This is a genomic window from Roseovarius sp., from assembly GCF_040219995.1.
Taxonomy (GTDB): domain Bacteria; phylum Pseudomonadota; class Alphaproteobacteria; order Rhodobacterales; family Rhodobacteraceae; genus Roseovarius.
The window spans coordinates 54,108-275,396 of the sequence record NZ_JAVJUC010000041.1; the positions used below are offsets into that span (position 1 = coordinate 54,108).

Here is a 221,289-nt window from a genome sequence, read left to right on the forward strand (position 1 = left end):
CCCGGCATCGAGCGTGGCCGACATCGCCAGCAGGATCAGGTCCTCGCGCAGCGCGCCCGCCACTTCGAGGCAGAGCGCCAGACCCAGATCGGCATTGAGCGAGCGTTCGTGAAACTCATCGAAGATCACCGCGCCGATGCCGGGCAGGTCCGGGTCGGATTGGAGCATGCGGTTCAGAATGCCCTCGGTTACCACCTCGATCCGCGTGGCACGGCCCACCTTCGCCTCGCCCCGGATGCGGTAGCCCACGGTCTCGCCGACACCCTCACCCAAGGTCTGCGCCATCCGCTCGGCGGCGGCGCGGGCGGCAAGGCGGCGCGGCTCGAGCATCAGGATACGGCCCGTCGTCAGCCCCGCGCGCAGCATCTCCAGCGGCACCACGGTGGTCTTGCCCGCGCCCGGCGGGGCCTGCAACACCGCACGGCCCCGCCCGCGCAGCGCGTCGATCAGGGCGGGGATCGCGTCATGGATGGGCAGGGTTCGGGTCATGCCCCGCTTATCCGACAGCCGCGCGCGATTGGCCAGAGGGGCGTGCCCGGTCTGGACATTCGCGCCCCGGGCAAGGCATGAAGGCGCAACGCAAACAACCTCTCTGGCCGGGCGCATGGATATCACCGAACTGAGCGACAAGATCATCGCGGGCGACCGGCGCGCGCTGGCGCGGGCGATCACCCTGATCGAAAGCGGCCGCGCCGATCACCGCGCGCAGGCCGCCGACCTGATGGAGGCGCTGAAGGATACCGGGCGCGAGGCGATGCGCATCGGCCTGTCGGGCACGCCGGGGGTGGGCAAATCGACCTTCATCGAGAGTTTCGGGATGATGCTGACCGGGCAGGGCCTGCGCGTGGCGGTGCTGGCGGTCGATCCCTCCTCGGCGCGCTCGGGCGGCTCGATCCTCGGCGACAAGACCCGGATGGAACGTCTGAGCCGCGATCCCAATGCCTTTATCCGCCCCTCTCCCAGCCGCAGCCATCTGGGCGGCGTTGCCCGGCGTACCCGCGAGACCGTGGCGCTCTGCGAGGCGGCGGGTTTCGACGTGGTGCTGATCGTGACGGTGGGCGTGGGCCAGTCCGTGACGGTGGTGGCCGAGATGTCGGATCTCTTCATCCTGCTGCTCGCCCCGGGCGGTGGCGACGAATTGCAGGGCGTCAAGCGCGGCATCATGGAAATGGCCGATATCATCCTCGTCAACAAGGCGGACAGCGATCTGAAACCGGCGGCGACGCGGACCTGTTCGGATTACGCGGGCGCGCTGCGGCTGTTGCGCAAGCGCCCGCAAGACCCCGAGGGCTTTCCCAAGGCGATGACCGTCTCGGCCTTGCAGGAAGACGGGTTGCAAACGGCCTGGGAGGAGATGCAGGCACTGGTCGACTGGCGCCGCGCCGAGGGGCATTTCGCCGCCCGCCGTGCCGCGCAGGCACGCTACTGGTTCGGCGAGGAGGTGCGTCACGCGCTGCTCGCCCGGCTGGAGACCGCCGAGGCGCGCGCTGTGATGGAGGACTTTGCCGCCCGAGTGGCGCGGGGCGACCTGACCCCGACGGTGGCGGCGGCGCAGGTGCTGGACCGGGTGTAGGGGCAGGGAGCGACTGGCCTGTTGCTGCCGTCGACATCTGGGACCAATGCGCGGAATCGAGGTGCCGCAGGCACCGCCGCGCAGCGCCCGACCGCCCCACCGGGCGGGCGCTTTTGCAACGTTTCAAGCTATTGAAAACGCGGGAGTGTTTGGCTGACATAAAGTGCGGTCCACCGAGGTTGGTGCGCCCACCCGGCGGTCGGGCACTGCGCGGCTTATCTCTAAAACCGTCAAAGACCGCTTCAGGCCACTTTCATAGCCCCCCTGCCCCGATATTACCCTTTGTCGGCGGCCCGGATATAGACCCCCTCAGGCAGGTCGAGCGCCGCGCCCAGATCGCGCAGCTGGCTCATCGAGAGGGTGATCTTGTGCACCCGGTCGGTGCGCGGGTCGTATTGCTCGACCGTGACGCATTCCTCGAAGGCGTTGACGATCACATCCTCGCCCAGGGGGGCGGGCCCCTCGTCGACAAGGGTGATCACCGTGGCGTCAAAGTCGTGTTCGATGGAAAACATAGCCTCACCCTAGCCGCTTGGCGGGTCTTTGCAAGGGGGCAGGTGTGTGGCCAAAAAGGCTTTGCCGCTGCCCAAACCCTGCTAGAACACGAGGGTGATACGCCATGTGAATGACAGAGGTAAGTGATGCGTTGGATTTCCGTTCTGGGCCTTGTGATGCTGATCGGCTGTGTGGCCACGGTCGAGCCGGGCCAGACCTCACGGCCTGCCCCGCAACAGGCCGCGGCGCAGCCGCCCGCGACCCCGACACGCGCGAAGGTGCAGCAATTCATGACCGTCGTGCAGCGGGTCGAGCCGATTGCGGAGCGCGAATGCCGCGCCCGCGCGCCGCGCAGCAATTGCGATTTTCGCATCGTGGTGGATGACCGCCCCGGTCAGCCGGTCAACGCCTACCAGACGCTCGACCGGAGCGGTCGCCCGATCCTGGCCTTCACGCTGCCGATGATCGCCTCGGTGCGCAACGCCGATGAGCTGGCCTTTGTCATGGGGCATGAGGCGGCGCATCACATCGCAGGTCACATTCCGCGCCAGCAGCAGAATGCGGCGGCGGGGGCGATCATCCTCGGCGGGCTTGCGGCGCTGACCGGGGCCAGCCAGGGGATCGTCGATCAGGCGGTGGATATCGGCGCGGGCGTGGGCTCGCGCACCTTCTCCAAGGAATTCGAGCTGGAGGCCGATGCGATGGGCACGGTGATCACGCATCGCGCAGGCTACAACCCACTGCGCGGGGTGGAGTTCTTTTCGCAGATCCCCGATCCGGGCAACCGGTTCCTCGGCACCCATCCGCCCAACGCGCAGCGCGTGGCGACGGTGCGCCGGGTGGCGGCCGGGCTCTGATCCATGCGGCAATTGAAGGCGGTGCTGAGCGACCGGGGATCAAGTTACGCGGTCTCGGGCGGCGAGGCGCGCGACCGGACTGAGGTCGACGGTTTTCTCAAGGCGCTCAAGCGTGACAAGAAATTCGCCCGCGCCACGCATAACACCTGGGCGGTGCTGCTCTCGGACGGCACCCCGCTCAAGGGCGATGATGGCGAGGCCGGGGCAGGGCAGGTGATCCTGCGGATGCTGGAACGCGAGGGGCTGTACGATCACGTCATCGTGGTCACGCGCTGGTATGGCGGAAAAAAGCTCGGCGGCGACCGGTTCCGTCATGTGCAGGACTGCGTGCGCGCCTATCTCGACGCGGCGAGCGTTTGACGCAGATCAAGGCATGCAGGCGCTGTGTCAGGCAGGCTGTCTCCGAGAGAAAAAGGAGATATGGCATGCAAGGCACCAGCACACTCAAGCGGCACGCCGATCTGGTGGATCGGATGGCGAACACGCAAGGCGTTGATCTTGAAGAGAGAATGATGGCGGGCAAGGTTCTGCCCGATGATCTGAGCGATGCGGTTCTGGCCTGCACCGGCTGCGCCAATCCCGAGGCCTGCGAGCACTGGCTTGCGCGCAACGAGACGGCCGAGCAGACGCCTGACTACTGCCGCAACGCTGATCTGTTTGCACGGTTGAAGCTGGGCGGACACGCCTGACCCGTCGGGATTTGGCACGAAAGTCACGGATGCGACATCGCCCCGCCGGATCACATCCCGGCGGCGAGGGCCGTTGCAATGCCAAAGAAAAAGCACGCGCTGGCCACGGCGACGAAGAGGTGCCAGATTGCATTGGCAAAGCGCAGGCTTTCCCAAGCGTAGAACACCACACCGCCCGTATAAAGTAGCCCGCCCGCCAGAAGAAGCCCGAGGCTTTGGCCCGGCAGCACCGCGTAGAGCGGGATGAACAGTGCCACACCGATCCAGCCAAGCGCCACATAGGGCAGCCAGCCGGTGGTCATCTGACCGGGTTTCGCCCGGATCTTGGTCACCGCGCCGAAGAGCGCCAGCACCCAGACCAGCGCCAGGATGACATAGCCGAAGGCGGTCCCCAACAGCACGCTGAGCGGGGTGAAGGTGCCCGCGATCTTGACGTAGATCGCCGCATGATCAAGGCGGCGCAGGATCGGTCGCGCGGCGGTATGGGCATAGAGGTGATAGGCCGCCGAGGCCATCAGCATCAGCAGGAGCGTGCCCGAATAGACAATCGTCGAGGCCAGCGTCACCCCGTCCATCCGCAGCGCCCACATCGCGAACAGCAATGAGACCCCGGTGATCGCGGTGATGACCCCCGCGACATGAACCGCGCCATCGGCGACGCGCTCGGCCTTTGAATAATCGGGATAGGACATGTCGATCATGCCTCCATAATGAGCCCCAAACCTTAACACTTCAAGAATGCCCGGGAATTTCGTCAATCATAGGGTGACGTCGGGGCAATTGCGGCGCTCGCGTGCCAGATGCCGCGCATAGAGGCGCGGGGCGAGGATGCGCTCATAAACCAGATGAGCCGCCTGCCGCAGCCCCGGCAGCGCCACGACCCGGGCAATCCAGCGATAACGCGGCAGGGCCCACCAGAGCGCGATGAACGCATCGACGCCTGACAGAACCTGCCCCGCCTTGCGCACATGCAGGCGGCGTGCGGCCTCGTCCGCGCCGACCCCCCAATCCGCCAGATCGCGGCTGTTGAGGTCGTGGAACGTCACCGGCAGGTGGCGAGCGCGGGCATAGCCTGCGTAGTGATCTATCTCCGCCCGGCAGACCGGGCAACGCGCATTGTAGAGAACTTCGGTGAGCGGTGGCATGGACCCTCCCTTTCTCAGCGACGATCTAGGGCCCGGTGGTCATCTGGCCAGCGGCCGGGGGCACCACGGCATCGCAGGCGGGCGTTGCGTCACATTTCCGAGTTTTAACAAACTTTCGCTGGCAAATCGTCATGAGCCTTTGCTAAGGCTCTTGAGGCCGGGGGGCATCACATCGGGAGCGTGCGGAATGACGCGTGTTTTTGCCATTGCCCTTGGGCTTTGCATCGGGCTGGTCACTGCGGCGCACGCCGAAGGCCGCTACAAGATCGGCTACGGCCTGATCCTCACCAATGACCTGATCGGCGACACCAAGGATCGCTGGCGCACCGGGTCGGTCGCGTCGAGCCGGGTCTGGGCCGATGGCTGGGAGGGTCAGGCACCAACCGGCTTCGGCGATCTGCTGGAGTTCCGCTTCAACGCCGAGATCATATCGCCCGAAAGCATCGGCACGCCCGCGCCGAATGACCGGCCATTCGTCGGCGCGCTCAGTTTCGGGCTGCACACCCACTTCGAACGAGCGCAGCTGGAATATGCGCTGGGCGGTGATCTTGTCATCACTGGCTCGCAGACCGGGCTGGGGGATTTTCAGGATTTCCTGCATGGTGTGGTCGGCGCGACAGAGCGTGGGCCTGCCACCCGACAAAACCAGATCGGCAACAAGTTCCGCCCCTCGGGCGTGTTCGAGATGGGGCGCGAGTTCACCCTCGGCGCAGTGCGCATCCGTCCCTTCGCCGAGGCGCGCCTCGGCATCGAGGATCTGGTGCGCGCCGGGGCGGATATAACTATCGGCTCGCTCACCCGCGATGAGCTGATGATCCGAGAGCCGGTGACCGGTCATCGCTACCGCGTGGTGCGGCAGGACCGGCCCGGCACGGCCTTTATCCTGGGCGGTGACATCGCCTATGTCGATGACAGCGAGTTTCTGCCCGCCCGCAGCGGCGTGACCATCACCGAAGACCGCACCCGCCTGCGCGGCGGCGTGCATTGGGAGGGGGCCAAGGGCGGCTCTCTCTTCTACGGCGTGACATGGCTGAGCGAGGAATTCGATCAGCAACCCGAAAGCCAGGTCGTCGGTTCTGTGCAGTTCAGGTTGCGCTTCTGATAAAAATTCCCCTGGGGGGTTTTCAGGGTGATTCGCCTTTGCTACGCTGCCGATAATAAAAAAAGACAAGAGGCAGGCAGTCAGAGATATGGGAACGGGCTATAAAGGCACGTTCGTCATCTCCTGGTCGCAAACAGATCTGGATGGAGTGTCGGGCGCATCTGTGCGGTCGCTATCGGTAGGGCAGACGTGGCTCTGGCGCGGCGATGTGGTGCGCGTGGACGGACCAAACGAGCTTTTGCGCCTGGACGTGGCGGAGGGAGACGCCGTGAACCGCAAACGTGCGGCACGGATGGTGCGGCGCCTGGTGGGGGCCGCGATAAGCAACACACGCGATCTGGGCGCGGTCGACGTGCCCGAGCCGATCATGGACACCGGCTTTGTCGTCACCGACGGCTTGCGCAGCTACACCGTCACGATTATCGAGGTGGCGGGCGATGCGCCGCCGCTCCTGATGTTCCTTGACGAGATCCCACCGCGAGACACCGAAATGTGGGTCGTGCATCACTCGCTTGAGGGGATGCGCGGGGCCTCGACCGGCCCGGCGAGCGGCGGGGTGATCTGTTTCACCCCCGGCACAAGGATCGAGACACCCGAGGGCCCGCGCCTGGTGGAAGAACTGCGCGAGGGCGACCGGGTGCAGACCCGCGACAGTGGCGCGCAGGATATCCAGTGGATCGGCAGTCGCCGGATGACCGGGGCGCGGCTCTTTGCGATGCCCAAGCTGCGACCGATCCGTCTCGGCCCCGGTGCAATCGGGATCGACCGTCCCGATGCCGCGCTGCTGGTCAGCCCCGAGCATCGCCTGCTGGTGCGCGGCGATGTGGCGCGCGCGCTCTTCAACACGCCCGAGGTGTTGGTGATGGCGCGCGATCTGGTCAATAACGACACGGTATCGGTCGATCTGGCCTCACGCGAGGTGACCTATATCCACCTGCTCCTGCCCAGCCATCAGATCATCTGGGCCAATGGCGTGGAGACCGAAAGCTTTCACCCCGCCAGCACGGCGCTCTCGACGCTGAGCGATGACGACCGGACACGCCTGCTGGAGATCAACCCGAACCTCGAATACGAGCCGCATGTCTATGGCGGCTATGCCCGGCGGTGCTTGAACGGGTCCGAGGCCGCGATCCTTGCGCATGAGGCGGCGTGACGCGGCAGGCGGGGCGGGTGGTCAAACACCACCACCGCGCCCGCAGGGGAATTTACCGTTCCGCGCGCACCGGTGAGCGTTGTTCGCCCAGCCCCGAGATGCGCAGCACCATTTCGTCACCCTCCTTGAGAAAGCGCTGCGGTGTGTGACCCATACCCACGCCCGGCGGGGTGCCGGTGGCGATGACATCGCCCGGTTCCAGCACCATCAATTCGCTGAGATAGGACACGATCCGCGCCACCGAAAAGATCATCCGCCCGGTATTGCCGCTCTGCATCCGCTCGCCGTTCACGTCGACCGACAGATCGAGCGCCTGCACGTCGCCCGCGGTATCCGGCGTCACCAGCCACGGTCCCATCGGCGCGAAGGTGTCGCAACTCTTGCCCTTGGTCCATTGCCCCGAGCGTTCCAGTTGTAACTCGCGCTCCGACACATCGTTGACGATGGTATAGCCCGCCACATGGCGCAGCGCCTGTGCCTCGGTCACGTATTTCGCGCGGCGACCGATGACGATGCCCAACTCCACCTCCCAGTCGCCCTTTTGCGACCCGCGCGGCAGGATCACCGGATCGTGCGGCCCGTTGATCGCCGAGGTCGCCTTGAGGAAGACCACCGGGTCCTCGGGCGGCCCCACGCCAAGTTCGGCGGCATGATCGGTATAGTTCAGACCGATGCACACCAGCTTGCCGACCTGCCCGACCGGCGGCCCGATGCGCGGGCTGCCCGGCACCAGCGGCAGGCTTTGGGGATTGATCCGGGGCAGGTCGCGCAGGACATCCCCCGCCAGATCGGGCACCACGCCGCTGAGGTCGCGCAACTGTCCCTCAGCGTCCAGAACGGCAGGCCGTTCCTGACCGGCCTCGCCATATCTCACGAACCGCATAGTTTGCCCCCTGTTTCGAAATGACCTGATGCGCAGCATAGACCGCGCGCGGCGCTTCGCAAGGGGCTGGTCACGGGCCGCGCGGGGCCTATCATCGGCGCATGGTTCTGCATGTCACCCCAGAGGGGCTTTATTGTCCCGCCGGCGATTTTCACATCGACCCGTGGCGCCCTGTCGCGCGGGCGCTGATCACCCACGGCCATGCCGATCACGCCCGCGACGGGCACGGGGCCTATCTCGCAACTGATTTGGCCGCCCCGGTGATGCGCCATCGGCTGGGGGATATCGCGCTCGACACCATCCGCTACGGCGAGGCGCGGCAGATCGGTGATGCGCGCGTCTCGTTTCACCCCGCAGGCCACGTCCCCGGCTCGGCGCAGATCCGCGTCGAGGTGGCGGGCGAGGTCTGGGTCGTCTCGGGCGACTACAAGCTGGAGGCCGATCCGCTCTCGACCCCGTTCGAGCCAGTGCGCTGTCATCAGTTCGTGACCGAATGCACCTTCGGCCTCCCGGTCTTCGACTGGCCCGACCCCGAGGATGTGGCGGGTGAGATCAACGCCTGGTGGGCCGCGAACGCCGCCGAAGGGCGATTCTCGCTGCTCGGGGCCTATGCGCTCGGCAAGGCGCAGCGCGTGCTCGGCATGCTCGACCCCGGCATCGGCCCGATCCTGACCCATGGCGCGATCGAGGCCACCAACGCGGTGATGCGCGGTCAGGGGCTCTCCCTGCCCGAGACCCACCACGTCACCCCCGAGACCGATCTGCGCGGGATGCGCGGCGCTCTGGTCATCGCCCCTCCAGGTGCGCTTGCAGGGCCATGGGCACGGCGCTTTCGCCCGGCCTCAACCGGCTATGCCAGCGGCTGGATGCGGCTGCGCGGCGTGCGCCGCAGGCGCGCGGCGGATCGCGGCTTTGTCCTGTCGGATCACGCCGACTGGGCGGGCCTCAACCGCGCCATTGCCGAGACCGGGGCCGAGACCGTCCACGTCACCCACGGCTATACCGAAATCTTCGCCCGCTGGCTGACCGAGCAGGGCTATGATGCCCGCGTGCTGCGCACCGAGTTCACCGGCGAGACGCTGGATGACGGGGCCGAGACATGAAGGACTTTGCCGCGCTCTTCGCCACGCTCGACCAGACCACGCGCACCAACACCAAGGTCGCCGCGCTGGCCGAGTATTTCCGCACCGCCCCCGAATCCGACCGTCTCTGGACCATCGCGCTCTTCTCGGGCCGCCGCCCGAAACGCGCCATCACCACCACCCGGCTGCGCGAATGGGCCGCCGAGCGCGCGGGCATCCCGCTTTGGCTGTTCGAGGAAAGCTACCCCATCGTCGGCGATCTGGCCGAGACCATCGCGCTGGTGCTGCCACCGCCCTCCACCACCCACGACGCCAGCCTCGCGGACTGGATCGACCATCTGCGCGCCTTGAAAGACGCCGAAGACGCCACCCGCAAGGAACAGGTGCTGGGGGCATGGGAGGGGCTGACCCCGCTGGAACGGCTGGTCTTCAACAAGCTTCTGACTGGCGGCTTTCGCATCGGCATCAGCCGCAAGCTGATGACCCGCGCACTGGCGCAAGCCCTTGAACGCGACGAGGCCGAAATCGCCCACCGCCTGATGGGCGACTGGACCCCCGACAGCACCACATGGGCCGCCCTGATCGAGAGCCACGACCCCACCGACACCCTCTCGCGCCCCTATCCCTTCTGCCTTGCCTATGGGCTGGAGGACGGTCCCGAGAGCCTTGGGCCGCCCGCCGACTGGCTGGCGGAATGGAAATGGGACGGCATTCGCGGGCAGGTGATCGCACGCGGCGGGCAGATCTTCATCTGGTCACGAGGCGAGGAGTTGATGACCGACCGTTTCCCGGATCTCGCACCCCTGCGCGACCTCCTGCCCGACGGCACTGTGATCGACGGCGAATTGCTGGCCCATGACGGCGACGCCCCGCTGCCCTTCGCCGCGCTGCAAAAACGGATCACCCGCAAGACCGTGCCCAGGAAACTGCTGACCGAGGCCCCGGTGATCCTGATGGCCTATGACCTCTTGGAACAGGGCGGCCGCGACCTGCGCGACACCCCCTTCGCCGAAAGGCGTGACCGGCTCGACCAACTGATCGCAGACCTGCCCGACACCGCCCCCCTGCGCCCCTCACCGGCAATCCCCTTCACCACGTGGGACGATCTGGAAACCACCCGCACAACCGCCCGCACCCACCGCGCCGAGGGGCTGATGCTCAAGCGTCGCAGCGGCCCCTATCACGCGGGCCGCAAAAAGGGCGACTGGTGGAAATGGAAACTCGATCCGCTGACCCTCGACGCGGTGATGATCTACGCCCAAGCGGGCCACGGGCGCCGCGCCAACCTGTTCACCGATTTTACCTTCGCGGTCTGGGACGGCGATACGCTCGTGCCCTTCACCAAGGCCTATTCCGGCCTCACCGATGCCGAGTTCCGCCAGATCACCGCCTGGGTGCGCCGCAACACGACCGAGCGGTTCGGCCCCGTCCGCCAGGTGCACCCCGAACACGTGTTCGAGATCGCCTTCGAAGGCATCCAGGCCAGCCCGCGCCACAAATCCGGCGTGGCGCTGCGCTTTCCGCGCATGGCCCGCTGGCGGCAGGACAAACCGACCCATGAGGCCAACACCCTCGCCGACCTGCGCGCCATGCTGGCGCAATACGGCTAGCTCAGGAACACCCGCCGTCCAGCAGCACCCGATTGCCCCGAATGCCGGTCACGCTGACCGTGCAGTCCTCCACCGAATGGCTCTCGCCGACGCGCAGGCTCTGCGTGTCAAGCCCGTTGATCGCCAGCCGCGCCGCGTCGCCCAGAATGCCCGAGACGAAGACCCGCAACTGCCCGTCGCCCAAGCTCGCCATCTCGCCCGGGCCATAGGCCGCGCCATCCCCGGCAGGCATGTCGCAATCCGAACTGATCCGCACGCCGTCTGCGCCGACCTCGCTCAGCGCCAGCCGACAGGCCCCGGCATCATGGCGCACGGTGATCGCCTCGCCCGGCGACAGTTGCGCCGCCGCGCCATTCACCGACAACAGCGCCGTGCCAGCTTCGGCGTCCACACGCTGAACAAAGGCGCGCACCGCGCCATCGGCCAGCACGAAGGTCTCACCGACCCTGCGCGCCTCGGCCCTCATCGAGAGCCCCGGGGGTGTGGCGACAGGCGGCGCGCTCACCGCCCCGGTCGCTGCCTCGGGTTGCCGGGCGGCGGCAGGCTGCGCGCCCAATGCGCCGCGCACTGCTTCGGCCTGCGCCTCCGCAGTCTGGGAAATCTGGCTGCCAATATCCTCGGCCACCGCGTCGATCCGCGCCTCCAGTCCTGCAATCCGTTCACCAAGATCACCCGCCACCTGCGTGCCCAGACCGGCCACAGCCTCGGCATTGCCCGACACGCTCGCTTCCAGCGCGGCCAGCCGCTCACTCACCCCCGACAGCGCCGCATCGTCGCCCTGCACCGCCGCCGACAGATCCTCCATCGCGCGGCCCATACTGCTGCCGACCTTGCTCTCGATCGTCGACAGCGACAGCAATGAGCCCACCAAAAGCCCGGCAATCCCGCCACCGACACCGGTCACAACCGGGTTCTTCAAAATCTCTGACATGTTCAAATCCTCCCCTTAGAGGGTTAAGGATAAGGGGATTCGCAAAATCCGGAACAGTTTTTTCGACCGAACCGGGCTGCGTGCATATACTTCGCCCATCCTGCGCGCTACCTCTGCGCAGAACCGATACAAGGAGCGCCCCATGACCGACACCGTCCTCCGCGATGCCAATGCCCCCTCCGGCGACAAGAACCTCGGCGATCTGCCGGAATGGGATCTGAGCGATCTCTATGCCGGCGAGGACGCGCCTGAACTGCAACGCGATCTCGACTGGCTGCAAACCGCCTGCGCCGAGTTTGCTGCCGATTACGAGGGCAAGCTTGACTCGCTGGATGCTGCCGGACTGCTCGAATGTCTGCACCGCGACGAGGCGATCAGCCGCACGGCGGGGCGGATCATGTCCTTTGCCGGGCTGCGCTATTACCAGCTGACCACTGATGGCGGGCGCGCGAAATTCCTCTCCGACTGTCAGGAAAAGGTGACCAATTACACCACACCTTTGGTGTTCTTCTCGCTGGAACTGAACCGGCTCGACGAGGGCGCGCTCAAGGCGATGTATGCCGAGAACGCCGATCTCGCGCGCTACGCCCCCGTCATCCGCCGCATCCGGGCAATGAAACCGCATCAGCTGTCGGATGAGCTGGAAAAATTCCTGCACGATCTGGGCGTCGTGGGCGACGCCTGGGAGCGGCTCTTTGACGAGACCATTGCCGGGCTCACCTTCACCCTGGACGGCGAGGAGATGGGCATCGAAGGCACGCTCAACCTGCTGACCGAGCAGGACCGCGATCAGCGCGAAGCCGCCGCGCGCGAACTGGCGCGGGTCTTTGGCGAAAATATCCGCACATTTTCCCGCGTCCATAACACCGCCGCCAAGGAAAAAGAGGTGATCGACCGCTGGCGCAAGATGCCCACCCCGCAGACCGGGCGTCACCTCAGCAACGATGTCGAGGCGGAAGTGGTCGAGGCGCTGCGCGACGCGGTCGTCGCGGCCTATCCCAAGCTCTCGCACCGCTATTACGAGTTGAAGCGCAAATGGCTCGGCCTCGACCGGATGCAGGTCTGGGACCGCAACGCACCGCTGCCGATGGAGGAGACCCGCATCGTCGGCTGGGAAGATGCCCGCGAGACGGTGATGAACGCCTATGGCGCGTTCGACCCGCGCATGGCCGATCTGGCGCAGCCGTTCTTTGAGAAGGGCTGGATCGACGCGGGCGTGAAGCAGGGCAAGGCACCGGGGGCGTTTGCGCATCCCACGGTGACGGATGTGCATCCTTACGTGATGCTCAACTACCTGGGCAAACCGCGCGACGTGATGACGCTGGCGCATGAATTGGGCCACGGTGTGCATCAGGTGCTGGCGGCCGAACAGGGCGAGTTGTTGTCCTCAACGCCGCTGACGCTGGCGGAAACCGCTAGCGTCTTCGGCGAGATGCTGACCTTCCGCCGGATGCTCGACGGTGCCAAGGACCAAGCCGAGCGCAAGGTTCTGCTGGCGGGCAAGGTCGAGGACATGATCAACACCGTCGTCCGTCAGATCGCGTTCTACGATTTCGAATGCAAGCTGCACGCCGCGCGCCGCGAGGGCGAGTTGACGCCTGACGACATCAACGCGCTGTGGATGAGCGTGCAGGCCGAGAGCCTTGGGCCGGCATTCGACTTCATGGAGGGCTACGAGACCTTTTGGGCCTATATCCCGCATTTCGTGCATTCGCCGTTTTACGTCTATGCCTATGCCTTCGGTGACGGGCTGGTGAACGCGCTTTATGCCGTTTACGAAGAGAACCCGGAGGGCTTTCAGGAGAAGTATTTCGAAATGCTCAAGGCGGGCGGCTCAAAGCACCACAAGGACCTGCTCGCGCCCTTCGGTCTCGATGCGAGCGATCCGGCGTTCTGGGACAAGGGGCTCAGCATCATCTCCGACATGATCGACGAGTTGGAGGCGATGGAGGAGTGAGCGACCTGCCACAGCCCGACCGGGCGCGGCGGAATTTTCAAAAAATTCCGCCCCGATTTCTTTTGAAGAAATCGTTGCCTGCACGTCCCGTCGCCGCAGCGGCTTTCGACGTCCATACCGACGCAATACCGACGTGATACCGACGCGATACAGCCGGGTCTCACTTCAACTGACTGTCCTTCGATCCGCGCCGGTTGATGCCGCTGCGGGGCTGATTCTGCGCTTGCAGATCGGACGCGCAGTCGATGCAGAGTTTCACACCGGGAATGGCTGAGCGGCGCGCCTCGGGAATCGGTTCTTCGCAATCAGCACAATGGGTTAGGCTCTCGCCCTTGGGTTGCGCCCGAGTCTTGAGCCGCGCCAACTCGTCTGAAATCGAGGCTTCGATCTGTTCGCTCACCGCGCCATCGCGCGCCCATCCACCGGCCATCGGGGTCTCCTTCTCGACGCGGCTCAGTCTATGCCCCCAAGCCCACAGCCGTCAAACCTCGACTCAGGGTTCCACATGTTTCGCGGCTGGCAAGGCAAGCGACATGTCGCGCACAAAGGCGGCCCCGACCCCGCCCGCCTGCGAGATAATGCCGTTTAGCATGCGGATCGCGGCGGGCGAGGTGACGGGTACGAAGTGGTTATATCCCTCGCCATCGGCCAAATCCGAGAAATCCACAACCTGCACATCGCCGCGCTGCACCTGGCCTGCATCGTCGATCACGCCGAGGCGTGGCTTGCGCCCGGTGATAAAGCCCGAGAGCGTAAGCGCGCGATCCGCCTTGGTGATGAAGATCATGAACGGTTGCGGCAAGGTTCCGATGGTGTCGGCCTGCCGGTCGAACAGGTCAGGGTCGATATCGGGCGACATCAGCACCACGCCGCTGATCCTGTCAAGCAGATGACGGTCGCCGCGCAGGGCGATCTGGCGCAGCGCCTCCATCGTCAGCTGCGAGCCCATTGAGTGCGCGAGGATAAATACCTTCTCATTCGGGCGCGCGGTCAGGTCACGCAGCAGCCTTTCGAGATCGTCTCGGGCGTAGAGCACGCTGTCACGGTCATAGATATAGCCACGCGGATCCCCCGCAGAAGGCCACGCGAACAACAGCCCCGGCATCGGCACGTTGAAATCCGCCCTGATCTGCGCCAGTCGGTACATCGCCTCCGAGAGCGTGTTGTTGTAGCCATGCACGAAGAGCAGCGTCTCGCGCCCTGTCGTGCGCGCGCGCATGTCGCGGATGAGCGCGTGTGGCCCGTCGTGCACCTGCGTCCCGGTGACCACGAAATCGGTGGCTGCGTCGGGCACCCCCTCGGGCCATTCGATGCGGCCCGTCTCATGGGTCGGTGGGATCGAGATATCGGCGCGGAAATAGTTCATGGTCTCGGGCCGTTCCAGCCCGAAAATCGGCCCGGTCCGGTCGAGTTCACGGCCCGTCGCCACGAAAATCGGCTGAATGTCGGCTGCCGGGTGCGGCGCAGCCCGCTCTGCAGTGACACGCGGCGCGCAGGCGGCCAGCAATGTCAGGACGATAACTGCCAGCCCGAAACGGGCCGACCGATCAGCAGTGGTCGTTACAGTCCCGCGTTTTGCCATCATCACCCACCCTCACCTGAGCGCGAGAGATAGGCGATGTCGGCTTCCGCGCCAAGGGGTCAGGCCGAGGTCAGCATACCTTTTTCCTGTGCCAGATCGCGCATCCGCTTTTGCAGCTTCTCAAAGGCGCGGACCTCGATCTGACGAATGCGCTCACGGCTCACGTCATATTGCGCGCTGAGGTCTTCCAGCGTGATGGTCTCCTCATTCAGACGGCGCTGTGTGAGAATATCGCGCTCGCGCTCGTTGAGAACGTCCATCGCGAGGCCCAGCAATTCGCGCCGCGCCTTGAGTTCGTCCTGCTCTTCATAGGCCCCGGCCTGATCGGCATCCTCATCCTCGAGCCAGTCCTGCCATTGCATCGTGCCTTCGCCCTCGGTGCCGACGGTGGCGTTGAGCGATGCGTCGGACCCGGCCATGCGCCGGTTCATCGAGATCACCTCGTCCTCGGTCACGCCGAGGTCGGTGGCGATCTTCTTGACAGTCTCGGGGCGCAGATCGCCATCCTCAAGCGCGCCGATGCGGGCCTTGGCCTTGCGCAGGTTGAAAAACAGCTTCTTCTGCGCCGAAGTGGTGCCAAGTTTCACAAGGCTCCACGAGCGCAGGATATATTCCTGAATGCTCGCCCGGATCCACCACATCGCATAGGTCGCGAGGCGAAAGCCGCGCTCGGGGTCGAACCGCTTGACCGCCTGCATAAGGCCGACATTGGCCTCCGAGATCACCTCGGCCTGCGGCAGCCCATAGCCGCGATAGCCCATGGCGATCTTGGCCGCGAGACGCAGGTGGCTGGTGACCATGCGATGCGCGGCTTCGGTGTCCTGTTCCTCGACCCACCGCTTGGCGAGCATGTATTCCTCTTCCGGCTCGTGCAGCGGAAACTTGCGGATCTCCTGCATGTAGCGATTCAATCCGCCTTCCGGTGTCGGCGCTGGCAGATTCGCGAAATTGCCCATGCCGTTGTCCCTCCTGATGTTTAGGTCGTTAACATTGACCTAGGACCGCCACCGCATCCTTTCAAGATGCGATGGCTCATATATGTTAACGATCAACTATGTGGTTTCCGTCGCGGTTCCGCCAATATGTCAGAATTTCACGTGATCTTGCGTATCTGTCACGCCTCGCCTCTCAGCTCTGCGAGCAGTGACGCCATATCAGGCGGCAGCTGCGATTCGAACCGCAGGGCCACGCCGCTCACCGGGTGGACAAAGCCCAGGACGGCGGCATGCAGCGCCTGCCGGGAAAACCCGCTTGCGGCCTCGATGGCCCGGGGCGAGAGCGCCTTTTGCGACAGCTTGCGCCGTCCGCCATAGACCGGATCACCAATGAGCCCGTGCCCGACATGCGCCAGATGCACCCTTATCTGATGGGTGCGTCCGGTTTCCAAACGACATTCCAGCAGCGCCGCCGCCGGGGGATGGCCGAACCGCTCCAGCACCCGCGCGCGCGTGACCGCGTGGCGGCCTCCCTCAAACGTCACCGCCTGCCGCTGCCGATCGGTCTTGTGCCGCGCGAGGCTCGTGGTGACCCGCAGCACATTCCCCGCCTCGAAGGACGCGCCCCGCACGCCCCTCAGGCGTGGATCGCTGGCCTCGGGCACGCCATGGACCACCGCAAGATAGGCACGCTCGGCGCTATGCGCCTCGAACTGCGCGGCCAGCCCCTGATGCGCGGCGTCGGACTTGGCCACCACCAGCAAACCGCTGGTGTCCTTGTCGATCCGGTGCACGATCCCGGGCCGCCGCGCGCCGCCCACGCCAGAGAGCGTGTCGCCGCAATGATGCAGGAGCGCGTTGACCAGCGTGCCTTCCGGGCTGCCGGGGGCGGGATGCACGACCATGCCGGCGGGCTTGTCGATCACGATCAGGTCGTCATCCTCATGCACCACGACAAGCGCGATCTCCTCGGCCCCGATATGGCTCTCTCGCGCGTCTGGTACGTCGATCTCGATCAGGTCGCCCGCCGCCACCCGTGCCTTGGCCTCGGAGATCACCGCACCGTTGACCCGCACCGCGCCCTCTGCGAGCAACCGCGTCAGACGAGTGCGCGACAGCGCCGCCGCCTCTGGCACATCTCGCGAAAGCGCCTTATCAAGGCGGGACGGCGGATCGTCCCCGATCCGGAATGAAAGCGGGTCTTGCCCCATGGATGATAGCCCCCCGCCGGTCAGCCCGGCGACATTGAAATTTCTCGCGCGGCTGGTCACGGTGCTGACCGCCACGATGATTGTCGGCGTTGTAGTCATCGTCGCACTGCTTGTCATCCGCTTCTCGGGCGAGGAGCGCACACAGCCCCTCACCCTGCCCGACAGCATAACCCTGCCAGAAGGCGCGCGGACTGAGGCGGTCACCTTTGGCGGTGACTGGATCGCGGTGGTTACGGGGGATGGGCGCATCCTGATATATGATCGCACCACCGGCGAAATACGGCAGAGCATTGCGATAGAGTAGGATGACGTTCATGACCCGCACGCATTGGCTTGTCCTGCTCTCCGGTATCTGGGCCGCGCTCTATGCGACATCGGTTCTCGTGCCCTATTTCACGGCCCCGACCGATTTCGGCTTCACCCGCGGGATGAATCGATTGACGGCTTTCGTGCAATACCAGTTGGGGGCCGGGGTTGTGGGGGTCTTCATCTGGGCCATGGGACAGCGACTGCACCACCGCTGGCAGCGCTGGCTGGCGCGTGTGCCGGGGCTTCTGGCGATCGGACTAGTGGTTCTCGTGCTTGTTGCGATCACGGTCGCTAACCTGTTCGAAGGTCGCGCCGAACCAGCGACCTCACCCCAAGAACCGACTGTCACGCAGTAGCATGTGAAGCGCGATCCACATTGCGGGAGGATGGTACCGCCTCCCTGGCTTGAACAGGGGACCTCTGGATCCACAATCCAGCGCTCTAACCAACTGAGCTAAGGCGGCACTGGGGGGCGATTTAACTTTACCTCCGTCCGAATGCAAGCCTAATGAAAGGCGATTTCCCAGCTTTGTTCGACCAGATCGCGGCCAAAGGAGTGCACCGGGCGGGACGAGACAAGATGCCAGCCGTTGCGCGCATACAGCGCGCAGGCGGCGCGGTGGCTTTCATGGGTCCAGAGTTGCATGCCGCAATAGCCACGGTTGCGGGCATATGTCATGCAGGTCTCCAGCAGACGCTGGCCCAGCCCATGACCGCGCGCCTCGGGCTCCAGAAGAAAGAGCCGCAGCTTGGCGGTATGCTGATCGAGCCGCACGCAGAAAATCGAGCCGAGCCGTGCGCCCTCGGCCACGGCGATCCAACCCGCCTCGCAGGTGGGATCGTGACCTGTCACAAAGCCGTCGAGGATGCTCTCCACCAGCGGTGCGAATGTATTGTCGAACCCCTCGTCGCGGGCATAAAGCGTGCCGTGACGCTCCACCAGCCAGGCGGCGTCCTCCGGGTGGAACGGGCGGATCACGGGCGTCTCCATACCACACAGCAAAGCGCCATGAGGCTTGCCAAGCAAGAGGGAAACGCGTAGCAGACCGCCCAGATCAAGGAGGCCGGAATGGGCATCAACTCGGAAACCGACATCACCGCCAATCTCCAGATCGGGCCGACCGATCAGGGCATGGTGCGCCTCTATGTCGAGGCGCAGGGCCTTGAAATTCCCATGGATTTCACCCCCGAAGAGGCCGAGGAGATCGCCCAGGAAATCCAGGCCGCCGCCCGGGCCGCGGCGGGGCGTAAGTCATGACTGCGGGTCGCGCAACCAGTGCAGGCGACGCGCGGCATCGCGAGCGAATTTGCGGATAACGGCAGCGCGGCGCGCGGCGGGCAGTTTGTCCTCCTCGCCCATGCGGAGGATCTCGGCACCGTAGCCATCGGCGATGATGAGGCCGCTCCCGGACGGCAGCAAGTCGGTCGGAAACTCCGCGTCCACCGCCCAGAAATACCGATCGCACCACTCCAGATAGCCCTGCCATTTCGCATCCGTCTGAAAATCGGCGCGGCTCGACTTGCACTCGATCACCCAGATCTCGCCCTTGGGGCCAAGCGCCATGATATCCACCCGCTTGCCGCGCTCTGGTGAGAATTCCTCAACCGGAACAAAGTCATAGCTTAGCAGGTGGCGACAGACACCCCGCGCCAGAATCTGGCCGGGTTGCAGAGGGCGGGGGCTTAGCGGGTCCATGTCCACATCTTGAACAAAACACGAACGCACGCAACCCCTTGTCGCGGCCCCGACAAAGCATTACTTCAGATGCGTGACGGGTGCTGCCCTTCTCGTGAACGGTTGCATTCCGGTGGCCTTAAGCAATTCCGAGGGAGCTGGCTCTGTCCGGGCCTTGGTCCGGTTACCCGGCGCCCACCTGTACACACAGGTCCTCGGGAATGAGAGAACCAAACGGCTGCGTGCGGGCCCGTCACACCTTCTCCGCCTGTGTTTTGCGATATGTAACTCACGCCCCGAACGTGACGCATGAAAAAGGCCCCCGCAGGGGCCTTTGCCGGATGGCTGTTCGGGCGCGCGGTCTACCGCTTGTTCTGCCAGAAGGCGCGGGCATCCCCCTCATCGGCGCGCGCCGGGATGGTCGCGTATTCGCGGTGCATCACATGCTGCCGATGGCCGCCAGGCGGCCCGTCGTCATCGTCATCCTTGAGCCGCATCACGGCGATGGCGAATTGCACCCCGGCAAAAACGATGCCGTTGGCGAACCACAGGATTACCACGGCCAGAAGCCCTTTGTCGGAATGCGTCACCAGATGCCAGAGATTGCCGATATTGAACCACAGCAGCATCCCCACGAATGCCGCGGCGATACCAAAGCCGATTGCAACTTGGGTAATGTATAGGCGGATAAGCTTGGGCATTGCGAACCTCCGTTGCGTTGAGTGTGAGCGTAATGCCTTAAGAAAGAATTACAAGCGTCCGGTCAAAGTTGTGATGCCGTCCGCGACATCCCGCCGCCGTAGGTCAGCGGCAATACGGGCCGCCCCGGTGCTTGGCGGTGTCGAAATGGAAGTGATCACGGTGGAACCGGTCCGACTCGGGACCCAGCACAGTCCCGAATGGCCCGCAGGCCTGACGGTGCACCCGGCGCAGCACGCGCCCCTTTGACGCTCGTCCCCAATCGTCGAGCACCGAAATTTCAGATCCGTCGCGCAGTTGCAGGGCGGCGATGTCGATCGCCTTGCCCTTGCCATGCTCGGAAATCAGCGCACCGGCCTGGCTGTTCCGGGTGCGACAGGCGTAATGCGCGACCACCCGCAACCCGCTGAGTCCGCCGCCCATGCGCCCCACTTCGGGCTTTGCACTGCGGTCCACCCATTGCCCGAGTGTGCGCGCCGTCGGGCATGTCAGCGTCGCGGGTTGGCTGAGGCGGACACCATGCACCGATTCGAGCCGCACCGCGCGCTCTATGCCGCAGCCGGTGATCCGGCCGGGCACGTGGCCCGAGACCGTGCCCACCAGACCCGGATCGCCACACAGCCCGCCACCGCGTGCCACCGCGTCATCGCCGCGCCCGCAGCCGGTCGCCAACAGGCTGAGGCCCAGTGCGGCGAGGATCGCGGCGCGCCTCATGCTTTCTTCACCCGACCAAAATCCGGCGCGTCGGTGTCCTGCCCAGCCTCGATGATACCGCGCCGTATCGCGCGGGTGCGGGTGAAATAGGCGTGCAGATGATCGCCGTCGCCGGTTCGGATGGCGCGTTGCAGCGCGAAAAGCTCTTCAGTAAAGCGCCCCAGAACCTCCAAGGTCGCCTCCTTGTTGTTGAGGAACACGTCGCGCCACATGGTTGGGTCCGAGGCCGCGATGCGGGTGAAATCGCGAAATCCGGCGGCGGAATACTTGATCACCTCGCTATCGGTGATGCGGCGCAGATCGTCGGCCACGCCGACCATCGTGTAGGCGATGAGATGCGGCGCATGGCTTGTCACGGCGAGCACCAGATCGTGATGATCGGCATCCATCTCGTCGGTATGGCTGCCAAGCGCCTGCCAGAACGTCTCCAGCCGCTCGACGGCGGCACGATCGCTGCCCGCCTGCGGCACGATCAGGCACCAGCGGTTGTCAAAAAGCTCGGCAAAGCCCGAGCGCGGCCCGGAATGCTCGGTCCCGGCCAACGGATGAGCGGGCACGAAATGCACGCCCTCGGGCAGATGCGGCGCGACCGCCTCGATTACCGCCTTCTTTACCGAGCCCACATCGCTGACGGTGGCCCCAGGCTTCAGCACCGGGCCGATTTCGGCCGCGACGTCGCCCATGGCACCGACCGGCACGCAGAGCACCACCAGATCGGCCCCTGTCGCGGCCTCGGCGGCGCTGTCGCAGACCCTGTCGCACAGGCCGATCTCACGCGCTATGGCACGGGTCTCGGGGCTGCGGGCATATCCCGTCACCTCGCGCGCGACACCGGCGCGCTGGATCGCATGCCACATCGACGAGGCAATGAGCCCCAGCCCGATCAGGGCCACGCGGTCATAGATCACGCTCATCGGGCGCCGCCTTTGAACTGCCCCACGGCATGCGCCACGCGGCGGCAGGCGGATTCCTCGCCCACCGTGATCCGCAACCCTTGGGGAAACCCATAGCCGCCCACCCGGCGCACGATGATCCCATCGGCGCGCAACGCGGCATCACAGGCCGCCGCCTCGTCCTCTGACGCGAACCGTGCCAGCACGAAATTGGCATGGCTCTCGTCCACCGCCACGCCGCTCTCGCGCAGCGCCTCGGTCAGCCATGCGCGATTGCGCATCGTGTCAGTGACCACGCGTGTCAGCCACTCTCGATCCCGCACCGCCGCCTCGGCGGTAGCGAGTTGAGTGGGCGAAAGGTTGAAGGGCTGGCGAATACGGTTCAGCACCTCGATCATCGCGGTTTGCGCATAGCCCCAGCCGATCCGCAGCCCGCCCAGTCCATAGGCCTTGGAAAAGGTGCGCGTCATGATGACGTTGTCGCGCGCCTCGACCAGCGCCACACCGCCGTCATAGCCTGCGGCAAACTCGGTATAGGCACCGTCCAGCACCAGAATGGCCCCCTCGGGCAGACCATCGGCCAACCGAGCCAATTCCGTTTCGGGCAGCATGGTGCCCGTGGGATTGCCGGGATTGGCGATAAAGACGATGCGCGTCCGCGCAGTGCAAGCCGCCAAAATGGCGTCCACATCGACCACGCGTTCCCGCTCGGCCACACGGACCGGCGTCGCCCCCACCGCATGGGCGAGGATCGGATACATGGCAAAGCCATGCTCGGTATGGATCACCTCGTCGCCCGGCCCGGCATAGGCCTGCGCAACGAATTGCAACACCTCATCCGAGCCCACGCCACAGATCACCCGCTCGGGGTCGAGCCCATGCACCTCGGCAATCGCCGCGCGCAAGTCGGCATGGTCGGTGCCAGGATAGCGGTGCAGCGTCGCGACAGAGCGGGCAAAGGCCGTCTTGGCCTTGTCCGACGGGCCAAAAGGGCTCTCATTGGCCGAGAGTTTCAAAATCTCGGTTTTGCCCGCGATCACGGCCTCGCCACTCTTGTAGAGCGCAATATCCATGATGCCCGGCTGTGGCGTGATCTTGGTCATGTCATCCCTCGTGTCTCGCAGGTGGTTCTAGCTTTGACATCCCGCCTTGACCAGCATCAAAAGAAAAAGGCCGCGGCGGTTCCCCGTCGCGGCCTCTTCGCATCTGGTCAGAACGTTTAGTTCTGGGCGTAGAATTCGATCACGAGGTTCGGTTCCATCATCACCGGATAGGGCACGTCCGAAAGGCCGGGCTGGCGCACGAAAGTGGCCTTCATCTTGGAATGATCGGCGTCGATGTAATCGGGCACGTCGCGCTCGGCGAGTTGCACGGCCTCGAGCACGGCAGCAATCTGCTTGGACTTGTCGCGGACCTCGATCACGTCACCCTCTTTCACGCGGTAGGAGGGGATGTTGACGCGCTTGCCGTTCACCGTGACATGGCCGTGGTTCACGAACTGACGCGCGGCGAACATCGTGGGGACGAACTTGGCGCGGTAGACCACGGCGTCAAGGCGACGCTCGAGCAGGCCGATCAGAAGCTCGCCGGTGTCACCGCGGACACGCTCGGCCTCGGCGAAGATGCGGCGGAACTGCTTTTCGGTCAGATCGCCGTAATAGCCCTTGAGCTTCTGCTTGGCGCGCAACTGCAGGCCGAAATCGGAAATCTTGGCCTTGCGGCGCTGGCCATGCTGGCCGGGGCCGTATTCGCGGCGGTTCACCGGGGATTTCGGACGGCCCCAGATGTTTTCGCCCATGCGGCGGTCGATCTTGTACTTGGCAGACGTGCGTTTGGTCACGGCTGATCTCCTTCTTTATGTGTCGAAGGGCGTTGTCCTCTGGATTGCTCCCGACAGGCATCCCCTTGCGGGGGCCACCAACACCAATGAAGCCGCGCTTATACAGGGGTGCGTGCGGGTGTCAACAGGGGTGTTGGATCGTGTGAGGAGGGGTGGCATGGTTGGCTTGGAGCTGACATAGCACCCCGCCAGAAGGTGCCGCGGGACGGTCCGGCGATCGCGCGGCACCTTCGGTGCGTTTCGCGCGGGATGCGGCAACGGCAGCTTCAGGCCAAATTCACCATGGCCCTCAGCTAGCCCCCATCCCGTTCAATCTCAGAAACAGGCTTTCTTCATCGTCATTGCGAAAAAATGGCACCGAGACAGGCGGGGTGCGGTCATGTGCGCGGGCTGTGACTTCGGCCAGCACCACCTCGGTGATGAAGGGCAGGTCGAATCGGCGCGCGTCGGCAAGCGGCACCCATTGCAGGTGGCTCAACTCCTCGCAGGCGGCGGAGAAATCATCAGGGTCACCAGCCAGCGCTTCGGCGTGCACAAGGAAAAACCGCGCGTCAAACCGGCGCGGGCGGCCCGGTGGCGTGATCGCTCGGAACACGAATTGAAGCGGGTCGGCACGCGGCACCAGACCGCGCGCGGCAAAGCCCTGCCAGTCGGGCGGCACCTCGCCCGGCCAGTCCCCGGGCTGACCGAGCGCAAGCCCGGTTTCCTCCCACAACTCTCGCACCGCTGCGGCGGCGAGAGCATGAGACAAGTCGCGCGCACAATCCTCGCGCAGGCGCTCGGTGCAGAGGGTGGGCAAGGGCCGAACAAGCGGGATATCGGCATCGCCCGCATCCACGGCACCGCCGGGAAAGACGAACTTGTTGGGCATGAAGGCCGCCTGCGCGCCGCGCTGCCCCATAAGCACATGCGGGCGCTCTTCATCGCGCAAAACGATGACCGTCGCCGCATCGCGGATAGCGGTCTTGTCAATGTCGCTCATCGCCGCCCTTTCGCGCGCAGGGCCTAGCGGCTGTCGCTGAATCCGTGCATCAGCCGCGCCCATTGAAAGGCCACGATGGCCCCTTTCAGACGGGGCAGAAGGTAGAGCGAGAGCGTGATCGTGCCAATAGCGAAAATGGTGAACAGCACCAGTGGTTCCGGCCGGAACTGAACGAAGGCGATATGCAGCAGCGGTGCCATCAAGTGCCCTACGATCAGGATCGTCAGATAGGCGGGGCCGTCATCGGCGCGCGCATGGCTCAGATCTTCGCGGCACACGGGGCAGGTGTCGCGCAGCTTGAGGTAGCTCTTAAGGATCGGGCCGCTGCCGCAATTGGGGCATTTGCGGGAAAACCCTTTGCGCAGGGCGGGCCAAAGTTGGCGGTCGGTCTGTTCGGCGGTGGTGTCGCGCATGGGGCGGCCTTTCGTTGCGTTGGCGCAAACATGGAGAAGTTGTGGGCCGGATGAAAGGTGACAGCCTGTCCTTGCGGCGCCATGTCGCAAATCATCTGAAAAGCGATGCAAAAAAATCAAACACTCGCGACGGAAGCCCGGGCTGCGCGCGTATCAGCTTGCAGAAACGGCCGGGATGCAGGTGCGTTTCACGAGGTTGAACATGTCACAAGAGAACAGGAGAATTCACGATGAGAAATATGGTTCTGATCGCAGGTCTGGCCACCACGATGGCGCTTGGTGGGCTGAGCGCCGTCGAGGCAAGCAGCCACAAGGGCGGAAAGTCTCACGGCGGCATGCAGATGAAGCACAGCTTCGAGGATCTTGACGCCGATGGCGATGGAAAGATCACGCCGGAGGAAATGGCCGGTCACATGCAGGCGCGTTTTGATGGGGCCGACAGCGACGGCGACGGCGCTCTTTCGCGTGACGAGTTGGTTGCGCGGATGATGGAGCGCCGGGCCGAGCGGATGGCCAAATACGCCGATCACATGATCGAGCGGCATGATGAGAACGGCGATGGCAAGCTGAGCATGGACGAGATGCGCGCCGATCGTCAGGGCAAGATGTTCAAGCGTGTCGATGCCGATGGCGATGGTGCGATCAGCGCCGAGGAATTTGCCAAGATGCGTGAGATGCGGGGCAAGCATCACGGCATGAAGCAGGGCGGCAAGGCCTCAGAGTAAGCATCCGGGATGGCGGGCAGGGCCACGTGCCGTGCCCGCCGCACTGGTCAGGGACCGGGCTGAAGGATACGCTTGAGGGCCATGACGATGCCGTTCGACGCCAATGACGACGTGCCCGATGAGGCGCTGCTCGTGCTTTTCGCCAATGGCGACAGCGCGGCGGCGCGCGCGCTGACCCGGCGGCTGACGCCGCGTGTGATGGCGCATGCCTATCGCCTGTTGGGCAACCGGGCTGAGGCCGAGGATGTGGCGCAGGAGGCGATGCTACGACTGTGGAAACAGGCCCGCGACTGGCGGCAAGGCGAGGCGAAGGTGACCACCTGGCTCTACCGTGTGGTGGCCAATCTGTGCATCGACCGGCAACGCCGGACGCGGGGCGGGTCGGTCGCGCTCGATGCCATCCCCGAGCCTGCGGACGGGCGCGCGAGCGCCGATGAGACCTTGCAGGAGCGCGCCCGCGCCGAGGCGTTGCAGGCCGCCCTGAACGATCTGCCCGAACGGCAGCGTCAGGCGGTGGTGCTGCGCCATATCGAGGGGCTGGCGAACCCCGAGATCGCCGAGATCATGGAAATCACGATCGAGGCCGTGGAAAGTCTGACCTCGCGGGGCAAACGCGCGCTGAGCGCGGCCCTCGCCGGGCGGCAAGAGGAGTTGGGATATGTCGATGAGCGATAAGCAGCGTACAGGCGACGGGCTCGGTGGCTTTTTCGAGGCCGCGCGTGGGCATGCGCCCACACCCTCGCCGGACCTTCTGGCGCGGGTTCTCGCAGATGCCGAGGCAACGCAACAGCCCGCCCGCTTGCCTTCTACGTCGGAAGGGTTGGTGGTGCGTCTCTATCGTCTGCTTGGCGGCTGGCCTGCCATGGCGGGGCTGGCCACGGCGGCGCTGACCGGTATCTGGATCGGCACCGCCTTGCCCGAGGGGCTGATTGGCACCGCCGAGGCGGCCTACCTCGTGGATATTACGCCGGAAATGGCCTTTGATCTGGCCGGGGGGGAGTTCTGATGGCAGAACTGAAAGAGCGACAGGACAAGTCCGGCACCGGGCGATGGATGCGCGTGCTGCTGGTGGTTTCGCTGGCTGTGAACCTTGCGGTCGTCGGGGTCGTCGCCGGATGGGCACTGCGCCATGGCGGGCATCACGGGCACCATCCCTCACGACTTGATATGGCGGGCGGGCCGCTGACCCGGGCGCTGAGTGACGAGGACCGCCGCGAGATCGGGCGACGCATGCGCGAGGTCTGGCGCGAGACGCGGGCCGACCGGGCTGACCTCGGGGCAAGTTTCGACGCGCTGGTGGGTGATCTGCGCGCAGTGCCTTTCGATCCCGACCGCGTGGCCGAGCGCATGCGCGAGCAACGCGAAGGATTTGCCGCCCGGTTTGAGATGGGGCAAGAGGTGCTGATCGCGCATCTGGCCGCGATGAGCGATGCAGACCGCGCCGCCTATGCGGACCGTCTGGAGGCGCGGATCAAGGATTATCGTGCTCGGAGATCGGGAAAAGACCGCGATTGACCGGATGACCTCAACCCATGCGGCGGCGCACTAGCGACGGAATGCCACCGGCAGGTTGAAGCTGTGGCTATCGCCCGGCAGGGGGGCGGGCTTGGCGGGCAGGCGTGCGCCTTGCACCGCCTGGACTGCTGCCGTGTCGAGCGCCCGATCACCCGAAGATTGCCGCACGCGCACCGCCATCAGTCGTCCGGTGTCCGACACCGTGAGCGTCAGGTGCACCGTGCCGCTTGACCGGGTGCCGCGCGGATAGCGCTTCTGTCTTTCGATCCGGCTTCGGATGGTGCCGCCCCATTCGGCCATGAGGCTGCTTCGGGTGGTCGGATCGAGCGTCGTTGCAGGAGCGGCTCTGGCCGCGCCGCCGGCTTTTTTTCCGCCATCGCCGCGTGCCACTTCCTTGGAACGGGCGGGGCTGGATCGCGCGGGCTTGGGGGTGGGTCGCTCGGGGCGTGCCGTGGGCCGTTTGCGGGGTAGGGCAGGGGCGGTATCGGCCTGCGGCAACGCGTCGGTTTGCGTGGGGTTGCTGAGCCGTGCGGTCATCGCGGGGCGGGCGGGGGCCTGTTCCGACATGGCGTCGGGCTGGGCGTGATCCGCCTGCGGGTTGGGTGCCGTTGGCTGGGGCGCGCGGTCGGTCAGTTCTGGCGTAGGAAGGGGGGCGGCCTCGACATCTGGGAGGTCGGGTGTGGGCGCGGCCATTTGCGGTGCGGTCGGGGCCGGACCGCTACGTGGCGCGGTCTCGGGGCGCAGTCCGACCGGGGTTGCGTCCGGGCGCGGAGGGGATTTGGGTTGTGCTGCTTCTCGCGTCAGTTCAACCGGCTGCCGCCAGGCCTCGACCAGCGCGGCCATCTGCGGGCTTGATGCCTCCAGCGTCATGCTCTCGGCCCCCTGTGCGCCGCCTGCACCGCTGTTACCATCGGGGGCGGCGGTCCAGACCCCGGCATGCACGGCGACGGCAAGGGCGAGGAAGCCGGTGAATTCCAGACCGCGGATCATGGCGCCCCCGTCAGGAGTTCGATCTCAAGGATGCCGCGTGCCGCGAGTTCCGGCAGCAGCCGCGCAAGCGCCTGCGCCTCGAGCCGCGCGTCGGCGCGGATTTGCAAAGGGGTGTCAGGCACGGCGCGGGCGGCAATCGCGTCATAGACCGCCGCGCCCCGCGCGGCGTTGAAGGCGAGCCGCCCCTGCGCATCCATATAGAGCGTGTCGGCGGACCGGGCCGCGGTGTCGCTGGCACTTTCGGGCAGGGTCACGTCGAAGGGGGCGGGCGGGGTGATCTGCGCGCTCATCAGAAAGAAGATCAGCAGCAGAAAGACCACGTTGATCATCGGCACGATGGCCTCGGAGGGGCGGCGGCGTCTGGGGGTGGCGAACTCCATGGGCCTACTCCACCACGATCAGTCGCGTGAGCCCGGCGGCGCGCAGCGCATCCGTGACCGCGATCAGCGATTGCAGGTCGGCCCCGGGCGCGGGGCGCAGCACCACGGCATCGCCCGTGTCATCCATCAGCGGGGCGAGGGCTGTGGGCAGGGCGTCGAGCGTCACGGGGGTTCCATTGAGCGTGAGCCCCTCCGCCGCGATCCCGATCAGGCGGGGCGGGCCGTCATAGGTGGCGTTGCCGCTGCCTCCGGTGGACAAGGGCAGCGTCATGTCATGGCCGAAACGTGCGGCCAGCATGAAGAACACCAGCAACAGGAACACCACGTCGATCATCGGCGTGAGGCTTGGGCGGCGGGGCGCGCGGGGCTGGCCAAAGCTCATCATGGCTGGCCTCGCTCGCGCGGGGTGGTGAAGATGCGGGTGGCGGCGTCTTCCATATCGGCCTGCACGTGGTCGGCGACGCTTTCGAACCAGGTCAGCGCCATCGAGGCGGGGATCGCCACCGCCATGCCTGCGGCGGTGGTCAGCAGCGCCTCCCATATACCACCGGCGAGGATCGAGGGATCGGCGCTGTTGCCGCTGTCCTGCAACGCCTGAAAGGCGGCGATCATGCCCAAGACCGTGCCCAGGAGGCCCACGAGCGGCGCGATGGTGGCGATGAGTTCGAGCGCGCGCAGCCCGGAGCGTGCCTCGTTCAGCAGGGATTTGGCGATGCGGGTGGTGTCCTCGCGCGCCTCGCGCTCGCCCCAGTGGGGGGCCGTTGCCGCCTCCATCGCTGCGAGGGCCAGGCGCGCGCGCAAGCTGCGGCGCGGGCGCAGGAGGGCTGTGGCCTCGGCACCTTGGCCATGCTGCCAGAGGGCCACCGCGCGGTCGGTCACCGCCCCGGACCACGCGCCGGTCAGCAGCAGCCGCCAGATCTTCCACAGGATGAGTGCGAGCGTCAGCACCGAGAGCGCCGCGATCACCCAGAGCGCCGGGCCGCCGCGATCCAGAAATCCGATGAGCGCGGTGCTATCCATGCTCCACCTCCTTTGCCGGTCGGGTCCATGCCTGCGCACCTTGGCGCACCGCGTCAAGCACCGCGCGGCCCACGGCCTCGCCTGCCTCGGTATGCAGGCCTGCGTAGCGCGGCGGGCCTTCAGGTGCGGCGATGGCGATGCAATCGGTGCCGGTGCCGGTGGCGATGCCGGTGGCAAGGCGCAGCCCGGTCTCGGCAATGGCGACGGTGCGGGCCTGCGTGGCGATGCTCATCGCCTCCAGCCGCGCGGCGTCGGTCAGGCCGGTCTCCAGCACCACCGCGATGTTGATCGTGCCCCAGCCATGCGCCGAGGGGGGCAGGCGGCTGCCCACGCGCTCGGCGTTCGACAGGCCGACGGTGGCCACGGCGCGGGCGGTGACGGCACCCGCCGTGGCGCGCGCCTCGCAATAGCTGCCGATATCGCATGAGGTGAGGAAACAGACCGCATCGCAGGCCTGCCGAGCGGCGAGATCACGGTCGAGCCAATCCTCGACATCGAGATCTTCGGGAAGGTCGGCATTGCGCACCTCGCGCCACAGGATGCGCCGGGCGAGCACCTGACCGGGGCGGTTCACGGCCCAGCTGAGCACCGGCATGTCGCGGCCCAGATCGAGCGACAGCCACGGGCGATCCAGGTGCAGGCGGCTCATCGGGTCACCTCGAGCGGTTGAAAGACGGGGCCTTGCGCCGTGTGCGCGTAATGCGCCGAGACATGGAAGATGCGCGCGAGGTTGTCGGGTGTCAAAACGGCATCGGGGGGGCCATCGGCGGCAATGCCGCCCTCGCCCAGCAGAATGAGCCGGGTGCAATGGCGCGCGGCCAGCCCCAGATCGTGGATCGAGACGATGACGGCGCGGCCTGCCTCTGCCAGCCCGGCAAAGACCTCCATCGTGGAAATCTGGTTGGCCGGATCAAGCCCCGCGATCGGCTCATCGGCCATCAGGAGCGGGGTGTCCTGTGCCAGCGCCCGCGCGATCAGCACCATCGCCTGTTCGCCGCCCGACAGGCGCGTGGCGGTGCGGTGGCGCAGGGCGTCGAGCCCCATGGTGGCGAGGGCCGCGTCGACATGGGCGCGGTCGGCCGCGCTGATGCCCTGTAGCCCCGACAGGTGCGGGGTGCGGCCCAAAGCGACCAGCGTCTCGACGCTCACCGGCCAGGCGATATCGCGCGCCTGCGGCATCCAGGCAGCGGCGCGGCCACGGTCGCGGGGCGTGAGGGCGGCAAGGCTGCTATGGCCGCTATGCGGGACAAGCCCGAGGATCGCACGCAAGAGCGTCGTCTTGCCCGCGCCGTTGGGGCCAATGAGGCCGACGCATTCCCGTGGTCCGACGCTGAAGCTGACATCGCTCAGGACCGGACGCGCGCGCAGCCGCACCGAGAGGGTATCGATGCTGAGCAGGGTCATGCCATCTCCGCCCGTGTCTTGTAGATCAGGTGCAGGAAGAGCGGCGCGCCGACGAGGGCTGTGAGCACCCCCAGTTTCAGGTCGCGCTCGGGCAGGACCAGCCGCACGGCGAGATCGGCGGCGAGCACCATGGCGGCCCCGCCAAGCGCCGAGGCCCAGAGCAGCCGCGAGGGCCGCGCGCCCACCAGCGGGCGCAAGAGGTGCGGCACCACGAGGCCGACAAAGCCGATGGCCCCGGCCACGGCGGTCGCCGCGCCGACCACGCAGGCGGTGCCGATCACCAGCGTCAGGCGCAGGCGGGTGAGACGGATGCCCATGGCCTCTGCCGCGTCCTCGCCCAAGGTCAGCGCGTCGAGTCCGCGCCCGAGGGTCGCGAGCCCGACCCAGCCCACCACCATGAGCGGCAGTGCCAGCCAGACATGCGTCATCGAGCGGTCGGCGAGCGAGCCCATCATCCAGAACACGATCTCGGAGGCGGCATAGGGGTTGGGCGAGAGGTTGAGCACCAGCGAGGTGAGCGCGGCGGCAAGCGCCGAAATGGCGATACCCGCGAGAATGAGCGTGATCGATGCGCCGCGCGGCCCGGCCAGCATCAGCACCAGCAACACGCCGGTGCCCGCGCCCGCAAGCGCCGCGAGCGGCAGGCCGAGGGTAAAGGCGGCGGCAAGCCCGGTATGGATGGCGATCACCGCGCCGAGGGCGGCAGAGCCCGACACGCCAATGAGCCCCGGCTCTGCCAGCGGGTTGCGCAGGTAGCCTTGCATCGCGGCACCCGCAAGGCCGAGGCTTGCCCCGATCATCAGGCCCAACAGGGCACGCGGCAGGCGGATTTCGCGCATCACCAGCGGCAGGGGGCCGTCACCGCCGAGGATCAGCGCGGAGAGGTCCGACAGGGCGGAGGTATCCGACGGCCCGGTCGTAAGCGAGGCCGCGAAGAGCACCGCCACGAGGGCCGAGAGGGCGAGGGCAAGGCGGCTCATTGCCCGCCCTCCGGCATTGCGCGGCGCGCGTCGGTCAGGCGCTCGACGGCGTTCAGCACATGTGGCGTGCCGCAGATCCAGTCGGGCGAGGTGATCCGCAGCCCGGCGCGCCCCTTGCGCAGCGCATCGAGCGCGGGATGCCCCAGCACCGCCTCGGAGCGCGAGGCACCGGGCAGGGGGGCGGCGCTGATCAACAGGTCGGGCGCGGCCATGACAAGCTGTTCCAGCGGCAGCGTGCCGCCGCCGCGATGGCCAAGCTCTGTCGCAAGATTGCGAAAGCCTGCGGCGCGCAGGATGTCGTCGGCCAGCGTGCCGCCGCCAAGCGTGTAGCCGTTGGGATGGTAGAGCGCGGCGCGCGGGCGGGGGCCAGCCTCGGCCTCCAGCGCGGCAAGGCTTGCGTCGAAGCGGGCGATGAGGGCCGCGCCCTCGTCCTCGCGCCCCAGAACGCGGGCCATCTGTGCGATGCGCGCGCGGGTGTCTTCGAGCGACTTGGCGGTGTCGAACTGCTCGACCCGAAGACCCACCCGGCGCAGCATGCCGATGGTGGCGGGATCGGTATAGGCCCCGGCGACCACCAGATCGGGGGCCAGCAGGTAAACCTCTTCGGCGCGGCCCTGATTGACCGGATAGCCGCGCGCGGCGTCGGCCATGGCGGAACTGTGCGGATCGGCGGCCAGATCGGAAACCGAGATCAACTGCCCCGGTGCCGCCAGCATCATCGCCAGCTGATCGGTGCACAGGTTGATCGACACGACCCGGCGCGGGGCCGGGTCGGCCCCGGCTGCGGTCACGGCCCCCGCAAAGGCGAGGGCCATGCCAAGCGATATGAGCCTAGAAAGACGCACGCAGCCCCACATAGGCGGCGCGGCCCGAGGTATTGAACCCGCCTGCGGTCTCGTAGTCCTCGTCAAAGAGGTTCTCGACACGCAGGAAGGCATCGACGCTGTCGGTTACCTGATAGGTGCCGTTCACATGGACCAGCGTGTGCGCCCCAACGAGGTTGTTGGCGGGTGCAAAGGTTGAGGGCGTGATGCCCGACAGTCGCTGGATGGTCACCTGGCCATCAAGGCGCGGTGTGATCTGCGCCTCGAGCCCCAGAGCCACATCGTGACGCGGTACGCGCGCGGCATCGACGCCGTTCTGCTTGGCGTCGGTGAAGGTGTAGGCGGCGTTGAGCGTCAGGAATTGGTTGATCGTGACGCGACCCGACAGTTCGACGCCTTCACCTTCGAAATCCGCTGTCTCGAAACAGCCGAAACCGCTGCCGCAACGGGTCGAGGCCCCGTCAAAGAAGATCTGATTGTCGATCTCGGTGGAAAACAGGGTCACGCGGATGAAGTCCTCTCCGTCAAGGCGCTTTTCCAGCCCAAGATCGTAGCTGATCGAGGTTTCCGGCTGAAAGGCCGGATTGCCAAAGAACGGATCGAGTTGCGACAGCGTCGGTGCGCGGAAGCCGTCGGATGCCGAGGCGCGCAGGATCAGGTCGTCGTGGATGCGCCATGCGAGGGCGGCACGCGAGGACAACTCGGCCGAGAATTCAGAGTGGTCGTCATGCCGCACCGAGAGGGCGAGATCGAGCGCATCGGTGGGTGCCAGCAGAAGTTCGGCTTGCAGCCCTGCGATGTCGATCTTCTGGTTGAGGTCCTCCTCCTCGGTGTAATCGCCGCCGAAACTGAGCGCCCAGATCCCGCCCGTATCATAGCTGCCGCGATATTCGATGCGGTCGCGTTCGCCTTTGAACGGTGTGGGGGTGCCGTTGGAGAAGCTGACGCGGTCGGTCTCGAAGGTTGAGTAGGCCAGTTCATGACTGACCGGCCCGGTTTCGAGTTCGGTGAAGAAGCGCACGCCTGTGACCTCGCGCTCGTTGAATTCATCGAACGGCGCGGCCCCGTCGCCGCCGAACTCGTCAAACTCCGCGCGGCTGTCGATATAGAGAGCGCTGAGACCTGCGGCGAAGATATCCGTGACCTGGTGGCGCAGATAGAGATTGGCCTGGGTCGAGTCGAAGCCGTCATCCTCTGTCCCGGCGGCGGAGGCGGAAAAACCGTCACTCTCGGTGCGGCTGATGGAAAAGGCCAGATCGGTGCGGTCGGTGCGCGCGGTCAGGCCAAGCACGCCGCGACGGGTGTCAAAGCTGCCCGCCTCGACCTCGGCAAATCCGTGTACGCCGTCCTCGGTGGGGCGCAGGCTCTCGATATTGACGACGCCGGCGACGGCGTTCTGCCCGAAGCGCGCGGATTGCGAACCCTTGAGCACCTCGATGCGGCCAAGTCCGGCATTTGTCAGCCCGCCAAAATCGAAGCCGCCGCCGCTGCTTGCGGGATCAGTCACGTCGATGCCGTCGATCAGCACCGGCACATAGGCACCGCCGAGGCCACGAATGCGCAGCGTCGAGGTGGTGCCGAGCGGGCCATTGCTTGAGGACGAGATGCCCGGCTGAAAGGTCAGGAAATCCCCAAGCCGTGCAGTTGGGGCGTCGCGCACCTCATCGGCGGGTAGCACCTCGACGGTGGAGCCGCTGCGTTCGAGTGTGGTGTCGGTCTGGTTGGCGGTGACGGTGATGGTGTCGAGTTCAAACGCGTCCTGCGCGAGGGCGGGGGCGGTGCAGAGCGCGCAGAGCGCGCCATAGGCGGTGGTTCGCAGATATGTCATTTAGTGTCCTTCAATACCGGTCTCCGGCATCGGTGTTCCAAGGTGCGAAGTCATTGGAAAGGACATGGCCCCTCCGCAGACGGTGAAAGCGCCACCACTACGGAATAGACCGTTATCCACGGCGCGCCCCGCGCCCGGATAGGGTGATCACCTCGGCAGGTCTCCTGACTCGCGGGTCGCTGCTTTACCGGGCCTTCCCGTCACATGGGGTGACAGTGGCATATGCCGGTATCGCTCGCCGCTTACAGTTGCGGGGGCAGTTACGGAATTGATCCAAGGCGAGGATCGCACCGTATTCCCTTTTCACCGGAAATCTGCATTCCCGGACCGAAGTAAATCTTCGGATAATCGTGATGCGGGATTCGTGCAAGGATAAATATATTCGGACGCGATCGACACCCGATCCACATATTCAAACATGTTGCGCCGGAACCCGGTGTCGCTTCTGATACGTGGTCATGATCCTGCGACACGCATATATGTTGAGTGAGGTGCACGCTTCGAGCATCTATTGGGGACCTGCATGATGAAAATGCAGGACGCGGCATCACGAACGCGGAGACACGAATGCTGAGATACACACCGGGAGAGGATGTCGGCGTGCTGGAGCTTTGGCCCTTTGACGCGCCGGAGAGCGATTACGTGATCGTGGCCGGGCGCCCTGTTTGCCACGGGCGGCTGGATGCGGGCGGGCCGGGGCATGACACACGCTCCGGTATCTGGCGCTGTACGCAAGGCGCGTTCACATGCACCGAACAGGGCGACGAGATGATGGTGATCCTCGAGGGGCACTGTCGTATCACGGATCACGCAAGCGGCGAGGTGCTGCGCCTCGGCCCCGGTGACTGTGCTTTTGTGAAGGATGGGATGCGTGTGACGTGGGAGGTATCCCAGACGGTCACAAAGGCCTTCATGGGGTGGAAGCCTGGCGGATACTGATCCGATATCACGGATGACTCATCGAAAATACCGGCTTGAAATGAAACAGGCCCCGGAATGATCCGGGGCCTGTTTCTTGTCCGTGTCGTGTCCATCAGTGGGCGGGCTGCTTGTCCCAGTCCTCACGCTTGGGGAGTTGTTCGAACGTGTGCTCCGGCGGCGGCGAGGGCAGGGTCCATTCCAGCGTGTCGGCGTATTCGTTCCAGGGGTTGGCCTGGGTCGACTTCGCCCCGCGCATCAGTGTGTAAATCACGATGCCGAAGAAGAAGATGAACGACGCGAAGGAGATGAAGGCCCCGATCGACGACCACCAGTTCCAGACCGCGAAGGCCTCGGGGTAGTCGATATAGCGGCGCGGCATGCCCTGACGCCCCAGGAAGTGCTGCGGGAAGAAGGTCAGGTTCGCGCCGATGAACATCGCCCAGAAGTGCAGCTTGCCCGCCCATTCGGGGATCATGCGGCCGGTCATCTTGGGGAAGCAGAAATAGATCCCCGCGAAGATGGCGAAGACCGCGCCAAGGCTCATCACATAGTGGAAGTGGGCCACGACGTAGTAGGTGTCGTGATAGGCCCGGTCCACCGATGCCTGGCTGAGCACGATGCCGGTGACGCCGCCAACGGTGAACAGGAACAAGAAGCCGAACGCCCAGAGCATCGGTGTCTTGAACTCGATCGAGCCGCCCCACATGGTCGCGATCCAGCTGAACACCTTCACACCCGTCGGCACCGCGATCACCATCGTCGCCAGCATGAAGTAGCTCTGCTGGGTCAGCGACATGCCGACCGTGTACATGTGGTGCGCCCAGACGACAAAGCCCAGAACCCCGATCGCGATCAGTGCCCAGACCATCGGCAGGTAGCCGAAGATCGGCTTGCGCGAGAAGGTCGCGATCACGTGGGAGATGATGCCAAACCCGGGCAGGATGATGATGTACACTTCCGGGTGGCCGAAGAACCACAGAATGTGCTGGTAGAGGATCGGGTCGCCGCCACCCGCCGGGTCGAAGAAGGTCGTCCCGAAGTTGCGGTCGGTGAGCAGCATGGTGATCGCGCCTGCAAGCACCGGCAAGGCCAGCAGGATCAGCCATGCCGTGACGAATATCGACCATGCAAAGAGCGGCACCTTGAACAGTGTCATGCCCGGCGCGCGCATGTTGAGGAAGGTGGTAATCATGTTGATCGCGCCAAGGATCGAGGACGCACCCGACACGTGAACCGCGAAGATCGCAAGGTCCATCGACATGCCCGCCTCGTTGGTCGAAAGCGGCGGGTAGAGCACCCAGCCCACGCCCGAGCCAAGTTGTCCGTTGCCGCCCGGAGCGAGCAGCGAGGCGACGCCAAGTGCCGTGCCTGCGACGAACAGCCAGAACGACAGGTTGTTCATCCGCGGAAACGCCATGTCCGGCGCGCCGATCTGCAACGGCATGAAATAGTTGCCGAACCCGCCGAAGAGCGCAGGAATGACCACAAAGAACATCATCAGGACGCCGTGATAGGTGATCATCACGTTCCACAGGTGACCGTTGGGCGTGCATTCCGCCACGTCGGAGGCGATGAATCGCGCGCCTTCCATGCACATGTACTGAACGCCCGGTTCCATAAGTTCCATCCGCATGTAGACGGTGAACATGACCGAGATGAGACCGACGATCGCCGAGGTGATCAGGTAGAGGATACCGATATCCTTGTGGTTCGTGGACATGAACCACCGGGTAAAGAACCCGCGCTGATCTTCGTGTTCGTGGCCGTGAATGGCTGCGTCTGCCATTTGATGCCTCCTGCTGATGATTGTGACGGGCGCGTGGAATCCCTTCGGCTCACATGCCCGTGATCCCCCAAGGTTTTAGAATGTCCCGCACGGCGCGGCAATGCGCGAATTTGATGCAGATCAAAGAATTTTGTCGCACCCCCTCGCGGTTGGCGGCGGTCATTCGGTGGGCTTGACCATTTTGAGCGAGGGACACCGGCAACATTTGATCATTGAGCATCCGAAGGTATGCGTCGCAAGAAGCAACAAGAAATACTTCTTGTCCGACCTTTGATGATACCCTATTTCTGGTAACGGTTTTCGAGAGATCATGTTATGCGTTCAATCTTGTCTATAGCTACCATCGCTGCGCTTTTTCTGAGCGCGCAAGCCGCCTCTGCCGAGTTCGCCATTGATTTTGAGTGGGGAGATATTCCGGCCTGCAACTCAGGCCGACCCAACACGGTCGGAAGCCCCGCCTTCGTCCTGAGAGATTTGCCAGCGGGCACAACGTCTGTTGACTTCCGGCTCAAGGATCGTGACGCGCCGAATTACAATCATGGCGGGGCCAAGGTTAAGATTGGGCAGGATGCGCAGATGCCGTTCGGAGTGTTCAAATACAAAAGCCCATGTCCACCGGGTGGATCACACACTTATGTGTGGACAGCGACTGCACGCGCCGGGAACAAAGTGCTGGGGCGCGCGACCGCTTCCAGAAAATATCCCGAGTAAAGCCGCCAACCACTGTCAGGTTGAAGCCGAGGCGGACTCGAGCAATAGACCGTTCTTACCCTTTAGCTGCGAAGATACGTGAGAGCCGTGCCGCCTCCTCGCGCAGACCGTAGAGCGGGTTCACGACGAACATTCCAGAGCCTGTCATACGGTGTCCTTCGCGGACCGGTGGAAAGCGGACCTCGTGGCGCAGGGCGTCGGGGAAGGTCGCGCCGAGATGGGTGAGCATCGCAGTGTGGGTGCCACTGGTCAGGATCGGATACCAGAGCATCAAAATACCCACGTTCCACTTCCGGGCGATCTGGGCGAAGTGGCGGGGAATGCTGTCATATTCCGTCTTTATCTCATAGCTTGGATCGGCCAGCAGCAGCCCCCGCCGCGGGGTGGGCGGGCAGAGGGTGTGCGCCATGGCGAACCCGTCCTCCTGACGCAGTCGCGGGCGATAGGGGGTCAGATGCGAGGCGAGCAAGGCATGTTCGCCCGGGTGCAATTCGGCGAGGTGCAGGCAGTCATCCGCGCGCAGGCTAAGCGCCGCGATGAGTGGCGAACCGGGATAGGCGGTGGCCCCGTGTGCCGCGCGCGTGGCATCAAGGCGCAGGCGGTAGGGGTGGTCGGGGGCGAAGGCCGCCTCGAGCCGGTTGATGCCCTGCGCCGCCTCGCCGGTCTTGGTGGCCGCCGCGTCGCCCAGATCATAAAGGCCGCGCCCGGCATGGGTCTCGATATAGCTGAGTGGCTTGTCCTTGTGCATGAGGTAATCGAGCATCCACGCCAGAAGCGCGTGCTTGTGGACATCCGCCGCATTGCCCGCGTGGTAATGATGTTGATAGCTCAGCATGTGGCCCAATAGCAGTCGGTTCCGGGCGGGGGAAGATGGGATGAGCGGCCGCGTGTCGCAAACAGGACCAGGTGACCGCGCGGAGGCGGCCACCTGATTTGCTGTTGCATACCGTACTGGAAACAGATCACTCTTGAATATGGTACGTCACTGAATGTGCGGGTCGCGCTGCATGGGATGCGTGCAGCGTGCCCCCCACAAGGCTTATATGGCGTGTGCAATGTGGCGGAAATTGGGGTCTGTGCGGGTAAGGTCTTGGCATTTGGCCGGGTGCTGGATCTCAGGTTGCGCTGAGGCGCCGCTCTTTCACGCAGGGGTTGAAAGTGCCAAGCGCAGGCTTGCGGAACGTAAGAAAAAGAGGAGAGAGGCATGGAAATGAACCTTGGCATGCGGCCGCAGATGCGGGACTTGCTGGATCGTGTGGCGGCAATGGTGCGCGACGAGATAATGCCGTTGGAAGCCGAGTATCACGCCGAAGTCGGCAAGGGCGACCGTTGGACATACACGCCACGGCAAGCCGAGATCCTTGAAGGACTGAAAGCGCGCGCCAAGGCGGAGGGGCTGTGGAATTTTTGGCTGACCGACAGCGCGCGTGGCTTTGGCCTGACAACCGTCGAATATGCCTATTTCGCCGAAACGATGGGGCGCACGCCGATGGGGGCGGAGGTGTTCAACTGCAACGCCCCCGATACCGGCAACATGGAGGTTTTTGAGCGCTACGGCACGGAGGCGATGAAGGCCGAATGGCTCGCCCCGCTGCTGGAGGGGGAGATCCGCAGCGCCTATCTGATGACCGAGCCGGAGGTTGCCAGTTCGGATGCCACAAACATCGCCATGTCCTGCGCGCGCGACGGCGATCACTACGTGCTGAACGGCCAGAAATGGTGGGCCACCGGCGCGGGCGATCCGCGTTGCCGGGTCTATATCGTGATGGTGCGGACGGGCGGCGGCGACCTGCCCAAGCACCAGCGTCATTCGATGATCGTGGTGCCCGCGGACACGCCCGGCATCGAAAAGCTGCGCCCGATGGAGGTGTACGGCCACGATGACGCGCCGCACGGGCATATGCATTTCCGGTTCACGGATGTGCGTGTGCCCGCCGAGAACATGCTGTTGGGCGAGGGGCGCGGGTTCGAGATCGCGCAGGGACGGCTCGGGCCCGGGCGCATTCATCACTGCATGCGCGCCATCGGGCAGGCCGAGGCCGCGCTCGAGATGATGTCCAAGCGCAGCCTCGCGCGTGAGGCGTTCGGCAAGCCGCTGGCGCAATTGGGGGCGAATTACGACATCATCGCCGAATGCCGGATGGAGATCGAGCAGGCGCGGCTCTTGTGTCTCAAGGCGGCGTGGATGATGGATCAGGGCGACGCCCGCGCCGCCGCCCCCTGGATCAGCCAGATCAAGGTGGTGGCCCCGCGCGTGGCGCTCAAGGTGATCGACGAGGCGGTTCAGATGTTCGGCGCGCAGGGCATTTCGCAGGATGTACCGCTCGCCGCGATGTGGACTCATGTGCGCACGCTGCGGCTGGCCGATGGCCCCGACGCCGTGCATCGCCGACAGGTGGCCCGGGCCGAGTTGCGCAAGCACACGCAGGAAAAGGTCTGAGCGTTTGGCTCAGACCCCCCGTATGCGGCTGACCATTTCCGTGGTGTCTCGGCTCAGGTTCGGCGTGGCGAGGATGCGGTCGAGTTCCGCGGTGATCAGCGCCTGCCGGCCCGTATCGTAGCGCCGCCAAGTCTCGAACGCCGTGCACATCCGCGCCGTGGTCTGCGGGTTGAGCGGGTCGAGCGCGATCAGCCAATCCGCCAAGAGCGCATAGCCCTTGCCCGAGGCGTGGTGAAAGCCTGCCGGTGACATGGCGAGCGCGCCCAATGTGGCGCGGAAGCGGTTGGGGTTGCGGATGGTGAAATCCGGGTGCTCGGTCAGGCGCGCGGCGGTGTCGGCGGTGTCCTGCGGTGCGGCCTGAAGGATTTGCAGGCTGAACCATTTGTCGATCACCAGCCGGTCGTGCTGCCATTGCTGATAGAAGGCGTCTACCGCCGCCTTGCCCTTGCCCTTGCCCGCCTGGAGCAGGCAGGAGAGCCCGGCGAGTTGCTGGGTCATGTTGTCGGCGGTGTCATATTGCGCCTGCGCCTGTGCGCCGCCATCGCGCCGGGTGAGGATGGCAAGCGCCGCATTGGCGAGCGCTCGTGCGCCGGTCTGGTCGGGGTCTGGGCGGTAGGGCGCGCGGACCTGATGCTGGTCGTAGAGGCTGCGCGCGGTCTCTTCCATCGTGATCGCGCGGGCATCGCGCAGCGCCTCGAGCGCGTCCCAGATGGCCTGCGGGTCGGGGGTGTGGCCCGCGTCATGCAGCGATTGTGCGAGATCGTCCTCGCTTGGCAAGCCGAGGGCGAGGGCGCGAAAGGCCGGGTCGAGCGTCTCGTCGCGGGCCATGGTGTGGACGGCGTCGAGATAGGCGGCGTCGGGGGCCGCGCCGTTGCGGATCATCGCCAGAAGCCCGTCGCGGGCGAGGGCGCGCCCAGCCTCCCATTTGTTGAACGGGTCTGTGTCATGGGCGAGCAGGAAGGCGCGCTCGGCATTGGTGGTTTCACGCTCGACGATCACCGGGGCGGAGAAATCGCGCAGGATGGAGGGGACGGGTTTGGCGGCCAGCCCGTCGAAGCTGAAACTCTGCCGCGCCTCGGTCATCTTCAGCAGTTGCGTTTCTCTGACCTCATCGCCGTTGGGCCCCAGAAGCCCCACGGCAATCGGGATCACGCGGGGGTCTTTCACCTCCTGCCCCGGCGTGGGCGGGGTGTGTTGCTCGAAATGCAGGGTGTAGGTGCCGCCCTCGTAGTCCTCGCTGACCCGCAGGCGCGGTGTTCCGGCCTGCGTATACCAGCGTTTGAACTGCGCCAGATCGCGGCCGATCGCGTCCTCGAACACCTGAAGCCAGTCTTCGATTGTGCAGGCCTGCCCGTCATGGCGTTCAAAGTAGAGATCGAGCGCCTTGGCATAGGCCGCATCCCCCACCAGCCGCTTGAGCATACCGATCAACTCGGCCCCCTTCTCATACACCGTCGCGGTGTAGAAATTGTTGATCTCGACAAAGCTTTCGGGGCGCACCGGGTGGGCGAGCGGGCCGTTATCCTCGCGGAATTGGCGGGCGCGGAGCGCGATCACGTCGCCGATGCGCTTCACCGGGGCGGAGCGCATGTCGGCGGTGAACTCTGAGTCGCGATAGACCGTCAGGCCTTCCTTGAGGCAAAGCTGAAACCAGTCGCGGCAGGTGATCCGGTTGCCGGTCCAGTTGTGGAAATATTCATGCGCGATGATCGCCTCGATGCGCTCGAAATTGGCGTCGGTGCTGGTTTCGGGGCTGGCCAGAACGCAGGAGGAATTGAAGATGTTGAGCCCCTTGTTCTCCATCGCGCCCATGTTGAAATCATCGACCGCGACGATGTTGAACAGGTCAAGATCGTATTCCCGCTCGTAGACCTTCTCGTCCCATGTCATGGATTTCTTGAGCGCCTCCATGCCGAAGGCGCATTTGCCCTCGTCGCCGGGGCGCACCCAGATGTTGAGATCGACGTTTCGGCCCGAGCGCGTGGTGAAGCGGTCTGAATGGGCGATCAGATCGCCCGCCACGAGGGCGAAGAGATAGGCCGGTTTCGGCCAGGGATCGTGCCACTCGGCCCAGCCATCGCCCTCTGCCACCGGGTTGCCGTTGGATAGCATCACCGGCATGTCGCCCTCGACCCGGACGGTGAAGACGCTCATCACGTCGGGGCGGTCGGGGTAATAGGTGATCTTGCGAAAGCCCTCGGCCTCGCATTGGGTGCAATACATGCCGTTCGACATATACAGGCCCTCAAGCGCTGTATTGTTGGCCGGGTCGATCTCCACCTCGGCCTCGAAGGTGAACGGCGCGTCGGGCGCATTCGCGGTCAGGCCTTCGGGGGTGACCTCGGGCGTGATTGCCGCACCGTCGATTTTCGCACTTATGAGGCGGAGGTTTTCGCCATGCAGGAAGAATGTGCGGCTTGACGATGCGGGGTTGGGGCGAAACTCTATCTTGCTGAGAACGCGGGTTTTTTCCGGTGAGAGGCGGAAGGTCAGATGTACCTTTTCGACCAGAAAGGCTGGCGGAGTGTAATCGGCGAGATAGATAGTCTGGGGTGAGGCGTCTTTCATCGCGGGCGTCTCCGTCAGCTGGATCAAAAGGGTTTCGGCGGACGTTAGGGCGATGCGCGCGCGGCTTCAATGCAAGATGCGCGCGGATAGACGTATATGAAAGGAGACACCATGTCGGCACCCGACACGAATGTCGAAAAGCAGAAGAAACAGCACAAACCCGCGCTGATCGGGATTCGAGGAGCGATGCTCTTTGCTCTGGTGTTGCTCTTGGGGTTGATTGGCTGGGTCGCCTCGCAGGGGCAGACGCCGGTCGACCCGGATGTCAAGATTGACGGACGCACCGGTGAGGAAGTGGTCGTCGAATGATCGAGGTCGCCTGACATGACCGCGCCGGTGATCTGCTGGTTCAAGCGCGACCTGCGGGTGCAGGATCATGCCGCACTCGCCCACGCCGCGCGGCTGGGCCCGGTGATCCCGCTCTATATCGTTGAACCGGATTTATGGGCGCAAGGCGATGCCTCGGGGCGCCAATATGCGTTTCTCGGCGAGGCACTCGACAGCTTGCGCCACGAATTGAACGGCATCGGCCTTCCGCTGATTGTTCGCGCCGGCGAGGCGGTGCCGGTGCTGGAAAGCTTGCGCGCCGCGCATGGCGTGACCGATCTGGTCAGCCACGAGGAAACCGGCAACGGCTGGAGCTTTGCGCGCGACCGGCGCGTGACGGCTTGGGCGCGCGGGCAGGCGGTCATGTGGCATGAGATGCCGCAATGCGGGGTGATGCGGCGGCTAGACAATCGCGATCGCTGGCAGGGGGCGCGAGATGCGTTCATGCGTGCGCCTTTGGAGCCGACGATCTCAGGCGCTGTGGCGGTAGCCGGGATCACGAGCGACCTGATGCCCGAGGCGCGCGCGCTCGGCCTTGAGGATCATTGCTCAGGGCGGCAGCACGGCGGGCGGCGAGCCGCCATGCGTGCCCTCGACAGCTTTCTGACCACGCGCGGAGAGAGCTATACCCGCGCCATGTCGTCGCCGCTCACCGGCGCGCGGGCTTGTTCGCGGCTCAGCCCGCATCTGGCCTTCGGCACGCTCTCGATCCGCGAGACGGTGCAGGCGGGGCGCGCGGCCCCCACCAGGCGCGGTGCGAATTGGGCGCGCGCGATGCGGTCGTTTCAGGCGCGCCTCGCGTGGCGCGATCATTTCATGCAGAAGCTGGAGGATGAACCGGCGATCGAGCATCGCTGCCTGCACCCAGCCTACGAAGGGTTGCGCCCCAGTGAGCCTGACGCCGTGCGGCTCGCGGCATGGACGCGGGGCGAGACCGGGCTGCCCTTTGTCGATGCCTGCATGCGGTCGCTGATCGCGACCGGCTGGCTCAATTTCCGCATGCGCTCGATGCTGATGGCGGTGGCGTCCTATCACCTGTGGCTCGATTGGCGGGCGACGGGGGCCGTGCTGGCCCGGTATTTCACCGATTACGAGCCCGGCATTCACTGGTCTCAGGTGCAGATGCAATCGGGGACAACGGGGATGAACACGATCCGCATCTATAACCCGGTCAAGCAAGGGCAGGATCAGGACCCGACCGGCGCATTCACGCGGGCTTGGGTGCCGGAACTGGACGACGTGCCGGATGCGCATTTGCAGCGGCCATGGGCGTGGGACGGGGCAGGCGGGCTGTTGGGCAAGGGCTACCCCGCGCCGATTGTCGATCCGGTGGCGGCGGCGAAGGCGGCGAAAGAGGCGGTCTATGCCTGTCGCGCGGCGCATCGCGGCGATGCCGAGACGGCGCGGATCGTGCAAAAACACGCGAGCCGCAAGCGGCCGCGCCGCAAGCCGCGCAACGATGCGCAGCTGAGCCTCGACCTCTGATGCCGCGCGCCCGCCGCAAATCCGATCTGCCGGTCAAGACCTGCGCCACCTGTGGCCGCCCGATGCAGTGGCGGCGCAAATGGGCCAGCGTCTGGGACGAGGTGCGCCATTGCTCGGACCGCTGCCGAAGGCGGCGCAAAGCGGCTGGTGTGGACGGGAAAACCACGGCCGACCGGGATGCGTTTGACCGGTGACGCAGCCCCCGCCCACGGCACGGAGCATGGCGCGTAAAGGTCAAGAAACCGTGCAGGGATATTGGGCAAACCCGCATCAGCGCACGAGAATATGTGCGCTGATTGATGTTTTGTTATTCCATTGCGCGTTATATTCAAGGCAAATGGAACATAACGCGCCTGACCAAGAAGGACCAAAATGACTCGCCCGATCGTCGGCATCATCGCAAACCAGCATCAGATCGACAATCGCTACCCCACCCACGCAGGTGGCACGATGAATTCTTCTGCCGTCGCCGATGTTGCCGGTTGCATGCCGCTGATCATTCCCGCCGACCCGCGCTATGTCTCGGTGGCGGAGCTTATGGAGGTGTGCGACGGCTTTCTGCTGACCGGCGGGCGGCCCAATGTCCACCCCGAGGAATATGGCGAAGAGCCGACCGAGGCGCATGGCGCGTTCGACCGTGCGCGCGATGCGATCACCCTGCCGCTGGTGCGCGCCTGTCTGGAGCGGGGGCAGCCGTTTCTGGGCATCTGCCGCGGGTTTCAGGAGGTCAATGTCGCGATGGGCGGCACGCTGCATCCGGAAATCCGCGATCTGCCGGGGCGCGACAATCACCGCATGCCGCCCGAGGGCACGATGGACGAGCAATTCGCCCTGCGCCACAAGGTGCGGTTCACGCCGGGCGGCGTGTTTCACCGGCTGATGGGGGCCGAGGAGGTGATGACGAACACCCTGCACGGGCAGGGGATCGTGCGGCCCGGACATGGCGTGGTGATCGACGGCTGGGCGCATGATGACACGCCCGAGGCGCTCTATCTCGAGGGCGCGCGGGGCTTTACCCTCGCGGTGCAGTGGCACCCGGAATACAACGCCACCAACGATCCCGTCAGCCGCCCGCTGTTCACCGCCTTTGGCGATGCGGTGCGGGCCTGGGCGGCGGGGCAGGTGACCCCGGTGCTACGCAGCGCCTGATCGACACGCGGCCTAGCGCGACCACGCCGGGGCAACCTCGTCCTCGTTGCACAGCAATGCCGCCTCGTGCCGCTTGAGGCAGGGGCGCGCGATCTCGCGGTGGCGTCCCGGCGCGCTGCGCAACTCCGGGAAGATCGTGAATAATTCCTCGCGTGCTGCGGCATCCACGGCTGAAAGTGCGGAGTCTCCGGCGTAAAAGCTCTCGGTTGCGATGCCACCGGCATAGATCACCTCGTGGCGGTCGAACATGATGTGGATATAGGTCACCACATCCCGTTCCGAGACCGTCACGTCGCGCCCGTTGACCAGATGCTTGGCCGCGACGAGCACCTCGCTCTCGCCAAAGAGAAGTTCGGCGCGATAGCCGGTGAACAGCAAGCGGTGCTGGGGCGAGACCAATAGCGCCTCATGCCCGCCCATCACGCTTGACGCGATGGAGATGGGGGCAAAAGTCCCGGTCGCATGGACCGTTCGCTCGCCGATCCAGCGCACCGGCTGCAATCCATGGTCGCGGGTCACCACCATGTCGCCCAGCCGCAGCATCTCGATCGGGCGCTCGCCCCATTGGGTGAGGATGCGCGCGCCGGGGGTGAAACAGATGATGTTCTCGATCTCCGAAAAATTCACGACCGCGCCATTCAGGCTGAACGTGCCGGAAAGGCCGCCCGTCTCATCGTCGGTATTGGTGAATGTGATGTCGTCGCGCCCGATATCAGGTGTCAGGACCAGCGTGTCACCTGCCGTCTCGTCACCCTCGCCGCCGATGATCGTGATTGGACCAGTATTCGTCTCACCGAAATCCGTCACCATGAAGACATCGTCGCCGTCGCCGCCCTCGGCACTGTCGCCCTGGCTCACGTTGATCGTGTCGTTACCGTCTTGCCCGAACAGCTGATCATTGCCGGTGCCGCCGGAAATCAGGTCGTCGTCGGCCCTGCCAAAGATCGTGTCGTCCCCGGCATCGCCGGACAGGGTGTCGTTGCCCGCGCCCCCGAGCAATGTGTCGCCGCCGCCAAGCCCACTGATCGAGTCGTCGCCTGCGCCGCCGTCGATCAAGTTGGTGGTGGTGCCGCCATCAAACACCCCGTCAAAGCCGGTCAGCGTATCGTTGAAATCCGAGCCTGTGATCCCATCCACACCAGACAGCACGTCCCCGGTCGCATCCCCGCCCGAAGCGGTCATCGTCGACAGATCGACAGTCACCGCCGTGCCGGAGGTGGCGTAATCCACCACATCCAGCCCCGCGCCGCCATTGAGCGTATCTGCCCCGAGCCCACCGATCAGCGTGTCATCGCCGATACCGCCGTTCAGAATGTCATTGCCTGTGCCGCCATCAAGCAGGTCGTTGCCGTCTCCTGCGTTGACCGTGTCATTGCCGATACCGGCAAGGATCGTGTCATCGCCTGCCCCTGCCTCCACGCTGTCGTCATTGTTTTTGGCAAGGTTGTCATTGGCGTCGATGCGGTCGCCCTCGGGATCGCCGATATAGTCGATATCGATGAGTTCGCCTGCTGCGGTACCTTCGACGATCCCGTTCGGAGCGACATCGAGGACAAGATTGTCGAGGGCAATTCCTGTCAGGCTGCCGAAGGCACCTGCGTCGCTGGTGGTAGAGAGCGACAGGTTGTTGGTCGTCTCGGTCGCGGTAAAGTTGAAGGTTGCAGTCTGCCAGTAGGGGGCCGTTTGCCCGGTGCTGTCGATCGGGATTGTCAGTATTTGCGTGCCGATGGTGACGCTCAGGTTCGTGGCCCCCGCCTGATTGCTGGTGCCGTCCGAATCGTTGACGTAGAAATCGAAGGAAAACGTATAGTCCTGACCTGCCACGACGGTTGTATTGAGCGTGGTTGACAGCGCCTCGCGCGCCGTGCCACCATTTCCGAACAGGGTGATGTAACCGCTACCGCTCGCGGCGTTGAGATCGGTGGGCATCCAGCCCTGATTGGCCCATTCAAAACTGCCGTCGGTCTGAAGATCCGGCGAGCCCGAGGTGATGGTCCAGCCAGATGGGGTCTGTGACCCAGTCGTGGCCGTGTTGGTTTCAAAGACACCGTTCGTGATGTGGTTCGCCATCCTAAATCTCGCCCTTGTCCAAAAGCCGTTTATTGCCTGCGGGATTATCTGGGTTGGACTCGGCCTGACTTGACCAGCGCATACACCTTGTTGGCCCGTCTCCAATCTGTGTGGCGGTGCCGCGCAGCGGGGATGGTCCCGAGCGAAGGCTCGGGATTGCGTGTCTTTTGCTGGTCGGTTCTGATTTGAATGTCATAACCAATTGTTTTTCCTCGTACTAAGAACGCGACACTCTGGAGCCACCAAGAAGCTAGGCGAAATGTCTGGTGATCGGGTTAAGCGGTCTGTCGGGCGGGTCTGTGGTGGCAATTTGACATCTTAACGACAGCGCACGGGTGTATTTCAGTGCCATTCAGGTGCAGGGTTGCAAGAGACGTGCCTCATGGCGTTTCAGGCAGGGGCGCGCTGTCGGTCCATATGTATCGGGGTGACTGCGCAATTCCGGAAAGACGCTGAACAACTCTTCGCGCGCGGCATCGGAGATTGCGGCCAGCCCGATATCGCCGACATGAAAGCTCTCGGTCGCAGCGCCATCGGCATAGATGATCTCGTGGCGGTCGAACATGATATGGATATAGGTCACGTTTGCCTGCGACATGGGTCTCACGTCGCGCTCGTCCACCAGATGCTTGGCCGAGACCAGCACCTCGTCGCAGCCGAACAGCAGTTCGGCCTTGTAGCCGGTAAAGAGAAACCGGTGTTGCGGGGAGACCAGAAGCGGTGCGGTCGCCCCGTCAAGCACATGCGCGGCCACGCGGATCGGGGCAAACCGCTCGATCCCCGGCACAGTGCGACTGCCGGTCCAGCGCACCGGTTGCGGGCCGTTGTCGCGGGTGATGACCAGATCGCCCGCCCTCAGGCTCTCGACACGGCGCAGGCCGCGCGGCGTCAGGATGCGTGCGCCGGGGGTAAAGCAGATGATATTCTCGATTTCCGAGAAGGTGACCAGTGTGCCATCGGTCAGGGTGAAAGAGCCTGAAAGCCCGCCCGCCGCGTCATCCGTGTTGGTGAAGGTGATGTCGTCCGGTGTCACGTCGGCATTGAGTTGCAGCGTATCGCCGGTCGCCTCGTCCCCCTCGCCACCCACGATGTTGATCGTGCCCGCGCCCGCCTCGCCGAGGTCGCCAATTACGAAGAGGTCGTCGCCGTCACTACCGAACGCCACGTCGCCCTCGGCCAGAAAGAACGTATCGTTCCCGGTGCCGCCATAGACCGTATCCGCCCCGGTGCCGCCGGTCAGCGTGTCGTTGCCTTCATTGCCGAAGATCTGGTCATCGCCCGCGCCGCCGTCGATAATATCGCCGGTTTCGTCAGCGATCGGCACCTTGAAATCGGTATCAACACGGGTCGCGGCAAGCGAGCCGTTGTCGGCGCTGGTCGAGTTGAGTGAGATCGACACGATAGGTTGGGCCGAGAGCGCCGCGTTATCGGCGTTGGTCGCAAGTTCGGGGGCAAGGAAGGTGTCACCGGTGGTGGTCTGGAACACCACAGCGGTGATGTTCGCCGTGCTGCCATCGGCATAGGTGAGGGTGGCGTTGTAGACCTGTACGCTGTCGAGCGTGACACTTTGCCCGCCGATGGTCACGGTTTCGGGCGTGTTGCCATTGTCATTGTCGTCGACATTGCCCGATCCGTTGGGATCGGCGGTCGTCATGTCGAGAAGATTTTCATAAAGCGGTTCGTCGAGCGAGCCGTAAGTGCCGAAAAGATCGGCCATGTTCTCGGAGATGCCGTTGGTCTCGTCAGGATCGATATCAGCGAAATTCCCCAGGTCGATCACCTGGAAAGATGTGCTGAGCGTGCCTGTGCCGCCGGTGCCGGTGAACTGCGCTGGGTCGTTGCCGCCATAGAGCGTGTCGTTGCCGACACCACCGAGGATCGAATCCTGGCCACTGCCGCCGACCACCAGATCATCGCCATCGCCCGCATCCACGGTGTCATTGCCGGGGCCAGCCTGAACCTGATCGTTGCCCAGCCCCGAGGCAACGCTGTCATCACCTGCGCCTGCGTCGATCGTATCGTCATTGCCGTCCGCGCCGCCGCCCAGCCCGGTATCGACAGAGTCGCCATCCCCGTCAGTATAGGTGTCGTCGATCACATCCGCCCCGGTGGTTCCATCGATGGGGCCATTTGAGAGCGAGAAGGTCGGCGCGCTCTGCACCGTGGCGCTGCTGATCGTGTCCACCGGGCCGAAATCCGGCACGAAATAGACATTGCCATCGGTCGCGAGGAAAAAGACGCCTGGTTCGGACGTGTTGTTGAAGTTCTGCCCGTTCCAGGTGCCGGACCAGATCCAGTCCCCCGCACCAAGTTCGGTGTCGGTGGTGAATGTCACAAGCGGGTCGACAATGCCGTCGTTCGTGTCGAGCGACCCATCGCCCAATTGTACCAGATACCCGTCGGGCATACCCGTCACTCCTGCCTCGCGGGGGGCGTGCCCCCCGCCGCTGCCTCAGACGCGCCAAGGCTCTTTGATGGCCTTGCTTCGCTAGGACGGGATGCGCTTCATGCTCTTTTGCATCCCGTTGTTTCCAAAATGGATACACAGCGTCTGGGGCGGCAATTGGCGGGGTTTTTGGTGAATTTGCGACAGATTGAGGCGAAACCCTGGCTTTTCAAGCTCTGGGTTGTGTCGACCTGTCTCAGGTGACCGCGTGGCGTGTCCGGTGCTCTGGAACGTCCCAGAGCCGGTTCTGCATCACGTCTGTCACGATGCGAATGGCGATCTCGACCTCGGCCTCCGAAATGTAGAGGGGGGTAAAGCCGAAGCGCATAATATCCGGAGCGCGAAAATCGCCGATCACCCCGCGCGCGATCAAGGCCTGCATGGCGGCATAGCCGTCGTCAAAGCGGAACGACACCTGAGAGCCGCGCTGAGCCGGGTCGCGCGGGCTGGCCAGTTGCAGCATCGGGCAGGCGGCCTCGACCCCTTTGATGAACATCTCGCTCAGTTCGATGGAGCGGGCGCGCAGATCGTCCATGTCGACACCGTCCCAGACATCGAGCGCCGCCTCGAGTGCGGCCATGGCCAGCACCGGTGGCGTGCCGACGCGCATCCGTTCGATACCCGCGCCGGGGCGATAGGCGGGTTCGAACGCGAAAGGCGCTTCATGGCCAAGCCAGCCCGAGAGCGCGGGAAAGGCTGTCTCTGCGTGACGAGGGGCGACATAAATGAAGGCGGGCGCACCGGGGCCGCCGTTGAGATACTTGTAGGTGCAGCCCACGGCAAAATCCGCGCCCGCGCCCGCCACATCGACCGGCAGCGCCCCGGCGCTATGCGCCAGATCCCAGACCGTGACCGCCCCGGCGGCATGGGCGCGCGCGGTCAGGTCAGCCATGTCATGCAGCCGACCGTTGCGGTAATCGACCTCCGTGATCAACGTCACCGCGACCTCGTCGGTGATCGCGCCAGCCACCTCCTCGGGCGCGACGATGCGCAATTCATGACCCCGGTCGAGCGCGCGGATCAGCCCCTCGGCCATGTAGAGATCTGATGGGAAATTGCCGCTGTCGGTTAGGATCACGCGCCGGTCGGGGCGCAGGTCGAGCGCCGCCGCAAGCGCCTGATAGACCTTGATCGACAGCGTATCGCCCAGCACCACTTGGCCCGCCTCGGCCCCGATCAGCCGCCCGATCCTGTCCCCAAGACGCCGCGGCTGCGTCATCCAACCGGCGCGATTCCATCCGGTGATCAGCATTTCGCCCCATTCGTCGCGCAGGGTGCCGTGCATCCGATCCATTGCCGCGCGTGGCAGCGGCCCGAGCGAGTTTCCGTCGAGATAGATCACGCCCTCTGGCAGGTGGAACATCGCGCGCGTCGCAGTGAAATCTGTCATCATCGTCGTCCGTTTTCTGGTCACGTCTGCCCGCAGACCGATGGAAAACTGAGAAGGCCCGACAGTCAACACCATGCTGCGTCCGCCCGCTGCAGTCGAGAGTGGATCCTGCACCACGCCCCTGCGATGGGTTGATCAAATAAACCTGCCACGTATCTTGCGGGCCGCCTCAGGCATGCCCACTTGCCCCGTCACGGCGTGGTGTCGCCCATGGGAGTTAACGGATTGGACTATCTCTATCTTCTGGCCGGTCTTACCGGTCTCTTGATCGGTGGTGAAGCGCTCGTGCGGGGCAGCGTTGGGATTGCCCGGCGGCTCGCAATGCCGCCTTTGCTGATCGGTTTGACCGTGGTCGGCTTCGGCACCTCGACGCCGGAATTGCTGGTGTCGGTGGATGCCGCATGGCGCGGCGTGCCGGATATTGCGCTCGGAAATGTGCTGGGCTCGAACATCGCCAATATCCTGCTGATCGTCGGGGTCTCGGCGCTGGTCTGGCCGATCAGGGTCACCGGCAAAAGCCTGCGGCGCGACCTTGCCGTGATGCTGGCGGCGGCGCTTGCGCTGGTGCCGATCTTTGCACTGGGGCAGATGGGGCGGCCCGCCGGTCTGATCCTGTTCGCCGGTCTGGTGACCTATCTGGTCTGGGCGTATCGCCAACCGGGCGAGGCGGTGCCCGACTTGCCAGGCACCATGCCCTCGGGGCTGATGTCGGAGCTGACGGTTCTGGGCGGGCTGGTGGCACTGATGCTGGGCGCGCGGTTTCTGGTGGATGGCGCGGTTTCCATCGCGCGGGGCTACGGCATCTCGGAGGCCTTCATCGGGCTAACCATCGTCGCCGTCGGCACCTCTCTGCCGGAACTCGCCACATCGCTGATTGCGGCGCTGCGCCGGCAGTCGGAGATCGCCATCGGCAATATCGTGGGGTCCAACATCTTCAATATCCTCGGAATTCTCGGGGCAACGGCGGTCATCACACCGATCCCGGTGGCCGGGCGCTTTCTGGCGTTCGACCTGCCGGTGATGATCGCGGTGTCGCTGTTGCTGGCTGGCCTGCTGCTGATGCGACCGGTCATCGGGCGCGCGGTCGGTGCGATGATGCTGGCGGGCTATGGCGCCTATGTGTGGCTGGCGCAGGGCTGAGCCGCTCAGACCTGCCCGCCCGCGATCTCGATGGCCTGGCCGTTGACGCTTTCCGAGCCCGGCCCGCAAAGCCAGAGCACGGCGCGGGCCACCTCTTCGGGCGCGATCAGGCGGTTATGGCGGTTTGCGCTGATCATCATGGCGCGGGCGTCATCGGTTGAGACGCCCGCACGCTCCGAGATGGCGGCGACGTTGCGGCTGACGATTTCGGTATCGACATAGCCGGGACAGATCGCGTTGAAGGTCAGCGGCGTGCCCAGATAATCTTCGCTCAGCGCCCGGATCAGCCCGATCATGCCGTGCTTGCTGGCGCTGTAGGCCGAGGCGCCTTTCAGCCCTTTGAGCCCGGCAATCGAGGAGATCGCGATCACCCGGCCCCAGTCGGTCTGTCGCATCCCTGTCAGGCATTCGCGCACCGTGTAGAAGGCCCCGTCGAGATTGGTCGCCATCATCTGCCGCCAGAACGCCGCATCGGTCTTGTGCAGGGCGCGACCCTCAGCGATGCCGGCATTGGGGATGCAGATCTGCACCGGGCCGCGCGCCTTCACGGCGGCGGCGACACCTTCGACAACCTGCGCCTCAACGGTGACATCCATTACCAGCGGATGCAGGCCGCCGCCTGCCACCGCGTCGAGCACGCCCGCGCGCCGCCCGGTGATCGTGACCTCTGCCCCCTCTGCCGCGAGTGCGCGGGCAATCGCCAGACCGATGCCGCTGCCACCGCCGGTGATCAGCGCGTGTTTACCACCAAGTGCCATGTTGCCTCCCTAATCTCAGGCGCTACTGTAGCAACGCGCCCGAGGGTGACAACCGCAGAGAAAAGGATGCCATGCGAATGTTCAAATGGGTCGACATGCCGCCGGTCTGGCTATTGGCGTTTCTCGTCGTCGCGTGGGTGCAGGCCACGCAGTATCCTATGGGGCTTGGCTTCGGCGACACATGGGCCGATCTTCTCGGGGGGCTCTTGGTGGGGGGCGGTCTGCTGCTCATCGTGATGGCGGCGATGGAATTCCGGCGCTACAAGACGACCATCGTGCCGCATGAGACGCCCGAGCGTCTGATCCAGTCCGGAATCTTCAAGCGCTCGCGCAATCCGATCTATCTGGGCGATGCGCTGATCCTCGCGGGGCTGATCCTGAGATGGGACGCGGTTTTGTCCCTGCCCTTGATTCCCGTATTCGTCTGGGTGATCGAAAAACGCTTTATATTGCCCGAAGAAGACCGCCTGCGCCGCAAATTCCGCATGGATTTCGCGCAATATTGCGAAAAAACCCGACGATGGGTGTAGGAACCGCGACAATCTTGATCTCGTCAGTCATGAAATAGTGTGAAATAACGACCTTCGGGAAAACGAAACCGGCATGCAGCTTCGGCGCTGCCACAAGAACACGTGATCTGCCAAGGGGGGACACAGATTTGAAGATCGGAACGCCAAAGGAAGTGCTCGAGGGTGAGAACCGGGTGGCGATGACGCCCGACTCCGCCCTGCAATTGCAAAAACTCGGCTATGACTGCGCCATCGAGGCCGGGGCCGGGACTGCTGCAGGGTTTTCGGACGCCGCCTACAAGGAGGCCGGTGTCGAGGTGATCAAGAGCGCCGCGCAGCTTTACAAGGCCGCCGATGTGGTGGCCAAGGTGCGCCCGCCCACCGAGACCGAGGCCAAGCGCCTGCGCGAGGGGCAATTGCTGATCTCCTTCTTCTGGCCTGCGCAGAATGAAGAGCAGATGAAGACGATTGCCGACAAGGGCACGTCTGTCATCGCGATGGACATGGTGCCGCGCATCAGCCGCGCGCAGAAGATGGACGCGCTCAGCTCCATGGCCAATATCGCGGGCTATCGCGCCGTGATCGAGGCCGGGAACAACTTTGGCCGCTTCTTCACCGGACAGATCACTGCGGCGGGCAAGGTGCCCCCTGCGAAAGTGCTGATCGTGGGCGCGGGCGTGGCGGGTCTGGCCGCCATCGGCACCTCCACGAGCCTCGGCGCGATCACCTATGCGTTCGACGTGCGCCCCGAAGTGGCCGAGCAGGTCGAATCGATGGGCGCCGAATTTGTCTATCTCGATTTCGAGGAAGAGCAGCAGGACGGCTCGGCTTCGGGTGGCTATGCGTCGGTCTCCAGCCCCGAATTCCGCGAGGCGCAGCTTGCCAAGTTCCGCGAACTGGCCCCCGAGGTCGATATCGTGATCACCACCGCCCTCATCCCCAACCGTGAAGCGCCCGAGCTCTGGACCGAGGACATGGTCAAGGCGATGAAGCGCGGTTCGGTGATCGTCGATCTGGCCGCCGAAAAGGGCGGCAACTGCAAGCTGACGGTGATGGACGACAAGATCGTCACCGACAATGGCGTGACGATCATCGGCTATACCGATTTCCCGAGCCGGATGGCGACGCAGTCTTCGACGCTTTACGCCACCAACATCCGCCACATGATGACGGACCTCACGCCCGAGAAGGACGGTCAGGTCAATCACAACATGGAGGATGACGTGATCCGGGGCGCGACGGTGACCCATGCGGGCGAGGTGACCTTCCCGCCACCACCGCCCAAGGTTGCGGCCATCGCCGCGCAAAAGCCCAAGGAAAAGGCCAAGGAACTGACGCCGGAGGAGAAGCGCGCGCAGGAAATCGCAGCCTTCAAGGCGCAGACAAAGAACCAGGTCACGCTGCTCACGGTCGGGGCGGTGCTGCTGCTGGCCGTGGGTCTGGTGGCCCCTGCCAGCTTCATGCAGCATTTCATCGTCTTCGTGCTGTCTGTCTTTGTTGGCTTCCAGGTGATCTGGGGCGTCAGCCACAGCCTGCACACGCCGCTGATGGCGGTGACGAACGCGATCTCGTCGATCATCATCCTGGGCGCGCTGATGCAGATCGGATCGAGCTCGATCCTGATCACGATCCTTGCCGCCGCAGCGGTGTTCATGGCCTCGATCAACATCATCGGCGGCTTCCTCGTGACACGGCGCATGCTCGCCATGTTCCAGAAATCCTGATCGGAGGCGACAATGGATTACGGATTTACCATTGCGGCCTACGTGGTCGCGGCGATTCTCTTCATCCTCAGCCTCGGCGGTCTGAGCGGGCAGGAAAGCGCCAAGCGCGCCGTCTGGTACGGCATCACCGGCATGGCCATCGCGGTCATCGCCACTATGATCGGGCCGGGGCAGGGGCTGTGGCTCTTGTCGCTGATCCTGATCGCGGGCGGCGGCCTGATCGGCTATCAGCTGGCGACGCGGGTGCAGATGACGCAGATGCCCGAACTGGTGGCGATCATGCACAGCCTTGTCGGCCTCGCTGCGGTCTTCGTGGGCTTCAATGCCGATATCGAACTTGGCCGGGTGGCGGCGGCCTTTGCCGATGAAGGTTTTGCCTTCCCGCGTCCTGAGACGGCAGTGGCCGAGGCCACTGCCTTTGCCAAGACCTTCTCCGGCTTTGCCGCCATCGTGGCCAAGAAGACGGCGGTCGAGGTCAGCATCCTGCGGGTCGAGCTGGTGCTTGGCGTGTGGATCGGTGCGGTGACCTTCACCGGCTCGGTGATCGCCTATGGCAAGCTGGCGGGCAAGGTCGACTCGGCTGCCAAGAAGCTGCCGGGCGGGCATATGCTCAATGCTGCCGCTGCGGGCCTCTCGCTGCTCTTTGCCGCGATGTATCTGGGCGGGGCCGGCATCTGGACGCTGGTGGCGCTGACGCTGCTGGCGCTCTTCATCGGCTATCACCTGATCATGGGGATCGGCGGCGCGGACATGCCGGTGGTCGTCTCGATGCTCAACAGCTACTCTGGCTGGGCGGCAGCGGCGATCGGCTTCAGCCTCGGCAATGACCTCCTGATCGTGGTCGGCGCGCTCGTGGGCTCCTCGGGTGCCATCCTGAGCTACTTCATGTGCAAGGCGATGAACCGTCAGTTCGTCAGCGTGATCCTCGGCGGGTTTGGCGGATCGCAGGGCCCGGCGGCGGAGATCGAGGGCGAGCAGGTCGCCATCGACGCCGACGGCGTGGCCAATGCGCTCAACGAGGCTGATTCAGTCATCATCGTGCCGGGCTACGGCATGGCGGTGGCCCAGGCGCAGGGTGCGGTGAGCGAGATCACCAACAAGCTGCGCGCCAAGGGCAAGAACGTGCGCTTTGCCATCCACCCGGTCGCGGGCCGTCTGCCGGGGCATATGAACGTGCTCTTGGCCGAGGCCAAGGTGCCTTACGACATCGTCATGGAGATGGACGAGATCAACGAGGATTTCCCGGATACGGATGTGGTGATCGTCATCGGCTCCAACGATATCGTCAACCCGGCGGCGCAGGACGATCCCAACTCGCCCATCGCCGGCATGCCGGTGCTGGAAGTGTGGAAGGCCAAGCAGGTGTTTGTCTCCAAACGTGGTCAGGGCACCGGCTATTCGGGTATCGAGAACCCGCTGTTCTTCAAGGAAAACACACGGATGTTCTATGGCGATGCCAAGGACAGTATCTCGAGCCTCTTGAGCAAGGTCGAGTGAGCCTGAGCGCAGGTGCGAGAGGGGCGTGGTCGCAAGGCTGCGCCCCTTTTGCGTGGGTTTCGTCTTTGGCGGCGGGCGGATTTGGAGTATTTTCACCAAGAAGACGCCCAAGCGATGTGCAGTATACGATTGTGTCCCGCTAAATCACTGGGGATGAAGGAAAAAATGCTTTTACCCGCGATCCGGGCGGGTTAAGCAGCGGCTAGGATCAGGAGACCGGCGTATGCCCCCAATCGAAGATCATCCGCTGCGCTATGACTTGGCGAACGAGCTGCACGCGCGCCCCTTTCCGTCGCTCAAGGCGCCGTGTACGGCAGTTTTTCTCGCGATCAAGCAGCCGAGTGACGCCGCCAAGCGCGACCGTGCGGCGGATCTGGCGCATCTCACGGCGCTGCTCGACCGCTACGGGGCCAAGCACCCGCAGCCCGGCGCCACGCATTATTTCGGCCAGATCGGGCGGCACAGCCTGAAATGGGAAAGCCATACCGAGATGGTGACCTACACCGTCTTTACCGACGGGGTCAGTTCGCGCCCCTTCGATCCGGTGGATTTCGAGGTGTTCCCGGAGGACTGGCTCGGCAAGGCCCCGGGGGTGCGCATCACCTCTGCGATGATCCGGGTGGTGCCATGGGAGAGCAAGGACGCCACACGCGCCGATATCGACAAATGGTTTGTGGATGAAAGCGTCGCCATGGCGCGCGTGCTTGATGATGCCGCCGTTATGGCGGGGGACTTCCGTGTCGACCCGGCGGGGCATCTGCGGTTTTCCCTGCATGTCGCGCCCGCCACCGGGGAGCGGCGGATCGGGCGCGTGGTGCAGCGTATCTGCGAGATCGAGACCTACAAGGCGATGTCGATGCTGGGCTTTGCGCGGGTCCGCGAGATGGGCCGCCAGATGGGCGAGACCGACAGTCAGTTGAGCCGCCTGATCGACGACATGACCGGCGGTACGCAGCCCGCCGAGGAGACCTTGCAGAGCCTCTTGCGCGTCTCGGCAGAGCTGGAATCGCTGGTCGCGCAATCCTCGTTCCGCTTTGGTGCGACGGCGGCCTATGAGCAGATCGTCAACCAGCGGATCACCGTGCTGCGCGAAGAGCGGTTCGAGGGTCGCCAGACCTTTGCCGAGTTCATGATGCGGCGCTATGACCCGGCGATGCGCACCGTGCGCGCCACCAAGGACCGGCTCTCGGCGATGGCGGACCGGGCGATGCGGGCGGGCGAGTTGTTGCAGACGCGCGTCGATGTGGAGCGTAGCGCGCAGAACCAGGCGCTATTGGAGAGCATGGACAAGCGCGCCGATCTGCAATTGCGCCTGCAGCGCACGGTCGAGGGGCTGTCGGTGGTGGCGATCAGCTATTACGCGGTCTCGCTTGCGGGTTATCTGCTCTATCCCGTTGCCGAGGCGACGGAAGTGAGCAAGGGCATGGTGACCGCCGCCGTGACCCTGCCGGTGGTGGGTATCGTCTGGTGGATGGTGCAGCGCATCCGCAACAAGCTGCATTGATCGAACTTGCGGGGCGGGCCTGCGCGGGGCATCATTGCGGCATCAAATGGAGCCGATGCCGATGCCCTTCCCAGATTTCATCATGAGCCTGCCCGCGCTTGACCTGCCCTTCCCCGAAGAGGTCGTACAGTCGCGCGCGATCTGCTCGGATGAGGGGCTATGCGTGTTTTTCACCTTCCTGCAGGATATGGAGCTGCCTGCTCACTCGCATGGCGCGCAGTGGGGCAGCGTGGTGGAGGGCGAGATTGAATTCACCATCGGCGGCGAGACGCGGATATACCGCCCCGGTGACAGCTATTCCATTCCCGCAGGGGTCGAGCATGGTGCGCTCATCAAGGCGGGCACCCGGGTGATCGATGTGTTTGCCGAGCCGGACCGCTATCCGATCCGGGGCAGGTGACGATCCGCCGCGCGCCTGTCTGAGCGGGCCGCCGCGTCACCGCCCTTTCCCCTCTGGCCATTGCGCCGCGCCTACGATATCCGGGCCGGGTTGAAACACCCCGGAGGACACGCTTATGTCCGAGACCGTCCCGTTCGAGAAACCCGGCCCCGTCGAGGCCGATCTGCGCCATGCCATCGCGCCCACCGAAGAGATCATCGCAGAGGCGCGCAAGGGCCGGATGTTCATCCTCGTCGATCACGAGGACCGTGAAAACGAGGGCGATCTGGTCATCGCCGCCGAATTCGCCACGCCCGAAGCGGTGAATTTCATGGCCGTGCATGGGCGCGGGCTGATTTGCCTGCCGATGACCGCAGAGCGGATCGACCGGCTGGGCCTGCCGATGATGGCGGTGAACAATTCCTCACGGCATGAGACGGCATTTACCGTGTCGATCGAGGCGCGCGAGGGGGTGAGCACCGGCATTTCTGCCGGGGACCGCGCGCTGACCATCGCCACCGCGATCAACGAGCAGAACACCATGGCGGCGATTGCCACGCCCGGCCATGTCTTTCCCCTGCGCGCGCGGCGCGGCGGGGTGCTGGTGCGCGCAGGGCATACCGAGGCGGCGGTCGATATCGCGCGGCTGGCGGGGTTGAACCCATCGGGCGTGATCTGCGAGATCATGAAAGAGGATGGCTCGATGGCGCGGCTGCCCGATCTGATCGAGTTCGCCAAGGCGCATGATCTGAAGATCGGCACGATTTCCGACCTGATCGCCTATCGCCACAAGCATGACAACCTGATCACAGAGACCGGGCGCGAGACCGTGCAGTCGAGCCATGGCGGCGAATGGCAGATGCGCATTTTCGCCGACCAGATCACCGGCACGGAGCATGTGGTGCTGAGCAAGGGCGATGTGTCCGATGGCCGCCCTGTTCTGGCCCGCGCCCATGCGCTCAACGCGCTCGAGGATGTGTTGGGCATCGGGCTTGCGGCGCGCGAGGGTGCGCCGACCGGAAAACTGCCCCGCGCGATGGAGATCATCGCGCGCGAGGGGCGCGGTGCGGTCTTCCTCTTTCGTCAGCCGCGTCCCAAGCTGGCGGGCGAGATGGAGGATGACGACACGCCGCGCACCGTCAAGCAGACCGGCCTTGGCGCGCAGATCATGGCGACCATGGGCATTCACGAGCTTATCCTTTTGACCGACAGTCCGAACACGCGCTATCTGGGCCTTGATGCCTACGGGATTTCGATCACCGGCACCCGTCCCCTGACCGAGGAGTGAAGCATGGCCGAGCATGAATACACCCTGCCGCGCGCCGAGTTCGACAAGCCTGTGAAAGTGTTGATCGTGGTGGCCCCGTTCTATCGCGACATCGCTGACAACCTGATCAAGGGGGCTTGTGCCGAGATCGAGGCCGCAGGCGGCAGCTACGAGATCGCCGAGGTGCCCGGCGCGCTGGAACTGCCCACCGCCATCGGCATCGCCGAGCGGATGTCCAACTTTGACGGCTACGTGGCGCTTGGCTGCGTGATCCGGGGCGAGACCACGCATTACGAAACGGTCTGCAACGACAGCTCGCGCGGCCTCACGCTGTTGGGCCTTCAGGGGCTGTGCATCGGTAACGGCATCCTGACGGTCGAAAACCGCGCACAGGCCGAGGTGCGCGCCGATCCCGAGGCCATGAACAAGGGCGCGGGGGCTGCCGCTGCGGCCTTGCATCTGGTGGCATTGGCCCGTAAATGGGGCGGCCCGCGCAAAGGCGTGGGGTTCAAGCCCGCGACCGAGGAAATCCGCCTCGCGGGCGATGCGAAGGACACGCCCAAAGTATGAGCACCGACCACGCCCTTTCCGGCAATCGTAAACGTCAGATGAGATCCGCCGCGCGCATGTATGCCGTGCAGGCGCTGTTTCAGATGGAGCATTCGCAGCAAAGCTCGACTGCCGTGCGGCAGGAGTTTCTCGACCACCGCTTCGGGGCCGAGTTCGACGAGGGTGTCGACATGGTCGAGGGCGATGCCGATCTGTTTTGCAAGCTGATTGACGACGCGGTGAACTGGCAGGCGAAGATCGACCAGATGACCGACCGCGCGCTGGTCGCCAAATGGCCGATTGCCCGGATTGATCCCACGCTGCGCGCGCTCTTTCGCGCGGCCGGGGCCGAGATGATCCAGTCCGACACGCCGCCCCGCGTGGTGATCATGGAATTCGTGGACGTGGCCAAGGCGTTCTATCCCGAGGGCAAGGAATCGAAATTCGTCAACGCCGTGCTCGACCACATGGCGCGCGAGGCCAAGCCCGAGGCGTTCTAAGCGCTCAGCGCAGCCGCAGCACCGGGGCCGGGCCAATCGGGATCGGGCCAAGCAGGATACGCCCGCCCCGAAAGGTCAGCGGGACATCCAGCGTCTCGCGGTTGCCGTTCATCCGGGCCAGCAATTCCAGACCGTTCTCCACCGTCTGCGCCATGCTTTCGGGCAGGGCACCAGCCGATTGCGCAAGCGCGATCATGTCGCGCCAGTTGCGCGCCTTGAGGGTGATTTCCCCTTCGGGGATACCCTCGGCTGTAACGTCGACCTCACCCGCTGCCTGAAGATGCAATTGCCCCCATTTGCCATCGACCAGCGCGACCTTGATATGGGTGGGCTGTGGGCGCGCGACCTCGATCGCGGTGCGGTCCCATACCTTGTCGAAGGTGACCGTCAGATCGGCGTTGAGATTGGATATCTGCGCGGGCAGGCTGCCATCCGGGTCGAGCAGGTCGCGCCAGGGTGGGGCGAGCGTCAGCCCTTCGGCGGCGAGACCAAGGCGGTAGTCGCGCTCTGCCTGACGTTCGGCAGCAAGGGTCAGCGCGGTCAGCGCGGTCGTCTCCTCGGGGCGGGCCTCGGGGGTGATTTGCAGAAATTCGGCTGTCAGCGTTGTGCTTTCCGGCGCAAGCCGCGTGTCGGGTGCGATGCGCAGGCTGGCGCGCATATCGCGTGCCTCGACGCGGAATTTTTCCTGCGGGGTGGCGATCAACTGCGTTTCGGGCCAGACCGCGATCACGTGATTGGGCTGATAGCTGAGCGCGCTCAACTGGAAATAGGGGGCCTCCCAGGCCAGCCCTGTCGCGGGATCGGCCAGCATCAGGTTGGTAAAGCCGGTGTCAAACCGGTTGGGAAAGCCCTGCACGTCGAGATCGGAGGTTTCCGCAACCCATCCTTCGGCGCGGCGGCTCTCGAACCAATCGGCAAAGCCCTGTTCCAGCCCGCGCTGGCCGACGAACCAGTAGCCCGACCAGCCCAGTGTCGCGATCACGATGACGGCCAGCAGAAATCGCATGCGCACGCCCCTTTCATGCCTGTTCGGAAACGTGTTTATAGGGGGCCATGCGCGAGGAACAGGGATAATCAATATGTGGGTGTTCGGTTATGGATCGCTGGTGTGGAATCCGGGCTTCGAGGTTGCGGAACGCGTGATCGCGCGGCTGCCCGAGTATCACCGCAGCTTTTGCATGCGCTCTGTCCATCACCGTGGAACGGATGACAACCCCGGCCTCGTTCTGGCGCTTGATGCCGCGCCCGGCGCGCTCTGTCACGGGGTCGCCTTGCGGGCCAAGCCGGAGGAGGCCGAGAGCGTGCTCGCATACTTGCGCGAGCGTGAATTGGTGTCTTCCGCCTATCTGGAAAAGCGTCTGGAGATCGCGCTTGACGACGGGCGGCAGGTCGAGGCGCTGACCTATGTGGTCGATGCCGAACATGTGCAGTATTGTGGCGGCCTCGACCTTGAAGAGCAGGCGCAGGTCATCGCCCGCGCCGTCGGCGGGCGCGGGCCGAATACCGAGTATCTCTTCAACACCACCGCGCATCTCAAACAGCTCGGCATTCACGACAAGGAACTGGATTGGCTGGTCCGCCGGGTGCGGCACCTGTGTGGATAAGTCCTTGGCTTGACGGGCCAAGACGCGTAGGGTTGAGCCCATAAATCAACGTGTCGGGAGCGTCCAGATGGACCAGCCGGACCGCGAGGTCGAGCCGCAATTCTCATACCCCTATCGCCAGATCGTGCTGATGGTGATCGTTCTGGTGCTTACCGGGCTCGGCTCGTTCGTGGCGCTGCCGCGCGTGCTTCCAGTGTTCGAGGCCAACCCCTGGCTGAACGGTTTTATCTTCCTTGTCTTCGTCATCGGGGTGATCGCGACCTTCTGGCAGGTGTTTCAACTCATCGGTTCGGCCCGCTGGATTGAGGGGTTCGCCGCGCAGGTGCCGGGCCACGAACTGACGCGCGCGCCTTCGATGCTGGCCCCGCTAGCCACCATGCTGCGCTCGCGTGGCAAGCGCATGCAGATCGCCTCGACCTCGGCGCGCTCGATCCTCGACTCGGTCGCGCAGCGCATCGACGAGGCGCGCGAGATCACCCGCTATATCGTCAGCCTGCTGATATTCTTGGGTCTTCTGGGCACCTTCTACGGCCTTGCCACGACGGTGCCAGCGGTGGTCGACACGATCCGCAGCCTTGCCCCACAGGCGGGCGAAGAGGGGATCGACGTCTTCAACCGCCTGATGTCCGGACTCGAGGCGCAACTCGGCGGCATGGGTGTGGCCTTTGCCTCGTCGCTGCTCGGCCTGGCCGGATCGCTGGTGGTGGGCCTGCTGGAACTGTTTGCCAGCCACGGGCAGAACCGGTTTTACCGCGAGTTGGAAGAATGGATGTCCACCATCACCCGCGTCGGCTTTGCCAGCGGTGACGGCGAAGGCGGTGGCGAACAGGACGCCGTCGCGCATGTGCTCGACCATATGTCCGAGCAGATGGACGCGCTGCAGAACATGCTCAGCCAATCCGACATGAGCCGCGCGATGGTCGATCAGAAACTGGGCGTTCTGGCGGATTCCATCGAGCGCCTCACCCACCGGATGAGCGACCAGAACCCGGTGCAGGTGGCTCTGATGCGGATGGCCGAGGGGCAGGAGCGGCTGATCGAGACGCTGGAGAACCGAGAAGTGGCCCCGAATGAGGGGCTCGATGCCGAGAGCCGCATGCGCCTGCGCTCCATCGACGTGCAGATGTTGCGCATTCTCGAAGAAATCAGCGCCGGACGGCAAGAGACCATGACAGAGTTGCGCACCGATCTTGCCGCGCTCACAAAGTTGCTGGGCCAGGCGCGCGAGGCGGGCCCGCGTCGGATGCGTCCGAGATCGCTCCGCCCTGACATGGATAGCGACGGGGAGGGCTGAGGATGGCGCTCTCGCGGCGCACAGGGGCCCGGTTTCAAGGCGCGATATGGCCCGGTTTCGTCGATGCGATGACCGGGTTGTTGCTCGTGCTGATGTTCGTGCTGACCATCTTCATGATGGTGCAATTCGTTCTCCGCGAGGAAATCAGCGGACAGGAGACCCAGCTCGATGCGCTCTCTGCCGAAGTATCGGCCCTGTCACGCGCCCTCGGGCTTGAGCAGGACCGCAATGCGACGTTGCAGGACCGCGTTGGCGCGCTCACCGCGACCCTGGGCGACGCCCGGGAGCGGCAGGAACAGCAGGCCGCCCTGATCCAGGGTCTGCGCGCCCAGAATGCCGAGCAGGCCGAGGCCTTGCAGACCGCGCAGGGCCGCATCGCCAGTTTCGAGGAGCAGGTGGCGGGCCTGTTGTCGGATCGTGAGACGGCACGGGACCGCATCGCCGATCTGGAGGGCCGCCGCGATGAATTGCTGAGCGAAGCCGAACAGCTCAACCTCACCCTTGCAAGCCTACGCGATGAAGTGGACGCACAGACCGAGGCCGCCCGCCTTGCCGCCGCCCGGCGTGAGGCGCTCGATGCGCTGGTCGCGGACCTGCGCGCGCGCAATGCCGAGGCCGGAGAGGCGCAGGCGGCCCTGAGCGCCGAGGTTGACGATTTGCAAGCACAGTTGAGCGAGGAGGAACAGGCGCGGCTGGCCGAGGCCGCCGCTGCCGAGGCGCTGCGCGAGCGGCTGGAGACATCGCAGGCAGAATTGACCTCCATGACCCTCGCGCTTGAGGAACAGCGCCAGCGGGCCGAGGAAACCCTCACCCTGCTGGCCGCCGCCGAGACCGCCCGCGAGGATCTCAACAGCCAGTTGGCGCAAGCACTCTTGCAGGCCGAACAGGGTGCTGAGGCGCGCGAGGCCGAGATCACCCGGCTGGAGGCGGCGCTCGATGCTGCCCAAAGCGGCGAGGCGGAGGCAACCGGCACACTGGAGGACACCCGTGCGGAGCTTGCCGAGGCACAGGCGCAGATACGCAGGCTGGAGGGGCAACTGGCGCAGGCGGTGGCCGAGAGGCAGACCGTGGAGAGCGAGGCGCAGGCGACCGAAGAGGAAGTGCGGGCGCAGCTTGTGCAGGCACTTGCGGCACAGCGCGCCGCCGAGGCGCAGGCCCAAGAGCAGATGAGTGCCGCCGAGGAGCGCGCCGCCTTGCTGTCGGAGGCGCGCGACCGTCTGGCCGACACGCGCGACGCGCTGACCGCGGAGCAGGCGGCGGTAAGCGCGGCGCAGCGGCGACAGGTGCTGCTCAATCAGCAGGTGGCGGCGCTGCGCGATCAGCTGTCGCAGTTGCAGGGGTTGCTGGATGAGGCCCGCGAAAGCGAAGCCGAGGCCGAGGTGCAGTTGCAGTCGCTTGGCAATGAACTCAATACCGCGCTGGCTCGCGTGGCGGCCGAGGAACGGCGTCGCCGACAGGCCGAAGAGGAACGCGCGCGCCTTCTGGAGGCCGAGCGCGAGCGGTTGGAGACCGAGAAGGAGGATCTGGAGAAATACCGGTCGGAATTCTTTGGCCGGCTGCGGGATGTGCTGGGCGACGAGGAGGGCGTGCAGATTGTGGGCGACCGGTTCGTGTTTTCCTCCGAGGTGCTCTTTGCCCCCGGTGAAGCCGAGCTTTCACGCGCCGGGCAATTGGAGATTGCCAAGGTCGCCGACATCCTGCGTGGCGTGATCGACGAGATCCCCGAGGGCATCGAGTGGGTGTTGCAGGTGGACGGCCATACCGACGATGTGCCGATCGTGGAGGGCGCGCGCTTTGCCGACAACTGGGCGCTTAGTCAGGCGCGGGCGCTGTCGGTGGTGCGCTATCTGACGAATTTCCTCGGCTTCCCGCCAGAGCGGCTCTCGGCCAATGGTTACGGCGAGTATCAGCCGGTCAATCCCGCCGACACGCCCGAGGCGCGCGCGCAAAACCGGCGGATCGAGTTGAAGCTGACCACGCGATAAGCGCGCGTCAGGGCGTCACGGTGATATCGGCGTGGCGCGCGGCCAAGAGCGTGGCGCCGCGCATCAGCCGCACATAGCCGCGGTAAGCCCCGCCGGGCCATCCGGTCGCCGGGGCCTTGCGCCCGAAGGCGCGAAAGAGCTGCGCCTTGGGATCGTCGAGGGTGAGCACGTGGCGGAAAATCTCGCCTTCGGGGCCTTGGGCCGTCAGGGTCAGGCGGTCCCCGGGCTGGGCGTGAAAGACGTGGCCATAGAGCACCAGCGGCTGATCGGATGTGGTTTCGCGCACGCGCGCCGCGCCGGATTGCACCGCGTCGAAGGCGGGTACAGCGGTGGAGAAGCCGGCAGTAAAGAGGCCCGCGCGGGTATAATCCGGCCTGTCCTGCCACAAACCGCCATCGGTTTGCTGGCCGCATTGCGTGACGTCGTCGGGATGGAACGGATCGACGATTGCGCCATTCTTCCGCACACCGAGATGGACATGCGGGGCATTGGTCATCCCGCTCAACCCGACCTGGCCCAAGACATCGCCGGTCGTCACCCGGTCGCCCTGGCGCACGCGGATCGACCCGCGCTTGAGGTGGCAATAGAGCGTTTGCCAGCCTTCGCCGTGATCGACACGCACCGCATTGCCGCATTCGCGGCCGCGGATTGCCTCGCGTGTCGCGGTGGTGACGGGGGTATCTGCCATGCCGTCGCGGGTGGCAGCGACGGTGCCGGGTGCGGCGGCCAGAACATCGACGCCGGTCAGCATAGCCTCGAAAGACGGGAGCATGAAATCGGTGCCGCGGTGATCCTCGCGGCTCTTGAGGCCACACATGTAATCGCGCTGACCGGGGCCGGGATCGGTATCGACGTAATCCTCGATATAGCAGGTCTCGCCCAAGGTGCAGTCGATGGGCACGGCGAGGCGAGGCGCGTCGGCGGCGGCCGTTTGGGCCGCCGCCAGTGTCAGTATCGCGGCTAGGGCAAAAGCCCGCCGCATCATTCCGCCGTGAGTAACGGCGGCTTTTTCTTGCCGGTCAGGCGACGCGCGGCGGGGCCTTCGATCTCCAGATCGATCTTGCCGTCCTTGACGCTCACCTTGACGACGCCGCCCTTGGACAGGCGTCCAAAGAGCAGCTCTTCTGCCAGCGGCTTCTTGATATGCTCCTGAATGACGCGACCCAAGGGGCGCGCGCCCATCTTGTCGTCGTAGCCCTTGTCGGCGAGCCATTCGGCGGCCGGTTCGGTCAGCTCGATGGTCACGTCGCGATCCATCAGTTGTGCCTCAAGCTGAAGCACGAACTTCTCGACCACCTTGAGGATCACCGATTTCGGCAGCGGGCCGAAGGAGATGACCGCATCCAGACGGTTGCGGAACTCGGGTGTGAAGGTCCGCTCGATGGCGGCTGTATCCTCGCCCTCGCGCCGGTCGCGGCCAAAGCCGATGGCGGATTTCGCCAGTTCGGTTGCACCGGCGTTCGAGGTCATGATCAGCACCACGTTGCGGAAATCCACGCTGCGCCCGTTGTGATCGGTCAGCGTGCCGTGATCCATCACCTGCAACAGGATGTTGAACACGTCCGGATGCGCCTTTTCGATCTCGTCGAGCAGCAGCACGCAATGCGGATGCTGATCGACGCCATCGGTTAAGAGCCCGCCCTGATCGAAACCGACATAGCCCGGAGGCGCGCCGATCAGGCGCGAGACCGCGTGTTTCTCCATGTATTCCGACATGTCGAACCGGAGCAGTTCCACGCCAAGGGAATCGGCCAACTGCTTGGCCACCTCGGTCTTGCCCACGCCCGTGGGCCCGGCAAAGAGATAGTTGCCGATCGGTTTTTCCGGCTCGCGCAGACCAGCACGCGCCAGCTTGATCGCGGAACTGAGCGCGACGATGGCGTCGTCCTGACCAAACACCGTGCGCTTGAGCGCGCCTTCGAGATCCTTGAGCACCTCGGCGTCGTTCTTGGACACGTTCTTGGGCGGGATGCGTGCGATCTTGGCCACGACATCCTCGATCTCCTTGACCCCGATCGACTTGCACCGCTTGGAGGCCGCGACCAGATGCTGCGCGGCACCGGCCTCGTCGATCACGTCGATCGCCTTGTCGGGCAGCTTGCGGTCGTTGATATAGCGCGCCGAGAGGTCAACGGCGGTGCGGATCGCGTCATTGGTGTATTTGACGCTGTGGTGGTCCTCGAAATAGGGCTTGAGACCCTTGAGGATCTTGACCGCATCCTCGACCGTCGGCTCCGCCACGTCGATTTTCTGGAACCGGCGCGACAGGGCGCGATCCTTTTCGAAATGCTGACGATATTCCTTGTAGGTGGTCGAACCCATGCAGCGCAGCTTGCCGCCCTGTAGCGCGGGTTTGAGCAGGTTGGAGGCATCCATCGCCCCGCCCGAGGTCGCCCCCGCGCCGATCACCGTGTGAATCTCGTCGATGAAGAGCACCGCGTCGGCATGCTTTTCAAGTTCGGTGACCACGGCCTTGAGCCGCTCCTCGAAATCACCGCGATAGCGCGTGCCTGCGAGAAGTGCGCCCATGTCGAGCGAATAGATGGTTGTCCCCGAGAGAACCTTGGGCGTCGAGCCATTGACGATCTTGTGCGCGAGGCCCTCGGCGATGGCGGTCTTGCCGACGCCGGGGTCGCCGACGAGGATCGGGTTGTTCTTGCGGCGGCGACACAGCACCTGAATGCAACGCTCGACCTCTGAATCGCGCCCGATCAGCGGATCAACATCGCCGGTGCGCGCCTTTTCGTTGAGATCGACGCAATATTTCGCAAGCGCCGAATCGCCCGCCTCGACGGCGTCGGTTTCGGCCTGTTTGGCAGTGCCGTCATCGTCGAGGTCGGTCGCGCCGGTTACGGGCCGCGATTCACCGTAAGCCGGGTCCTTGGCCACGCCATGGGCGATGAAGTTCACCGCGTCATAGCGGGTCATGTCTTGTTCTTGCAGGAAATAGGCCGCGTTCGATTCACGTTCGGCAAAGATTGCAACGAGCACGTTGGCCCCCGTCACCTCTGTCCGGCCCGAGGATTGCACATGGATCGCGGCACGCTGGATCACCCGCTGGAACGCTGCGGTCGGCACCGCCTCGGACCCGTCGATATCTGTCACCAGATTGGCGAGGTCATCGTCGATATATTCCACAAGCGTGGTGCGCAATTCCTCGGTATCTACGCTGCACGCCTTCATCACGCGGGCGGCGTCAGGCTCGTCCACGAGGGCGAGCAACAAGTGTTCAAGGGTAGCGAACTCGTGCCGCCGTGCATTGGCTAGCGCCAATGCCGCATGGATTGCCTGTTCGAGTGTGTTCGAGAATGAAGGCACGGTTGTGCTCCTTCTGATCTTGGCCGGGGCGGGACGCCCACGAACCTTGGCCTCATAGTCTTAAAGTTTGGTCGATACCGGCCATGCTTCAAGGATTTTTTCGTAAAACCGGGTCACTTTTCGTGATACGGGTCGCGATTTCGATCACATCCGCCTCAGAACCGATCCTTTCTTGCACGGATTTCTGCAAAGACCGTGCCCGGCGCTGCTCCGGTCATGCCGAGGCGGCTCTGAATATCCGGATCAGAGGCACGCAGGAACGGGTTGGTTGCGAGTTCCTCCGCGAGGGTAGAGGGAACGGTGGGTTTGCCGGTTGCACGCTTTGCATCGATCTCTTTGCTCCTTGATTTAAGCCTTGGATTGTCGGGATCAACGGTCAGGGCGAATTTTGCATTGTTCAGTGTGTATTCATGACCCGAATATACCACGGTTTCGGGCGGTAAGGTGGCAAGTTTTTCAAGGCTCTCATGCATTTGTTCCATCGTGCCCTCGAACACCCGGCCACAGCCGAGGGCCATCAGGCTGTCCGCAGTAAATATAGCGTCGCTCTTTGGAAAGTGAAATGCGACATGGCCGACAGTATGCCCCGAGACGTCGATCACGCGACCTTCTTCCTGGCCGATATGCACGGTGTCGCCTTCACCTATCGCGATGTCGAGAGGTGGCAGGCGATGCGCATCTGCCGCAGCCCCGATGACGCGCGCGGGTGCAAAGGCGAGGAGATCTGGAAGACCCTGCACGTGATCCGCATGATGGTGGGTCAACAGCACGTCCGAGAGCGTCCAGTCTTGGGCCTTCAACTCGGCGATAATGGGGGCCGCCTCGGGCACATCCACCGCCGCCGTCGCCCCTGTTGCCGGGTCATGGGCAAGATAGGCATAATTGTCCGACAGGCAGGGAATGGTAACGATTTGCAAAGTCATGGTATTTTCCCGGTTGCCAGTTGGTGATACCGTCAGAGTGACCGATAACGGAATGCTCTGCAATGCATCTGGACGTGCAGGACTTGCGAAATTTCTACTACCGCAGCCCCTTGGGCCGCGCGGTGCAGAAGACGTTGCGCGCTCAGCTTGCCACCTTCTGGCCCGAGGCGCAGGGCCAGACAGTCGCGGGGTTCGGATTTGCCGTGCCATTCCTGCGCCCTTATCTGGCCGATGCGCGGCGCGTGGTGGGGCTGATGCCCGGCCCGCAGGGGGTGATCGGCTGGCCGCAGGGCATGCCCAATATCTCGGTCCTGTGCGAAGAGACCCTTTGGCCGCTGGAGACCGGTCACGTGGATAAACTGCTTGTTGTGCACGGGCTCGAGACATCCGAACAGCCCGGCGCATTGCTGGAGGAATGCTGGCGCGTGCTGGGGCCGGGAGGATCAGCGCTTTTCGTGGTGCCTAACCGGGCTGGGCTGTGGTCGCGATCAGACCGCACGCCATTCGGCTTCGGGCGGCCCTATAGCCAGACACAGCTGGAAAACCAGTTGAAGCTGCACAATTTCCTGCCCGAACGGCATGCCACTGCCCTCTATCAACCACCTTCGGACAAGCCCTTCTGGCGCAAGACTGCGGGGATGTGGGAGAAGATGGGGATACGGCTGTCGATGGTCGCGGCGGGCGGTGTTCTGATGGTCGAGGCGACCAAGCGCGTCCAGGCTCCGAGCGGGCCGGGATTGCGCGACAAGGTGCGAAAACCGCTTGGTGTGTTGACCCCGCAGCCCGAGGCCAAGCCGGTCTGACGCCGCTCAGCCCTTGCGCCGAATACCGATCTTGCGTCCTACGCCGTCGGGACGGGGAAGCGTCGCATGGGCCTGTGCCATCGCCTCGACCCGGCTGCGGACATCCTCGGGCATGGGCGTCACGCGCGGGCCGCCGAGATCGACGTGCAATGTCAGCCCTTCGCCGGTGGCGGCCAGCCATCCATCCTCGTGGTAGAGTTCCTGAAACGAATGAAATCGTTTCTCGTCGTGATCCAGAAGGTAGAACGTGCTGCGCACCCGGTCGCCCAGCTTGACCTCGCGCAGATAGCGGATGTGAAACTCGGCGCTGAAGGTGGTGAGGTTGCGGGTGGCCACGTAATCGGGGCCGAATCCCATCTCGGCAAAGGCCTCGTCGGCGCAACGGTCGAACAGCACTGTGTAATAGCCCATGTTCATGTGCCCATTGAAATCGATCCATGCCTCCTCGATCGCGTGATAGCTGGAGAGAAATGGCGCGTCGTCGGACATTGGAAAGACCTTTTAAAGACCGGAATATCGCGGGCGTTTTAGGAGGTTTCATGGCATGATGGCAATGGTTGCGTGGCACGGATGACATGCACCCCGCGTTTTCGTGATTTGGACTTGCGGGTTGCGTGCCTAAATCAAGGCGAGACGTATCTGAGGAGGGTATCATGCCAAACTTGACACGACGGGGCCTTTTTATTGCAGCGGGGGCTGTGGGCATGGTGGCGATTGCCGCGTTTGCGTCTCAGCGGTTTTTTGGCGGGTTCGAGGAACTCGCCACGGCACCGGTCTATGCGCCGCAGGGCGTCGCGATCCGGGGCACCGATCCGGTGGCCTATTTCACAGAAGGCCGGGCTGTGCCGGGCGCACAGGCCCACAGCCTCGATTGGAATGGCGCGACATGGCATTTTGCCAGCGCCGACAATCGCGCGGCCTTTGCCGACGACCCTGATCGCTACGCCCCGCAATATGGCGGCTTTTGTGCCTGGGCAGTGGCGGAAAAGGGTAAGCTCTATTCCACCCAGCCCGACAACTGGAAAATCGTCGATGGCAAGCTCTATCTGAACTACAACGACGACATTCAGTCCCGCTGGCAAGACGATATTCCTGGGTTTATCGCGCAGGGTGACGAACGCTGGCCAAAGATTCTGCGCGAAGGGGTCTGACTTAGCCCCACGGCCCGTTGCCATTGCCGGCACCGGCCATCTCGCGCAGCGCGCGGATACGGTTCTCGGCGGCGGGATGGGTCGAAAAGAGCTTGTCCCGCGCATGGGCGTGCAGCGGATTGATGATAAACATATGCGCGGTGGCCGGGTTGCGCTCGGCGCTCTCGTTGTCGATTCGTGACGCGAGGCCGGAGATCTTTTCCAGCGCCGAGGCGAGCCAGAGCGGGTTGCCGCAGATCTCGGCCCCCACGCGGTCGGCTTCGTATTCGCGGCCGCGGCTGATCGCCATCTGCACCAGTGCGGCGCCGAGGGGGGCCAGAATCATCAGCGCCAGCGTGCCGATCAACCCAAGGGGGTTGTTCCGGTTGCCACCAAAGAACAGCGCGAAATTCGCCAGCATCGAGATCGCACCCGCGAAGGTCGCGGTGATCGTCATGATCGTGGTGTCATGATTGCGGATATGCGCCAGCTCATGCGCCATTACGGCGACTATCTCTTCGCGGCTCAGGTTCTGCAACAGGCCGGTGGTGGCGGCGACGGTGGCATTCTCGGGGTTGCGCCCGGTGGCGAAGGCGTTGGGCTGCGGGTTCTCGATGATATAGACAGCGGGGCGCGGCATCGCGGTACGATCCGCCATCTCGTGAACCATCTGCGTCAGCGCGCTGCCTGCTTGCCCCGAGGCGAGGCGTGCGCCGTGCATTTTCAACACCATCCGGTCGGAATTCCACCAGGTATAGGCGTTCATTGCCACGGCGATGACGAGTGCGATCAGGGCCCCGCCCATGCCGCCCAGCAGCGCCCCTAGGCCCAGAAACAGCGCGGTCATAGCAGCCATCAATATGGCGGTGCGCAGATATCCCATGTCTCACCCTCTCGTTCGGTTCGTCAGATATGGCACTTGGTACGCTCCTTGCAAGAGATCGGTCCCAGACGCATGCGCGAGGAAACCGGTCATGGCCACGGCTTCGGAATTGACGATCAATACATCCGCCACGGCGCTGGACATGGCGCAGGCGATGTTTGGAAATGGGATCACAGTGCTCGGTGCCAGCTACACGGGGGCGACCAGCGCGTCAGGGATCTACAGCAACGGGGACAGTATCACGCCGACGCTCACACCCGCAGATAGCGGTGTGATCCTATCCACCGGCAGGGCAACGAGCGTGACCAGTGATTTCGGGCTCGACAATCTTTTGGGCCTGACCAACGTCTCGCACGACACGTCGACGAATTTCTATCGCGCGGGGGATGCTGACCTTGACGCCATTTCGGGGCAGTCCACTTTCGACGCCGCCGTGCTTGAGGCGGAGTTCGTGCCAGACGGCAGCGTTCTGACCATGCAGGTCGTGTTCTCGTCCGAGGAATATCTCGAATATGTAGGCGACGGCTTCAACGATGCGGTCGGCATATGGGTCAATGGGGCGCAGGCCGAACTGAAAGTCGGGACCGGTGACATCACCGTCAACAACATCAATTCTACGACCAACGAGAACCTCTATATCAATAACCCCGTCGAAACCAATGCATACAATACCGAGATGGACGGGTTTACGGTAACGCTTTCGCTGAAGGCACTGGTCATTCCCGATCAGGCAAACACCATCAAGATCGCGATCGCGGATGCCGGTGACGGAATTCTGGACAGCAATCTACTGATCGCGGGCAACTCGGTGCAGACGGCCATTGTGGCCGGTGATGATACTGTTGAAGGGGTGGCTGGGGATACGATTTTCGCGGACTTGCTTGCCAATGATCAAAGCACCATTGGCGGCACACTCACCATCGTGGAAATCAACGGCCAACCTGTCGGCATCGGTGACACTGTCGGCCTTTCGACGGGCGAGAGCATCCTACTGACCGACACCGGCATGATTCTGGCCACCGCGACACAGAATGTCGGCAGCAACAGTCTGTCCTACACGGTACAGGACGCGGCGGGAAACACGGACGTCGCCTTTGTCACGCTGATCACGACCGCCCCCTGCTTTACTGCCGGGACGTTGATTGACACGCCCAACGGTAAGGTGGCGATTGACGCTCTGAAACCCGGTGACGAAGTGCTGACCTGTGACAACGGCGCGCAGCGCGTGCGCTGGGTCGGGCAAACGGAACGCCGCGCGGCGGGCGACGACGCGCCGGTCGTCTTTGACCGGAATGCTTGCGGCCGGCATGACGCGCTGGAATTGTCGCCAAATCATCGTGTACTGGTGTCGTCCCCGCTGGCGGAGTTATATTTCGCGAGCCATCAGGTTCTGGTCAAAGCCAAGGATCTGGTCAACGGGCGGACCATCCGGCGGCGGACCGACGGCGCGCCGGTGCATTACGTACACCTGCTGTTTGACCGCCACGAGATCATTCGTGGCAATGGCTTGCCAAGCGAGAGCTATCACCCTGGCGAGCAGACCCTTCAGAGCTTTGACACCGAGACGGAGGCCGAGTTGCAGCGCCTGTTTCCCGAGTTGTTCGAGACCGGCCCAGAGACCTATGGCCAGACCGCGCGTTATACCTTGCGCAGTTTTGAGGCGCGAGCGCTGCTGGGGGCAATCCCTTTGGAGAGCATCGCCGTGCATCCGTGAAAGGGGCTGTGCGCCGGTGCGCCACCGGGTAAAGTGACCGCATGATCATCTCGCCTGGCCGAAACTACATCTTTGTCCACATCCCCAAGACCGGTGGCACGTCCATGGCCCAGGCGCTGGAAAGCCGTGCCATGGCGGATGACATTCTGATCGGTGATACGCCCAAGGCCCGGCGCAGGCGAGCGCGGCTCAAGGGGCTTGTCGCGCAGGGACGCCTTTGGAAACATGCGACACTCAGCGATATCGACGGGCTTCTCTCGCCCCCTGAAATTGCTGATGCGTTCACCTTCACGCTGGTGCGCAACCCGTGGGATCGCATGGTCAGCTATTACCATTGGCTGCGCGGGCAAAGCTTTGATCACCCGGCGGTGCGACTTGCCGCTTCATGTGATTTCGGCGGATTTCTCGAGGCCCCCGAGACGCAGATCGCCTGGGCCGCACAACCCGCCCGGCATTACATGACCACGGCGGACGGGGTGGAACGCTGCACGCTCTATCTGCGGTTGGAGCATGTTGCCGAGGAGGCCGGGCCACTCTGGTCGCATCTGGGTTTTCGACTTGATCTGCCGCGTACGAACATGTCGGCGCGTGGGGCGTATCGCAGCTATTATTCTGACGATCAGGCCGCCATCGTGGCGCGAATCGCAGCCGAAGATATCACGCGATTTGGCTATCGGTTTTGATCACGCCTGTGTGTGATTGCATCCGCAATCCGGCCCAATACGGAGCGTTGTATCCGGCTGTTCACATGTCGAAAACGCTGCCCAATTCTCGCCACAAAGCAAGCAACAACCGAACACGTTAACCATTATTAAGGGTTGTGTTCGTGGTGTTGGGGCATCCGTCAGGCGGGCACGTTTGGCCAATGAGTGGACAAGTGAATGCTGGGTTGGAGTGATCTTGAACCAAACCGCGAGGCGGGGGCAACGGATGTGACCGGCGCACCGCAGGCCGCTCAGAGCGGGCTGTTGTCCGGGACGCGGGTCGCAACGGCGTTTGGCTGGCGTCCGGTTCAGGCGCTTGCGGCCGGGGATCGCGTGCTGACCTTCGACCACGGCCTGCAACCGCTCGCGGATGTGACCCGGCGCTTGGTCTGGACCGGGAGCACAGTCTGCCCGCAACGCTTTTGGCCGTTGGAGGTCGCGAGGGGCGTTCTGGGCAATCGTGGGCATTTCCGGATCATGCCGGGGCAGGCGGTCATGATCGAAAGCGACCTGGCCGAAGCCATGTATGGCGATCCCTTCGCGCTCTTGCCGGCACTTGCGCTCACGCAGATGACAGCGGTGGACCGCCGCCCGCCGCCCGATGGGGCCGAAGTCGTTTTGCTGCATTTCGAAGAAACGCAGGTGGTCTTTGCCGATCACGGTATGATGTTTCTTTGTCCGGCAACACGGAATCTGCTGGATTACGCGCTTGGCGCGGCACCCGACGACGTTTACGAAATTTTGTCTCCGGCCGACGCGCAGCGCCTGATTGCCGCGATTGACGGGGCTGGGGCCATACCGTCGCCCGTGGAGGGGCTGGATGGGGCGTGACCCGCTGTCAGCCGTTATTTGATCAAATATTGTTTCGCCTCTGGTCAACCCGGCGGTCGCGCATCAATGTCAGCCTCATTGACCTGTCAAGTCGGAGGACTCATGCCGAACCGACCTATTCGCATCGCCATAAACGGGTTTGGCCGGATCGGCCGGACATTGCTGCGCATTCTCATGCGTGAGGGCAGCGATTTCGAACTCGTCTGTATCAACGACATTGAGCCGCTCGCCACCTGCGCCTACCTGTTTCAATACGACAGCGTTTTCGGGCCATGGCCGGGACAGGTCAGCACGCGCGACGGTGTCTTGGTCGTCGATGGCCAGGAAATTCCCTTTCACGCCGAACGCGACTTGCGTGTGCTGGATCTGTCGGATGTCGACCTGGTGCTGGAATGCACCGGCATGGGTGGCAAACGGGCGATGGCCGAGCGCGGGATTGAGGCAGGCGCGCGCGCTGTGCTGGTATCGGGCCCGTCGGCGGAGGCGGACGTCACACTGGTGATGGGGGCGAATGACGACGATCTGGCTGATCAGCGGATTATCTCCAACGCGTCCTGCACCACCAACGCGCTCGCCCCGCTGGCGCGGTTGCTGGACGAGGCTTATGGCATCGTCAGCGGCCAGATGACCACGGTGCATTGCTATACCGGCAGCCAGCCGACGGTGGACAAACCCCGCGACCGGCCCGAGCGCAGTCGCGCCGCCGCGCTCTCGATGGTGCCAACCACCACAAGTGCGCAACACCAGACCGGCCTTGTTCTGCCCGGCCTGAAAGACCGGATCGAGGCCCGGGCGATCCGTGTGCCGACGGCTAGCGTCTCTTGCATCGACCTGACGCTCCAGACACGCGATGCTGTGAGCGTGGAGGCCGTCAACGCGATGCTGCACAGCGCCGCGCAGACCCATCACTGGCTGGGATGGACCGACGCGCCACTGGTCTCGTCTGACCTGCGCGGACGACCCGAAAGCGTGATCGTGAGCGGCCCGCAGACCTCAGTCTCGACTGGCGGACTGCTCAGGGTCTTTGGCTGGTATGACAATGAATGGGGGTTTTCGTGCCGGATGCTCGATATGGTCCGGCGGATCGGGCGGCGGGACTGAGCCCGCCGCGCGCCGTCATTTGCGCAGTCTCACATTGGAAAACCCGAGACCCTGAAGCCGCGCAACCCCACGATCCAACTGAGTCTGCGTCTGGAAGGGCCCGGCGAGGACCAGCGTAAGTTCGCGGCCGTCCCGGGTCAGTGTCCCGCGCCGCGCGGGCAGGCCCGATCGGGCGATCTTTTGCGCTGCCGCTTTGCCTTGCGTCGCATCGGCAAAGATCCCGGCCTGTGCGTATCTGTGGCTGGCGGATGGTACGGCTTCGGGGGCAGAGCGCGTCGATACCGTGGCGTTGTCGGTCGACTGCGCGGCGGCGGTGCGGGTCACCGCCGCGCCGCGCCGCGCGGTTTGCGGATCGGACAGCACGCGGCCCTGCGTGGCGACCCGGACGCCTGCGGCACGCTGTTCCTCGAAGCTGGTGAACGGCGGCTGCAGGCCTGGATATTTGTGGATCACGTCCCCGCCCGTGCGCCTGTCGATCAGGCGACGCGGCACGGTGTTGGTCCACATCACCTCCATCCGGGCCTTGCCCTCAAAGGTTTGATGCGCGCGCTGCGGGTTGAGACGGTCATCCTCCCAAACCGGCTTCATGCCTTGTGGCACATAGACACCGGCGCGGCTGCGCTGCTGCGATTCGTATACACTGCGCGGCGCGACCCGGGTGCCCGGCGGAACGATGTCCGGCGTCGCGACGCTGCCGACCGCAGGCAAGGCGGCAACCCGCCCGGGGGCACGGGAGACATAGGTGACGTGCGCCGTTCGCTGCGGTCCGCAGCGGACCGGAGAGCCGCTATGCTGCACCATGTAGGCCGCCGAAACCCCGGTCGCGTTGGCGCAGGCGGTACGGCTTGGATCGGGCGGCGTGATGACCCGGGCGCGTTTTGCCTGGGGCGGTGCCGCGGGGGCAGGGGCCGCAACCGGCCGCGGTGTTGATGCCGGGGTGGGTGCGGCTGCCGCCGGGGCAGGCGCGCGGCGCACCGTGCGCACCGGAGTTGCGGTCGTGCGCGGGCGTTGGGCCTGCGGCACGGCGCGGGGCGCGGGCGTGGCGGTGGCCGCCTGCTGGCGCGGGGCCTGCGTGGTCGACTGCTCACGCGGTTTCGGCGCGGCTTCAGGCGCGGCGCGGGCCGTCAGGGTCGGTTGGAACCCGCAGAGTGGCTCCCGGTCGCGCGTCATGCGCGGCACCCAGCTTACATTGCCCGCAACCCCCGCACGCACAAAGACGCAGCCATTGCTGTCGACATATTGCCGACCGTCATAGGAACTGGGCGGAAATTCCGCAGGTATCGGCGTGTCGCGCAACGATTGTGCGCCCGCATGCCCCCCCCACAGAGCGCTGACGGCGAAGGTCAACAAGACAAACTTTTTCAAAGACATGTAACCCCCGGTTCAATCCTTCGGATCGTGCCTTATTTTTGCCGCCTAGTAAACAGTTATTGGCTTATTTTGTGCCGAACATCCTGTCACCCGCATCCCCTAGTCCCGGCACGATATATCCTTTGTCGTTCAGCCGTTCGTCGAGTGCGGCTGTTGTGATCGGCACGTCGGGATGCGCTTGGTTCATCCGCGCGACACCTTCCGGGGACGCGAGCAGGCACAGAAAGCGGATATCTCGTGCGCCCTTCGCCTTGAGCATCGCCACCGCCGCCGCAGAGGAATTGCCAGTTGCCAGCATCGGGTCGACTACGATGGTCCGGCGCTTTTCCATGCCAGCCGGCAGCTTGGCGTAATACTCGACAGGTTTGAGCGTCGCCTCGTCACGGTATAGTCCGATAAAACCGACGCGGGCCGATGGGATGAGATCGAGCATCCCGTCCAAAAGCCCGTTGCCCGCCCTCAATATCGACACGAGCGCCAGTTTCGGTCCGGCCAGCACCGGGGCGTCCATCCCGACCAGCGGGGTCGTTATGCGCGCGGTCGTGAGTTCTAGGTCGCGCGTCACCTCGTAGGCCAGAAGCTGGCTGATCTCGCGCAACAATTGCCGAAATGGCGCGGTTGGCGTGTCTGCCTTACGCATCAGGGTCAGCTTGTGCTGCACCAGCGGGTGGGTGACGATGGTCAGGTGATCGGACATGCGGCGGGCTCCGGTCTGCGGGGGCGTGCTCTCCTGTGTTCCAGAAAAGAACGCGCAGGGCAACGCCGGGATTGCGGCGAGGCGCGGCAAGGTGCAAGCTGCCCTTGCATGATTGACGCCGCGTGATATGGATGAAGCCGATATAGTTTAGCATTAAACTAAATTCGCGGCAGGGAGGGTGGCCATGACCGACAACCAGAACGATGCCCCGCGTCAGGCGGCGCTCGACTACCATGAATTCCCCAAGCCCGGAAAGCTGGAGATCCGCGCCACCAAGCCAATGGCCAATGGCCGCGATCTCGCGCGTGCCTATTCTCCGGGCGTCGCCGAGGCTTGTCTCGAGATCAAGACAGACCCCAAAACCGCCAGCCGCTACACCGCGCGGGGCAATCTTGTGGGGGTCGTCACCAATGGCAGTGCGGTTCTGGGTCTTGGAAACATAGGCGCACTCGCCTCCAAGCCGGTGATGGAGGGCAAGGCCGTGCTCTTCAAGAAATTCGCCAATATCGACTGTTTCGACATCGAGCTGGATGAAACCGACCCCGAAAAACTGGCTGAAATCGTCTGCGCTCTCGGCCCCACATTCGGCGCGATCAACCTAGAAGACATAAAGGCCCCGGATTGTTTCATCGTTGAACGAATTTGCCGAGAGCGGATGGACATCCCCGTTTTTCATGATGACCAGCACGGCACGGCCATTGTCGTGGGGGCGGCGGCAACCAACGCGCTGCATGTTGCGGGCAAGCGGTTCGAGGATATCAAGATCGCGTCGGCAGGCGGCGGCGCGGCGGGGATCGCCTGCCTCAACATGCTTCTCAAGCTTGGGGTGAAGCGCGAGAATATCTGGCTCTGCGATATTCACGGGCTCGTCTATGAGGGCCGAGCCGAGGACATGAACCCCGAAAAGGCGGCATTCGCGCAGAACAGTGATCTGCGCACGTTGGAGGACGTGATCGCCGACGCGGATCTGTTCCTCGGGCTGTCCGGCCCCAATGTCGTGACCCCCGAGATGGTGCGCAGCATGGCCAAGCAGCCGATTGTCTTTGCGCTTGCCAATCCGAACCCCGAGATCATGCCCGATGCCGCGCGCGCGGCGGTGCCGGATGCCATCATCGCTACGGGGCGGTCGGATTTTCCCAATCAGGTCAACAACGTGCTGTGTTTCCCGTTCATCTTTCGCGGGGCGCTCGACGTGGGCGCGACCGAGATCAACGACTCGATGCAGGTGGCCTGCGTGCAGGGGATCGCCGAACTGGCCCGCGCCTCGACAAGCGCCGAAGCGGCGGCGGCCTATCGTGGCGAGCAGATGACCTTTGGCGCGGATTACCTGATCCCCAAGCCGTTCGATCCGCGCCTGTCGGGCATTGTGTCCTCGGCGGTGGCCCGCGCTGCGATGGAGACGGGTGTGGCCGCGCGTCCGATTGCCGATCTGGAGCAATACAAGGCCGATCTGGATGCCAGCGTGTTCAAGTCGGCCCTGCTGATGCGCCCGGTCTTCGAGGCTGCCCGCACCGCCGCCCGGCGCATCGTCTTTGCCGAGGGCGAGGATGAGCGCGTGTTGCGCGCTGCGCAGGCGATTATCGAGGAGACCACCGAGCAGCCGATCCTGATCGGTCGCCCCGAGGTGATCGCCCGGCGCTGCGAGCGGGCAGGGCTCTCGATCCGTCCCGAGCGCGACTTCAACATCGTGAACCCGGAAAACGACCCGCGCTACCGCGACTACTGGGAAACCTATCACCGCGTCATGGCACGGCGCGGTGTCACCCCCGATCTGGCCCGCGCGATCATGCGCACCAACACAACCGCAATCGGCGCGGTCATGGTGCAGCGCGATGAGGCCGATTGCCTGATCTGCGGGACGTTCGGGGAATTCCGCTGGCACATGAATTACGTCAATCAGGTGCTGGGCAACGAGATGTATCACCCGCATGGTGCGCTAAGCATGGTCATTCTCGAGGATGGGCCGCTCTTTATCGCCGATACACATGTTCGAGTGCGCCCTGAGCCGGCCGATCTGGCGGAGACGGCGATCGGCGCTGCGCGCCATGTCCGACGCTTTGGGATTGCGCCCAAGGTCGCGTTCTGCTCGCAATCGCAATTCGGCAATCAGCAGGATGAAGGCGGTAAGCGTCTGCGCGCGGCCTTGGCCCTGCTTGACGAAGCGCCGCGCGATTTCAGCTATGAGGGCGAGATGAACATCGACGCGGCCCTTGACCCCGAGTTGCGCGAGCGGCTTTTGCCCGGCAACCGGATGGAGGGGGCGGCGAATGTACTGATCTTCGCCAATTCTGATGCCGCGTCCGGGGTGCGCAACATCCTCAAGATGAAGGCCGGCGGGCTTGAGGTTGGGCCGATCCTGATGGGGATGGGCAACCGCGCGCATATCGTGACGCCGTCAATCACCGCGCGGGGGCTGCTGAACATGGCGGCGATCGCGGGAACTCCGGTGGCGCACTACGGATAGAATCGCGGATTTGCAGTAAAATATTTGCACATTTGCAAATCCGTCTCAGCGTTTGAGCTGTGCGCATAAAATCTTGAGGTTTGCAAAAATTTGCAGACCCTAAACCCAGATTTCTGCAAAATTTCTGCGGCCTTGTGTCCCGAGGTCATCCATGACGCTTGCCCGACGGCAGGGTGATCCGTAACACATGTGCAACGGATCGGAGGAGGATACGATGGGATACAATGAGGTTTATGACCGCTCTATAGCGGACCCCGAAGGCTTCTGGATGGGCGAGGCCGACAAGATTGACTGGGTTCAGAAACCCTCCAAGGCGCTCTTCGACGACAATGCCCCGATTTATGAATGGTTCAGCGACGGGCTGGTGAATACCTGCTGGAACGCGGTCGACCGGCATGTCGAGGCCGGGCACGGTGCGCAGGCGGCGATCATCCACGACAGCCCGGTCACCGGCACCAAGCATCGGATCAGCTATGCGCAGCTGCGCAGCCGCGTGGCGCGCTTGGCAGGCGCGCTGCGCGCCAAGGGCGTGGAAAAGGGCGACCGGGTCATCATCTACATGCCGATGGTGCCCGAGGCGCTTGAGGCGATGCTGGCCTGCGCGCGGATCGGCGCGGTGCATTCCGTGGTGTTCGGCGGGTTCGCCGCGCACGAGTTGGCGGTGCGCATCGACGATTGCGCGCCTAAGGCGATCATAGCGGCCTCCTGCGGGATCGAGCCGGGGCGCGTGGTGCATTACAAACCGCTGCTGGACGGTGCCATCGAGCAGGCCGCGCACAAGCCTGAATTCTGCGTCATCTTCCAGCGCGAGGAAGAGGTGGCCAAGCTTATCGACGGCCGCGACTATGACTGGCACGCCTTCCAATACGGGGTCGAGCCTGCAGACTGTGTGCCGGTCGAGGGCAACCACCCGGCCTATATCCTCTACACCTCCGGCACCACCGGCGCGCCCAAGGGCGTGGTGCGCCCCACCGGCGGGCACCTGGTGGCGCTCAACTGGACGATGAAGAACATCTACAATGTCGATCCGGGCGAGGTGTTCTGGGCGGCCTCTGACGTGGGTTGGGTCGTCGGCCACAGCTATATCTGCTACGCGCCGCTGATCCATGGCAACACCACCATCGTCTTCGAGGGCAAGCCTGTTGGCACGCCGGATGCAGGTACCTTCTGGCGGGTGATTTCCGAGCATAAGGTGAAGAGTTTCTTCACCGCCCCCACGGCCCTGCGCGCGATCAAGCGCGATGACCCTGAGGCGAAGGAACTGGCAAACTACGACATTTCCTGCCTGCGCGCGCTCTATCTGGCCGGGGAACGCGCCGATCCCGATACGATCAACTGGGCCGCCGAAAAGATGGGCGTGCCAGTCTATGACCACTGGTGGCAGACCGAAACCGGCTGGACCATCGCCGGTAACCCGGTCGGGATAGAGGCGCTGCCCGTCAAGGTCGGCTCACCCACCGTGGCGATGCCGGGCTATGACGTGCAGATCCTCGATGAGGGCGGGCACGAGGTGCCGCCCGGAACGCTCGGCGCCATCGCGGTCAGGCTGCCGCTGCCTCCCGGCACGCTGCCGACCCTGTGGAACGCCGAAGACCGCTACCGCAAATCCTATCTCAACACCTTCCCCGGATATTACGAGACCGGCGATGCGGGGATGAAGGATGAAGACGGATATCTGTGGATCATGGCGCGCACCGATGACGTGATCAACGTCGCCGGTCACCGCCTCAGCACCGGCGCGATGGAAGAGGTTCTGGCAAGCCACCCGGATGTGGCCGAATGCGCCGTGATCGGGGTCAGCGATACGCTCAAGGGGCAGGCCCCGGTTGGCTTTGTCTGCCTGACCAAGGGCGTGAACCGCCCCTATGCCGAGGTCACCGCCGAATGCGTCAAGCTGATCCGCGATCAGATCGGGCCCGTGGCTGCGTTCAAGATGGCCGTGGTGGTGGATCGTCTGCCCAAGACGCGCTCGGGCAAGATTCTGCGCGCGATCATGGTCAAGATCGCCGACAGCCAGGATTACAAGATGCCTGCGACGATCGACGATCCGGCCATTCTGGACGAGATCCGCGAGGCATTGCAGGGCATCGGCCTCGCGAAATAAGCGGACGCGCGCCGGGAATGCCCGGCGCGCGTCGTGTCATCAGGCCGCTGCGCGGTCCATGTCGCGCAAGGCGGAGAGCATGTGTTCGGCCACTGCCGCAGAGGAATCTGGGTTCTGCCCGGTGACGATCCGGTCGTCGCGCACAGCAAAGCCGCAGAAATCCTCGACCCCGCATTCGAACTCAGCGCCTTGCGCGCGCAGGGCGTCTTCGAGCAGGTAGGGCACGACATCGGAGAGGCCCGCCGCACGTTCTTCGGAATTGGTGAAGCCGTTGACGCGCCGCCCCTTGATCAGCGGTGTGCCGTCGCTCAGCGTGGCGTCGATCAGACCGGCCGGGCCGTGGCAGACGGCCCCGACAACGCCCCCCTGTTCATAGACAGCCGCGATCGCCTTGGCGACGGCAGGAGTCTGGCGCAGGTCCCACATGGTGCCATGCCCGCCGGGCAGGAACACCGCGTCATAACGCGACGCGTCCACCTTGGTGACGGCGGCGGTGTCGTCCAGATCGTTCATGGCCTGCGTGTCCTGCATGAAGCGCGTCACGGCCTCGGGTCGGGCGCTCGGGTCGTCGTCCGAGGACGGGTCTGCCGGGGGGCGACCGCCAAGCGGGCTGGCCAGATCGACCTCATAGCCAGCATCGCGGAACGCCCAGTAGGGCACCGCCATCTCTTCCCAGAAGAACCCGGTCGGCGCACCGTCCTCTCCCATGCGGTCGCAGGATGTGAGGATCATCAGTATACGTGTCATATGAACACTCCTTTTCAGTTCGGTTGGTAGTGCAGCACCCGGGGCCTAGCCATGGGCGTGATCGGTGTTGCGCGGGTCCATCATGCCCGCCTTGATGCCATGACGGATCAGGACGAGGTTGACCGGATAGGCGGCGAGCAGCCCGCAACTCAGCGACACGATCATCGAGGACCAGAACAACACTTGGGTTGGGCCCGCGCTGCCTGCAAGCGTCAGGTCCACGCCAATCGCCACGATCTCCATGACGGCGATGCTCGGGGTCTCCGAATAGATCGCATCGCGGGCGGCCTGACCAAAGCCTGTGCCCTCTTGCATCAGCGGGCCGACGGTGAGCGCGAAACCCGCAGAGTAGGCAAAGGCAAAGGTGATGAGCGCGGTCGCCGTGGTTGGCGTGGCCAGGATTCCGACCGCGAGCGTAAGGCCCACGATCTCGCCCAGCCCGCAGCCGGAATAGCAATGCGCCACCGAGCGCGCGGCGCGGCGCCATTGGCCGTCGGCGGCGATCTCCTTGCGGCCCGACCACCAGTAGACGGCGAGGCCCAGAGGCCCCGAATAGACCACCGTGAGCGCCCAGACCCATTTCATCAGGGGCATGAGATGCGCGTTGCGCGTTCTCAGATCCCGGATCACGAGGGCGAGGCTGGGCAGCATCAGCGCGGCCCATGCCACCAGAAACCATGGGCTTTGCAGGATCGTGTCGAGTGCTGTGTAGCTCTGTGCCATCCCCCGCCACGTAAGAAGGTACGCAGGTCTTTAAACCCCGGGGCAGACGTGGAGCGAATATGCGCTGATCAGGCTGTTACTGGATCAACCCGCCAGCCGAGCTGGTTCGGTTATTGTGAAATACCCCGCACGGAATGTCCGCGCGGGGCCGAGAACCCGGCAAGCCGGGCATGGCGCTGCACGTTTCAGGAGTTCTGTTCGGTCAAAACCGTTACCGTGACGGGGCTGGGGCGCAGACTGGTCAACGCGTTCGGATCACCCTGCACGCGCGCCTCGCGATCCTGATACACAACGATCCCCGTGATGATCAGCCCTCCGAGAAGGACCAACCGGAGGCTATTCGCAAACTGCATGACCGTGCTCCTGTTTGATGTGACGTGACAGACCTGCGCGCGGCAGATGACATCACGCTGGACCCGGAGCACCAAGACAGGCAATAACGCGGCGGTGATATCCGATAACACGGCCTGTTTTTCGCCGGCAGACGGTTTATTTGAAGCTCATGAGATGTATCATGCGCCTTCACCCGTTTGTCCGTGCCGCCTGTCTGGTCCTTGTCATGTCCACGCCGTCCCTTGCCGATGATCCCGACGGCTATGCACCGCCGCCGCTTGACGGGTATCGCTTCTTCACCGATCAGGTGATGGGCGGCGTGTCCGAGGGCGAGGCCCGCATCGAACGATCGGGCGAGACGCGCTATCTGCGCCTGACCGGCACGGTCAGCACCGCAAATCGCGGTGGCTTCATCCAGGCGCGCGTCGATCTCGACACCGCATTTCCCGAGGATGCACAGGGTGTTGTGCTGCGGGTCCGGGGGACGGGCGGGCGCTATTTCGTCCATCTGCGGACGCGGGGCACCGTGCTGCCCTAGCAATATTATCAGGCCGGGTTCGAGGTGACATCCGACTGGCAGGAACTCCGCGTTCCCTTTACCGCCTTCGTGCCGTCGGGGGCGCTCTTGCGGGATACGCCGGACCCCGCGAGCGTCACCAGCCTTGCGGCAGTGGCCTATGGCCGCGATCATCAGGCAGATCTGTCGTTCCGATGGGTCGGGGTCTATTGAGCGATGTGCTCCGGCGGGGCTCTGCAGACGTCAGGTGAATTGCTCGCGCAGCAGCCTTTCCTCCAGACCATGGCCTGGATCGAACATAATTCGGTGTGCGACACGGGTCTCTGATCGGATTTCCACCCAAAGCACATTTTCGACCCATCGGCTGTCGGCATCCGCCATGACCGGACGCTTTTCGGGGTCGATCACATCGAAACGAACCTGCGCTGTTTTCGGCAACAGCGCCCCGCGCCAGCGACGCGGGCGAAACGCCGCCACCGCCGTCAGGGCAAGCACGTCCGAACCGATTGGCAGGATCGGACCGTGCGCGCTGTTGTTATAGGCCGTAGATCCGGCGGGTGTGGCGACGAGCGCACCATCGCAGACCAGCTCTTCCAGCCGCAGACGACCGTCGATGCTGATCCGCAGCTTGGCCGCTTGCGGGCCTGCGCGCAACAAGGACACCTCGTTGATCGCCAGCGCCTCGTGTATCGTGCCGTCAGGGGATTCCGCCTTCATGCTCAGAGGGTTGATGACCTCTTCTTCTGCAGCCGAGAGCCGCTCGATCAGGTCAGTTTCGCTGTATTCATTCATCAAAAAGCCAACGGTGCCGCGGTTCATGCCGTAAACCGGTGCGTCGAGACCTTGGGTGCGGTGCAGCGTGTGCAGCATGAACCCGTCACCGCCAAGCGCCACGATGACATCCGCGTCCTCCTCAGAGACATGCCCAAAGCGCGCAACAAGCGCCGCGCGGGCTGTCTGCGCTACGGGCATGTCGCTGGCAACAAAAGCGATCTTGCGGCTCATGCCAAAGTCCTGTTTCCCAAAGGCGATGCACTGGCGCGGATCGAACCACAATTCCCGCGCCAAGACCAGCCGTGCCGGTCCTGCAATTGAATTCGTCGCTTTACATTCTTTCAAAACGGACGAGTTTCCTTTAGGAAATCGAAAATTCACCCTCTGCCGGAGTTGTTCAAATGCCCCATGACGGAAATCAGCCTGTAGCGGATCAAGGCTTTTTCACTGAATCTCTCGCCTCGCGCGATCCCGATCTCTTTGGCGCGATCCGTCAGGAACTGGGTCGTCAGCGCGACGAGATCGAGCTGATTGCCAGCGAGAACATCGTCTCTGCCGCCGTGATGGAGGCGCAGGGCAGCGTGATGACCAACAAATACGCCGAAGGATACCCCGGGCGGCGCTATTACGGTGGCTGTCAATATGTCGATATCGCAGAGAATCTCGCCATCGAGCGCGCCTGCGAACTGTTCGGCTGCGGCTTTGCCAACGTGCAGCCCAATTCGGGCAGCCAAGCCAATCAGGGCGTGTTCACCGCGCTGTTGCAGCCGGGCGATACCATTCTAGGCATGAGCCTCGATGCCGGTGGGCACCTGACGCACGGTGCCGCCCCCACCCAGTCGGGCAAGTGGTTCAACGCCATTCAGTACGGCGTGCGCCGCGAGGACAACCTGATCGACTATGACCAGGTGCAGGCACTTGCCACCGAGCATCAGCCCAAGCTGATCATCGCCGGTGGTTCGGCGATCCCGCGCCGGATCGACTTTGCCAAGATGCGGGAAATCGCTGATTCCGTTGGGGCGTATCTGCATGTGGACATGGCGCATTTTGCCGGTCTGGTGGCGGCGGGCGAGCATCCCAGCCCGTTCCCGCACGCGCATGTGGCGACCACGACGACGCACAAGACGTTGCGCGGACCGCGTGGCGGCATGATCCTGACGAATGACGAGGCGCTGGCCAAGAAATTCAACTCGGCGATCTTTCCGGGTATTCAGGGCGGGCCGCTGATGCATGTGATCGCGGCCAAGGCCGTGGCCTTTGGCGAGGCGCTGCGACCGGAATTCAAGAGCTACATTCAACAGGTCGTCAAGAACGCGCAGGCACTGTCGGATCAGTTGATCAAGGGTGGGCTGGATACCATCACCCATGGCACCGACACCCATGTCGTGCTGGTCGATCTGCGTCCCAAGGGCGTCACCGGCAATATCGTCGACAAGGCGCTGGGCCGGGCGCATATCACCTGCAACAAGAACGGGGTGCCGTTCGACCCGGAAAAACCGACTGTCACCAGCGGCATCCGCCTCGGGTCTCCGGCGGGCACGACACGCGGCTTCGGCGAGGCGGAGTTCCGCCAGATCGCAGATTGGATCATCGAGGTGGTCGATGGCCTTGCCGCGAATGGCGAAGAGGGAAATGCGGCGGTCGAGTCCAAGGTGAAGGCCGAGGTCGCGGAACTTTGCGCGCGCTTCCCGCTCTACCCCAGCCTCTGAGGCGTAACGCCTTATGATCAGACCCGCGCGACCAGCCCGTCGCGCGGGTTTTTCTTTTCGGATCAGGTGTTTTGTCTATTGCTTACCCTGCGCCTTGCCAGCGGATGAGGGCATAGATCAACCCGCCCAGAACCAGCAGGTTGAGCACGATCCCCCCCAAGAGGCGCAGGATCGCAGTCTTGCGCGCCTCGGCCGGGTCAAGCGTGTCGAGATGGCGATGCATGTCGGTGAAGGCGTTGTTTACGCCCGACATGTCCAGCACCCGGGCGAGCTTGGGGTGGGCCATCCAATCCTGCGCGCCAAGAATGATCTGACCGGCGCGCCGCTGGCGGCGGGGCAGACGCCGCCCGGCGCGGCGCAATTGCCGCTCAAGCGTCGCGCCGCGCAGGCGCATCCTGTCCGACAGCGCGGTTTGCAGCCGTGTTACCTTTGTCTGAAACTCTTCTGTATCAATCACTTGGACGCCCCTTTGACAGTAGTGTAGCGGTCCGGTGCTGGCCGCTCAAGGGGGCTGGTCATTGAGCGGGTGGGGCGATATTCAAGGGCGATGTTGAACCGGATCGAACATGGCGCGCCGACCGACGGGCCGGGATTGGTGATCGTTCACGGGCTTTATGGCTCGGGGCGGAACTGGGGCGTGATCGCGAAACGCCTGTCGGACAAACGGCATGTGGTCGCGGTCGATCAACGCAATCACGGGGCAAGCCCCTGGTTTGACACGCAGTCTTACGAGGACATGGCCGCCGATCTGGCCGAGGTGATCCAGGATACCGGCGCGCCCTGCGACGTGCTGGGGCATTCGATGGGGGGAAAGGCGGCGATGGTGCTGGCGCTGAGCCGGCCCGATCTGGTAAACAGCCTGATCGTGGCAGATATTGCGCCTGTTGCCTATGAGCACACCCAGATGCAGTATATCGAGGCGATGAAAGCGGTGGACCTGTCACGGGTCGAGCGGCGCTCTGACGCCGCCGAGCAATTGCGCGAGACGGTGGACAACCCCGCGCTTGTGCCATTCTTCTTGCAGGCAATCGACGTGACCGAGAAACGCTGGCTGCTGAACCTCGACACGCTGGCGCGCGAGATGCCGAAAATCCTGAGCTTTCCCGAGATATCAGGTGCTTACGACGGGCGCACCCTGTTCCTGAGCGGCGCGGAGTCGGATTATGTCGGGCACGCGCATCGCGACCGGATCAAGGCGCTGTTCCCGGCGGCGCAGTTCGCCAAAATCCCCGGCGCGGGGCATTGGCTGCATGCTGAGAAGCCGCGGGAATTCGAGGCGGCGGTGCGTGTGTGGCTGGACGGCTGAATGCGCTGATCAGCCGTCCTCGTAGAGCATTTTCGTCACCACGTAAGTCACCGGAAAGGCCGCGACGAAGCCGAGTGCTGCGGCGATCAGGATCGGGATCAGCGTGTCCTGTCCGATCACGAGAGCCGCGATGACGGCGGACCCCGCGAGTGTGGAGCCGATGAAAAGATGCAGGATAAAGCCAAGGCGCAGCATGGGGGTCTCCGGGTCTGAGGATCGTTGCGGCGATTTTTAGGCGCAGTTTTGGGTGCGCGCTTTGATCTGGGTCACGATTGTCCGGATTTACAGGCGTGGGTCGAGCGGGGTATCCTTTTCGGATAGCGACATGCGGGAGAGGCCCCATCACCGATAAACGCAGCCATGTGGACAAGGTCCTCGAACAGTCGCAATCCGCCTCAGCCCCGGCGCGGTCGCGGGTGGTGGCGTCGTGGCGGCGCTCGATGGTGCAGCACGGGCTGGACCCCGCAGAGCGGCGCGCGCCCGAGCGGGTAGAGGCGGCCGAGTTGCGGCAGCGGCAGGCCGGGCTGGAGCAGTTCCTGCAAGTGGCCGCGCCGAAGCTGGATCAACTCTTCGGGTTGCTGGGGCATTCTGGCTGTGCGGTGCTGCTGACCGATGCCGAGGGGGTGGTGCTGGATCAGCGCTGTGCCGAGGGAGATGCGTCGATCTTCGAGGATTGGGGGCTGTGGCAGGGGGCCGACTGGTCCGAGGCCGCCGAGGGCACCAACGGGATCGGCACCTGCATTGCCGAGGATCGCCGCGTCATCATCCATCGCGACGAGCATTTCCTGGCGCGCAACACCGCGATGAGCTGCATGGACGCGCCGATCTACGGGGCGGACGGGCGGATCATGGCGGCGCTTGACGTGTCCTCGGCGCGGTCGGATCAGACCGAGGCGTTCAACCGGCTGATCGGCGCAATGGTGGCGCAGACCGCGCGGCAGATCGAGGCCGACAATTTCCGCGCCGCCTATCCGCGCGCCCGCATCCTCTATGCCGACCATGACGACAGCGAGGCGGCGATGCTGCTGGCCGTCGATGGCGACGATATCGTCGTTGGGGCCACGCGCGCGGCGCGCAAGGCATTCGGTCTGGGGCAGGCGGCGGCGATCCGCCCGGTGCCCGCAGGCGACATTTTCGGTCGTGAGGACGGGCCGCGCGGCTTTGAGAAGGCCGAGCGCGCGGCAGTGATTCGGGCGCTGGCGCGGGCCGGGGGTAATGTCTCGGAGGCCGCGCGCGCGCTCGGGATCGGACGCGCGACGCTCTATCGGCGGATGAAACGGCTGGGTGTCAACGAAAGCACTGGCGACCTGTCTCAGGATTGAGACAGGTTCGCCCGCCCGCCCCCAGCGCATGGGGTGACGCGGGGTGCAGGGGTGCGCAGGGTGGCCTCATTCCCCGGCGGAGGACCGGGGACAACCGGAGGAAACCAATGAACGAGATGACACAGGTGGCGGGCCAGCAGGGCGCGCCCTTCAAATCCCATTACGACAATTTCATCGGCGGCGCATTCGTGCCCCCCGTGAACGGGCGCTATTTCGAGAACGTCACCCCGATCACCGGTGCGGTGGTGTGCAAGGTGGCCCGCTCGGACGCGGCGGATGTGGAGCTGGCGCTTGATGCCGCCCACGCCGCGAAAGAGGCCTGGGGACGGACATCCGCCGCTGAGCGGTCGAACATCCTGCTGAAGGTCGCCGATGTGATGGAGGCCAATCTGGAGCTTATCGCGCTGGCCGAGACATGGGACAACGGCAAGCCCATCCGCGAGACGATGGCCGCCGATATTCCGCTGGCGGTCGATCATTTCCGCTATTTCGCGGGCGTGCTGCGCGGTCAGGAAGGCAGCATGTCCGAGATCGACCATGATACGGTCGCCTACCATTTCCACGAGCCGCTTGGCGTCGTGGGGCAGATCATCCCGTGGAACTTCTCGATCCTGATGGCGGCGTGGAAGCTCGCGCCGGCGCTGGCGGCGGGCAATTGCATCGTGCTAAAACCGGCGGAACAGACGCCTGCCGCGATCATGGTGCTGGCCGAACTGATCGACGACCTGCTGCCGCCCGGCGTGCTGAACATCGTCAACGGTCTGGGGGCCGAGGTGGGGGCGCCGCTGGCGAGATCGCCGCGTATCGCCAAGATTGCCTTTACCGGCTCGACCGAGACGGGGCGCAAGATCATGCAGGCCGCGACCGAGAACCTCATTCCCGTCACGCTGGAACTGGGGGGCAAGTCGCCCAACATCTTCTTTTCCGACGTGATGGCGCAGGACGACGCATTCCTTGACAAGGCGGTCGAGGGCTTCGTGCTTTTCGCCTTCAACCAAGGCGAAGTCTGCACCTGCCCGAGCCGCGCACTCATCCAAGAGGATATCTACGAGGAGTTCATCACCCGCTGCATCGCCCGCGTGATGGCGATCAAACAGGGCGATCCGCGCGACCCCGAGACGATGGTGGGTGCGCAGGCAAGCGCCGAACAGCAGGACAAGATCATGTCCTATCTGACCATCGGTGTCGAAGAGGGGGCCGAGGTGCTGGTCGGCGGGGAGGCTGCGCGTTTTGATGGCGACCTCTCGGGGGGCTATTACGTGCAGCCCACGATCCTGAAGGGGCACAACAAGATGCGGGTGTTTCAGGAAGAAATCTTTGGCCCCGTGGTCAGTGTCACCACCTTCAAGGATGAGGCCGAGGCATTGGCCATCGCCAATGATACGATGTACGGGCTTGGTGCCGGGGTCTGGACCCGCGACGGCAGCCGCGCCTACCGCTTTGGCCGCGCAATCGAGGCGGGGCGTGTCTGGGTCAACAACTATCACGCCTATCCGGCGCATGCGGCCTTTGGCGGCTACAAGCAATCGGGCGTCGGGCGTGAGAACCACAAGATGATGCTCGACCACTATCAGCAGACCAAGAACATGCTGGTCAGCTACAATCCCAACAAGCTTGGCTTTTTCTGAGTTGTCCGGGTAACGAGTGCAGGCCGCCGGAGGCATCCGGCGGCCTTTTTTCGTCTGCGTCGAAGGGGGTGTGCACGCTCGTTCTGCGGGCTATAAACACCACAGGACGAACAGGAGAAACGCAAGATGAAATGGGCGATGATGGGCCTTGTGGCCTGCATGGGGCTGGCGGGTTGCGAGACGGTGCAGGGGGCCGGGCGCGACCTGCAAAAGGCGGGTCGCGCGGTGGAACAGGCCGCAGATTAAGCCGGTCTCAGACCTCGGGTTTCGACGGATCTGGGATCAGGCCGCCCTCACGGGTGTGATCGAAATTCGGGTCCTTGCGCTTGACCCGGCGCGAGATCAGATAGGCCAGCGGCCAGGCGGCGAGCGCGCCCACGGCGGCGGCCCCGCCGATGGCGGGCCAGTTGTAGTAGCCAAGTGCCATGACTGCGATGAGAAGCCCGCCGACGGTGACGGGCCCGGTGGCGAGGGTGAGATACAGGCTCAGACGGTCCATGATGGTCCTCCTTTCGCTGTCCCCTAAAGGTGGGGACCGGGGAGGGGCCGTGTCAAGGGGGGCGCTAGATGCGCTTCTTGACGAACTCCGTCAGGATCACGATGCGCTGGCCCTCGACGCGGCCTTCGATATGGGCCGGATTATCGGGCACCAGCGAGATGCCGCGCACCGCCGTGCCGCGCTTGGCGGTGAAACTGGCACCCTTCACGGGAAGGTCCTTGATCAGCACCACGGTGTCGCCCTGCATCAGCGGCACGCCGTTGCTGTCGCGATGGCCGGTGTCGCGGGCGATGTTCTCGACCCAGGTGCGGGTCTCGTCATCGAGCCAGAGTTGCGCGGAGAGATCGCGCGCCCAGTCGTGCTCCGAAAGGCGGGTCAGCATGCGCGCGGCGAGGACCTGCGTGGCTGGGTCTTCGGACCACATCGCGGCGGCCAGACAGCGCCAGTGATCGGGGTCGAGCGGGCTTTGTCCGGTGATCTGGTCGGTACAGGTGCCGCAGAGCGCGGCACTCGCCCCGTCCGGGCCGCCGGTCACGGGGGTGTCGGTCAGCGGAGCATCGGCAGAGCAAAGCGCACAGGTCATGGGAAAGGGGTCCGGGATATGGGGCGTTTGGCCTGGCTATAGGCGCAATGCGGTGGCGGGGGAAGGGGTGTCGCATGGGTGGCGTCGGGTTGATATCTTGCATTGTTGCAATGGGTGGGATGGAATCCCACCCTACGCCTCCGTCTTCGAGATGTCGTTCAGTCCTTCTTAACATGTGCTCCGATATGATCCTGGCATGTCGATGTATCGCAGACCCAAGGTGCCTGGCGCATGTGTCTTCTTTTCCGTGGCCCTCGCGCAGCGTGGCGGAAGCCTTCTGGTGGAGGAGGTCGTGCGATTGCGCACGGCGGTACGGATGACACAGGCTGAGCGGCCCTTTGCCATCGACGCCTGGGTGGTCCTGCCGGACCATCTGCACGCGGTCTGGACATTGCCGCCGGGGGATGCGGATTTCTCGACCCGCTGGGGTGCCATCAAGTCACGCTTTACCCGGAGTTTGCGCGACGAGTGTAGGGTGGGGTTCAACCCCACCATGGCCCAACGGTCAGGGCACGGGGTGGGATGGAATTCTACCCTAAGGCGATCGCCAAGCAAGCTGCGCAAGGGCGATGCCGGTATCTGGCAGCGCCGGTTCTGGGAACATCATCTGCGCGACGAGGCGGATTTCTGGAGGCATGTGCGCTATTGCTGGCTCAATCCGGTGAAGCACGGGCTGGTCGCGGCACCACAGGATTGGCTCTATTCCTCGGTGCATCGCGATGCGCGCGATCGCGGCGGGATGGATGTGCTGATGCCGTCAGACAGGCGCGCGGGCGTTTGACCTTGCGCATCCCAACCCTCAATCATCCATCTTCAACGCCGAGATGAACGCTTCCTGAGGGATTTCCACCCGCCCGAACTGGCGCATCTTCTTCTTGCCGGCCTTTTGCTTCTCCAGCAGCTTCTTTTTCCGGGTCGCATCGCCGCCATAGCATTTCGCCGTCACGTCCTTGCGCAGCGCCGAGAGGGTTTCGCGGGCGATGACCTTGCCGCCGATGGCCGCCTGAATGGGGATCTTGAACATGTGGCGGGGGATCAGGTCCTTGAGTTTCTCGCACATCGCCCGGCCGCGCTGTTCGGCGCGGTCGCGGTGGACCATCATCGACAGCGCGTCGACCGACTCGTCATTGACGAGGATGGACATCTTCACGAGATTGTCCTCGCGGTAGCCTTCCAGCTGGTAGTCGAAGGAGGCATAGCCCTTGGTCACCGATTTCAGCCGGTCGTAGAAGTCGAACACCACCTCGTTGAGCGGCAGGTCGTAGACCACCATCGCGCGGGCCCCGGCATAGGTCATATCAAGCTGGATGCCGCGCCGGTCCTGGCAGAGCTTGAGCACGTCGCCGAGATACTCGTCGGGCACGAGGATTGTCGCCTTGATGCGCGGCTCCTCGATGTGATCGACATGGCTGGGGTCGGGCATGTCGGCGGGGTTGTGCAGCTCGCGCTGCTCGCCATCCTTCATGAAGAGGTGATAGACCACCGAGGGTGCGGTGGTGATCAGTTCGATATCGTATTCCCGCTCGACCCTGTCGCGGATCACCTCGAGATGCAGGAGCCCCAGAAAGCCGCAGCGAAAGCCGAAGCCGAGCGCGGCGGAGCTTTCCATCTCGTAGCTGAAGGAGGCGTCGTTCAATGCCAGTTTCTCGATCGCGTCGCGCAGGTCTTCGAATTGCGCGGAATCGACCGGGAAGAGGCCGCAGAACACCACCGGCACCGAGGGCTTGAAGCCGGGCAGGGCCTTGTCGCAGGGGCGCTTGATATGGGTGATCGTGTCGCCCACCCTTGTGTCGCGGACCTGCTTGATCGAGGCGGTGATGAATCCGATCTCGCCCGGGCCAAGCTCGTCGACCACGGTCATCGCGGGGCGGAACACGCCGATCCGCTCGACATTGTAGGTGGCGCCGGTCTGCATCATGCGGATGCGGTCGCCCTTTTTCATCACCCCGTCCATGATCCGCACCAGCACCACGACCCCGAGATAGAGGTCGTATTTGCTGTCCACCAGCATCGCCTTGAGGGGGGCATCGCGGTCGCCTGCGGGCGGCGGCAGGTGGGCGATGATCGCCTCCAGCACCTCGCGGATGCCCTGGCCGGTCTTGGCCGAGACCGGGATCGCGCCCGAGGCATCGATGCCGATCACCTCTTCGATCTGCTCCGCCACCCGGTCGAGATCCGAGGCGGGCAGGTCGATCTTGTTGAGCACCGGTACAAGCTCGTGACCCGCGTCGATGGCCTGGTAGACATTGGCCAGCGTCTGCGCCTCGACACCCTGCGTGCTGTCCACCACCAGGAGCGAGCCCTCGACCGCGCGCATCGAGCGGCTGACCTCGTAGGAGAAATCCACATGGCCCGGCGTGTCGATCAGGTTGAGCACGTATTGCTGGCCATCGTCGGAGGTATAGTCGATGCGGACGGTGTTGGCCTTGATGGTGATGCCGCGCTCGCGCTCGATATCCATGGAGTCAAGCAACTGCTCTTTCATGTCCCGTTCGGCGACCGTGTCCGTCATCTGGATCAGCCGGTCGGCAAGGGTGGATTTACCGTGGTCGATATGCGCCACGATGGAGAAATTGCGGATGTGCGAGAGCGGTGTCATGGCTCTCGCATATGTATGGGAATGGGGGGGTGGTCAAGGTGGATTGCGGGAATGCGGCCTTTGGGCTGCGTGGATTCTGCGGGCTTTGGCGGGGTGGGATGTGATAGGATCGGATCAGGCAGACAAGGAGGCGATCATGGCAGAGGTCAAGGCGGTTTCGGTGCGTGTCGAGGGCCGGGTGCAAGGGGTGAGCTTTCGCGCCTGGACACAGGTTGAGGCGCAGGGGCGCGGGCTGTCGGGCTGGGTGCGCAACGCGGCGGACGGCTCTGTTCTCGCGCATCTGGAAGGGCCGGACGCGGAAGTTGATGCGATGCTGGCGGCGCTGCACAAGGGGCCGCCGGCGGCGGTGGTGCGGTCGGTGACAGTGGATGACGCGGCACCCGAGGGCGCGACGCATTTCGATATCCGGCGCTAGCGGCGAGGATGCGGGCGGTAGGTCAGGGCTGGCCTTTAGCGGACCACTTGATCGAGGCACCCGCGCGATACGCGGTCGCAGGCCGCCGCGCATTGACGTGCCGGAAACGCGCGTCAGATCGTCTGATCGTAGTCGCCCACCACGGGTTCGGTGCGGATTACTGCGTCGATATCGGCGAAGATCGCGCGCATCTCGGCCTCGCTGTCGCTGCTTTCGCAGACCACCACGAGGTTTGGGGTGTTCGAGGACGCCCGCACCAGCCCCCAGGAGCCGTTGTCGAGAATGACGCGCGCGCCGTTGACCGTCACCACTTCCTTGATTGGGCGGCCCGCGAGTGTCTCGCCCGCCTCGTGCTTGGCGACCAGTCGTTCCACGATCCGGTCTAGCACCGCGTATTTTTCGGTATCTGCGCAATGGGGCGACATGGTGGGCGTCGCGTAGGTCACCGGCAGGGCGCGGCGCAGGTCGGACATGGACATGTCGGGATTACGGTCCATCAGTTTGCAGATTTCGACGGCGACGCGCATGCCGCAGTCATAACCACGGCCCACCGGTTCGGCGAGGAAGTAGTGCCCCGATTTCTCGAACCCGGCCAATGCGCCCAGTTCCTTGACCCGGCGCTTCATGTGGCTGTGGCCGGTTTTCCAGTAATCCGCCGTGACGCCGTTCTTTTTCAACTCGGGGTCCGAGGCGAAGAGCCCGGTGGATTTCACATCCGCGACGAAGGTGGAGTTGGGGTAAAGCTTGGAGAGATCTCGTGCCATGATTACGCCGACCTTGTCGGCGAAAATCTCTTCGCCCTCGTCATCGACCACGCCGCAGCGGTCGCCGTCGCCATCAAACCCGAGCGCGAAATCAGCACCCGTGGCGCGCACGGTGTCGGCCATGTCGTGCAGCATTTCCATCGCTTCGGGGTTCGGATTGTAATGCGGGAAGGTATAGTCGAGCCGGTTGTGCGAGGGGATCACCTCGACCCCGATGCGCTCGAACAGCTCGGGCGCGAAGGCCGAGGCGGTGCCGTTACCCGTGGCGCAGACCACTCGCAGCTTGCGGGTCATCTTGAAGTCACCGGCGAGGTCGTCGAGATAGGCCTCGCGCACACCGCGGACGAATTCATAGGCACCGCCCGGATGCGCCCGACCGCGTCCCTCCAGCACGATACCCTTGAGTTCGGCCATCTCGTCGGGGCCATGGGTCAGGGGGCGCTCGAACCCCATCTTGACCCCGGTCCAGCCGTTGGGATTGTGCGACGCGGTGACCATCGCCACGGCCGGCACGTCGAGATGGAACTGTGCGAAATAGGCCATTGGCGAGAGACACGGCCCGATATCCTTGACCGTAATCCCGGCCTGCATCAGCCCGAGGATGAGCGCATTTTTGATGCTGAGCGAATAGTCGCGATAGTCGTTGCCCACGGCGATCACTGGCGCGATCCCGCGTGCGCGGATCTGCGTGCCGAGGCCAAGACCGAGCGCGGTGATGCCCGGAAGGTTGATCTCATCCGGATATTTCCAGCGCGCGTCATATTCGCGAAAGCCCGTCGGCACGATCATCGCGTCGCGCAGGAATTCCCAGGTGTTGGGGGTGACGGTGGGCAAAGGTGTGGTCATGGAATGGCTCTTTATCAAGGGGTTTCCGATCACTGCGAGCGTTTTGGCAAAAAGCCACGCGGGGGTAAAGCGCCCGCATGGCGGCCGGTTACGATGAGACCTGTTCGCGCAGGATCGAGGCGGTGAGCGAGATCATCAGGTAGATGCCCGAGAAGATCAGGAACGCCAGGACCGTGTTCTCGAACACGCGCGGATAGGAGGAATCCTGCGAGGGCAGGGGGCGCACGCTGACGGTGAGATAGCGGACCTGCTTGTTGGCCTCGACCTCGGATTGGCGCTTGGTTTCGAGGGCGGATTGCAGAACCATGTCGGCGGTGGCGAGATCGGCCTGCGCCATCTGGATTGCAGCGGTCTTGGAGGCGAGCGAGGTTTCGCCCTCTGTTGCCTCGGTCAGGCGCCCCTTTTGCCGGTTCAGCTCGGCGCGGAGCACTTCGATCTCGCTGCGAAGGGCCGCGACCCGGGCGTTGTTGGGGCGGGCGTTGTTCAACTGAATGCTGAGATCGAGCTCTTTCTCCTGAAGCTGCAACTCGACGGTGTTGACGAGGCTGCGAATGCCCGCGATCTCGCCCTCGGGATCAAGGATGCTGCCCTCTTGCAGGGCCACGAGTTGTTCCTGCGCGGTCCGCCGCTCTGCCTTGGCCTGGTCCAAGCTTTCGATGGCGGTCTTGACCGCGTCCTGCCGCTTTTCCTGACTGAGTTCATCGACCCGCTCTTCGGCATAGGCGATAAGATGTTCCGAGAACTCGGCGCTTGCCTCGGGATCGGCGGTAGAGACCTCCATCCGGATCACGCCCTCGGTCGGATCGTAGCCCAGTTTCACGTATTTTCGGTAGAGACTGTAGGCCTCTTCGTTGGAGGCGTCAGGGTCGAGCCGTTGCAGCGGGTCGATATGCGGCTGGCTGAAATGCGCGCGAAAGCCGACATCGGCGTCGAGACGCAGCATCGCATCCTTTGATTCAAGATATTCCTGCGTGGCGATGGCATCCTGCCCGGTGGCGAACTGGCTTGGCAGCAAGCCGCCAAGCCCGCCACGGCCGCCGCCGCCATTATCGGCCGAGAGGATCAGGAAGGCGGATTTTGTGGCATACATCGGCGTGGCGACGGCGATGTAGTAGTACCCGACGATCACAGTCGGCAGGATGACAAAGGCCATCAGCCGCGAGAACAGCAGGGCCAGCTTGCGTCGCCGCCGCCGCCCGATGTCGCGCTGGATTTCCTGGATTTCCCGTGCGCGGCGATCCGCCGGGCTGATGTCTGTCGCGGGCAGGTTGGGGTGACGCCCCGCTGGCACGGTTTGCGGCAATTGCACCCGCGTTTCGGCCTTGGCGTCATCGGGTGCGTCTGTGGTCTGGCCGGCACCGGTGCCCTTGGTCGCGACCAGTTCGAGGATATTGGCGCGCTGGAACGGATCTATTCCGCGTGCCCGCAACAGGCGGACGGCGTCGAAATCCGAGGTCGGGGCCAGACCGTGTTTCTGGGCCATGCGCCGCGCCATGCGCAGTTGCCGTCCGGTCAGACCTTCGCGGCGGATCTCGTCGATGCTCTGGGCTGTGTCGGTTTCGCGGGCGGAGGTCAATTCGCCGGTCTGCGCCTGTTCTTCGCCCGGTGAAGCCTCTGGTTGCGGTGTGTCGTCATAGGCGCGCGCGGCGTTACCGGTCTCGCCCATGGCGGAGCCGGTCGGCGTGCTGCGCCGGATGCGGAATTTTCTAACCTTGGGTTTCGTAGTCATAAAGCTCTCTTGCCTCTTCCAAGGTGTCGAACATGTAGAGTTTACCGCCCATCAGGACGGCCGCCGAGGTGGCGAATTTCTCCAGCACTTTGGGATCGTGCGACACGATGACGATGGTGGTGGTGCGTAGGCGTTCGCGCAGGATGTCGCCCGCCTTGCGGTTGAATTCCACATCGGTGGAGCCGGGCATGCCCTCGTCGATGAGATACATGTCGAAATCAAGCGCCAGCATCAGCGCAAAACTGAACCGCGCGCGCATGCCCGAGGAATAGGTGCCGATGGGTTGGTCGAAATATTCGCCGAGCCCGCAGAGCCAGCGGCAGTAGGATTCGATGTAATCGGGGTCGAGCCCGTAGAGCCGCGCGATGTAGCGGGCATTCTCATGCGCAGATAGGCGGCTGATCACCCCGCCCATGAAGCCCAGTGGAAACGAGATGCGGCAGTCCCGCCGGATCACCCCTTCATCGGGTTTCTCAAGCCCGGCGATCATGTTGATCACGGTGGTCTTGCCGGTGCCGTTGGGGGCGAGAATGCCGAGGCTGCGACCCAAATCCACCCGAAAGGACACACGGTCAAGGATGACCTTGCGCTGTGTGCCCGTCCAGAAGGACTTGCTGACATTCTCGAATTCGAGCATCCGTTGGCCCCGATACTACTGCTCTCCCGTTTTAACGGGGTACTCTTAAGGTCGGCTTAGCCTCATCGCGTCATTATTGCCGATCTGACGACAATATGCCATTGGAACAAGGCAATATTATGCGCTTGGCGACGTAAATCGTGGCAATTTCCTGATCCTGAGCATGCCGCCGCTTGTCGAAAACAACCTTTAGGGTGCGATCTGGGCGTGGCCACGCCCGGTCTGTGCAGTCAGCGCGCAGGTATTTCGAGTGCGGTTGCGGGCGGTTGCCCGGGCTGTTGCGCAGCACCGGCACGTGGATGTCCACTTCAGGAGCTGTCGCCACCAATGGCTTGAAGCTGCCTTTGACGTCCAGCAGCCATGCGCGGGATCAAGGTGCCGTAGGCACCGCCGCGCAGCGCCCGACCGCCCCCTCGGGCGGGCGCTTTTGCAACGTTTCAAGCCATTGATAATGCGCACGTGTTTGGCTGGCATAAAGTGTGGACCACCGAGGTTGCTGCGCCCACCCGGCGGTCGGGCACTGCGCGGCTCATCCCTGAAACCGCTACTGACCCCTTCAGGCCCATCCCAACTGTCACGATGAACGCGGTCACCGGCGGCAAAGCCCGCGTCTCCGGTCTGCCGCGACACCCGGTCTTGACTGCGGCGTGTGCCATTCGGGCGTGGCGCATCGGGCACGAAAGGTGCGTAGCGCCACCCGTGCGGCACGGTGGCGATTGCCCAAGCGCGTCGCCTGCGCTAGGCACGAGGCGGATAAAGCTGCACGAGTGATCGCCATGAGCCGGATTTGCCATATCGAGTTGGATGATGCCAACCTGCCGCCCCCCACGCCCGAGATCGAGCAGGAGCGCAAGGTGGCGATGTATGATCTCATCGAGGAGAACAGCTTTGCCCTGCCCGCGCGCGACGATCGCGTGGCGCCCGACGGGCCTTACCGCGTCGGCCTGTCGATCCGCGAAAAGCGGCTGGTCTTCGATATCCGCACCGAGGATGGCGACCCGGCGGCCGAGTTTCACCTGTCGCTCAGCCCGTTCCGGCAGGTGGTCAAGGATTACTGGGCGATCTGCGAGAGATATTTCGACGCGGTCAAGAACATGCCGCCCAGCCAGATCGAAACCATCGACATGGCCCGGCGTGGCATCCATAACGAGGGCGCGCGCGTGCTGTCCGAGCGGCTGGAGGGCAAGGCCGAGATCGACAATGACACCGCGCGTCGGCTCTTCACGCTGATTTGCGTGCTGCATTTCGGGGGCTGAGCGATGCCCGAGGCGTTGCCGCAATCGGTGTTGTTTTGCTGCGATCACAACGCGGTGCGCTCGCCCATGGCGGAAGGCATCATGAAGAAGTTCTACGGCGCGGGCACCTATGTGCAATCGGCGGGCGTCAAGAGCGACATGGAGATCGACGGCTTTTCCATCGCCGTCTGCCGCGAGATCGGGGTGGAACTCGAGCGCCACCGCACGCGCAGCTTCGACGAGATGGAGCAATGGGGTGACGATCTGTCGTCGTTTGACCTGATCGTCGCGCTCAGCCCGGCAAGCCAGCGTCGGGCGCTCGACCTTACCCGCTATTTTCACCTCGATGTCGTTTATTGGCCGATCATGGACCCGACCGGGCTTGCGCAGGAGCGCGGCGCGCGATTGGTTGCATATCGCAAGACCCGTGATCAGATCATCGGTCATTTGCAGGACAGATGGGGCCCACCCCGGGAGGAAACATGAACGAAACCGTCCGCGCCTATTTCAACGCTTTCAACCATGGCGACACGCCTGCCATGCTGGCTTGCCTGAGCGATGATATCCGGCATTTCGTCAACGAAGGACAGGTGCGCGAGGGCAAGGATGCCTTTCGCGCCTTTTGCGATCACATGAGCCGCTGCTACCGAGAAGAGCTGACCGACATGGTGATCTTCGACGCCGAGGGCGGCACGCGGGCGGCGGCCGAATATATCGTGAACGGCACCTATCTGGAAACCGACGAGGGGCTGCCCGAGGCTAAGGGGCAGACCTACCGCCTGCCTGCGGGCTCGTTCTTTTCGCTGGAAAACGGGCTGATCACCCGGGTCGTGACCTATTACAACCTTGCCGACTGGACGCGTCAGGTCTCGGCATGATCGCGGTCGAGCGGTTGACCGGCGACGCGCTTGGCCGGGCATTGCCCGATGTCGCGCGACTCCGGATCGAGGTGTTTCGCGCCTTTCCCTATCTCTACGACGGCGATCTGGCCTATGAGGAACGCTATCTTCAGGTCTATCGCGACAGCGACGATGCGATCCTTGTCGGGGCCTATGACGGGGACCGCCTGATCGGGGCCGCCACCGGCACCCCGATGGAGGATCACGCCGATGATTTCGGTGCGGCGTTTGCGGGCACGGGGCTGGCGCTCGAGCAGATCTTCTATTGTGCCGAAAGCGTGCTTTTACCCGAATATCGCGGGCGGGGCATCGGCCACAGCTTTTTCGATGCGCGCGAGGCGCATGCGCGGGCGCTGGGCCGGACGCATTGCGCCTTTTGCGGCGTGGTGCGCCCGGCGGACCACCCCCTGCGCCCCGAGGGGCACCGCACGCTCGATGCGTTCTGGCGCAAGCGTGGCTATGCGCCTGTGGTGGGCGCGGTGGCGCAGTTCCGCTGGAAGGATATCGACCGCGAGACCGAGACCGACCACGACTTGCAGTTCTGGATGCGGGCGCTCTGAGTTTTTACAGTCATGCCCGCGAAAGCTGGGGACTGGCGCGAGATTGACCGGAGATCCTCGGGTCAAGCCCGAGGATGACGGGGGAGGGGACGCACCATTTTTAGTTGAATGGCGACGGTTCGTTCGTCTACCGTCTTCTAAGACTAAAAAGGAATTTTTTGATGGAGCGTCCCGATTACCTCGTTCAGGGAGAGGTCGCCCGGCTTTTTCCTGTGCTGGCGACAACATCCAAGGAAGGTCGCACGACCTCAATCGTGCTTGCCTGCATGTCCAAGGTAGACGAATTCGGTGCCGAACTCATGGCGTCAGTCGGTCAGCGACTTGGAAAACGAGCCAAACTCGAGACCTTCACCGAGATCGTTTTCAAGAATGAGAAAATAAAGATCAAGGACCGCCCAGATGGTCTGATCGTAATGCGCAATGGAGCCAAGGAGTGGCGTGCCTTGGTAGAAGCCAAAGTGGGAAACGCGGAGTTAGGCTCCGAACAGGTCGAGAAATATCGCGAAATCGCCAAAGAGCAGAGCGTTGATTGCGTTATTACGATCTCTAACCAATTCGCGACGACACCTGCCAACCATCCTCTAGACGAAGTCCGAAAGAGCCGATCCAAGATACCTGTCTATCACTGGTCCTGGATGTCGATCCTCACAATCATTGACCTTTTGTTGAACCGCGATGATGTCGCGGACGAAGATCAACAATTGCTTCTCCACGAGTTGCGGCGTTTTCTGACGCATGAAAGCGCGGGTGTTAAAGGATTTGACCGCATGCCGCCCGAGTGGACCGAAGTGAACCGGTTGGTTTCAGCCGGGGGCAAAATACCGGCAAAATCCAATGAAGCCGTATCAGTTCTTGAGGCATGGCATCAGGAAACACGTGACTTGTCCTTAATTCTGAGCCGCCAAACAGAGACCGCGGTAGATGAAAAGCTACCTAGAAAACATCGTAATGCGCCAGCGGAACGCCGCAAGGATGAACTCGCGACACTAAGAGACGTTGCGCAACTGAGGTCTGTTTTGGATATCCCCGGAGCGGCGGCTCCGCTTGAAGTTGTCGCGGATATTGCCCGTCGAACCATAGACATTGGCATGACGCTGCGCGCACCGGAGGACAAAGTTTCGTCCAAAGCGCGAGTTAACTGGCTGTTGCGGCAGCTGAAGACGGATAGCCGGGACGAGTTGTTTGTGAGGCTGAATTGGCCGGGCAGAAGTGACTCAACGCAGTTTTCTGTGACGGAATTGCTTGCTGATCCAAGTCTCTGCGAGAAAGACAAGGAGGGACTTCAAGTGCTTAGTTTCCATGTGTTCATGGCTAGGCGAGTTGGGGCGAAATTTACCCAGCAAACGAATTTTATCAAGGAGTTGGAGGATGCAGTGCCGTTCTTCTACAAGGAAGTGGGCCAGAATTTGGCGGAATGGCGCAAGCCTGCACCGCGCATAAAACCTGATCGCGCGTCGTCGTCGGATGTAAGCGTTGCAGCTTTACAGGATGAGGCCGAGGAGGGTTTGGAAGAATAATTCCAGCCCGGTTTTGCGCCCGCAATATGCCGTGACGAGAGATCCTCGGGTCAAGCCCGAGGATGAGGGGGGATGCGCCCCCACAAATCATACTCCCCTGCCTCGTCCACCTCGACGGTGACGATATCGCCGACCGAGAGGTCCTGCGTGCCCTCGTCGATAAACAGGTTCCCGTCGATCTCGGGGGCGTCGGCCTTGGTGCGGCAAGTGGCGATGCCGTCCTCGTCGATATCGTCGATGATCACGTCCAGATGCTGGCCGACCTTGGCGGCGAGTTTCGCCTCCGAGATTGCCTGCGCCTTGGCCATGAACCGGTCCCAGCGGTCCTGTTTGACCTCCGGCTCGACATGATCCGGCAGGGCGTTGGAGCGGGCCCCTGCGACATTCTCGTATTGGAAGCAGCCGACCCGGTCGAGTTGCGCCTCGTCGAGCCAATCCAGAAGCGTCTGGAATTCGGCCTCGGTCTCGCCGGGATAGCCGACGATGAAGGTGGAGCGCAGGGCGATGTCGGGGCAGATGGCGCGCCAGGCGGCGATCTCGTCAAGCGTGCGCGCGGCGGCGGCAGGCCGGGCCATGCGTTTGAGCGTGTCGGGATGTGCGTGCTGAAAGGGAATGTCGAGATAGGGCAGCACCAGCCCCTCTGCCATCAGCGGAATGAGGTCGCGCACATGCGGGTAGGGGTAGACGTAATGCAGCCGGACCCATGCGCCGAGCGACCCCAGATCACGCGCGAGATCGGTGATATGGGCGCGGTGGCCGTTCGCCTCGGCGTGCTTGATATCGACACCGTAGGCCGAGGTGTCCTGAGAGATCACCAAGAGTTCGCGCACGCCGCTTTCGACCAGCTTTTCAGCCTCGCGGATCACCGCATGGGCGGGGCGGCTGGCGAGACGTCCGCGCATGTCAGGGATGATGCAGAATTTGCATTTGTGGTTACAGCCCTCGGAAATCTTGAGATAGCTGTAATGGCGCGGCGTGAGACTTACGCCCGAGGCAGGCAGCAGATCAATGAACGGGTCGGGCGCAGGCGGCACGGCGGCATGGACCGCGTCGAGCACCTGTTCGTATTGATGCGGCCCGGTGACGGCCAGAACGCGCGGATGCACACCGGTGATATAGTCGGGCTCTGCCCCCAGGCACCCTGTCACGATCACCCGGCCATTTTCCGTCAGCGCCTCGCCGATGGCCTCCAGGCTTTCGGCCTTGGCGCTGTCGAGAAAGCCGCAGGTGTTCACGATCACCGCGTCCGCGCCGGTATAGTCGGGCGAGATGCCGTAGCCCTCGGCGCGCAGCCGGGTGAGGATACGCTCGCTGTCCACCAGCGCCTTGGGACAGCCCAAGGAGACCATGCCGATGGTCGGCTGGCCGTGGCGGGGCGGTTCGGTCAGGCGGGCGCGCGGGGCGAGGTCGGGGCGAAGGCTGGGCGGGTTCTGTGACATGGCCGCGATATAGCCTTTGCCCGGTCCCGCGGGAAGGGGCAAAAGCGGTTGCCCAAGCCTGCGCTGCACGCCTAGAGTTGTGCTGAGCGTTGCAAGAGGGGATTGTGCCATGCGGTGGGTGTTTCGGCTGATCGGGCTGGTGGTGGTGATGGTGGCGATCGTGCTGGGCGCGCTGTTCTTTCTGCCGGGCGATCGGATCGCCAAGATCGCGGCCGAGCAGATCACCAAGGCGACGGGCCGTCAGGTGACGATGTCCGGGGACACGCGGATCAGCTTTTACCCCGTTCTGGGCGTCGCGACCGGGGCGGTCGAAGTCGCCAATGCCGACTGGTCCGAGGCCGGGCCGATGTTCACCGCCGACAGTCTCAAGATCGGGGTGGAGCCGGCGGCGCTCTTTGGCGGCGATATTCGCATCACCGGGCTGGAGGCGGTGGGGCCGCAGATCCGGCTGGAGCGGGCTGCCGACGGGCGGGTGAACTGGGAATTGGGGGTCGAGGGCGTGGCGCCCTCTGGCCAATCCGAGGGCGGCGCGCCCGCCACCGCGAACCGGCTGTCGCTGACGCTGGACCGGGCGCTGATCGAGGGCGCCTATCTGACCTATTCCGATCACGGCACCGGCGAGACACAGGCGATCCGCGACATGGATTTTGACCTGCGCTGGCCCGATTACGATGGGCGGGCGACGTTTGACGTGGTGCTGCGGCAGGCGGGCGATCCGGTGACCGTGTCGGGCTATCTGGAGCAGGTGGGCAAGTTCATCGACGGCGCGGTGACGGATGTGGTGGCCAATATCGAGGGGCCGGGCGGGCGCATCGGGTTTGACGGGCGCGCAGGTCTTCAGCCGCAGGTGCAGGGGCGGTTTGATATCGACATGTCCGATACGGGTGCCTTTGTCGCGGCGCTGGATCTGGGCGCGGTGGACCTGCCTAAGGGCTTTGGCGCGGGCGTCAAGGGCGGGGCGGATGTGACGCTGACACAGGACATGCGGCTCAGCTTGCGCGACATGACGCTTGATCTGGGGGGCAACGCGCTGTCGGGGGCGGCGGATATCGACCTTGCGGGCGATGTGCCGCGCATCAATGCGCAGCTCAATGCAGGCGCACTTGACCTGTCGAAGCTGGCCGGGGCCGACAGCAATGAAAGTGACGCGACCAAGGCCGATACCGGCTGGTCGCGCGCGCCGATTGATGCGAGCGGTCTGGCGCTTGCCAATGGCGAGGTGGCGTTGGTGGCCGACAGCATTGACCTTGGCGACCTGAAGCTGGGCACGACCCGGACGCTGATGACGCTGGACCGGTCGCGCGCAGTATTCTCCTTGCGCCAGTTGCGCGCCTATGACGGGCTGATCACCGGCGAGTTCGTCGCCAACAACCGCGCGGGCCTGTCGGTGGGTGGCAATATGAATGCAGAGGGTATCAACCTCGAACGGTTCCTTGCCGATGCGATGGACATCACCCGGTTCGCCGCCTCGGCGAGCGGCGAGGTGGAGTTTCTAGGCGTCGGCAATTCGGTGCATGCGATCATGAATTCGCTCTCGGGCAAGGGCGCGTTGCGCACCGGCAGCGGGGTGATCTCGGGCATCGATCTGGACCGGCTGATGCGGGCGGGCGATGTGTCTGGTGGGACCACGGTTTTCGACACGATGAGCGCCAGTTTCACCATGGACCAGGGCAATCTCTACAACCGCGATCTGGCGATGAAGCTGCCGCTGGCGCGGGCCGAGGGAACGGGCCGCGTGGGTCTGGGCACGCGCGATATCGACTATCTCTTCACGCCGGTGCTGCTGGAGGGCGAGAATTCGCGCGGCCTTGCCATTCCGGTGCGGATCGAGGGCCCCTGGGCCAGCCCGCGCATCAAACCCGATCTGGAGAAGGCGCTCGATCTCAACCTCAAGGCGGAGCGTGAGGAGTTGGAGAAGAAGGCCGAGGAGCGTCTGGAGCGCGAGGTGCAAAAGCGGCTTGACGTGACACCGCAGGAAGGCCAGAGCGTCGAGGATGCGCTGAAGGACAAGCTCAAGGACAAGGCCGAGCGCAAGCTGCGCAAGCTGTTCGACTGAGGCGGCGTCGGATTTGGGTATTTTCACCAAGCAGAAACAGGGGGCGCGGCGGTGAGCGAGGTCAGGGCGCAATACGAGGCCTATCCCTATCCGGCGCGCGACCCGGCGGAGGAGAAAAAGCGGCTGATCACCGGATCGCCGTCGCATGTGCTGGAGTTGGATCATTTCGTGTTTGGCGGCGCGCGCGACTGGTCAAAGCCGCTGCGCGTGCTGGTCGCGGGAGGCGGCACCGGCGACGCGCTTATTCAACTTGCGCAGCAGATGCAGGATGCGGGCCGCGTGGCGGAAATCACCTATCTCGACCTCTCGACCGCCTCGCGCGCGATTGCCGAGGAGCGGGCGCGGGTGCGCGGGCTGGAGGGGATCCGCTTTGTCACTGGCAGCCTGCTGGAGGCCGCGCAGCACGGGCGGTTCGATTACATCGACTGCTGCGGCGTTTTGCATCACCTGCCCGACCCGGCCGAGGGATTTCGGGCCTTGCTGGCCTCCCTGGCCCCCGGTTGCGGCATGGGTTTCATGGTCTATGCGCCCTATGGCCGATCAGGTGTCTATCCGCTGCAGGAAGCGTTCGGCGCGCTCTTCGAGGGGATGGCGCCCGAGGCGCGGCTGAAGGCGGCGCGCAAGGTCGTGGCTGGCCTGCCCGAGGGGCATCCGTTCAAGGCCAATGTGAATCTCGGCGATCACAAGGACAGCGATGCGGGGTTCTATGACCTGTTGCTGCATTCGCAGGACCGCGCCTTTGACGTGACATCGCTCAACGACATGCTGGAGGCGACGGGCTGGCACCTGTCGGGCTTTACCATGCCCGCGCTCTATGACCTGTCGCGGCTAACAGAGGTGCCGGAGCATCTGGGCGTGGTGGAGCGGATGGCACTGGCCGAAAAGCTCAATGGCACGATCAAGACACATGTGGGATATGCCGTGCGTGGCAGCGAGGCGCGGGGTCCGGCCACCGGGCGCAATCGCGCGCTGGTGCCGCATCTCAAGGGGCTGCGCGCCGCCGATCTGGCGCGGGCCGTAGGGCAGGGGCAAAGCCCCAAGCTGAGCTTTGGAAGCGTTACCGCGCGGCTGAACCTGCCGAAAGAGGCGGCCCGGCTGATCGCGGCGGTGGACGGGCGGCGCAGCCTGCAAGAGATTGCGACGGCGACCGGGACCGATCCGATCGGGATGGGTGCGCTCTGGTCCAGGGTCGAGCGGGATTTGAGCGATTACGGGCTGCTGGTCTATTCCTCGATCCTGCGGCGCTGAAGCAGCATCAGGCCGAGGCGCGGCAGGCGCAGCACCACTTGCCAAAGGATGTCGCGATAGTCCGTGTCGCCTGCCATCAGGTCGAGGAACTGCCACCGCAGCGTGGTGGAGCGGGCAAAGGCGCGGGCGAAGGACGGCTCGAGCGCCGGGGCGAAGATCACCGGACGGATCAGCCGTGCCATCCGGAGGCTGCGGTGCAAGGGGCGCAGGGCGCGCCGGTAGCGGTGCAGTGCCGTGTCGGGACGATGCGCGGAGAGCGCGTCGATTGCCGCCTGTGCGGCCAGTTGGCCGCTGTGGAGCGCGTGGCCGATCCCCTCGCCGGTGATCGGATCGACCAGCCCGGCGGCATCGCCCGCGAGCAGCACGGCACCGCGACCGGGGGATCTCCGGAAATGGCCGAAGGGCAGGAACTGGCCCTTGATGCGAGCCTCGGGGGCGTCGATCCCGAGCATGTCGCAATAGGCGGCCATCGCGCGTTTCATCCCGGGGTTCTTCGACAGTAGGCCACCGACGCCGATAGTGGTCGAGCGGCGTTTCGGAAAGGTCCAGCCATAGCCCCAATGTGCCGCTGCAAGGTCGATGCGGATCGGTGCGTCGGGAACAAGGTGCGGATCGGTCGCCTCGATCTCCAGCCCGAAGCCGATGCGCGCGCGCTCGAAACTCTGGCCGAAGAGGTGCCTGGCCACCTGGCTGTTGACCCCGTCCGCGCCGATGAGCACGCGATATCTCAGGCTGCGACCGTCCTTGAGCGTCAGGATCGTGGTGTCCACGTCTATGGTTGCCAGGTCTTGCCCGGTGAAATCCCGCGCTCCGGCGCCGAGCGCATGGCCGCAGATCATCGCATCCATGTCCCACCGCATGGTGGCGCAGAGCGGCGGTGCGTTTTCGATCAGCCCGACCGGCTGGCCGCGATAGCGAAACTCGACGCTCGTCTTGCAGTCCTCTGGGTCGAACGGCATGTCGTGGCCGAAAATCTCGGCGTAGTGCCGCCGCGCGCGCCCGGTGACGAGGCCGCCGCAGAGCTTGTCACGCGGAAAGGTCTTGCGATCGATGAGCGCCACGGTGAGGCCCGCGCGCGCGGCCCAAAACGCCGCTGCGCCACCTGCGGGCCCGGCTCCGATCACGATCACGTCGAACTGCTCCATTAGACCTCGGGCAGCGCGTCGCGCCGGATCATCGTGCGCAATGCGAAACTCGACCGCATGGAGCGGATGCCGGGTGTCTGCATCAGCCCGTCTTCGAGGAACCGGTCAAAGCCCGCGAGATCGGCGGCCACGACGCGAATGAGCACGTCGCGCGTGCCGGTCATCAGGTAGCATTCCATCACCTCGTCAAACCGGCGCAGGCGTGTCTCGAAGGTCTTGATGGCGTCGCGGGTGTGATGCTCCAGCTCGACGAATATGAAGGCGTTGAGCGGCAGGCCGAGTTTTTCCTGATCGACGCGGGCGGCATAGCCGGTGATAACGCCCGCGCCTTCCAGCCGGGTTATGCGGCGCGCAAGCGGGGTGGGCGAGAGGCCGACCGTGGCCGAAAGGTCGGCGAGTTTTTGACGCCCGTCGCGTTGCAGGGCGGCGATGATGCGGCGGTCGATACTGTCCATAATCCCCAAAACCCCTTTCACTTTTGGGGATAATCCCCATTTGTCACGCCCAAGTGACAAAAGTTTGCTGTTTTTTCGCGTCTGCGTGGTCTTACCCTGACGACAAGGAGGATTCTACCATGCTGACACGTCTTTCATCGCCCGGCCACGAGGACCTTTACCGCGTCGAGGATCGCGAGAGCGGCCTGCGCGGCTATATCGCGCTGCATTCCACGCGGCTTGGCCCGGCGGCGGGGGGCTTGCGGATGCGGGTCTACGAGGGCGATGATGCGGCGATTGAGGATGTGCTGAACCTGTCACGCGGCATGAGCTACAAGAACGCCGCCGCCGGCCTGCCATTGGGCGGTGGCAAGGCGGTGATCATGGGCGACCCCGGCCACGACAAGACGCCCCCGCTGTTGCGCGCCATGGGACGCGCCATCGACAGCCTTGGGGGCCGCTACTGGACCGCCGAAGATATGGGGATGAGCCCCGATGACATGGCCGAGATCGCGCGCGAGACGCGGTTCGTGGCGGGGCGAGATCAGGGCATGCATGCCAGCGGTGATCCCTCGCCGGTGACGGCGCGCGGCGTGATGGGCGCGATGCAGGCGGGCGCGATGCGGGTCTGGGGCAAGGCCGATCTGGCCGGTCGCCGGGTGGCGGTGCAGGGGCTGGGCCATGTCGGTTGGCACCTGTGCCTGATGCTGCACGAGGCGGGGGCGCGGCTGATCGTGGCGGATATGGACGCGGCGCGCGTCGCCTCGACCGTCAAGGAATTCGGGGCGGAGCCGGTGGCGACCGGGGCAATTCACGCGGCGGAGGCGGATATCTTCGCGCCCTGCGCGATTGGCGGCGTGCTGAATGCGCGCAGCATTCCCGAAATCAGGGCGGCGCTGATCTGTGGCGCGGCGAACAATCAGCTGGCGACGCCCGAGGCCGCCGAATTGCTGGAGGCGCACGGCATTCTCTATCTGCCGGATTACGTGGCCAATGGCGGTGGGATCATCAATGTCGCCGCCGAGATCCTGCAGATCGCGGATCGGGATGGCTGGGTTGCTGACCGACTGTCTGCGATGCAGGCCAACATGGCCCATATCCTCACCCGTGCAGCTGCTGAGGGCGTAAGCCCCGCCGTGATCGCCGACCGGATGGTCGAGGAGCAACTTCTGGCGCAGGCGGTCTGACGCCGGTCTTGATTTGTGCGGGGCCACGGGGCTTGCTAGGCTGGGCGAAACAGTCCTGGAGTGCCGCCATGCGTCTGCCCCTGATCCTTGCCCTTGGCCTTGCCACGGCCGCGCAGGCCGAGACCCGGCTGAGCGACGGGGTGAGCCTTGCCCTTGGCACGTTTTCCTCCGGCGGCGGGCTGACCGTCGCGACCGAGTTCCGTCGCACCGCGCAAGGCGGCACTGCCCTGTGTGGCGCGTGGGCCGAGAGCGAGAGCCAGGCGAGTTACACCACCGGCGAGGCGCGGCGCATCGTGCAACTGGCCAGCGTCTATGTGCAGGGGCAGCGCGTGGCGCAGGATCTGGGGGCCTTGCCGCAGATCGCGCCGCGGCTGGATTATGCGGGCGCCCCCGCGGGCTGCATCCCGACCGATCTGCCGTGGCGCGCGGGGCGCGTGCCAGAGGTCTTCCTGCCAAGACAGCAGATCAGCCGATCTGGTGGCGGTGGCAGCGACCCCAACATCATCTTTCGTCAATCGGGGCCGGGGGCCATGGGCGCGGGGCTGGAGGTGGTGCCGTTCCTGCGCCGTCTGAGCCGTCTGCTCGATCTGAGCCCCGCCGCGACGATTGCCGAGGGTCGCTATTCCTCTGGCGGGGGTGTGCGTGTCGCCGCGGAACTGGTCTCGGTCAACAGGCGTGCGCATGTCTGTGGCCTGTGGTCGGATCTGCCGGAGCAAGACGTGCGCACCGAGGCTTTGGGGCGCGCGATCCTGAGGCGCACGCAGGCGGTGCTGGACGGGCGCGTGATGCGTGATGATCTGGGCGAGTTGCGCCGCGCGCGGGCGCGGATCGATTACACGGGGGTGGATGCGACCTGTCTCGAAACCGGCCAAGCGTGGCGCTCTGACATGACCCACAGTCCGTTGGCGCTGCGCCTGCCCGAGACCGTGGTCTACCGAGACACGACGCCGGAGGGGCGCGTGCTGATCCGGTTCGCGCCGGTCAAGCCGCAGGGGTGAGGCGCGTCTGAACGCGGCCTTGATGCGAGGCGGATCAGGCGGCAGGGCACGAGACAGCGATCGGAACCGGTGCGACCTATTCCACGATCAGTGGCACCGCGGGGCTGTGGTGGATCGGAATATCCCAGTAATCCCAGCCCATGTCCTCGGCGGCATCTCACAGAGAGCGGATCAAGGCAGCGAAATCAGACGCTTGCGGCACGAGACCTGAGGCGCTTTTACCCGGTTCTTGCCACGCCGCCCAGGTGTGACACCACGGATAGACGGCACCCGCATCCTGAGGCGGGATCGACAAGGAGGTTTATACGGCCAGGATCTTCGCCGATGACGAGAAACCTGTGGGCGGCGATGTGTGCCTCTTCGGTTTTCGTTTCGTCCATTCCGTGCTGGATCAGCACCCGCTTTAATGTCTGCCCATGTAAGCGATGCACTGTTCAGTTGAAGATTCACGCCCCTTGATTGTCGCCACTCGCCGATCGGGTGATACAGTCTATCGACGGATCAACGCATGAGTTACGGTGCGTGAGCAATGGGAAGTCTGACATCAGACTGTCCGCAATGCGACCCCGAGGGGTACTGCGAGGAATCGCGGCGTCAGGCCCACCGGCTTGTGTTGCAGCAGAAGTCGGAGACCGGGGTGCGAGGTCTTGCAGAATGGAGACATGATCAGATTTACGGCCGGAGCCCGCCCGGACCGACGGGATGGCAAGGCCACGATCAGGCCATCACGCTGATCAAGAAGTCTTTGCGCCGTCTCTTGCGTGATTTCAACGACAACAATTGCCCTGATCTCACGCCAATCGCGCGCCCGGTTACGGAGATCATCAACGCTCCCAATCCTGCGGCCTCGGATTGGAAAGGTTCACAGGCGGCACCTATGGTTGAGACTGATCCGGGAGTTTTCGATTGGGAGTACTGGGAAGAAGCGACAGGCCTTACGGGTGTAGCGCTTGTTCTGCTACTGATTGTCTGGCAGGGGTCGCGGCTGTTTCCGCCTCGCAATCTCGCGCCGATTTAGGGGACGCACATGGAATCTGGATCACCGGTGGATTTTACTGCGGTCGAGCGGTGGCGTTTCGAGGCGTCGCTCGCGGAGTTCGCAACATCGCGCGGTGCGGAATTTCTCTCGCGTGTCGCGTTTCCCTGGCCCGGGCAGTTGCAGGCCGTTCAAGCTGCGCTCGTCCATGTCTATCGTTCCGCGTTGTTGCCAGCGGGGGGCGCGCCCGATAGGCGAGAGCCGCTGGAGCGGGCGACCATTCGTGCTGAGATCGCCTTGAAGATCGGTGACCCGAAAATGGCGGGTGACATCGTGGACTGGTTCCGGGCCTTGCCGGTCGAAGGCGGTGCCGGGCGGCACGCCTGCGCATTTTACTGGTACGACGTGTTCTTTTCCACGCTGTCGCCCAATGCCCCTCGGCCCGAAGGCGTAAACGACGCGCTCTGGCATGCATTCGTCGCGGCGATACGACGGGAGAATCATGACGGGCCAGAGGCGTATTTGGCTGCGCATACGGGCTATATCGACGAGACGAAGCCGGTCGAAGAGCTGCAAATTGACCTTCTGGATTGGCAGAGGGGGCCGTTTTCCGATTGGGATCTGTTGCTCGCCGAAGCCTATGGATGGGATGTGGCAGATGGCAACATCTGGGTTGATTGGCAGAGTTTCCTGAACCACCGGCGTATCACGAGCCTGTGGCGCCATTTCGGCCCGCATTTCTCTGCCGCCGAGCAGGAAGCATTGGTTGCGTGGAAGCGCAATGGTGCCGCTGGCCTCGACGCCGGGGCAGATGACCCAGTGATGGCGGCGGTCCTTCTGGACGTGGCGGACAAAACCCCACCATGCGCGCCTCGCGGGATACTGTCTTCAGATGCTTAGGTTCGGGAAATCTCAGTTTGCCGCCTTCGCACAGGCGCAGCAGTCCGGATGGATCATCTTTCATCGCCCTTTGCTGGTTGCGGAGTTCGGAGAGGATTTGATCGAGCAGATTGAGCCGTTGGAGGATGTTCTTCAGGCCGCCGAGGCGGCTGGATTCGATGAGGGTCGGGAACCTTATCGCTTTGCAAGGGTCATCGCCGGCTTGTCGAAGCTCGCCGAAAACGACCGGCGTCATGCTGTCGTGGCGCGCATCGCGTCGAGTTATCAGTCTCGCGAGGAACGGCTTGATCGAATGGAGCGCACAGCGCTTGGTAATCATGCGGGAGAGTGGCGTGTGAGGTCGAGTCACCGGTGATGCCCCGCATCCGGGTCTGTTTTCTTTCCCGCATAATGTTCGATTGGTTCAGCCCTCGTTGAAATAGTCGTAGATCTTCTGTGCGAGGCCCTTGCTGACCCCGTCGACCGCGCGCAGGTCGGCGAGGTTGGCGCGGCTCACGGCTTTGGCCGATCCGAAATGCGCAAGCATCGCGCGCTTGCGGGCGGCACCGACGCCTGGCACTTCGTCGAGCGGGGTGGCGGATATGGATTTGGCGCGCTTGGCGCGATGCGTGCCGATGGCGAAGCGGTGCGCCTCGTCTCGCAGGCGCTGGATGAAATAGAGCACCGGGTCGTTGTGGCGCAGCGCCATTGGACGCTTACCGGTGCGGTGAAACTCCTCCTTGCCGTGGTCGCGGTCCACGCCCTTGGCGACGCCCACCATCGGGATGTCCTCGACGCCCATCTCTCGCATGATGCCGGCCACCGCGCTGACCTGTCCCGCGCCGCCGTCAATCAGCAGCAGGTCGGGCCATTGGCCGTTGCTGCGGTCGGGGTCTTCTTTCAGAAGGCGTTTGAAACGGCGGGTCAGCACCTCTTTCATCATGCCGAAATCGTCACCGGGGGTCAGGTCGTCGCCCTTGATGTTGAACTTGCGATAGTGGTTCTTCATCATCCCCTCGGGCCCCGCCACGATCATCGCGCCGACGGCGTTGGTGCCCTGGATGTGGCTGTTGTCATAGACCTCGATCCGCTGCGGTGGGCTGGGCAAATCGAATGCCTCGGCCAAGCCTTTGAGCAGCTTTCCTTGGGTCGCGCTCTCGGCCATCTTGCGGGCGAGGCTTTCGCGGGCGTTGCGCAGGGCGGCGTCAATGAGTTCGGCCTTTTCGCCGCGCAGGGGCACGGTCAGCGTCACCTTGCGGCCGAGTTTTTCGGTCAGGGCTTGGCTCATCAGGTCGGGGTTTTCCAGATCATGTGACAGGATCAGCGCGCGGGGCGGTTCCTTGCTGTCGTAGAACTGACCAATGAAGGCCTCGAGCACCTCGGGTTCCTCGACATCCGGGCCGACGCGCGGATAGAAATCGCGGTTGCCCCAGTTCTGCCCGGCGCGGATGAAGAACACCTGCACGCAGGCCTGCCCCTTTTCGAGATGCAGCGCGATCACGTCGGCCTCGGTCACGGTGCGGGGGTTGATGCCCTGCGCGGTCTGCACCTGCGTCAACGCCTTGATCCGGTCGCGCAGGGCGGCGGCGCGCTCGTATTCCATGGCCTCTGCGGCCTCCGACATCTCGGCGGCGAGTTTCTCCTGTATCTCGGTCGAGCGGCCCGAGAGGTAGCGTTCGGCGTCGCGCACCTGTGTGGCATACTCGGCCTTGGAGATTTTGCCGACGCAGGGCGCGGTGCAGCGCTTGATCTGGTATTGCAGGCAGGGGCGGGTGCGGCTTTCGAACATGGTGTCGTTGCAGTTGCGCAGCTGAAACACGCGCTGCAACTGCGCCAGCGTGCGGTTGACCGCGCCGGCGCTGGCGAAGGGGCCGTAATAGCTGCCCTTGTCGCGCTTGGCGCCGCGATGCTTCTTGATCATCGGATAGTCATGCGACGTCACGAGGATGTTCGGAAAGCTCTTGTCGTCGCGCAAGAGCACGTTGTAGCGCGGCTTGAGCTGCTTGATGAGGTTCTGTTCGAGCAGCAGCGCCTCGGTCTCGGTCGCCGTCGTGAGAAACATCATCGACGCGGTTTCCGAGATCATTCGCGCGATCCGCGCGGTATGCCCGGTGGGCCGCGCGTAGTTTGACACCCGCGCCCGCAGATTGCGCGCCTTTCCGACATAGAGCACCCGCGCCTGCGCATCGAGCATGCGGTAGACACCCGGCGAGGCATCAAGCGTGCGCAGGTAGCCCCGGATCACGTCGGGGCCGGTGGCGGGGGGGGAGTGCTGGTCAGTGTCGGGCATATGCTTTCAGATATGATTCTCGTGTTGTGCTGCAATGATCCGGGGCCGAGGGCAAGGGATAAGGTTTCCACCATTGCTGTGGATAACTCTGCCTATAAGTTTTCGTGAGCGGGAAATTTTCCTTGAATCAAGCCAGCTTCGCCGAAATGCTCAAAATATAGGCAGTATAATATCCCATTGATTTAAAAAGATAAAAAACTCTGCCCTGATCATACCATTGAAAACGTTAGTATTTTTGTGACGCTTACGTAACGGCAGTGTGACCGGTGCAAAACTTCTCTGCGAGGGTCATGTTTTCTACTCAACTCCTAGGACATCCGGGGTCTGCCAACCTAGGTGCTGGCCGCCATCCACGCAGATCAATTGGCCGGTCACGCCGGGGGCATGCAGCAGGTAGGAGAGCGCCCCGGTGATGTCCGTCTCGTTGGCTCCGCGCTGCAAAATCGTTGCTTTTCGCTGGTTCGCGAAATGCGTGTCGCTCTGGCGATGGCCCTGCAAGGTGGGGCCAGGCCCGATCGCGTTGACCCGAAGCCGGGGGGCGAGCGCCTGTGCCGCCGTCTGGGTAAATGCCCACAGGCCCATCTTGGCGATGGTGTAACTCATGAATTCCGGTGTCAGCTTGCGCACACGCTGGTCGATCATGTTGACGACAAGGCCCTGTGCGCGCGGCTCGCCATTCTCGTCGGTAAGCGGGTCGGGAACCTGCCGCGCCAGTTCCTGTGTCAGCACGAAGGGCGCGCGCAGATTGCTTTCCATATGCCGGTCCCAGCCCTGCCGGGTCGCGCTGTCGATATTGTCATATTCAAAGATCGAGGCGTTGTTGATCAGGGTGGTCAGCGGCCCGCCGAGTGCCTCTGCGGCGCGTGTGATCAGCGGCGTCACCTGTGCCTCGTCCAGCAGGTCGGCCTGCAACGTCACCGCCTGCCGCCCGAGCGCGCGGACCTCTGCGGCGACATCCTCGGCGGCCTGCGCCGAGGTGGCGTAGTGGATCGCTACATCCTGCCCTTGCCGCGCCAGTTCCAGCGCCATCGCGCGGCCCAGCCGCTTGCCTGCCCCGGTCACCAGCCCTCGTGTCATGCCCTGCCCTCGCTTAAGTCAACACGATTGCAACATAGCCCACATAGGCCGAGGTCAACAGGATACCCCAGACCCTGCCGATATCCCGCCCGAGAAACACGAACGGGATGAGAATGAGCGAGGCCGCCAGCATCACCCAGAGATCGAAGCTGAGGAATTCCGCATTGACCGGTACCTCGCCGACCAGCGCGGTGATCCCGATGATGGCAAGCAGGTTAAACATGTTCGACCCGATCACGTTGCCGAGCGCCACGTCGGCCTGCTTGCGCAGCGCCGCCATCACCGTGGTCGCCAGTTCCGGCAGCGACGTGCCGAGGGCGACCAGTGTCAGCCCGATCGCCGCCTCGCTGATGCCGTAGCGCATCGCGAGGATGGAGGCGTTGTCGACGAGGATATCCGCGCCAAGCGGCAGGCCCACGAGGCCAAGCAGCAGAAAAGTCACGATCTGCCACCACGGCATGTCCGGATCGGCACCTTCGACATCCTCGATGAAATCGGCCTCCGAGAGCGCCTTGACCGCCGCATCGCGCCGATGGCTGAGCGCGTCACGCAGCGCGTCGCCCAGCATGAGCATGAGTGCCGCCAGCAAGATCAGCCCCGCGATCCAGTCGAACGATCCACGAAAGGCCAGTGCAATGAAAAGAACGCTTGCCCCCAGCATTTGCAGGTAGGACTTGCCGCATTTGCAGCCGCTCGTGTGCAGCACCGACAGAATCGCCGGAATGCCCAGCACCAACAGCACATTGGCGGTGTTTGAGCCCACCACGTTGCCCAATGCCAGCCCCGCCTTGTCGCTGAGCACAGCGTTGACAGAGATCAGCAATTCCGGGGCCGAAGTGCCGAAGGCCACCACGGTGAGGCTGACGATCAGCGCCGGAATACCCAGCCGCAAGCTGAGATTGACCGCGCCCTTGACCAGCGCATCGCCCGCCAGAAGCAAGATAACGAGGCCAAGTGCCACCATGATCCATGGCATCATGACTTGCGTCCCTTTTCGCAGGAACATGGCTCCTTGCCGATGCGATAGCGTCCGCATTTGCGGCACTTGGCTGCCGCAAGTCGTTTCTGTCCGGGAAACCGCAGCTTGCCGAACATGGCGAGCACGCCCATGGCCACGAGGAAGAGAACGACGATCTTGACTACCATGTCAGAGCCCGAACCGGGCATAGCTGGCCCGCTCCTCGACCGCTGACAGCGCATCCTGTGCAAGTGTAGCGCCGAAACGTGAGAGCAGCCCGCGCTTGCGACCGTATTTGGCAAAGCGCACCCTGTCGCCGTAAAGTTCCTTCATCTTGGGCACCAAGTGCCCGACACCGTCGGCAAGGCCCAGTTCGATGCTGCGCTGCCCCAGCCAGAACTCCCCGGTAAATATATCCGGATCGTCGGCCAGCTTGGTACCGCGCCGGGCCTTCACATGGGCGATGAACGCCTCGTGAATCTGCCCAAGCAGCGATTTCAGCCGGGTCACGTCTTCGGGCTTTTCCGGCAGGAACGGGTCAAGCGTGCTCTTGGATTTGCCGGCGGTGTAGACGCGCCGTTCGATCCCCTGCCGCGACAGGAAAACCTGCGCGCCAAAGCCCGCCGAGATCACCCCGATGGAGCCGAGGATCGAGCTGTCATCGACCCAGATATTGTCAGCCGCAACCGCCAGCCAGTAGCCACCCGAGGCGGCCACGTCCTCGACGAAGGCATGCACGGGGATTTCTTTTTCCGCCGCCAGCCTGCGGATGCGCGCGGCGATGAGCGAGCTTTGCACCGGCGAGCCGCCGGGCGAGTTGATCACCAGCGCCACCGCCTTGGGCTTACCCCGCGAGAACGCCTTTTCGATCACCGGACCAAGCGCCTCGTCACTGAGTTGCGCCCGCCCGCCTGCGCCGATCACGCCCTGCAGGCGTATGACCGCCACTGTGGGCTTACGGTTGAGGAAGGGGATCAGATGCTTCATGCGGCCCGATGTAGAGTGCGAGCGGCAGACAAACAAGGAGCATGGACCAACTCAGAGCGCCCAGCGTGAAAAAGATCACGTGAAGGGCTCAGGACTTGATCCGGTAGCCGGTCTTGAAGATCCACCAGACGATTCCGAGACAGAGCGCGAAAAATATCCCGATCGCCGCGAGGCTCAGGCCCACGCTCACGTCTGCCACGCCGAAGAATGACCAGCGAAAGCCCGAGATGAGATAGACCACCGGGTTGAACAGTGTCACCGTCTGCCAGCCCTCGGGTAGCATCGAGACCGAGTAGAAGGCACCGCCAAGGAACACGAGCGGCGTGATCACCAGAAGCGGGATCAGCTGCAACTGCTGGAAATTTTCCGACCAGATGCCGATGATGAAGCCGAAGAGCGCGAAGCTTATGCAGATCATCAGCAGAAAGACCAGCATCATCACCGGGTGCTGAATGTCGAGATCGACAAAGAACCCGGCGGTGATCAGGATCACCCCGCCGATGAGCAGCGATTTCGTCGCCGCCGCCCCGACATAGCCAAGAACGATTTCGAAAAAGTTGATGGGGGCCGAGAGCAGCTCGAATATCGTGCCGATGAATTTCGGAAAGTAGATGCCGAAAGAGGCGTTGGAGATCGCCTGCGTCATGACGCTGAGCATGATCAGGCCCGGCACGATGAAGGCCCCGTAGCTGACGCCCTCGACCTCTTCGATGCGGCTGCCGATTGCGGCGCCGAAGACCACGAAATAGAGCGTGGTGGAAATTACCGGGGACAGGAGTGATTCGAAGATGGTGCGGAAAAACCGCTTCATTTCATAGACATATATGGCCTTGATGGCGTGGAGGTTCATGCCGCATCCTCTCGCACAAGGCCCACGAAAATCTCTTCGAGGCTGCTCTGCCGGGTCTCGATATCGCGCACGTTCAGCCCTTCTTCTGCCAGCGCCTGCAACAGTCGGGTGATGCCCGTGCGCTCGCCGCTGGTGTCGTAGTGATAGTGCAGCGCATGCCCGTCATCGGCCAGTTCGAGTGCGTATTGTGCGAGCGTTTCTGGCACCGCCTCGACCGGCTGCACAAGGTCGATCTGCAGAGTCTTGCGGCCCATCCGGCGCATGAGATCCGCCTTGTTCTCGACCAGCAGGATTTCGCCACGATTGATGACGGCGATGCGGTCGGCCATGGCCTCGGCCTCTTCGAGGTAATGCGTGGTCAGAATGATCGTGACGCCGCTTTCCTTGAGGCCGCGCACAACCTCCCACATGTCGCGGCGCAGCTCCACGTCGACGCCTGCCGTCGGCTCATCGAGGAACAGCACGCGCGGCTCGTGACACAGCGCCTTGGCAATGAGCACGCGGCGTTTCATGCCGCCCGACAACTCCCGGATGCGGTTGTTGCGCTTGTCCCAGAGCGAGAGTTGCCGCAGCACCCGCTCGACCAGCGCGTCATCGCGCGATTTGCCAAAGAGTCCGCGCGAGAACTGCACGGTGTTGATCACCTTCTCGAACGGCTCCAGCGCGATTTCCTGCGGCACGAGACCGATCATCGCGCGCGCGGCGCGGTAGCCAGTAACGATGTCATGCCCTCCGACACGGGCCTGCCCGGCGGTCGGCGTGGTAATGCCGCAGAGCGCCGAAATGAGCGTCGTCTTGCCTGCGCCATTGGGGCCGAGCAGGGCAAGGATCTCGCCCTCCTCGATATCGAGCGAGACGTCGCGGAGCGCCCGAAAGCCGTCCTTGTAGGTCTTGCTCAGCCGGTCCACGGTGACGATCGCGCGCATCTGCCCATTCCTTCTGTCTGAGCGCGAACCTAGAGGTTTGAGGCGGGAGTGCAATGTTCGTTGCCGCAGGCCATTCTGTGCGAAAGACAGGTCGCCTCCGGGCAACAGAGTGTTTTTGGGAATTTGTTAAACCTTCGATGCCAGTCTGATAGAACGGACGTCTTGGGGGGGTCCGATCCGATCATGGTGACGAGGCTAAGAATGATACGACAGATACTCGCAATCGCGCTGCTGACCCTTGTTTCGACAGGGCCACAGGCCACGGCACAGGGGCGGGACGGGTTTCGTGTCTTGGTGATGGGCGATTCGCTCATGGCGATGCACAAGCTGGGCGGCCTGTCGGTGTCGGCGACGGTGCGACGGATGACCGGGGCGCAGGTGACCGACCGCGCCATTGGCGGGGCGCGGTATTTCTACCGGTTGCCGATCAGCGGGGCACTCGGGCTCAATATCAAGCAGCAATATCATCGCGGGAACTGGGATTGGGTGGTGCTCAATGGGGGCGGCAACGATCTGTGGCTCGGTTGCGGGTGCACCCGCTGTCAAAGGCGCATGAACCAGCTGATTTCGCGTGACGGTCGCCGTGGTGTGATCCCCGGCTTTCTTTCGCGGCTGCGTCAGGATGGGGCGCAGGTGATTTACGTGGGCTATCTGCGCTCGCCGGGCGTCAACTCGCCGATCGAGCATTGCGCCGACGAGGGTGACGAATTCGACCGTCGTATGGCGCGTCTCGCGGCGCTGGACAGTGGCCTGCATTTCGTGCCCTTGGCCGACATGGTTCCGCATGGCGATCTGAGCTATCACGCGCTGGACCGCATTCACCCCTCGGTTAAGGCAAGCCGCCATATCGGTGCCCGGATCGCGCGCATCATCGCATCCCATACGCAAGGCACGGTTTCCCGCAACGCGCTAACCGGGAACTGACGGGCTCTAGCCCGGCTTGCGCGTCACCCGGTTGACATGGCCCATCTTGCGACCGGGTTTGACCTCGGCCTTGCCATAAAGATGCAGCGACGCATCGGCCTCCTGCATGATCCGCGGCAGGCGGTTCATGTCATCGCCGATGAGGTTCTCCATCACCACATCGGCGTAGCGCGACCCGTCGCCCAGCGGCCAGCCCGCCACGGCGCGGATATGCTGTTCGAACTGGTCGATGGCGCAGCCGGATTGTGTCCAGTGGCCGGAATTGTGGACGCGCGGTGCGATCTCGTTGACCACGAGGCCCTTGGCTGTCACGAACAGTTCCACCCCCATGACGCCCACATACTTCAAACGGTTGACGATCTTGGCCGCCAGCAGAACAGCGTCGGTACGCTGCGCCGCCGTGAGGCGCGCGGGCACGATGGTGGTGCGCAGGATGCCGTCGTCGTGGACGTTCTCGCCGGGGTCAAAGCAGGCCACGTCACCGGCGGCATTGCGCGCGGCTATGACTGACACTTCGTGGCTGAACTCGACGAATCCCTCATAGATCGCCTCGACCCCGTTCATATCGGACAAGGCCTGCTCGGCCTCGGTTGCAACCATGATCCGCGCCTGCCCCTTGCCATCATAGCCGAAGCGGCGGGTCTTGAGGATCGCGGGCAGGCCGATCTCGGCCAAGGCCTCGGCCAGATCCTCGGCGTCATCGACGGCGGCAAAGGGAGCCGTTGCCAGCCCCAGATCCGACAGGAACGCCTTTTCCGTCAGTCGGTCCTGGCTGACCTTGAGCGCGCGGCGCCCCGGGTGGACAGGCGTGATCCGCTCGAGCACATCAAGAGCCGAGGCGGGGATGTTTTCGAACTCGTAGGTGATGACATCGACGCTTTCTGCAAACCGTCGCAACGCGTCCTCGTCGGTATACTCGGCCTTGAAATGGAAATTCGCCACATGGCTGGCCGGGCAATCGCCGCCCGGCTCGAAGATGCAGGTCTTGAACCCGAGGCGCGCCGCGGCGACCGAGAGCATGCGGCCCAACTGGCCGCCGCCCAGAATGCCGATGGTCGCGCCGGGAGAGAGAGGATCAGTCATCGCTTGGCTCGTCTGGGATGGAGGCAGAAAGCGCGGCGCGCCAATCATCGAGACGCTGCGCAAGTGCCGCATCGGAATTGGCGAGGATCGCGGCGGCCATCAGACCGGCATTAGCGGCCCCCGCCGCCCCGATCGCCATGGTCGCCACGGGAAAGCCCTTTGGCATCTGCACGATGGAATAGAGGCTGTCGACACCCGAAAGCGCGCGGGTCTGCACCGGCACGCCGATCACCGGCACGCGGGTTTTCGACGCCATCATGCCCGGCAGATGCGCCGCTCCGCCCGCACCGGCGATGATCACCTGCAAGCCTCGCTCAACGGCGGTCTTTCCGTAGTCCCACAGCCGGTCCGGCGTGCGGTGCGCCGAGACGATGCGCGTCTCGTATCCCAGGCCCAACTCGTCGAGAATGGTCGCTGCTTCGCGCATGGTGGACCAGTCGGACTGACTGCCCATGATGATGCCGATTTTCACGCCTGTCATGTCACGCCTCACGTTTTGAAGCGCGCACTATACCCATCAAGGGGGGTTACGCAATGATGTCGGGATAGAGCCGGTCCTCGATCCGGGCGATCATGTCGCGCAGCCAGAGTTTTTTCTTCTTGAGCCGTTGCAGGGTCAGCTGATCGGCAGTGCTTTTCTCCTGCAGCGCGCGAATGGCCGCGTCGAGATCGCCATGCTCGCGGCGGAACTCTTCCAGTTCCACGCGCAGCACATCCTCTGATTTCATCGAAAGGTCGCTATAGGCGTTCATGGCAAGCGATTCCTCCAAGGGGGCCGTGGGCTTAGAAGATAGTCAATCTGCGCCCATTCGCAAAGCCCTTGCGCGCATCCGGGGCAATGCCCATATTTCGGACGCAGGTCGCCATAACGGGGCCTTGCACAACGGACGGTCGCTTAAGCTCAAGGACGTGTCGATGACAAAGCTTACTCTGGGGTCGCACCCCTACATGCTGGGGTTCGAGCAACTCGAACGGATGCTGGAACGCAGCGCCAAATCGGGTAACGAAGGGTATCCGCCCTTTAACATCGAACAGACCTCGCAGAATTCCTATCGCATCACACTGGCCGTGGCCGGGTTTGCCGAGGATGATCTGGCGATCACCGTGGAGGACCGGCAACTGGTCATCCGGGGCCGACAGGGCGACGACGCCGAAGGCCGTATCTACCTGCATCGCGGCATCGCTGCGCGACAGTTCCAGCGCTCTTTCGTGCTGGCCGACGGGGTAGAGGTGGGCGAGGCGATCATGGAGAACGGGCTTTTGCATGTGGACCTCACCCGCGCACAGCCCGAGCCGGTGGTGCAGAAAATCAGGATCAACAAGGGGTAAGCCATCATGGATACCAAATATGATTTCGGAGATATCGAAGAGCGGGCCATCGTCTATGTGCGTCCCGTCAATGTCGAGGATCTGCCCGAAGACATGCGCGAGCAGGTCGGCGATTTGACCACGCTGTATGCTGTGCACAGCACCGAAGGCGAGCGGCTGGCGTTGGTGCGTGACCGCAAGCTGGCGTTTCTTCTGGCGCGCCAGAACAACATGGAGCCGGTGACGGTTCACTGACCGGGCCGTTGCCGGCGCGTTAAATCTCTAGTGCCACTTGGCCAGCGGCGGCAGGCTCATCAGCACGGCATTGGCGTCATGCCCGGTGGCCAGCCCGAACTTGGTGCCCCGGTCATAAACGAGGTTGTATTCCGCATAGAGCCCGCGATGCACAAGCTGGGTGTCCTTGTCGGCGTCGGTGAAGGGCTGCACCCGGCGCCGTTCGGTCAATGGCAGGAACGCGGGTAAAAACGCCCGCCCGATATCCTGCGTCAGGGCGAAATCCGCCTCCCAATCGCCGGTGTTGCGGTCATCCATGAAGATGCCGCCGACGCCGCGCGCCCGGTGGCGATGGGGAATGTAGAAATATTCGTCAGCCCAGTCCTTGAGCCGCGCGTAAAGATCTTCGCCATGCGGGGCGAGATGCGCCTTTTGCTGGTCGTGGAAATGCGCGGTATCCTCGGCATACTCGATGCAGGGGTTGAGATCCGATCCGCCGCCGAACCACCACGCGCCGGGTGTCCAGAACATCCGGGTGTTCATGTGAACGGCCGGGCAATGCGGGTTCTGCATATGGGCGACGAGGCTGATGCCGGAGGCCCAGAAGCGCGGGTCATGCTCCATCCCCGGCACGCCACGCGCGGCCATCGCCTTTTGCGCGGCCTCGCCCAAGGTGCCGTAAACCTCGGAGACGTTTACGCCGACCTTCTCGAAGACGCGGCCGCCGCGCATCACGCTCATCAGCCCGCCGCCGGCGTCTGATCCGTCGTCGCTGGCGCGGCTGGTCTCAGATACCTCGAAGCGGCCCGGCGCTGCATCCGCGAACGGCCCTTCGACGTGGCTCTCTTCCAACCCCTCGAAGGCGGCGACGATCTGGTCGCGCAACTGGCGAAACCACGCCGCGGCGCGGGCTTTCTTCTCGGTAAAATCATCACTCATCGGGTCATCCTCGGGCTCTTTGACCCATTAATGCGCCGGGGCGGCGACGGGATCAAGCAGGGTGCGCCCGCCATCCATGGTCATGATCTGCCCTGTCATGAAGCTGGAGCCGTCGCAGGAGAGATATTGCACCGCTTCTGCCAGTTCCGTGGCCGACGCGATGCGGCCAAGCGGGGTGTGACACTCGATATCGTCGCGGTAATCGCTGTGCTCGCGCAGCGTGTCCTTGAGCGAGGCGCTCATCACCGAACCGAACGCCAGCGCGTTGACGCGGATGCGATACGGGGCGAGCGCCACGGCGAGGCTGCGCGTCATCTGGTCGAGCGCCGCTGAAGAGATCGAATAGGCCATCAGGTCGGGATGGGTGCGGCGCGCGGCGATCGAGGAAAGGTTCACAATGGTGCCCGCGACGCCCTCGGTCTGGCCTTCGGCCTGCTTGATCATCCGCTTGGCGACCTGCTGGCTCATCCGCAGCGAGGTCATCAGGTTCTGCTGCAACAGCATCTCGACGGCATCATCCTCGGGGTTGAGCGCGTCCGACGGTACCACCTGACGGCAGGCATTCACGAGAATGTCGATCTGGTCGAAGGCGTCGATTGTGGCCGAGAGCAGATTGGCCTGCGCCAGTTTCTGCCGCAGGTCGCCCGCGAAATAGCGCACGTTATCGGCCTCGGCGGCCTTGCCCAATTCATCCTTCAGACGTTTCTCGTCCATGTCGGCGAACATGACATTGGCGCCCTTGTCCGCGAAATGCCGCCCGATGGCGAGGCCGATGCCGTTGGCACCGCCGGTCACGATGGCGGTCTTGCCCGCGATGGAGAATGACATGAAAGCGCCTTTCGAGCTGAGCTTTGGGGGGAGGTTAGGCGATTCTACCGCGTCTGACGAGACGGGTGACGCGCCTGAAGGATCTTGAAGCGGTTGTCGCCCGCGATCTCTTCGACATGTTTGAAGCGTTGCTCCAGCGCCGCCTCGTAGGGCAGATGGCGGTTGGCGACCAGCCAGAGCGTGCCCGAGGGCTTGAGCGCGCGCGCCGCCGAGGCGATGAAGGCGCGGCCCAGATCGGGGGTGGCGCTGCGCCCGGTGTGAAAGGGCGGGTTCATGATCACGCTGTCGGCGCGGCTGTCGGGTTGCCACTGAGTGGCATCGGCCCAATGGAACGCGGCGCGCGGATCGAGCACGTTGCGCTGCGCACAGATGAGGGCGGCGTGATCGGCCTCCACCAGATCGAGCCGGGTGATCGCCTCGCGGCCCAGCACCTGCGCCGCCAGGTATCCCCAGCCTGCGCCAAGGTCGATCACATGCGCGCCCAGCTTGTCGGGCAGCGCGCGCGCCAGCCAGTCGGAGCCCGGGTCGATGCCGTCGGCGGAAAACACACCGGGTGCGGTGATATAGTCGCCCGCGATTTCGCTCTCGGTGCCGCGCCAATCGGCAAATTCGGCCTCTTCGGGCAGAGTGAAGATTTTGCCATGCGCCTTGGAGAGCGGCGCGCCGGTCTCAACCCGCCTGCGGCAGTCCTTGAGGATCGATTCGACCCCGTCGGTCTTGTCACCATCGACGATCACCGGACCGTCGGTCACATCCGCCGCCTGCGCGATCAGCGCGCGTGCCAGCGGCTTGGCGCGGGGCAGGCAGACGAGGGCCGCCCCATAGCGCCCGTCGGGGGCCACCGCACAATCATAGCCGCGCGCGGCGAAGGCGTCGAAATCAGGTTTCATCGTGGTGATAATCTGTACCCGCTCGGCGGGCAGCGCCGTGATGTCCGCCCCGGCGCGCGGTGCTAACACGGCGATACGCCCCGCCTCGGGCAGAGTTATGGTGCCGGATTCGATGGCAAGCGACAGGCGTGAGGGCGTGCTCACGCTATTCCTTTTCCATGGTGCATTGCAGCGGGTGTTGATGACGGCGGGCGAAATCCATCACCTGCGCAACCTTGGTCTCGGCAATCTCGTGGCTGAACACGCCGACGACCGCGACGCCCTTTTTATGCACCGTCAGCATGATCTCGAAGGCCTGCGCGTGCGACATGCCGAAAAATCGCTCCAGCACCGCGACGACGAACTCCATCGGGGTATAATCGTCATTCAGCAGCTGCACCTTGTAGAGCGGCGGCCGCTGCGTCTTTGGCCGCGTCTTGATCGCGACGGAGACGTCATCGTCGCCATCCTCGTCCTTGCCCGGACCGGCCAGTTGGGGAAACTGCACTGTCATCACTTTGCTGTCGCACCCTTGTTGCGCATGAGGTCCATCGCTTTGGCCTCTCTATATAACCTATGACCCCTCCGAGAAAAGGGGGCAGACCGGGATTCGCGGGGGCAAATTTTTCGGTCTCAGGATTGGTCACCGGGCTATTCCGTCACCTCGGCGCCGTGCCCGGCGATCAGATGGGTGATCTGTGCCGCCGCCTGCGCCACGGCACGGCCGAATTCGGGGAGGCGTGCATCGGAGAACCGCGAGGAGGGGCCCGAAATCGACACGCCGGCACAGGGCTCTCCACGGTCGTTGAAGATTGCGGCCCCGATGCAGGACATGCCGTCGTAGCGTTCGTTGCGGTCAAACGACCAGCCGCGCGCCGTCGTCTCTTCCAGATCATCGAAGAGCGCGCGCGGCGTGACATGGGTGTTTGCGGTAAAGCCCTGCAGCCCGGCCCCTGTCAGAAGCGCGAGACGACGCTCCTCTGACAGCGCCGCGAGAATCGCCTTGCCGGTGCCCGAGGCATGCATCGGTGTGCGCGACCCCGGCGGAAAGAAGGCGCGGATCGGGTTGCCGGTCTCGACCTGCCCGATGAAAACCACCTCGGCCCCGTCCGGCACCGCGAGATTGGCGGTCTCGCCGGTCTGCTCCATCAGGCGGCGCATCACCGGGCGACCGGCATCCGACAGGTTCGTGCGCTTGAGATAGGCGACGCCGGTGCGGTAGGCCTCGATCCCGATGGTCCAGTCCTGACGTTCCTCGTCGAAGCGCACGAAATCGCGCTTTTGCAGGGTGGTCAGGATGCGGTGCGTTGTGGCAGTGGGAATGCCGAGCGAGAGCGACAGATCGGTGAGATTCACCCCTTCTTGCCGGGCGACCGTGGTCAGCACGCCAAGTGCGCGGTCGAGCGACTGCATAGTGCCGGCGCTGCTTTCGGTGAATTGGGATTTGGGGCGGCCCCGGGGGCGCTTGGTCTGGGTCATGATCTGCGATTCCCTTGGTGGGCGGTTGCATACGGAATAAAAATATTTTCCATGAAATTACATAGGGCAAAGATGGGAAAATGAAAAACACATAATATCAGTACTTTGCATATTTAAATTATTAAATGGAAAACGATTTCAAGAAAATTGATGAAAAGGTAGGCATCCGTCATATTAACGACAACACCCAAGGAGGATGGTGTCATGTCAGATCAGAACCCGGTTTTCATTCCCGGCCCGACCAATATTCCCGACCGGCTGCGCCGCGCGATGCAGGTGCAGACGCAGGACCACCGCTCGCCCGCTTTCGTCAACACGCTGACTCCCGTGCTGGCTGGGTGCCTGACGGTGTTCGGTGCATCGGAGGCCGAGATCATCACCTTCCCGGCATCGGGCACCGGCGGCTGGGAAGCGGCGATCGCCAACACGCTGTCGCCCGGCGATACCGTCCTGGTCGCGCGCTACGGCATGTTCAGCCATCGCTGGATCGACATGTGCGAGCGGCATGGGCTGAACGTGCAGATCATCGAATGCCCCTGGGGCAGCGGCGCGCCGGCCGACAAGTTCGAAGAGGCGCTGCGTACCGATACCGTACATGAGATCAAGGCCGTGCTGGTCACCCATAACGAAACCGCGACCGGCGTGCGCTCTGACATCGGCGCGGTGCGGGGCGCGATGGATGCCGCCGCACATCCCGCCCTTCTGATGGTCGATTGCGTCAGTTCCCTCGCGTCGATGCCCTTCGAGATGGATGCCTGGGGTGTCGATATCGCGGTCTCCGGCTCGCAAAAGGGGTTCATGCTGAATACCGGCATGGCCATCCTCGCGGTGAGCGGCAAGGCGCTTGCGGCGATGGACAGCGCCACGCTGCCGCGCACCTTCTTTGATTTTCGTGATATGCTCACGACCAACGCCAAGGGTGGATATCCCTACACCCCGCCGCTGCAACTGATCTACGGCATGGCTGAGAGCCTGAACATGCTGTTCGAGGAGGGGCTGGAAAATGTCTATGCCCGTCACACACGCCTTGCCGAAGGGGTGCGGCGCGCGGTTGACGCCTGGGGGCTGCGTCTCGTGGCGCAATCGCCGGAGCTTTACTCTGACACGGTTAGCGCCATTTATGTGCCTGATGGCTATGACAGCAACGCCCTGACCGAGCACGCCTTTGCCACCTATGGCATGAGTTTCGGCGTCGGTCTGGGAGAGATGAACGGTCGCGCCTTCCGGATCGGCCATTTGGGAAGCCTGACGGATGCGATGATGCTGTCGGGCTTGGCCACCATCGAAATGGCGATGGCCGACCTGAACTACCCGGTTAAGCTCGGCTCGGGCGTGATCGCGGCGCAGGAGTACTACCGCACAACAGCCAAGCCCGTTCTGACCGAACAAGCCGCGTGAAAGGAGAGAGCATGCTGGACCAACGAAGCCCGGGCGATCTGACGATTGAAGACGTGCGCAACGCGCATGAACGGATCAAGCCCTATATCCACCGCACGCCCGTTCTGACCTCGTCCTTCCTGAACGAGCTAACTGGTGCAGAGCTGTTCTTCAAATGCGAGAATTTCCAGAAGGCGGGCGCATTCAAGGTGCGCGGCGCGTCGAACGCGGTCTTTGGGCTGACGGACGAGGTGGCCAAACTGGGCGTGGCGACGCACAGTTCAGGCAATCACGCGCTCAGCCTGAGCTATGCGGCCGGGCGGCGGGGCATTCCGTGCCATGTGGTCATGCCCCGCACCGCGCCGCAGGCGAAAAAGGATGCGGTGCGCGGCTATGGCGGCATCATCACCGAATGCGAGCCCTCGACAACCAGCCGCGAGGAGGTCTTTGCAAAGGTGCAGGCCGAGACCGGCGCGGAATTCGTGCACCCCTACAACGATCTGCGCGTCATCACCGGACAGGCGACCTGTTCGCTGGAGATGATGGAGCAGACCGAGGGGCTCGATGCCGTGATCGCCCCCATCGGCGGCGGCGGGATGATCTCGGGCACGTGCCTGACGCTGTCGAACATCGCACCCGATGTGCAGATCTATGCCGCCGAGCCCGAACAGGCCGACGACGCCTATCGCAGCTTCAAGGCCGGGCATATCATCGCCGATGACGCGCCCGAGACGGTGGCCGACGGGCTCAAGGTGCCGCTCAAGGGCAACACCTGGCATTTCGTCAGCCATAACGTGACCGACATCCTGACCGCGAGCGAGGACGAGATCATCGACGCGATGAAGCTGACATGGGCGCGGATGAAGATCGTGATCGAGGCGAGCTGCGCCGTGCCGCTGGCGGTGATCCTGAAAAACCGCGAGGTGTTCGCGGGCAGGCGGGTGGGCGTCATCATCACCGGCGGCAATGTCGATCTCGACAAACTGCCCTGGATCAAATGAGCACAGGCCGGGCTACGCCCGGCCGTAGGATAAACCGGAGGATACCATGAAAGACGTGATCAATCTCGACGAATACGAAGTGGGCTTTGACATCCCCGCCCTGCCGGGCATGGACGAGACCGACATTCAGACGCCCTGCCTCGTGCTCGATCTCGACGCGCTGGAGCGCAATATCAAGAAGATGGGCGATTGGGCCCGCGAACATGGCATGCGCCACCGGGTGCATGGCAAGATGCACAAGTCGGTGGATGTGGCGAAGCTGCAGGAAAGCCTTGGTGGCGCCTGCGGTGTCTGCTGTCAGAAAGTGAGCGAGGCCGAGGTCTTTGCCCGTGGCGGGATCAAGGACGTGCTGGTGTCCAATCAGGTGCGCGACCCCGCCAAGATCGACCGTCTGGCGCGGATGCCCAAGCTGGGCGCGCGCACGATCTGCTGTGTCGATGATCTGGCCAATGTGGTGGACCTGTCGGCGGGTGCGCAAAAGCACGGCACGCAGATCGAATGTCTGGTGGAGATTGACTGCGGCGCGGGTCGCTGCGGCGTGACGACGACGCCAGAGGTGGTCGAGATCGCCAAAGCGATTGACGGCGCGCCGGGCCTCAAGTTTGCGGGCATTCAGGCTTATCAGGGCGCGATGCAGCACATGGACAAGTACGAGGACCGCAAGGCCAAGATCGACCTCGCGGTGGCGCAAGTGCGCGATGCTGTCGAGGGGCTGAAGGCCGAGGGGCTGGAGTGTGACATCGTCGGCGGCGGCGGCACCGGCAGCTATTATTTCGAGGGCAATTCGGGGGTCTATAACGAACTTCAGTGCGGCTCTTACGCCTTCATGGATGCCGATTACGGTCGCATTCTGGACAAGGACGGCAACCGGATCGATCAGGGCGAATGGGAAAATGCGCTGTTCATCCTGACCTCTGTGATGAGCCACGCCAAAGCCGACAAGGCCATCGTCGATGCGGGCCTCAAGGCGCAATCGGTGGATAGTGGCCTGCCCTTCATCTTTGGACGAAAGGACGTGGAATACGTCAAATGCTCGGACGAGCATGGCGTGGTCGCAGACCCCGATGGCGTGCTCAAGGTGAACGAGAAACTGCGCCTCGTGCCGGGGCATTGCGACCCCACCTGCAACGTGCATGACTGGTATGTCGGTGTCCGCAACGGGAAGGTCGAAACCGTCTGGCCGGTCTCGGCCCGTGGCCGGGCCTATTGAGGGCGGGCATGATGGATCAGAAAGTAGAGGCCCAGGGTATCGTCATCGTCGGCGAGGCGATCTGCCAAGAGGTAATCAGCCGCGCCGACGCGTTTTCGGCCGTCGAGGCCGTGTTCGGCGCGATGGCCAAGGGCGATGCCTATAATTTCCCCGTGGTGCGCGAGGCCATCGGCCATGCCGATGCGCTCTATGGCTTCAAGGGCGGGTTTGACAAATCCGGCCTGACCCTCGGGCTCAAGGCGGGCGGCTATTGGCCGGGCAACATGGCGAAGGGGCTGACCAATCACCAATCCACGGTCTGCCTCTTCGATCCCGATACCGGGCAGTTGTCTGCGCTGGTGGGGGGCAATTACCTCACCGCGTTGCGCACGGCGGCCTCGTCCTCGGTCTCCATCGCGCATCTGGCGCGCAAGGATTCCAAGGTGCTGGGCATGGTCGGTGCGGGCCACCAATCCGCCTTTCAATTGCGCGCTGCCGCCGAGCAGCGCGACTTTGAAAAGGTCGTGGCCTGGAACCCGCATCCCGACATGCTGCCGCGTCTGCAAGCGGTGGCCGAGGAGCTGGGGCTGGAGTTCGAAGGCGTGAGCCAAGAGGAGTTGGGCGCGACAGCGGATGTGATCATCACGATCACCTCGGCCTTCGAGCCGCTGCTCATGGCCGATTGGATCAAGCCCGGCACGCATATCGCCTGCATGGGCACCGACACCAAGGGCAAGCAGGAGGTCGATCCGGCACTCTTTCAGCGGGCCACCGTCTTTGCCGACGAGATCGCGCAGTCGATCAGCATCGGCGAGGCGCAGCATGCGGTCGCGCAGGGGCTGATTGCCGAGGGCGACATCACCCCCGTTGGCGCTGTGATCAACGGCACCCATGCCGGGCGCAGCAGCGCCGAAGAGATCACGTTGTTCGATGGCACCGGCGTGGGTTTGCAGGATCTCGCCGTCGCTTCGGTCGCGGCAAGGATCGCGCGGGAGCGGGGGCTGGTGACACCTGTCAGCCTCTGATCCGGGGCCGTGTAAAACTTTGATGATTTTTTGGGCAGGCAGCCGCGCATGTGGTTGCCTGTTCGCGTTTTCCGTGTAGCCTGTCGTGGTCTGCCGTCGCCCGGGGATGGGCGATGTGCCATTACTTCAGGGAGAGATCACCATGCGCAGCCTTGCACTTGGCGCGACACTCGTCGCCACCACGACGCTGACACCGCTGGCCGCACTGGCCGAAACCGAAATCCAGTTCTGGCACGCCTTTACCGGGCGTTTGGGCGAATTGGTGGCCGAGCAGGTCGAAACGTTCAACGAAAGCCACAGCGACTATACTGTGAATGCCACCCACAAGGGCAATTATTCCGAGACCCTCAATGCCGGGATTGCCGCGTTTCGCGCGGGCGAGCAACCGCATATCCTGATGGTGTTCGAAGTGGGCACCGCGACCATGATGGGTGCCAAGGGCGCGATCAGGCCGGTCCACGAGGTGATGGCAGGGGACGAGTTCGACCCCGACGCCTATATCGGCGCGGTCAAGGGTTATTACACCACCACCGACGGGCAGATGCTGTCGCTGCCGTTCAACTCCTCCACCCCGGTGCTGTGGGTCAACCGCGACGCGCTTGAGGGGGCGGGCATCGACCCTGATACCGATCTGAGCACCTGGCAGAATGTCGATGCGGTTCTGGATCAACTGGCCGAGGCAGGCCACGACTGCCCGCTCACGACCGCCTGGCAGAGCTGGATTCACCTCGAGAATCTCTCGGCCTATCACGACGTACCATTTGCCACGAAAGACAACGGCTTTGCCGGGCTCGATACCGAGCTGGCCTTCAATGGGCCAGTGCAGGTGAAGCATATCGCGCAGATGGGCGAATGGGCCGATGAGGGCAAGTTCATCTATGCTGGTCGCCGCAACGAGGGCGGGGCCAATTTCCGCGCCGGCGAATGCGCGCTCTTCACCGAAAGCTCCGCCGGTTACGCGGGCATCAAGGCCGAGGCGCAGTTCGATTTCGACGTGCGCCAACTGCCCTATTGGGATGGTGTCGAGGGTGCGCCGCAGAACACCATCATCGGCGGCGCGTCGCTCTGGGTGATGGAGGGGCATGAGCCTGCCGAATACGAGGCGGCGGGGGCGTTTCTCAATTTCCTGTCGTCACCCGAGATCCAGGCCAAATGGCATCAGAACACGGGCTATTTGCCGATCACCAAAGCGGCCGGCGAATTGACCCGCGAGCAGGGCTTCTATGAGGAGAACCCCGGCACCGAGGTGGCTGTAGAACAGATGACCGCCAACGCGCCCACGGCCAATTCCAAGGGCCTGCGGCTTGGCTCCTTCGATCAGATCAGGGGCATCATCGACGAGGAATTGGAGGCGGTCTGGTCCGGGGACAAGGACGCGCAGGCGGCGCTTGATTCGGCGGTTGAACGCGGCAATCAACTGCTGCGCCGCTTCGAGCGCGCCAGCAACTAAAGGCAGAAAAGGGGGCGGGTGACCGCCCCTTTACTCCCACATGGAAAAGCGCGTCACCTTCAAGGGCTGGCTTCTGCCGCTCTGCCTGATCGCGCCGCAGGTGTTCATCTCTGCGGTGTTCTTTTTCTATCCCGCCGGTCAGGCGGTGTGGCAGTCGCTATTCATCCCCGATCCGTTCGGCCTGTCGTCGGAATTCGTCGGGCTGGAAAATTTCGAATATCTGCTCGGCGATCCCTATTACCGCTCCTCCTTCATCACCACCGCGATCTTTTCCACGCTGGTGACACTCGCGGCGATGATCCCGGCTCTGTTTTTGGCGGTGATGGCCGACCGGCTGGTAAAATCGGCGGGCGTCTACCGGACCCTGCTGATCTGGCCCTATGCGGTGGCCCCGGCGGTGGCAGGTGTTCTGTGGCTCTTCATGTTCAACACGCGGGTGGGGGTGGTGGCGTGGTATCTGGGGCAGTTGGGCTATGACTGGAACCATGTCCTCAATGAGGGCGAGGCGATGGGATTGGTCGTCGTCGCCTCCGCCTGGGGGCGGATCAGCTACAACTTCCTGTTTTTCTTCGCCGCGTTGCAGGCCGTCCCCCGGTCGATCATCGAGGCGGCGGCGATCGACGGCGCGCGGTTCTGGCGGCGGTTCTTTACCATCGTGCTTCCCCTCCTGTCGCCGACCACCTTCTTCCTGCTGGTGGTCAACATCGTCTACGCCTTCTTCGAGACCTTCGGCGTCATCCACACCATCACCTCCGGCGGGCCGCAACAGGCCACGACGATCCTCGTCTACAAGGTGTTTTCTGACGGGTTCGTGGGGCAGGATCTGGGATCATCAGCAGCGCAATCGGTTATCCTGCTGATCGTCGTGGGGCTGCTCACGGTGCTGCAATTCAAGTATATCGAAAAGCGGGTGCATTACTGATGGCAACCGAGATTACAGGCATGGTCGAAAAGCGCGGGATGGGCCTGTGGCTGACGCATCTGGCGATGATTGCGGGCGTGCTGGTGATCTTTTTCCCGATCTGGCTGGCCTTCGTCGCCTCGACCGTTTCCCAGCCCGAGATCGTACAGCCGCCGATGCCGGTCTGGCCCGGCGACAGGTTCATCGAGAATTACACCGCCGCGCTCGTCTCGGGCGTCAACGTGCCGGTGGCGGTCATGCTGGGCAACTCGTTGATCATGGCGGTGGGGATCGCGGTGGGCAAGATCATCATCTCGCTCCTGTCGGCCTTTGCCATCGTCTATTTCCGCTTTCCGGCGCGCAACCTGTTCTTCTGGCTGATCTTTCTGACGCTGATGCTGCCCGTGGAGGTGCGAATCGTGCCCACCTATGAGGTGATCGCGGGCTTCGGCATGCTCAACAGCTATTCAGGCCTGATCTTTCCGCTGATCGCCTCGGCCACGGCCACCTTCCTCTTCCGGCAGTTCTTCCTCACCGTGCCGGACGAATTGGCCGAGGCGGCGCGCGTGGACGGCGCGCGCCCGATGCGGTTTTTCTGGGATATCCTCTTGCCGATGAGCCGGACAAACATCGCGGCCCTCTTTGTGATCCTGTTCATCTATGGCTGGAATCAATACCTCTGGCCGCTCCTGATCACCACGGACCCGTCGATGAACACCATCGTCATGGGCATCAAGCAGATGTTCCCGTCGGGCGATGACGTGGCCGACTGGCCGGTGATCATGGCCACCTCGATCCTTGCAATGATCCCGCCGGTGGTGGTGGTCATCTCGATGCAGAAACTCTTTATCCGCGGCCTTGTGGACAGCGAGAAATAGGCGACATGGCAACCGTAACGCTCGACAATATCAAGAAACGCTTTGGCCCGACCGAGGTGATCAAGGGCGTGAGCGTCGATGTGGCGGATGGCGAGTTTATCGTCATCGTTGGCCCCTCGGGCTGCGGCAAATCCACCCTCTTGCGCATGGTGGCGGGGCTGGAGACGATCACCGAGGGCGAATTGCGCATCGGCGGCACCCGCGCCAATGACCTTGAGCCGATGGACCGCGACATTGCCATGGTGTTCCAGAACTACGCGCTCTACCCGCATATGAGCGTGGCGCAGAACATGGGCTACGGCCTGCGGATCGCCGGGCTGCCCAAGGCGGAAATCGCGGCCAAGGTGCAGGGCGCGGCGGAGTTGTTGCAACTGACCGAACTGCTTGACCGCAAGCCGAAACAGCTTTCGGGCGGGCAGCGGCAGCGCGTCGCCATGGGCCGCGCCATCGTGCGCGCGCCCAAGGTGTTCCTGTTTGACGAGCCGTTGTCGAACCTCGATGCCAAACTCCGGGTGCAGATGCGGCTGGAAATCCGGGAGTTGCAGGCGAAGCTGGGGATCACCGCGCTCTACGTGACACACGATCAGGTCGAGGCGATGACCATGGCCGACCGGATGATCGTGATGAACGAAGGGATCGCCGAACAGATCGGCACGCCGCTCGATGTCTATGAACGCCCCGCGAGCCTATTCGCAGCGCAGTTCATCGGCAGTCCGTCGATGAACGTGGTCCGGGCCGAGGGGCGCGACGGTGCGCTGCATGTGGGGGATATGGTTCTGCCCAACCCGACCGGAACGCATGGCCCCGTCATGCTCGGGCTGCGCCCCGAGCATCTGGTGCCCGATCCCGACGGCCCGATCACCATGCAGGTGCAACTGGCCGAGCCGTTGGGCGCCAACACGCTCTTACATGGAAAATTGCCGGACGGGTCGGCGTTCACCGCCAGCCTTTCAGGCGTGCACAGCGTGGGCCATGGCGGCGAGGCGCTGCGCCTGTCGGTGGCGGCAGAGCACATGCACCTGTTCGATGCGATGAGCGGGGCGCGGATGGACGGCGATTGAGGCAGAGGCCAGGATAGTTTGAAGCTTTCTTGAGCGGACTTTTTTCAGAATCCCGTCGCTCGATACCCGCTGCAGGCCACTCCTGACCAACTATATCAGCCCCAACGAACCCCCTAGCTAATCAGCCGCTTCAGCCAACCTTTTTTCTCGGCCTCGGGTTCCGGGTCGTCCTCGGACGGGCCTTCGATCACCTCTTCCAGCTGGGTGAAGAACTGATCCGCCATCCGCTTGGCAAAGCCATCCACGATGCGGCTGCCAAGCTGTGCCAGCTTGCCGCCGACATTGGCCTCCACGTCATAGCTCAGCCGGGTGCCGTCCTCGATCTCTTCCAGCCGGACATCGGCAGAGCCCTTGGCATAGCCAGCCGCCCCGCCCTTGCCCTCGCCGGTCAGGGTCAGGCTTTCGAGTTCGACCATGTTCGACACGGTCACGCCGCCCTTGAACGTGGCCTTCACCGGCCCGACCTTCTGCGTCACCGTCGCCTCGAACCCCTCTTGGGGCGTGCCGGTCACTTCCTGCGCGCCCGGCACGCATTCCTTGAGCACCTCGGGGCTGAGCAGCGCCGCCCAGACGGTGGCGCGGTCGGCCTTGATATCACGCGTGTCGCTCATCTTCATCTGGCTGTCCCTCCCTGTTCCTTGCGCAAAGCCTAGCCCAGCCCCGCGGCCCAGCCAAGAGAGCAGAAAGTCGGCACCGGTCACATCCTTGGCATGGCGCGCGGGTGCGGCCATAGTGCCGGTCAAGGATCGGGGAGGGACCGAATGCTGACAGGGCTGCGCGTGGTGGAATTCGAGGGGCTGGGGCCTGCGCCCTTTGCGGCGATGATGCTGGCCGAGATGGGTGCGGAGGTGGTGGTGATCCACCGCCCCGGTGCCGCCAACCCGGTGGCGGGGGATCGCAACCTGCTTGACCGGGGCAAGCGGTCGATCGTGCTTGACCTCAAGGAGACCGCCGATATTGCCGTGGCCCGTGCGCTGGTTGGCCGCAGTGATGCGCTGATCGAGGGGCTGCGCCCCGGCGTGATGGAGCGGCTGGGGCTGGGGCCCGATGAGATGCGCGCCGCCAATCCGCGCCTCGTTTATGGGCGGATGACCGGCTGGGGGCAGGATGGGCCGCGCGCCCGGCAGGCCGGGCATGACCTCAATTACATCGCGACCTCGGGTGCGCTCTGGTATGCGGGCGCGCCGGACACGCCGCCACTGACACCGCCGACGATGCTGGGCGATGTGGGGGGCGGCGCGCTCTATCTCGTGGCCGGGATTCTGGCAGGGCTGGTGCAGGCGGCCCGCACCGGGCAGGGCACGGTGGTGGATGCCGCCATCGTCGACGGTTCGGCGCATATGATGGCGTTGCTGATGTCGATGGGGCCGTCGGGTAATCTGTCGATGGTGCGTGGTCAGAGCCTTCTGGACGGCCCGCATTGGAGCCGGGTCTATGCCTGCGGCTGTGGTGGCTGGTTGTCGGTGCAATGTCTGGAGCCGCAGTTCTACGCCACGTTTCTGGAGTTGATAGGGCTTGGTAATGATCCGCGCTTCGCCGCGCAGCACGACCCTGCGCAATGGCCTGCGCAGACCGGGGCGCTGGCCGCGATCATCGCCGAGTACCCGCTTGCGCATTGGGCAGAGGTCTTTGCCGGGTCCGATGCCTGCGTGGCCCCGGTGCTGCGTCCCGATGCAGCCGCAGCCGACCCGCATATGGTGGCGCGCGGGGTCTGGCAGAGTGAAGGCGATACTCTGGCGCCTGCGCCCGCTCCCCGCTTTGACGGGGTGGTGTCTCAGGTCCCGAATCCGCCTGCACGCGGTGCGGATAGCGCGGCGATCCGGGCGGAACTTGGAATGTGAGGGTGGGTCGGTTTTGGCCTTTTGCGGACCTTGGACACCTCCAGAAGGTGCCGCGTGATCGCGGGGCCGGGGACTGGCGATGCAACGCTCGTGGCGGGTACTTTATCTCAGCCAAGTCATTCTAAACTCGACACGTTGCGCCACCCCTCAAATCGCCAGGCCGCGGGACGGCCCGGCGATCGCGCGGCACCTTCGGTGCGTTTCGCGCGGGCAGGATTTAACGGTAGCAACAGGCCCAAACTCCCCGCCGCTCAATCCACCCGCCGCACCAGAAGCTGATTGCCCGGCCCCGATTGGGTTTCAAACACCTTCAATTCCTTGATCAGGTCGCTCAGTTTCTTCTTGCCGTAGCTGCGGGTGTCGAAATCCGGCTTGTCAGCCTGAATCTGCTGGCCGATGCGCCCCAGCGGATACCATTCGTCGTCGCTGTCGATCTTCTCCATCGCCTCGAAGATCAGCCGCCGCGCATCGGCGATATGCTGGCTGTCGAGTTTGGTTTTGGGGGCGGTGCGGGGCGCGTCGGTCACATCTTCATAGATGTTCTCGATCGCCACGAAGCGGTTGCAGGCGTTCTTGAGCGCGTCCGGGGCCTTGGCCTCGCCGATGCCGATCACCGTGAGCCCCTGTTCGCGGATGCGGCTGGCCAGCCGGGTGAAATCGCTATCCGAGGAGACCAGCACGAAGCCGTCGAAATGGCCCGCATGCAGGATATCCATCGCGTCGATCACCAGCCCGATATCGCTGGCGTTCTTGCCCTTGGTGTTGGCGGTCTGCTGGTGCTGGACAAGGCCGAGATTCTGCGCCGTCCGCGTCCAGCCCGAAAGCTGCTGGCTCGACCAGTCGCCATAGACCCGGCGTAGCCCCGGCTCGCCGTAGGTGGTGACCTCGCGCAGGATCGCATCGGCATATTTCGCCGGCACGTTATCGGCGTCGATCAGAACGGCGAGGAGTTGGGTATCGCGGTTGGGCATGAAGAGGCTCCTTTGCCCCTTCATGCCCGATCCTGCGGCGGGGCGAAAGCGATTAGGCGTCTTCGCCGATCTTGTCCTGCGTGCTGGTCTCGAAATCTTCGGCCGAGTGTCGCTCGTGCAGTTGCATATGCGGCTCGCCGAAGCTGCGGTTGACCATGCGGCCACGCTGGACAGCGGCGCGCGCGTCAATCTTTTCCGCCCAGGCCGTGACATGCTTGTAGCTGGCAACGTCGAGGAAGGTGCCCGCGCTATAGAGCCGCCCGAGGCACAATTGCCCATACCAAGGCCAGATCGCGATATCGGCGATGGTATAATCATCGCCTGCGATATAGGGGCGCTCGGCCAGTTGCCGGTCGAGCACGTCAAGCTGGCGCTTGGCCTCCATTGCGAAACGGTCGATGGGATATTGCCATTTCTCGGGCGCGTAGGCGTAGACATGGCCGAACCCGCCGCCCAGATAGGGCGCGCTGCCCATCTGCCACATCAGCCAGTTGATGACCTCGGTGCGCGCGGGGCCAGAGGCGGGCAGGAACGCGCCGAATTTCTCCGCGAGGTGCATCAGGATCGAGCCGCTCTCGAACACGCGAAGGGGTGTGTCGCCAGTATGGTCGACCAGCGCGGGGATCTTGGAATTGGGGTTGATCTCGACAAATCCGCTGCCGAACTGATCGCCGTCGCCGATCTTGATCATCCATGCGTCATATTCGGCCTCGTGACCGGTGGCGAGCAGTTCCTCAAGCATCACCGTCGCCTTGACGCCGTTCGGCGTGGCGAGCGAATAAAGCTGAAAGGGATGCTTTCCGACTGGCAGGTCCTTGTCATTGGTGGGGCCTGCGATGGGCCGGTTGATCGAGGCGAATTGCCCGCCCGAGGCTGCCTCCCATCTCCAGACGTCGGGCGGGGTGTAACTGTCGTCACTCATGTCATGAATCCTCTACGATTGTCTGGCCGGTAAGCTAAGCCTTGCAGGCGCGCACACAAGCGGCGCGATTGCACAAAGTTGTGTGCAAATGTGCAAAGAGCCGTCAGCCCAACCGGTAGCCCGGGGTCGAGGCCGAGATCGCCTGTTCTTCCTCGTTCATATCCTCGCCGATCCCCTCGAACAGCGGCGTCGTCATGTAACGCTCGCCGGTATCTGGCAGCATGCACAGGATCACCGATCCGGGCGCGGCGGTTTCAGCGATCTGCAAAGAGATCGCAAAGGTGGCACCGCCCGAGACGCCGGTGAAGATCCCCTCTTTCGCCGCTAGATCGCGCGCCGCCTTGATGCCGTCGGGGCCGGAAACGGGGATCAGGTCGTCGTAATAGCTCTTGTCCACCGCCTCTTGCAGGACCAGCGGGATGAAATCCGGGGTCCAGCCCTGAATCGGATGTGGCTCAAACGCCGGATGGCTCACGGTGGGCTCGCCTTGCGCGTTGCGTTCCTGCGCGTGGCCGCTGCCGAGAAGGGCGGCATTGGCGGGCTCCGACAGGACGATCTTCGTCTCGGGTCGCGCCTCGCGCAGCACCCGGCCCAGCCCGGTCACGGTGCCGCCGGTACCATAGCCGGTGACCACGTAATCGAGCCTGTCGCCCTCGAAATCACCGAGAATTTCCTGCGCCGTGGTGGCGGCGTGAATGTCGGCATTGTCCTTGGTCTCGAACTGGTGGGCGAGGAACCAGCCATTCGCCTCGGCCAGTTCCTCGGCCTTCTTGTACATGCCAAAGCCTTTCTCGGCCTTGGGTGTCAGCACCACCTTGGCCCCCAGCATCCGCATCAGGCGACGGCGCTCGATGGAGAAGCTTTCGGCCATGGTCACCACCAGCGGATAGCCCTTTTGTGCACAGACCATGGCGAGGCCAATGCCGGTATTTCCGCTGGTCGCCTCGACCACCGTCTGCCCGGGCTTGAGCCGTCCGTCGCGCTCGGCCGCCTCGATGATGTTGACGGCCAGCCGGTCCTTGACCGAGGCCGCCGGGTTGAATGCCTCGGCCTTGACATAGATGGTGACGTGGTCAGGCCCGAGATTGTTGACGCGGATCACCGGCGTGTCGCCAATGGTGTCCAGAACGCTGTCAAAGCGCTTGCCGCGCCCCTTGGTGCTGCGAATGCTGCTGTCGGTCATCATGCGTCTCCCTTTCGGTTCACCCTGAAGACTATGATTTGACCGGGGCTTGGAAAAGGATCGTTCTGCAAGTTAGAGGCAGATGGGCTGAAATCAGGACAATTTTCCGGAAGGTTGCTCGATACCGGAACGAAAGCGGACGAAGTTTTCGCTTTGTCGCGCGACGGCCACCGGGTGAGGTTCAGCCGTTCTCGCGCAGGATGCCGCCCGCGAGATAGAGCGAGCCGCAAATCAGGATGCGCGCCTGCGGGTTTTCCGCGGCGACGAGCTGAACCGCCTGTAGCGCGGTCTCGGCGGTCTCGGCGCGCAGCCCCACGCTCTGCGCGGCCTCTGCGGTGGCGTTGGCGGGCAGGGTGTTGGCCTCACCCGGAATCGAGAGCGCGATAAGCCGATCCGCCTGCGCCGCCAGCGGGCCGAGATAGCCGCCGATATCCTTGGTGTTGAGCATGCCGCAGATGAGATGCGTGGGACGTTTGGGCAATCCCGCCAAATGACGCCCGAGCGCCTGCCCGGCGGCGGCATTATGCCCGCCATCGAGCCAGATTTCCGCCTCCGGCGCGGCCTCGACCAAGGGGCCGCGCACGAGCCGTTGCATGCGTGCGGGCCAATGGGCGTGGGTAACTGCCGCCTCATATCCCGCATCACCCGTCCCAAGGTGGCGCAACGCAGCGAGAGCTGCGCCCGCATTCTCGATCTGATGCGCACCGGGCAGGTTTGGCAGCGGCAGATCGCACAGCCCGGTTTCGTCCTGATAGACCAGCCGCCCGCGTTCCTCGAAGGCGTGCCAGTGCTGGCCGTGGGCCAGAAGCGGCGCACCAAGAGCCGTGGCGCGCGCCTCGATCACCGCCAGCGCGTCATCATGCTGCGGGGCGACCACGCAGGGGACACCGCGCTTGAGGATCCCGGCCTTCTCGCCCGCGATTCTGGCGAGCGTGTTGCCGAGATATTGTTCATGGTCGATGGAGACGGGGGTAATCACCGTCAGCGCGGGCCGGTCCACGACGTTGGTGGCATCGAGTCGCCCGCCAAGCCCGACCTCGAGCAGGGTGTAATCCGCAGGCGTCCGCGCCATGGCAAGGATCGCGGCACAGGTGGTGATCTCGAAATAGGTAATCGCCTCACTGCCATTGGCGGCATAGCATTCATCGAGAATGGCGGTCAGGTGATCTTCGGAAATCAGTTCTCCGACCAGCCGGATACGCTCGTGAAACCGCGCCAGATGCGGCGAGGTATAAGCGTGGCAGGTCTTGCCCGCCGCTTCGAGACCCGCGCGGATCATAGCGAGGGTCGAGCCCTTGCCATTGGTGCCCGCGATATGGATTACCGGGGGCAGGTCGTTCTGCGGATTGCCCAGGGCACCGAGCAGGCGCCAGACCCGGTCGAGCGTGAGATCGATGATCTTGGGATGCAGCGCCATCATCCGCTCAAGGATGAGGTCGGATGTGGGCGCGCTCATTCCTTGGACTCGTCCTTGGTCGGGGTCTCAGGCACGACCGGCTCGGGGGCTGCGGGCGCGGGCAGGTCGCCTTTCACGGCGGGCGGCATATCCATCAGCATGCGGGTGATGGTGATCAGCTCATCGCGCATCTGCGTGCGCGGTGTCACCCGATCCAGCATGCCGTGTTCGAGCAGGTACTCGGCCCGCTGAAAGCCCTCGGGCAGTTTCTCGCGGATGGTCTGCTCGATCACCCGCGGCCCGGCAAAGCAGATCAGCGCGCCCGGCTCGGCGATCTGCACATCGCCCAGCATCGCATAAGAGGCGGTAACGCCGCCAGTCGTGGGATGGGTCAGCACCACGATGTAAGGCAGACCCGCCTCCTTGAGCATCTGCACCGCGACGGTGGTGCGCGGCATCTGCATCAGGCTGAGAATCCCCTCCTGCATGCGTGCGCCGCCAGCGGCGGAAAACAGGATCAGCGGGCGCTTGAGCTTCACTGCCTCTTCTGCGGCGGCGATGATGGCGTTGCCGACATACATGCCCATGGAGCCTGCCATGAAACTGAAATCCTGCGCGGCGGCGACGATGGGGGTACGACCCATCTCACCGGTGGCGACCAGCATCGCCTCTTTCTCGCCGGTTTCCTTTTGCGCCGCGCGCAAACGGTCGGGATATTTCTTCTGGTCGCGGAACTGCAGGGGGTCCGGCGTGGGTGCGGGCACCTCGACCTCAGTGAAGAGCCCGCCATCGAAGAGCGCAGCGAACCTCGCGCGCGGGGTGATGCCCATATGGTGCCCGCAATTGGTGCAGACGTTGAGATTGCCCGAGAGTTCACGGTGAAACAGCATGGTCCCGCACTCGTCGCATTTGGACCAGAGGTTTTCCGGAATTTCGCGGCGCGAGAAGATCGAATTGATCCGCGGACGCACGTAATTGGTGATCCAGTTCATCGGGCGGGCCCCTGCCTTGACGTTGCGCCACCACATAAGCGGGGCGTGCGGGAAATGCAATCAGCCGCGCAGCGCAAGACGAATGGCCAGCCAGCCGCAGATCAGCACCATCAGATCAACCGGCATCATGGTCAGGATCATCGCCGTGTCATCCATCGCGAACGGATAGGCATAAAGCGCCATGCCGTCGAACTGGCCCTCGGGTGCGGCAATCAGGATGGCGCTGAAATTATTTATGAAGTGCAGGGCCGTGGCAGGTCCCAGCGTGCCGAACCGCGCTGTCAGATCCGCCGCCGCGAGGCCGAAGGCCCCCGCCCAGAGCACGACGATCCAGGCCGTGCCGCCATAGCTCATCGCGTCGAAATGCAGCAACGCGAAGGCCGCTGAGGGCAGCACCAGCCAGATGAGGGGCGAGGCAAAGCGTGCCGCAAGCTGGCTTTGCAGGTAGCCGCGAAAGATCAGTTCCTCGGCGAAGACCTGACAGAAGAGGGCAAAGAGCGCAGGCAGAAGAAACAGCATCCAAGTGCCCGCATCGAGATTGGGCAGGGGGGCGACCGCCTCGGGCATCGGGATGAGCATGACCACCGCGTAGAGCAGCAGCATCGCCGCAAGCGCCCGTCCGAATTGCCGTACCGCCAGCGGCAAGGGGCCGATCAGCGAGGCGAGGCTCCGCCGGTGGACGATCCGCACGGTCATGTCGAGGGCCACGATCAGAAAGGCGAAGGTCAGCAGGTTGATCAGCACGCCCGCCGGGGTGGTGGCGGCGCTGATCCCCGGTGACATGCGGGCCCATGCGTCCGGGCCAAAGATGATCGGCAGGATCGAGGCATAGCCGAAACTCAGTGCCAGGAAGAGCGGCACCAGAAGTGCGATCCCGCCCACGAGACGCGGCAGGGTGGCAGTGGTGCGGGCGGGGGCAACAAGCCATTCATGGGCGTCGTATCGCATAGGTGCGACGCTATCCCGGCGGGCCTGGTGTTGCAATCGGCTTGCCCCGCCCGCGGCTCTGGCCTAGACCGAATTCCAGCTAATTCCGGGAGGCCCCAAATGACCAAGTTCGACAAAGCCAAATTGCCCAGCCGTTACGTAACAGAAGGCCCGGCACGCGCGCCGCACCGGTCCTATTACTATGCCATGGGGATGACCGAGGCGGAGATTCATCAACCGCTCGTCGGTGTGGCGACCTGCTGGAACGAGGCCGCGCCCTGCAATATCGCGCTGAGCCGTCAGGCGCAGGCGGTCAAGGGTGGCGTCAAGGAGGCCCACGGCACCCCGCGCGAGTTCACGACCATCACCGTCACCGACGGCATCGCCATGGGGCATGAGGGCATGCGCTCGTCGCTCGCCTCGCGCGAGGCAATTGCCGACACGGTGGAACTGACGATGCGCGGCCATTGCTATGACGCGCTGGTGGGGCTTGCGGGCTGCGACAAGAGCTTGCCGGGGATGATGATGGCGATGGTGCGTCTGAATGTGCCCTCGGTCTTTATCTATGGCGGTTCGATCCTGCCGGGCAAGGCACCTCAGATCGATGAGATCCCCGAGGAATTCCGCACCCGCGACCTGACGGTGCAGGACATGTTCGAGGCCGTCGGCTGGAACCAGAACGGCACCATGTCCGACAAGGCGCTTGATGCGCTCGAGCGTGTGGCATGTCCATCGGCGGGGGCCTGCGGCGGGCAATTCACCGCCAACACCATGGCCTGTGTGTCAGAGGCGATCGGCCTTGCACTGATGAATTCGTCGGGCATGCCTGCCCCGTATGAGAGCCGCGACCAATATGCCGAGGCGTCTGGCCGCGCGGTAATGGACCTGCTTGAAAAGAACATCCGCGCCCGCGATGTGGTGACGCTGAAATCGCTTCAGAACGCCGCCCGCGTCGTGGCCTGCACCGGCGGCAGCACCAATGCCGGGCTGCACCTGCCTGCGATTGCGCATGAGGCGGGGATCGATTTCTTCCTCGAGGATGTCTGCGAGATTTTCCGCGACACGCCCTATTTCGTGGATCTGAAACCGGGCGGGGCCTATGTCGCCAAGGATCTTTATGACGCGGGCGGTATCCCCGTGGTGATGAAGGAGCTGCGCAAGGCGGGCCTCATTCACGAGGATTGCATGACCGCGACCGGGCGCAGCATTGGCGAGGAACTCGACCTGATCGAGCGCGAGGCGGACGGCAAGGTCATCTATCCCATCGACGCCCCGATTACCAAGACCGGCGGCGTGGTTGGCCTCAAGGGCAATCTCGCACCGCAGGGGGCCATCGTGAAGGTGGCGGGCATTGCCCCCGAACATCAGGTCTTTACCGGCCCCGCGCGCGTGTTCGAGTGCGAGGAGGATGCCTTTGAGGCCGTGAAGGCGCGGCAATATGAGGAGGGCGAGGTGATCGTCATTCGCAACGAGGGCCCCGCAGGCGGCCCCGGCATGCGTGAGATGCTGTCGACCACGGCCGCGCTCTCGGGGCAGGGCATGGGCAAGAAGGTGGCGCTGATCACCGATGGCCGTTTCTCGGGTGCGACGCGCGGGTTCTGCGTCGGCCATGTCGGCCCCGAGGCGGCGCATGGCGGGCCGATTGCCCTGATCGAAACGGGCGACGTGATCACCATCGACGCGATCAAGGGCGAATTGTCGGTGGCTCTCTTGGACGAGGAATTGGCCAAGCGCAAGGACGCGTGGCCCGGCCCGCGTGAGACGATTTATGCCTCCGGCGCGATCTGGAAATTCGCGCAATTGGTGGGCGAGACCTACAAGGGCGCTGTCACCCATCCGGGCGGCAAGGCTGAGCGGCATGTCTACATGGATCTCTGAGACGGCTGTGGCCCGGCGCGGAATGACGCTGCGCGCCGGGCTGTTGCTTGTCTGCCTGCCGCTTGCCGCCTGTCTCGAAGGGGTGGGTGAGGCCGGGCCGGATGATGCGTTGCGCGCCGTGGCGTTTTACGACGGTAATGTTACCGTGACCGGCCCGCGCGGCTATTGTATCGACCGCAGCAGTATCAAGCGCGGCCCGGCCGGGCGGTTCGCCCTGCTGGCCAGTTGCGAGAGCCTGACGGATCAGCCAGGCATTGCGGTGGAGCCGGCGGTGCTGACTGTCGCGGTGCTGCCGCGTGCCGCTGACGCCCGGCAGCCCGACACAGCGGCGATGACCGCAGCACTTGGTGCCGATGCCGTGCGCGAGACCGAGGATGGCGACGGTATCGCCATCGTGCACATTGCACAGGGTGGCGACACGGTGTTGCCCGGGGGTGATCCATCCTATTGGCGGGCGAGCATGGTGATCAACGGCCATCTGGTGGGGCTCGCCGCCTACGGCCCCAAGGACGGGGCCATCGCGGGAACGGGCGGGCGCGATTTGCTGCGCGATCTTGCTGAAACCCTTCGCGCCGCCAGCCCGGGACCGGACAGTGTCACCCGGAATGTGACGAAGACCGCCAAACAGGGCCGGGCAGGCGGGTTATTCCGCGGATTGTTTCCTGTTTCGAATTAATGTTATTCAGAGGCGGTGACTTTATAGCATGGGGCCTTCCCGCCTGAGAGGCTTGGCAAAGGTGCGTTCTGCATGAAAATTCTCGATGTCGTGATGCACCAGCGCAGCCTGCGAAAATGGCGGGGTGCTGCGCGCAACGCGTCGATGATGAATATCAGTGCCCTGCGTCGGGCACGGGCGCAGGCACGCAAGCTGATGTATTCCCTCAACGAGGTGATCTCGGTCGCTGACAACCGTCTTGCGTTGCCGATGATCGGCTCCAACGCCTTTCCGCGCCCGCACGGCACCGATTGGGCCTGGCGCCCCGAAGTCTGGCGTGAACCGCTGCCGGTGCCCGGTATGGCGTCGGTGCAATCGAAATCCATGCTGGGGCGCGAGGTGACGCTGTTTCACGACTGCGGCCATTCGGAACTGTCCCTGCGCCAGCTGCGCAACAGCCGCGAGGCCGATCTTGCCCCCTATGGCCTGCGTATGGATGTTTTTGCCTTCGACGGCTCGTTCCTGTCGCTGGTGCTGGATTTTCCGCAACAGGCGGTCGACGGGCTCACGCGGCGGCACCTGATCCGCATGGACACCATCGTTGAACTGGAAAAGCCGCTCGAGATCTTTGCCCGGCTGAACATCAAGCACGGGCCGAACACCGAACAGATCGTCCGCGAATTGCCGCTCAACGAGGAAGAAATCATGGTCGAGTTCGATCTGGCCTATTCCAACCTCAATGAAAAGCGGGTGGAACGCGCCTGGATCGACCTGATCTTCGAGAATCCGCAAATGAGCCAGGTCGTGCTGCGCGACGTCACCTTCAGCCGCCGCCCGCGCGCCGACCTCTAGGAAAGGAGCGATCATGTCCGATCTGACACTGACCAAGACACGGCTTTTCGAGGGGGTGTGGGAAGGCGTGCTCTCGGGTGAGCCCATGACCGGGACCAAACCGGAGATCGAGGTGACGCACCATCAGGACCCGATTGCAGGCGTCGAGGTGATCGCCCGCCCGGATGCGGGTGATTGGGTGGTGCGCGTGCCGGTCCCGCCCGAGAAGATCGCCGACGGCGTTCAGACATTCGTGATCCGTGATCGCGCGACGGGGGCGGTGCTCGACAGTTTCGCGCTTCTGGCGGGGGATGTGTTGAGCTATGATATCCGCGCGGAAATGGCGCTGCTGCGCGAAGAGCTGGACCTGTTGAAGCGTGCATTCCGGCGGCATTGCCTGGAAACGATGTAGGCGCAGTTCCGACGTTCACGTGTAAAGGCCGATGATGGCGCTGCGCATTGCTCCCGCGCCTTACTCTCCTTCTCGCAGATAGGCCGGGCGCAGCACGATTATGCTGGGCCGGTCCGGCAGGCTGCGCAATGAGACCTCGATTTCGTTCACCCCGGGGCGCAGGATTGCGAAATCGCCCTCCATCCCCGCCAGAAACCGCTCCAGTGAGCTGTCGGTGAACCAGTGCATCGGGATCACCACGCTGGCGCGCACCCGGCGCAGCACGTTCATCATGTTCTCGATATTCATGGTAAAGCCGCCATCGACCGGGGCCATCACCACATCCATCCGGCCAAGCGCGGCATATTGATCGTCCGACGGCTCGTGATGCAGGTGGCCCAGATGTGCGATGCACAGCCCTTCGGCCTCGAAGACGAAGATCGAGTTGCCGTTGGGCTCCACCCCGCCGCCCGAGCGGATATCCGTCGGGATGTTGCGCACCAGCATGCCGCCGAGATCCAGGTGATGGTCAATGCCTTGCCCGAAGTCGCCCCAGCCGGGCAAAATATGCGGGATCGCCGGGTCGGGATTGGCTGTCCAATGGGTGGAGTGGGCGTGGTTCATGGTGACGATATCGGGGATGAAATCAACATTACCGACAAAGCCGGTGAAATCCGTCACCGCGTTGTATCCCCCCGCCTGAATGAGAAACGAGGCATGCGCGATATAGCGGATGCGTGCGGTAAACTCTGGCAGGGGATCGCGAAACCCGGCCTTGTGCAGATAGTCCAGCCCGGGCGTCGCGTCCGCCAGCGCAATGCAATGGCTTGGGCGGCGGTCCTGCGCCGTGGCGGGCAGGCCAAGCACCAACATGACAAGAAGCAGTCGGATCATCGTCAGTCCTCCTTTTTGTCTCAAGGAGGATAGCACGGTTTTACGTCGCGTCAGCCTTTTGCGGCGCAGAGCGGGCGCGCGACCGGGTAATACAGGCCGCCGAACGCCGGTTTTGCGCAAGAATTGATCAGGTCATGCCGCGCGGGTCTCGACGATCGAGGACCGCTCCAATGTGCGGTGCACCGGGCATTTGTCGGCGATCTCCATCAGCTTGTCGCGCTGTTCGTCGCTCAGATCGCCCTCAAGCCGCACCACGCGGGTGAACTTGTCGGCCTTGGCATCGCTGCGGCTGTCGGCATCCTGCGCATGCACTTTGTCATGGCAGACATCGACGCTCACGTGATCGAGCGGCCAGCCCTTGCGCCGGGCATACATGCGGATCGTCATCGAGGTGCAGGCCCCAAGCCCGGCCGCGAGAAAGCCATAGGGCGACATGCCGCGATCGGTGCCGCCATAGGCCGAGGGCTCGTCCGCGAGCATGTGATGGCCGGGTCCCGCGTTCACATCCTGCAAGAAGCCGTCTGCATCGGCCTCGGAGACGCGCACAACGCCCTCGGGCGCGCCGGGCGGCGGGGCAGGCGGTGTGAGATCTAGATAGCGCGTGGCCCATGCGGCAATCACCTGTGCGGCATATTCGGCATCGTCGGGATCGGTGATCAGGTGATCGGCATCATCAAGCGTGACAAAGCTCTTGGGGTGCTTGGCCGCCTTGAAGATCTCGGCGGCGTTCTCGACCCCCACGGTGGCGTCGCGCGGCGCGTGCATCACCAGAAGCGCCCGGTTCAGATGGGCGAGCCGCTCGGCAAGGTTCTCGGCGCGCACATCCTCGACAAAGGATTTGCTGATCCGGATGGGACGACCGCCCAGCGTCACCTCGGCCACGCCATCTGCCTCGATCTGCTCAAGCGCACCTTCGAAATTATGCGTCACATGGCTGGGATCGAAGGGCGCGCCGATGGTGGCGACGGCGCGCACGCTGTCGATGCTGCCCGCCGCCGCGAGCACCGCCGCACCACCCAGACTGTGACCGATCAACAGGCGCGGGGCCATGTCGCGCGCGGAAAGCGCCTCGGCGGCAAGCTCCAGATCGCGCACATTCGAGGTGAAGGAGGTGTTCTCGAACTCGCCCCCCGAATGGCCCAGCCCGGTGAAATCGAAGCGCAACACGGCGATGCCTGCACCGGCCAGTCGCGCGGCGATGCGCCGAGCGGCGGGAATGTCCTTGGAGCAGGTAAAGCAATGCGCAAAAAGTGCGGTGGCCAGATGCGGCCCCTCCGGCAGATCGAGCCGCGCGACGAGATCGTCGCCGGAATGTCCGGTGAAGGTGAGGCGTTCGGTGGGCATGGCAGGTCCTCTTGCAAATCGCGTTGTCCTGAGACTAGGCAGCCGCCCGACGCATCGCCACCCCCCGCCGGAACGCGTCACGCGAAGGTGAGGCTTTGTCGCAATTTCCTCAAATCCCGCGCATTTCGCAGGGCAGCAGCCACCGGTCGTTAACGGTTGCGCGCCATGCTTGACCGGGGTTGAAGGAGAGGGGTGTCCATGCCTTGGCAGGTCCGAACGCGAATGGACCAGATCCGCTTTACGCTGGCGATGTCGCTGATCGTTCTGGTGATCAGCGCGGCGTTGCGCCCCTTGATGCTGCCGCCCGAGCTTGTTGCACCGACGCTTGTGCCGGGGGCCGCAATGGCCGTGATGATCGCTGCGCCGATTGGCTGGATCACCGCATGGCGCCTGCGGGCTGTGCATGATCTCAGCGCACGGCTGGAACATGCGCTGCATCACGATCTGCTGACCGGCGTGCGCACACGGGCCAGTTTTTACGACGCCGTGCGCGCACTGGAGGGTCAGCCTTGTGTCGTGATCGTTGCGGATATTGACCATTTCAAAGGGTTCAACGATTGCCATGGCCATTTCGCGGGCGATCAGGCCCTGCGCCAATTCGCGACCATCCTGGCCAGCAATTGCCGGGGCACGGACCTTGTCGCGCGGTTCGGGGGCGAGGAATTCGTGATCGTGCTGCCGGGGGCGGGCATGGAACAGGGGTTCACGGTCGCAGACCGCCTCGCCGAACGCGTACGCTCGAGCGCGATCTACGTCGGAGAACGCAGCCTGTCGCTGACCGCGAGTTTCGGTGTCGCGCCGCTGCCAGCGGGTGGCAACATGGATCAGGCGATCGAGCAGGCCGACCGGGCGCTGTATCAGGCCAAGCATGCCGGACGTGACCGCGTGTGTCGCTATCACACCGGGCTGAAGGGACCGGCAACGCTCCGGGAGGTGAGTTGACCCAACGCAACAGTATAATCACGAAAAATGATGCCATAAATCATAAACATTCGTTTTCATAATGGAAGAGGCGTGCCTACCTCTTGTCCTGTACCCGCCAAACAAAGGACAGCACGATGCCCCACGATATCCATCTCACCCCCGCCTCTCGCCCCGGTCGTATTCCCCGCTTTGCTCTGGGGCTTGGCCTTCTGGCACTGCTGGTGGCGATCCTCGCCTCAAGCCCCGCGCCGGAACCGCTCAACACAGGCGCGGCCGCGGCCGTCCATGAGGATTGGCACGGCAATGTGCGCCGCTCGAACTGACCGGGGTCACTCGCCCATCAGCGCCGGATCGAATGGATAGCGCGTCAGGTTCTCATACCCGTCCTCGGTGATGAGAACCTGATCTTCCAGCTTGATCGAGAAATCGCCCCCTACCTCGCCCACCAGCGCCTCGACGCAGAGCACCATGCCCGCCTCCAGCGGATAATCGAAGGCGCCGGGCACCGCGTGATCCGGATAGGCCACCAGCGGCCACTCATCACAGAGCCCGACGCCATGCATCAGACAGCCGTATTTCTGCGCCTGGTAGCGCTCCTCCAGAACATGGGTATTGGCGCTCAACTCGGGGATCATCACGCCGGGTTTGAGCATCTCCATATTGGTCCGGATATGCTCGACCGCATGGCGCATGGCGTGGATCATGTCGGGGCGGGGTCGTGCATCGCCGATCCACCAACTGCGCGAGATGTCGACGCAGATGCCGTAGCTGCCAATGAGGTCGGTGTCGAAACTGACGATCTCGTTGTTTTGCGCAATGCGCGGCCCGCATTCCTGAAACCACGGGTTGGTGCGCGCGCCCGAGGCCAGCAGCCGGGTCTCGATCCATTCACCGCCGCGCCGGATGTTCTCGGCATGCAGCACCGCCCAGATGTCGTCCTCGCTGGTCTGGCCGAGCGGCACATTGGCCCGCGCAAACGCCTCCATCGCCGCGACCGAGGCCTCACAGGCATGGCTTGCGCAGCGCATGGCGCGAATTTCATCCGGTCCCTTGACGCTGCGCGCCTTCTCGGTGACTTCCTCGCCCTCCATCACCGTGAACCCCTGCGCCTCGAGCGCGCGCAATCCATGCAGCATCGGCTTGTCCACCGCCAGCCGCCGGTTCCCCGGCGCATGCTCAGCCAGGATCGCGCGCACGTCATTCGCAAAGACATCGGCGGCCACATCCACCTTGTCGCCCCGGTCGAAATAAAACAGATCCGCGCCAGAGCGCACCTCGCGCACCAGCGGGTTGAACGACGACAGGAACGGCGCGTTCTTGTAATCCCACATCACCATGTGCCCATCGGCGCACAAGAGCACGGCGCGGAACGGGTTATGCGCGTTCCAAAGCTGCATGTTGGTGCTGTCTGTGGCGTAACGGATATTCAGAGGGTCGAACATCAGAAGGCCCGCGTAATCGCGATCCACGATATGCTGCGTCAGCCGCGCCCACCGATAGCGGCGCATTTCCTGAAGGTCGGGCAGGTCCAGCCCCGCCGCCGCCCATTCGGCAAAGGCCAGTTGCGTCGGCCCGATCTCGATCCGGTCGGCATCGTTGGGCGTGTTGTCACCGAGGGTGGCCCCGCGCGTCGGATCGATCTTGCGGGTGTCGCGGCAATGGGTGTTCATCGGCGGCCCTCCTACTGCCCATGTGACAAGAGTGCCATGCGCCGCGCGCGTGGCGCGCCCGATTGCGACATGCCGCGTGGTCGTATTCTTGCCGTGCCCGCGATGTGACGCGAGGTTTCGCTTGAAGCGGCGCGCGCGACGGCGATGATCCGGGCTAAAAGGAGCCCTTACATGACCACGATCATCGACGATTACATCACCACCCTTACCCCCAAGGCGCGCGGGCGAATCAAGGGGGTGGCCAAGCTGATCATCGCCGATCACGGCACCGTCATGCTGACCGAAGACGGGGCCGCGCCGGGCGACGAGGCGGCAGATGTGGTCCTATCGGCCAGCGACGAGGTGTTCCGCAATATCCTGTCAGGCGCGCAGAACCCGGTCATGGCCTACATGTCGGGCAAGCTGAAGGTCGAGGGCAACGTGCAACGCGCGCTCAAGGTCAGCAGCATCCTGACCGAGGGCTGACACGCCGGGCCGCCTGACGATTGTCTGCAGTCACAGACCCCGCGCTATCTGGCGCAGCTCAAACTTCTGGATCTTGCCGGTCGAGGTCTTGGGCAATTCCTGAAAGACCACCGATTTCGGTGTCTTGAACCCGGCCAGACGCTCGCGGGCAAAGGCGATGAGGTCAGCCTCTTCCGCCGTCGCGCCATCCTTCAACTCGACAAAGGCGCAGGGCACCTCGCCCCATTTCTCGTCCGGCCGCGCCACCACGGCACATAAAAGCACCGCCGGGTGCCGCATCAGCACCCCCTCCACCTCGACCGAGGAAATGTTCTCACCGCCCGAGATGATGATGTCCTTGGCCCGGTCGGCGATCTGCAAATAGCCGTCGGGATGCTGCACGGCGATGTCGCCGGAATGGAAATAACCGCCCTCGAATGCCTCCTGCGTGGCCTTGGGGTTCTTGAGATAACCCTTCATTACCGAATTGCCGCGGATCATGATCTCGCCCTGCGCCTGCCCGTCCATCGGGGTCTGCTGCATGGTCTCGGGGTCCATCGCGGTGATGTCCTCCATCATCGGCATCAGGACACCGGTGCGCGCCTTGATCGCATAGCGGTCTTCGTCGCCCAGATCGTTCCAGCCCTCCTGCCACAGGCATTCGGTGACATGGCCATAGGTCTCGGTCAGCCCGTAGACCTGCGTCACCTGAAACCCGAGCGGCTCGATCGCGGCCAGCGTCGCGGCGGGGGGCGGGGCACCGGCGGTGAATACATCGACGATATGATCGAACGCCCGCCGGTCCTCGGCCTTGGCGTTGACGATGGTGTTGAGCACGATGGGCGCGGCCCCGAAATGGGTGACGCCCTCATCGGCGATGGCGTCATAGATCGCCTTGGCGGTGATGTCGCGGCAGCACACGGTGGTGCCGCCCAGCACCGGCATCATCCAGACATGGTTCCAGTTGTTGCAATGAAAGAGCGGCACGATGGTCAGATACCGCGGATAGCGCCGCATGTCCCAACTCACGACGGTGCCCATGGTCATGAGGTACGCGCCGCGATGATGGTAAACCACGCCCTTGGGGCGCCCCGTGGTGCCCGAGGTATAGTTGAGCGCGAGGCTCTCCCATTCGTCCTGAGGCATGATCCACTCGAACTCGGGGTCGCCGGTGGCCAGCAATTCCTCGTATTCCATGTAGTGCCCGTGGCCATGCACGCCCGCCTGATCGTCGGCCACCTCGATGATGCCGGGGGCGGGGCGCTCCATCAGTTCGGTGGCCTGCATGAGCGTGGGCAGGAATTGCGGATCGCAGAGCACCAGCCGCGCCTCGCCGTGATCGAGGATATAGGCGATGGTGTCCGCCTCGAGCCGGGTGTTGATCGCGTTGAGCACTGCCCCCGCCGCCGGCACGCCGAAATGCGCCTCGCAATGGGCGGGGATGTTGGGCAGCAGCGTGGCCACCACATCGCCCGGCTCGATCCCGAGACCCGCCAGCGCCGAAGCGAGCCGCGAGACGCGGGCGTGATACTCGGCATAGGTCTTGCGAAACCCGTGATAGACCAGCGCCTCGCGATCCGGAAAGAGATGCGCCGCGCGCCGCAGATGCGACAACGGCGTCAGCGCCACGAAATTCGCGGCACAGCGGTCCAACCCGGTCTCGTCCTTCATCCAGCCCATCGAACCCTCCCTGATTCTCCCTCGCGGGTCCGGAGAGATTAGGCAAGTTCAGGGCGCTTTCAAATGGGCAAGATCGGATGTGCAGGGCTGCGCAGGGCTATTTCGGCGCGCGCACGACGGGAACGCCCTCAAGCGTGTCCAGCCGGTCGGTGACATCCGCATGGTCGAAAAGGGCATGCACCGCGCGCACGAGATCTGTCAGCCGCTCGAAATCCATCGGCCCGCCTTCAAAGATCGAAGACCACATTAGACTATGATCAATCGTGAAGCTGTTACTTTCCCGATACTTCAGATAGATATTGCAGTGATAGCGTTCGCGTGGTTCTACCGTAGGGTCGCCTCGACAGGTCATGCGGTGGTCGGGAATATCCGAACCTTCTGGTCGGTCGAAAACATACAATGCATTGTCAGGAATATTTCCCTTTTCTGCAGAGCCTGGGTGGTTTCTAAAAATTCTGTCATTGACCCAGATCTGGTAGTCGGCGCTGCCAAGTCGAATATCGCCTATGCGTTTGGGAAATTGGCGCTTTTTATTAGCCAAAGTGGTGCTGTACCAATTTTCGTGGTATTCTACCATTCCCCATAGGAAACTCGGAGCATCTGTCTCGGCTTCTACTTCGCTTGCCTTTGATCCTTTTGATCCAATTGACACATGCCTGTAATCCGCTTGCGGATCGTTGGTGTAGGGAAACCCATTACCCGGGGCGCCGCACAGGTGAAAGAACCGTCCTCCAAGCTCGACAATGCGCCCGTTAGGAGCAAAGCGTTCCTCGGGCCAACAATAGGGCGAATTGGCATCAGAAAGGGCAAGGCCCGGCTGCAAGGCGATAAAACTCGCCAAAGCCAGCACGCCACGTAAGGAAACCTGAGTTAGACGGAGCATTCTCGACAAACCACGCGTTACGTGAAACCTGCCTCATTCAAACAATTCTGTATTGTTTTCCAAGCAATTTTTCCGCCAAGGCGGTTGATCGAGAGAAATAAACAGTAATTCGTCCGCGCGAATATAAGTGCCCGCCGATCAGCCCCGGGGAGTGGGGCATTTACAGCCCCAGCTTCGCCGTCACGATCTCGTTCACCGCCTTGGGATTGGCCTTGCCGCCGGTGGCCTTCATCACCTGCCCCACGAACCAGCCCGCCAGCTTGGGGTTTCCTCTCGCCTTTTCCACCTGTGCGGGGTTGGCGGCGATGATCTCGTCCACGGCTTGCTCAATCGCGCCGGTGTCCGTCACCTGCTTCATGCCGCGCGCCTCGACGATGGTCTCGGGGTCGCCGCCTTCGGTATAGACGATCTCGAAGAGGTCCTTGGCGATCTTGCCGGAAATGGCGTCGGACTTGATCAGCCGCACGATGGCGGCCAGTTGCGCCGGGCTGACCGGGCTGTCCTCGATGGAATGGTCTTCCTTCTTCAACCGGCCAAAGAGTTCGTTTATCACCCAGTTCGCCGCCAGTTTGCCGTCGCCCACGCCCGCCGCGACCTGCTCGAAATAGCCGGCATTGGCGAGATCGGCGGTCAGCACGCTGGCGTCATATTCGCTGAGCCCGAATTCCAGCACGAAGCGGGCCTTCTTGGCGTCGGGCAGCTCGGGCAGGTTGGCCGCGATCTCATCCACCCATTCCTGCTCGATTTCCAGCGGCAGCAGGTCGGGATCGGGGAAGTACCGGTAATCATGCGCCTCTTCCTTGGAACGCATGGAGCGGGTCTCGTTCTTGTCCGGGTCATAGAGGCGGGTTTCCTGCACCACCTCGCCGCCCGCCTCGACAATCGCGATCTGGCGGCGAGCCTCGTAGTCGATCGCCATCTGGATGAAACGCATGGAGTTCATGTTCTTGATCTCGCAGCGGGTGCCCAGATGCGAGAAATCCTGTGTCTCCTGGTATTTCTCGTACTGCCCCGGACGGCAGACCGACACGTTGACGTCGGCGCGCAGGTTGCCGTTCTGCATGTTGCCGTCGCAGGTGCCCAGATACCGCAGGATCTGGCGCAGTTTGGTGACATAGGCGGCGGCCTCTTCTGGGCCGCGGATATCTGGGCGGCTGACGATCTCCATCAGGCAGACGCCGGTGCGGTTCAGGTCCACGAAGGACATCGCCGGGTCCATGTCGTGAATGGATTTGCCCGCGTCCTGTTCCATGTGGATGCGTTCGATGCGCACCAGCCGTGCGATGCCCGGTTCCATGTCGACGAGAATCTCGCCCTCGCCCACCAGCGGATGATAAAGCTGGCTGATCTGGTAGCCCTGCGGCAGATCGGGGTAGAAATAATTCTTGCGGTCAAACGCCGACCAGAGGTTGATCTGCGCCTTGAGGCCCAGCCCGGTGCGCACCGCCTGCTCGACGCAAAACTCGTTGATAACCGGCAGCATGCCGGGCATCGCCGCGTCGACAAAGGCGACGTTGGAATTGGGCTCGGCGCCAAAGCGGGTGGAGGCGCCGGAGAAGAGCTTGGCGTTGGAGGCCACCTGTGCGTGCACCTCCATCCCGATGACAAGTTCCCAGTCGTGTTTCGCCCCGGCGATGACCTTGGGCTTCGGGGATTCGTAGGTGAGATCCAGCATCACGCGGCTCCATGCTCTGACTTGGCCCGCGTTCTACGCGGCAGGGGCCAAGGGGGCAAGGGGCTAGCGCCCGAAGCTGAGCCCCATATCCCAGAACGCCACCTCGAGCCGTGTGGCAGTGGTGAAGCGGTGGCAGAGCCGGTCCCATCCGGGGGTCGTCGTCGGGTCATCGCCCAGACGTCGCGACACCGCCCCGTCGAAAAGCGCGCCCGCATCGCGGCAGACCTGCTGATAGTCGTCGCCTGCATAGGTGGCGATCCAATCGGCATAAGGGTGATCATCAGGCACCGGCCCCAATCGCGCGCCGATCTCGCCATAGCCCATGACGCAGGGTGCCAGTGCCGCCAGCAGGTCGAGGAAATTCCCCGAATGCCCGGCATCGAGCACGTAGCGCGTATAGGCGAGATTGGCGGGGTGTTCCTCGGCGCTGTAGAGGTCGTCCTCGCTTAACCCCGCCTCGGCGCAGGTCTTCACGTGCAGGCTGAGTTCGTGATTGACGAGTGCGTCCACCGTGGAGGCACAGGCGCGCATTTCCTCCAGCGCGTCAGCCTTGGTCACGGCCAGCGCCCAGGCGCGGGCGAAATGGATTAGAAAGACATAATCCTGCACCAGGTAGCCGAGGAATGCCTTGCGCGGCAGCGTGCCCTCGCGCAGCCCCTCGACAAAGGCGTGATGGGTGTAGTCCTGCCAGACCGTGCCCGCCGCATCGCGCAGGCGGGGAAAGGTCACTCCGTACTCATGTGTCATTCTGCGTTCAGGTCCATGGCAAGGCCCGAAACGGGCGTGTCAGTCTCGATCATCCCCGCCTCCAGCAGGAATTGCTCGAACCGTTTGTAGCGCGCGTGATCGAGGGCGGCGGGCCGGGTGGCGAAGCGCGGGAAGGTATCGACCCAGGCTTTCTTGTTCAGCTCGTCCTGCAACTCGCGCGACGTTCCCGCGAAGATCTCCCAGCTTTCCTGCGGATGGTTCATGATGTATTGCGTCGCCCGCTCGGTGGCATGCAGGAAACGGCGGATCATGTCGGTATCCATGGTCTCGGGATTGGCCACATAGATCAGCTCGTCATAGGCGGGCACGCCCTCTTCCTCGATATAGAAACAGCGTCCCGGCACGCCTTCGATCTCCATCTGGTTGAGCTCGAAATTGCGATAGGCCCCGATCACCGCATCCACCTGCCCCGACATCAGCGAGGGTGAGAGCGACCAGTTGACGCTCACCAGTTCGATATCATCGAGGCTATGCCCGTGCTGGGCGAGAATGGTCGAGAGCAGCACCTCCTCGACGCCCGCCACGGAAAAGCCCACCTTGCGGCCCTTGAGATCGGCGGTGGATTTTACCGGGCCGTCCTTTAGCACCAGCAGGCAGTTGAGCGGCGTGGCGACCAGCGTGCCCACCCGGCGCAGCGGCAGCCCATTCTCGATCTGCATATGCAATTGCGGCTGATAGGAAATCGCCAGATCCGCCTGCCCGGCCGCGACCATCTTGGGCGGATCTGAGGGATCGGCGGGTGCCACCACCTCGACCTCCAGCCCGGCCTCTTCGAAATAGCCCAGCTCCTCGGCCAGGATGATCGGCCCGTGATCGGGATTCACGAACCAGTCGAGAATCAGGGTCATCTTGTCCTGCGCCAGGGCCGGGGCGGCCAGTAGTGCGAGGATCAGGGTGATGTATCTCATGTGTCGTTCTCCTGTTGAGCATCGCCGAGGGCGATCAATGCAATCTCTCCGTCCCAATGACCGCGCAGTCGCGTCGCGGCCTGCCACGAACGCAGGCCGGACCGGCAGGCCAGCACGGCGCGCGCGCCTTGGGGCGTCGTGTCGGGGTGATCGAAATCGGTAACCGTCCGCCGGGTCGCGTCCGGCAGGGCAGGGCCGGATTCGTCCTCCGCCCGCAGATCGACGAGCCAGTCATCGGGCGCAATCTGCGCAGGCGCAATAAATCCGAAGCCGCGGTCAGGTTCGGGCGCGCCGTCGAAGCGGAAGCCGCCGAAGCGGTGGCCAATGGCCTCGAAACTGACGAGCTGCCCGAGGGGTTGTGGCTCTATTCCAGCCAGAACGGACATGGCCATCTGTGCCTGAAGGCTACCGATGACGCCGACGGCCGGACCCAGCACGCCATCTGCATCGCAACTGCCGAGACGGTCCGGCAAGTCGGGGAATATCGCGCGCAATGACGGCGCGCCGCCGCAGAACCCGCCGCAATAGCCGGAGGTGCCCACGACCGAGGCGCTTATCAGCGGCTTACCCTGTTCAAGGCAGGTGTCAGAGAGCACATAGCTTGCGGCGAAACTGTCGGCGCAGTCCAGAACCAGATCAGCAACGGCCACGTGGTCCGATGCATTCAACGGATCAAGCGGCTCTAACACGGCTGAAATTGCGCAGTCCGGGTTGAGTGTTGCCATATGAACGGCGGCGATCTGCGCCTTGGGCAGGCCGATATCCTCCGTACGAAACAGCGTCTGCCGGTGCAGGTTGCTCAGGGATACCCGGTCGCCATCCATCAGGGTGATCCGGCCCACGCCTGCGCCCACGAGGTATTGCAACACGGGCGCAGCAAGCCCGCCTGCGCCAACAACGAGCACATGCGCCGCCGCCAGCCGATCCTGACCGGCTGGCCCGAACTCCGGCAGGGCGATCTGGCGAGCATAGCGGTTCATTTCGTGGCCTCGATCCATTGCCGCACCCGTGCCTCTGGATCGGCGTTCAGCGTGATATCCGTCACCGCCGAAACCACATCGGCACCGGCGTCGAACGCGCCCTGCGCCCGCTCTACCGACATGCCGCCGATGGCGATGAGGGGGATGTCACCGATCAGCCGCTTCCACTCGGTTAGCTTCTCCAGCCCCTGTTCGTGCCATTTCATCTTCTTGAGAATGGTCGGGTAAACCGGGCCGAGGGCCACGTAGTCCGGGTCATGCGACAGCGCGCGATCGAGTTCGGCATGGTCATGGGTGCTGAGGCCCAGCTTGATCCCGGCGCGGCGGATGGCGGGGATGTCGGCGATGTCCAAGTCCTCCTGCCCGAGGTGCACCCAGTCGCAGCCAAGGTCGATGGCGATCTGCCAGTGATCGTTGACCACAAGGATCGCGCCCGCGTCCCGACACAGGCTCTGCGCCTGCTCAATCTGCTGTTTCAGTGCTTCGCCGGTCAGGTCCTTGATCCGCAACTGCACCAGCCCAACGCCAAGTGGCAGCAGACGCCGCAGCCACTCGGTATTGTCGACTATCGGGTAGAAACGCGGCAAGGCCATCAGGTAAACGCCCTCCCCAGCACCGGCGTCGAAGGCGCGGCCATGTCGCGCGGCTCCATCGGATCGGCCTCATAGCCAAGACGCCCGGCCTCCAGCGCGCGGGCAAACCCCTCGGCCATCGCCGCCGGATCGCCCGCCTTGGCCACGGCGGTGTTGAGCAGCACCGCGTCATAGCCCAACTCCATCGCATGGGCGGCCTGCGACGGCACGCCCAGCCCCGCATCGATCACCAGCGGCAGGTCGGGGAAATGCGCGCGCAAACTGCGCAGCCCGTAGATATTGTTGAGCCCCAGCCCCGTGCCGATTGGCGCGCCCCAGGGCATCAGCACCCGGCACCCGGCCTCGACCAGCCGTTCGCAGAGCACCAGATCCTCGGTGCAATAGGGAAAGACCTGAAATCCGTCATCGGTCAGGATGCGCGCCGCCTCGACCAGCCCGAACGGGTCGGGCTGCAACGTGTCGGCATGGCCGATCACCTCCAGCTTGATCCAGTTGGTGTCAAAGAGTTCCCGCGCCATCTGCGCCGTCGTCACCGCCTCGCGCACCGAATGGCAGCCCGCAGTGTTGGGCAGGACATGAACGCCCAAGTCACCGATCATGTCCCAGAACGCCTGCCCCGCGCGTTCGCCCCCTGCCTCGCGGCGCACCGAAACGGTCGCAATGCCCGCGCCGGAGCGTTTGAACGCCTCGGCAAGGATCTTGGGCGAGGGGTATTGCGCGGTGCCCAGCATCAGGCGCGATGTGACCTCGGTGTCGTAATATGTCGGCATGTCAGCCCCCTTGCCGCGGGGCCACGATCTCCACGCGGTCCCCGTCATTCAGTCTCTGTTCCAGCCTGAGAGCGGCGGGAACGAAAGTCTCATTCACCGCCGTCGCGACCTTGGCCTCGCCATAGCCCTGCTCGATCAGCAGCGCGTCGAGTGTCTCGGCGGCGGTCTCCTGTGCGGTTCCGTTAACCGTGATCTTCATGGACAAACTCCGATTTTTCATTCTCGCGTGTCATCAGCCCGGCGGTCATCCGTGCCACTGCAGGTGACAACAGAAAGCCGTGGCGGAAGAGGCCGTTGACGTGGATCGTGTCGCCCCTGCGGGTGACGCGCGGCAGGTTGTCGGGAAAGGCGGGGCGCGCGTCGGCTCCGATCTCCAGCACTTCGGCTTCGCCAAAGGCCGGGTGCAGGGCATAGGCGGCAGAGAGCAATTCCATCACCGACCGGGCCGATGCGCGGTTGCGTTCCTCGCTTTCGATCTGCGTCGCGCCCAGCATGAAAACGCCGTCGCCGCGCGGCACGATATAAAGCGGAAAACGCGGATGCAGAAGGCGCACCGGCCGTGTCAGGGTCACATCCGCCGAACGAAGCACCACCATCTCACCCTTGACGCCGCGCAGATCGGGCAGGCTGTCTTGTGCCGCCAGCCCGCGACAGTCGATCACCGGGCCGGTGGGGGCAGCATCGTCTTGCTCGAACCGCGCACCCGTGTCCTCCAGCCGCTTGCGCAGATGCATCAGCGCCGCGCGCGGGTCGATATGCGCCTCGTCTGCGAAAAAGAGCGCGCGGTCGTGGCGGTCGGCAAGATGCGGCTCTAACTCAGCCAGGTCCTCCCCGGTGACCAGCCGATGCCCGGTAGTGCGACGGGCGAATTGGTCGAGTTCGCGGCGATCGCGCTGCAAGGTCACCACCAGCGATCCACGCCGGATCACCTCGACACCCTGCGCCTGCCACCAATCGGCGGCCTGTTGGCCCAGCCGCACCACCGGTTCTTCGGCGGTGAATCCCTCGCAGAAGGGCGCGAGCATGCCACCCGCCCACCACGAACAGCCATGCGCACCGGGCTCGGGCGCGGGATCGCGCAGGGTGACGGCGATGCCCCGGTTCATGAGTTCGGTGGCCACGCACAGTCCGACAATGCCCGCGCCGCGGATTGTGACAGCTTCGGTCATCTCCATACCTCGTGAAAATGATGTACAGGCCCGTGCCCCTGCCCGATCCCCAGCGCGTCTGCCACCAGGATCGCGCGGTGCAGCCAGTCATGGGCGGCCTCAACCGCCTGCGCTAGCGTCAGCCCCTTCGCCAGCCCCGCCGCGATGGCCGACGAGAGCGTGCAGCCGGTGCCATGCGTGTTGCGGGTGGCGATGCGAGGCGCGTCGAGGCGCGTTACCTCCTCGGCGATCAGCCAGTCGGTGCAGGTTTCACCCTGCCCGTGTCCGCCCTTCATCAACACGGCTGCGGCCCCCATCTCGCGCAGCCGCGCGCCTTGGTCCTGCATATCAGCGTCGGTTTTGGCCTCGGCACGGCCCAGCAATGCCGCCGCCTCGGGCAGGTTCGGAGTCAACAGGTCGGCACGCGGCAGCAGATGCGCGATCAGCGCCGCCCGCGCCGCATCAGGCAAGAGCCGGGCACCGGATTTCGCCACCATCACCGGGTCGAGCACCACGGGGCCGTGATACCCCTCAAGTGCCTGCGCCACCGTCTCGATCAGCGCGGCATCGCCCAGCATGCCGATCTTTATGCAATCGACCCTGATATCGCCCAAAACCGCCGCAATTTGCGCGGCGACCGTGGCGTTGGGCACCGGGTGCACATCGGTCACGGCCCGTGTGTTCTGCGCGGTCACGGCGGTGATCACGCTCGCACCGTAGACGCCAAGCGCCGAAAAGGTCTTGAGATCGGCCTGAATGCCCGCGCCGCCACCGCTGTCGGAGCCTGCGATTGTCAAAGCTGTGGCAACCATCTGCCGTTCCTCTCAGTCTATGCGGGGAACGGACGGGGGGCGCGCGAGGCGTGCGACGGTCCGTTCCCTACGCCGGTGTTAGCCGGATCAGGTTCGATGGGTTGGCGCATCGCCTCTCAGCCCGTGCATTCCGGGCACCCCAACGGAGTTGCCAAATAGGTAACAGTCAGAATGGGCGCTCGCAAGGGGGGAAAGCGGGACAGGAAATGTCGCAAACCACCCGCAAGACACGAGCGGCCTGCGTCACGATGGAGATGAGCCGATCCTGAAAGGTGCGATCATGTCCTACGCTGCCAATCCGTTACAGTTCGATCCGATCGCGCGCTTCGCGCTCGATCCCGCCTTGGCCTTGCCCGAAGAGGTGCTGACGCAGACTGCGACCTTACTTATTGACACATTGGGGGTCGCGGCAGGGGCAGCGTCGCTCGATGTGGGGCGGATCGCGCGCGATTTCGCCTGCGATTTTCATGGCGCGGCGCGTGAGGATCACAGCGCGACGCTGCTTTTCGACGGGCGTCGCTGTGCCATGCCGGGAGCGGCCTGGGCACTGGCGACGCAGATCGACAATCTTGACGCCCATGACGGGCTGAACGCGACCAAGGGGCATATCGGCTGCGCACTGGTGCCCGCGCTATTCGCCTTTGCCGAAGCGCGCCCCGATCTGACCGGGCGGCAGGCGCTGAGTGCTCTTGCCATGGGCTACGAGGTGGCGGCGCGCGCTGCTGTCGCGCTGCATGCCACGGTGAGCGACTACCACACCTCGGGGGCTTGGAACGCGCTGGGCGTGGCCGCGCTCGGGGCGCATCTGCGGGGCTGTGACGCGGGGGTGCTGCGCCACGCGCTGGGTATCGCGGAATATCACGGGCCGCGCAGCCAGATGATGCGCGAGATTGCAAGCCCCACGATGCTGCATGACGGCTCTGGCATGGGGGCGTTTGTCGGAATTTCGTCCCTGTTACAGGCCGAAAGGGGCTTCACCGGTGCACCGGCGATCACCGTCGAGGGGGAAGAGGTGGCGCATGTCTGGGCTGATCTCGGTCGCGACTGGACAGTGATGCGCAACTATATCAAGCCCTACCCGATCTGCCGCTGGGCGCATGGGGCGCTCGAGTGCCTGCGGGTTCTGGTGGAGGAGAAGGGCGTCAGCCCGGATCAGATCGAGACGCTGGAGGTGGCCACCTTCGCGCAATCCGCCGCCCTCTTTCCGGGGATGCCCGCGACCACGAGCGAGGCGCAGTATTCGCTCGGCTTCGCGCTCGCGGCCTATCTCGTGCATGGCCGCATCGGACCGGATGAGATCACCGGTGAGGCGCTGCACGACCCGCGCGTGGCGGCGATGCACGCCCGCATCACCCTGCGCGAAGAGCCGCGCCATTCCGCGCGGTTCCCCGAGGGGCGATGGTCGGACGTCACGGTGCGGCTGACGGGCGATAGAGAGGTACACTCGGGCGATTGCAACGCGCGCGGCGGACCCGAGGGACCGATGCCCGAGGCCGATATCCGCGCCAAGCTGTCGGTGATGGCCGGGGGTGCGCTCTCGGAGGGGCGGATCGCGGCGCTGTGGGAGATGCGCCACCGACTGCTTGACCAGGGCACCGAATTCTCGCAGCTTGCAAGCCTCGTCACCCCCGGACCGGACAGGCCATGACCGATACCCCGCGCCTCCTCATCCATACCAGCGATCCCGCGCCGATGCTTGACCGGCTGGCCGAGGTCGCGCCCGAGATCGAGGCGCGCGGGCATGACAGCTACGAGAGTCTTGATCAGGTGCTGGCCGAGTTCCGGCCCGATATCGCCTACTCCGTCGCCTTCCACGGTCGCACGGGCTATCCCCGCGAGGCCCTGCTGGGCGCGCAAGGCCCGCGTTGGATCGCCGTGGGCGGGGCCGGGGTGGATCATCTGACACCCTGGGATGCGGGCGCGGTGACGGTCAGCAACGCGGCCGGGGTCGCCGCCCCGATGATTGCGGAATACGTGTTCGGCGCGGTGCTGCATTTCACGCTCGATATAGACGGGATGGCGGCGGATCGCGCGGCGCGCCACTGGCCACCGAACCGGCTGATGACGCCGCTCAAGGGCAAGACCATTCTGATCGTCGGGCTGGGCCATACCGGTCAGGCGGTCGCGGCACGGGCCAAGGCGTTCGGCCTGCGGGTGATCGGCACCCGCGCCCGCCCGCAGCCGATGGAGAATGTGGACGAGGTGCACCCCGCTGCGGCGCTGCCGGATCTCTGGGGCAAGGCGGATGTCGTGGTGCTGTCGGTGCCGCTCATCCCCTCGACGCGGGGCCTCGTGAACTCACGCGCGCTGATGGCGATGAAGCGGGATGCGATCCTTGTCGATGTCTCGCGCGGCGGTGTGCTGGACGGCGCGGCGCTGGTCAATGCGATGCGGGCGGGGCATCTGCGCGGTGCCGCGCTCGACGTGTTCGAGACCGAACCGCTGCCCGCAGACAGCCCGCTCTGGGGGCTCGACCGGGTGATCCTGTCGCCGCATTGCTCGGCGGTACATGCCGATTGGGCGATGCAATCCTTCGAGTTGTTCCTCGAGAATCTCGACCATTGGCGTAGGGGCGAGAGCCTGTTCAATATCGTCGATCCGCAGCGCGGCTACTGACACGAAAAAGGCCCCGCCATGAGGGCGGGGCAGGTCAGTGGTGCCCGATCAAGTCAGGCCTCGGGCACCGGCGGTGAGGGTATGATCAGTTGGGCCGCTCTTCCATTTCCGAGCGGATCTGCTGGCGCAGCACGTCGATGGGCACGGTCTTGCCCTCGCGGCGAAAGCACCAATAAGTCCAGCCATTGCAGGAGGGCGCGCCTTCGAGATGCGCGCCGACCTGATGGATCGAGCCTTTGACATCGCCGCCGATGAGCGTGCCATCGGCGCGCACCTTGGCCTTGTGGCGCTTGTTCATGGAATAGAGTTCTTCGCCCGGGCGTAGCATGCCCCGCTCGATGAGCGTGCCGAAGGGCACGCGCGGCTCGGCGCGTTTGGAGGTCGAGACCTGAAGCGCGTCGCGGTCGTATTTACGGATATTGGCGAGCCGCTTTTCGGCCACCTTGCGATAGGCGGCCTCGCGCTCGATCCCGATGTAATCGCGGCCCAGCATCTTGGCCACAGCCCCGGTGGTGCCGGTGCCGAAGAACGGGTCGAGCACCACGTCGCCTGGATTGGTGGAGCCAACGATCACACGGTGCAGCAGGCTCTCGGGCTTTTGCGTCGGGTGCGCCTTGTCGCCGTTGTCATCCTTGAGCCGCTCATGCCCTGTGCAGATGGGTAGCACCCAATCCGAGCGCATCTGGATCCCGTCATTGAGCGATTTCAGCGCCTCGTAGTTGAAGGTGTACTTCGCGCCCTCTTCCTTGCTGGCCCAGATCATCGTCTCATGCGCGTTGGTCAGGCGCTTGCCACGGAAATTCGGCATCGGGTTGGACTTGCGCCAGACCACGTCGTTGAGCACCCAGAACCCCGCGTCCTGCAACGCGGCGCCAACGCGGAAAATGTTGTGATAAGAGCCGATGACCCAGATCGCGCCGGTGGGTTTCAAAATGCGCCGCGCCGCCGCCAGCCATTGCCGCGTGAACCGGTCATAGGTGGCAAAGCTGGCAAACTGGTCCCAGGCGTCATCGACGGCATCGACCTGGCTGTTGTCCGGGCGATGCAGATCGCCGCGCAGTTGCAGATTATAGGGCGGGTCGGCAAAGATCAGGTCGACGCTGGCTTCGGGCAGGCCATTCATCACCTCGATGCAATCACCGTCCAGAATCGTGTTGAGAGGGAGCACGGGTGCGCTCTTTTTCTTGGTCATCGTTTTCATCTTCTGCCTCTGTGCCGGCGCTGATGCGCTCTGGTGTTATTGAGGTTAAAGATGAGTCAAACCCGATTCGCCGTCAATTTCTTTTTTGAATCAGGGGGTTAGTTATTTATCTTGATACAAGATATTGTGGACCGGTTTGAAGGAACGTCTATGGTGTGGGGTGACACCGAGATTTAGAAGTGCTGCCTTGTGGCTTTTGGAGGGGTAGCCCGCGTTGCGCTCCCAGCCGTAGCCGGGGAACTGTTGCGCCAAATCCCGCATCAGCTGATCGCGCCTTGTTTTCGCCACAATCGAGGCCGCCGCAATCGACAGTGACGCGGCATCGCCCTTGATGATCGCAAGCGCCGGAAGGGTCAGCCCGCGCGGGATCAGATTACCGTCGATCAGTGCCATGTCAGGGGCATGCTCAAGCCCCGCAATCGCCCGTTCCATCGCCAGATGCGCGGCGCGCAGGATGTTGATCTCGTCGATCTCCGCGACCGTCGCATGCGCGACCGAGACCTGCGCGCAGTCCATCAGCGCGGCACAGAGCGCCTCGCGACGTTTCTCGCTCAGTTTCTTGGAATCGTTCAGCCCCTCGGGGATACACGCGGGATCGAGGATCACGGCAGCGGCGGTCACCGGCCCGGCAATCGGGCCGCGCCCGACCTCGTCCACCCCCGCAATGCGAAAGAAGCCCGCCGCGCGGGCCTCGGTTTCGTGAAAGAGATCGGGGCCGGTCATGGTCAGGTGAGATCGCACGCCACCCTGAAAATGCAAAGGCCCAAATGCAAAGGCCCAAATGTAAAGGGAAGAGGCGCGCCCCTTCCCTTTACCGGCCTGCTCGATGGTTCAGTAATAGCCATATTGGTTCAGACAGCGGTCGCGGTAGATGGTGCGGTGATGCCCGCCCACACGCACGGCGCAGGCCGACGGCAACGCGGCATGGCCGTAGTCATAACCGCGCAGGCACCGCCCGGAATAGCCCGAGCGATGGCCGTTATAGACTCGGCAATTACCGGGCAGGTTGACCCGTTTGGCGTGGCCATAGCCCTTGTCATGGCCGCGCCCGTGACCGCGCCCGACATGGTGACTGTCACTGTGCCCGCGAGAGACATGGCCGCGACCGTGACGGTCCTTATCATTGTTGTCATTCGCGATGGCCGCGCCAATCAGCCCGCCCACGATCAGCCCGCCTAGAAGGTTGGCATTGTCACTGCGGTCCCGGGCGAGCGCGGGGTCGGCAAATCCCGTGCCGAGGCTCAGCGTGGCGGCGGTTAGGATGGTCGTGATCCTGGTGAACATCATGCTCTCCTCTCAGATTGCCTTATTTGCCGTAACGATCGCGACGATAGTCGGAGCCGTACTGCCGGTTCCGATGCCCCATGTGATGGCGCGTCCCGTAATGGCCACGGCGGAAGGCATTATGGTGACCGCGCTGCACGCGGTGACGTGGTGCCGCGCGATACCCGTTATGGCGGCGCGGGGCATAGCCATGGCTCTTGTGGCCATGGCCGCGCGAGACGTAGTCCCGGCGCTTGTCGCGCTTGTTGTCGGCGATGGCAGCCCCCACGATGGCAAGGGCGGCGACCCCTGCGATGATGGCGGCGGCTTCGCCCCGGTCGCGGGCCTCGACGGGCGAGGCGGCAAGGCTGGTGACGGTCATGGCCGATCCGATGATGAAGGCGATGAACTTGCGGTGCATGATCTTTCCTTTCAGAGGGGTGGACGGGGTGTCCTTGGCGTGCGGCCTGCATGACCGTCCGCGATGCACTGAAGGTGGGCCATGCCTGCCAAGACACGCAATATCGGCCCCATGATATCAGATAACAGGCTCTTTCCGGGTCATTTCGGGTCACAGGATATTGAATAGCCGCGGGGTTCGGCGCATCTTGCCGCCATGACACAGATCACACGCCTCACCATTGCCGCCCTTGGCCTGTCTCTTATGGCCGGGGCCGCGCAGGCCGCCTGTCAGGTGGAATACAAGGCCAAGCGCGACAAGCCGCTTGAGCTCTACTATGATGTGACCACGGTCAACGCGCCGTGTTCACAGGCCGAGGCCGCGCTGCGCTCGCAGCTTGCTGCGCGCGGGCTGACCCTGCTCAAGGTCTTGTCGAAGAAGGAAAAGTGATGGTGAGCGACACGAGGGCACGCCGATGCGCGGAATAGAGGCCACGGCGGCGGATGCGCGCCGCGCGGGCAATCGGGTGGTGATCATCGGCGTGATCGCGATTGTGGCAATCCTGACGCTTGCGGCGATCTTCCTGTTCCTCAGCCTGCCCGACGCCAACGCCTTCAACGCACGGGTCGAGCGGATCTTCGTCGAGAACGACGCGCTGACCGGTGAGGGCGAGATCAAGCTGCTGGAAATCCTCGCGCTCTCGGGCACGGCCTTCTCGGAAACACTTGTCAGTTACCGGATGGTGATATTCGTCCTGCTGGTCTTTGCGACCGCCCTGCTGGTCGCCGCATTGGTGTTTCTTGTGATGCTGATCACGCTCAACCGCCGCATGGCGCAGATCGAGCGGTCGGGGATCCAGGTCAGTTCTCTCCTGATCAGCCGCGATGAAAAAACCGTTTATCTCAACAACATGGGCTTCAAGCTGACCGATGCCGCGATGGAGACGCTCAGCGTTCTGGCCGAGGCGCGGCTTGATGACGATGTACTGACCGGGGCCGAAATCGAGGCGGTGATCTCGGGCCGCAAGACCGAGGATTGCGAAGAGGCGGCTGGCGCCACCCGGATCAAGCGCCTGCGCGACACCCTCGGCAATCAGCTGGTGAGCGAATTGCTGGTGAAGAACATCGCGCGGCGCGGTTACATGCTCGCCATCGACAAGGACGTGATCCGGGTGCTCTGATCACTCGTAGCTGAGCGCCGTCGCCTTGCCCCGGAACACCCGGTACGACAGCGCCGTGTAGCCCAGGATCATTGGCAGCACGAAGAGCGTGCCGATCAAGATGATGAACAGGCTCTCGGGCGCGCTCGCCGCCTCGTAAATGGTCAGCTTCTCGGGCACCACATAGGGGTAAAAGCTGTACGCCATGCCGCAGAACGCCAGCGCGAAGAGCGCGATGCTGACCGCGAAGGGAAACCACGCGAAACTGTCGTCGCTTGTGGGCATCCGCCGCAGCGCGATCCACAATAGGGCCACCAGCGCCGCCGAGATGATTGGCAGCGGGGCCAGAAACAGCGCCTCGGGCATTGCGAACCATTTGTCAAAAATGCGCGGGCTGACCACCGGCGATGCCAGTGACACTGCACCAAGGCCGAGGATCAGCCCCCATATACCGCCCTTGGCCCAGCCGACCGCCTTGCGCTGCAACGCGCCTTCGGTCTTGAGGATCAGCCACGCCGCCCCGATGAAGCTGTAGCCGACCGTCAGGAACACCGCCGTCAGCGCGGCAAAAGCCCATGTCGCCGGGCGCTGTTCCAGACCCATGATATACATGCCCAGCATGTAGCCTTGCGACAGCGCGGTCATCAGGCTGCCCGCATAGAACGACAGGTTCCACAATCCCTTGCGCGCAGGCGGCGCCTTGGCCCGGAACTCGAACGCCACACCGCGCAGGATCAGACCGATCAGCATGATCGCCACCGGCAGGTAAAGCGCCGTCAGGATCGCGCCATGCGCGGCCGGAAAGGCCACCAGCAGGATGCCAATGGCCAGCACCAACCAAGTCTCGTTGGCGTCCCAGAACGGCCCGATCGAGGCAACCATGCGGTCCTTTTCGGCGGGTTCCGCGAAGGGGAACAGCACGCCAACACCAAGGTCGAACCCGTCGAGCACCACGTAGATCAGGATCGACAGGCCCATAAGCGCCGCGAAAGCCAGCGGCAGCCAGATTGCGGGATCTCCGAAATAGGTCATGTCATTCTCCGGGAACATGCGCGGCCATCGGCTGCCCGCGCGGGGTGGTGGTCTCGGGCGTGTCCCCCCGCGCCGCCTTGCGGGCCAGATAGAGGATCGCGCTGATATAGGCGATCAACAGCGCCGCATAGACCGTGAGATAGGCGATCAGCGTGGTCGCGACCATCGGTGCGGGCACGGCGGCTACCGCTTGATCAGTGCTCAGCACGCCGGTCACAAGCCAAGGCTGACGCCCGATCTCGGTCGTGTACCAGCCCGCCAGCGTGGCGACCCAGCCCGACAGCGCCATCGGCACCATCGCCCAGAGCACCGGGCGCGGCAGCCCCTCGACCCCGGCGCGGCGGCGCGTCATCAGGATCGCGGCACCCCAGCTGAGGACCAGCATGGCAAAGCCGGTGCCGACCATCACCCGGAAGCTGTAAAAGACCGGGGCGACGGGCGGGTGCATGACGGTGCCATCCTCGCCGATGAACTCGTTGAGCCCCGGTACCACACCCTCCGCGTGATGCTTGAGGATGAGCGAGGCCCCGTTGGGAATGCCAATCTCGAACCGGTTTTCGCGCGCGGCCTCGTCCGGCACGGCAAAGAGCAGCAGCGGCACGTTGCCCCGCGTTTCCCAGTTGCCTTCCATCGCGGCCACCTTGGCGGGCTGATGTTCCAGCGTGTTGAGCCCGTGAAAATCGCCCGCGAGGATTTGCAGCGGGATGAGGGCCGCGCCGACGAAAACGCCGGTGCGCAGCGTCGCGCGCACCGCGTCAGAACGATCCCCCCAGAGCCAGCGCAGCGCCGAGACGCCTGCGATCAGGAAGGCCACGGTCAAACCGCTCGCTAACAGCATATGGGTCAGCCGGTAGGGCATCGACGGGTTGAAGATGATCGCCATCCAGTCAGTCGCATGCGCCACGCCGTCGCGCATCTCAAAGCCCACGGGCGTGTGCATCCAACTGTTGAGGACGAGGATCCAGAAGGCCGACATGGTGGTGCCGAAGGCCACGAGGAATGTCGCCAGCGTGTGCATCCAGACGGGCACCCGCGACGCCCCGAAGAGCATGATCCCGAGAAACACCGCCTCCAGGAAGAACGCCGTCAGCACCTCGTAGGCCAAAAGCGGCCCCGCGATATTGCCCACGGCTTCCATGAAGCCGGGCCAGTTGGTGCCGAACTGAAACGACATGGTGATGCCCGACACCACGCCCATGCCGAAACTGAGCGCAAAGACCTTCACCCAGAAGCGATAGGCCTCCATCCATTTCTCGTTGCCGGTCTGCTGCCATGCCAGCTTGAACGCCAGCAGCATCCAGCCGAGCGCAATGGTGATGGTCGGAAACAGGATATGGAACGAGATATTCGCCCCGAATTGAATACGCGACAGCAGCAGCGTGTCCATGACGTGACCTCCGGTATGGGTTCACGTCATAACATAGATTTGAAACCGATGATTTGACCCCCCCTGCGACAGAGTGCTCAGGGTGTGTTGAGGTATGAGGTGATTTCGACTGAGTCAGGCCACGTTGGGGGGTGCGGTTCGATCTTGACCGCTGCTCGGCGCATGGCTCAAACCGGTCGACACTCTATAGTCCGTCCGTCATCAGAATAAGAGCCATCGCAATGCCATGCGGGTTTGAATGTGCGATGACCGCAAATAATGTTGCGCAAGACTGCGCCTTGACTGCGCTCAGGAACAGGGACGTTCCGATGCCATGACGCCGGGCGTCCCGTTTGACCCAGAGACCAATTTCACGCGATTGCTCGAACAGCACGGCAACGGCGCGCGGGCCTTCGTCGGATCGGTCGAGATCGGCCGCTCCAGACTGGCAAGGCACCATCTGACCTTGCGGCGCGAAGAATGTGCGACACAGCCCGGCATCTTCTGCAAATGCGTGCGAGGTTTCACATGTCTGAGAGGTCCGCGTCCGGATCGATTTGCCCAAATTCGGTTTCATATTTCAGCAAGAGCTCCTCCATTTCATCGGTGGGCAGCGTCTCAAGGCAATGCCATCGGATGAACACGTCAACATGCTCTGACATCCGTTCATCGAGGGACACCAGAAGAACCAATTCGTTCACGGGTGTTTCTCCATCTGGCAAGCGCCCCGTGTTGAGAAATGCATACAGCGGATAAAACGCCCCGGATCCTGTCGCATCCGGATAGACGGGTTTTCCCTCGTCATTCTCGTGCACCACCAGCCGAAGCCCACGCAGAAGGCCGGAATGCGTCACGCTCAGAATCGGATTGCCGTCGCGCTCGGTATCGTAGAGCGGCGCAAAGCCTGCCATGTCCGGCCCCAACACAGCGCGGACTCGTTCCGCCCAATAGAGTTCGAGCATCAGACACTGGAAATCATCCGTTTGCCAGCCCGGGAACGGAAAAGCCGGGTGCTGACGGATATCATCAAGCGTGTAGCTGGGCGGTGTCATGTGAACCTATGAGATAAAGTTGGGCGACGGGCCATAGCTGTCGATGGCGTAGCGCTTGCCACCGCTGGGGTCTGAGGCAGGAAATGTCTTCTCGCCGAGATAGCCTGAAGGAGGGCGCGCCGCGACCCAGCGTTCAAGACGCGTTTTGGCCTGGATGCGCACATTGCGCTGGCGTCGGCTCAGCATTGCCCATGTCGCTTGTGACAAGCCGATGGCGGTAGCCGCAGCAATCGGGGCACCGTTGTTCACCAGAGGTGGGGCACCGATTGTGCTGCCCGTGGTTCCTCCGCAGTCGCGCCCTTGGGCGTGCACGCGTACCGAATAGGAGCGCGGGCAATTACCTGAGACACAGGTATCCGTTCGCGGCACGGCCGGCGCACGCGGTACCGCCTCGGCGTCAGATCGTGTCGCCTGGTACACTTCATTACCCAACATAACGGTGCCGACTGTAATGATCGTCCCGCCAACTGCCCAGAGAACCCACCCCGGAGGCCCGCCTGCCGCGGCCGGGGCCATGATCGCATAGCCGCTCATTCAGTGGTCTCCAATCGTCGTTGGAAGGCTATAGCCATCAGGATGATGTGGCGCGCCTTGGTATTCCCGCTCAGTGCGGGTTGCCTGACAATATACTCAAAGTTCGGGTCGGTTGTTACGTCGATACCGCTTTGCAGGCAGATCGCAAGCAGGCCGCGTTGATAAAGACCGTGGTCCGTGAGCGTGACTATCCGATGCCACATCGCCCAATCACCGGCCTTTCGGTAGACTTAGACATGTTCATGGAGCGCCGCTTGCCAAACCGCAAGAAACTATTTCGTCGCGGGCATATAAACACGGCGCGCCCGGCGCTAGGAAAAGGGTGCCAGGCCGGTGGTCCGAAGCCTATGACCGCAGCGCACCGATCGGCGCGTCGTGGTGGCCGGCACGGCCCGCACCTCATCTTGTTATCTGTCACACCGGATCTGTTCGCGGCAGGTAGATGCGAAAGCAACTGCCCTCGCCGGGGGTGGAGGTGACGCTCAGCTGTCCGCCCGCGCGGGTGATCAGGGTTTGGCTGATCGACAGGCCGAGGCCGGTGCCCTCGGCCTGCTTGGTGGTGTAGAACGGATCGAAAATACGCTTGCGCACCTCGGGCGTGATGCCGTAGCCGGTATCCTCGACATGGATCGCGAGGCCGTGCCCCTCGTCAAACACCCGGATCGTCAGCGTGCCGCCCCGGGCCATCGCATGCACCGCGTTGAGGATCAGGTTGACGATCACCTGCTGCAACTCGGTGCGCGCCATCAGCACCGTGCGGTCGCTCTCCAGATGCAGCCTGACCTCGACGCCCGCCGCCTCGATCTGGTGCCGCGTCAGTACGAGGCAATCGCGCGCCACCTCGGCGGGCCGGATCGTGCTGCTGGCTCCGGAATATTCCTCTGGCTTGGCGAATTGCAGCAGTTTCGAGACGATGGCGCTTATCCGGTAGACCTGATCGTCGATCAGGTCGAATTCGGTCTTCACGGCGTCGGCCTTGTGTCGGAGCGTGTTGCGGGCCACCTCGAGATTGCCCTGAATGACGGCGATGGGGTTGTTGATCTCATGCGCCACGCTGGCGGTGATCTCGCCCACGGCAGCCAGTTTCTCGGACATGATCAGGCGTTCTGTGGTCTTTTCCAGCTTGCGGTTGGCCTCTCGCAGGTCGCGGGTGCGGTCCTCGACCTTGTGCTCAAGGCTCTCGCCCCATTCGCGCAGCTGGCGGTCACGCTCCTGTATCTGGTCGAGCAATTCGTCGAGATGGGCGGCGACCTGCGCGATCTCGCCGGTATCGGCCTCTGGGCGGTTGCGCGCGTCCATGTCGCCTGCCTCGACCCGGGCGATGGTCTGCGTCATGCGCTCCAGCGGCAGGAAGATATGGCCCGCCCATCGCAGAAATATCGGCACCGAAAGGATGGCGATCAACAGGAACAGCGCAGCGAGGATAATGATCGTGTTGGTCTTGGCGGCTTGAAAGGGCGTCTCGAGAAAGCCGACATAGAGCATGCCGACCCGCGCGCCACGGCTGTCCACGATGGGCTCATAGGCCGAGATGTACCAGTCATTGACCACAAACGCCCGGTCGAGCCAGGTCTGCCCCTCGGTCAGCACCCGCTCCCGTACCTCCGCGGAGACCCGGGTGCCGAGGGCGCGCACGTTCTCGAAAAGGCGCACATTGGTCGAAACGCGCACGTCGTCGAGGAACAGCGTCGCGGTGCCCTGACTGCCCTCGGGTAGGCTCTGGTCGCGGTAGACCAGCGCATTGATCGTGTCGATGAAATCGAGATTGCGGTTGAGCAGCATGCCGCCCACCAATGCGCCGGGCCTCCCGTCGGGCAGGGGGATCGGGGCGGCGGAATGGATGATCATGCCGCGATCCTCGACCGCGCGGTCAGTGGGCACGGCGGCGCGCGTCTCGACCAGCCGGATTGCCGCACGCTCGGCCATGCCGGGCGCGAGTGCGTTCATCTGATCCCGAGAGAGAATATCCACCGCGCTGCGCCACTGACCCTGCACGGCGCTGCGCACCACCGGCCAATCCGCCGGGGTGAACCCGGCCTGCGGTGTCTCGCCATCGGTCAGGTAGAGAAAATCCAGCCCCAGCCTTTCGCGCTCCGCCTCAAGCAGCGCCGCGCGCGCTTCCGGTGTCTCCATCACCTCGCGCAGCGTCACGGAGTTGGCGATGGCATCCAGCCGCTCGCCCGAATTCTCCAGCAGCCGTTTCAGATACTGGTCGGCAATCGTCAGGTCGCCGTTGACCTTGGTGATCAGCAGGTCGTCGATCCGGCTCGTCCAGCGCAGCGTGGTACCACCGAGCAAGAGCGGCAGCAGCACCAGCATCGGCAAGAGTGCGATCACCAGAAGGCGGATGCGCACCGATCCGAAAAGCCGCACCAGAATACCCGGTCCCCGCTCTGACGGTGCGTATACGTTCCCGCCTTTCCTGTGCAAAACGGCCGTCCCTCCCCTGCCAGACCCATAATGCCCGATTGCCGCTGACACTCCAGAGGCTTTTCATGATCAGATCATGTCATGCGATACTGGCGACCCCGGCAGGATTCGAACCTGCAACCTGCCCCTTAGGAGGGGGCTGCTCTATCCAGTTGAGCCACGGGGCCGCGCGGGGCTTGATTACCCGGCAAAGCGGGATTTGTCATCGGTTGATTTGCCTGGTCGCGAAAATCACGATACCGGTGTGCTGCGCAGGCCGCTTGATCCGGCCCGCCTGTTCGCGGTAACAGTTGATCACGCCCCTATTCTGGACAACGCCCGTGACAAATCAAGACAGACGCCCCCTGACCCTGCGTGACGTGTCCGAGGCGGCGGGGGTATCCGAGATGACCGTCAGCCGCGTGCTGCGCAACAAGGGCGATGTGTCGGACGGCACCCGGCAGCGGGTGCTCGAGGCGGCCAAGCGGCTGGGCTATGTGCCCAACAAGATTGCGGGCGCGCTGGCCAGTCAGCGTGTGAACCTCGTGGCGGTGATCATCCCGTCGATGTCGAACATGGTGTTTCCCGAGGTGATGACCGGGATCAGCCAGGTGCTGGAGGAGACCAGCCTGCAACCGGTTGTGGGGCTGACCGGCTATCGCCCCGAGAAAGAGGAAAAGGTGCTCTACGAGATGCTCTCGTGGCGGCCCTCGGGCGTGATTATCGCCGGGCTGGAGCATTCGGATGCCAGCCGGGCGATGCTGAGGGCGAGCGGCATTCCTGTGGTCGAGATCATGGATGTGGATGGCACGCCGATCGATTCCGTGGTGGGCATCTCGCATCGCCGGGCCGGTCAGCAGATGGCGCAGGCGATCATTCGCGCGGGCTATCGCCGGATCGGCTTCATGGGCACGAAGATGCCGCTCGACCACCGCGCGCGCAAACGCTTTGAGGGGTTCACCGAGGCGCTGGCCAAGGCCGGGGTCGAGATGGCCGATCACGAGTTCTATTCCGGGGGCTCGGCGCTGCTCAAGGGGCGCGAGATGACCGCCGAGATGCTGCGGCGCACGCCGGATCTGGATTTCCTCTATTATTCCAATGACATGATAGGCGCAGGCGGGCTGCTCTACCTGCTGGAGCAGGGCGTGGATATTCCCGGCGAGGTGGGGCTGGCTGGCTTTAACGGGGTGGAGTTGTTGCAGGGGTTGCCGCGTGAGTTGGCCACCATGGATGCCTGCCGTCTGGAGATCGGACGCCGCGCCGCCGAGATCATCGCCGCGCGCGCGGAGCACCCCGAGACCGCCGAACCGGTGCGCATCGCGCTGGAGCCGACGATCAGCCTTGGTGACACGCTGCGCCGCGTCTGACGCGCTTTTTACAGCCCGCGCGCGTTTCCCTTTTGCATTTGTCTCGCGAATCGCAAAAGGCTGTGCGGAGCCGTCTTGAGAACGGTGCAAGCAACGGGGACATACTCTATGAAAATAGGCTTTATCGGTCTGGGCAATGTCGGTGGCAAACTGTCCGGCAGCCTGCTGCGCAACGGCCACGACCTGACGGTCTATGATCTCAACGGCGATCTGGTGGAGGGCTTTGTCGCGCGCGGCGCCAAACCGGGCGACAGCCCCGCGCAGCTGATGCACGACAGCGAGGTGGTGATCACCTGCCTGCCGTCACCCGCTGCCTCGGACGCGGTGATGATGCAGATGCTGCCCGAGATCGGTCCGGGCAAGATCTGGCTGGAGATGTCCACCACCGATGCAGGTGAAATCCGTCGGCTGGCCGGGATGGTCGAGGCGCGCGGTGGGGCGGCGGTGGATTGCCCGGTCTCGGGCGGCTGTCACCGGGCCGATACCGGCAATATTGCCATTTTCGCGGGCTGCGCGCGCGAGACTTTCGAGCAGGTTCTGCCGCTCTTGACGACGATGGGACGGCGGGTGCTGCATACCGGAGAGACCGGCAGCGCCTCGGTGCTCAAGGTGATCACCAATTACCTCGCCACCGCCAATCTGCTGAGTTGCTGCGAGGCGCTGGTCACCGCCAAGGCGGCGGGCATGGATCTGGCGACCGCCTATGAGGCGATCAAGATCAGTTCCGGCACCTCCTTCGTGCATGAAACCGAAAGCCAGGTGATCCTCAATGGCAGCCGCGACATTTCCTTTACGATGGATCTGGTGAAAAAGGATATTGGCCTCTTTCAGAAGATCGCCGACGAGGCGGGCGTGCCGCTGGAACTCTCGCCGCTGCTGATCTCGATCTTTGATGACGGCATCGCGCGCTACGGCGAGCGGGAATTGTCGCCCAACATCATCCGACGGCTTGAGGATGCCACGGGCCTCGATATCCGCGCGCCGGGCTTTCCGGCGCAGATGACCGATGACGAACCCGAAGAGCCGGGATATGAGGTGCGCCCTGCCACGCATTAACCATCGCATGCCAATCCGCTTGCCATAATCTGCGCGCTATAGTCTCCTGTTCGGGGTCTTTGGCGAGTATCGAGTATGCTGTTTTTTGCCGGTCTTTTGGGAATGGTTGCGGTCGGGGCTTCGGCCTTTGTCGGCATGGATGGTGTGGCCGACGGGGTGTCGCAGGATGACAGCCCGCTCGATGACCTGCCGCCGGAGAATGCCCCTGACCTGCTGGACCAGGTGGAGGATGCGCCGGAGACTCCGGTCTGGCAGGTGCTCGCCGGGCAGAACGGGGCCGATGAGATCGTCGGCACGGACGGGCGGGATCAGATCAACGGATATCAGGGCGATGACACGATCACCGGCGGGGCCGGTGCCGATGTGCTGCACGGGGCCGAAGGGCAGGACGTGATTTCCGGCGAGGGTGGCGATGATACGCTGCATGGTGGCGACGGCAATGACAGCCTGCTTGGCGGCCATGGCGACGACATCCTTTACGGGCATAATGACGATGACCAGCTTTCGGGCGGTGCGGGCGATGACAGCCTCGTCGGCAGTGCAGGCGATGACACGCTCTTGGGTGGCGCTGGCGCGGATGCGCTGCATGGCGATATCGGCAATGACCATCTGACCGGGGATCTGGGACAGGACACGCTGTTCGGCGGCATCGGCAACGACACACTCGGCGGCGCGGTGGATGACCCAGACACCACCGCGCGCGATGACATCGACGGGCAGGACTATCTCAATGGCGGGCCCGGAGATGACGTGATCCTCGCGGGGCAGGGCGATATCGTCAGCACCGGGTCGGGTATGGACAGCGTGCTTCTCGGGGAGTGGCTGAATGCTGACCATCAGGCCGAAATCCTCGATTTCTCGACCGCCCAGGATATCTTGCTGGTGGTCTACGATGATGCAGGTGGTGTCGTGCCTGACATCACATTGGAACCTGATCCCGCGACGGCCGGCACGCAGCATCTTGTGCTCGATGGCAGTGCCGTGGCAGTGATTGCGAATGCGCAGGGGCTGACGCTTGATCATGTCACGCTGTTGCCGCACAGTGAGCTGGCGGCGCTCACGGGTCTCTGATCCGGGTCAGAGATTCCCGCTTTCAATTTCCAACGAATTCTCCTATACGCGCGTATCCTTCGGGCCCGGCCCAAAGGCATATCTCATGGACCTTGCTGGACGACATCCCGGCTTGCGCCCGAAACCCTGAATGACAAGGAGATCCCGATGTCGATCACTGTTGAAGAAAAGCACCGCCTGATCAAGGAATTCGGCACCAAGGAGGGCGACACCGGTTCGCCCGAAGTACAGGTGGCCATCCTGACCTCGCGGATCACGACGCTGACCGAACACTTCAAGACCCACAAGAAGGACAACCACGGTCGCCGTGGCCTTTTGATGATGGTCGCGCAGCGTCGTAAGCTTCTCGACTATCTCAAGGGCAAGGAAGAGGCCCGTTACACGGACCTCATCAAGCGCCTCGGCATTCGCCGCTAAGACAAAAGACCGCGCCCCAAACGGGCGCGGTTTTCGTATGATCCGATTGTTCCCCGGTCTGGCTTTGCCGGGAACAGGATGAAGCAAGCAAAGCCGCGGGGCAATGCGGCCCCGGATGCAAATGGGCCCGACGGGATACGCCCGGACCGGCCAGAACCAGGAAACGTGATGTTTAAAGAGACGAAAAAATCGATGCAGTGGGGGGAAGAGACCCTCACACTGGAAACCGGCAAAATCGCCCGTCAGGCCGACGGGTCGGTGATCGCCACCCTTGGTGAGACCTCGGTCATGGCGAACGTGACCTTTGCCAAGGAACAGAAGCCGGGAATGGATTTCTTCCCGCTGACCGTTCATTATCAGGAAAAATACTACGCGGCGGGCAAGGTGCCCGGCGGTTTCTTCAAGCGTGAGGCTCGCCCGACCGAAAAAGAGACGCTGACCGCACGTCTGATCGACCGTCCGATCCGCCCGCTGTTCGTTCCGGGTTTCAAGAACGAAACGCTGGTGATGTGTACCGTTCTCAGCCACGATCTGGTCAATGACCCCGATATCGTGGCGATGATCGCGACCTCCGCCGCGCTGACCATTTCCGGCGCGCCGTTCCGGGGCCCGATCGCAGGCTGCCGCGTCGGCTTCTCGGATGGGGAATACATCCTCAACCCCGAGATCGACGACATGCACAACCTGCGCAACAACCCCGAGCAGCGTCTCGATCTGGTTGTCGCAGGCACCAAGGACGCCGTGATGATGGTCGAGTCCGAGGCCTATGAGCTGACCGAGGAAGAGATGCTTGGCGCGGTGACCTTCGCGCATGAGCAGATCCAACCGGTCTGTGACCTGATCGTGTCGCTCGCCGAGGATTGCGCCAAGGAGCCGTTCGACTTCTCGCCGCCGGATTACTCCGACCTCTACGCCGCCGTCAAAGCGGCCGGTGAAGAGCAGATGCGCGCTGCCTTTGCCATCCGCGACAAGCAGGAACGCACCCATGCGATTTCCGCAGCCAAAGACGCGATCAAGGCACAGCTGACCGAAGAGCAGCTTGAGGACGGCAACCTCGGGTCTGCCCTGAAAAAGCTCGAGTCGGTCGTGCTGCGCGGCGATGTCGTCAAGAACGGCAACCGCATCGACGGCCGTCGTCTGGATGAAATCCGCCCGATCGTCTGTGAAACCGGCCTGCTACCGCGCACCCACGGCTCGGCGCTCTTCACCCGTGGTGAGACGCAGGGCCTCGTGGTCACCACGCTCGGCACCGGCGACGACGAGCAGTTCATCGACGCGCTGCACGGGAATTTCAAATCGAACTTCCTGCTGCATTACAACTTCCCCCCCTATTCGGTGGGCGAAGCCGGGCGCGTGGGCCCTCCGGGCCGTCGTGAAATCGGCCATGGCAAGCTCGCGTGGCGCGCGCTTCAGGCGGTTCTGCCGCCCGCGACCGATTTCCCCTACACCATCCGTCTGGTCTCGGAGATCACGGAATCGAACGGTTCCTCCTCCATGGCCTCGGTCTGTGGCGGGTCGCTGTCGATGATGGATGCGGGCGTGCCGCTCAAGACATCCGTTGCCGGTGTGGCCATGGGCCTCGTGCTCGAAGAGGACGGCGAGTTTGCGATCCTGTCGGACATCCTCGGTGACGAAGATCACCTTGGCGACATGGATTTCAAGGTGGCCGGCACCGCCGAGGGCATCACGTCGCTGCAGATGGATATCAAGGTCGCGGGCATCACGCCCGAGATCATGAAGCAGGCGCTGGAACAGGCGAAAGCCGGGCGCATGCATATCCTCGGCGAGATGGACAAGGCGCTCTCGGGGGCCGCTGATTTCAGCATCCACGCGCCGCGCATCGAGACCATGCAGATCCCCACCGACAAGATCCGTGAAGTCATCGGGTCGGGCGGCAAGGTGATCCGCGAGATCGTCGAAGTGTCGGGCGCCAAGGTCGATATCAACGACGAGGGCGTCATCAAGATCGCGTCGCCCAACGGCGAGTCGATCAAGAAAGCCTATGACATGATCTGGTCGATCGTGGCCGAGCCGGAAGAGGGTCAGATCTATGACGGCAAGGTCGTCAAGATCGTCGACTTCGGGGCCTTCGTGAACTTCTTCGGCAAGCGTGACGGGCTGGTGCATGTCAGCCAGATCGAGAACCGCCGCCTGAACCACCCGAGCGACGTGCTCAAGGAAGGTCAGGACGTGAAGGTCAAGCTTTTGGGCTTTGATGATCGCGGCAAGGTCCGCCTGTCGATGAAGATGGTCGATCAGGAAACCGGCGAAGAGATCACCAAGGAAGACGCGACAGAATAACGCCGCTCATCCTGTGAAAAAAGCAACGCCGCTGCGGATCGCAGCGGCGTTGTTGTTTAAGGGCCCGGGTTTCGGCTCAGTCCTTGACGAACATCTTGCGCGGGCGGTTGCAGAAGGTTTCCGCCGGTCCGCTCTCCTTGATCAGGATCGACTCGGTGATCTCAAGCCCCCAGTCCGACATCCACAACCCCGGCATGAAGTGAAACGTCATGCCCGGTTCCAGCACGGTTTCGTCCTCCGAGCGCAGGCTGATCGTGCGCTCGCCCCAGTCGGGCGGATAGCTGAGCCCGATGGGATAGCCACAGCGTGCACCGCGTTCGATCCCGGCGCGTTCCAGCGGTGCGGCGAGCGCGTTGGCGACGTCACAGGCACGATTGCCCGCCGTTGCCGCCTCAAGCCCGGCCTCCAGCCCCTCGACCAGCGCCTTTTCCGCGTCGAGCAGGAATTGCGGTGGCTTACCGAGGAAGAGCGTCCGGCAGAGCGGCGCGTGATAGCGGCGGTAGCAGCCTGAAATCTCGAAGAACGTCGCCTCGCCGGTGGCAAATTCACGCCCGTCCCATGTCAGGTGCGGGGCGGCGGCGTCACTGCCCGAGGGCAGTAGCGGCACGATGGCCGGGTAATCGCCCCACGCGCCTTCGACGCCGCGGATCGCGTCGCGGAAAATCTCGGCGACGATTTCGTTTTTGGGAACCCCCGGCTCCACCCGCTCGAAGAGGCCATCGGTGATCTTTTCCGAGATGAGCGCCGCCTTGCGAATAAAGGCCAGTTCCTCGTCGGATTTCACGCCGCGCTGCCAGTTCACAAGGCTCGTCACATCGAGAAACGTCGCCTCTGGCAGTTCCTCACGCAGGGTCTGCATCGCCTTGGCGGAGAAATAGTAGTTGTCCATCTCGACGCCGATCCGCTTGTCCGCCAGCCCCATGCCGGTCAGACGTTCGGCCAGATCCTGCATCGGATGGCGCTCGAAGGATTGCACATAGTTATCTGGATAGCCGATCACACGGTCATCGGTCATCCAGACGGTGCGCACGCCGCCATTGGCATCCTGATTGCGGCCCCACCAGATCGGATCGGCATCGGGAAACACCAGCACGCCCTGATGCACATAAAAGGACCAGCCGTCATATCCCGTGATCCAGTGCTGGTTCGACGGGTCCGTGACGAAGATCGCATCGAGATCGCGCGCGGCCATCGCGGCGCGGGTTTTTTCGAGGCGGCGTTGATATTCCTGGTCGGAGAAGGGAAGGTCTTTTTCGATCATTTCAGGGCCTGTGGGTTGGATATTTGGCCCGGTTAGGGGATATCTTGGCGGCCCGCCCCAAGAAATACGCCACATGATGTCGTTTTCTGGCCGCGCAATGACGCAGAGTTGACGATAGGCTGCACCGCGCGCAGATTGCGCAGAGTGTGCGAAAAGGAGACAGCGATGCGCCCGGTTCTGGCCGATGTTCATGCCGCCGCAAAGGTGATCGCCGGGGTGGCCGATGCCACGCCGTTGGTGCCCTCGCCCTATATGAGCGACGTGGCAGGCCACGAATTCCTGCTCAAGCTGGAGAACATGCAACCCATCGGCGCGTTCAAGCTGCGCGGGGCATTGAATGCCGTGGCGGGGGTGCAGGAGGCCGCGGGCGTCACCTGCTGCTCCACCGGAAATCACGGGCGCGGCGTGGCCTATGCGGCGCGCGAGAGGGGCATTCGCGCCGTCATCTGCATGTCGGAACTGGTGCCGCAGGCCAAGGTCGACGGCATCCGCGCGCTGGGGGCCGACGTCTGCATCATCGGGCGCAGTCAGGACGCCGCACAGGCCGAGGCCGAGCGGCTGGTGCGCGAAGAGGGGCTGACCGAGATCTCGCCTTTCGATGATCCACTTGTGATCGCGGGCCAGGGTACCATCGGGCTCGAGATCATGGCGGCGCGGCCTGATATCGAGGTGCTTCTGGTGCCTCTATCGGGCGGTGGGCTGGCCGCCGGTGTGGCGATGGCGGCCAAGGCGATCAAGCCGTCGCTCCGCGTCGTGGGCATCAGCATGGACCGGGGCGCCGCGATGCACGAGAGCCTGCGCGCCGGTCACCCTGTCGAGGTCGAGGAGGTGGCGAGCCTCGCCGACAGCCTCGGTGGTGGCATCGGCCTGCGGAACCGGCTGAGCTTTCCGATGTGCCGCGATCTGCTGGACGAGGTGGTGCTGGTGACGGAGCAAGACATCTACCACGCCATGCAGGTGCTCTATTACGAAGACCGGATCGTGGCCGAGGGGGCCTGCGTGGTGGGGCTGGCGGCGGTGCTGTCGGGCAAGGTGAGCGTCACGGGACCGACCGCCACCATCATCACCGGCCGCAATCTGGATATGGAGATGTTCACCCGGATCATCACCGGGCGGGACGTGACACTGGGCGACACCGTGATCGGGGGCAAAGCATATGGCACATGACATCCGGATCGTGACCGAGGCGGAATTGCGCGCCGCTGTAGGGCTTGATCTCGATACCGTAAAGGTGGTCGAACAGGCGTTCGGTGCGCTCTCGGATGGCGGCGTGGTGATGCCGCCGGTGATGTCGATGGAGCTGGCCGAGGCGCATGGCGAGGTCGATGTGAAGACCGCCTATATCCCGGGTATGAGCGGCTTCGCGATCAAGGTCAGCCCCGGCTTTTTCGACAATCCCAAGCTGGGTCTGCCCAGCCTCAACGGGTTGATGATCCTGTTTTCCGCCAAAACCGGGCTGGTCGAGGCGGTGTTTCTCGACAATGGCTACCTGACCGACCTGCGGACCGCAGCGGCGGGGGCTGTCGCGGCGCAATACCTCGCCCCCGAGACGGTGCAGACGGCGGGGGTGATCGGCACCGGCGTTCAGGCCCGGCTTCAGGCGCGGGCGGCCTATCTGGTGCGACCCTTTGAACGGCTGCTGATCTGGGGGCGGGACGCCGAAAAGGCGCATTCTTGCGCCGGTGACCTGTCCGATCTCAAGTGCGATATTCAAGTGGTCGATACCACCGCCGATCTGGTGCGCGAGAGCCAATTGGTGATCACCACCACCCCCGCCAGGGAACCGGTGATCAAGGCCGCGTGGCTGCATCCCGGATTGCACATCACCGCGATGGGATCGGATCAGGCGGGCAAGAACGAGATCGACCCGCAGGCGCTGGTGCAGGCGGATCTCTACGTCGCCGACCGCGCCCCGCAGGCGCAATCCCTGGGCGAATTGCGCGCCGCGCTAGAAGCCGGGCTCTGGGCCGAAGATAGCCCTGTGGAACTGGGTGACGTGATCCGGGGCCGCGCGCGCGGACGGCGCGCCGCCGCTGAGGTGACGATCTGCGACCTCACCGGCACCGGCGCGCAGGACACGGCCATCGCCACCCATGTCATGGCGAAGCTTGCGGGCCGCGACGTGGGCACGGTGATCCATACATGAGGCTCGACGCGCGCGACCTTGATATCCTGCGGGTGCTGGCCGATGAGGGGCGCATCACCAAGGCGCAACTGGCCAGCCGCGTGGGTCTTTCGGCCAGCCCCTGCTGGGAGCGTCTCAAACGGCTGGAAGAGGCCGGGTTGATCGAGGGCTATAACGCCCGCATCAGCCTCAAGAAGCTGGGGCCACATGTAACGGTCTTTGTCGCTGTCGAACTGGCTGACCACACGCCCGCGTCTTTCCGCGCCTTTGAGGACAGCGTGCAGCATTACGGCGAGGTGACGGCCTGTTGGGCGCTGGGCGGCGGGTTCGACTACCTGATGCAGATCGTGACCCGCGACATCGACGCCTATCAGCGGCTGATCGACCAGATGCTCGAGGCCCGGATCGGACTGGCGCGCTATTTCACCTATATCGTGACCAAGCCGGTCAAATCCCCGCGCCTGCCACCTTTGGACATGTTTTTCGAATGATCATACGGAAATCCGCTCCTTAAGCAGAAGAAGATTCTGCAAGCGGCACTCAGTTCAGCCCCACTCTCTGCGCACACAGTATATTTTTCTGCGCAAAGGAGGGCCAAATGTCTGACTCAGCAATCTGGACCCGCAACGGGATCACCGACACGCGCCTCGTGCGCAACTTCGCCTATCTGGGCGGCAAATGGGTGGCCGGCGAGGACGGTGAGACCATCGCCGTGCGCAACCCCGGCGACGGGGCGGCGCTTGGCGATGTGGCCAGCCTCAGTGCCGATCAGGCGCGGCTGGCGGTGGACGCCGCGCAAGATGTGTTCGACGATTGGGCGATGACCCTGCCGCAGGACCGCTCCGCCATCCTGCGCCGCTGGTTCGACCTGATGATCGAGCATCGCGAAGATCTGGCGCGGATCATGGTGCTGGAACAGGGCAAGCCCCTGTCGGAAGCACGCGGCGAGATCGACTATGCGGCAAGTTTCGTCGAATATTACGCTGAGGAATCCAAACGCTCCAATATCGAGGGCGTGACCAGCCACCTGCCCGATGCAGAGGTTGAACTGTGGCTCGAGCCGGTGGGCGTCGCCGCGCTCATAACCCCGTGGAATTTCCCCGCCGCGATGCTGACGCGCAAGGCGGCGGCGGCGATGGCGGCAGGCTGCACAGTTGTTGCACATCCCTCTGGCGAGACGCCTTATTCGGCGCTGGCGCTGGCCGAACTGGCCGAGCGCGCAGGCATCCCGGCGGGCGTGTTCAACGTGGTCACGGGCCGCGCCGCGACCGTGGTCGAGCCCTGGACAAGCGACACCCGCGTGCGTGCGCTCAGCTTCACCGGCTCGACCAATATCGGGCAACTGCTCTATCGCCAATGCGCGGGCACAGTGAAGAAACTGGTCATGGAACTTGGCGGCCACGCGCCGGTGATCGTGTTCAAGAATGCCGATCTGGAAACCTCGGTCGAGGAATCGATCAAGGCGAAATTCGCCACCTCCGGGCAGGACTGCCTCGGCGCCAACCGCATCTACGTGGAGCGCGCGATCTATGACGAATTCTGCCGCCGCTTCACCGAGGAGACGCAGAAACTGACCCTCGGGCGCGGCATGGACAACCCCGATATCGGCCCGCTGATGAACGAAAAGGCGGTGCAGAAGCAGGAAGAGCACGTGGCCGACGCCCTGAAACACGGCGCGAAACTGGCCTGCGGCGGGCAGCGCGACGATCTCGGCCCGCTGTTCTATCAGCCCACGGTGCTGACCGATGTGCCCGATACGGCGGCGATCATGTGTGACGAGACCTTCGGCCCGGTGGCGGCGATCACGCCGTTTGACACCGAGGACGAGGTGGTGCGCCGCGCCAATGCGACCGAATTCGGCCTGATCGCCTATCTGCACAGCCACGACCCGCGCCGCATCTACCGGATGACGCGGGCGCTGCAATTCGGCATGGTGGCGGTGAACCGCACCAAGGTCACCGGCGCGCCCATCCCCTTTGGCGGGGTCAAGCAATCGGGCCTGGGCCGCGAGGGGGCAAGGCGCGGCATGGAAGAATTCATGGAGATCAAGTATGTCTGCCGCGATTGGGCGTGAGCAGACGAAATCTTGAAAAGATTTCGGCCCGGAATTTTTCGAAAATTCCGGCGCCCGCGATAAACGAAAGGAACAACGATGCTGCGCAATGACCAACTCGATCAATGGGATCGCGAAAACTTCTTCCACCCCTCGACGCATCTCGCGCAATTCGCGCGGGGCGAGGCCCCGAACCGGATCATCACCGGCGGCAGTGGCAGCCATATCGAGGATCGTGAAGGCAACCGCCTGCTCGACGCCTTCGCCGGGCTTTACTGTGTCAACGTCGGCTACGGGCGCGAGGCAATCGCCGATGCGATCGCCGATCAGGCCAAGGAACTTGCCTATTACCACGCCTATGTCGGCCACGGCACCGAGGCGTCGATCACGCTCTCGAAGATGATCCTCGACCGCGCACCCGATCACATGTCCAAGGTCTATTTCGGCCTGTCGGGGTCGGACGCCAACGAGACCAACATCAAGCTGATCTGGTATTACAACAACATCCTGGGCCGTCCCGAGAAGAAGAAGATCATCTCGCGCTGGCGCGGCTATCACGGCTCTGGCTTGATGACCGGCTCGCTGACGGGGCTGCACCTGTTCCACCAGAAATTCGACCTGCCGCTGGCGCAGGTGATCCATACCGAGGCACCATATTACTATCGCCGCGACGATGTGAACATGACCGAGGAACAGTTCGTCGCCCATTGCGCGGCAGAGCTTGAGGGGCTGATCGCGCGCGAGGGGGCCGACACCATCGCCGCCTTCATCGGCGAGCCGGTTCTGGGCACTGGGGGCATCGTGCCGCCGCCTGCCGGGTATTGGGAGGCGATCCAGCCGATCCTGGAAAAGCACGACATCCTGCTCATCGCCGACGAGGTCGTCACCGGCTTTGGCCGTCTCGGCACAATGTTCGGCTCCGAGCATTACGGGCTCAAGCCCGACCTCATCACCATCGCCAAGGGTCTGACCTCGGCCTATGCGCCGCTCTCGGGCAGCATCGTCAGCGACAAGATGTGGAAGGTGCTGGAGCAGGGCACCGACGAGAATGGCCCAATCGGTCATGGCTGGACCTATTCGGCGCATCCCATTGGCGCGGCGGCAGGGGTTGCGAACCTCAAGCTGCTGGATGATCTGGACCTGATCGCCAATAATCGCGAAGTCGGCGGCTATCTCAACACGACCATGACCGAGGCGCTCGCGCATCACCCCAATGTCGGCGAGGTGCGCGGCGAGGGCATGCTCTGCGCCGTGGAATTCGTCAAGGACCGCGACAGCCGCACGTTCTTTGACGCCGCCGATAAGGTGGGGCCGCAGATTTCTGCCGCACTCGCCGCCGATCACGTCATAGCACGGGCGATGCCGCAGGGCGATATCCTGGGATTCGCCCCACCCTTCTGCCTGACCAAGGCTGAGGCCGACGAGGTGGTGGAGAAAACCGCCAAGGCCGTCAATACCGTGCTCGGATAATAAACAATTCGCGCCGCAGGGCCGTCAGGGATCACTCTGACGGCCCTTGTTCTTGCGGCAAATCGAAGGACATTCGACTGAATTTGATGATCTTGCAGTCAATTTGACCTGTGATGCCGGGAATCTTGCAAAAAGGGTCGCTGTTCACTTGCATCACCGGAAATTTGGCGTTTTAGTCTTTGCCGAACGTGGAAAAATTCACGACGCATAAACAACAGGGAGCCTACGTTGGCTGATACCGGAAACAACGACGCGTTCGTTGCGTTTGAACGCGTGCAGAAGAGTTACGACGGCGAAACGCTCGTCGTGAAAGACCTCAACCTCTCGATGCCCAAGGGCGAGTTTCTGACCATGCTCGGGCCGTCGGGCTCCGGCAAGACCACCTGCCTGATGATGCTCGCGGGGTTTGAGACCGCCACCCATGGCGAGATCAAGCTCGACGGGGTCAGCATCAACAACATCCCGCCACACAAGCGCGGCATCGGCATGGTGTTTCAGAACTACGCGCTGTTCCCCCACATGACCATCGCCGAGAACCTCAGCTTTCCGCTCGAGGTGCGCAAGATCGGCAAGTCGGACCGCGAGGCCAAGGTCAAGCGCGCGCTCGAAATGGTCGAGATGGGCGATTTCGGCGGGCGGCGCCCGGCGCAGCTCTCGGGCGGTCAGCAGCAGCGCGTCGCCTTGGCGCGGGCGCTTGTGTTCGAGCCGGAACTGGTGCTGATGGACGAGCCGCTCGGCGCGCTCGACAAGCAGCTGCGCGAGAAGATGCAGTTCGAGATCACGCATCTTGCGCATGAGCTGGGCATCACCACCGTCTATGTCACCCATGATCAGACCGAGGCGCTGACCATGTCGGACCGGGTTGCGGTGTTCAACGATGGCAAGATCCAGCAACTCGCACCGCCGGACGAGCTCTATGAGAGCCCGCAAAACAGTTTCGTCGCGCAGTTCATCGGTGAGAACAACACCCTCGAAGGCACGGTGAAAGAGATCAAGAACGGTCTTGCGCTTGTACAACTCGACGATGGCGGGCTGATCGACGCCAAGCCCGTGAACGTGGAAAAACCCGGCGACCGCACGCTGATTTCGATCCGCCCCGAGCGGGTGGAATTCAACCGCGAACGCCTCAGCCCGGATGCCCATACGCTCAAGGCCGAGGTGGTCGAGTTCATCTACATGGGCGACATCTTCCGCACCCGGCTCCGGGTCGCCGGAACCGATGAATTCATCATCAAGACACGCAACGCCCCCGACCAACGCCGCCTGCAACCGGGCGAGCAGATCGAGATCGGCTGGCTGCCCGACGATTGCCGCGCGCTCGACGCGACATAAGCCATCAGGAATATTCGTGTCGACGTTCGGCGTCGGCGCGGGTTGAGAGAGGCCCCGGATGTTTCCACCCGTGACACAGGGCCCATTCACCAAAAACGGGACTAAAAAACTGGGAGTATGTTCATGAAACTCACTAAAACCCTGCTTGCAACGACGGCTCTGACCGTTGCGGCTGGCGCATCTGCAACCGCTCAGGACATGGCCGACAGCATGACGCTCGTGTCATGGGGCGGTGCCTATCAGGAAAGCCAGCAGAAGGCCTATGTCGAGCCCTACCTCGCCGACAATCCCGGCGTCAGCGCCACCTGGGACGAAAGCTCGGCCGAGGCCGTGGCCAAGCTGCGCGCGATGAACGAGGCGGGCAACGTGACCTGGGACCTGGTCGACGTGGTGGCCTCCGACGCGATGCGCCTGTGTGACGAAGGCCTCGCAATGGAGCTCGATCACGACGAGGTTCTGGCCGCGGCCCCCGATGGCACCGACGCCAGCGACGACTTCGGCGACCTGATCGTCAGCGATTGCTTCGTGCCGCAGATCGTCTATTCGACCACCTTCGGCTATCGCACCGACATGGTGCCCGAAGGCGTCGATGCGCCCGACAGCGTCTGCGACGTGTTCGACCTGGAAACCTATCCGGGCAAGCGCGCACTGCAAAAGCGTCCGATCGACAACATGGAATGGGCGCTCTACTGCGACGGCGTGGCCAAGGACGAGCTCTATGACGTTCTGGGCACCGACGAGGGCGTGGACCGCGCGCTTGCCAAGCTGGACACGATCAAGGATCAGGTTGTCTGGTGGTCGGCTGGTGCGGAAACCCCGCAGCTTCTGGCAGATGGCGAAGTCTTCATGGGTTCGACCTATAACGGGCGTCTGTTCTCGGCCATCGCCGAGCAGGATCAGCCGATCGGCATGATGTGGGACATGCAGTCCTTCGACCTTGACGGCTGGATCGTTCCCGCCGGTCTGCCCGAGGATCGTCTGGCACGTGTCATGGACTTCCTGAAGTTCGCGACCGACACGCAGCGTCTGGCCGATCAGGCCGCTTACATCTCCTACGGCCCGGCGCGCAATTCGTCGGCACCGCTGGTGGGTAAGCACGCCGAGTTGGGCATCGATATGGCTCCGCACATGCCAACCGATCCCAAGAACGCGACCAACGTCCACATCTACGACTATGAGTGGTGGGCGGATAACCGCGACGATCTGGACGCCAAGTTCCAGGCGTGGCTGGCGCAATAAGCGCGGCGATACGATCCGGGGGGGGCTGCGCGGCCCCCTCCACACCTGACCACCGGGCACAAGACCCAGGGTTCAATAACCAAATTTGTCCGACGGGGATGACATGAGCGATACCACCGACACCGGCCCGGTGCTTGCCGCAGACGGCACACCGCTAAAGCGCAGCCTGAGACGCGCCTTGCGCGCGCAGAAGATACGGGCGCTCGCGTTGATCGCGCCGCTGCTGATCTTCGTGCTGGTGGCCTTCATTGCCCCCATCGCGGACATGCTGTTCCGTTCCGTCGAAAACCAGATCGTCGGCAACACCGTGCCGATGACGGTCGAGGAACTGCGCGACTGGGACGGCAAAGAGGTGCCGGATGAGCAGGTCTTCCGCGCCATGTTCTTCGATCTGTTCCTGGCCTCCGAGGCCAAGGAGCACACCAAGCTGGGCAGCCGCCTGAACTATGAGGAAAGCGGCGTGTCGTCGCTCTTTCGCACCACCGGGCGCGACGTGGACGACATGGGCGAGGTGTTTCAGGACGCGCTCGAAGAGATCAGCCCCGAATTCGAAGAGGCGCAGGTCTGGTATGACATGATGTCGGGCGGCGACGGGGCCGAGGGCAACACGCGTCTGATGTCAAACCAGATCGGGCGGCTCGAGCAACTCGAGTCCAGCGCCTTCAAGGGCGATGCCGGTTTTGTCCCCGGTGCCGCGATTTCCGACATTCTGCCCAACACCGCGCGGGCCTATTCCGCCTTTGCCGCCTTCACCCATTTCGTGGACGAAGATGTCGTCGCAGAGGAAGAGCCGTGGGAGGCGGTCTATGCCGCACTTGCGCTGGATCTCGAAGATCCCGGAACGGCTGCGGCATTGGCGACCTATGACGGCCCCGGTGCGGACCTGCTGCGCCAGGCCGCTTCGGCCGACCTTCCGCAAGTCGATATGAAATCGGCGTTCATCGAGTCCAACAAGGACTGGAACCGCGTTGGATACTGGGAGGTGATCCACACCTATTCGCCGCCCTACACGACCGGCTATTTCCTCAATGCCGTAGACATGGAAAAGACCACCGAGGGCATCGCCCTGCGCGATGAGGACGAGCGCATCTACGGCATCCTCTTCAAGCGCACGATGTTCATGTCGATGGTCATCACGTTCAGCTGCATCGCGCTGGGATATCCGATTGCATGGATTCTCGCGAACTTGCCCGCCCGCACCGCGAACCTGTTGATGATCCTTGTTCTGCTGCCCTTCTGGACCTCTCTTCTGGTGCGCACCAGCGCATGGAAGATCATGCTTCAGCAGCAGGGGGTGATCAACGACACGCTGGTCTGGCTGGGCCTTGTCGCGGATGAAAGTCGTCTGGTAATGATCAACAACCAGTTCGGCACCATCGTGGCGATGACGCATATCCTGCTGCCCTTCATGATCCTGCCGATGTATTCGGTGATGCAGACCATTCCGCCCAGCTACCTGCGCGCGGCCAAGTCGCTTGGGGCCACCAACTGGACGGCGTTCTGGCGGGTCTATTTCCCGCAATCGGTGCCGGGCATCGGGGCGGGGTCGATCCTCGTCTTCATCCTCGCCATCGGCTATTACATCACGCCCGAGATCGTCGGCGGCACCACCGGCACGTTCATCTCGAACCGGATCGCCTATCACATCTCCTCGTCCCTGAACTGGGGTCTGGCGGCGGCACTCGGCTCGATCCTGCTGGCCGTGGTTCTGGTCCTCTACTGGGCCTATGACAAGATTGTCGGTATCGACAACGTGAAGCTGGGGGGCTGAGCCATGTATCGTTACAAACCCAGCATTACTATCGCTGTCCTGAGTGTTCTCGTATTTTTCGCAAAGATTGCAGCGGATTTGTATAATCGAGAACGTCTTGGTGAACTAATTCTATCACAGTTCACTCAAAGGGGCGGCGCAGATTTAGATCCTTTGCTCTTGCTTTCTGGTTACGGGGAACAAGTTGCATTTGCCCTTTTGGTTTTGGCGGTAGTTGTATTCACCGTCGACCACACCAAAAATGTCGCCCGGCCCGAGAACTCAAGTGCAACAGATGTAAGTGTCAAGCGTTTTGCTTTTTCGATGGTTGTGATCGCGGCGGCGGGCGGTTTTGCCGGGCTCTTCGTGGGCACCGCGCACGGGTCCAGCCTGATGGGCATCGTGATCGGTGCCGTGGCGCTGATGGCGCTGGCCTTCGTCGCCTTGCAGGTCCTCGGGCTCGACATGGAAAAGCCGGTCCGCTGGGGCATCGTCGCCCTCTTTACCGTCGTCGGCGTCCTGCTCGCAGGGGTCCCGGGCTTTGTGCTCGGGGTTCTCTCCGGCTGGTTCTTTTCGTGGTTCATCTACTGGATCGGCGAGGGGCGCTATCGCGCCAATCTCGCCCCCTACCTGACCGGCGGTCAGGTGCTGTGGCACTATGCCTTCCGCGTGCTTTGCGGGGCGATTTTCATCTTCCTGATCACCCCCATTCTCGTGGTCATGCCGCTCAGCTTCAACGCGCAGAACTTCTTCACCTTCACGCCGGAAATGCTGCGCTTCGACCCCGCAGGCTACAGCCTCAAGCATTACGAGGATTTCTTCACCTCGAGCGGCTGGCAGCAGGCGCTGCGCAACTCGCTGGCCATCGCACCGGTGGCGACGCTGCTGTCGGTCAGCTTCGGCACGCTGGCCGCCATCGGCCTGAGTTCCGAGCACGTGCCGTTCCGCCGGGCGATCATGGCGATCCTGATTTCGCCGATGATCGTGCCGCTGATCATCTCGGCGGCGGGAATGTATTTCTTCTACAGCCGGATCGGCCTTCAGGGCACCTATTTCGGTGTGGTGCTGGCGCACGCGGCACTTGGCATTCCCTTCGTGATCATCACCGTGACGGCCACGCTCGTGGGCTTTGACCGCTCGCTGACGCGCGCGGCGGCCAACATGGGCGCAGACCCGGTGACCACCTTCTTCCGGGTGCAGATGCCGCTCATCCTGCCCGGCGTGATCTCGGGTGGTCTCTTCGCCTTCATCACATCGTTTGACGAGGTTGTGGTGGTTCTCTTCGTCGGCTCGGCCAATCAGCAGACCCTGCCGTGGCGGATGTTCACCGGCCTGCGCGAACAGATTAGCCCAACCATTCTGGCGGTGGCGACGATCCTTGTGGCGATTTCCATCGTCCTTCTGGCGACGCTTGAAATGCTGCGCCGCCGGTCCGAGCGTCTGCGCGGGATGAGCCCGGGCTAAGACGCCCATCGACAGAGACAGCCAGAGCCCGGCGCATGACGTTGCGTCGGGCTTTTGCGTTCCCAGGCGTTCGGCATAGGCTCTGCCGCAGGAGGACGGGCAGATGCGCTATGATTACATCATCGTCGGCGGCGGCTCTGCCGGGTGCGTTCTGGCCGCTCGGCTGAGCGAAGACCCGTCAGTCACGGTGTGCCTGATCGAGGCGGGCGGTTCTGGCCGCGACATCCTGATACGCGCCCCCGCGCTCGTGGCGGCGATGGTGTCGGGGCGGCCCCGGCTCAACAATTGGGCGCTGAAAACGGTGCCGCAACCTGGCCTCAACGGGCGGCGCGGCTATCAGCCGCGCGGCCGCGCGCTTGGCGGGTCGAGCGCGATCAACGCCATGCTCTATTTGCGGGGTCATCCGCGCGATTACGATGAATGGGCGGGTCTCGGCTGTGATGGCTGGGACTGGCATAGCGTGCTGCCGTGGTTTCGGCGCGCCGAACGCAACGCGCGCCTCTCGGATGATCTGCACGGACAGGACGGCCCGCTTCAGGTGGCCGACCAGAACGCCCCGCGCGCCGTCTCGGAGGCGTTCCTCGCCGCCTGCGAAAGCCTGCAAATCCCCCGCAACGCCGATTTCAACGGGAACCGGCAGGAGGGGGCGGGTCTCTTTCAGGTGACGCAGTATTTCGACGGCCCCAAACGTGGCGAGCGGTGTTCGGTCGCGGCGGGCTATCTCTTTCCCGCCATGCGGCGCGCGAACCTGACCGTGATCCGTAATGCCGTGGCCGAGCGCGTGCTTCTCGACGGCAAGCGCGCCACCGGCCTGCGCTATCGCCACAAGGGCCGCGTGCAAGAGGTGCAGGCCACGCGCGACGTGATCCTCAGCAGCGGCGCGTTCGGCTCGCCGCATCTGTTGAAGCTCTCAGGGATCGGCCCGTCGGACGAATTGCAGGCCCATGGCATCACGCCGCGCCATGATCTGCCCGGCGTGGGTGAGAACCTTCAGGATCATCTCGACTACACCCTGCTGGAACGCTCTCACAGTGACGACGTGATAAGCCTCGATCCCAGGGGGCTGTGGCGGATGGCGCGGGCGGGACTGACTTGGCGCAAGACGGGGCAGGGCCATTTCACCACTCCTTATGGCGAGGCGGGGGCGTTCCTGCGCTCAAAGCCGGACCTCGACCGGCCAGACCTGCAATTGCATTTCGTGATCGGTGTGGTCGATGACCACATGCGCAAGCTGCATTTTCGGCCTGGCTACTCCTGCCATGTCTGCGTGCTGCGGCCCCATAGCCGGGGCCGCGTGACGCTACGCTCGGCGCGCGCAGCCGATGCACCGCTGATTGATCCCGCCTTCCTCAGCGACCCGCGCGACCTTGACCTGCTCAAGCGTGGTGCCCGGCGGATGGACGAGATCCTGCGCGCCGCTCCGCTCGCCACGTGGCGCAAGCGTCGGCTCTATCCCCATGATGGCAGCGATAGCGCGCTGGAAGCCGACATCCGCGCCCGCGCCGACACGATCTATCACCCGGTGGGCACCTGCGCGATGGGGCGGGGCGATATGGCGGTGGTCGATGGTCAGGGCCGGGTGCACGGCATGGAGGGGCTGCGCGTGGTCGACGCCTCCATCATGCCGCGTCTGATCGGCGGCAACACCAATGCGCCCACCGTCATGATCGCCGAAAAGATCGCCGGAGACATGATCGGGCGCGGGCCGGATCAGGCGCGGTAGCGCGCCAGGAACATCTCGACCGCGCCATTCACCACGCGCTCGATATCGGCCTCGGTAACCTCGCCGCACATGCCGCAGAGCGAGCGGATGAAGAGATCGCCCTTGCACAACTCGCCGAACTGGTTGGCGGCCAGATCCATGTCCTCGATCCGCAACACGCCCGCTTCGACATAGGGGGTCAGAACCATGCTCATGCGCTCGCGCACCAGCGCCGGGCCGGAGGCATAGAACCGCTTGCCAAGTTCCGGGAAGCGATGCGCCTCGGCCACGCAGATGCGGAACACCTGCTGGCCGAAATCCGACAGGAAGAAGTTCACGATCCGGCTTGCGGCTTCGTGCAGCACATGCTCGATCGGCGCGCCCTTGCCGATCACCTCCAGCGCCTCTTCTGCCTGACGATTGCATTCGACTCGCGCCACCTCGGAAAACAGCAGACGCTTGTCTGGGAAATAGCTGTAGAGCGTCGCCTTCGAGACCTGCGCCTCGCGCGCGATCTCATCGACGCTCGCGCCCTCAAACCCGTCACGCATGAAAATGCGCCGCGCCCCTTCGAGCACTTGATCGAACTTGCGCCCTTTTTTGATTTCCGCGGCCGGTGCCGACATTAAACCCCTCCAGACAGGTCTGGACAGTGTAGTCGGGCAGGGCGGATATCCGCAAGCATATCTGCGTGCGAGGCGGGGGTGCGGGCCGCTGGGTCAGCGGCCCGACAAAATTTACTTGGCGATTCCGCCCTGATCCTTGGTGACCGGTTGCGGTGCGGGGTCCGGATCGGGGTAGGTGAGGGTCGGGGTCAGACTGCTCGCGTCAACGCTGAAGGCCAGAGCCGGTGAGGCGGCCAGAGAGACGGCAAGTACTAAGGCGGTCAGGATCGGTTTCATGATCAACTCCATAACTGAACTAATCGGTTCACCTAATATCTAAACAGTTCAGTTTAGAAATCAAGCGCGAAGTGAACAAAGTAGTTTACTTTATGCAGTCGAGACTTTGACCATTGAATATTCTGCCCGCCTGAGTACATTAGAATCATTCTAAAAGTAGGTCCGCCATGATTCCCGGTTTCTCCTCCCGCCGCCGCTTCAGGGATTTGTCCGAGCAGGAAATCCTCGCTCTCGCGATCTCGTCCGAGGAAGACGACGCGCGTATCTATCGCTCCTATGCTGAGATGCTGCGCGCCGATTATCCCGACACCGCCGCCATGTTCGATGGCATGGCGCATGAGGAAGACGGCCACCGCCAACGCCTGATCGAGTTGCATCGCAGCCGGTTCGGCGAGGTGATTCCGCTGATCCGCCGCGAACATGTGGCAGGCTTCTATGCCCGCCGCCCGATCTGGCTGGTGGAAAACCTCGGGATCGAGCGGATCCGCGACGAGGCCGAGGCGATGGAACGCGACGCCGAAACCTTCTATCTCAAGGCCGCTCAGCACAGCAGCGACGCCGCCACCCGCAAGCTGTTGGGCGATCTCGCCGCCGCCGAGGCGGGCCACCAGACCCGCGCCGAAGAGTTGCAGCAAGAGCACCTGAGCGGCGACGCCCGCGATGCCGAAGAGCGCACCTCCAAGCGGCAATTCTTGCTGACATGGGTGCAGCCGGGCCTCGCCGGTCTGATGGACGGCTCGGTCTCGACGCTCGCGCCGATCTTTGCCACCGCCTTCGCCACGCAGGACACCTGGACCACCTTTCTCGTCGGGCTTGCGGCCAGTGTCGGTGCGGGCATTTCCATGGGCTTCACCGAGGCCGCCAGCGATGATGGAGAGCTTTCGGGGCGCGGCAGCCCGTTCAAGCGGGGCCTTGCCTCGGGCGTGATGACCACCGTGGGCGGTCTCGGCCACGCGCTGCCCTATCTCATCCCGGATTTCTGGACCGCCACGATCATCGCCTTTGTCGTCGTCTTCATCGAACTCTGGGCAATTGCGTGGATTCAGAACAAATACATGGAAACGCCGTTCTTCCGCGCGGCGTTCCAAGTTGTTCTCGGCGGGGCATTGGTCTTCGCGGCGGGCGTTCTGATCGGCAGCGGCTAGCGCGTCACGGCTCCAATCGGGCCACGTCCGACCCCCTCCTTTTGTCTGTGTCGGATCGCCGCAGCAATCCCTTGCGCTTTAGGGAAACTGCGGTAGGCTCTCGGCTTGTGAATGCAACGTAAGCGGTATTCGCGACCGGTGTGCGAAGGGGAGAGCGCGCGCCACTTCAGCGTTGTGAGATCACATGCTGAAGATCGGCCTGCCGGTGATCCGGCGGTCAGACATACAGACGTATCAGGGAGGAACCATATGAAACATCTGCTGTCATCCATCGCAACGCTCGCCCTCACCGCCGGTCTGGCGCAGGGTCAGGCGGCAAACGTGCCGGACAATCTCGACAAGCTGTCGAATTTCCAGACCACCGGCGTCACCGAGTTCACCTTCATCGAGCAGGGCGGCGACTATGCCGAGGGGATCAAGGCCTCGCTCGACAAGGTCACGCTTCCCGACGGCTTCAAGATCGAGCTATACGCCGTGGTGCCCGATGCCCGCCACATGGCGGTGGGCCCGCAGGGCATCGTGACCTTCGTCGGCACCCGCAAAGACAAGGTCTGGTCGGTCACCGACCGCAACAAGGATCGCGTCGCCGACGAGGTCAAGGATTTTGCGCCCTCGCTGCAATTCTCGATCCCCAACGGCCCCTGCTTCTCGCCCGACGGGTTTCTCTATATCGCCGAGCAGAACCGCGTTCTGCTCTTCCCCGCCGCCGAATTCTTTTACGAAAGCCCCGACGTGGCGGCATTCAACCTCGTGGCCAAGGGCGATCTGATCCCCGAGGACGAGGAAAGCTTCAACCACACCGCGCGGGTCTGCGATATCGGGCCGGATGGCAAGATCTACATCTCGCTTGGTCAGCCGTTCAACGTGGCCCCCAAGGACAAGCTCGAAAAATATAAAAAATGGGGCATCGGCGGCATCATTCGGATGAATACCGACGGCACCGGCCGCGAGGTCTATACCCACGGGGTGCGCAACTCGGTCGGGCAGGATTTCCATCCCGAAACCGGTGAGCTGTGGTGGACCGATAATCAGGTCGACGGCATGGGCGACGATATCCCGCCCGGTGAATTGAACCGCCAGACCGAGATGGGCCAGCATTTCGGCCACCCGTGGTTCGGCGGCGGCGATGTGCGCACCAACGAGTACAAGGGCGAAGAGGTGCCCGTCGATGTGGTGATGCCCGCCGTCGAAACGATCGCCCACGCCGCCGATCTCGGCATGGCGTTCTACACCGGCAACATGTTTCCCGACCATTACAAGAACGCCATCTTCTCGGCGCAGCATGGCTCGTGGAACCGCACCGATCCGGTGGGCGCGCGCGTCATGGTCACCCATATCGACGACGAGGGCAACGCCACGATGGAACCCTTTGCCGAGGGCTGGCTGACCGAGGATGGTGAATACCTTGGGCGGCCGGTCGATGTGGCGCAGCTGCGCGATGGCTCAATCCTCGTGTCCGACGATCTCGCGGGCGCGCTCTACCGGATCTCCTACGAGGGCAATTGATGCGACAGATGATGTTGCTGGCACTGGGCGGGGTTTTCCTCGCCCAGATGTCCTATGCCCAGGATGTGACGGGCGATCCGCAGGCCGGGCGCAAGCTGGCCATGCAGTGCCGCACCTGTCACGGTATCGAGGGACATGCGAAAATGCCCATCGTGCCGCATATCGGCGGCGAGAACCCAGCCTATATCGAGCATCAGCTGACCGCTTTTCGCGACGGCCAGCGCGTGCATGAAATGATGAGCGTGGTGGCGCGCAGCCTGAGCGATCAGGCGATTGCCGATCTCGCGGCGTGGTACAGCGCGCAGGAACCGGTGGCCACGCTTGGCCCGGGACAGGACCCCGCGAACGCGCCCGAGGCCTGTATCGCCTGCCACGGTGCGGATGGCATCGCGCAGATCGAGGATGCACCCAATCTGGCGGGCGAGACGGTGATGTATATCGACACCCAGCTCAAGGCTTTCCGCACTGGCAAGCGCACCCATGAGGTGATGAGCCCCATCGCCGCCGAGATGACCAATGATGAGATCCGCGCGGTGGCCGAGTGGTATTCCTCGGTCAGGTTCGAGGTGAAGCCTGCGCAATGACAAAGAGGGGCCGGTCGAGGGTCGGCCCCTTTTATTGAAAGAAAAGCTAACCGAAAACATAAGAATTAATTCCTTTTTGTTAGCTGTGCTGATATTTATAACCAAGGTCACACTCAAACCAACCGTCCGGGGGACATGTGACCACCACGCCCGACACTTTGCGCGTCACCGTGCAGCGCGGCACGCAAGCGACGCTGCGCCGGGAAACCTTCGACGTGCCCGCCTATGAAAATCAGACCGTGCTCGATGTGGTGACCTGGATTCAGCAGATGGCCGACCCGACGCTCAGCTATCGCTTTGCCTGCCGCGTCGGCATGTGCGGCTCCTGCGCGATGATGGTCAACGGCGTGCCGCGCTGGACCTGCCGGACGCATGTTAAGAAGGTCGCCGCTGACGGTGAGCTTGACATCGCGCCCCTGCGCAACCTGCCGATAATAAAGGATCTTGTCGCCGACATGGACCCGTTTTTCGACAAATGGGTGGCCGCCGAGGCGCGCTTGCATCCCTCTGCCGGGCGCGGGGATGAGTTCGATCCGGTCACATCGCAAGAGCCCGCCCGCGCCGAGGCCGATCTCGGGATCGAGTGTATCAACTGCGGCATCTGCTATGCGGCCTGCGATACGGTCGCGGGCAATCCCGATTACCTTGGACCGGCGGCGCTGCAACGGGCGTGGACGCTTCTGAACGACAGCCGTGACGCGGACCGCGACGGTATTCTCGCGGCGGTGTCGGGCAAGGGCGGGTGCCACAACTGCCACTCGATGGGCAGTTGCGCGCAATATTGTCCCAATGATCTCAACCCGATGCGCGCGATTGCCGGGCTGAAGCGCGAGACGGTCCGCGCCGCGTGGGGGCGCAAGCGCGATGCTTGATCTGCGGCTCTACATGGCGCAACGGCTGAGCGCATTGGTAATGGCACCCTTCGTTCTGGGCCATATCGCGGTGATGATTTACGCCATTCAGGGCGGCCTCTCCACCGCCGAAATCCTCGGTCGCACGCAGGGCAGCCTCTTGTGGTTCCTGTTCTACGGGACCTTCGTTATCGCCGTTTCGGTCCATGCCGCCATCGGTCTGCGTGTCATCGCGCATGAATGGGCCGGGCTGCGGGGGCGGGTGCTGGACTGGCTGATGTGGGGCATCGGCGCGTGTCTGTTTTACGTCGGTATTCTGGCGGTATTCGCGGTGTCTCTGCCATGAAGACACCGCCCCGCTCTCACCCCCTCTGGCTCGCCTTCCTGTTGCACCGTCTGTCGGGGCTGGCGCTGGCGCTGTTCCTGCCGGTGCATCTGTGGCTCTTGTCTCAAGCGGTCACGTCGCCCGCCACGCTCGACGGCTTCCTCGCCTTCGCCGACCACCCGCTGGTGAAGCTGGCCGAGTTTGGCCTCGTCTTCCTGCTCGCCGTGCACATGGGCGGCGGGCTGCGCCTGCTGGCACTGGAATTCCTGCCGTGGTCCGACCGGCACAAGACCTTTGCCGCCGCCGCCATCGGCGCGGCGCTGTTCCTGTCCGGCACATTCTTCCTGAGGGCGATTTGATGGCGCATATTGACCGGCATGATACCGATATCCTGATCATCGGCACCGGCGGCGCGGGCCTCTTTGCGGCGCTCCACGCGCAGCAATCGGCGCCTGCGGGCACGCGCATCACCATCGCCGTCAAGGGCCTGATCGGCAAATGCGGCTGCACGCGGATGGTGCAGGGCGGCTATAACGTGGCCCTGGGCGGGGGCGACACGGTCGAGCGGCATTTCATGGACACGATTCAGGGCGGCAAATGGCTGCCCAATCAGGACATGGCGTGGCGGCTCTGCGAACAGGCGGTGGTGCGCATCCATGAGTTGGAAAACGAGATCGGTTGCTATTTCGACCGCAACCCCGACGGCACCCTGCATCAAAAGGCCTTTGCCGGGCAGACCGCCGACCGCACGGTGCACAAGGGCGATCTGACCGGCATCGAGATCATTAGCCGGTTGATGGAGCAGGTTCTGGCGCGGCCCGTGGAGAAGTTGCAGGAACATCGCGCCATCGGCCTGATCCCGACGCGTGACGGCCATGCGCTCGCGGGGGTGCTGTTCATCGACATGCGCACCGGGGGCTTTCGCCTTGTCCGGGCCAAGACGGTGCTGATGGCCACCGGCGGCGGCCCGACCATGTACAAGTACAACACCCCCTCGGGCGACAAGACGATGGACGGGCTGGCCATGGCGCTGCGCGCGGGGTTGGAACTCCGCGATATGGAGATGGTGCAGTTTCATCCCACCGGCCTGCTGGCCGGCGATCACACCCGGATGACCGGCACGGTGCTGGAGGAGGGCTTGCGCGGCGCGGGCGGGCGGTTGCTCAACGGTGCCGAGAACCGCTTCATGTTCGACTATGACGCATCGGGCGAGCGCGCGACGCGCGACGTGGTCAGCCGCGCGATCTATGCCGAGATGCGCAAGAACAACACGACGGATAATGGCGGCGTTTTCATCTCCATGTCCCATCTCGGCCCCGACCATGTGCGCGCGAAATTCCCCGGCATGGTCAAACGCTGCGCCGATAGCGGCTTTGATCTGGCGGGGGGCCTCGTCGAGGTGGCGCCGACCGCGCATTACTTCATGGGCGGCGTGGTCGTGGATGCCGGCACCCGCACCGCGATGGAGGGGCTTTACGTCGCCGGAGAGGACGCAGGCGGCGCACATGGCTCTAATCGCCTCGGCGGCAATGGTGTGGCCAATTCCACCGTCTATGGCGGGGTGGCGGGCGATGTGATGGGCGCGGATATCCGCAGCATGGGCGCGCTACGCGATCCCTGCCCCGAAGTCTTGCAGGCCGAAGTGGACCGCGCCCTTCATCCGCTCAGCCGCAAGCCGGACCTCGTGCAGCCGATGCGCCACGCCCTGCAAGAGGCGATGTGGGAGGATGTGGGCGTCATGCGCAATGCTCCCGGCATGGAACGCGGGCTGACCCGTGTTGGTGAGATTTCCAAGGAGTTGATGGAGGTCGGCGTCGCGGGCGATGACCTCGCCTTCAACCTCACCTGGCATGACTGGCTGAATCTCCGCTCGCTTTGTGATATATCTGAGGCGATCACGCTGGCAGCCCTTGCCCGCGAAAACTCGCGCGGGGCGCATTACCGCGAGGATTTCCCCGAGACGGGCGATCTCGATGCGTCCTATTTCACCGTGGTCACGCAGACGGGCGAAGCGCTCGACGTGCGCCGTGACCCGGTTCAATTCACCAAGGTGCGCCCGGGCGAGACGATCATGCCCGACGGCGCACCCGAAACACTGGTGGCAGCACAATAGAAAGGAAGCAGAGGTTGGAAACGAACGCTTCAAATGCTGCAGAAATAGCTGCGGCAAGTCCTTGGCTCGATGCCGCCATACTAGCAGCGGGGGTATCTTTCTTGACTGCGATTGTTACAGCGTATCTTACATCGCGTTCCCAAGAGAAGCGACTCAGAACGCAGCTCAAGCTCGAACACTCAGTGGAGGCTGCAATCATTGAACTTTTGGGTAATCGGGGGTGGGAGATGCGGAGCTTCAAGACAATAAAGCACCACATCCGAGGATTTGAAGATGATGAGTTGCGGCGTTTTCTGGTCCGGGCAGGAGCTGTGGCTTTTCAGCAGCAACCTAGTGACCGAAAAAATGATGACCCACACCGCGACGATCCCGAAAAGCTGGAGCGATGGGGCCTTTTGGTGAAGAACAGACATAACCTCGATAAGGCCAACCCATGATACCCATCTCCCTAATCCAATCCACCGCCGGGACGCTGATGGACAAGGCGGCGATCGAGATCCCCGACGACTACCTGACCGGGCTGCAACACGCCGCCGAGACCGAGGACGGGGACCTCTCGTCCTTCGTCCTGCAAGCCATGCTGGAGAATTACAAGGCCGCCAAGGAGGACCGCCGCGCCATGTGCGGCGATACCGGCTGTCCGCGCTGGTACGTCAAGATGGGCAACGATACGCAGATCGAGGGCGGGCCGGTGGCGCTTGAGGCCGCGCTCCGCCGGGCCACGGCGCAGGCGACCGACGGCGTGCCGTTGCGCCCCAATCGGGTGCACCCGCTCTGGCGCACCGATCACAATAACAACGTCGGCATCGGCGCGCCCGAGATCGAATATGGCTATGAGCCGGGGGGCGAGTGGATCGACCTCATCACCGTGCACAAGGGCGGGCTTTTTGGCACCGATTACCGGATGCTGTTCCCCTCGGACGGGATCGAGGGGATCAAGCGGTTCTATCTCGACAGCCTCGTGGCCTTCGGCAAGCGCGGGCTGGCCTGTCAGCCAGCGATTATCGGCATCGGGCTTGGCGGCTCCAAGGATACCTGCATGGTGCTGGGCAAGCGCGCCGCCTGCCTGCGCGTGGTGGGCAGCGAAAACCCGGACCCCAAGATCGCGGCGCTGGAGCGCGAGTTCAAGGATCTGGGCAATTCCATTGGCATGGGCGCGATGGGCTTTGTCGGCAAGAACATGGTCGTCGATTGCAACATCGAGGTCGGCTATTGCCACACCGGGGGCATGCAGATGTCGGTGCATGCCTTTTGCCTGTCGTCGCGGCGGGCGGTGGCGCGCATCTATCCGGATGGCCGGGTGGAATACCGCACCGACCCCGACTGGTTCACCCCCTATCAGCGGCGCGAGACGGTCGAGTGGCCGGGCAGCGCGCAGGAGGCGGCCGAATGACAAAACCCCGTGAAATCAGCCTCAGCACCACGCCGACGCCCGAGGCGCTGGCCGAGTTGCGGCTGGGCGATATCGTCTATCTCGACGGTCTGCTCTACACCGCGCGCGAAGGCGTCTACAAACGCGCGCTGGAAGAGCAGGCGAATATCCCGATGGAATTGCCGGGCGAGAGCGCGGCGAATTTCCATTGCTCGCCTGCCGCGGCGATCCGGTCTGACGGCAGCTTCGACATGGGGGCGGTGACGGCGACGGCCTCGTTCCGTTTTGCCAAGTGGCTGCCGGAATGGATGGAGAAAACCGGCGCGCGGCTGATCATCGGCAAGGGCGGCATGTCGTCGAAGGATTACAAGGAATATTTCGTGCCCAATGGCGCGATTTACCTGTCGACCGTGGGCTACGGCACCGGCGCTTTGCTCGGGCGCGGGATCGAGAAGGTCGAGGCGGTGCATTGGCGCGATGAGCTGGGGCTGGCACAGGCGATGTGGGTCATCCGCTGCAACAAGATGGGGCCGTTCATCGTGGCCTCGGATCTCAATGGCGATTGCCTCTTCGAGCGCGAGAATGCCAAGATCGTTCAAAACCTCGACCGCGTTTATGAAGGCACCCGCCCCGCCACACTCAAGCGCTACGGCGAAACCGATGACCGCTCGGATGAGGTGATCGGGTAAGGGCGGACGCTATCAGATCATCTCGCGCGCCAGAAGCACCGCGCCGGAAATGAATGTCATGGCGATCAGCAGCCGCCTGAAGGCTGCATCCGGCAGCCGCTTGAAGATCGCGATGCCGAGTTGCGCGGCGATGACCGAGAGCGGCAAGGCCAGCGCGAGGTAGATCAGCGTCTCGCGGGTATAGGCGCCCTTCACCGCGAGCGCGGCGGCCGTGAGGGCCAGAACCGTCACGTTGAAGGGTTGCAGCACGGCGCGCGTCTCGGCCTTGGGCCAGGGGCGCAGGGCGCACCACATCATCGGGAGCGCCCCCGACAGCGAGGCGGCACCGCCAAGCACCCCACCCGAAAAGCCCACGATCATGTCCCAGACCGGCGTCGGGCGTTCAAACCGGGGCAGATGCGTGCGCAGGCTGAAATAGCCGCCATAAAGGATCAGGAACCCGGCGACCCCCAGTTTCAGGCTGCGCGCGTCCAGCACCGACAGGGCCAGCACGCCCAGGGGAATACCCAGGATTCCGGGCAGCAGGAATCGCGCGAGGCGTCGTTTGTTGGTGCCGATGGCATGACGCACGATCCAAAGCCCTTGCAGGCCGGTAAGGGCAGAGAGCACGACCACCACCGCCACCGCCTGCACCGGTGGCATCACATTGAGGAAAAACCCGAGCGCGAAAAGCGCGGTGCCGAAGCCTGCCAGCCCGTTGATCAACCCGCCCGCAAGCGCGCCTGCGGCGACATACAGCGCGATCTCGGGCGTCATGCGGCGGTGCCCGCCACGGCCGGTTTGAACGTCCCGATCTCGACCGCGCCGAGCAGGGCGGTGTGGATCTCCTGAATGACCCGGATGCGGGGATTGTCGCGGCGATGCGCGAGGGTCAGTTGCCGGACCGGTGCCCCCTCGGGCAATGGCAGGCGACGCAGGGGCAGGGGGTTTGCCCCGCGCACACAGCGCGCCGGCACGATCGAGACGCCAAGCCCCGCCAGAACCATGCTGGAAATCGCCTCCAGCCCCTGCAATTCCATGGTCACGTTGACGGCGATGGACTGCTCGCGCAGCCAGCCGTCGATCAGCCCGCCCACCACGGCGTCGCGGCTGAAGCGGATGAAGGGATGGTTTGCCAGAAGGGCGCGCACATCGTCACCTATGGTGTCCTCGGGGGCCAGCAACTCCATCGGTTCGCGGGCGATATCGGCATGATCGATCTCGGGCGGTAACGGCCCTTGCCGCGACAGCACCGCGCAATCAAGCGCGCCGCGCTCGACCTCGGCAATGAGCCCGGTCGTCATGCCGGGCACGATGCGCACATGCAGGTCGGGAAAGCTCTGCTTCAGCAGTCTCACCGACAGGGGCGTCAGGCCCGTGAGGGTCATCGGCACCGCGCCGAGCGAGATTTCGCCCTGAAACCCCTCATCGCCCAGAACCGACGGCACGATCCCGTCATAGGCGCGCACGATCTCTCGCGCCCGGGCGACAAGCGCGCGTCCTGCCGGGGTCAGCTCCGGCGTGCGCCGCGACCGGTCGAACAGCGCGACGCCCCATTCCTCCTCAAGGCTGCGCATCTGCTGGCTGACGGCGGCATGGGTCACGAACACCGCATCAGCGGCGGCGCTGAAGGTCTTGTGCTCGTCCACGGCGATCAGGGTGCGGAGGCGTCGGATTGACATGATCTGCCTTTACCGTAAGCTTTGTTAACGTAAGCTGTAACGGAATATTGCTTATATTAAGGTTGGCTTAAAGTTACACCTGAACCGGCAGGCGTTGCAATCCGCGATCACGACCCGCGCCGCGACGCCGCGACAGAGGAGGAGGACAGAATGAAACTGAGACATCTGGGCGCGTTTTGCGCCATGGGTCTGGGGCTGGCGGCGGCACCCGCGCTGGCCGAATATCCCGAACGCCCGATCAACATGGTCATTCCCTATGGCGCGGGCGGGGCCACCGACATTTCCGCTCGCACCATCGCCGAGCCTCTGGGCAACGCGGTGGGCGGCACGCTGGTCATGTCGAACATCACTGGCGCGGGGGGGGCGACCGGCTCGGTCGCGGTGCAGAACGCCAAACCCGACGGCTACACGATGCTGTTCGCGCGTGTCGGCTCGCATTCCGTGAACCCGGCGATGAAGGCGACGCTGCCCTACACGCTCGATGATTACCGCTTTGTCACGGTCTATGAGATCAACCCGGTGGCCTGTGCGGTGCGGCCCGATTCCGGCATCGAGAGCATGGAGGATCTGGTCAGCCTGACCGAGAGCGAGGGCACCAGCTATAGCTCGTCGGGCGTGGGGTCGATGCTGCATCTGGCGGCGGTGTTCGTGCTCGATGAGTTCGGCGTCAAGGACCCGCTGGAAAAGGCCACGCATATCCCGCAAAAGGGCGGCGGTGCCGCGGCGACGGCGGTTCTCAACGGCACGGCGACGTTCCTGTGCACCAATACTTCGGCGCTGGCGAGTTTCGTGTCCAATGGGCAATTGAAGCCGCTGATGGTGACGACGGACGAGCCGGTGCCGGGATTCGATGCTCCATCGGCGAGTTCACTGGGAAAATCTGAACTCACCCAGTTGGTTGGCTGGACCGGCATCGCCGGGCCGGATGACCTGCCTGATGACGTCGCCGCCAAATGGGGCGAATGGATTGCCGAGGCGGCTGGCAACGAGAAATTTGTCGAGCAGATGACCGAGCGCGGCTCGGTGATCGAGGTGATGAGCCCGGAAGAGGCAAACGACTTCATCGAGACGCAATACGAGACCTTCCGCGCGCTGGTGGACAAGCTGGGCATGCGGATCGAAGGCTGAGGCCTGATTGACAAACGTCCCGGGCGCGGCTGTCCTGCGCCCGGGGCTATCATCGCCGTAATCTGATCGGGGAGGGTCAGGTGTGAGCCATCGGGCAATGCAGGTGCAACTGGGCATCGGGGCCATCATCGCGGCCCTCTTTCTTATCCTATATGCCATTCCGAACTGGGTCTCGTCGCCCAGCAATGTGCGCAATATCGTCCTGTCGCCGCTCTTTTGGCCTTACATTCTCGGTGGGCTCACGGGGCTGATCGGACTGGCGCTGGTGCTGACGGGGCGGCAGCGACTGGGCGGCGGCGAACCGGTCAATGAACCGATCGACGATCCGCGTCAGGGCATGCTGCGCCTCGCGGCGATGGCGGTGCTGATGGTGGCGACCTTCTGGGTCATGCCCTGGCTCGGCATGGTCTGGACCTCCATGCTGGCCTTTGTCGCGCTCGCCTTTCTGGTCAAGACGCGCCACCCGGCGACGGCCTTCATCTGCGCAATCGTGGTGCCGCTCGTGCTCTATGCCTTCTTCGCGCATGTGGCGAGCGTTGCCATTCCGCAAGGTGAACTGGTGAGACTGCCATGAGCCTGATTGACAGCGTGATGGCGGGGCTGGCCCTTGTCGGCAATTGGGAGGCGTTCCTGTCACTTGCCATCGGCGTGGTGATCGGCGTGGTCGGTGGCGCGATCCCCGGTATTTCGGCGACCATGGCGGTGGCACTGGCGCTGCCCTTTACCTTTCCGATGGCACCGATCAACGGCATCCTGCTGCTGCTGGGCGTCTACAAGGGCGGCATTTTCGGCGGCTCGATCCCGGCGATCCTGATCAAGACGCCGGGCACGCCGGCCTCCTCGGCCACGATCCTCGACGGCCACCCGATGGCTGAACGCGGCGAGGCGGGGCGCGCGCTGGGCATGGCGCTCTGGGCGTCCTGCACGGCGGATTTCGTCTCGAACCTTGCGCTGATCTTCTTTGCGGGCTTCCTTGCCTCTTTCGCGCTCAGCTTCGGCCCGCCGGAGTTTTTCGCACTGATCCTGTTCTCATTGACGATCATCGCGGGCGTCTCGGGCGAGAGCCTGCTGCGCGGCGCGCTGTCGGCGCTGTTGGGGCTGCTGCTGGCCACCATCGGCCTCGATCTGGTCTATGGCACCAACCGCTTCACCTTCGGCGATCCGAACCTGATGGGCGGGCTGAATTTCATCGCCGTGCTGATCGGCCTCTTTGCCATTCCAGAGGTGATCAACATGGTCTGGCACCCCACCGGTCACATGGGCAAGGTGCAAAAGCTTGGCAGCAAATGGGTCACATTTGCAGAGTACAAGCGCAGCTTCCGCTCGATCATCCGGGGCAGTTTCATCGGGGTCTTTCTTGGCTCCATCCCCGGCATCGGTGCGGCCCCGGCGGCGTTCCTCAGCTATTCCGAGGCGCGGCGCAAATCGCCCAACAAGGCGAATTTCGGCAAGGGCGAGATCGAGGGTGTGGCAGCTTCCGAGGCGGGCAACAATGGCGTGGCGGGCGCGACGCTCATTCCGCTGCTGGCGCTGGGCGTGCCGGGCGACGTGATCACCGCGATCATCATCGGGGCCTTCATGGTGCACGGGCTGCAGCCGGGGCCGATGATGTTCGTGCTCAACGTCGATATCATCTACGGCCTCTTCATCGGCCTGATCCTGTCCTCGGGAATACTCTTCGTCGTCGGAGGGTTGGCCATTCGCGGCTTTCGCCCGGTGGCCGATATCCCCAAGCGCATTCTCATGCCGATGGTGCTGGTGCTGTGCATCTACGGGGTGTTCGCGGTCAACAACAACATCTTCGACGTGGGCGTGATGTTCGTGATGGGCTGGGTCGGCTTCGTGATGGCACGCTATCACATCCCGGCCGCGCCCTTCCTCATCGCCTTCATCCTCGGGCCGCTGCTCGAGGATAATTTCCGCCAATCCATGCTGATGTCGGGCGGCAGCCCCGATATCCTGCTGCGCGGGCCGATCACCTGGTTCTTCTGGGCGCTGACGGTGATCAGTATCGTGGCGATCACCCGTGGCACCCTGCGCGCGGCACAATCCAAGGACTAGGCTGCGCGCGGGCCGGTCACATTTCTGTGGACGCTGGATTAGCCCTGTAAAAAAAGACCGCTCTTTCATATATTCAGTCATGAATATGTATCGGCGCGCCGTGAGGCGCTCCCATGACGGATGAAGGAAGACGACAAATGACAGGGTACGAGACGGAATTCACCCCGCTCATGTCACTGGCGGGGGGCGTGTTGATCGGGGCATCGGCGGTCTTGCTGATGTTCCTGCAAGGCCGGGTGATGGGGGCCACGGGCATTCTGTCGGGGCTGGTGACAGGCACCGCGCCCGGCGACAAGGGCTGGCGCGCGGCGATGGTCGCGGGGATGATCGCCGGGCCCTTGCAGGTGCTGGCGCTGAGCGGGCAAATGCCTGCGGTCGATGTGCCGGTCAGCTGGCCGATGATCCTGATAGGCGGGTTCATCGTGGGCATCGGCGTGACCTATGGCTCGGGCTGCACCTCGGGGCACGGGGTCTGCGGCAATGCGCGGCTCTCGCCCCGCTCGATGGTCGCCACGGTGACCTTCATGATCACCTGCGGCGTCACCGTCTACGTGATCCGTCACGTGATGGGGGGCTGAGAGATGCGCTTGCTGTCCGCTTTCATCGTCGGCCTGATCTTTGGCGTGGGGATCGCCATATCCGGCATGATCAACCCGGCCAAGGTGCTCAATTTCTTCGATATCGCCGGAACATGGGACCCGAGCCTGATCTTCGTGATGGGCGGCGCGCTGGTGACCACCTTCATCGGCTATCGCGTCGTGCTGCGGCGTGATAAACCTGCCATCGAAGAGAGGTTCCAACTGCCCGCGGCACGCGATATCGACGCGCGGCTGGTCGGCGGCTCTGCGGTGTTCGGCATCGGCTGGGGCATTGCCGGGTTCTGCCCCGGTGCCGCCGTGCCGGCGCTCGGCTCGGGCAAGGTCGAGGTTGTGGGCTTTGTCGCCGCCCTGCTCGTCGGGTTGTGGGTGGCGCGCCTCGTTCAGGCGAAACAGGCAGAACGGAAGGCCATGGCATGAGCGATTACCCGGTGAACAAGGACGTGCATCCGCAGGTCACGGCATTCTTTGACGAGGACACCAACACGATCAGCTACGTGGTGAAGGATCCGGGCTCCAACGCCTGCGCGGTGGTCGATAGCGTGATGGATATCGACATGGCGGCGGGGCGGATCACCTACGATCAGGCCGACGCGATGATCGCCCATATCGAGCGTGAAGGCCTGAGCCTCGAATGGATCATCGAGACCCATGTGCATGCCGACCACCTGTCTGCCGCGCCCTATATTCAGGAGCGTCTTGGAGGCAAGGTCGGCATCGGCGAAAAGATCATGGTCGTGCAGGATGTCTTCGGCAAGATCTTCAACGAGGGCACCGAGTTTCAGCGCGATGGCAGCCAGTTCGACCGGCTGTTCAAGGATGGCGATACCTATACCGTGGGTGGCATGACCTGTTTCGCCATTCACACGCCCGGCCATACGCCCGCCTGCATGACCCATGTCATGGGCGATGCGGCCTTTGTGGGCGATACGCTTTTCATGCCCGATGGCGGCTCGGCGCGGGCCGATTTCCCGGGCGGCGATGCGGGTGAACTTTACGACAGTATCCAGAAGGTGCTCGGCCTGCCCGACGCCATGCGTCTCTTCATGTGCCATGATTACGGGCCGGGTGGCCGCGATATCGCGTGGGAGACCACGGTGGCCGAAGAAAAGGCCAACAACATCCACGTGGGCGGCGGCAAGACCCGCGAGGAGTTTGTCCAGTTCCGCACTGAGCGTGACGCGCAGCTCAACATGCCCCGGCTGATCCTGCCATCTTTGCAGGTCAACATGCGTGCGGGCGAGGTGCCGTGCGACCGCGACGGAAACCCGATGCTGAAACTGCCGATCAACCGGCTCTGAGCACGCTTTCCTGCTGATTTCCGGCTCGGAATGGGCTAGGAACAAGGCAATGCCTCAGCGATCCGGAGAGCCGATGGACCCCGCCTATCTGACCACCAAGGAAGTTGCCGACCTGCTGCGCGTGCGCGAGCGCAAGGTCTATGACATGGTGGCGACCGGTGAAATTCCGCATCGCAAGATCACCGGCAAGCTGCTCTTTCCCCAAGGCGAACTCACCGCCTGGATCGAAGGCGAGGGCGCGTTGCACCCCGCCACGCGCCCGGATCTGGTGACAGGCTCGCACGATCCGCTGCTCGACTGGGCGCTGCGTGAAAGCGGGGCCGGGCTTGCGACCCTCTGGAATGGCAGCTGCGATGGGCTGGCAGGGTTTGCCGAGGGCCGCGCGGGCCTCGCCGGGCTGCACATCCCCGACGCCGACGGCTGGAATATCGCAACGCTTGAGGCGGCAGGGCTGCGCGACGCGGTGCTGATCGGCTGGGCGGCGCGGGAGCGTGGCCTGATCCTGACGCCCTCGGTGGCGGATATGGTGCGCGGGTTCGGCGATTTGCGCGGGCGGCGGGTGATCCTGCGGCAGGAGGGGGCCGGTACCACGGCGCTTTTCGATCGCCTGATGCGCGAGGCCGGGCTTGCCCCCGGTGATATCCTCACGCCCACAAGCCCCGCCCATACCGAAAGCGACGCGGCGGCGGCGGTGGCGGCGGGCGAGGCCGAGGCGACGCTCGGCATCGAATCCATGGCGCGGCAGTTCCGCCTCACCTTTCGGCCGCTGTTGCAGGAACGCTTCGATCTGCTGATCGACCGGCGGATCTATTTCACCGACCCCGTGCAGCGCCTTGTCGCCTTCATGCGATCCGACACGATGGTGGCCAAGGCCGCGGCGCTTGGCGGTTATGATCTCGCCCCGATGGGGCAGGTGCGCTGGCTCTCGCCGTGAGGTCGGAGAAGGCCCTTGCAAGGGCCTTCCCACGCGCTTTGCAAAGCGCGTGAAAGCGGCGTGGACGCCGCTTTGTAAGCCGTTTGCAAACGGCTTTCGCGCCAAACTGGATGTGTCAGCCCCCGGCGTTCGGGAAGAACAGCTGCTGGCCATCGACCTTGTAGCCCGCGATGGCGGTCTGCCCCTCATCCGAGAGCACCCAGTCGATGAACGCCTGCCCGGCCTCGGCCTTGACGCTGGCGTGTTTCTCCGGGTTCACGAGGATGATGCCATACTGGTTGAACATCCTCTCGTCGCCCTCGACCGCGATCTGGTAGTCGCCCTTGTTGCCATAGGCGATCCAGGTGGCGCGGTCGGTCATGATATAGGCCCCCATCGCCGTGCCGGTGTTGAGCGTGGCGCCCATGCCAGAGCCGGTCTCGCGATACCAGCCGCCCGAGGCGCCCTGCGCGTCGATGCCGGCCTCTTTCCACAGCCGCAGTTCCGCCTTGTTGGTGCCGCTGTCATCGCCGCGCGAGGCGAATGGTGCCTCGGACTCGGCGATCTTCGTCATCGCCGCAACCACGTCGCTCGAGCCTGCCACGCCCGCGGGGTCTGAGGGCGGGCCGACGATGACGAAATCGTTGTACATCACGTCAAACCGTTCCACGCCGTGCCCCTCGGCCACGAACTTCTCTTCCGCCGGTTTGGCGTGCACGAACAGCACGTCACCATCGCCATTCGCGGCATTCTTGATCGCTTGGCCCGTGCCCACGGCCACGACCCGCACCGCGATGCCGGTCTTGTCCTCGAACATCGGCAGCATGTGGTCGAACAGGCCCGAGTTCTGCGTCGAGGTGGTCGATTGCACCACGATGAACTCGTCCTGCGCCTGCGCGCCACCGGAGAGGCCAAGCGCGAGTGCGGTGCCCATGGCGAGCGAAAGAAGATGACGTCTGAACATTGGAAACTCCCTGTTCGGTTGGTTTTTAAAGATTGGCCGGGGTATATAGCCGCCCCTGCGTCCAGGCGCGGGCGGCCTCCGAGCGCGGTGCGCCCAGCACCTTGTCGAGCGGGCCGCGCTCCGTGACGCGCCCGGCGTGGAGGAATATCACCTCGTCGCCCATGCGCCGCGCCTGGCCCATGTCATGGGTGACCATCACGATGGTCACGCCGCGCGCATGGGCGGCGTTGACCAGATCCTCGATCATCTGGGTCGAGGCGGGATCAAGGCTGCTGGTCGGCTCGTCGAGGAACAGCAACTCCGGCTCGCACACCAGCGCGCGGGCGACCGCGAGGCGCTGCTGCTCGCCGCCCGAAAGCACCCGCGCGGGATGCGTTGCAAGATCGGTCAGCCGCGCCATCTCGAGCGCCTCGTTTGCGCGGTCTGCGCGGTCGCGCCCAGCCAGGCCGTGAACCTTCAGCGCGAAATTCAGATTGGCCAGCACCGAGCGGCGCAGCATGACCGGGCGCTGAAACACCATCGCCTGCGCGCGCCGCGCGGCGCGGTCGGGGGCATTGCCGCGCCAGAACACCTGCCCCGCAGAGGGCGTCAGCAAGCCGTGCAGCAGCCGCAAAAGCAGGCTCTTGCCGCTGCCATTCGCGCCCATCACAAGGGTGCGCTTGCCCGGCTCTACCGTCACATCAATGCCGTGAATGAGGGCCTGCCCGCCCGCCGCAAAGCGCAAGCCCCGCGCCTCCAGCAGCGGCCGCGTCACGGCACCGCTTTCGGTGCGGATATTCCTCGCCGTATCAAGCATAGGCCGCCCGCACCGCCGAGGCCCGCAGCGCCATCACCGCGGCATTGACGATCACAGCCAGCGCCAGAAGCAACACACCCAAGGCCAGTGCCAGTTCCAGATTGCCCTTGGAGGTCTCCAATGCAATTGTCGTGGTCATCACCCGCGTCACGTGGTTGATATTGCCGCCCACAATCAGCACCGCGCCCACCTCGGCCACCGCACGGCCAAAGCCGGCAAGTGCAACCGTCAGCAGGCTATAGCGTGCGTCCCACAACAGCGCCGCCACACGTTCACGTGCCGTCAGTCCGAAAGAGGCGAATTGCTCGGCATATTCGCCGTGCAGGTCCTCGACCACCTGTTTCGTCAGCGCCGCCACGATGGGGGTGACGAGGATGGTTTGCGCAATGATCATCGCAGAGGGGGTGTAGAGCAGGCCGAGGATGCCCAGCGGCCCGGCATTGGACAGCATCAGGTAGACGAAGAGCCCCACCACCACCGGCGGCAGCCCCATCAGCGCATTGAGCAGCACGGTCGCCACGCCGCGCCCGGGAAAGCGAAACGCGCCCACGATTGCGCCCAGGGGCAGGCCGATCAGGCAGGCGATGGCCACCGCCGTCAGCGTCACGCGCAGCGACAAGAGCACGATTTCGCTCAGATCCCGATCCCATGTCAGGATCAGGCCGAGCGCCTCTGCCATGATGTCTCCAAAGCTGAACAAGTGCGATTTCTCCCCTCATCGGGAAAAAAAGCACAAAAACACATATCAATCCAGAGCGAATTTGCCCGAACGCTCAGATCGGCCGCAATCGCCAGAGACGCAGGGGCTGATAAAGTTCGGGGCCTTTGGGGCCTTCGGTCGCGTGGCGGGCAAAGAGATCGGCGAGCCGCTCGCGCTGCGCCTCGGCCACCGCGCGGCGGGCGGGGTCGACGCGGGCGAGGGTGTCGATGAACGCCTCTGTGTCGGCCACCGGCGTGGGCCGCGACCATGTTTCCGGCGCGGGGCCAGTCGCCACCCCCGCAGCCAAGAGCGCGTCGATCGCGGCCATGGCGGCGCGGCGGATCTCGGTTTCATCCTCGACCGGGCGCATCACCTCGAAAAACGGCCCCTCGGCCAGTGGCTCCACCACGATCACCTCACCGCCGGGGCGTAACACCCGCAGCGCCTCGTGCAACGCCTGCCCCATCAGCGGCACCGGCACGTGATGCAGGGAATTGAGAAACACGCAGGCATCGAAACGGCCCGGATCAAACGGCAGCGCCTCGGCCCCGGCAACCGTGAACTGTGCCTCGGGCACGCTCTCTTGCGCCGCCGCGATGGCGTCGGGTGCGGGGTCAATACCCGTCACGGCAAGGCCCTCGCGGACCAGACGCCGGGCAAGCGCGCCCCGCCCACAGCCGATATCGAGCACGTCGCGCGCGCCGGTCTCCTTCAGGGTCGCAACGATCCGTTCGCCTGTGTCCATCGCCTCACGCCTCTCCGAATTCGTCGCGCAGCGCACC

The 221,289-nt window shown here is 63.9% G+C and carries 233 protein-coding genes, 2 tRNA genes and 2 riboswitches (2 of these 237 running past the window's edge); of the genes, 118 read left to right on the forward strand and 117 right to left on the reverse strand.

Annotation, left to right across the window (positions count from 1 at the left end; translation table 11 throughout):
* Positions 1–489, reverse strand: partial view of an ATP-dependent helicase HrpB gene (hrpB, locus tag RID11_RS16750; RefSeq protein WP_350141163.1) — the 5' portion only. Its footprint begins 1,959 nt before the window's first position; 489 of the gene's 2,448 nt are visible here — the first part of the coding sequence; its start codon is at positions 487–489; the stop codon falls past the left edge of the window.
* Between the two features lie 115 nt (positions 490–604).
* On the opposite strand from hrpB, the gene meaB reads away from it, so the two are divergent.
* Positions 605–1,573, forward strand: a complete 969-nt coding sequence (gene meaB, locus RID11_RS16755; RefSeq protein WP_350141165.1) for a methylmalonyl Co-A mutase-associated GTPase MeaB — start codon at positions 605–607, stop codon at positions 1,571–1,573.
* 275 nt (positions 1,574–1,848) lie between these two features.
* Here the strand turns inward: meaB and RID11_RS16760 are convergent, their stop codons facing one another.
* Positions 1,849–2,088 carry a DUF8831 family protein gene (locus RID11_RS16760; protein ID WP_350141167.1) on the reverse strand — a complete coding sequence of 80 codons (240 nt, stop codon included), beginning with the start codon at positions 2,086–2,088 and terminating at the stop codon, positions 1,849–1,851.
* 126 nt (positions 2,089–2,214) lie between these two features.
* Between RID11_RS16760 and RID11_RS16765 the strand changes: the two genes are divergently transcribed.
* From RID11_RS16765 to RID11_RS16775, 3 genes are all read left to right on the forward strand, one after another.
* Positions 2,215–2,925 carry a M48 family metallopeptidase gene (locus tag RID11_RS16765; protein ID WP_350141169.1) on the forward strand — a complete coding sequence of 237 codons (711 nt, stop codon included), beginning with the start codon at positions 2,215–2,217 and terminating at the stop codon, positions 2,923–2,925.
* Positions 2,926–2,928: 3 nt separating this feature from the next.
* Entirely contained in the window at positions 2,929–3,285 is a 357-nt protein-coding gene (locus tag RID11_RS16770) for a YigZ family protein (RefSeq protein ID WP_350141171.1), read from the forward strand.
* A gap of 65 nt (positions 3,286–3,350) precedes the next feature.
* On the forward strand, positions 3,351–3,614 hold the full coding sequence (locus tag RID11_RS16775; RefSeq protein ID WP_350141173.1) for a DUF6455 family protein: 264 nt from the start codon (positions 3,351–3,353) through the stop codon (positions 3,612–3,614).
* 50 nt (positions 3,615–3,664) lie between these two features.
* On the opposite strand, the gene trhA is transcribed toward RID11_RS16775, so the two are convergent.
* Both trhA and RID11_RS16785 read right to left on the reverse strand, forming a co-directional pair.
* Positions 3,665–4,315 (reverse strand): PAQR family membrane homeostasis protein TrhA, encoded by a 651-nt coding sequence (gene trhA / locus RID11_RS16780; protein ID WP_350141175.1) that lies wholly within the window; start codon positions 4,313–4,315, stop codon positions 3,665–3,667.
* A 57-nt stretch (positions 4,316–4,372) separates the two neighbouring features.
* Positions 4,373–4,759, reverse strand: coding sequence for a thiol-disulfide oxidoreductase DCC family protein (locus tag RID11_RS16785; protein ID WP_350141177.1), 387 nt, complete (start codon positions 4,757–4,759; stop codon positions 4,373–4,375).
* Positions 4,760–4,946: 187 nt separating this feature from the next.
* Here RID11_RS16785 and RID11_RS16790 point away from each other — a divergent pair, with 187 nt between their 5' ends.
* On the forward strand, positions 4,947–5,861 hold the full coding sequence (locus tag RID11_RS16790) for a lipid A-modifier LpxR family protein (RefSeq protein ID WP_350141179.1): 915 nt from the start codon (positions 4,947–4,949) through the stop codon (positions 5,859–5,861).
* A gap of 88 nt (positions 5,862–5,949) precedes the next feature.
* On the forward strand, positions 5,950–7,014 hold the full coding sequence (locus tag RID11_RS16795) for a Hint domain-containing protein (RefSeq protein WP_350141181.1): 1,065 nt from the start codon (positions 5,950–5,952) through the stop codon (positions 7,012–7,014).
* A gap of 52 nt (positions 7,015–7,066) precedes the next feature.
* Here RID11_RS16795 and RID11_RS16800 read toward each other — a convergent pair whose 3' ends face one another.
* Complete coding sequence (locus RID11_RS16800) at positions 7,067–7,897, reverse strand: fumarylacetoacetate hydrolase family protein (RefSeq protein WP_350141183.1); 831 nt, start codon at positions 7,895–7,897, stop codon at positions 7,067–7,069.
* Positions 7,898–7,998: 101 nt separating this feature from the next.
* Between RID11_RS16800 and RID11_RS16805 the strand changes: the two genes are divergently transcribed.
* Both RID11_RS16805 and RID11_RS16810 read left to right on the forward strand, forming a co-directional pair.
* Positions 7,999–9,000, forward strand: a complete 1,002-nt coding sequence (locus tag RID11_RS16805) for a ligase-associated DNA damage response exonuclease (protein ID WP_350141184.1) — start codon at positions 7,999–8,001, stop codon at positions 8,998–9,000.
* Positions 8,997–10,589 (forward strand): ATP-dependent DNA ligase, encoded by a 1,593-nt coding sequence (locus RID11_RS16810; protein ID WP_350141186.1) that lies wholly within the window; start codon positions 8,997–8,999, stop codon positions 10,587–10,589. The genes RID11_RS16805 and RID11_RS16810 overlap by 4 nt, the downstream gene beginning before the upstream one ends.
* A gap of 1 nt (position 10,590) precedes the next feature.
* On the opposite strand, the gene RID11_RS16815 is transcribed toward RID11_RS16810, so the two are convergent.
* Positions 10,591–11,520, reverse strand: coding sequence for a hypothetical protein (locus RID11_RS16815; RefSeq protein ID WP_350141187.1), 930 nt, complete (start codon positions 11,518–11,520; stop codon positions 10,591–10,593).
* 142 nt (positions 11,521–11,662) lie between these two features.
* Here RID11_RS16815 and RID11_RS16820 point away from each other — a divergent pair, with 142 nt between their 5' ends.
* Positions 11,663–13,477: a M3 family oligoendopeptidase gene (locus RID11_RS16820; protein WP_350141188.1), complete on the forward strand. Its 1,815-nt coding sequence runs from the start codon at positions 11,663–11,665 to the stop codon at positions 13,475–13,477.
* 160 nt (positions 13,478–13,637) lie between these two features.
* Here RID11_RS16820 and RID11_RS16825 read toward each other — a convergent pair whose 3' ends face one another.
* The 4 genes from RID11_RS16825 to RID11_RS16840 form a co-directional block, all read right to left on the reverse strand.
* Positions 13,638–13,907 carry a DksA/TraR family C4-type zinc finger protein gene (locus RID11_RS16825; RefSeq protein WP_350141190.1) on the reverse strand — a complete coding sequence of 90 codons (270 nt, stop codon included), beginning with the start codon at positions 13,905–13,907 and terminating at the stop codon, positions 13,638–13,640.
* Between the two features lie 63 nt (positions 13,908–13,970).
* A complete protein-coding gene (locus tag RID11_RS16830; RefSeq protein ID WP_350141192.1) occupies positions 13,971–15,059 on the reverse strand; it encodes an alpha/beta hydrolase in 1,089 nt (362 codons plus the stop codon).
* Between the two features lie 59 nt (positions 15,060–15,118).
* Positions 15,119–16,015 carry an RNA polymerase sigma factor RpoH gene (rpoH, locus tag RID11_RS16835; RefSeq protein ID WP_350141193.1) on the reverse strand — a complete coding sequence of 299 codons (897 nt, stop codon included), beginning with the start codon at positions 16,013–16,015 and terminating at the stop codon, positions 15,119–15,121.
* Positions 16,016–16,173: 158 nt separating this feature from the next.
* On the reverse strand, positions 16,174–17,205 hold the full coding sequence (locus RID11_RS16840) for an RluA family pseudouridine synthase (protein WP_350141195.1): 1,032 nt from the start codon (positions 17,203–17,205) through the stop codon (positions 16,174–16,176).
* Between RID11_RS16840 and RID11_RS16845 the strand changes: the two genes are divergently transcribed.
* A complete protein-coding gene (locus RID11_RS16845) occupies positions 17,204–17,509 on the forward strand; it encodes a DUF6476 family protein (protein WP_350141197.1) in 306 nt (101 codons plus the stop codon). The two genes, RID11_RS16840 and RID11_RS16845, sit on opposite strands and share 2 nt — an antisense overlap.
* 10 nt (positions 17,510–17,519) lie before the next feature.
* Complete coding sequence (locus RID11_RS16850) at positions 17,520–17,870, forward strand: hypothetical protein (RefSeq protein WP_350141199.1); 351 nt, start codon at positions 17,520–17,522, stop codon at positions 17,868–17,870.
* Positions 17,871–17,901: 31 nt separating this feature from the next.
* On the opposite strand, the gene RID11_RS16855 is transcribed toward RID11_RS16850, so the two are convergent.
* Positions 17,902–17,978 (reverse strand) — tRNA-His (locus RID11_RS16855).
* Between the two features lie 41 nt (positions 17,979–18,019).
* Positions 18,020–18,505: a GNAT family N-acetyltransferase gene (locus RID11_RS16860; RefSeq protein ID WP_350141201.1), complete on the reverse strand. Its 486-nt coding sequence runs from the start codon at positions 18,503–18,505 to the stop codon at positions 18,020–18,022.
* Between the two features lie 78 nt (positions 18,506–18,583).
* On the opposite strand from RID11_RS16860, the gene RID11_RS16865 reads away from it, so the two are divergent.
* Positions 18,584–18,772: a DUF6324 family protein gene (locus RID11_RS16865; RefSeq protein WP_350141203.1), complete on the forward strand. Its 189-nt coding sequence runs from the start codon at positions 18,584–18,586 to the stop codon at positions 18,770–18,772.
* Here the strand turns inward: RID11_RS16865 and RID11_RS16870 are convergent.
* The 8 genes from RID11_RS16870 to RID11_RS16905 all read right to left on the reverse strand — a co-directional run bounded on the left by RID11_RS16870 (position 18,767) and on the right by RID11_RS16905 (position 24,730).
* Complete coding sequence (locus RID11_RS16870; RefSeq protein WP_350141205.1) at positions 18,767–19,210, reverse strand: MmcB family DNA repair protein; 444 nt, start codon at positions 19,208–19,210, stop codon at positions 18,767–18,769. The genes RID11_RS16865 and RID11_RS16870 overlap by 6 nt on opposite strands.
* Before the next feature lie 341 nt (positions 19,211–19,551).
* A complete protein-coding gene (locus RID11_RS16875) occupies positions 19,552–19,890 on the reverse strand; it encodes a hypothetical protein (RefSeq protein ID WP_350141207.1) in 339 nt (112 codons plus the stop codon).
* A gap of 103 nt (positions 19,891–19,993) precedes the next feature.
* Positions 19,994–20,602, reverse strand: coding sequence for an extensin-like domain-containing protein (locus tag RID11_RS16880; protein WP_350141209.1), 609 nt, complete (start codon positions 20,600–20,602; stop codon positions 19,994–19,996).
* Positions 20,599–21,516, reverse strand: coding sequence for a prephenate/arogenate dehydrogenase family protein (locus tag RID11_RS16885; RefSeq protein ID WP_350141211.1), 918 nt, complete (start codon positions 21,514–21,516; stop codon positions 20,599–20,601). The genes RID11_RS16880 and RID11_RS16885 overlap by 4 nt, the downstream gene beginning before the upstream one ends.
* Entirely contained in the window at positions 21,513–22,598 is a 1,086-nt protein-coding gene (gene hisC, locus RID11_RS16890; protein ID WP_350141212.1) for a histidinol-phosphate transaminase, read from the reverse strand. Before hisC ends, RID11_RS16885 begins: the two co-directional genes overlap by 4 nt.
* 116 nt (positions 22,599–22,714) lie before the next feature.
* Positions 22,715–23,335, reverse strand: a complete 621-nt coding sequence (gene rpsD / locus RID11_RS16895) for a 30S ribosomal protein S4 (RefSeq protein ID WP_050661680.1) — start codon at positions 23,333–23,335, stop codon at positions 22,715–22,717.
* 289 nt (positions 23,336–23,624) lie between these two features.
* On the reverse strand, positions 23,625–24,317 hold the full coding sequence (locus RID11_RS16900) for an NUDIX hydrolase (protein WP_350141214.1): 693 nt from the start codon (positions 24,315–24,317) through the stop codon (positions 23,625–23,627).
* Between the two features lie 23 nt (positions 24,318–24,340).
* Positions 24,341–24,730, reverse strand: coding sequence for a DUF983 domain-containing protein (locus tag RID11_RS16905; RefSeq protein WP_350141216.1), 390 nt, complete (start codon positions 24,728–24,730; stop codon positions 24,341–24,343).
* A 230-nt stretch (positions 24,731–24,960) separates the two neighbouring features.
* Between RID11_RS16905 and RID11_RS16910 the strand changes: the two genes are divergently transcribed.
* The 4 genes from RID11_RS16910 to RID11_RS16925 all read left to right on the forward strand — a co-directional run bounded on the left by RID11_RS16910 (position 24,961) and on the right by RID11_RS16925 (position 26,970).
* On the forward strand, positions 24,961–25,455 hold the full coding sequence (locus RID11_RS16910) for an EF-hand domain-containing protein (protein WP_350141218.1): 495 nt from the start codon (positions 24,961–24,963) through the stop codon (positions 25,453–25,455).
* Positions 25,456–25,536: 81 nt separating this feature from the next.
* Positions 25,537–26,130 (forward strand): RNA polymerase sigma factor, encoded by a 594-nt coding sequence (locus RID11_RS16915; protein ID WP_350141220.1) that lies wholly within the window; start codon positions 25,537–25,539, stop codon positions 26,128–26,130.
* The gene (locus RID11_RS16920; protein WP_350141222.1) at positions 26,114–26,461 is read left to right on the forward strand and encodes a hypothetical protein; all 348 of its coding nucleotides are present in this window, start codon (positions 26,114–26,116) and stop codon (positions 26,459–26,461) included. Before RID11_RS16915 ends, RID11_RS16920 begins: the two co-directional genes overlap by 17 nt.
* Entirely contained in the window at positions 26,461–26,970 is a 510-nt protein-coding gene (locus RID11_RS16925) for a periplasmic heavy metal sensor (RefSeq protein ID WP_350141224.1), read from the forward strand. Before RID11_RS16920 ends, RID11_RS16925 begins: the two co-directional genes overlap by 1 nt.
* A 30-nt stretch (positions 26,971–27,000) precedes the next feature.
* On the opposite strand, the gene RID11_RS16930 is transcribed toward RID11_RS16925, so the two are convergent.
* The 9 genes from RID11_RS16930 to RID11_RS16970 are packed head-to-tail and all read right to left on the reverse strand — an operon-like array spanning position 27,001 to position 34,396.
* Entirely contained in the window at positions 27,001–27,960 is a 960-nt protein-coding gene (locus tag RID11_RS16930) for an energy transducer TonB family protein (protein ID WP_350141226.1), read from the reverse strand.
* Positions 27,957–28,340: an ExbD/TolR family protein gene (locus tag RID11_RS16935; RefSeq protein WP_350141227.1), complete on the reverse strand. Its 384-nt coding sequence runs from the start codon at positions 28,338–28,340 to the stop codon at positions 27,957–27,959. Before RID11_RS16935 ends, RID11_RS16930 begins: the two co-directional genes overlap by 4 nt.
* A gap of 4 nt (positions 28,341–28,344) precedes the next feature.
* Positions 28,345–28,722, reverse strand: coding sequence for an ExbD/TolR family protein (locus RID11_RS16940; protein WP_350141229.1), 378 nt, complete (start codon positions 28,720–28,722; stop codon positions 28,345–28,347).
* A complete protein-coding gene (locus tag RID11_RS16945; protein WP_350141230.1) occupies positions 28,722–29,360 on the reverse strand; it encodes a MotA/TolQ/ExbB proton channel family protein in 639 nt (212 codons plus the stop codon). Before RID11_RS16945 ends, RID11_RS16940 begins: the two co-directional genes overlap by 1 nt.
* A complete protein-coding gene (locus RID11_RS16950; protein ID WP_350141232.1) occupies positions 29,353–30,009 on the reverse strand; it encodes an adenosylcobinamide amidohydrolase in 657 nt (218 codons plus the stop codon). Before RID11_RS16950 ends, RID11_RS16945 begins: the two co-directional genes overlap by 8 nt.
* Complete coding sequence (locus RID11_RS16955) at positions 30,006–30,764, reverse strand: ABC transporter ATP-binding protein (protein WP_350141234.1); 759 nt, start codon at positions 30,762–30,764, stop codon at positions 30,006–30,008. The genes RID11_RS16950 and RID11_RS16955 overlap by 4 nt, the downstream gene beginning before the upstream one ends.
* Positions 30,761–31,744 carry a FecCD family ABC transporter permease gene (locus tag RID11_RS16960; protein ID WP_350141236.1) on the reverse strand — a complete coding sequence of 328 codons (984 nt, stop codon included), beginning with the start codon at positions 31,742–31,744 and terminating at the stop codon, positions 30,761–30,763. The genes RID11_RS16955 and RID11_RS16960 overlap by 4 nt, the downstream gene beginning before the upstream one ends.
* A complete protein-coding gene (locus RID11_RS16965; RefSeq protein WP_350141238.1) occupies positions 31,741–32,559 on the reverse strand; it encodes an ABC transporter substrate-binding protein in 819 nt (272 codons plus the stop codon). The genes RID11_RS16960 and RID11_RS16965 overlap by 4 nt, the downstream gene beginning before the upstream one ends.
* Positions 32,560–32,575: 16 nt before the next feature.
* Complete coding sequence (locus tag RID11_RS16970) at positions 32,576–34,396, reverse strand: TonB-dependent receptor plug domain-containing protein (RefSeq protein ID WP_350141240.1); 1,821 nt, start codon at positions 34,394–34,396, stop codon at positions 32,576–32,578.
* Between the two features lie 137 nt (positions 34,397–34,533).
* Positions 34,534–34,743: riboswitch (cobalamin riboswitch) on the reverse strand.
* 220 nt (positions 34,744–34,963) lie between these two features.
* Here RID11_RS16970 and RID11_RS16975 point away from each other — a divergent pair.
* Entirely contained in the window at positions 34,964–35,335 is a 372-nt protein-coding gene (locus RID11_RS16975; protein ID WP_350141242.1) for a cupin domain-containing protein, read from the forward strand.
* Positions 35,336–35,429: 94 nt separating this feature from the next.
* On the opposite strand, the gene ctaD is transcribed toward RID11_RS16975, so the two are convergent.
* Complete coding sequence (gene ctaD, locus RID11_RS16980; protein ID WP_350141244.1) at positions 35,430–37,103, reverse strand: cytochrome c oxidase subunit I; 1,674 nt, start codon at positions 37,101–37,103, stop codon at positions 35,430–35,432.
* Between the two features lie 766 nt (positions 37,104–37,869).
* Complete coding sequence (gene rlmJ / locus RID11_RS16985) at positions 37,870–38,649, reverse strand: 23S rRNA (adenine(2030)-N(6))-methyltransferase RlmJ (RefSeq protein ID WP_350141246.1); 780 nt, start codon at positions 38,647–38,649, stop codon at positions 37,870–37,872.
* 369 nt (positions 38,650–39,018) lie between these two features.
* Between rlmJ and RID11_RS16990 the strand changes: the two genes are divergently transcribed.
* Positions 39,019–40,254: an acyl-CoA dehydrogenase family protein gene (locus tag RID11_RS16990; protein WP_350141248.1), complete on the forward strand. Its 1,236-nt coding sequence runs from the start codon at positions 39,019–39,021 to the stop codon at positions 40,252–40,254.
* Positions 40,255–40,263: 9 nt separating this feature from the next.
* On the opposite strand, the gene pepN is transcribed toward RID11_RS16990, so the two are convergent.
* Positions 40,264–42,822, reverse strand: coding sequence for an aminopeptidase N (pepN, locus tag RID11_RS16995; RefSeq protein WP_350141250.1), 2,559 nt, complete (start codon positions 42,820–42,822; stop codon positions 40,264–40,266).
* Between the two features lie 111 nt (positions 42,823–42,933).
* Here pepN and RID11_RS17000 point away from each other — a divergent pair, with 111 nt between their 5' ends.
* The 4 genes from RID11_RS17000 to RID11_RS17015 all read left to right on the forward strand — a co-directional run bounded on the left by RID11_RS17000 (position 42,934) and on the right by RID11_RS17015 (position 45,783).
* Complete coding sequence (locus tag RID11_RS17000; RefSeq protein WP_350141251.1) at positions 42,934–43,131, forward strand: hypothetical protein; 198 nt, start codon at positions 42,934–42,936, stop codon at positions 43,129–43,131.
* A gap of 15 nt (positions 43,132–43,146) precedes the next feature.
* Complete coding sequence (locus RID11_RS17005) at positions 43,147–44,634, forward strand: FAD-binding domain-containing protein (RefSeq protein WP_350141253.1); 1,488 nt, start codon at positions 43,147–43,149, stop codon at positions 44,632–44,634.
* Positions 44,634–44,828: a DUF2256 domain-containing protein gene (locus tag RID11_RS17010; RefSeq protein ID WP_350141255.1), complete on the forward strand. Its 195-nt coding sequence runs from the start codon at positions 44,634–44,636 to the stop codon at positions 44,826–44,828. The genes RID11_RS17005 and RID11_RS17010 overlap by 1 nt, the downstream gene beginning before the upstream one ends.
* A gap of 178 nt (positions 44,829–45,006) precedes the next feature.
* Positions 45,007–45,783, forward strand: a complete 777-nt coding sequence (locus RID11_RS17015; RefSeq protein WP_350141257.1) for a gamma-glutamyl-gamma-aminobutyrate hydrolase family protein — start codon at positions 45,007–45,009, stop codon at positions 45,781–45,783.
* A gap of 12 nt (positions 45,784–45,795) precedes the next feature.
* Here the strand turns inward: RID11_RS17015 and RID11_RS17020 are convergent, their stop codons facing one another.
* The 3 genes from RID11_RS17020 to kynU all read right to left on the reverse strand — a co-directional run bounded on the left by RID11_RS17020 (position 45,796) and on the right by kynU (position 51,689).
* Complete coding sequence (locus RID11_RS17020; RefSeq protein ID WP_350141258.1) at positions 45,796–47,853, reverse strand: Hint domain-containing protein; 2,058 nt, start codon at positions 47,851–47,853, stop codon at positions 45,796–45,798.
* Between the two features lie 352 nt (positions 47,854–48,205).
* Positions 48,206–50,260, reverse strand: coding sequence for a Hint domain-containing protein (locus RID11_RS17025; protein ID WP_350141260.1), 2,055 nt, complete (start codon positions 50,258–50,260; stop codon positions 48,206–48,208).
* 235 nt (positions 50,261–50,495) lie between these two features.
* Positions 50,496–51,689 (reverse strand): kynureninase, encoded by a 1,194-nt coding sequence (kynU, locus tag RID11_RS17030; RefSeq protein WP_350141262.1) that lies wholly within the window; start codon positions 51,687–51,689, stop codon positions 50,496–50,498.
* A 210-nt stretch (positions 51,690–51,899) separates the two neighbouring features.
* Here kynU and RID11_RS17035 point away from each other — a divergent pair, with 210 nt between their 5' ends.
* On the forward strand, positions 51,900–52,829 hold the full coding sequence (locus RID11_RS17035) for a calcium/sodium antiporter (RefSeq protein ID WP_350141264.1): 930 nt from the start codon (positions 51,900–51,902) through the stop codon (positions 52,827–52,829).
* 5 nt (positions 52,830–52,834) lie between these two features.
* Here the strand turns inward: RID11_RS17035 and RID11_RS17040 are convergent, their stop codons facing one another.
* Positions 52,835–53,587: an SDR family NAD(P)-dependent oxidoreductase gene (locus RID11_RS17040; RefSeq protein WP_350141266.1), complete on the reverse strand. Its 753-nt coding sequence runs from the start codon at positions 53,585–53,587 to the stop codon at positions 52,835–52,837.
* A gap of 77 nt (positions 53,588–53,664) precedes the next feature.
* Between RID11_RS17040 and RID11_RS17045 the strand changes: the two genes are divergently transcribed.
* The 8 genes from RID11_RS17045 to nusB all read left to right on the forward strand — a co-directional run bounded on the left by RID11_RS17045 (position 53,665) and on the right by nusB (position 61,516).
* Positions 53,665–54,117, forward strand: a complete 453-nt coding sequence (locus tag RID11_RS17045) for a methyltransferase family protein (RefSeq protein WP_350141268.1) — start codon at positions 53,665–53,667, stop codon at positions 54,115–54,117.
* A gap of 128 nt (positions 54,118–54,245) precedes the next feature.
* On the forward strand, positions 54,246–55,820 hold the full coding sequence (locus tag RID11_RS17050) for a Re/Si-specific NAD(P)(+) transhydrogenase subunit alpha (RefSeq protein ID WP_350141269.1): 1,575 nt from the start codon (positions 54,246–54,248) through the stop codon (positions 55,818–55,820).
* A gap of 12 nt (positions 55,821–55,832) precedes the next feature.
* Complete coding sequence (locus tag RID11_RS17055; RefSeq protein ID WP_350141271.1) at positions 55,833–57,317, forward strand: NAD(P)(+) transhydrogenase (Re/Si-specific) subunit beta; 1,485 nt, start codon at positions 55,833–55,835, stop codon at positions 57,315–57,317.
* Between the two features lie 223 nt (positions 57,318–57,540).
* Positions 57,541–58,821 carry a DUF3422 family protein gene (locus tag RID11_RS17060; RefSeq protein WP_350141273.1) on the forward strand — a complete coding sequence of 427 codons (1,281 nt, stop codon included), beginning with the start codon at positions 57,541–57,543 and terminating at the stop codon, positions 58,819–58,821.
* 61 nt (positions 58,822–58,882) lie between these two features.
* The gene (locus RID11_RS17065) at positions 58,883–59,221 is read left to right on the forward strand and encodes a cupin domain-containing protein (protein WP_350141275.1); all 339 of its coding nucleotides are present in this window, start codon (positions 58,883–58,885) and stop codon (positions 59,219–59,221) included.
* A gap of 115 nt (positions 59,222–59,336) precedes the next feature.
* On the forward strand, positions 59,337–60,488 hold the full coding sequence (gene ribB / locus RID11_RS17070) for a 3,4-dihydroxy-2-butanone-4-phosphate synthase (protein ID WP_350141277.1): 1,152 nt from the start codon (positions 59,337–59,339) through the stop codon (positions 60,486–60,488).
* A 3-nt stretch (positions 60,489–60,491) separates the two neighbouring features.
* Positions 60,492–61,037, forward strand: coding sequence for a 6,7-dimethyl-8-ribityllumazine synthase (locus RID11_RS17075; RefSeq protein WP_350141279.1), 546 nt, complete (start codon positions 60,492–60,494; stop codon positions 61,035–61,037).
* The gene (gene nusB, locus RID11_RS17080; protein ID WP_350141281.1) at positions 61,034–61,516 is read left to right on the forward strand and encodes a transcription antitermination factor NusB; all 483 of its coding nucleotides are present in this window, start codon (positions 61,034–61,036) and stop codon (positions 61,514–61,516) included. Before RID11_RS17075 ends, nusB begins: the two co-directional genes overlap by 4 nt.
* 4 nt (positions 61,517–61,520) lie before the next feature.
* Here the strand turns inward: nusB and RID11_RS17085 are convergent, their stop codons facing one another.
* A complete protein-coding gene (locus RID11_RS17085) occupies positions 61,521–62,522 on the reverse strand; it encodes a DUF2125 domain-containing protein (RefSeq protein ID WP_350141283.1) in 1,002 nt (333 codons plus the stop codon).
* A gap of 73 nt (positions 62,523–62,595) precedes the next feature.
* Here RID11_RS17085 and RID11_RS17090 point away from each other — a divergent pair, with 73 nt between their 5' ends.
* The 3 genes from RID11_RS17090 (at position 62,596) to RID11_RS17100 (ending at position 66,399) form a co-directional block, all read left to right on the forward strand.
* Entirely contained in the window at positions 62,596–63,120 is a 525-nt protein-coding gene (locus RID11_RS17090) for a gamma-glutamylcyclotransferase (protein WP_350141285.1), read from the forward strand.
* A 67-nt stretch (positions 63,121–63,187) separates the two neighbouring features.
* Complete coding sequence (locus RID11_RS17095; protein WP_350141287.1) at positions 63,188–64,414, forward strand: biopolymer transporter ExbB; 1,227 nt, start codon at positions 63,188–63,190, stop codon at positions 64,412–64,414.
* A 2-nt stretch (positions 64,415–64,416) separates the two neighbouring features.
* On the forward strand, positions 64,417–66,399 hold the full coding sequence (locus tag RID11_RS17100) for a peptidoglycan -binding protein (protein ID WP_350141289.1): 1,983 nt from the start codon (positions 64,417–64,419) through the stop codon (positions 66,397–66,399).
* A gap of 7 nt (positions 66,400–66,406) precedes the next feature.
* Here RID11_RS17100 and RID11_RS17105 read toward each other — a convergent pair whose 3' ends face one another.
* The 3 genes from RID11_RS17105 to gloB all read right to left on the reverse strand — a co-directional run bounded on the left by RID11_RS17105 (position 66,407) and on the right by gloB (position 70,640).
* Positions 66,407–67,381, reverse strand: a complete 975-nt coding sequence (locus RID11_RS17105) for a M23 family metallopeptidase (RefSeq protein WP_350141291.1) — start codon at positions 67,379–67,381, stop codon at positions 66,407–66,409.
* Complete coding sequence (clpA, locus tag RID11_RS17110) at positions 67,381–69,717, reverse strand: ATP-dependent Clp protease ATP-binding subunit ClpA (RefSeq protein ID WP_350141293.1); 2,337 nt, start codon at positions 69,715–69,717, stop codon at positions 67,381–67,383. The genes RID11_RS17105 and clpA overlap by 1 nt, the downstream gene beginning before the upstream one ends.
* Positions 69,718–69,872: 155 nt before the next feature.
* Complete coding sequence (gene gloB, locus RID11_RS17115) at positions 69,873–70,640, reverse strand: hydroxyacylglutathione hydrolase (protein ID WP_350141596.1); 768 nt, start codon at positions 70,638–70,640, stop codon at positions 69,873–69,875.
* A gap of 62 nt (positions 70,641–70,702) precedes the next feature.
* On the opposite strand from gloB, the gene RID11_RS17120 reads away from it, so the two are divergent.
* Entirely contained in the window at positions 70,703–71,443 is a 741-nt protein-coding gene (locus RID11_RS17120; protein WP_350141295.1) for a methyltransferase domain-containing protein, read from the forward strand.
* A gap of 6 nt (positions 71,444–71,449) precedes the next feature.
* Here RID11_RS17120 and RID11_RS17125 read toward each other — a convergent pair whose 3' ends face one another.
* Positions 71,450–71,932: a thioesterase family protein gene (locus tag RID11_RS17125; protein WP_350141297.1), complete on the reverse strand. Its 483-nt coding sequence runs from the start codon at positions 71,930–71,932 to the stop codon at positions 71,450–71,452.
* 164 nt (positions 71,933–72,096) lie between these two features.
* Between RID11_RS17125 and RID11_RS17130 the strand changes: the two genes are divergently transcribed.
* Complete coding sequence (locus tag RID11_RS17130; RefSeq protein WP_350141299.1) at positions 72,097–72,594, forward strand: YHS domain-containing (seleno)protein; 498 nt, start codon at positions 72,097–72,099, stop codon at positions 72,592–72,594.
* A 1-nt stretch (position 72,595) separates the two neighbouring features.
* Here the strand turns inward: RID11_RS17130 and htpX are convergent, their stop codons facing one another.
* Positions 72,596–73,456: a zinc metalloprotease HtpX gene (htpX, locus tag RID11_RS17135; protein ID WP_350141301.1), complete on the reverse strand. Its 861-nt coding sequence runs from the start codon at positions 73,454–73,456 to the stop codon at positions 72,596–72,598.
* A 91-nt stretch (positions 73,457–73,547) separates the two neighbouring features.
* Here htpX and RID11_RS17140 point away from each other — a divergent pair, with 91 nt between their 5' ends.
* From RID11_RS17140 to RID11_RS17155, 4 genes are all read left to right on the forward strand, one after another.
* Positions 73,548–75,170 (forward strand): choice-of-anchor L domain-containing protein, encoded by a 1,623-nt coding sequence (locus RID11_RS17140; protein WP_350141303.1) that lies wholly within the window; start codon positions 73,548–73,550, stop codon positions 75,168–75,170.
* A 41-nt stretch (positions 75,171–75,211) separates the two neighbouring features.
* Entirely contained in the window at positions 75,212–75,853 is a 642-nt protein-coding gene (locus tag RID11_RS17145; protein ID WP_350141305.1) for a sulfotransferase family 2 domain-containing protein, read from the forward strand.
* A 198-nt stretch (positions 75,854–76,051) separates the two neighbouring features.
* Positions 76,052–76,705: a Hint domain-containing protein gene (locus tag RID11_RS17150; protein ID WP_350141306.1), complete on the forward strand. Its 654-nt coding sequence runs from the start codon at positions 76,052–76,054 to the stop codon at positions 76,703–76,705.
* Positions 76,706–76,807: 102 nt separating this feature from the next.
* Entirely contained in the window at positions 76,808–77,806 is a 999-nt protein-coding gene (locus RID11_RS17155; protein ID WP_350141308.1) for a type I glyceraldehyde-3-phosphate dehydrogenase, read from the forward strand.
* A 15-nt stretch (positions 77,807–77,821) separates the two neighbouring features.
* On the opposite strand, the gene RID11_RS17160 is transcribed toward RID11_RS17155, so the two are convergent.
* Together RID11_RS17160 and upp are read right to left on the reverse strand one after the other, a co-directional pair.
* The gene (locus tag RID11_RS17160; protein WP_350141310.1) at positions 77,822–79,177 is read right to left on the reverse strand and encodes an SPOR domain-containing protein; all 1,356 of its coding nucleotides are present in this window, start codon (positions 79,175–79,177) and stop codon (positions 77,822–77,824) included.
* A 64-nt stretch (positions 79,178–79,241) separates the two neighbouring features.
* Positions 79,242–79,874, reverse strand: a complete 633-nt coding sequence (gene upp / locus RID11_RS17165) for a uracil phosphoribosyltransferase (RefSeq protein WP_350141311.1) — start codon at positions 79,872–79,874, stop codon at positions 79,242–79,244.
* A 184-nt stretch (positions 79,875–80,058) separates the two neighbouring features.
* Here upp and RID11_RS17170 point away from each other — a divergent pair, with 184 nt between their 5' ends.
* Together RID11_RS17170 and prpE are read left to right on the forward strand one after the other, a co-directional pair.
* Positions 80,059–82,338, forward strand: a complete 2,280-nt coding sequence (locus RID11_RS17170; RefSeq protein ID WP_350141313.1) for an NADP-dependent malic enzyme — start codon at positions 80,059–80,061, stop codon at positions 82,336–82,338.
* A 214-nt stretch (positions 82,339–82,552) separates the two neighbouring features.
* Positions 82,553–84,442 carry a propionate-CoA ligase PrpE gene (gene prpE, locus RID11_RS17175; RefSeq protein WP_350141315.1) on the forward strand — a complete coding sequence of 630 codons (1,890 nt, stop codon included), beginning with the start codon at positions 82,553–82,555 and terminating at the stop codon, positions 84,440–84,442.
* Between the two features lie 39 nt (positions 84,443–84,481).
* Here the strand turns inward: prpE and RID11_RS17180 are convergent, their stop codons facing one another.
* From RID11_RS17180 to RID11_RS17190, 3 genes are all read right to left on the reverse strand, one after another.
* A complete protein-coding gene (locus RID11_RS17180; RefSeq protein WP_350141318.1) occupies positions 84,482–85,189 on the reverse strand; it encodes a type 1 glutamine amidotransferase domain-containing protein in 708 nt (235 codons plus the stop codon).
* Positions 85,190–85,234: 45 nt separating this feature from the next.
* Positions 85,235–85,912, reverse strand: coding sequence for a DUF4396 domain-containing protein (locus RID11_RS17185; protein ID WP_350141321.1), 678 nt, complete (start codon positions 85,910–85,912; stop codon positions 85,235–85,237).
* 185 nt (positions 85,913–86,097) lie between these two features.
* Positions 86,098–86,265 carry a hypothetical protein gene (locus RID11_RS17190; protein ID WP_350141324.1) on the reverse strand — a complete coding sequence of 56 codons (168 nt, stop codon included), beginning with the start codon at positions 86,263–86,265 and terminating at the stop codon, positions 86,098–86,100.
* 161 nt (positions 86,266–86,426) lie between these two features.
* Here RID11_RS17190 and RID11_RS17195 point away from each other — a divergent pair, with 161 nt between their 5' ends.
* Both RID11_RS17195 and RID11_RS17200 read left to right on the forward strand, forming a co-directional pair.
* Positions 86,427–86,783, forward strand: coding sequence for a CIA30 family protein (locus RID11_RS17195; protein WP_350141327.1), 357 nt, complete (start codon positions 86,427–86,429; stop codon positions 86,781–86,783).
* Between the two features lie 24 nt (positions 86,784–86,807).
* A complete protein-coding gene (locus RID11_RS17200) occupies positions 86,808–86,975 on the forward strand; it encodes a hypothetical protein (protein ID WP_350141330.1) in 168 nt (55 codons plus the stop codon).
* 30 nt (positions 86,976–87,005) lie between these two features.
* On the opposite strand, the gene RID11_RS17205 is transcribed toward RID11_RS17200, so the two are convergent.
* Positions 87,006–87,767: an NAD kinase gene (locus tag RID11_RS17205; protein ID WP_350141333.1), complete on the reverse strand. Its 762-nt coding sequence runs from the start codon at positions 87,765–87,767 to the stop codon at positions 87,006–87,008.
* 170 nt (positions 87,768–87,937) lie between these two features.
* Between RID11_RS17205 and glyA the strand changes: the two genes are divergently transcribed.
* The gene (gene glyA / locus RID11_RS17210; protein WP_350141336.1) at positions 87,938–89,245 is read left to right on the forward strand and encodes a serine hydroxymethyltransferase; all 1,308 of its coding nucleotides are present in this window, start codon (positions 87,938–87,940) and stop codon (positions 89,243–89,245) included.
* An 82-nt stretch (positions 89,246–89,327) separates the two neighbouring features.
* On the opposite strand, the gene RID11_RS17215 is transcribed toward glyA, so the two are convergent.
* On the reverse strand, positions 89,328–89,702 hold the full coding sequence (locus tag RID11_RS17215) for a hypothetical protein (protein ID WP_350141339.1): 375 nt from the start codon (positions 89,700–89,702) through the stop codon (positions 89,328–89,330).
* A gap of 90 nt (positions 89,703–89,792) precedes the next feature.
* Between RID11_RS17215 and RID11_RS17220 the strand changes: the two genes are divergently transcribed.
* Complete coding sequence (locus RID11_RS17220; RefSeq protein WP_350141342.1) at positions 89,793–90,551, forward strand: alpha/beta fold hydrolase; 759 nt, start codon at positions 89,793–89,795, stop codon at positions 90,549–90,551.
* Positions 90,552–90,560: 9 nt separating this feature from the next.
* Here RID11_RS17220 and RID11_RS17225 read toward each other — a convergent pair whose 3' ends face one another.
* The gene (locus tag RID11_RS17225) at positions 90,561–90,746 is read right to left on the reverse strand and encodes a CTP synthetase (RefSeq protein WP_350141345.1); all 186 of its coding nucleotides are present in this window, start codon (positions 90,744–90,746) and stop codon (positions 90,561–90,563) included.
* Between the two features lie 221 nt (positions 90,747–90,967).
* Here RID11_RS17225 and RID11_RS17230 point away from each other — a divergent pair, with 221 nt between their 5' ends.
* From RID11_RS17230 to RID11_RS17240, 3 genes are all read left to right on the forward strand, one after another.
* Complete coding sequence (locus RID11_RS17230; RefSeq protein WP_502949365.1) at positions 90,968–91,873, forward strand: GAF domain-containing protein; 906 nt, start codon at positions 90,968–90,970, stop codon at positions 91,871–91,873.
* 107 nt (positions 91,874–91,980) lie between these two features.
* On the forward strand, positions 91,981–93,501 hold the full coding sequence (adh, locus tag RID11_RS17235; protein ID WP_350141348.1) for an aldehyde dehydrogenase: 1,521 nt from the start codon (positions 91,981–91,983) through the stop codon (positions 93,499–93,501).
* 126 nt (positions 93,502–93,627) lie between these two features.
* Positions 93,628–93,747 (forward strand): entericidin A/B family lipoprotein, encoded by a 120-nt coding sequence (locus RID11_RS17240; RefSeq protein ID WP_350141351.1) that lies wholly within the window; start codon positions 93,628–93,630, stop codon positions 93,745–93,747.
* Between the two features lie 7 nt (positions 93,748–93,754).
* Here the strand turns inward: RID11_RS17240 and RID11_RS17245 are convergent, their stop codons facing one another.
* Together RID11_RS17245 and RID11_RS17250 are read right to left on the reverse strand one after the other, a co-directional pair.
* Complete coding sequence (locus tag RID11_RS17245) at positions 93,755–94,000, reverse strand: hypothetical protein (RefSeq protein ID WP_350141354.1); 246 nt, start codon at positions 93,998–94,000, stop codon at positions 93,755–93,757.
* 64 nt (positions 94,001–94,064) lie between these two features.
* The gene (locus RID11_RS17250) at positions 94,065–94,583 is read right to left on the reverse strand and encodes an alkylphosphonate utilization protein (RefSeq protein ID WP_350141356.1); all 519 of its coding nucleotides are present in this window, start codon (positions 94,581–94,583) and stop codon (positions 94,065–94,067) included.
* Between the two features lie 196 nt (positions 94,584–94,779).
* Between RID11_RS17250 and RID11_RS17255 the strand changes: the two genes are divergently transcribed.
* Positions 94,780–95,364 carry an REP-associated tyrosine transposase gene (locus tag RID11_RS17255; protein WP_502949363.1) on the forward strand — a complete coding sequence of 195 codons (585 nt, stop codon included), beginning with the start codon at positions 94,780–94,782 and terminating at the stop codon, positions 95,362–95,364.
* 18 nt (positions 95,365–95,382) lie between these two features.
* On the opposite strand, the gene lepA is transcribed toward RID11_RS17255, so the two are convergent.
* Positions 95,383–97,182 (reverse strand): translation elongation factor 4, encoded by a 1,800-nt coding sequence (gene lepA, locus RID11_RS17260; protein WP_350141361.1) that lies wholly within the window; start codon positions 97,180–97,182, stop codon positions 95,383–95,385.
* A gap of 136 nt (positions 97,183–97,318) precedes the next feature.
* Between lepA and RID11_RS17265 the strand changes: the two genes are divergently transcribed.
* Positions 97,319–97,597: an acylphosphatase gene (locus RID11_RS17265; protein WP_350141363.1), complete on the forward strand. Its 279-nt coding sequence runs from the start codon at positions 97,319–97,321 to the stop codon at positions 97,595–97,597.
* A 113-nt stretch (positions 97,598–97,710) separates the two neighbouring features.
* Here RID11_RS17265 and RID11_RS17270 read toward each other — a convergent pair whose 3' ends face one another.
* The 3 genes from RID11_RS17270 to RID11_RS17280 all read right to left on the reverse strand — a co-directional run bounded on the left by RID11_RS17270 (position 97,711) and on the right by RID11_RS17280 (position 101,573).
* Positions 97,711–99,207 carry a phosphomannomutase/phosphoglucomutase gene (locus RID11_RS17270; protein WP_350141366.1) on the reverse strand — a complete coding sequence of 499 codons (1,497 nt, stop codon included), beginning with the start codon at positions 99,205–99,207 and terminating at the stop codon, positions 97,711–97,713.
* 88 nt (positions 99,208–99,295) lie between these two features.
* A complete protein-coding gene (locus RID11_RS17275) occupies positions 99,296–100,936 on the reverse strand; it encodes a KpsE/RkpR family capsule polysaccharide export protein (protein ID WP_350141368.1) in 1,641 nt (546 codons plus the stop codon).
* A complete protein-coding gene (locus RID11_RS17280; protein ID WP_350141370.1) occupies positions 100,914–101,573 on the reverse strand; it encodes an ABC transporter ATP-binding protein in 660 nt (219 codons plus the stop codon). The genes RID11_RS17275 and RID11_RS17280 overlap by 23 nt, the downstream gene beginning before the upstream one ends.
* A 776-nt stretch (positions 101,574–102,349) precedes the next feature.
* Between RID11_RS17280 and RID11_RS17285 the strand changes: the two genes are divergently transcribed.
* The 5 genes from RID11_RS17285 to RID11_RS17305 all read left to right on the forward strand — a co-directional run bounded on the left by RID11_RS17285 (position 102,350) and on the right by RID11_RS17305 (position 105,784).
* The gene (locus tag RID11_RS17285) at positions 102,350–102,829 is read left to right on the forward strand and encodes a UPF0262 family protein (RefSeq protein ID WP_350141372.1); all 480 of its coding nucleotides are present in this window, start codon (positions 102,350–102,352) and stop codon (positions 102,827–102,829) included.
* Positions 102,830–102,832: 3 nt separating this feature from the next.
* Positions 102,833–103,294 carry an arsenate-mycothiol transferase ArsC gene (locus RID11_RS17290; RefSeq protein WP_350141374.1) on the forward strand — a complete coding sequence of 154 codons (462 nt, stop codon included), beginning with the start codon at positions 102,833–102,835 and terminating at the stop codon, positions 103,292–103,294.
* The gene (locus tag RID11_RS17295) at positions 103,291–103,686 is read left to right on the forward strand and encodes a ketosteroid isomerase-related protein (RefSeq protein ID WP_350141375.1); all 396 of its coding nucleotides are present in this window, start codon (positions 103,291–103,293) and stop codon (positions 103,684–103,686) included. The genes RID11_RS17290 and RID11_RS17295 overlap by 4 nt, the downstream gene beginning before the upstream one ends.
* Positions 103,683–104,267 carry a GNAT family N-acetyltransferase gene (locus RID11_RS17300; RefSeq protein ID WP_350141377.1) on the forward strand — a complete coding sequence of 195 codons (585 nt, stop codon included), beginning with the start codon at positions 103,683–103,685 and terminating at the stop codon, positions 104,265–104,267. The genes RID11_RS17295 and RID11_RS17300 overlap by 4 nt, the downstream gene beginning before the upstream one ends.
* Before the next feature lie 161 nt (positions 104,268–104,428).
* On the forward strand, positions 104,429–105,784 hold the full coding sequence (locus tag RID11_RS17305; RefSeq protein ID WP_350141379.1) for a hypothetical protein: 1,356 nt from the start codon (positions 104,429–104,431) through the stop codon (positions 105,782–105,784).
* A 50-nt stretch (positions 105,785–105,834) separates the two neighbouring features.
* Here the strand turns inward: RID11_RS17305 and rimO are convergent, their stop codons facing one another.
* Entirely contained in the window at positions 105,835–107,223 is a 1,389-nt protein-coding gene (gene rimO, locus RID11_RS17310; protein WP_350141381.1) for a 30S ribosomal protein S12 methylthiotransferase RimO, read from the reverse strand.
* Positions 107,224–107,332: 109 nt separating this feature from the next.
* On the opposite strand from rimO, the gene RID11_RS17315 reads away from it, so the two are divergent.
* Both RID11_RS17315 and RID11_RS17320 read left to right on the forward strand, forming a co-directional pair.
* Positions 107,333–109,279 (forward strand): AsmA family protein, encoded by a 1,947-nt coding sequence (locus tag RID11_RS17315; protein ID WP_350141384.1) that lies wholly within the window; start codon positions 107,333–107,335, stop codon positions 109,277–109,279.
* 51 nt (positions 109,280–109,330) lie between these two features.
* Positions 109,331–110,527, forward strand: a complete 1,197-nt coding sequence (locus RID11_RS17320; RefSeq protein WP_350141386.1) for a class I SAM-dependent methyltransferase — start codon at positions 109,331–109,333, stop codon at positions 110,525–110,527.
* On the opposite strand, the gene RID11_RS17325 is transcribed toward RID11_RS17320, so the two are convergent.
* Together RID11_RS17325 and RID11_RS17330 are read right to left on the reverse strand one after the other, a co-directional pair.
* On the reverse strand, positions 110,503–111,672 hold the full coding sequence (locus tag RID11_RS17325; RefSeq protein WP_350141387.1) for an NAD(P)/FAD-dependent oxidoreductase: 1,170 nt from the start codon (positions 111,670–111,672) through the stop codon (positions 110,503–110,505). The genes RID11_RS17320 and RID11_RS17325 overlap by 25 nt on opposite strands.
* Positions 111,672–112,127 (reverse strand): Lrp/AsnC family transcriptional regulator, encoded by a 456-nt coding sequence (locus tag RID11_RS17330; RefSeq protein ID WP_350141389.1) that lies wholly within the window; start codon positions 112,125–112,127, stop codon positions 111,672–111,674. The genes RID11_RS17325 and RID11_RS17330 overlap by 1 nt, the downstream gene beginning before the upstream one ends.
* A 119-nt stretch (positions 112,128–112,246) precedes the next feature.
* On the opposite strand from RID11_RS17330, the gene RID11_RS17335 reads away from it, so the two are divergent.
* From RID11_RS17335 to RID11_RS17355, 5 genes are all read left to right on the forward strand, one after another.
* Entirely contained in the window at positions 112,247–113,293 is a 1,047-nt protein-coding gene (locus RID11_RS17335) for a Glu/Leu/Phe/Val family dehydrogenase (RefSeq protein WP_350141391.1), read from the forward strand.
* Positions 113,294–113,361: 68 nt separating this feature from the next.
* Positions 113,362–114,291 (forward strand): orotidine 5-phosphate decarboxylase, encoded by a 930-nt coding sequence (locus tag RID11_RS17340; protein WP_350141393.1) that lies wholly within the window; start codon positions 113,362–113,364, stop codon positions 114,289–114,291.
* 613 nt (positions 114,292–114,904) lie between these two features.
* Positions 114,905–115,309: a hypothetical protein gene (locus tag RID11_RS17345; protein WP_350141395.1), complete on the forward strand. Its 405-nt coding sequence runs from the start codon at positions 114,905–114,907 to the stop codon at positions 115,307–115,309.
* Between the two features lie 27 nt (positions 115,310–115,336).
* A complete protein-coding gene (locus RID11_RS17350; RefSeq protein WP_350141397.1) occupies positions 115,337–116,167 on the forward strand; it encodes a hypothetical protein in 831 nt (276 codons plus the stop codon).
* Positions 116,160–116,522, forward strand: a complete 363-nt coding sequence (locus RID11_RS17355; RefSeq protein ID WP_350141398.1) for a hypothetical protein — start codon at positions 116,160–116,162, stop codon at positions 116,520–116,522. Before RID11_RS17350 ends, RID11_RS17355 begins: the two co-directional genes overlap by 8 nt.
* A 48-nt stretch (positions 116,523–116,570) precedes the next feature.
* Here RID11_RS17355 and uvrC read toward each other — a convergent pair whose 3' ends face one another.
* The 7 genes from uvrC to RID11_RS17390 all read right to left on the reverse strand — a co-directional run bounded on the left by uvrC (position 116,571) and on the right by RID11_RS17390 (position 123,234).
* Complete coding sequence (uvrC, locus tag RID11_RS17360) at positions 116,571–118,436, reverse strand: excinuclease ABC subunit UvrC (RefSeq protein ID WP_350141400.1); 1,866 nt, start codon at positions 118,434–118,436, stop codon at positions 116,571–116,573.
* A gap of 297 nt (positions 118,437–118,733) precedes the next feature.
* Complete coding sequence (locus tag RID11_RS17365; protein WP_350141401.1) at positions 118,734–119,513, reverse strand: SDR family oxidoreductase; 780 nt, start codon at positions 119,511–119,513, stop codon at positions 118,734–118,736.
* A 13-nt stretch (positions 119,514–119,526) separates the two neighbouring features.
* Positions 119,527–120,492 carry a calcium/sodium antiporter gene (locus RID11_RS17370; protein WP_350141402.1) on the reverse strand — a complete coding sequence of 322 codons (966 nt, stop codon included), beginning with the start codon at positions 120,490–120,492 and terminating at the stop codon, positions 119,527–119,529.
* The gene (locus RID11_RS17375) at positions 120,489–120,680 is read right to left on the reverse strand and encodes a hypothetical protein (protein ID WP_350141403.1); all 192 of its coding nucleotides are present in this window, start codon (positions 120,678–120,680) and stop codon (positions 120,489–120,491) included. The genes RID11_RS17370 and RID11_RS17375 overlap by 4 nt, the downstream gene beginning before the upstream one ends.
* Positions 120,661–121,458, reverse strand: a complete 798-nt coding sequence (locus tag RID11_RS17380; protein WP_350141404.1) for a S49 family peptidase — start codon at positions 121,456–121,458, stop codon at positions 120,661–120,663. Before RID11_RS17380 ends, RID11_RS17375 begins: the two co-directional genes overlap by 20 nt.
* A gap of 88 nt (positions 121,459–121,546) precedes the next feature.
* Positions 121,547–122,308 (reverse strand): ABC transporter permease, encoded by a 762-nt coding sequence (locus tag RID11_RS17385; protein WP_350141405.1) that lies wholly within the window; start codon positions 122,306–122,308, stop codon positions 121,547–121,549.
* Positions 122,305–123,234, reverse strand: coding sequence for an ABC transporter ATP-binding protein (locus RID11_RS17390; protein WP_350141406.1), 930 nt, complete (start codon positions 123,232–123,234; stop codon positions 122,305–122,307). The genes RID11_RS17385 and RID11_RS17390 overlap by 4 nt, the downstream gene beginning before the upstream one ends.
* Positions 123,235–123,435: 201 nt before the next feature.
* On the opposite strand from RID11_RS17390, the gene RID11_RS17395 reads away from it, so the two are divergent.
* The gene (locus tag RID11_RS17395; RefSeq protein WP_350141407.1) at positions 123,436–124,158 is read left to right on the forward strand and encodes an SGNH/GDSL hydrolase family protein; all 723 of its coding nucleotides are present in this window, start codon (positions 123,436–123,438) and stop codon (positions 124,156–124,158) included.
* Between the two features lie 6 nt (positions 124,159–124,164).
* Here the strand turns inward: RID11_RS17395 and RID11_RS17400 are convergent, their stop codons facing one another.
* The 3 genes from RID11_RS17400 to RID11_RS17410 are packed head-to-tail and all read right to left on the reverse strand — an operon-like array spanning position 124,165 to position 125,993.
* Positions 124,165–125,241: a 5-(carboxyamino)imidazole ribonucleotide synthase gene (locus RID11_RS17400; RefSeq protein ID WP_350141408.1), complete on the reverse strand. Its 1,077-nt coding sequence runs from the start codon at positions 125,239–125,241 to the stop codon at positions 124,165–124,167.
* Positions 125,234–125,722, reverse strand: coding sequence for a 5-(carboxyamino)imidazole ribonucleotide mutase (purE, locus tag RID11_RS17405; RefSeq protein WP_350141410.1), 489 nt, complete (start codon positions 125,720–125,722; stop codon positions 125,234–125,236). Before purE ends, RID11_RS17400 begins: the two co-directional genes overlap by 8 nt.
* A 46-nt stretch (positions 125,723–125,768) precedes the next feature.
* A complete protein-coding gene (locus RID11_RS17410; protein WP_050663389.1) occupies positions 125,769–125,993 on the reverse strand; it encodes a YdcH family protein in 225 nt (74 codons plus the stop codon).
* Positions 125,994–126,156: 163 nt separating this feature from the next.
* On the opposite strand from RID11_RS17410, the gene RID11_RS17415 reads away from it, so the two are divergent.
* On the forward strand, positions 126,157–126,570 hold the full coding sequence (locus RID11_RS17415; protein ID WP_350141411.1) for an Hsp20 family protein: 414 nt from the start codon (positions 126,157–126,159) through the stop codon (positions 126,568–126,570).
* A 6-nt stretch (positions 126,571–126,576) separates the two neighbouring features.
* Positions 126,577–126,804, forward strand: coding sequence for a DUF1150 family protein (locus tag RID11_RS17420; RefSeq protein WP_080456034.1), 228 nt, complete (start codon positions 126,577–126,579; stop codon positions 126,802–126,804).
* A gap of 27 nt (positions 126,805–126,831) precedes the next feature.
* Here the strand turns inward: RID11_RS17420 and hemF are convergent, their stop codons facing one another.
* From hemF to RID11_RS17445, 5 genes are all read right to left on the reverse strand, one after another.
* Positions 126,832–127,722: an oxygen-dependent coproporphyrinogen oxidase gene (hemF, locus tag RID11_RS17425; RefSeq protein ID WP_350141412.1), complete on the reverse strand. Its 891-nt coding sequence runs from the start codon at positions 127,720–127,722 to the stop codon at positions 126,832–126,834.
* Positions 127,723–127,749: 27 nt separating this feature from the next.
* Positions 127,750–128,550: an SDR family NAD(P)-dependent oxidoreductase gene (locus RID11_RS17430; RefSeq protein WP_350141413.1), complete on the reverse strand. Its 801-nt coding sequence runs from the start codon at positions 128,548–128,550 to the stop codon at positions 127,750–127,752.
* A gap of 44 nt (positions 128,551–128,594) precedes the next feature.
* The gene (locus tag RID11_RS17435) at positions 128,595–129,584 is read right to left on the reverse strand and encodes a class I SAM-dependent methyltransferase (RefSeq protein ID WP_350141414.1); all 990 of its coding nucleotides are present in this window, start codon (positions 129,582–129,584) and stop codon (positions 128,595–128,597) included.
* Position 129,585: 1 nt separating this feature from the next.
* Entirely contained in the window at positions 129,586–129,933 is a 348-nt protein-coding gene (clpS, locus tag RID11_RS17440; RefSeq protein WP_350141415.1) for an ATP-dependent Clp protease adapter ClpS, read from the reverse strand.
* A 137-nt stretch (positions 129,934–130,070) separates the two neighbouring features.
* Entirely contained in the window at positions 130,071–130,898 is an 828-nt protein-coding gene (locus RID11_RS17445; protein ID WP_350141416.1) for an IclR family transcriptional regulator, read from the reverse strand.
* Positions 130,899–131,102: 204 nt separating this feature from the next.
* Between RID11_RS17445 and bhcA the strand changes: the two genes are divergently transcribed.
* The 8 genes from bhcA to RID11_RS17485 all read left to right on the forward strand — a co-directional run bounded on the left by bhcA (position 131,103) and on the right by RID11_RS17485 (position 139,780).
* The gene (gene bhcA, locus RID11_RS17450; protein ID WP_350141417.1) at positions 131,103–132,296 is read left to right on the forward strand and encodes an L-aspartate--glyoxylate aminotransferase BhcA; all 1,194 of its coding nucleotides are present in this window, start codon (positions 131,103–131,105) and stop codon (positions 132,294–132,296) included.
* 11 nt (positions 132,297–132,307) lie between these two features.
* Positions 132,308–133,276, forward strand: a complete 969-nt coding sequence (bhcB, locus tag RID11_RS17455) for a beta-hydroxyaspartate dehydratase BhcB (protein WP_350141418.1) — start codon at positions 132,308–132,310, stop codon at positions 133,274–133,276.
* Between the two features lie 46 nt (positions 133,277–133,322).
* Complete coding sequence (gene bhcC, locus RID11_RS17460; RefSeq protein ID WP_350141419.1) at positions 133,323–134,486, forward strand: 3-hydroxy-D-aspartate aldolase BhcC; 1,164 nt, start codon at positions 133,323–133,325, stop codon at positions 134,484–134,486.
* 11 nt (positions 134,487–134,497) lie between these two features.
* Positions 134,498–135,490 (forward strand): iminosuccinate reductase BhcD, encoded by a 993-nt coding sequence (gene bhcD, locus RID11_RS17465; protein WP_350141420.1) that lies wholly within the window; start codon positions 134,498–134,500, stop codon positions 135,488–135,490.
* A gap of 142 nt (positions 135,491–135,632) precedes the next feature.
* The gene (ugpB, locus tag RID11_RS17470) at positions 135,633–136,940 is read left to right on the forward strand and encodes a sn-glycerol-3-phosphate ABC transporter substrate-binding protein UgpB (RefSeq protein ID WP_350141421.1); all 1,308 of its coding nucleotides are present in this window, start codon (positions 135,633–135,635) and stop codon (positions 136,938–136,940) included.
* A 40-nt stretch (positions 136,941–136,980) separates the two neighbouring features.
* On the forward strand, positions 136,981–137,862 hold the full coding sequence (ugpA, locus tag RID11_RS17475) for a sn-glycerol-3-phosphate ABC transporter permease UgpA (RefSeq protein WP_350141423.1): 882 nt from the start codon (positions 136,981–136,983) through the stop codon (positions 137,860–137,862).
* Positions 137,863–137,882: 20 nt separating this feature from the next.
* A complete protein-coding gene (gene ugpE, locus RID11_RS17480) occupies positions 137,883–138,719 on the forward strand; it encodes a sn-glycerol-3-phosphate ABC transporter permease UgpE (protein WP_350141599.1) in 837 nt (278 codons plus the stop codon).
* Between the two features lie 5 nt (positions 138,720–138,724).
* Positions 138,725–139,780 (forward strand): ABC transporter ATP-binding protein, encoded by a 1,056-nt coding sequence (locus RID11_RS17485; RefSeq protein WP_350141425.1) that lies wholly within the window; start codon positions 138,725–138,727, stop codon positions 139,778–139,780.
* 113 nt (positions 139,781–139,893) lie between these two features.
* Here the strand turns inward: RID11_RS17485 and RID11_RS17490 are convergent, their stop codons facing one another.
* Complete coding sequence (locus tag RID11_RS17490; RefSeq protein ID WP_350141600.1) at positions 139,894–140,397, reverse strand: SRPBCC family protein; 504 nt, start codon at positions 140,395–140,397, stop codon at positions 139,894–139,896.
* A 144-nt stretch (positions 140,398–140,541) separates the two neighbouring features.
* Here RID11_RS17490 and RID11_RS17495 point away from each other — a divergent pair, with 144 nt between their 5' ends.
* Positions 140,542–141,621, forward strand: coding sequence for a CaiB/BaiF CoA transferase family protein (locus RID11_RS17495; protein WP_350141426.1), 1,080 nt, complete (start codon positions 140,542–140,544; stop codon positions 141,619–141,621).
* A 251-nt stretch (positions 141,622–141,872) separates the two neighbouring features.
* Here the strand turns inward: RID11_RS17495 and RID11_RS17500 are convergent, their stop codons facing one another.
* From RID11_RS17500 to RID11_RS17525, 6 genes are all read right to left on the reverse strand, one after another.
* Positions 141,873–142,592 (reverse strand): NYN domain-containing protein, encoded by a 720-nt coding sequence (locus tag RID11_RS17500; protein ID WP_350141428.1) that lies wholly within the window; start codon positions 142,590–142,592, stop codon positions 141,873–141,875.
* Positions 142,593–142,644: 52 nt separating this feature from the next.
* Positions 142,645–143,514, reverse strand: a complete 870-nt coding sequence (gene yghU / locus RID11_RS17505) for a glutathione-dependent disulfide-bond oxidoreductase (protein ID WP_350141430.1) — start codon at positions 143,512–143,514, stop codon at positions 142,645–142,647.
* 103 nt (positions 143,515–143,617) lie between these two features.
* Positions 143,618–144,700, reverse strand: a complete 1,083-nt coding sequence (locus RID11_RS17510) for a PLP-dependent cysteine synthase family protein (RefSeq protein WP_502949364.1) — start codon at positions 144,698–144,700, stop codon at positions 143,618–143,620.
* A 178-nt stretch (positions 144,701–144,878) separates the two neighbouring features.
* A complete protein-coding gene (locus RID11_RS17515) occupies positions 144,879–146,153 on the reverse strand; it encodes a bifunctional folylpolyglutamate synthase/dihydrofolate synthase (protein ID WP_350141434.1) in 1,275 nt (424 codons plus the stop codon).
* Positions 146,150–147,085 (reverse strand): acetyl-CoA carboxylase, carboxyltransferase subunit beta, encoded by a 936-nt coding sequence (gene accD, locus RID11_RS17520; RefSeq protein ID WP_350141436.1) that lies wholly within the window; start codon positions 147,083–147,085, stop codon positions 146,150–146,152. The genes RID11_RS17515 and accD overlap by 4 nt, the downstream gene beginning before the upstream one ends.
* A gap of 60 nt (positions 147,086–147,145) precedes the next feature.
* Positions 147,146–148,033: a CPBP family intramembrane glutamic endopeptidase gene (locus RID11_RS17525; protein WP_350141438.1), complete on the reverse strand. Its 888-nt coding sequence runs from the start codon at positions 148,031–148,033 to the stop codon at positions 147,146–147,148.
* A 99-nt stretch (positions 148,034–148,132) separates the two neighbouring features.
* Between RID11_RS17525 and ilvD the strand changes: the two genes are divergently transcribed.
* From ilvD to RID11_RS17545, 4 genes are all read left to right on the forward strand, one after another.
* The gene (gene ilvD, locus RID11_RS17530; protein ID WP_350141440.1) at positions 148,133–149,890 is read left to right on the forward strand and encodes a dihydroxy-acid dehydratase; all 1,758 of its coding nucleotides are present in this window, start codon (positions 148,133–148,135) and stop codon (positions 149,888–149,890) included.
* Positions 149,871–150,566 carry a hypothetical protein gene (locus tag RID11_RS17535; protein ID WP_350141442.1) on the forward strand — a complete coding sequence of 232 codons (696 nt, stop codon included), beginning with the start codon at positions 149,871–149,873 and terminating at the stop codon, positions 150,564–150,566. Before ilvD ends, RID11_RS17535 begins: the two co-directional genes overlap by 20 nt.
* A 72-nt stretch (positions 150,567–150,638) precedes the next feature.
* Positions 150,639–151,397, forward strand: a complete 759-nt coding sequence (locus RID11_RS17540; RefSeq protein WP_350141444.1) for a DUF6478 family protein — start codon at positions 150,639–150,641, stop codon at positions 151,395–151,397.
* Between the two features lie 13 nt (positions 151,398–151,410).
* Positions 151,411–151,788, forward strand: a complete 378-nt coding sequence (locus RID11_RS17545) for a hypothetical protein (protein WP_350141446.1) — start codon at positions 151,411–151,413, stop codon at positions 151,786–151,788.
* A 60-nt stretch (positions 151,789–151,848) separates the two neighbouring features.
* Here the strand turns inward: RID11_RS17545 and RID11_RS17550 are convergent, their stop codons facing one another.
* The gene (locus tag RID11_RS17550; RefSeq protein ID WP_350141448.1) at positions 151,849–152,661 is read right to left on the reverse strand and encodes an MBL fold metallo-hydrolase; all 813 of its coding nucleotides are present in this window, start codon (positions 152,659–152,661) and stop codon (positions 151,849–151,851) included.
* A gap of 132 nt (positions 152,662–152,793) precedes the next feature.
* Positions 152,794–154,005: a bifunctional alpha/beta hydrolase/OsmC family protein gene (locus RID11_RS17555; protein WP_350141450.1), complete on the reverse strand. Its 1,212-nt coding sequence runs from the start codon at positions 154,003–154,005 to the stop codon at positions 152,794–152,796.
* Positions 154,006–154,203: 198 nt separating this feature from the next.
* On the opposite strand from RID11_RS17555, the gene RID11_RS17560 reads away from it, so the two are divergent.
* Together RID11_RS17560 and RID11_RS17565 are read left to right on the forward strand one after the other, a co-directional pair.
* Positions 154,204–154,947, forward strand: coding sequence for a GGDEF domain-containing protein (locus tag RID11_RS17560; protein WP_350141452.1), 744 nt, complete (start codon positions 154,204–154,206; stop codon positions 154,945–154,947).
* A gap of 116 nt (positions 154,948–155,063) precedes the next feature.
* The gene (locus RID11_RS17565) at positions 155,064–155,252 is read left to right on the forward strand and encodes a hypothetical protein (RefSeq protein WP_350141453.1); all 189 of its coding nucleotides are present in this window, start codon (positions 155,064–155,066) and stop codon (positions 155,250–155,252) included.
* Positions 155,253–155,258: 6 nt separating this feature from the next.
* On the opposite strand, the gene dddP is transcribed toward RID11_RS17565, so the two are convergent.
* Positions 155,259–156,599, reverse strand: a complete 1,341-nt coding sequence (gene dddP, locus RID11_RS17570; protein WP_350141454.1) for a dimethylsulfonioproprionate lyase DddP — start codon at positions 156,597–156,599, stop codon at positions 155,259–155,261.
* A gap of 171 nt (positions 156,600–156,770) precedes the next feature.
* Between dddP and RID11_RS17575 the strand changes: the two genes are divergently transcribed.
* Positions 156,771–157,064 carry an SCP2 sterol-binding domain-containing protein gene (locus RID11_RS17575; protein ID WP_350141455.1) on the forward strand — a complete coding sequence of 98 codons (294 nt, stop codon included), beginning with the start codon at positions 156,771–156,773 and terminating at the stop codon, positions 157,062–157,064.
* Between the two features lie 30 nt (positions 157,065–157,094).
* Here the strand turns inward: RID11_RS17575 and RID11_RS17580 are convergent, their stop codons facing one another.
* The 11 genes from RID11_RS17580 to thiD form a co-directional block, all read right to left on the reverse strand.
* Positions 157,095–158,723, reverse strand: coding sequence for an AMP-binding protein (locus tag RID11_RS17580; RefSeq protein WP_350141457.1), 1,629 nt, complete (start codon positions 158,721–158,723; stop codon positions 157,095–157,097).
* A 97-nt stretch (positions 158,724–158,820) separates the two neighbouring features.
* Entirely contained in the window at positions 158,821–159,606 is a 786-nt protein-coding gene (locus RID11_RS17585; RefSeq protein WP_350141459.1) for a hypothetical protein, read from the reverse strand.
* A gap of 160 nt (positions 159,607–159,766) precedes the next feature.
* The gene (gene gatB, locus RID11_RS17590; RefSeq protein WP_350141461.1) at positions 159,767–161,281 is read right to left on the reverse strand and encodes an Asp-tRNA(Asn)/Glu-tRNA(Gln) amidotransferase subunit GatB; all 1,515 of its coding nucleotides are present in this window, start codon (positions 161,279–161,281) and stop codon (positions 159,767–159,769) included.
* Positions 161,282–161,344: 63 nt separating this feature from the next.
* Positions 161,345–162,028, reverse strand: a complete 684-nt coding sequence (tenA, locus tag RID11_RS17595) for a thiaminase II (protein ID WP_350141463.1) — start codon at positions 162,026–162,028, stop codon at positions 161,345–161,347.
* Positions 162,025–162,957: an ABC transporter substrate-binding protein gene (locus tag RID11_RS17600; protein ID WP_350141465.1), complete on the reverse strand. Its 933-nt coding sequence runs from the start codon at positions 162,955–162,957 to the stop codon at positions 162,025–162,027. Before RID11_RS17600 ends, tenA begins: the two co-directional genes overlap by 4 nt.
* A complete protein-coding gene (locus RID11_RS17605; RefSeq protein WP_350141467.1) occupies positions 162,954–163,937 on the reverse strand; it encodes a ThiF family adenylyltransferase in 984 nt (327 codons plus the stop codon). The genes RID11_RS17600 and RID11_RS17605 overlap by 4 nt, the downstream gene beginning before the upstream one ends.
* The gene (locus RID11_RS17610; protein ID WP_350141469.1) at positions 163,934–164,530 is read right to left on the reverse strand and encodes a thiamine phosphate synthase; all 597 of its coding nucleotides are present in this window, start codon (positions 164,528–164,530) and stop codon (positions 163,934–163,936) included. The genes RID11_RS17605 and RID11_RS17610 overlap by 4 nt, the downstream gene beginning before the upstream one ends.
* Complete coding sequence (locus tag RID11_RS17615) at positions 164,530–165,300, reverse strand: thiazole synthase (protein WP_350141471.1); 771 nt, start codon at positions 165,298–165,300, stop codon at positions 164,530–164,532. The genes RID11_RS17610 and RID11_RS17615 overlap by 1 nt, the downstream gene beginning before the upstream one ends.
* Position 165,301: 1 nt before the next feature.
* Positions 165,302–165,499 carry a sulfur carrier protein ThiS gene (gene thiS, locus RID11_RS17620; RefSeq protein ID WP_350141472.1) on the reverse strand — a complete coding sequence of 66 codons (198 nt, stop codon included), beginning with the start codon at positions 165,497–165,499 and terminating at the stop codon, positions 165,302–165,304.
* The gene (locus RID11_RS17625; RefSeq protein ID WP_350141601.1) at positions 165,483–166,469 is read right to left on the reverse strand and encodes an FAD-dependent oxidoreductase; all 987 of its coding nucleotides are present in this window, start codon (positions 166,467–166,469) and stop codon (positions 165,483–165,485) included. The genes thiS and RID11_RS17625 overlap by 17 nt, the downstream gene beginning before the upstream one ends.
* The gene (gene thiD, locus RID11_RS17630; protein WP_350141474.1) at positions 166,466–167,260 is read right to left on the reverse strand and encodes a bifunctional hydroxymethylpyrimidine kinase/phosphomethylpyrimidine kinase; all 795 of its coding nucleotides are present in this window, start codon (positions 167,258–167,260) and stop codon (positions 166,466–166,468) included. Before thiD ends, RID11_RS17625 begins: the two co-directional genes overlap by 4 nt.
* A gap of 47 nt (positions 167,261–167,307) precedes the next feature.
* Positions 167,308–167,412: riboswitch (TPP riboswitch) on the reverse strand.
* 128 nt (positions 167,413–167,540) lie between these two features.
* On the opposite strand from thiD, the gene RID11_RS17635 reads away from it, so the two are divergent.
* Positions 167,541–168,908 carry an MmgE/PrpD family protein gene (locus RID11_RS17635; RefSeq protein ID WP_350141475.1) on the forward strand — a complete coding sequence of 456 codons (1,368 nt, stop codon included), beginning with the start codon at positions 167,541–167,543 and terminating at the stop codon, positions 168,906–168,908.
* The gene (locus RID11_RS17640) at positions 168,905–169,876 is read left to right on the forward strand and encodes a D-2-hydroxyacid dehydrogenase (protein WP_350141477.1); all 972 of its coding nucleotides are present in this window, start codon (positions 168,905–168,907) and stop codon (positions 169,874–169,876) included. The genes RID11_RS17635 and RID11_RS17640 overlap by 4 nt, the downstream gene beginning before the upstream one ends.
* An 85-nt stretch (positions 169,877–169,961) precedes the next feature.
* Here the strand turns inward: RID11_RS17640 and RID11_RS17645 are convergent, their stop codons facing one another.
* From RID11_RS17645 to RID11_RS17660, 4 genes are all read right to left on the reverse strand, one after another.
* Positions 169,962–171,077, reverse strand: a complete 1,116-nt coding sequence (locus tag RID11_RS17645; protein WP_350141479.1) for a site-specific DNA-methyltransferase — start codon at positions 171,075–171,077, stop codon at positions 169,962–169,964.
* Positions 171,078–171,179: 102 nt separating this feature from the next.
* Entirely contained in the window at positions 171,180–171,800 is a 621-nt protein-coding gene (gene rnhB / locus RID11_RS17650) for a ribonuclease HII (protein ID WP_350141481.1), read from the reverse strand.
* Positions 171,801–171,908: 108 nt separating this feature from the next.
* The gene (locus RID11_RS17655; RefSeq protein ID WP_350141483.1) at positions 171,909–172,361 is read right to left on the reverse strand and encodes a hypothetical protein; all 453 of its coding nucleotides are present in this window, start codon (positions 172,359–172,361) and stop codon (positions 171,909–171,911) included.
* A 22-nt stretch (positions 172,362–172,383) separates the two neighbouring features.
* Positions 172,384–172,761, reverse strand: coding sequence for a hypothetical protein (locus RID11_RS17660; RefSeq protein ID WP_350141484.1), 378 nt, complete (start codon positions 172,759–172,761; stop codon positions 172,384–172,386).
* 195 nt (positions 172,762–172,956) lie between these two features.
* On the opposite strand from RID11_RS17660, the gene RID11_RS17665 reads away from it, so the two are divergent.
* Together RID11_RS17665 and RID11_RS17670 are read left to right on the forward strand one after the other, a co-directional pair.
* Complete coding sequence (locus RID11_RS17665; RefSeq protein WP_350141486.1) at positions 172,957–173,190, forward strand: hypothetical protein; 234 nt, start codon at positions 172,957–172,959, stop codon at positions 173,188–173,190.
* 25 nt (positions 173,191–173,215) lie between these two features.
* A complete protein-coding gene (locus RID11_RS17670; protein WP_350141488.1) occupies positions 173,216–173,920 on the forward strand; it encodes a winged helix-turn-helix domain-containing protein in 705 nt (234 codons plus the stop codon).
* Here the strand turns inward: RID11_RS17670 and RID11_RS17675 are convergent, their stop codons facing one another.
* The 8 genes from RID11_RS17675 to RID11_RS17710 all read right to left on the reverse strand — a co-directional run bounded on the left by RID11_RS17675 (position 173,921) and on the right by RID11_RS17710 (position 180,480).
* Positions 173,921–174,931: a cytochrome d ubiquinol oxidase subunit II gene (locus RID11_RS17675; RefSeq protein ID WP_350141490.1), complete on the reverse strand. Its 1,011-nt coding sequence runs from the start codon at positions 174,929–174,931 to the stop codon at positions 173,921–173,923.
* 1 nt (position 174,932) lies between these two features.
* Complete coding sequence (locus RID11_RS17680; RefSeq protein ID WP_350141492.1) at positions 174,933–176,318, reverse strand: cytochrome ubiquinol oxidase subunit I; 1,386 nt, start codon at positions 176,316–176,318, stop codon at positions 174,933–174,935.
* A 184-nt stretch (positions 176,319–176,502) separates the two neighbouring features.
* Positions 176,503–176,874 carry a GNAT family N-acetyltransferase gene (locus RID11_RS17685; RefSeq protein ID WP_350141494.1) on the reverse strand — a complete coding sequence of 124 codons (372 nt, stop codon included), beginning with the start codon at positions 176,872–176,874 and terminating at the stop codon, positions 176,503–176,505.
* Positions 176,822–177,349: a hypothetical protein gene (locus tag RID11_RS17690; protein WP_350141496.1), complete on the reverse strand. Its 528-nt coding sequence runs from the start codon at positions 177,347–177,349 to the stop codon at positions 176,822–176,824. Before RID11_RS17690 ends, RID11_RS17685 begins: the two co-directional genes overlap by 53 nt.
* A gap of 6 nt (positions 177,350–177,355) precedes the next feature.
* Positions 177,356–177,883, reverse strand: a complete 528-nt coding sequence (locus RID11_RS17695) for a hypothetical protein (protein ID WP_350141498.1) — start codon at positions 177,881–177,883, stop codon at positions 177,356–177,358.
* On the reverse strand, positions 177,880–178,086 hold the full coding sequence (locus RID11_RS17700) for a hypothetical protein (RefSeq protein ID WP_350141500.1): 207 nt from the start codon (positions 178,084–178,086) through the stop codon (positions 177,880–177,882). The genes RID11_RS17695 and RID11_RS17700 overlap by 4 nt, the downstream gene beginning before the upstream one ends.
* Positions 178,087–178,297: 211 nt before the next feature.
* Positions 178,298–180,202 carry a sensor histidine kinase gene (locus tag RID11_RS17705; protein ID WP_350141603.1) on the reverse strand — a complete coding sequence of 635 codons (1,905 nt, stop codon included), beginning with the start codon at positions 180,200–180,202 and terminating at the stop codon, positions 178,298–178,300.
* Positions 180,203–180,403: 201 nt separating this feature from the next.
* A tRNA-Arg gene (locus tag RID11_RS17710) sits at positions 180,404–180,480 on the reverse strand.
* Positions 180,481–180,633: 153 nt separating this feature from the next.
* Between RID11_RS17710 and RID11_RS17715 the strand changes: the two genes are divergently transcribed.
* The 5 genes from RID11_RS17715 to pnp all read left to right on the forward strand — a co-directional run bounded on the left by RID11_RS17715 (position 180,634) and on the right by pnp (position 186,504).
* Positions 180,634–181,659 carry a LacI family DNA-binding transcriptional regulator gene (locus tag RID11_RS17715; protein WP_350141502.1) on the forward strand — a complete coding sequence of 342 codons (1,026 nt, stop codon included), beginning with the start codon at positions 180,634–180,636 and terminating at the stop codon, positions 181,657–181,659.
* 108 nt (positions 181,660–181,767) lie between these two features.
* Positions 181,768–182,715: an NAD(P)-dependent oxidoreductase gene (locus RID11_RS17720; RefSeq protein WP_350141504.1), complete on the forward strand. Its 948-nt coding sequence runs from the start codon at positions 181,768–181,770 to the stop codon at positions 182,713–182,715.
* A 102-nt stretch (positions 182,716–182,817) separates the two neighbouring features.
* Positions 182,818–183,786: a calcium-binding protein gene (locus RID11_RS17725; RefSeq protein ID WP_350141506.1), complete on the forward strand. Its 969-nt coding sequence runs from the start codon at positions 182,818–182,820 to the stop codon at positions 183,784–183,786.
* 147 nt (positions 183,787–183,933) lie between these two features.
* Entirely contained in the window at positions 183,934–184,203 is a 270-nt protein-coding gene (gene rpsO / locus RID11_RS17730) for a 30S ribosomal protein S15 (protein WP_050662966.1), read from the forward strand.
* Between the two features lie 168 nt (positions 184,204–184,371).
* Complete coding sequence (gene pnp, locus RID11_RS17735) at positions 184,372–186,504, forward strand: polyribonucleotide nucleotidyltransferase (RefSeq protein ID WP_350141508.1); 2,133 nt, start codon at positions 184,372–184,374, stop codon at positions 186,502–186,504.
* A gap of 76 nt (positions 186,505–186,580) precedes the next feature.
* Here the strand turns inward: pnp and RID11_RS17740 are convergent, their stop codons facing one another.
* The gene (locus RID11_RS17740) at positions 186,581–187,765 is read right to left on the reverse strand and encodes a M24 family metallopeptidase (protein WP_350141509.1); all 1,185 of its coding nucleotides are present in this window, start codon (positions 187,763–187,765) and stop codon (positions 186,581–186,583) included.
* Positions 187,766–187,930: 165 nt separating this feature from the next.
* Here RID11_RS17740 and eutB point away from each other — a divergent pair, with 165 nt between their 5' ends.
* The 10 genes from eutB (at position 187,931) to RID11_RS17790 (ending at position 200,921) form a co-directional block, all read left to right on the forward strand.
* Positions 187,931–188,932, forward strand: a complete 1,002-nt coding sequence (gene eutB / locus RID11_RS17745; RefSeq protein WP_350141510.1) for a hydroxyectoine utilization dehydratase EutB — start codon at positions 187,931–187,933, stop codon at positions 188,930–188,932.
* Positions 188,922–189,911 carry a cyclodeaminase gene (locus tag RID11_RS17750; RefSeq protein WP_350141512.1) on the forward strand — a complete coding sequence of 330 codons (990 nt, stop codon included), beginning with the start codon at positions 188,922–188,924 and terminating at the stop codon, positions 189,909–189,911. Before eutB ends, RID11_RS17750 begins: the two co-directional genes overlap by 11 nt.
* The gene (locus tag RID11_RS17755; protein WP_350141514.1) at positions 189,908–190,381 is read left to right on the forward strand and encodes an Lrp/AsnC family transcriptional regulator; all 474 of its coding nucleotides are present in this window, start codon (positions 189,908–189,910) and stop codon (positions 190,379–190,381) included. The genes RID11_RS17750 and RID11_RS17755 overlap by 4 nt, the downstream gene beginning before the upstream one ends.
* Positions 190,382–190,488: 107 nt before the next feature.
* Positions 190,489–191,964, forward strand: coding sequence for an NAD-dependent succinate-semialdehyde dehydrogenase (locus RID11_RS17760; RefSeq protein ID WP_350141516.1), 1,476 nt, complete (start codon positions 190,489–190,491; stop codon positions 191,962–191,964).
* A gap of 78 nt (positions 191,965–192,042) precedes the next feature.
* Positions 192,043–193,413, forward strand: a complete 1,371-nt coding sequence (locus RID11_RS17765) for an aspartate aminotransferase family protein (RefSeq protein ID WP_350141518.1) — start codon at positions 192,043–192,045, stop codon at positions 193,411–193,413.
* A gap of 228 nt (positions 193,414–193,641) precedes the next feature.
* Complete coding sequence (locus RID11_RS17770; RefSeq protein WP_050662959.1) at positions 193,642–194,745, forward strand: ABC transporter ATP-binding protein; 1,104 nt, start codon at positions 193,642–193,644, stop codon at positions 194,743–194,745.
* Positions 194,746–194,868: 123 nt separating this feature from the next.
* On the forward strand, positions 194,869–195,984 hold the full coding sequence (locus RID11_RS17775; RefSeq protein WP_350141519.1) for an extracellular solute-binding protein: 1,116 nt from the start codon (positions 194,869–194,871) through the stop codon (positions 195,982–195,984).
* 103 nt (positions 195,985–196,087) lie between these two features.
* On the forward strand, positions 196,088–197,755 hold the full coding sequence (locus RID11_RS17780) for an ABC transporter permease (protein ID WP_350141520.1): 1,668 nt from the start codon (positions 196,088–196,090) through the stop codon (positions 197,753–197,755).
* Positions 197,756–198,058: 303 nt separating this feature from the next.
* Positions 198,059–199,198: an ABC transporter permease gene (locus RID11_RS17785; protein WP_350141522.1), complete on the forward strand. Its 1,140-nt coding sequence runs from the start codon at positions 198,059–198,061 to the stop codon at positions 199,196–199,198.
* 103 nt (positions 199,199–199,301) lie between these two features.
* A complete protein-coding gene (locus RID11_RS17790) occupies positions 199,302–200,921 on the forward strand; it encodes a GMC family oxidoreductase (protein WP_350141524.1) in 1,620 nt (539 codons plus the stop codon).
* Here the strand turns inward: RID11_RS17790 and RID11_RS17795 are convergent.
* Together RID11_RS17795 and RID11_RS17800 are read right to left on the reverse strand one after the other, a co-directional pair.
* Positions 200,909–201,526 carry a TetR/AcrR family transcriptional regulator gene (locus RID11_RS17795; protein ID WP_350141526.1) on the reverse strand — a complete coding sequence of 206 codons (618 nt, stop codon included), beginning with the start codon at positions 201,524–201,526 and terminating at the stop codon, positions 200,909–200,911. The genes RID11_RS17790 and RID11_RS17795 overlap by 13 nt on opposite strands.
* A 111-nt stretch (positions 201,527–201,637) precedes the next feature.
* A complete protein-coding gene (locus tag RID11_RS17800; RefSeq protein ID WP_350141528.1) occupies positions 201,638–201,802 on the reverse strand; it encodes a hypothetical protein in 165 nt (54 codons plus the stop codon).
* Positions 201,803–201,969: 167 nt separating this feature from the next.
* Here RID11_RS17800 and mbfA point away from each other — a divergent pair, with 167 nt between their 5' ends.
* The 10 genes from mbfA (at position 201,970) to RID11_RS17850 (ending at position 210,387) form a co-directional block, all read left to right on the forward strand.
* Positions 201,970–202,947: an iron exporter MbfA gene (gene mbfA / locus RID11_RS17805; protein ID WP_350141530.1), complete on the forward strand. Its 978-nt coding sequence runs from the start codon at positions 201,970–201,972 to the stop codon at positions 202,945–202,947.
* A gap of 249 nt (positions 202,948–203,196) precedes the next feature.
* On the forward strand, positions 203,197–204,453 hold the full coding sequence (locus tag RID11_RS17810) for a PQQ-dependent sugar dehydrogenase (RefSeq protein ID WP_350141532.1): 1,257 nt from the start codon (positions 203,197–203,199) through the stop codon (positions 204,451–204,453).
* On the forward strand, positions 204,453–205,037 hold the full coding sequence (locus RID11_RS17815; RefSeq protein ID WP_350141534.1) for a c-type cytochrome: 585 nt from the start codon (positions 204,453–204,455) through the stop codon (positions 205,035–205,037). The genes RID11_RS17810 and RID11_RS17815 overlap by 1 nt, the downstream gene beginning before the upstream one ends.
* 137 nt (positions 205,038–205,174) lie before the next feature.
* A complete protein-coding gene (locus tag RID11_RS17820; RefSeq protein ID WP_350141536.1) occupies positions 205,175–205,909 on the forward strand; it encodes a succinate dehydrogenase/fumarate reductase iron-sulfur subunit in 735 nt (244 codons plus the stop codon).
* Positions 205,902–206,234 (forward strand): succinate dehydrogenase, encoded by a 333-nt coding sequence (locus RID11_RS17825; RefSeq protein ID WP_350141538.1) that lies wholly within the window; start codon positions 205,902–205,904, stop codon positions 206,232–206,234. Before RID11_RS17820 ends, RID11_RS17825 begins: the two co-directional genes overlap by 8 nt.
* Positions 206,231–206,572, forward strand: a complete 342-nt coding sequence (gene sdhC / locus RID11_RS17830) for a succinate dehydrogenase, cytochrome b556 subunit (protein ID WP_350141540.1) — start codon at positions 206,231–206,233, stop codon at positions 206,570–206,572. The genes RID11_RS17825 and sdhC overlap by 4 nt, the downstream gene beginning before the upstream one ends.
* Positions 206,572–208,326 (forward strand): L-aspartate oxidase, encoded by a 1,755-nt coding sequence (locus RID11_RS17835; protein ID WP_350141542.1) that lies wholly within the window; start codon positions 206,572–206,574, stop codon positions 208,324–208,326. The genes sdhC and RID11_RS17835 overlap by 1 nt, the downstream gene beginning before the upstream one ends.
* Before the next feature lie 14 nt (positions 208,327–208,340).
* Positions 208,341–208,763, forward strand: a complete 423-nt coding sequence (locus RID11_RS17840; protein WP_350141543.1) for a hypothetical protein — start codon at positions 208,341–208,343, stop codon at positions 208,761–208,763.
* Positions 208,760–209,719 carry a fumarate hydratase gene (locus RID11_RS17845; RefSeq protein ID WP_350141544.1) on the forward strand — a complete coding sequence of 320 codons (960 nt, stop codon included), beginning with the start codon at positions 208,760–208,762 and terminating at the stop codon, positions 209,717–209,719. Before RID11_RS17840 ends, RID11_RS17845 begins: the two co-directional genes overlap by 4 nt.
* A complete protein-coding gene (locus RID11_RS17850) occupies positions 209,716–210,387 on the forward strand; it encodes a fumarate hydratase C-terminal domain-containing protein (RefSeq protein ID WP_350141546.1) in 672 nt (223 codons plus the stop codon). The genes RID11_RS17845 and RID11_RS17850 overlap by 4 nt, the downstream gene beginning before the upstream one ends.
* Positions 210,388–210,399: 12 nt before the next feature.
* Here RID11_RS17850 and RID11_RS17855 read toward each other — a convergent pair whose 3' ends face one another.
* Complete coding sequence (locus tag RID11_RS17855) at positions 210,400–211,143, reverse strand: sulfite exporter TauE/SafE family protein (RefSeq protein WP_350141548.1); 744 nt, start codon at positions 211,141–211,143, stop codon at positions 210,400–210,402.
* Positions 211,140–212,048, reverse strand: coding sequence for a LysR family transcriptional regulator (locus RID11_RS17860; protein ID WP_350141550.1), 909 nt, complete (start codon positions 212,046–212,048; stop codon positions 211,140–211,142). The genes RID11_RS17855 and RID11_RS17860 overlap by 4 nt, the downstream gene beginning before the upstream one ends.
* A gap of 150 nt (positions 212,049–212,198) precedes the next feature.
* On the opposite strand from RID11_RS17860, the gene RID11_RS17865 reads away from it, so the two are divergent.
* The 7 genes from RID11_RS17865 (at position 212,199) to RID11_RS17895 (ending at position 218,068) form a co-directional block, all read left to right on the forward strand.
* Positions 212,199–213,176 carry a tripartite tricarboxylate transporter substrate binding protein gene (locus RID11_RS17865; protein WP_350141551.1) on the forward strand — a complete coding sequence of 326 codons (978 nt, stop codon included), beginning with the start codon at positions 212,199–212,201 and terminating at the stop codon, positions 213,174–213,176.
* 82 nt (positions 213,177–213,258) lie between these two features.
* Positions 213,259–213,750, forward strand: coding sequence for a tripartite tricarboxylate transporter TctB family protein (locus RID11_RS17870; RefSeq protein ID WP_350141553.1), 492 nt, complete (start codon positions 213,259–213,261; stop codon positions 213,748–213,750).
* Complete coding sequence (locus RID11_RS17875; RefSeq protein ID WP_350141554.1) at positions 213,747–215,237, forward strand: tripartite tricarboxylate transporter permease; 1,491 nt, start codon at positions 213,747–213,749, stop codon at positions 215,235–215,237. Before RID11_RS17870 ends, RID11_RS17875 begins: the two co-directional genes overlap by 4 nt.
* A 137-nt stretch (positions 215,238–215,374) precedes the next feature.
* Positions 215,375–215,815 (forward strand): YeeE/YedE family protein, encoded by a 441-nt coding sequence (locus RID11_RS17880; protein ID WP_350141556.1) that lies wholly within the window; start codon positions 215,375–215,377, stop codon positions 215,813–215,815.
* A gap of 3 nt (positions 215,816–215,818) precedes the next feature.
* Positions 215,819–216,253, forward strand: coding sequence for a DUF6691 family protein (locus RID11_RS17885; RefSeq protein ID WP_350141557.1), 435 nt, complete (start codon positions 215,819–215,821; stop codon positions 216,251–216,253).
* Positions 216,250–217,134 (forward strand): MBL fold metallo-hydrolase, encoded by an 885-nt coding sequence (locus RID11_RS17890; protein ID WP_350141558.1) that lies wholly within the window; start codon positions 216,250–216,252, stop codon positions 217,132–217,134. The genes RID11_RS17885 and RID11_RS17890 overlap by 4 nt, the downstream gene beginning before the upstream one ends.
* A 49-nt stretch (positions 217,135–217,183) precedes the next feature.
* Positions 217,184–218,068, forward strand: a complete 885-nt coding sequence (locus tag RID11_RS17895) for a substrate-binding domain-containing protein (protein WP_350141559.1) — start codon at positions 217,184–217,186, stop codon at positions 218,066–218,068.
* Positions 218,069–218,183: 115 nt separating this feature from the next.
* Here RID11_RS17895 and RID11_RS17900 read toward each other — a convergent pair whose 3' ends face one another.
* The 5 genes from RID11_RS17900 to RID11_RS17920 all read right to left on the reverse strand — a co-directional run.
* Positions 218,184–219,011 carry an ABC transporter substrate-binding protein gene (locus RID11_RS17900; protein WP_350141561.1) on the reverse strand — a complete coding sequence of 276 codons (828 nt, stop codon included), beginning with the start codon at positions 219,009–219,011 and terminating at the stop codon, positions 218,184–218,186.
* A 25-nt stretch (positions 219,012–219,036) separates the two neighbouring features.
* On the reverse strand, positions 219,037–219,807 hold the full coding sequence (locus tag RID11_RS17905; RefSeq protein WP_350141563.1) for an ATP-binding cassette domain-containing protein: 771 nt from the start codon (positions 219,805–219,807) through the stop codon (positions 219,037–219,039).
* Entirely contained in the window at positions 219,800–220,507 is a 708-nt protein-coding gene (locus RID11_RS17910) for an ABC transporter permease (RefSeq protein ID WP_350141565.1), read from the reverse strand. The genes RID11_RS17905 and RID11_RS17910 overlap by 8 nt, the downstream gene beginning before the upstream one ends.
* A 73-nt stretch (positions 220,508–220,580) precedes the next feature.
* Positions 220,581–221,252 carry a class I SAM-dependent methyltransferase gene (locus RID11_RS17915; protein ID WP_350141567.1) on the reverse strand — a complete coding sequence of 224 codons (672 nt, stop codon included), beginning with the start codon at positions 221,250–221,252 and terminating at the stop codon, positions 220,581–220,583.
* A gap of 4 nt (positions 221,253–221,256) precedes the next feature.
* Positions 221,257–221,289, reverse strand: the 3' portion of a protein-coding gene (locus tag RID11_RS17920; protein ID WP_350141568.1) for a CaiB/BaiF CoA transferase family protein. The gene runs 1,095 nt beyond the window's last position; 33 of the gene's 1,128 nt are visible here — the last part of the coding sequence; the start codon falls outside the window, past its right edge; it ends in the stop codon at positions 221,257–221,259.

Coding starts and splice junctions, on each gene's coding strand:
- meaB (WP_350141165.1), top strand. CDS start 605: ATGGATATCACCGAACTGAGCGACAAGATCATCGCGGGCGACCGGCGC.
- RID11_RS16760 (WP_350141167.1), bottom strand. CDS start 2,088: ATGTTTTCCATCGAACACGACTTTGACGCCACGGTGATCACCCTTGTC.
- RID11_RS16765 (WP_350141169.1), top strand. CDS start 2,215: ATGCGTTGGATTTCCGTTCTGGGCCTTGTGATGCTGATCGGCTGTGTG.
- RID11_RS16770 (WP_350141171.1), top strand. CDS start 2,929: ATGCGGCAATTGAAGGCGGTGCTGAGCGACCGGGGATCAAGTTACGCG.
- RID11_RS16775 (WP_350141173.1), top strand. CDS start 3,351: ATGCAAGGCACCAGCACACTCAAGCGGCACGCCGATCTGGTGGATCGG.
- trhA (WP_350141175.1), bottom strand. CDS start 4,315: ATGATCGACATGTCCTATCCCGATTATTCAAAGGCCGAGCGCGTCGCC.
- RID11_RS16785 (WP_350141177.1), bottom strand. CDS start 4,759: ATGCCACCGCTCACCGAAGTTCTCTACAATGCGCGTTGCCCGGTCTGC.
- RID11_RS16790 (WP_350141179.1), top strand. CDS start 4,947: ATGACGCGTGTTTTTGCCATTGCCCTTGGGCTTTGCATCGGGCTGGTC.
- RID11_RS16795 (WP_350141181.1), top strand. CDS start 5,950: ATGGGAACGGGCTATAAAGGCACGTTCGTCATCTCCTGGTCGCAAACA.
- RID11_RS16800 (WP_350141183.1), bottom strand. CDS start 7,897: ATGCGGTTCGTGAGATATGGCGAGGCCGGTCAGGAACGGCCTGCCGTT.
- RID11_RS16805 (WP_350141184.1), top strand. CDS start 7,999: ATGGTTCTGCATGTCACCCCAGAGGGGCTTTATTGTCCCGCCGGCGAT.
- RID11_RS16810 (WP_350141186.1), top strand. CDS start 8,997: ATGAAGGACTTTGCCGCGCTCTTCGCCACGCTCGACCAGACCACGCGC.
- RID11_RS16815 (WP_350141187.1), bottom strand. CDS start 11,520: ATGTCAGAGATTTTGAAGAACCCGGTTGTGACCGGTGTCGGTGGCGGG.
- RID11_RS16820 (WP_350141188.1), top strand. CDS start 11,663: ATGACCGACACCGTCCTCCGCGATGCCAATGCCCCCTCCGGCGACAAG.
- RID11_RS16825 (WP_350141190.1), bottom strand. CDS start 13,907: ATGGCCGGTGGATGGGCGCGCGATGGCGCGGTGAGCGAACAGATCGAA.
- RID11_RS16830 (WP_350141192.1), bottom strand. CDS start 15,059: ATGGCAAAACGCGGGACTGTAACGACCACTGCTGATCGGTCGGCCCGT.
- rpoH (WP_350141193.1), bottom strand. CDS start 16,015: ATGGGCAATTTCGCGAATCTGCCAGCGCCGACACCGGAAGGCGGATTG.
- RID11_RS16845 (WP_350141197.1), top strand. CDS start 17,204: ATGGATGATAGCCCCCCGCCGGTCAGCCCGGCGACATTGAAATTTCTC.
- RID11_RS16840 (WP_350141195.1), bottom strand. CDS start 17,205: ATGGGGCAAGACCCGCTTTCATTCCGGATCGGGGACGATCCGCCGTCC.
- RID11_RS16850 (WP_350141199.1), top strand. CDS start 17,520: ATGACCCGCACGCATTGGCTTGTCCTGCTCTCCGGTATCTGGGCCGCG.
- RID11_RS16860 (WP_350141201.1), bottom strand. CDS start 18,505: ATGGAGACGCCCGTGATCCGCCCGTTCCACCCGGAGGACGCCGCCTGG.
- RID11_RS16865 (WP_350141203.1), top strand. CDS start 18,584: ATGGGCATCAACTCGGAAACCGACATCACCGCCAATCTCCAGATCGGG.
- RID11_RS16870 (WP_350141205.1), bottom strand. CDS start 19,210: ATGGACCCGCTAAGCCCCCGCCCTCTGCAACCCGGCCAGATTCTGGCG.
- RID11_RS16875 (WP_350141207.1), bottom strand. CDS start 19,890: ATGCCCAAGCTTATCCGCCTATACATTACCCAAGTTGCAATCGGCTTT.
- RID11_RS16880 (WP_350141209.1), bottom strand. CDS start 20,602: ATGAGGCGCGCCGCGATCCTCGCCGCACTGGGCCTCAGCCTGTTGGCG.
- RID11_RS16885 (WP_350141211.1), bottom strand. CDS start 21,516: ATGAGCGTGATCTATGACCGCGTGGCCCTGATCGGGCTGGGGCTCATT.
- hisC (WP_350141212.1), bottom strand. CDS start 22,598: ATGACCAAGATCACGCCACAGCCGGGCATCATGGATATTGCGCTCTAC.
- RID11_RS16900 (WP_350141214.1), bottom strand. CDS start 24,317: ATGAGCGACATTGACAAGACCGCTATCCGCGATGCGGCGACGGTCATC.
- RID11_RS16905 (WP_350141216.1), bottom strand. CDS start 24,730: ATGCGCGACACCACCGCCGAACAGACCGACCGCCAACTTTGGCCCGCC.
- RID11_RS16910 (WP_350141218.1), top strand. CDS start 24,961: ATGAGAAATATGGTTCTGATCGCAGGTCTGGCCACCACGATGGCGCTT.
- RID11_RS16915 (WP_350141220.1), top strand. CDS start 25,537: ATGACGATGCCGTTCGACGCCAATGACGACGTGCCCGATGAGGCGCTG.
- RID11_RS16920 (WP_350141222.1), top strand. CDS start 26,114: ATGTCGATGAGCGATAAGCAGCGTACAGGCGACGGGCTCGGTGGCTTT.
- RID11_RS16925 (WP_350141224.1), top strand. CDS start 26,461: ATGGCAGAACTGAAAGAGCGACAGGACAAGTCCGGCACCGGGCGATGG.
- RID11_RS16930 (WP_350141226.1), bottom strand. CDS start 27,960: ATGATCCGCGGTCTGGAATTCACCGGCTTCCTCGCCCTTGCCGTCGCC.
- RID11_RS16935 (WP_350141227.1), bottom strand. CDS start 28,340: ATGGAGTTCGCCACCCCCAGACGCCGCCGCCCCTCCGAGGCCATCGTG.
- RID11_RS16940 (WP_350141229.1), bottom strand. CDS start 28,722: ATGAGCTTTGGCCAGCCCCGCGCGCCCCGCCGCCCAAGCCTCACGCCG.
- RID11_RS16945 (WP_350141230.1), bottom strand. CDS start 29,360: ATGGATAGCACCGCGCTCATCGGATTTCTGGATCGCGGCGGCCCGGCG.
- RID11_RS16950 (WP_350141232.1), bottom strand. CDS start 30,009: ATGAGCCGCCTGCACCTGGATCGCCCGTGGCTGTCGCTCGATCTGGGC.
- RID11_RS16955 (WP_350141234.1), bottom strand. CDS start 30,764: ATGACCCTGCTCAGCATCGATACCCTCTCGGTGCGGCTGCGCGCGCGT.
- RID11_RS16960 (WP_350141236.1), bottom strand. CDS start 31,744: ATGAGCCGCCTTGCCCTCGCCCTCTCGGCCCTCGTGGCGGTGCTCTTC.
- RID11_RS16965 (WP_350141238.1), bottom strand. CDS start 32,559: ATGGCCCTCGCCTTTGCGGGGGCCGTGACCGCAGCCGGGGCCGACCCG.
- RID11_RS16970 (WP_350141240.1), bottom strand. CDS start 34,396: ATGACATATCTGCGAACCACCGCCTATGGCGCGCTCTGCGCGCTCTGC.
- RID11_RS16975 (WP_350141242.1), top strand. CDS start 34,964: ATGCTGAGATACACACCGGGAGAGGATGTCGGCGTGCTGGAGCTTTGG.
- ctaD (WP_350141244.1), bottom strand. CDS start 37,103: ATGGCAGACGCAGCCATTCACGGCCACGAACACGAAGATCAGCGCGGG.
- rlmJ (WP_350141246.1), bottom strand. CDS start 38,649: ATGCTGAGCTATCAACATCATTACCACGCGGGCAATGCGGCGGATGTC.
- RID11_RS16990 (WP_350141248.1), top strand. CDS start 39,019: ATGGAAATGAACCTTGGCATGCGGCCGCAGATGCGGGACTTGCTGGAT.
- pepN (WP_350141250.1), bottom strand. CDS start 42,822: ATGAAAGACGCCTCACCCCAGACTATCTATCTCGCCGATTACACTCCG.
- RID11_RS17000 (WP_350141251.1), top strand. CDS start 42,934: ATGTCGGCACCCGACACGAATGTCGAAAAGCAGAAGAAACAGCACAAA.
- RID11_RS17005 (WP_350141253.1), top strand. CDS start 43,147: ATGACCGCGCCGGTGATCTGCTGGTTCAAGCGCGACCTGCGGGTGCAG.
- RID11_RS17010 (WP_350141255.1), top strand. CDS start 44,634: ATGCCGCGCGCCCGCCGCAAATCCGATCTGCCGGTCAAGACCTGCGCC.
- RID11_RS17015 (WP_350141257.1), top strand. CDS start 45,007: ATGACTCGCCCGATCGTCGGCATCATCGCAAACCAGCATCAGATCGAC.
- RID11_RS17020 (WP_350141258.1), bottom strand. CDS start 47,853: ATGGCGAACCACATCACGAACGGTGTCTTTGAAACCAACACGGCCACG.
- RID11_RS17025 (WP_350141260.1), bottom strand. CDS start 50,260: ATGCCCGACGGGTATCTGGTACAATTGGGCGATGGGTCGCTCGACACG.
- kynU (WP_350141262.1), bottom strand. CDS start 51,689: ATGACAGATTTCACTGCGACGCGCGCGATGTTCCACCTGCCAGAGGGC.
- RID11_RS17035 (WP_350141264.1), top strand. CDS start 51,900: ATGGGAGTTAACGGATTGGACTATCTCTATCTTCTGGCCGGTCTTACC.
- RID11_RS17040 (WP_350141266.1), bottom strand. CDS start 53,587: ATGGCACTTGGTGGTAAACACGCGCTGATCACCGGCGGTGGCAGCGGC.
- RID11_RS17045 (WP_350141268.1), top strand. CDS start 53,665: ATGTTCAAATGGGTCGACATGCCGCCGGTCTGGCTATTGGCGTTTCTC.
- RID11_RS17055 (WP_350141271.1), top strand. CDS start 55,833: ATGGATTACGGATTTACCATTGCGGCCTACGTGGTCGCGGCGATTCTC.
- RID11_RS17060 (WP_350141273.1), top strand. CDS start 57,541: ATGCCCCCAATCGAAGATCATCCGCTGCGCTATGACTTGGCGAACGAG.
- RID11_RS17065 (WP_350141275.1), top strand. CDS start 58,883: ATGCCCTTCCCAGATTTCATCATGAGCCTGCCCGCGCTTGACCTGCCC.
- ribB (WP_350141277.1), top strand. CDS start 59,337: ATGTCCGAGACCGTCCCGTTCGAGAAACCCGGCCCCGTCGAGGCCGAT.
- RID11_RS17075 (WP_350141279.1), top strand. CDS start 60,492: ATGGCCGAGCATGAATACACCCTGCCGCGCGCCGAGTTCGACAAGCCT.
- nusB (WP_350141281.1), top strand. CDS start 61,034: ATGAGCACCGACCACGCCCTTTCCGGCAATCGTAAACGTCAGATGAGA.
- RID11_RS17085 (WP_350141283.1), bottom strand. CDS start 62,522: ATGCGATTTCTGCTGGCCGTCATCGTGATCGCGACACTGGGCTGGTCG.
- RID11_RS17090 (WP_350141285.1), top strand. CDS start 62,596: ATGTGGGTGTTCGGTTATGGATCGCTGGTGTGGAATCCGGGCTTCGAG.
- RID11_RS17095 (WP_350141287.1), top strand. CDS start 63,188: ATGGACCAGCCGGACCGCGAGGTCGAGCCGCAATTCTCATACCCCTAT.
- RID11_RS17100 (WP_350141289.1), top strand. CDS start 64,417: ATGGCGCTCTCGCGGCGCACAGGGGCCCGGTTTCAAGGCGCGATATGG.
- RID11_RS17105 (WP_350141291.1), bottom strand. CDS start 67,381: ATGCGGCGGGCTTTTGCCCTAGCCGCGATACTGACACTGGCGGCGGCC.
- gloB (WP_350141596.1), bottom strand. CDS start 70,640: ATGACTTTGCAAATCGTTACCATTCCCTGCCTGTCGGACAATTATGCC.
- RID11_RS17120 (WP_350141295.1), top strand. CDS start 70,703: ATGCATCTGGACGTGCAGGACTTGCGAAATTTCTACTACCGCAGCCCC.
- RID11_RS17125 (WP_350141297.1), bottom strand. CDS start 71,932: ATGTCCGACGACGCGCCATTTCTCTCCAGCTATCACGCGATCGAGGAG.
- RID11_RS17130 (WP_350141299.1), top strand. CDS start 72,097: ATGCCAAACTTGACACGACGGGGCCTTTTTATTGCAGCGGGGGCTGTG.
- htpX (WP_350141301.1), bottom strand. CDS start 73,456: ATGGGATATCTGCGCACCGCCATATTGATGGCTGCTATGACCGCGCTG.
- RID11_RS17140 (WP_350141303.1), top strand. CDS start 73,548: ATGGCCACGGCTTCGGAATTGACGATCAATACATCCGCCACGGCGCTG.
- RID11_RS17145 (WP_350141305.1), top strand. CDS start 75,212: ATGATCATCTCGCCTGGCCGAAACTACATCTTTGTCCACATCCCCAAG.
- RID11_RS17150 (WP_350141306.1), top strand. CDS start 76,052: ATGCTGGGTTGGAGTGATCTTGAACCAAACCGCGAGGCGGGGGCAACG.
- RID11_RS17155 (WP_350141308.1), top strand. CDS start 76,808: ATGCCGAACCGACCTATTCGCATCGCCATAAACGGGTTTGGCCGGATC.
- RID11_RS17160 (WP_350141310.1), bottom strand. CDS start 79,177: ATGTCTTTGAAAAAGTTTGTCTTGTTGACCTTCGCCGTCAGCGCTCTG.
- upp (WP_350141311.1), bottom strand. CDS start 79,874: ATGTCCGATCACCTGACCATCGTCACCCACCCGCTGGTGCAGCACAAG.
- RID11_RS17170 (WP_350141313.1), top strand. CDS start 80,059: ATGACCGACAACCAGAACGATGCCCCGCGTCAGGCGGCGCTCGACTAC.
- prpE (WP_350141315.1), top strand. CDS start 82,553: ATGGGATACAATGAGGTTTATGACCGCTCTATAGCGGACCCCGAAGGC.
- RID11_RS17180 (WP_350141318.1), bottom strand. CDS start 85,189: ATGACACGTATACTGATGATCCTCACATCCTGCGACCGCATGGGAGAG.
- RID11_RS17185 (WP_350141321.1), bottom strand. CDS start 85,912: ATGGCACAGAGCTACACAGCACTCGACACGATCCTGCAAAGCCCATGG.
- RID11_RS17190 (WP_350141324.1), bottom strand. CDS start 86,265: ATGCAGTTTGCGAATAGCCTCCGGTTGGTCCTTCTCGGAGGGCTGATC.
- RID11_RS17195 (WP_350141327.1), top strand. CDS start 86,427: ATGCGCCTTCACCCGTTTGTCCGTGCCGCCTGTCTGGTCCTTGTCATG.
- RID11_RS17205 (WP_350141333.1), bottom strand. CDS start 87,767: ATGAGCCGCAAGATCGCTTTTGTTGCCAGCGACATGCCCGTAGCGCAG.
- glyA (WP_350141336.1), top strand. CDS start 87,938: ATGCCCCATGACGGAAATCAGCCTGTAGCGGATCAAGGCTTTTTCACT.
- RID11_RS17220 (WP_350141342.1), top strand. CDS start 89,793: ATGTTGAACCGGATCGAACATGGCGCGCCGACCGACGGGCCGGGATTG.
- RID11_RS17225 (WP_350141345.1), bottom strand. CDS start 90,746: ATGCTGCGCCTTGGCTTTATCCTGCATCTTTTCATCGGCTCCACACTC.
- adh (WP_350141348.1), top strand. CDS start 91,981: ATGAACGAGATGACACAGGTGGCGGGCCAGCAGGGCGCGCCCTTCAAA.
- RID11_RS17240 (WP_350141351.1), top strand. CDS start 93,628: ATGAAATGGGCGATGATGGGCCTTGTGGCCTGCATGGGGCTGGCGGGT.
- RID11_RS17245 (WP_350141354.1), bottom strand. CDS start 94,000: ATGGACCGTCTGAGCCTGTATCTCACCCTCGCCACCGGGCCCGTCACC.
- RID11_RS17250 (WP_350141356.1), bottom strand. CDS start 94,583: ATGACCTGTGCGCTTTGCTCTGCCGATGCTCCGCTGACCGACACCCCC.
- RID11_RS17255 (WP_502949363.1), top strand. CDS start 94,780: ATGTCGATGTATCGCAGACCCAAGGTGCCTGGCGCATGTGTCTTCTTT.
- lepA (WP_350141361.1), bottom strand. CDS start 97,182: ATGACACCGCTCTCGCACATCCGCAATTTCTCCATCGTGGCGCATATC.
- RID11_RS17265 (WP_350141363.1), top strand. CDS start 97,319: ATGGCAGAGGTCAAGGCGGTTTCGGTGCGTGTCGAGGGCCGGGTGCAA.
- RID11_RS17270 (WP_350141366.1), bottom strand. CDS start 99,207: ATGACCACACCTTTGCCCACCGTCACCCCCAACACCTGGGAATTCCTG.
- RID11_RS17275 (WP_350141368.1), bottom strand. CDS start 100,936: ATGACTACGAAACCCAAGGTTAGAAAATTCCGCATCCGGCGCAGCACG.
- RID11_RS17280 (WP_350141370.1), bottom strand. CDS start 101,573: ATGCTCGAATTCGAGAATGTCAGCAAGTCCTTCTGGACGGGCACACAG.
- RID11_RS17285 (WP_350141372.1), top strand. CDS start 102,350: ATGAGCCGGATTTGCCATATCGAGTTGGATGATGCCAACCTGCCGCCC.
- RID11_RS17290 (WP_350141374.1), top strand. CDS start 102,833: ATGCCCGAGGCGTTGCCGCAATCGGTGTTGTTTTGCTGCGATCACAAC.
- RID11_RS17295 (WP_350141375.1), top strand. CDS start 103,291: ATGAACGAAACCGTCCGCGCCTATTTCAACGCTTTCAACCATGGCGAC.
- RID11_RS17300 (WP_350141377.1), top strand. CDS start 103,683: ATGATCGCGGTCGAGCGGTTGACCGGCGACGCGCTTGGCCGGGCATTG.
- RID11_RS17305 (WP_350141379.1), top strand. CDS start 104,429: ATGGAGCGTCCCGATTACCTCGTTCAGGGAGAGGTCGCCCGGCTTTTT.
- rimO (WP_350141381.1), bottom strand. CDS start 107,223: ATGTCACAGAACCCGCCCAGCCTTCGCCCCGACCTCGCCCCGCGCGCC.
- RID11_RS17315 (WP_350141384.1), top strand. CDS start 107,333: ATGCGGTGGGTGTTTCGGCTGATCGGGCTGGTGGTGGTGATGGTGGCG.
- RID11_RS17325 (WP_350141387.1), bottom strand. CDS start 111,672: ATGGAGCAGTTCGACGTGATCGTGATCGGAGCCGGGCCCGCAGGTGGC.
- RID11_RS17330 (WP_350141389.1), bottom strand. CDS start 112,127: ATGGACAGTATCGACCGCCGCATCATCGCCGCCCTGCAACGCGACGGG.
- RID11_RS17335 (WP_350141391.1), top strand. CDS start 112,247: ATGCTGACACGTCTTTCATCGCCCGGCCACGAGGACCTTTACCGCGTC.
- RID11_RS17340 (WP_350141393.1), top strand. CDS start 113,362: ATGCGTCTGCCCCTGATCCTTGCCCTTGGCCTTGCCACGGCCGCGCAG.
- RID11_RS17355 (WP_350141398.1), top strand. CDS start 116,160: ATGCTTAGGTTCGGGAAATCTCAGTTTGCCGCCTTCGCACAGGCGCAG.
- uvrC (WP_350141400.1), bottom strand. CDS start 118,436: ATGCCCGACACTGACCAGCACTCCCCCCCCGCCACCGGCCCCGACGTG.
- RID11_RS17365 (WP_350141401.1), bottom strand. CDS start 119,513: ATGACACGAGGGCTGGTGACCGGGGCAGGCAAGCGGCTGGGCCGCGCG.
- RID11_RS17370 (WP_350141402.1), bottom strand. CDS start 120,492: ATGATGCCATGGATCATGGTGGCACTTGGCCTCGTTATCTTGCTTCTG.
- RID11_RS17375 (WP_350141403.1), bottom strand. CDS start 120,680: ATGCCCGGTTCGGGCTCTGACATGGTAGTCAAGATCGTCGTTCTCTTC.
- RID11_RS17380 (WP_350141404.1), bottom strand. CDS start 121,458: ATGAAGCATCTGATCCCCTTCCTCAACCGTAAGCCCACAGTGGCGGTC.
- RID11_RS17385 (WP_350141405.1), bottom strand. CDS start 122,308: ATGAACCTCCACGCCATCAAGGCCATATATGTCTATGAAATGAAGCGG.
- RID11_RS17390 (WP_350141406.1), bottom strand. CDS start 123,234: ATGCGCGCGATCGTCACCGTGGACCGGCTGAGCAAGACCTACAAGGAC.
- RID11_RS17395 (WP_350141407.1), top strand. CDS start 123,436: ATGATACGACAGATACTCGCAATCGCGCTGCTGACCCTTGTTTCGACA.
- RID11_RS17400 (WP_350141408.1), bottom strand. CDS start 125,241: ATGACTGATCCTCTCTCTCCCGGCGCGACCATCGGCATTCTGGGCGGC.
- purE (WP_350141410.1), bottom strand. CDS start 125,722: ATGACAGGCGTGAAAATCGGCATCATCATGGGCAGTCAGTCCGACTGG.
- RID11_RS17410 (WP_050663389.1), bottom strand. CDS start 125,993: ATGAACGCCTATAGCGACCTTTCGATGAAATCAGAGGATGTGCTGCGC.
- RID11_RS17415 (WP_350141411.1), top strand. CDS start 126,157: ATGACAAAGCTTACTCTGGGGTCGCACCCCTACATGCTGGGGTTCGAG.
- RID11_RS17420 (WP_080456034.1), top strand. CDS start 126,577: ATGGATACCAAATATGATTTCGGAGATATCGAAGAGCGGGCCATCGTC.
- hemF (WP_350141412.1), bottom strand. CDS start 127,722: ATGAGTGATGATTTTACCGAGAAGAAAGCCCGCGCCGCGGCGTGGTTT.
- RID11_RS17430 (WP_350141413.1), bottom strand. CDS start 128,550: ATGTCATTCTCCATCGCGGGCAAGACCGCCATCGTGACCGGCGGTGCC.
- clpS (WP_350141415.1), bottom strand. CDS start 129,933: ATGACAGTGCAGTTTCCCCAACTGGCCGGTCCGGGCAAGGACGAGGAT.
- RID11_RS17445 (WP_350141416.1), bottom strand. CDS start 130,898: ATGACCCAGACCAAGCGCCCCCGGGGCCGCCCCAAATCCCAATTCACC.
- bhcA (WP_350141417.1), top strand. CDS start 131,103: ATGTCAGATCAGAACCCGGTTTTCATTCCCGGCCCGACCAATATTCCC.
- bhcB (WP_350141418.1), top strand. CDS start 132,308: ATGCTGGACCAACGAAGCCCGGGCGATCTGACGATTGAAGACGTGCGC.
- bhcC (WP_350141419.1), top strand. CDS start 133,323: ATGAAAGACGTGATCAATCTCGACGAATACGAAGTGGGCTTTGACATC.
- bhcD (WP_350141420.1), top strand. CDS start 134,498: ATGGATCAGAAAGTAGAGGCCCAGGGTATCGTCATCGTCGGCGAGGCG.
- ugpB (WP_350141421.1), top strand. CDS start 135,633: ATGCGCAGCCTTGCACTTGGCGCGACACTCGTCGCCACCACGACGCTG.
- ugpA (WP_350141423.1), top strand. CDS start 136,981: ATGGAAAAGCGCGTCACCTTCAAGGGCTGGCTTCTGCCGCTCTGCCTG.
- ugpE (WP_350141599.1), top strand. CDS start 137,883: ATGGTCGAAAAGCGCGGGATGGGCCTGTGGCTGACGCATCTGGCGATG.
- RID11_RS17485 (WP_350141425.1), top strand. CDS start 138,725: ATGGCAACCGTAACGCTCGACAATATCAAGAAACGCTTTGGCCCGACC.
- RID11_RS17490 (WP_350141600.1), bottom strand. CDS start 140,397: ATGAAGATGAGCGACACGCGTGATATCAAGGCCGACCGCGCCACCGTC.
- RID11_RS17495 (WP_350141426.1), top strand. CDS start 140,542: ATGCTGACAGGGCTGCGCGTGGTGGAATTCGAGGGGCTGGGGCCTGCG.
- RID11_RS17500 (WP_350141428.1), bottom strand. CDS start 142,592: ATGCCCAACCGCGATACCCAACTCCTCGCCGTTCTGATCGACGCCGAT.
- yghU (WP_350141430.1), bottom strand. CDS start 143,514: ATGAGTGACGACAGTTACACCCCGCCCGACGTCTGGAGATGGGAGGCA.
- RID11_RS17510 (WP_502949364.1), bottom strand. CDS start 144,700: ATGATGACCGACAGCAGCATTCGCAGCACCAAGGGGCGCGGCAAGCGC.
- RID11_RS17515 (WP_350141434.1), bottom strand. CDS start 146,153: ATGAGCGCGCCCACATCCGACCTCATCCTTGAGCGGATGATGGCGCTG.
- accD (WP_350141436.1), bottom strand. CDS start 147,085: ATGAACTGGATCACCAATTACGTGCGTCCGCGGATCAATTCGATCTTC.
- RID11_RS17525 (WP_350141438.1), bottom strand. CDS start 148,033: ATGCGATACGACGCCCATGAATGGCTTGTTGCCCCCGCCCGCACCACT.
- ilvD (WP_350141440.1), top strand. CDS start 148,133: ATGACCAAGTTCGACAAAGCCAAATTGCCCAGCCGTTACGTAACAGAA.
- RID11_RS17535 (WP_350141442.1), top strand. CDS start 149,871: ATGTCTACATGGATCTCTGAGACGGCTGTGGCCCGGCGCGGAATGACG.
- RID11_RS17540 (WP_350141444.1), top strand. CDS start 150,639: ATGAAAATTCTCGATGTCGTGATGCACCAGCGCAGCCTGCGAAAATGG.
- RID11_RS17545 (WP_350141446.1), top strand. CDS start 151,411: ATGTCCGATCTGACACTGACCAAGACACGGCTTTTCGAGGGGGTGTGG.
- RID11_RS17550 (WP_350141448.1), bottom strand. CDS start 152,661: ATGATCCGACTGCTTCTTGTCATGTTGGTGCTTGGCCTGCCCGCCACG.
- RID11_RS17555 (WP_350141450.1), bottom strand. CDS start 154,005: ATGCCCACCGAACGCCTCACCTTCACCGGACATTCCGGCGACGATCTC.
- RID11_RS17560 (WP_350141452.1), top strand. CDS start 154,204: ATGCCTTGGCAGGTCCGAACGCGAATGGACCAGATCCGCTTTACGCTG.
- RID11_RS17565 (WP_350141453.1), top strand. CDS start 155,064: ATGCCCCACGATATCCATCTCACCCCCGCCTCTCGCCCCGGTCGTATT.
- dddP (WP_350141454.1), bottom strand. CDS start 156,599: ATGAACACCCATTGCCGCGACACCCGCAAGATCGATCCGACGCGCGGG.
- RID11_RS17575 (WP_350141455.1), top strand. CDS start 156,771: ATGACCACGATCATCGACGATTACATCACCACCCTTACCCCCAAGGCG.
- RID11_RS17580 (WP_350141457.1), bottom strand. CDS start 158,723: ATGGGCTGGATGAAGGACGAGACCGGGTTGGACCGCTGTGCCGCGAAT.
- RID11_RS17585 (WP_350141459.1), bottom strand. CDS start 159,606: ATGCTCCGTCTAACTCAGGTTTCCTTACGTGGCGTGCTGGCTTTGGCG.
- gatB (WP_350141461.1), bottom strand. CDS start 161,281: ATGCTGGATCTCACCTACGAATCCCCGAAGCCCAAGGTCATCGCCGGG.
- tenA (WP_350141463.1), bottom strand. CDS start 162,028: ATGACACATGAGTACGGAGTGACCTTTCCCCGCCTGCGCGATGCGGCG.
- RID11_RS17600 (WP_350141465.1), bottom strand. CDS start 162,957: ATGAGATACATCACCCTGATCCTCGCACTACTGGCCGCCCCGGCCCTG.
- RID11_RS17605 (WP_350141467.1), bottom strand. CDS start 163,937: ATGAACCGCTATGCTCGCCAGATCGCCCTGCCGGAGTTCGGGCCAGCC.
- RID11_RS17610 (WP_350141469.1), bottom strand. CDS start 164,530: ATGGCCTTGCCGCGTTTCTACCCGATAGTCGACAATACCGAGTGGCTG.
- RID11_RS17615 (WP_350141471.1), bottom strand. CDS start 165,300: ATGCCGACATATTACGACACCGAGGTCACATCGCGCCTGATGCTGGGC.
- thiS (WP_350141472.1), bottom strand. CDS start 165,499: ATGAAGATCACGGTTAACGGAACCGCACAGGAGACCGCCGCCGAGACA.
- RID11_RS17625 (WP_350141601.1), bottom strand. CDS start 166,469: ATGACCGAAGCTGTCACAATCCGCGGCGCGGGCATTGTCGGACTGTGC.
- thiD (WP_350141474.1), bottom strand. CDS start 167,260: ATGGTTGCCACAGCTTTGACAATCGCAGGCTCCGACAGCGGTGGCGGC.
- RID11_RS17635 (WP_350141475.1), top strand. CDS start 167,541: ATGTCCTACGCTGCCAATCCGTTACAGTTCGATCCGATCGCGCGCTTC.
- RID11_RS17640 (WP_350141477.1), top strand. CDS start 168,905: ATGACCGATACCCCGCGCCTCCTCATCCATACCAGCGATCCCGCGCCG.
- RID11_RS17645 (WP_350141479.1), bottom strand. CDS start 171,077: ATGAAAACGATGACCAAGAAAAAGAGCGCACCCGTGCTCCCTCTCAAC.
- rnhB (WP_350141481.1), bottom strand. CDS start 171,800: ATGACCGGCCCCGATCTCTTTCACGAAACCGAGGCCCGCGCGGCGGGC.
- RID11_RS17655 (WP_350141483.1), bottom strand. CDS start 172,361: ATGTTCACCAGGATCACGACCATCCTAACCGCCGCCACGCTGAGCCTC.
- RID11_RS17660 (WP_350141484.1), bottom strand. CDS start 172,761: ATGCACCGCAAGTTCATCGCCTTCATCATCGGATCGGCCATGACCGTC.
- RID11_RS17665 (WP_350141486.1), top strand. CDS start 172,957: ATGACACAGATCACACGCCTCACCATTGCCGCCCTTGGCCTGTCTCTT.
- RID11_RS17670 (WP_350141488.1), top strand. CDS start 173,216: ATGCGCGGAATAGAGGCCACGGCGGCGGATGCGCGCCGCGCGGGCAAT.
- RID11_RS17675 (WP_350141490.1), bottom strand. CDS start 174,931: ATGACCTATTTCGGAGATCCCGCAATCTGGCTGCCGCTGGCTTTCGCG.
- RID11_RS17680 (WP_350141492.1), bottom strand. CDS start 176,318: ATGGACACGCTGCTGCTGTCGCGTATTCAATTCGGGGCGAATATCTCG.
- RID11_RS17685 (WP_350141494.1), bottom strand. CDS start 176,874: ATGAAACCGAATTTGGGCAAATCGATCCGGACGCGGACCTCTCAGACA.
- RID11_RS17690 (WP_350141496.1), bottom strand. CDS start 177,349: ATGACACCGCCCAGCTACACGCTTGATGATATCCGTCAGCACCCGGCT.
- RID11_RS17695 (WP_350141498.1), bottom strand. CDS start 177,883: ATGAGCGGCTATGCGATCATGGCCCCGGCCGCGGCAGGCGGGCCTCCG.
- RID11_RS17700 (WP_350141500.1), bottom strand. CDS start 178,086: ATGTGGCATCGGATAGTCACGCTCACGGACCACGGTCTTTATCAACGC.
- RID11_RS17705 (WP_350141603.1), bottom strand. CDS start 180,202: ATGCTGGTGCTGCTGCCGCTCTTGCTCGGTGGTACCACGCTGCGCTGG.
- RID11_RS17720 (WP_350141504.1), top strand. CDS start 181,768: ATGAAAATAGGCTTTATCGGTCTGGGCAATGTCGGTGGCAAACTGTCC.
- RID11_RS17725 (WP_350141506.1), top strand. CDS start 182,818: ATGGTTGCGGTCGGGGCTTCGGCCTTTGTCGGCATGGATGGTGTGGCC.
- rpsO (WP_050662966.1), top strand. CDS start 183,934: ATGTCGATCACTGTTGAAGAAAAGCACCGCCTGATCAAGGAATTCGGC.
- pnp (WP_350141508.1), top strand. CDS start 184,372: ATGTTTAAAGAGACGAAAAAATCGATGCAGTGGGGGGAAGAGACCCTC.
- RID11_RS17740 (WP_350141509.1), bottom strand. CDS start 187,765: ATGATCGAAAAAGACCTTCCCTTCTCCGACCAGGAATATCAACGCCGC.
- eutB (WP_350141510.1), top strand. CDS start 187,931: ATGCGCCCGGTTCTGGCCGATGTTCATGCCGCCGCAAAGGTGATCGCC.
- RID11_RS17750 (WP_350141512.1), top strand. CDS start 188,922: ATGGCACATGACATCCGGATCGTGACCGAGGCGGAATTGCGCGCCGCT.
- RID11_RS17755 (WP_350141514.1), top strand. CDS start 189,908: ATGAGGCTCGACGCGCGCGACCTTGATATCCTGCGGGTGCTGGCCGAT.
- RID11_RS17760 (WP_350141516.1), top strand. CDS start 190,489: ATGTCTGACTCAGCAATCTGGACCCGCAACGGGATCACCGACACGCGC.
- RID11_RS17765 (WP_350141518.1), top strand. CDS start 192,043: ATGCTGCGCAATGACCAACTCGATCAATGGGATCGCGAAAACTTCTTC.
- RID11_RS17775 (WP_350141519.1), top strand. CDS start 194,869: ATGAAACTCACTAAAACCCTGCTTGCAACGACGGCTCTGACCGTTGCG.
- RID11_RS17780 (WP_350141520.1), top strand. CDS start 196,088: ATGAGCGATACCACCGACACCGGCCCGGTGCTTGCCGCAGACGGCACA.
- RID11_RS17785 (WP_350141522.1), top strand. CDS start 198,059: ATGGTTGTGATCGCGGCGGCGGGCGGTTTTGCCGGGCTCTTCGTGGGC.
- RID11_RS17790 (WP_350141524.1), top strand. CDS start 199,302: ATGCGCTATGATTACATCATCGTCGGCGGCGGCTCTGCCGGGTGCGTT.
- RID11_RS17795 (WP_350141526.1), bottom strand. CDS start 201,526: ATGTCGGCACCGGCCGCGGAAATCAAAAAAGGGCGCAAGTTCGATCAA.
- RID11_RS17800 (WP_350141528.1), bottom strand. CDS start 201,802: ATGAAACCGATCCTGACCGCCTTAGTACTTGCCGTCTCTCTGGCCGCC.
- mbfA (WP_350141530.1), top strand. CDS start 201,970: ATGATTCCCGGTTTCTCCTCCCGCCGCCGCTTCAGGGATTTGTCCGAG.
- RID11_RS17810 (WP_350141532.1), top strand. CDS start 203,197: ATGAAACATCTGCTGTCATCCATCGCAACGCTCGCCCTCACCGCCGGT.
- RID11_RS17815 (WP_350141534.1), top strand. CDS start 204,453: ATGCGACAGATGATGTTGCTGGCACTGGGCGGGGTTTTCCTCGCCCAG.
- RID11_RS17825 (WP_350141538.1), top strand. CDS start 205,902: ATGCTTGATCTGCGGCTCTACATGGCGCAACGGCTGAGCGCATTGGTA.
- sdhC (WP_350141540.1), top strand. CDS start 206,231: ATGAAGACACCGCCCCGCTCTCACCCCCTCTGGCTCGCCTTCCTGTTG.
- RID11_RS17835 (WP_350141542.1), top strand. CDS start 206,572: ATGGCGCATATTGACCGGCATGATACCGATATCCTGATCATCGGCACC.
- RID11_RS17845 (WP_350141544.1), top strand. CDS start 208,760: ATGATACCCATCTCCCTAATCCAATCCACCGCCGGGACGCTGATGGAC.
- RID11_RS17850 (WP_350141546.1), top strand. CDS start 209,716: ATGACAAAACCCCGTGAAATCAGCCTCAGCACCACGCCGACGCCCGAG.
- RID11_RS17855 (WP_350141548.1), bottom strand. CDS start 211,143: ATGACGCCCGAGATCGCGCTGTATGTCGCCGCAGGCGCGCTTGCGGGC.
- RID11_RS17860 (WP_350141550.1), bottom strand. CDS start 212,048: ATGTCAATCCGACGCCTCCGCACCCTGATCGCCGTGGACGAGCACAAG.
- RID11_RS17865 (WP_350141551.1), top strand. CDS start 212,199: ATGAAACTGAGACATCTGGGCGCGTTTTGCGCCATGGGTCTGGGGCTG.
- RID11_RS17875 (WP_350141554.1), top strand. CDS start 213,747: ATGAGCCTGATTGACAGCGTGATGGCGGGGCTGGCCCTTGTCGGCAAT.
- RID11_RS17880 (WP_350141556.1), top strand. CDS start 215,375: ATGACAGGGTACGAGACGGAATTCACCCCGCTCATGTCACTGGCGGGG.
- RID11_RS17885 (WP_350141557.1), top strand. CDS start 215,819: ATGCGCTTGCTGTCCGCTTTCATCGTCGGCCTGATCTTTGGCGTGGGG.
- RID11_RS17890 (WP_350141558.1), top strand. CDS start 216,250: ATGAGCGATTACCCGGTGAACAAGGACGTGCATCCGCAGGTCACGGCA.
- RID11_RS17895 (WP_350141559.1), top strand. CDS start 217,184: ATGCCTCAGCGATCCGGAGAGCCGATGGACCCCGCCTATCTGACCACC.
- RID11_RS17900 (WP_350141561.1), bottom strand. CDS start 219,011: ATGTTCAGACGTCATCTTCTTTCGCTCGCCATGGGCACCGCACTCGCG.
- RID11_RS17905 (WP_350141563.1), bottom strand. CDS start 219,807: ATGCTTGATACGGCGAGGAATATCCGCACCGAAAGCGGTGCCGTGACG.
- RID11_RS17915 (WP_350141567.1), bottom strand. CDS start 221,252: ATGGACACAGGCGAACGGATCGTTGCGACCCTGAAGGAGACCGGCGCG.